Here is a 170,330-nt window from a genome sequence, read left to right as displayed (position 1 = left end):
TTCTTCAACAACTTCAACCACTTGCGCTTCCGATCTCTCGTTAGCGGGAGGCGAATTCTACAGCGTTACACGCTGCTGTCAACACCTCTTTTTCTCCGCTTTCGACCGAGAAGATCTAACCGTCAAAAGAGCCAAGCATCACCGCTCTTTCAACTCCTTCCAGGCTTCGATGAACTGAAGCAAGTCGCTGCCGAAAACTGCGTAACTCATTGAATCTCAAGGAGTTTTCCGTTTCGACTGCGCCGGAAGTGGGGCGAATTATAGACCTCCAGAATCTGCCGTCAACCGCTTTTTTCACATTTCTGTCATATCGGTCGAAAAAACACGAAAACACGAAGGCCGACCTCTAGAGGTCGGCCTTCGTCCTGCCCTGCTACTTACAAGCTAGGGAAAGCAAACTGCGAAGCCTCATGGCTCGCACGCTGAGGCCAACGCTGAGTGATGGCCTTGCGACGGGTATAGAAGCGCACACCATCCGGGCCATAGGCATGCAGGTCGCCGAACAGCGAGCGCTTCCAGCCGCCGAAGCTGTGGTAAGCCACCGGAACCGGCAGCGGTACGTTGACGCCGACCATGCCGACTTCGATCTCGTCGCAGAACAGGCGCGCCGCTTCACCATCACGAGTGAAGATGCAGGTGCCGTTACCGTATTCGTGATCGTTGATCAGCTTCATCGCCTCTTCCAGGCTATTGACGCGAACCACGCACAACACCGGTCCGAAGATCTCTTCCTTATAGATGCGCATTTCAGGGGTAACGTTATCGAACAGGCAGCCGCCGAGGAAGAAGCCCTCTTCGTTACCTGGAATGCTCAAGCCGCGACCGTCGACCACCAGGGTCGCGCCCGCTGCCACACCGTCATCGACATAACCACTGACCTTGTCCCGCGCCTGACCGGTTACCAGTGGGCCCATGTCGAGACCGCACGAAGTGCCGGCACCGATTTTCAGCGCCTTGATCTGTGGAACCAGTTTCGCCACCAGCGCATCCGCTACCTGATCGCCGACACACACTGCGACCGAAATCGCCATGCAGCGCTCACCGCAAGAACCATAGGCCGCGCCCATCAGCGCGCTGACTGCGTTGTCCAGATCCGCATCCGGCATCAGCACCGCATGGTTCTTCGCGCCGCCCAGTGCCTGAACGCGTTTGCCGCGCTTGGTACCTTCGGCGTAGATGTATTCGGCAATCGGCGTCGAACCAACAAAGCTCAGCGCTTTGACTTCCGGCGCTTCAATCAGCGCGTCCACTGCAGTCTTGTCGCCATGCACCACGCTCAGCACGCCTTTCGGCAGACCGGCTTCGATCAGCAATTGAGCGATCAGCAGCGTCGAGCTTGGGTCACGCTCGGACGGTTTTAGGATAAAGCAGTTGCCGCAGACGATCGCCAGTGGGTACATCCACAGTGGCACCATCGCCGGGAAGTTGAATGGCGTGATACCTGCAACCACACCCAGTGGCTGGAAGTCCGACCAGGCGTCGATGTTCGGGCCGACGTTGCGGCTGTATTCGCCCTTGAGGATTTCCGGGGCGGCGCAGGCGAACTCGACGTTCTCGATACCGCGCTTCAGTTCACCGGCGGCGTCTTCGAGGGTCTTGCCGTGTTCTTCGCTGATCAATTGCGAGATGCGTGCTTCGTTCTGCTCCAGCAGTTGCTTGAAGCGGAACATCACCTGGGCACGCTTGGCCGGAGGAGTGTTGCGCCATGCCGGGAACGCAGCCTTGGCGGCGTCGATCGCGTGTTGAATGGTTTCGCGGGTGGCCAGAGGCAGCTTGTGGATCGCCTGACCGGTGGACGGGTTGAACACATCAACCGCGCGACCGTTCTCGGTCACCAGTTCGCCATTGATCAAATGCGGGATAACGCTCATCGAAAACTCCTGAATTCTTGTGTACAGACGCCCACATGGGGCGCCTGTTATTCGCAGGTATATATAAAGGGAAAAATCAGTCGAGCTTGTTCAGCACTTCGCCAACCGCGTCGAACAGACGATCGAGGTCTTGCGGCTTGCTGTTGAAAGTTGGGCCGAACTGCAGAGTGTCGCCGCCGAAGCGCACGTAGAACCCGGCTTTCCACAGAGCCATGCCCGCTTCGAACGGACGGACGATGGCGTCGCCATCACGATGGGCTATCTGGATCGCACCGGCCAGGCCGTAGTTACGGATGTCGATGACGTTCTTCGAACCTTTCAAACCGTGCAGGGCATTTTCGAAATGCGGTGCAACCTCGGCCACGCTCTGCACCAGGTTTTCCTTTTGCAGCAGGTCGAGTGCCGCCAGGCCAGCGGCGCACGCCACCGGGTGGGCCGAGTAGGTGTAGCCGTGGGGGAATTCCACCGCGTATTCCGGAGTCGGCTGATTCATGAAGGTCTGGTAGATCTCGGAGCTGGCAATCACTGCGCCCATCGGAATCGCGCCGTTGGTGACTTGCTTGGCGATGCACATCAGGTCCGGGGTCACGCCAAAGCTCTCGGCACCGAACATCGAACCGGTACGGCCGAAACCGGTAATCACTTCGTCGAAGACCAGCAGGATGTTGTGCTGATCGCAGATCTCGCGCAGACGCTTCAGGTAACCCTGCGGTGGAACCAGTACGCCAGCGGAACCGGCCATTGGCTCAACGAAGACCGCCGCGATGTTCGACGCGTCGTGCAGTTCGATCAACTTCAGCAGCTCATCGGCCAGAGCGATACCGCCCTGCTCCGGCATGCCACGGGAGAATGCGTTGCTGGCCAGCAGCGTGTGCGGCAGGTGATCGACATCCATCATCGCCTGACCGAACAGTTTGCGGTTGCCGTTGACGCCGCCGAGGCTGGTGCCGGCGATGTTCACGCCGTGATAACCACGGGCACGGCCGATCATTTTGGTCTTGGTCGACTGACCTTTCAGACGCCAGTAGGCACGGACCATTTTCACCGCGGTGTCGGCGCATTCGGAGCCGGAGTCGGTGAAGAACACGTGGTTCAGGTTGCCCGGGGTCAGGTCAGTGATCTTTTCCGCCAACTGGAACGACAGCGGATGGCCGTACTGGAAGCCTGGCGAGTAATCGAGGGTGCCCAGTTGTTTGGATACCGCTTCCTGAATTTCCTTGCGGGTGTGCCCGGCGCCGCAGGTCCACAGACCGGACAGCGAATCGTAGATCTTGCGGCCCTTGTCATCGAACAGCCAGCTGCCTTCGGCACCCACGATCAGACGCGGATCGCGCTGGAAGTTGCGGTTGGCGGTGTACGGCATCCAGTGCGCGTCCAGCTTCAGTTGGCTGGCCAGTGGCGACGGCGCGTTTTCAGGCATGTTCATCGGGCAAAACCTCGCAGGGCATAAGCATCAGGGAGATAAAAAACGTTGTTGCAGCTAAATTGCCACGCGGATAAAGTCGGTGAAATCCAACTTTTCTAACCTTCAGTTAGAAGCCTGCTAAACAATGAGAACAACAGCATGAGCAGTCGCCGCCCCGATCCGCTGGCCCAGGTCAGTGATTTTGATATTCGCCTGCTGCGGATTTTCCGCAGCGTGGTGGAGTGCGGCGGCTTCTCGGCGGCGGAAACCGTGCTTGGCATCGGTCGCTCGGCGATCAGCCAGCAAATGAGCGATCTCGAACAGCGCCTCGGCCTGCGTTTGTGCCAGCGCGGCCGCGCCGGGTTCTCGCTGACCGAAGAGGGCCGCGAGGTTTATCAGTCAGCGCTGCAACTGTTAAGTGCGCTGGAAAGTTTCCGCACCGAGGTCAATGGCCTGCACCAGCACCTGCGCGGCGAACTGATCATCGGCCTGACCGACAACCTCGTCACCCTGCCCCACATGCGCATCACCCATGCCCTCGCTCAGCTGAAGGAACGCGGGCCGGACGTGCAGATCCAGATTCGCATGATCGCACCCAATGAAGTCGAACAAGGCGTACTCGACGGTCGCCTGCATGTCGGCGTGGTGCCGCAGGCCAGCGCACTGTCGGGGCTGGAATATCAGCCGTTGTACAGCGAACGCTCGCTGCTTTATTGCGCGGTCGGCCACCCGCTGTTCTATGTCGATGACAAGCAACTGGATGACGAACGTCTTAATAGTCAGGACGCGATTGCCCCGACGTTTCGTTTGCCGGCGGAGATTCAGGCGCATTACCAGGCGCTCAATTGCACCGCCAGTGCGTCCGACCGTGAGGGCATGGCGTTTTTGATTTTGACCGGGCGTTACATCGGTTATCTGCCGGATCATTACGCCAGCCTGTGGGTGCAGCAAGGTCGCTTGCGTGCGCTGAAATCGACGACACGTTTTTATGATTTGAGTCTGGCATCGGTCACGCGCAAGGGGCGGCGCCCTCATTTGGTGCTGGAGAGCTTTCTGGAGAGCTTGGCGGCGACGCGTTGAAAAATCCTGCAAGGCCCGACAGATCAGGTTTTCAACCACAAAATCACTGAAGAACCTGAGCAAGTGGACAGCTTTTTGCAAAGCAGGATCAACCCCGATCCTTCAACAAGAAGTTAAGCCATGCAGCCAGATTCTGAACCGTCCAGCGACCTGATCTACGGCCTCGACGACCGCCCAAAACCACCCGCCGCGATCCTCGCCGCCCTGCAACACGTGCTCGCCAGTTTCGTTGGCATCATCACCCCGCCGCTGGTGATCGGCTCGGCCCTCGGCCTGACCGCACACTTGCCGTACCTGATCAGCATGGCGCTGATGGTTTCCGGGGTCGGCACCTTTATTCAGGCGCGGCGGCCGTTCGGCATCGGCGCCGGGATGATCTGTTTGCAGGGCACCAGTTTCGCCTTTCTCGGCGCGGTGCTGTCGGCCGGGTTTCTGGTCAAGCAGCGTGGCGGCAGCCCGGAGGACATTCTGGCGATGATCTTCGGCGTGTGCTTTTTCGGCGCGGTGGTGCAGATCGTCCTCAGCCGTTTCATCGGTCAAATACGCCGGGTTGTTACGCCGCTAGTGACCGGGATCGTCATCACCCTGATCGGCGTCAGTCTGATCAAGGTCGGCATCACCGATCTGGGCGGTGGATTCAATGCGCCGGACTTCGGCGCGCCGGGCAATCTGGCGCTGGGGGTGTTCGTGTTGCTGACGATCATCCTGCTCAACCGCTCGAACACGCCGTGGGTGCGGCTGTCGGCCATCATTATCGGACTGCTGCTCGGCAGTCTGGCCGCGTGGTTCAGCGGGAAACTGGTTCCGCAAGCATTGCCTGACTTGCCGCTGGTCAGTCTTCCTGCACCCTTCAAGTTCGGATTCAGCTTTGACTGGACAGCTTTCCTGCCCGTCGCGCTGATTTATCTGATCAGCACCATCGAAACCGTCGGCGACCTCACGGCCAATTGCATGCTCGCCCGCCAGCCGATCAGCGGCCCCTCTTATATAAGCCGACTGCGCGGCGGCGTGCTCGGTGACGGCGTGAGCTGCATGATCGCCGCCACCTTCAGCGCCTTCCCCAACACCACGTTTGCGCAGAACAACGGCGTGATCCAGTTGACCGGCGTGGCCAGCCGCTACGTCGGGCTGTACATCGGCGCGATTCTGTTTTGTCTTGGCCTGTTCCCCATGATCGGCGCGGTGCTGCAGCAGATCCCCAAACCGGTGCTCGGCGGCGCCACCCTGGTGATGTTCGGCAGCGTGGCGGCAGCCGGTGTTCGGATTCTCGCGCAGTCGCCGCTGGACCGACGCAGCATGCTGATCATCGCCACCTCGCTCGGCGTCGGCCTGGGCATTGCCGCGCAACCGAACCTTCTGCATCTGTTGCCGAAACTGGTGCAAAACCTGTTCGATTCGGCGATCACCAGCGGTGGCCTGACCGCGATCATCCTGTGTCTGTTGCTGCCGGAGGCGAAAACCACCCGCGTCGAATCCGCCGCAGCGCTGAACAAGATCGAACAGGCGTAACGGTTTTATTGCATCAGCACTTGTCGGATGCCTGTGGGTGCGTTATCAACGCAGCTGGTTGCACCCACAGACAAACCGGAAGTGCCTATGACCTTTGAAGTCCCTGCTCACGGCGGCAAACCCGCCAGCCGCATTCGTCAGAAGAACGAAGAGACCATCCTCAAAGCCGCCGAAGACGAGTTCGCCCGTCACGGTTACAAAGGCACCAGCATGAACACCATCGCGCAGAATGCCGGGTTGCCCAAGGCGAACCTGCATTACTACTTCACCAACAAGCTTGGGTTGTACGTGGCGGTGCTGAGCAACATCATCGAGCTGTGGGACAGCACCTTCAACACCCTGACCGCCGAGGATGATCCGGCCGAAGCGCTGACCCGCTACATTCGCGCCAAGATGGAATTCTCCCGCCGCCAACCGCAGGCTTCGCGGATCTTTGCGATGGAAGTGATCAGCGGTGGCGAATGCCTGACCGAGTATTTCAACCAGGATTACCGCGCCTGGTTCCAGGGCCGCGCAGCCGTGTTCCAGGCCTGGATCGATGCCGGCAAGATGGACCCGGTGGATCCGGTGCACCTGATTTTCCTGCTGTGGGGCAGCACCCAGCATTACGCCGACTTCGCCACGCAGATCTGCCGCGTCAGCGGTCGCAGCAAACTGACCAAGCAGGACATGGAAGACGCCGGCAACAACCTGATCCGCATCATTCTCAAAGGCTGCGGCCTCACCCCGACTATTTAAGACGTTTATGCCTTTCACTCTCAGTGGTTTTTGCGAGTACCGCGAAGAGATTCGCAAAAGCCGCTTCATCACCTTCGCCGCGCCGATCGCCAGCCCCGCCGACGCGCAGGCGTTCTTCGAACAACACAGCGACTTGAATGCATCGCACAACTGCTGGGCGTGGAAACTCGGTGCGCAATACCGCAGCAACGACGACGGCGAACCCGGCGGCACCGCCGGACGGCCGATTCTGGCGGCCATCGAAGCGCAGGATTGCGATCAGGTCGCGGTGCTGGTGATCCGCTGGTATGGCGGCATTCAACTGGGCACCGGCGGTTTGGCCCGAGCCTATGGCGGCGGCGCGAACAAGTGCCTGCAAGCGGCGGCAAAAGTCGAGTTGATCAGCCGGGTACCGCTCAGTTGCGCCTGCGGCTTTGCCGAGTTGGCGCTGGTGAAGCTGCGGGTGGCGGATCTGGGTGGCTTGGTAGTGGAAGAAAACTTCACTGCCAATGGTGTTGAGTTGCAGTTGGCGGTGGGTGAGGCGCAGATCGAGTTGTTGCAAACGCAGCTGGCGGATCTCAGCCGTGGGCGGATAGTGCTGCAGCGTTAGAAGAGCAAAAGATCGCAGCCTTCGTCAGCTCCTGCACAGGACTTTGCGTTTCCCTGTAGGAGCTGCCGAAGGCTGCGATCTTTTAGGGCATCGACGGATTTCTTTATTCCAGCAACTTGCCCACATCTGCTGTGCACCCGACTGTGGATAACCTGAGCACATATGGCTGTAACCCTTCTGTCACGTGGCTTTGCGCGATTTGCTCACTTTTCGTCCATTGCGCATGAAAAAAGAGAAATCCCACGTAAAAACAGATAGTTAGCGCTGTTTATCACCATTGGGAGATAGCACCGCAGCGCTTATGCCGAGGATTTCCAATTGCGCACAAATACTGTGGAACAACCTGTGGATAAGCCGTTCATGGCTGGCGCAGTAGCAGGTTCTGTATAGCTTCGACCCGGCTGCTCGTTTTTTAACCAGTTCGTCACGGTGCAAAAGTGGAGCCTGATCAACGGCTTTGCGCTGAATTGGTGCCCGCTCCTCCTGCGTTTTTCAGCGCGACGCTCTGCCGCCGGCACGCGGCAACAGTTACGGCGGGCGTTCCTGACTCAATGGCCAGGAAATTGCTTTATCCACAGGCACAACTCCAAGTCAGTCGAGCCTGTCATGCCAAGCCCAGATTCAACGCCGCGCCTGCAACTGCGCCAGATCAGCAAACGCTACCCCGGTTGCCTGGCCAATGACGCCATCGACCTGAGCATCGCGCCGGGGGAAATCCACGCCCTGCTCGGTGAGAACGGCGCGGGCAAAAGCACACTGATGAAGATCATCTACGGCGTGACCCAGGCCGATACGGGGGAAATGCTCTGGCAGGGTCAGCGAGTAAATATTCGCAACCCGGCGCAGGCCCGGCAGTTGGGGATCGGCATGGTGTTCCAGCATTTCTCGCTGTTCGAAACCCTCAGCGTCGCGCAGAACATTGCTCTGGCAATGGGCGCCGAGGCCGGTACGCCGAAACAGCTTGAGCCGAAAATTCGCGAAGTGTCGCGCCGCTACGGCATGGCGCTGGAGCCGGAGCGACTTGTCCACAGCCTGTCGATTGGCGAGCGGCAACGGGTGGAGATCATTCGTTGCCTGATGCAGGACATTCGCCTGCTGATCCTCGACGAGCCGACGTCGGTGCTGACGCCACAAGAGGCCGACGAACTGTTCATCACCCTGCGCCGCCTCGCCGCCGAGGGTTGCAGCATTCTGTTTATCAGCCACAAGCTCGCGGAAGTGCGCGCCCTGTGCCATAGCGCCACGGTTTTGCGCGGCGGGCGGGTCGCCGGGCATTGCCGGCCGGCCGAATGCTCGGATCAGCAATTGGCGCAGATGATGGTCGGCGAAGCGGCGGCGTTGATCGGCGAATATCCGAAGGTCAGTGGCGGCGCGGACTTTCTACAGGTCAACGGCTTGAGCTGGCACAACCCCGATCCCTTCGGCTGCTCGTTGAGCGACATCAATCTGCAAGTGCGCGGCGGCGAAATCGTCGGCATCGCCGGGGTCGCGGGCAATGGCCAGGATGAGTTGCTCGCCCTGCTCAGCGGTGAACAAACACTGCCCCGCGACGGCGCGACAACGATTCGTTTCGCCGGGCAAGCGGTCGCCGATTTGCGCCCGGATGCGCGGCGCCAACTCGGTCTGGCGTTCGTCCCGGCAGAACGCCTGGGCCACGGCGCAGTGCCGGAACTGAGCCTTGCCGACAACGCCTTGCTCACGGCCTTTCAACAGGGGCTGGTGAGCAACGGTTTGATCGAGCGCAGCAAAGTCGAAGCCCTTGCCCAACAGATCATTCAGCGCTTCGGGGTGAAAACCCCGGGCATTCACGCGGCCGCGCGCAGCCTGTCCGGCGGCAATCTGCAGAAATTCATTCTTGGCCGGGAAATCCTCCAGCAACCGAAACTGCTGATCGCCGCGCACCCGACCTGGGGCGTGGACGTTGGCGCAGCGGCGACCATTCACCGCGCGCTGATTGCCCTGCGCGATGCCGGCGCGGCGATCCTGGTGATCTCCGAAGACCTCGACGAACTGTTCCAGATCAGCGACCGCCTCGGCGCCCTGTGCGCCGGGCGTCTGTCGCCGCTGCAGAACACCACCGACACCCTGCTGAGCGATGTCGGCGGCTGGATGGCCGGGCACATCAACCCCACGCATTCATCGGCCACGGCCTGACGGAGTTTTCCCAACATGCTGCTTTCCCTCGAACCCCGTGGCCAGCAATCGCGCCTGATGTTGTGGTGCTCGCCGTTGCTGGCAGCACTGCTGACACTCGGTTGCGGCTCGCTGTTGTTCATCGCTCTGGGACATGACCCGCTGCAAACCTTGCACACGCTGTTGATCGCACCGGTCAGCGATCTGTATGGCGTCTCCGAACTGCTGGTCAAGGCGCTGCCGATTCTGCTTTGCGCACTCGGTCTGTCCGTGGCTTATCAAGCGCGAATCTGGAACATCGGCGCCGAAGGCCAGTTGCTCCTCGGTGCACTCGCCGGCAGTGCCTTGGCGGTGAACATCATCGACCTGCAGAGCCGTTGGGCGCTGGTGCTGATTCTGCTCACCGGGACCTTCGCCGGGGCCGCTTGGGCCGGGCTGACGGCATGGCTGCGCACGCGCTTCAACGCCAACGAAATCCTCACCAGCATCATGCTCAATTACATCGCGCTGAACCTGTTGCTGTTCTGCGTGCACGGGCCGCTGAAGGATCCGGCCGGCTACAACTTTCCCGAGTCGGCGATGTTCGGCGACGCCAGTCGCCTGCCGCTGCTGATGGAGGATGGCCGGGTGCATGCCGGGGTGTATTTCGCCCTGCTCGCGCTGGTTGCGGTGTGGGTGTTGTTGCAGAAAAGCTTCGTCGGTTTCCAGATCAAAGTGCTCGGTCTGGATAAACGTGCGGCGGGTTTTGTCGGCTTTCGTGAGAAGCGTCTGATCTGGCTCGCGCTGTTGATCAGCGGTGGTTTGGCCGGGCTGGCCGGGGTTTGCGAAGTGACCGGGCCGATCGGGCAATTGGTGCCGCAAGTCTCGCCGGGCTATGGCTATGCAGCAATCACCGTGGCGTTTCTCGGGCGGTTGAACCCGATCGGGATTCTGTTCTCCAGCCTGCTGATGGCGCTGCTGTACATCGGCGGTGAAAGCGCGCAAATGACCCTCAATCTGCCGCAAGCCATCACCCAACTGTTTCAGGGAATGATGCTGTTTTTCCTGCTGGCCTGCGACGTGCTGATTCTCTATCGGCCACGTCTGAAACTGCGCTGGACACGGCGCGCGTCGACCACCGCCGTAACCGCCGGAGCGCTGTGATGGATATCGATCTGCTGAGCAATATTTTCTACGCCATGGTGCGTTGCGGCACGCCGCTGTTGTTGGTGGCGCTGGGTGAGTTGATCTGCGAGAAGAGCGGCGTGCTCAATCTCGGCCAGGAAGGAATGATGCTGTTTGGCGCGGTGATCGGTTTTATCGTCGCCCTTAACAGCGGCAACTTGTGGCTCGGTGTGTTGCTGGCGATGCTCGCGGGAATGTTGTTGTCATCGCTGTTTGCCCTGGTGGCGCTAGTGTTCAACGCCAATCAGGTGGCGACCGGGCTGGCGCTGACGATCTTCGGTGTGGGCCTGTCGACCTTTGTCGGTGCAGCGTGGGTCGGCAAGCCGTTGGCCGGATTCGAGCCGTTGGCGATTCCGTACTTGAGTGAGATTCCGCTGATCGGGCGCATGCTGTTTGCTCAGGACTTGCTGGTGTACCTGTCGTTCGCGCTGTTTGCGCTGGTGGCGTGGGTGATCATCAAAAGCCGTGTCGGGCTGATCATTCAGGCCGTTGGTGAGAACCCGGACGCGGCCAGTGCGATGGGCCTGCCGGTGCTGACCGTGCGCACGCTGGCGGTGCTGTTCGGCGGGGCGATGGCCGGTTTGGCCGGTGCCTATCTGTCCCTGGCTTACACGCCGATGTGGGCCGAGAACATGACCGCCGGACGCGGCTGGATTGCCCTGGCGCTGGTGGTGTTTGCCAGTTGGCGGGTGTGGCGCTTGTTGCTCGGGGCTTATCTGTTTGGCCTCGCCAGCATCCTGCATCTGGTGGCGCAGGGCTTGGGGCTGGCGATTCCGTCGAGTCTGCTGGCGATGCTGCCGTATGTGGCGACGATTGTGGTGTTGGTGCTGTTGTCGCGCGATGCCGTTCGGACTCGGTTGTATGCGCCGGTGTCGTTGGGGCAGCCGTGGCAGGCGGGGCATTAAAGCGATGACCCTGCCGGCCTCTTCGCGAGCAAGCCCGCTCCCACAGTGTGGTGTTGTGTATCTGACTTGCGAACACCGCTGAGGGTCCTGCGAATTCGAGAAGCAACCACGCTAAAGTCTGGAGTATGCTTCGGGATCAACAGCTCTTTTGAGACCCGGCTCGATGTGTTGCGACGAGTGTTGCAACTACGGCTCGGTCAGGCGTGTCCATTGAATCCGTGAACCGTAACTTTCAAGGAACCCCGTCATGTCCCAGGCAAAAAACGCACTGATCATCGGCGCCTCCCGTGGCTTGGGCCTCGGGCTGGTGAAAACCCTGCTGGCCGACGGCTGGCAAGTGACCGCCACCGTGCGCAATCCGCAAAAGGCCGAGGCGCTGCAAGCGCTGGGCAAGGTGCGGATCGAGAAACTCGACATGGACGACCAGCAAACGGTGATCGCCCTGAGCCAGCAGCTCAAGGGCGAGACCTTCGACCTGCTGTTCGTCAACGCCGGGGTCAAAGGCCCTGAAGTGCAAACCCCGGGTGGCGCGACACTGGCCGAAGTCGGCCAACTGTTTTTCACCAACGCCGTAGCGCCGATCAACCTGGCGCAACGCTTCGTCGGGCAGATCCGCGATGGCAGCGGCGTGCTGGCGTTCATGAGTTCCGGCCTGGGCAGCGTCACCGTACCCGACGCCCCGGAGCTGGCGCTGTACAAGGCGAGCAAGGCCGCGCTGAATTCGATGACCAACAGTTTTGTCACCCAGTTGGGCGAACAGAAACTCACCGTGCTGTCGCTGCATCCGGGCTGGGTGAAGACGGATATGGGCGGTGAAGGGGCTGACCTGGATGTGGAGACCAGCACTCGCGGGCTGATTGATCAGGTGAATGCGTATACCGGCAAGGGCGGCCATCACTTCATCAACTACAAGGGTGAAACCATTCCCTGGTAAGCACTGAAAATCCCAATGTGGGAGCGAGCCTGCTCGCGAATGCGGTGTGTCAGACAATGGATGTATCGACTGATACGACGCCTTCGCGAGCAGGCTCGCTCCCACAAGGGTTGTGTGGTGAATGGTCGGGTTGGGCTTGCCCGATCCGGCGATTTGTTTGAAACTCCGCACCTCGTCCTTCGCGGCGACCCTGGATCAGCAGACAGGGCAACACTGAGCTGGCAACCCTGAACCCAACTTTCAGAGGAGCCGGCCACAATGCCTGCGACCCGTACCTGGTTAAAAAACCCCCTCGCCATTTTCACGGCCAACGCGCTTGATGCCCGTGGCGGTCTGGTGCTGCAAGACGGCGTGATCGTCGAAGTGCTCGCTGCCGGTCAGCAACCGTCCGCGCCATGCAACGAAGTGTTCGATGCCCGCGAGCATGTGATCCTGCCGGGCCTGATCAACACCCATCACCACTTCTATCAAACCCTGACTCGCGCCTGGGCGCCGGTGGTCAATCAGCCGCTGTTCCCGTGGCTGAAAACCCTGTACCCGGTATGGGCGCGGCTGACCCCGGAAAAACTCGCCCTCGCGACAAAAGTGGCTTTGGCTGAACTGCTGCTGTCGGGTTGCACCACCGCCGCCGACCACCACTACTTGTTCCCGGACGGTCTGGAAAACGCTATCGATGTGCAAGTCGACACCGTGCGTGAACTGGGCATGCGCGCCATGCTCACACGCGGTTCGATGAGCCTCGGCGAGAAGGACGGCGGCCTGCCGCCGCAGCAGACTGTGCAGGAAGGTCAGGTGATTCTCGACGACAGTCAGCGCCTGATTCACGAGTACCACGAGCGCGGCGACGGTGCGCAAATTCAGATCGCTCTGGCACCGTGCTCGCCGTTCTCGGTGACCCCGGAAATCATGTCGGCCAGCGCCGAACTGGCGAACAAACTCGATGTGCGCCTGCACACGCACTTGGCGGAAACCCTCGACGAAGAAGATTTCTGCCTGCAGCGTTTCGGCCTGCGCACCGTGGATTATCTGGACAGCGTCGGCTGGCTCGGCCCACGCACCTGGCTGGCCCATGGCATCCACTTCAACCCGGATGAAATCGCTCGCCTCGGCCAGGCCGGCACCGGTATCTGCCATTGCCCGAGTTCGAACATGCGTCTGGCCTCCGGCATCTGCCCGAGCATCGATCTGACCGATGCCGGTGCGTTGTTCGGTCTGGGCGTGGATGGTTCGGCCTCGAACGACGCGTCGAACATGATCCTCGAAGCGCGGCAGGCGTTGTACATCCAGCGTCTGCGTTATGGTGCGGAAAAAATCACCCCGGAACGCGTGCTCGGCTGGGCAACCAAAGGCTCGGCGAGCCTGTTGGGGCGTACCGACATTGGCGAGCTGGCGGTGGGCAAGCAGGCGGATCTGGCGTTGTTCAAGCTCGATGAGCTGCGTTTCTCGGGCAGCCATGATCCGATTTCGGCGCTGCTGTTGTGCGGTGCCGATCGTGCGGATCGGGTGATGATTGGCGGCAAGTGGCGCGTGGTGGACGGTCAGGTTGAGGGGCTTGATCTCAAAGGCCTGATCGCCGATCACAGCCAGGCGGCTCGGCAGTTGATCGCCGGCACCTGATCCACGGCCGTTCAAAACTGTGGGAGCGAGCCAGCTCGCGAAGAGGGAGTGTCAGACAACATGTTTGTTGAATGACACACCGCTTTCGCGAGCAGGCTCGCTCCCACATTGGTCTCTGTCAGCCTCAAAGGCCGAGCAGGGACAGCATGATAAACGTCGCAAACAGCACAAAGTGAGTCATGCCTTCGATGGCATTGGTCTCGCCGTCATTCAGGTTGATCGCACTGACAATCAGCGTGATGAAGATCATCACCGTCTGCACCGGGGTCATCGCCATCTGAAACGGCTGACCGGTGTACAGCGCCATCGCTTCCATCACCGGCACCGTCAGGATCACCGTCGACAGTGACGCGCCCATCGCAATGTTCACCACCGATTGCATGCGGTTGGCCAACGCGGCACGCAACGCCGTCAGAATCTCCGGCGCTGCGGAAATCGCCGCCACCAGAATCGCCGTGATCACCGGCGGTGCACCGGTACCTTCCAGACCCAGATCGAGGGTCTTGGACATCACTTCGGCCAGAGCGCCGATCACCATTACGCCGAACACCAGAATGCCGATCGACCAGGTCAGGCTCAGCGGTTTCGGTTCATCTTCCACCGGTTCTTTCTTGCGGCGTTTGTCCGGGTAGCTGTAGCTGAAAAAATAACTGTGCGGCCCGACCTGCATGCGCAGGAACAGCGCGTAAAGCACCACCATCGCACCGATGGTGAACGCTGAATAAATCTTCCAGTTGGCCGCCGGAATAAACTCCGGCACCACCATCGATACGCCCATGGCGGTGAGGATCATCACGCTGTAGCTGCGTGCCGAATCATCGTTGTACGACTGCTCGCCGTGCTTGAGCCCGCCCATCAACGCGGCGAGGCCGAGGATGCCGTTAATGTCGAGCATCACCGCCGAATAGATCGTGTCCCGCACCAGCGTGGCGGACGCCTCGTTGCTCATCATGATCGCCAGGATCACCACTTCCACCAGCACCGCAGCGAGGGTCAGGATCATCGTGCCGTAGGGGTCGCCGACTTTTTCTGCGAGCAGTTCGGCATGATGGGCGACGCGCATCGAGGCGGCGACGATGAAGGCGATCAGCACCAGACCGCAGATCAGCGCGACGATCTGGCCGCTGTGGAGCATCCAGTGTTCCAGCGGATAAGCGATGCACGCGGCAATCACCGCCAGCAGCAGAAAGCTTTCTTGCTTGAGGATCGTGAGCATGGCGGGCCTTTTTGCCGAGAGGTTCGAATGAGCTACTGACTGCGGCGCGGCGCTAACGTTTCGTTACACCTTAGCGCACCAGTGGATGGCAGCTGGTTCAGGCATGCACTTTTATCGGCCTTGCCGGCCTCTTCGCGAGCAGGCTCACTCCCACATTTGATCGCGTTGCCCTGTGGGAGCGAGCCTGCTCGCGAAGGCCGCACCTCGGTTTCGGATTGTTTGTTGTCCTGTTGGTCAGCAATTTGCATTGCCCCTGACCACACACAACAAAATGGAGCTCCAATTCATGCAAATACGTCCGCTGCACAAACTGCTGTGCGCCGCCATCGGTCTGGGGATCAGCCTGAGCGCCAGCGCTGCCGATCCGCTGAAGGTCGGTTTCGTCTACATCGGCCCGATTGGCGACCACGGCTGGACGTATCAGCATGAACAGGGGCGCAAGGCGCTGGCGGAGAAATTCGGCCCGCAGATCACCACCAATTACGTCGAGAACGTGGCCGAGGGCGCCGACGCCGAGCGGGTGATCCGCAACATGGCCAAGGACAACTACGACCTGATCTTCACCACCTCTTTCGGCTACATGAACCCGACGCTGAAAGTCGCCAAACAGTTTCCCAAGGCGACCTTCGAACACGCCACCGGCTACAAGCAGGACAAGAACCTCGGCACCTACCTGGCGCGCACTTACGAGGGTCGTTACGTTGGCGGTTTCCTCGCGGCGAAGATGACCAAGAGCAAGAAGATCGGCTATGTCGCCTCGTTCCCGATTCCGGAAGTGATCCGCGACATCAACGCCATCCAGCTGGCGCTGAACAAGTACAACCCTGGCACCGAGATCAAGGTGGTGTGGGTCAACTCGTGGTTCGACCCGGGCAAGGAAGCCGACGCCGCCAACGCGCTGATCGATCAGGGCGTGGACGTGGTGTTCCAGCACACCGACAGCCCGGCGCCGATTCAGGCCGCCGAACGGCGTGGCGTGTACGCCGTGGGTTATGCCTCGGACATGGCGCATTTCGGCCCGAAAGCGGTGCTGACCTCGATCGTCAACGACTGGGCGCCGCACTACATTCAGGCCACGCAAAGCGTGATCGACCACAGCTGGAAATCCCAGGACTACTGGGGCGGGCTGAAGGAAGGCACGGTTGAGCTGCCGATCAGCGATCTGGTACCGGCGCCAGTGAAGGCCGAGGCCGAACAAATTATCGCCGACATCAAGAGCGGCGCGCTGCAACCGTTCACCGGGCCGATCAAGGATCAGGCCGGCGTGGAGAAAATCCCTGCAGGGGTGAGCGCAACCAATGCCGAATTGGCGTCGATGAACTATTACGTGGAAGGGATGAAGGCCGAGATGCCGAAGTAATCCTCCGATTCACCACACAAAAACCTGTGGGAGCGAGCCTGCTCGCGAAAGCGGTGTGTCATTAAACAAAAATGTTGTCTGACACTCCCTCTTCGCGAGCAGGCTCGCTCCCACATTGGAACCCAGCGTATTCAAGGATTGTGTATGAACAGTCTTCCGATCATCGACATCTCACCGCTCTACACCAACGACCAAAACGCCTGGCCCGCCGTCGCCGCACAGATTGACAAAGCCTGCCGCGAATGGGGCTTTTTCTACATCAAGGGCCACCCGATTTCCGCACAGCGCATCGACTCGCTGCTCGACCAAGCCCAGCGTTTTTTTGCGCAACCGACCGAAGAAAAACTCAGGATCGACATCACCCAGACCCGTCACCACCGCGGCTACGGCGCCATTGCCACCGAACAGCTCGACCCGGACAAACCCAGCGACCTCAAGGAAACCTTCGACATGGGCCTGCACTTGCCGGCGGATCATCCCGAGGTGCTCGCGGAAAAACCGCTGCGCGGGCCGAATCGTCATCCGGCACAAGCAGGCTGGGAGGCGCTGATGGAGCAGCATTACCTCGACATGCAGGCGCTCGCGCAAACCCTGCTGCGGGCGATGACGATTGCGCTGGGGATCGAACGCGACTTCTTCGATTCGCGCTTCGTTGAGCCGGTCAGCGTACTGCGGATGATCCACTACCCACCACGCCACACCGCCAGCAGCGCCGAACAGCAAGGCGCCGGAGCGCACACCGATTACGGCTGCATCACCCTGCTCTACCAGGACAGCGCCGGCGGCCTGCAAGTGAAGAACATCAACGGTGAATGGATCGACGCGCCACCGATTGACGGCACCTTCGTGGTCAACCTCGGCGACATGATGGCGCGCTGGAGCAACGACCGCTATCGCTCGACCCCGCATCGGGTGATCAGCCCGCTGGGGGTGGATCGCTATTCGATGCCGTTCTTCGCCGAGCCGCACCCGGACACCCGTATCGAATGCCTGCCCGGTTGCCAGGACGCACAGCATCCGGCGAAATATCCGACCACCTCCTGCGCCGAATTCCTGCTGTCGCGCTTCGCCGATACCTACGCCTATCGGCGCGAGCCGCAAGCGGTGTGATGGATCGCTTGGTCAGGTTTTGCCAATTGTTTCGGCGCGCATCTGTAGAATGGCCGCCATCTGCACCTGATGAGAAAAGAATATGTACGATTGGCTCAACGCCCTGCCCAAGGCCGAACTGCACCTGCATCTGGAAGGCTCGCTGGAGCCTGAGTTGCTGTTCGCCCTGGCCGAACGCAACAAGATCGCCCTGCCGTGGAGCGATGTCGAAACCCTGCGCAAGGCCTACGCCTTCAACAACCTGCAGGAATTCCTCGACCTGTATTACCAGGGCGCCGACGTGCTGCGCACCTCGCAGGACTTCTACGACCTGACCTGGGCCTACCTGCTGCGCTGCAAAGCGCAGAACGTGATTCACACCGAACCGTTCTTCGACCCGCAGACCCACACCGACCGGGGCATCCCGTTCGAAGTGGTGCTCAACGGCATCGCTGCGGCACTCAAGGATGGCGAACAGCAACTGGGCATCACCAGCGGTTTGATCCTGAGCTTCCTGCGCCACCTGAGCGAAGACGAAGCACAGAAAACCCTCGATCAGGCGCTGCCGTTCCGTGATGCGTTTGTCGCCGTCGGTCTCGACAGCTCGGAGATGGGTCACCCACCAAGCAAGTTCCAGCGTGTGTTCGACCGCGCCCGCCACGAGGGTTTCCTGACCGTCGCCCACGCCGGTGAAGAAGGCCCGCCGGAATACATCTGGGAAGCCATCGACCTGCTGAAGATCCAGCGTATCGACCATGGCGTACGCGCCATCGAAGACGAGCGCCTGATGCAGCGGATCATCGACGAGCAGATCCCGTTAACTGTGTGCCCGCTGTCGAACACCAAGCTCTGCGTGTTCGATCACATGTCGCAGCACAACATCCTCGACATGCTAGAGCGTGGGGTGAAGGTCACCGTCAACTCCGATGACCCGGCGTACTTCGGCGGCTACGTCACCGAGAACTTCCATGCGCTGCATGAACACCTGGGCATGACCCAGGATCAGGCCAAGCGCCTGGCGCAGAACAGCCTGGATGCGCATCTGGTAAAACCGTAAGCAACACCGCATAACCGATGTGGGAGCGAGCCTGCTCGCGAAGGCTTCATGTCAGTCACAGTTTGAGTTGTCTGACACGACGCTTTCGCGAGCAGGCTCGCTCCCACATTTATACCGGTGTCGACTCTGTCAGCTCTTCCAGCGTCTTGCCCCGCGTCTCCATCCCGAACAGCCACACCACCCCCGCCGCAATCGCAAAGCACAGCGCGCCCAGCGCAAACACCCCGCCCTGCCCGGTAATCGGGAACACCAGCCCGGTCACCAGTGGTCCGAGCAACGAGCCGACACGGCCAATCGCCGAGGCAAAGCCCGAGCCCGTGGCGCGCGCCGAAGTCGGGTACAACTCCGGCGTATAGGTGTAGAGCACCGCCCACATGCCGAACAGGAAAAACTGCATCAGCAGCCCCGAGCTGATCAGCAACGCGACGTTGCCGCCGAACACCGCACTCTGCCCGTAGAGAAACGCCATCACCCCGCCGCCGAGCAACGTCACGATGCACACCGGTTTGCGCCCCCAGCGTTCCACCAGCCACGCTGCCATCAGAAACCCGGGAATCCCGCCCAGAGAAATCAGCACGGTGTAATACACCGACTGGGTCACGGCGAAACCCGACTGTTGCAACAACGCACTGAGCCACGACGTCAGCCCGTAGAAACCGAGCAAGGCGAAAAACCACAGACTCCAGATCATCGTGGTGCGCTGGCGATATTGCGGCGACCAGATCTGCTTGAGTGCCGAGAAGAAGTTGCCCGGCGGCGTCACTGTCCTTGGCAGGCGCACCGGCTCAGGCAGCGTCGCGACACCGAGCGATGTACGCACGCGCGCCTCGATGGCGCCGAGGACCTTATCCGCGGCTTCGTGGCGTCCGGCCTGTTCCAGCCAGCGCGGTGATTCGGGGATAAAGAAACGGATCGCCAGCACAAACACCGCCGGCACCGCCAACACCAGGAAGATATCGCGCCAGCCAATCAACGGCAGCAGAAAGTACGACAGCACCCCGGCGGCAACAAAACCCAGCGGCCAGAAACCGTCCATCAATGCAATGTAGCGCCCGCGCCGCTGCGCCGGGATCAACTCCGAAAGCATCGACTGTGCAATCGGAAACTCCATGCCCATGCCGATCCCCAGCAGGATGCGGAACAGCGTCAGGCTCTCGACCGTTTGCGCGGTCGAACACAGGTAACTGGCCACGCCCCACAGCACGATGCTCCACTGAAACACCGGTTTGCGCCCGAAGCGGTCGGCGAGCATGCCCGACAGGGACGCCCCCAGCACCATGCCGAAAAAACTCGAACTGGCGAGCAGGCCGGCTTGTGCACTGCTTAAGCCGAACTCGGTTTTGATCGAGCCGAGCAGGAACGTCATCATGGCCAGGTCCATGGAGTCGAAAAAGAACGCCAGGGCAATGATGATGAAAATAACCCGGTGATAACCGCTGAGCGGCAGCCGTTCCAGGCGTTCTGCCGCGCTGAAGTCTCGCGTATCCATGCCCATCCCCTCCGCAATGTGTGCGGATCGAGTGTGCGCGATAACGCCTCAGCGCTTTTTCTGGATACGACCTGTTCGCAGTCACAGGCGACGCCAGCGTCGAAGTGTCGGCCGGCGAACGCTCTATTACGCCAATTCCAGCTCGGTTTCCTTGGCGAACCGCTGGATTTCCCGCTGCCCGGCCGAGGTCACTTGCAAGGCTCGGGAGTCCTTGGGCAACACCAGCCAGCCGGACTGCATGAACAGTTGCAGCACCGCCGCGCCGAGTGAACCGCCCAGGTGCGGGCGACGTTCACTCCAGTCCGGACAGGCACACGCCACCTGAGCCTTGCGATGAGCGAGGGCCTGGATGAACACACCGCGGTTGGCCAGTTGCGTCGAGCCTTTGAGGGTCACCACGACCCGCTGCTCGATCTGTTCGAGCCAGCCGGCATCGAGCAGACGCTGATACAGATCGGCGGCCAGCGTGCCACCCAAATGATCATCGCAAAAGCGCGCACGCAGCAGTGAAGACGGCGCAGTCCGGGGATTGGCGCTCGGTGCCGAGCGTTTGAATACGTGAGGAATTTCCCGCGGTGCGCTGGCGATCGTGGCACTGGCCAGCGCTTCGATGGCCGCCGCGATCTCCGGGGCTGCCAGACGGAAAAAGCGCTTGCGCCCACGGACCTCGACTTTCAACAGGCCCCCGGCGGACAAACGCCCCAGATGCGCACTGGCCGAAGATGGCGACAACCCTGCCAGCAGCGCCAGCTCTTCGGTCTGGCGTGCCGAGCCATCCATCAACGCCCACATCATCGCACTGCGCTTGGGGTCGGCCAGCAGCGTGGCGATCTGGCTGATGCAAGGTGCATGTTCCATGTATTCACTCCCTGTTGAATCGTATCGTCTACTGCTCGAAGACATCTTGACCAGTAATGGGTCATCGGCCAAGACGGGTAAAACGCCATGAACCGGAGCAAGCCAGGCCGGTGCTGCGGCACCCGTCAATGGAGTGTCCGCGGCGTTTGTGCAGCGCTCGCCCGGCTCTGAAAAACCGGCCGGATTCAGTCCTGACCGGTTATCGGTGCAGGTTTGAGGCGGTCGCTAGTATAAGCGGGATGCACGCTGCTTCCTGCGCCGTGGCTGACACGAATGGTGATAGTTCCTGAGTGAAATTTCGCTAATTGCCTGCGACTAATGATCAACTTTCGGGAAATGGGGAAATTGACTACTCAATTCGGCGCATCGGCTGGCGAGCATTTCCCTCAAAAGGTTCACCGGCTTACTCAATTGTGCGCGATGGGCGCACAACAGATTCAGCGGAGCACGCTCACAGAGCAGCTCTGGCAGCAACACTTTGAGGCGCCCGGCGAGCACATCCGTGCCGACATCGAGCCAAGATTTGTAGGCGATGCCCGCCCCCGCCACCGCCCACAACCGGACGACGTCGGCGTCATCACTGAAGCGATCGCCACTGACCGTCAGGCCGACTTCACGTTTGCCGTCATGAAAACTCCAATGGTCGTGCACGCGACTGCCGAGCATGTACAGCAGGCAATTGTGCTGCGCCAGTTGTTCGAGCTGACGCGGCTCACCGTGGCGCGCCAGGTACGCCGGCGATGCGCAGAGCACGCGGCGATTGTCCGGAGCGATGGGCAGGGCCACCAGGCTCGAATCCTCGGGTTCGCCATAACGCAGGGCGATGTCCACCGGCTGGCGGAACAGGTCGGCGATGCGATCACCGAGCAGCAGGCGCACGGTCAGTTTCGGATGCTCGCGCTGAAACTCGTCGAGCCACGGCAACAGCAAGTTGCGCCCGAAATCCGAAGGCGCCGACAACTGCAGGATGCCGCTGACCTGATCCTGCGCGCTGGAGAGAAATCGCCGGCCTTCGTCCAGCGAACTCAACGCGGCCCGCGCGTATTCGAGGAAGCCTTCGCCCTCGGCGGTCAGACGCAGGCTGCGGGTCGAGCGCGCCAGCAAACGCACGCCCAGTTGCTGTTCGATGCGTTTGAGCGCGGCGCTGGCCACTGCCGCGGACATGTCCATCACCCGCGCCGCTGCCGACAGGCTGCCCAGATCCGCCGCGCGAACGAACAACTGTAAATCGTCGAAACGCAGCATTCTCAGCCTCGATTATCAAAAAAATATTGAAAGAGACTGCTCTTTTAGCCGGTTTTATCGCGCCGAGAAATAGCCAATGATGGGTTCAAGCAAATTTATCCCGCGACTGGAGCCGCACATGTCCCAAGCATTCACCGCCATCGCCACCCTGATCGCCAAACCCGGCCAGCAGGACACCCTCGAAAACGCCCTGCGCGAACTGGTTGAGCCGAGTCGCGCCGAAGTAGGCTGCAGCCAGTACGACCTGCATCGCGACCTGGCCGATCCGCTGACCTTTTATGTGATCGAACACTGGGCCAGCGAGGAAATCCTTTCGGCGCACAACGCCAGCGCGCATTTTCAGAACTTCCAGGCCGCCGCCGGCCACTGCATCGAACACTTCCAATTGAAACGTCTGGGCGCCATCGCCTGAGCCCTTCTTCTATTACCGTTACGGAGCAAGTCATGAAAGCCATCGCCTATTACGCCTCCCTGCCGATCAGCGACGAAAAATCCCTGCAAGACATCGAACTGCCGGAGCCGGTCGCCGGCCCGCGCGACCTGCTGGTGGAAGTCAAAGCCATCTCGGTCAACCCGGTCGACACCAAGGTGCGGCAGAACGTGGCGCCGGAAAACGGCGCAGCAAAAGTACTGGGCTGGGACGTCGCCGGTGTGGTCAAGGCCGTCGGCAGTGAAGTGACGCTGTTCAAGGCCGGCGACAAAGTGTTTTACGCCGGCTCCATCGCCCGTGCCGGTGGCAACAGCGAGCTGCACGTGGTCGATGAGCGCATTGTTGGCCACATGCCCAAATCCCTCGGTTTTGCCGAAGCCGCCGCGCTGCCGCTGACCGCGATCACCGCGTGGGAACTGCTGTTCGAACGCCTGCAGATCCGTGAGGGCAAGACCGATGAAGGTCAAAGCCTGCTGATCGTCGGCGCCGCTGGCGGCGTCGGTTCGATCCTAACCCAACTGGCCAGCCAGTTGACCGGCCTGAAGGTCATCGGCACCGCGTCCCGCGCACAGACTCGCGACTGGGTGACCGAGCTGGGCGCCGACCTGGTGATCGACCACAGCCAGCCGCTGAGCGAAGAACTGAAACGCGCCGGCATCGATCACGTGACCCACGTCGCCAGCCTGACCCAGACCGATCTGCACCTGGAGCAACTGGTCGAGGCGTTGGCCCCGCAAGGCAAACTCGCGCTGATCGACGATCCGAAGTCGCTGGACGTGAGCCAGCTCAAGCGCAAGAGCCTGTCGCTGCACTGGGAGTTCATGTACACCCGCTCGCTGTTCGAAACACCGGACATGATAGAGCAGCACAAGCTGCTCAACCGAGTGGCCGAGCTGATTGATGCGGGGACGTTGAAGACCACCGTCGGCGAGCATTTCGGCACGATCAACGCGGCGAACCTGCGCCGGGCGCATGAGCTGCTGGAAAGCGGCAAGGCCAAGGGCAAAATTGTTTTAGAAAGTTTCTGAAAACCCGGACGTCGTAATCAGCGCCAGTCCTTTCAAGGGCTGGCGCTATTTTTTGCCGTCAGTCAGATGCTTGATCGTTGTCACAAATCCGATCGTATTCAGGTCTACACTCGAAGCCTCTGCGATGCATCTTTTACACAAGGGAGGTCAGTAATGAAGATCCTGATAAAAGAAGTGGCAAAGTCCCAATGGCAGGTTCGCCTGGACCAGCACGCCGTGACCTTTCGCAGTGAAGCCGAGGCGCTCGCCTTCACCCGCACCCTCGAAGCGCGCCTGCACGCGCCCCATCGGATTCCCGACCCCGGACAGCAACGCGCCGTCGGCTGAGGCAGTCAGGCTTCGGCCTGTGCTTGCGCCAACGCCCGGGCATTCTGCAAATGCCGGGTGTACATCGCGACGCTCACCACCAGCAACCCGCACAGGCTGATGACCATCGCCATCGGCATGGCGCTGCCGTCGTGCAGAACGCCCACCAGCGAAGCCGCGCCGGAAGCCACGCTGAACTGCAGGCAGCCCATCAGTGCCGACGCACTACCGGCACGCGCACCCTGGCCATTCATTGCACACGCCGCTGCGTTGGGCAGGATGCAGCCGAGGCTGGCGATACACACGAACAACGGGATCAACAGCGGCCACAACGCTTCGGTGTGCAGCGAGCTGACCGCGAGCAAAGAAACCCCGGCCAACAGATACACCCACACCGCCCGTGCCAGCAGGAATGCCGGACCGCGCTTGGCCAACAGCCGTGCGTTGACCTGGGCCACCAGAATGAAACCCGCCGCATTGGTGCCGAACAGCCAGCCGAAATGCTCGGCCGGTACGCCGTAGAGCTTGATGAAGACGAACGGCGAACCGGCGATATAGGAAAACATCCCGGCGACCGCGATCCCACCGGTCAGGGCGTGCCCGAGAAACACCCGGTCGCCGAACAACCGGCCGTATTGGCGCAACGCACCGGACAGTGGTTGGCGCGGCACATGGGCCGGCAGACTTTCTGGCAGCCCCAACGCCACAGCCAGGCCGGCCAGTGCGCTGAAGCCCGTCAGTGCGAGGAAGATCGACTGCCAGCCCGTGGTGTTGACCAGCAGACCGCCGAGCAACGGCGCGAGAATCGGCGCCAACCCCATCACCAGCATCAGTTGCGAAAAGACTTTCGCCGAACCGACCGCATCGCACTTGTCACTGACCACCGCCCGGGAAATCACCATCCCCGCGCAGCCGCCCAGCGCCTGAACGAAACGCGCGCCGATCAGCCATTCCAGATTCGGTGCATAAGCACAGGCCAGCGAGGCCAGGGTGAACAGGCCGACACCGACCAACAGCGGCAGGCGCCGCCCAAACCGGTCGGCCACCGGGCCATACAGCAGCTGCCCGATCGACAGACCGGCGAAATAGGCCGCCAGGGTCAGTTGCACATGCTTTTCATCAGTGCCAAAGGCCAGCGCCATCGACGGGAACGCCGGCAAATAGAAGTCGATCGCCAGCGGACCGAAGGCGCTCAGGGCACCGAGAATCAGAATGGTACGGAAGTTCATCAGGCATCCAGGTGGGATAGAAGTCGGCAGCCCGACAGTCTAGCCGCGCTGAGACACCTTGAACATTCCGATAGCTCGCTAACTATTAGAAATCAGATGACCTACACCTGAAATCTGCTCCCGCTGGACTGCGCAGCAGGCCCAGTGTTTTTCAATTGAAAAAAGGGCCGCTTCGCGCCCCGGCGGCAGCAAGCTCCCTCGCCACAGGGGTCTATCGTTAACCGGCCAATTTCACCGGGTAGCCCTCATCCTTGATGACCTCGATCACCTGCTCCGCGCTGAGCGAACTCTCGACGCCGACTACTTTGGCCGCCAGATCGACTCGCACGCTGGCCGCCGGATCCTTCGCCTGCACGGCGTTGGTGATGGCTTTGACACAGTGGCCGCAGGACATGCCTTGAACGTTGAACACTTGCATGGATGGACTCCTTTGAGTGAGGTTGCCCGCAGTGTCGAGCTTGCCACCATGGCAAGGTCAAGTTCTGCAGAAAACTGCCGGGCTGGCAATCGGCGTCGCGCTCAGCCAAGCTGCGTGCATCAATGACTCAAATTCAGGAGATTCAGCCATGCGCTGGTCAGCTTTCAGCCTGTTTGGCTTGCTCAGCCTCTTTGCCGCCCTGCCCCAGGCCAACGCGACCGGTGAGGACTACGCCGTTCTGATCATCTCGCGCGAGCGTCTGGAAGTGCCGACTCCCTGCGAGATTGGCGTGTACGTCAATGATGAACTGGCAGCGCGCCTGCTTCAGGAACAGACCACTTCGTTCAACCTGCCCCACGGGACGATTTCCATCCGTCTGAAACAATTGCCTGGCCAAGTGCCGGGTTGCCAGGCAGGCATGCTCGCGCCGCCGGCGCAGGAGATCTCGCTCAAGGCCGGCGATGTGCTCAAGTACCGGATCGCGGCAAATGCCAAAGGCTTGTACCTGCGACCTGCCGCCCTCGAATACTAAGCAAAACTCCAAATGTGGGAGCGGGCTTGCTCGCGAATGCGCTGTGTCATTCAGCGATGATGTTGACTGACACACCGCATTCGCGAGCAAGCCCGCTCCCACACTGTTTTTGTAGTGAGTCAAATATTGGCGCTTGACCTTGCCCGCGTGGCAAGGTTGATCCTTGTAGGCATCTTCTACAGGGAGTAAGACCGATGTCCGATTCCATCACTTTCGATCTGCCGATTGCCGGCATGACCTGCGCCAGTTGCGCCGGGCGTGTCGAGCGGGCGTTGCGCAAAGTCAGCGGCGCCAGTGCCGTCAGCGTCAATCTCGCCACCGAACAGGCCCGCGTCCAGGCGCCTGGTGACAGCTTGCCGTCGTTGATGGCGGCGGTTGAACGCGCCGGTTACAGCGTGCCGCAGCAGACGGTGGAGTTGAGCATCGACGGCATGACCTGCGCCTCGTGCGTCGGTCGCGTCGAGCGCGCCCTGAACAAAGTCCCCGGGGTGAAGAGCGTCAGCGTCAACCTCGCCAACGAACGCGCACACCTCGAATGGCTCGGTCAGGTCGACATTCAGTCGCTGCTCGATGCTGTAAGCAAGGCCGGTTACTCGGCCAGCGTCTGGCAAGCCGAACACCCCGCCACCGATAACCAGCAACAGCGCCTGCAACATGAACGCTGGGCGCTGATCTGCGCGATCGTCCTGGCGTTGCCGCTGGTGTTGCCGATGCTGCTGCAACCGTTCGGCACTCACTGGATGCTTCCGGCCTGGGCGCAATTCGCCCTCGCCACCCCGGTGCAATTCATTTTCGGTGCACGTTTCTACGTGGCCGCGTGGAAAGCCGTGCGCGCCGGCGCCGGTAACATGGACTTGCTGGTGGCCCTCGGCACCAGCGCCGGTTATGGCTTGAGCCTGTACGAATGGGCCACCGCCGCCGGGCGCATGCCGCATCTGTATTTCGAAGCCTCGGCGGTGGTGATCGCCCTGGTGCTCCTCGGCAAATACCTGGAAAGCCGCGCCAAACGCCAGACCGCCAGCGCCATCCGCGCCCTCGAAGCCTTGCGTCCGGAACGGGCGATTCAGGTCATTGACGGTCGCGAGCAAGACGTGGCGATCAGCGCTCTGCGCCTGAATGATCAGGTGCTGGTCAAACCCGGCGAACGCTTCCCGGTCGACGGCGAAGTGCTCGAAGGTCAGAGCCACGCGGACGAAGCGCTAATCAGCGGCGAAAGCCTGCCGGTGCCAAAACAGCCGGGCGACAAAGTCACCGGCGGCGCGATCAACGGTGAAGGTCGCTTGCTGGTGCGCACCACCGCCCTCGGCGCGGAAAGCGTGCTGGCGCGGATCATCCGTCTGGTAGAGGACGCTCAGGCGGCGAAAGCGCCGATCCAAAAACTGGTGGATAAAGTCAGCCAGGTGTTTGTGCCCAGCGTGTTGCTGATCGCGTTGGCGACACTGATTGGCTGGTGGCTGTACGGCGCGCCTATGGAAACAGCATTGATCAACGCGGTCGCTGTGCTGGTGATTGCCTGTCCATGTGCCCTCGGCCTCGCCACGCCGACGGCGATCATGGCCGGCACGGGTGTGGCTGCGCGTCACGGCATTCTGATCAAGGACGCCGAAGCGCTGGAACGTGCCCATGCAGTCGACAACGTGGTCTTCGACAAGACCGGCACGCTGACTTCCGGCACCCCGCGTATCGCCCATTTCAGTGCGCTGGATGGCGATGAAAAAACTCTGCTGACACTGGCCGGCGCCCTGCAACGCGGCAGCGAGCATCCGCTGGCTAAAGCCGTGTTGGACGCGGCCGCCGAGCGTGACCTGAGCGTGCCGGATGTCAGCGACAGCCAGGCCCTGACCGGGCGCGGTATCGCTGGCACGCTTGATGGTCGGCGCCTGGCGCTGGGCAATCGGCGCTTGCTGGAAGAAAGTGGCCTGAGCGCCGGCCACCTCGCCGAGTCCGCCAAGGCCTGGGAAAGCCAAGGCCGGACCTTGTCGTGGCTGATCGAGCAAAGCCCGGAACCGCAAGTGCTCGGTTTGTTCGCCTTCGGCGACACGCTCAAGCCCGGCGCACTGCAAGCCGTGCAGCAACTGGCCGCCCGCGGTATTCACAGCCATCTGCTGACCGGTGACAACCGTGGCAGTGCGCGCGTGGTGGCCGAGGCGCTGGGCATTGAAAACGTTCATGCCGAAGTGCTCCCCGCCGACAAAGCCGCGACCGTCGCCGAACTGAAGCAAACCGGGGTGGTGGCGATGGTCGGCGACGGCATCAACGACGCCCCGGCACTGGCTGCTGCCGACATCGGCATCGCCATGGGCGGCGGCACCGACGTAGCGATGCACGCCGCCGGCATCACTCTGATGCGCGGCGATCCACGGCTGGTGCCGGCAGCGCTGGAGATCAGCCGCAAGACTTACGCGAAGATCCGCCAGAACCTGTTCTGGGCCTTCGTCTACAACCTGATCGGCATTCCGCTGGCAGCGCTCGGCTTCCTCAATCCGGTGCTGGCCGGTGCGGCGATGGCGCTGTCGAGCGTCAGCGTGGTGAGCAATGCGCTACTGTTGAAAACCTGGAAACCGAAGGATCTGGAGGAGCACCGATGAACATCGGCCAAGCGGCCCGGCACAGTGGCCTGAGCGCGAAGATGATCCGCTATTACGAGTCGATCGGCCTGCTCAAGGCTGCCCATCGCACCGACAGCGGCTACCGGGTCTACAGCGACGATGACCTGCACACCCTGGCGTTCATCAAGCGTTCGCGGGACCTGGGATTTTCTCTGGAAGAAGTCGGCAAGCTGCTGACCCTGTGGCAGGATCGCCAGCGTGCCAGTGCCGATGTGAAAGCGCTGGCGCGTCAGCACATCGACGAGCTGAACCGGAAGATCCGTGAACTCGGCGAGCTGCGCGACACCCTGCAGGATCTGGTCGAGCACTGTAATGGCGACCATCGCCCCGATTGCCCGATCCTCAAGGAACTGGCGTCGGGCTGCTGCGCGCAACCCGCCCGCGCCTGAGCGCCAGCAGCTTCACGGTCAACAGCGTACCGAGCGGGATGCCGTGGAACAGCATGACCACGGCACCCGGCGTCCACCATTCGTAAAACGGCGCGGCAATCAGCATGCCGACGCCGAATCCGGTCATTTGCAGCAAGGTCAGGAAACTGAAAATCGGCAGCCGCAAATGCTCCGGTTCACGTTGCAGGCGCGACATCAGGCCGACTTCAGAAATACCGTCACCCAGCCCCGCCGGCAGCGAAAACAGCAGCAGGCCGTAAAGGCTGTGCTGCTGGAACATCAGGATAAAACCGCAAGACATCAACGCCACGCCGAAGAAATACCGTCGCTCCAGATCACGGTTATCCGTGCCTTTGAGGCGACTGGCAATCCGTGCCCCGAGCAGTTTGCCGCTGGCCCACACCGCCAGCATCAGGCCTAGCGTGGTGCTGGCCGAATCGGGTGTCAGCAGTTTGGAGAGGATCGGGAATCCGACGTTATGCGCGGCACTGCCCAAGGTGTCGGCCATGGTCACGGCGAGCATCGCCGCAACCACCGGAGCAGTGCGCAGGCCTTGTTTCAGGGCTGACCATTCGCCGCGTTCGCTGGTCGATTGTTCGCTGACTTCCGCAGCGGCGAAGCGCAACGGCGCAATCAACAGCGCCGCCAGCACATAGGTCAGTGCGTTGAGCGCGAAGACCGTTTCGAAACCGAAGGCTGCCACCAGCAAACCGGACACCAGGCTGCCGCCGACCATCGCCGCCGACGACGCCGAGGTGATCCAGGCATTGGTTTTCAGTAGCAGCGCCGGCTCGATCAACCTCGGCAACTGGCTGTTGAGACCGATGGCGAACATCGAGTTGCCAAAACCCAGGCCGAAGGCGATCACCGGTAACAGCAACGCCTGCTGGCTCAGCGGCAGGATCAACAGCAGGCCAAGCAACGCCGCGCGCAGCAGATCGAAAGCGATCAACGGCACCCGGCCATTCCAGCGCCGATAGAAGCGCGTACCGATCAGACTGGCAAAAATCCCCCCGCCAACCCGGCTGGCGAGAAAGATCCCGACGCTCATGGCGCTGTTGCTCAGCAGGTAGACATAGGTCGCCAGCGCGACCATGTTGAGGAAGGCGCCGAAGTCGGAGATCAGCCGGGCGCTGATGATGAGGCGGGCGTTCACATTCAATCCTTGAGTGTGCGAGGGGCGACAAGATTCCCACACACATTCCAGGAACACCACACATCCCTGTGGGAGCGAGCCTGCTCGCGAAAGCGGTATGTCAGTCAACAGGGATGGTGACTGGTAAGGCCCCTTCGCGAGCAGGCTCGCTCCCACAGGGAATTTGGGGTGGTCTCCGGAAAAACACAGGGCACAAAAAACCCGGCCGAAGCCGGGTTTCTGTTCATGCGCTTACTGCATCCACGGTGGCGGAGGCGGTTCGTCGGACTTGCCTTTGGGCTCGTCATCCGCCGCACGGATCGCCTGCTTGCGCTCTTCGTCGAGCCGCGCCGCTTCGATCTCGCGCAACACACCGCCAACGTCGGCCAGATCTTCCGGATCATCGAACTCACCGGTCAGCACGCTGTTGGGGTGCAAGGTGCCGGCTTCGTACAGCGCCCACATTTCTTTCGCGTAGCGGGTCTGCTTCAGCTCCGGGGCAAAGCGCCCGAAGTACGACGCCATGTTGCCCACATCGCGCTCGAGCATGCTGAACGCGTGGTTGTTGCCAGCGGCATCCACCGCCTGCGGCAGGTCGATGATCACCGGGCCGGTCGGGGTCAGCAGCACGTTGAACTCCGAGAGGTCACCGTGCACCAGACCGGTACACAACATCAGCACGATCTGCGAGATCAGGAACGCGTGATATTCGCGGGCCTGATCCGGCTCCAGCACCACGTCGTTCAGACGCGGCGCGGCATCGCCATATTCGTCGGCCACCAGTTCCATCAGCAGCACGCCATCGAGAAAATCATACGGCTTGGGCACTCGCACGCCGGCACCGGCCAAACGGAACAGCGCCGCGACTTCGGCGTTCTGCCAGGCGTCTTCGGTCTCCTTGCGACCGAATTTCGAACCCTTGGCCATCGCTCGGGCCTGCCGGCTGTTACGCACCTTGCGACCTTCCTGATACTCGGCTGCCTGGCGGAAACTGCGTTTGTTCGCCTCCTTGTAAACCTTCGCGCAACGTAACTGGTTACCGCAGCGCACCACATAAACAGCTGCTTCTTTACCACTCATGAGTGGGCGCAGCACTTCGTCGACCAGACCGTCTTCGATCAGGGGTTCAATGCGTTTTGGAGTCTTCATCAGCTTTTATTGTGGGTCCTTTATTACCAAACACGCGAATGTCACTCGTTATACGGCAATCCTCGCGCTACGGGGAGGGGTTGCCGACCTGTGAACCCTGTGGATGCACACACTGTGCCGAAATAATCGAGGTTTGCCGATCATAGCTGAGCCTGTTTGAAATGTTGGCAATCAGCGTCGAGGGCATTTGCGACAGAATCTGACATCGCATGCATTTCCCTCCTGTGGGAGCGGGCTTGCTCGCGAAGGCGGTGTGTCAGCCACAATTACTACGACTGACACGGCCCCTTCGCGAGCAAGCCCGCTCCCACAGGGGATTGCGCTCAACGTTCGATGATCGCGGTGACACCCTGGCCGCCCGCCGCGCAGATCGAGATCAGCCCCCTGCCCTTGCCGGCCGCATCCAGCAGTTTTGCCAGGTTGGCGACAATCCGCCCTCCGGTCGCGGCAAACGGATGCCCCGCCGCCAGCGAGCTGCCTTTCACATTCAGCCGACTGCGGTCGATCGAACCCAGCGGTGCGTCCAGCCCCAAACGCGTCTTGCAGTATTCGGGGTCTTCCCAGGCCTTGAGCGTGCACAGCACCTGCGCGGCAAACGCTTCGTGAATTTCGTAGTAATCGAAGTCTTGCAGGGTCAACCCATTACGCGCCAGCAGGCGCGGCACTGCATACACCGGCGCCATCAACAGGCCTTCGGCGCCGTTGACGAAATCCACCGCCGCCGCTTCGCCATCGCGCAGGTAGGCGAGGATCGGCAGACCACGTTCTTTTGCCCATTCCTCGCTGCCCAGCAGCACCACCGAGGCGCCGTCGGTGAGTGGTGTGGAGTTGCCCGCTGTCAGCGTGCCTTTGGCGCTTTTTTCGAAAGCGGGTTTGAGCGTGGCGAGTTTTTCCAGGGTCAGGTCCGGACGCAGGTTGTTGTCGCGGGTCAGGCCGAGGAAAGGCGTCATCAGATCGTTGTGCCAGCCTTCACTGTAGGACGCGGCGAGTTTGTGATGGCTTTCGAGGGCCAGTTGATCCTGCTCCTCACGGGGGATGTTCCAGGTCTGCGCCATCAGTTCGCAGTGCTGGCCCATCGACAGACCGGTACGCGGTTCGCCGTTACGCGGGAATTCCGGGATCAGGTGCCGCGGACGCAGTTGCAGAAAGGTTTTCAGCTTGTCGCCGGTGGTCTTGGCGCGGTTGGCCTGCAGAAGGATTTTGCGCAAGCCTTCGCTGACGCTGATCGGCGCGTCCGAGGTGGTGTCGACGCCACCGGCAATGCCGCAGTCAATCTGGCCGAGGGCGATTTTGTTGGCCACCAGCAGCGCCGCCTCCAGCCCGGTGCCGCAGGCTTGCTGGATGTCATAGGCCGGGGTGGCCGGCGACAGCCGCGAGCCGAGCACGCACTCGCGGGTCAGGTTCATATCCCGTGACAATTTAAGCACCGCACCCGCCACCACTTCGCCGATGCGCAGGCCGTGCAGGTTGTAGCGTTCGATCAGGCCTTCCAGGGCAGCAGTGAGCATCACCTGATAGCTGGCAGTGGCGTACGGCCCGTTGGAACGGGCGAAAGGAATACGGTTACCACCGATGATGGCGATGCGGCGCAGCTGACTCATGAAAAGCTCCTTGTTGATCCGAATTCATGGAAATCCCTGTGGGAGCTGGCTTGCCAGCGATAGGGCCGGCACCTCCAGCATTTCCAGTGGCTGACACTCCGCCATCGCTGGCAAGCCAGCTCCCACAGGGACGGTGGTCTACTCTGCTGTTCTAGCGTAGGCCTTATTGCGTGGATCGAACGATTGATTGCCGTTGGTAGTCCACACTTTGAACCCCAACTTTTGGAGAGCGTTCCATGTCTGACCGCTATATCGACTTCGCCAACTCATCCATCGGCCACCGTCTGGTCGGGGCTTTGGGCCTGCCGTCGCCGGTGCGGCTGGAACGCTGGCAGGCCGGACGCCTGCGGCCGGTGGACGGCGCGCTGCTGATCGGTGGCGGGCCGCTGGCCGAGCGGGTCAATGCGTTCGCCAACCGCCTGACCGATGCGATCTACAGCTACGGCACTGAGCCGTCGCTGGCCACCGCGTGGATTCCCGGGCACGGGCCGAAACTCAAGGCCGTGGTGTTCGACGCCAGCGACCTGCAGCACACCGACCAGCTCAAACAGCTGCGCGAGTTCTTCCAGCCATTGATGAAAAACCTCGACAGCAGCGCGCACCTGGTGATCCTGGGCCGCGCCCCGGAAACCCTGCGCGATCCGTTTGCGTCCAGTGCACAGCGAGCGCTCGAAGGCTTTTCGCGTTCGCTGGCCAAGGAGCTGCGCAGCGGCGGCACGCTGCAACTGATCTATGTCGGTGACGGCGCTGAAGATCAGCTTGAGGGGCCGCTGCGATTTTTCCTGTCGCCGAAAAGTGCCTTTGTCTCCGGGCAAGTGATTCGCCTGAGCCCGTGCGCCACGCCGGTCACCGATTGGACCCGGCCATTGGCCGGACGCAAGGCGCTGGTCACCGGCGCGGCACGCGGGATCGGCGCCTCGATTGCCGAGACCCTCGCCCGCGATGGCGCCGAGGTGATTCTGCTCGACGTCCCCCCGGCCAAGACTGATCTGGAAGCCCTCGCCGCACGTCTTGGCGGCCGGGCGATCACCCTTGATATCTGCGCCGAAGATGCCGCCGCGCACCTGATCGAACAACTGCCGGACGGCCTCGACATTCTGGTGCACAACGCCGGGATCACCCGCGACAAGACCCTGGCCAACATGACCCCGGAATTCTGGGACGCGGTGCTGGCGGTCAACCTCAATGCCCCGCAAGTGCTGACCAAGGCGCTGCTCGACAGCGGCACCCTGCACGACAATGCGCGGGTGATTCTGCTGGCCTCGATCAGCGGCATCGCCGGCAATCGTGGACAGACCAACTACGCCGCGAGCAAGGCCGGGCTGATCGGCCTGGCTCAGGCCTGGGCGCCAACGCTGCACGAACGCGGCATCAGCATCAACGCTGTGGCCCCGGGCTTCATCGAAACCCAGATGACCGCGCACATCCCGTTCGGCCTGCGTGAGGCCGGACGGCGCATGAGTTCGCTGGGCCAGGGCGGCTTGCCGCAAGACGTCGCCGAAGCCGTCGCGTGGCTGGCGCAACCGGGCACCGGCGCATTTACCGGCCAGGCGCTGCGGGTCTGTGGCCAAAGTGTTCTGGGGGCATAGGCATGAGCATTGAATGGCACACCCTCGACCGTGAACCGAGCCTGCCCGGCCTGTACGCGCGTGCCGCGACACGGCGCAAGATCACTGGCACCCGACTGCCCTACAGCGGTTTGCGCTGCTGGGTCGATGTCGACCCGCAAAAACTGGCGGCCTATCGCAAGGTCTGCGGCTTTACCGATGACGGCCTGCTGCCGCCGACTTATCCACACATCCTCGCGTTCGCCCTGCAGATGCAATTGCTCACGGCGAAGGAGTTTCCGTTCCCGTTGCTGGGGCTGATTCACCTGAGCAACCGCATTCGCGTGTTGCGGCCGATGGGCGGGATCAGTCGCGCGCAAGTCAGCGTCCGCGTGCATAACCTGCAGCCGCATCCCAAAGGCGCGACCTTCGAGGTGTTGACCAGCCTCGATGATCAACTCGGGCCGCTGTGGGAAGCCGAAAGCCAGATGCTCTGTCGCGGAGTGAAACTCGACGGCGAAACTGTCGAGCAACACTGGGAACCGTCCCAAGTGTTGACGCAAGTGGCGCAATGGAAAGCCCCCGCCGATATCGGTCGGCAGTACGCCAAAGTGTCGGGCGACTACAACCCGATTCACCTGAGCGCTGCCAGCGCCAAACTGTTCGGTTTCCCCACGGCGATTGCTCACGGGTTGTGGAACAAGGCGCGAACCCTCGCCGCACTGTCGGATCATCTACCCAAAGCCAACCTTGAAATCGCCGTGCACTTTCGCAAACCGGTGCGCTTGCCCAGTGAGGTTTCATTGCTGGCGAGTGCGCCGGGGTCCAGCGGCGAGTTGCGCCTGATCGGCAACGGCGATCTGGAACACATGGTCGGTCAGTGGCAACCGGTTGCCTGAGTATCCGCCCGGGCGAGCCTGTAAATTGTGTATATATCACTTAAGTTTTTCCACGTTTGGCGCCGCACTCTGAAAAACTCCAGGCCTTGATTTTCAAGGCCTTTTTTTATGCGTCTATATCCTGGGTATTAGTCCTTAGGCACGGCGCGGCGCCTTATATATAAAGGCGTTAATACCAACTTGAGAATGGTGGAAAAGCACCGCGCGATCGAGATTGGCACCACGGACGAGGCATCACCGGCGACAGATCGGTGAGCCATCGAAAACGACGAATGTTGTTACAGGTGCAAGGAATCTCAATCATGAAAACTCAAGTGTGGTGCAAATCGGCAACAGCTCTGGCATTGATCCTCTCCCTTGGCCTCGCTGGCTGCAGCAGCGGCGGTGGCGGCCATCACAGCAGCTCCGGCAGCTCTTCGCCAGACAGCGCGACGTCGGGCACTGGCGGCACTGGTGGCACAGGCGGTAGCAGTGGCACTGGCGGTACTGGCGGCACCGATACCGCTGGCACAGGTGGTACCGGTGGCACTGGCGGTACCGGCACGACCAACCCGACCAATCCGACGAACCCGACCAATCCTACCAATCCGACAGACCCTACGGATCCAACCAACCCGACCAACCCGACTACCACCCCGCTAGTGACCACCACCCTGGTGCAGGATGTCGGCAACACCGTCGCGGGCGTCGGCAGTGGTGTCGGTCAGGTCGGCGACTCCTTGAGCACCGTTCCAGTAGTGGGCGGCGTGGTGCAAAGCGCAGTAAAAACCACAGGCAATGTGGTCACTACCCTGGGTGATGGCGTGGCCAACGGCATCGGCAAACTGGGCACGGTCGACAATGGCCTGGGCGTCACGGCGTCCTCGGTCGGCGGCGTGGTTTCAGATGTCGGTACCGGCGTCTCGGATCTGAGCAGCAAACTGGCGACCGCCACCGGCAGCGTTCCGGTTGTCGGCGGCGTGGTCACCAAAGTCGCTCCGGTGCTCGACGGCGTCGGTGAAAAAGTCACCATGCTCGGCGACACCCTGAGTCTGGCCACTACCACTGGCCCACTGGGCTCGGTGACTAAAAGTGTCGGCAACGGTCTGGTACCAGTGATTGCCATGGTTGAAAGCACCACCGACAAAGTCGGCGATGCAACCGGCCTCGGCGCTCCGCTCAATGGTGTCCTCGGCCAGGTCGGTGGCGCCGTCAAAGGCGTGGGTGGTCAAGTCACCGGTGCTGGCAGCGGCAACGCGTTGACCAACACCGTCGGCGGCGCCTTGACCAATGTCGGCACTGCCGTCGGCAAAGCCGGCGGGCTGGTGGATAACGGCACCAGCAGCGGTGGCGGATTGGGCGGTGGTCTCGGCGGCGGTCTGGGCGGTACCGGCTTGCTGCAAACGGTTGGCGGCGCCGTGGTCAACGTCGGTGCCGGTCTGAACGCCGGCAGCACCAACGGCGTGGTCAGCGCCGGCGGCGTCACGGCTGGCGGACTGGGCAACACCATCGCTTCGCTCAACACCGTACTCGGCGGCTCGGGCACTCCGATCACCGCCACCACCTCGCCACTGGCCACCGCCGGCGCTACCGTCGGCGCAGGGCTGAACCCAGTCACCAGTGCGGTCACCAGCGTCACTCAACAAGTCGGCGCCGCGACAGGTCTGGGCACGCCGGTCGCCGGTCTCACCGGCCAGGTCGGCGGAGCGGTCAGCACGATCGGCAACACCATTGCCGCCACCAACAACCCGGTCACCACCGCCGTGGGTGGTGTGGTCAGCAACGTCGGCGCCACCGTCGGTGCGGTCGGCGGACTGGTCAACGGCGGCACCGCCACTGGAGGCACCGCAACCGGAGGTCTGGGTGGCGTGCTCGGTGGTCTGACCGGCGCTCTTGGAGGCAACAAACGCTAAATTGCACCTGGCCGATTCGACGGCCTCACCTACAGCGCCTACGCTTGGTTGAGGGCGGAAGATTCCCACGAGTCTTCCGCTTTTTTCTTAGGAAAAATTCAGCCCAGCGCTGTGATCTGACCATGGAGTGTCCTATGCGCGTAATGGCATCCCTGCTGTTCCTCAGTCTCAGTTCCGCCGCCCTCGCCGACACCCTGCCCAGCTTTCTCAACAGCAACGAAACCACGCGTAACCTGCCCGTGCCGAACCTGCCGGCAGATGCTTATCGCCCCGCCGCCACGCCCCTGCAAGTACCCGACCCCGGCGCGGCCACGGCGCAGCCGCTGTTGATGGAGACCAAAGTCAATCTGAAAACCGTGCAGATCGAAGGCGGCACGATCTACCCGCTCAACGAACTGGCCGAAGTCTACAAACCCCTGATCGGCCATCAGACCAGCCTCGCCGACCTGATCGAAGCCACACGCGACATCACCCGGCGCTACCAGAAGGACGGCTATCTGCTGTCCTACGCCTTCCTGCCGCAACAGCGTTTCGACGACGGCGTAGCGCGGGTGGTGCTGGTCGAAGGTTATGTGCGCGATGTGCAGGTGCAGGGCGATGTCGGCCGGGTCAAAGGTCTGCTCGACGAACTGGCAGCCAAAATCCAGGCCGAACGCCCGCTGACCCGCAAGACCTTCGAACGCTACACCACCCTGATGACCCGCATCCCCGGCGTGACCATCCAGGCGCAAGTGCCGCCGCCCGGCACCACCGACGGCGCAACAACACTGGTGGCCCAGGCCAGCCGCAAACCGTTCACCAGCACCATGAGCACCACCGAAGATAACCGCAACGGCACGCAGGCATTGCTGGGGGTCAGCAGTAACTCGCAGACCGCCATGGGCGAGCAATTGACCCTCAGCGGGCTGTTTCCGCCGGGCGACGATCACGAACATTACTACCGCCTAGACTACAACCAGTTCCTCAATAGCGAAGGTACGCAACTGAGCCTGTTTGCCTCGCGCTACCGGGCCGATCCGGGCACCAATGTGCTCACCAGCGATGGCTTCGAACTCAAACCGCACAAGGAAGACAATCGTTACTCCATCGGTGTCAGCCACCCGTTCATTGCCGCCTCCAACGAACTGCTTAACGCGGGAGCGCGGCTCTATGCAGTGGATGACAAAAACCGCTACGACGTGGTCGGCTATCCGCTCAGCATCGAAGAGCGCACCAACGTGCGTGCCCTCGCATTCGAAGGCGACTGGCGCAAGAGCGATGCCCGGCAACTGCGGATTCTCAGTGGTGGCGTGTATCAGGGTCTGGACAGCATGGGCGCGCATTCCAACAACCCGGCGCTGGACCTGAACTTCCTGCGCCTGCGCCTCTCCGGGGTGCAAAGCGACAAGTTCTTCGACAACTGGCAAGGCGTGCTGTCGGCCGCGCTGTACTGGAGTGATGACACCCTGCCTGACAGCGAACGCGCGGTGTTCGGCGGGCAGAATTTCGGCCGTGGCTACCCGGACGATCAGGCATCGGGCGACAAGGGCTGGGGTGCGGCTTACGAGATCAACTACAGTTTCAATCGCGACGGCAACTGGGTGCGCATCCTGCAGCCATACGTGGTGCTGGACCGTTCGAAAACCTGGTTCAACAAGCTGGCGGTGCAGAGCAATGACCTGTCATCGGCAGCAGTAGGCCTGCGTTTTGGCGATGCCAAGTACTACAACATTGCGTTGGAGGCCGCCAAACCGATGTCCGATGAAGCGCTGGACACGTTCAATCGTCGGGCGCGTTACAGCATCAGTTTCAGCTATCAACTGTAGGGTGTCAGATCAATCAACTGAGCAGGCAGACCGCTTGCTCTCACATTGCAGCGCACATCCCTGTGGGAGCGGGCTTGCTCGCGAAAGCGGTGGATCAGTCAGCATTTTTGCCGACTGACACTACACCTTCGCGAGCAGGCTCGCTCCCACAGGTTTTACGCGATGTGGATCAGAACGCGTAACGCACCTTCGCAGTAAAGCTGTCGGCGTCGAAACCGCTGGAGGTCAGATAGTTGTAAGAGCCGCCGACGCTCCACGCGCCCATGCGGTAGTTGGCGCCCAGGCCCAGTTCATAGCTGTCACGCACCGGAGTGGTACCGCGGCTGACGGACGACTCGCCCCCCAGCACGAAGGCCGATGTGGTGCTGACCTTGTCACCGATGAAGTCATGCCAGGCCATCAGCTTCGCTTCCGGTTCCAGGCTGCCGCTGCCAACATCGAATGCCGCCGCCAGACGTGCACCGACGCCCATCTCACCGACTTCATAACGCTGACTGCCGACATTCAGCGACGCCGAGCTGCCCTTCTCGCGATACGCGTCCATGCCGACATTGGCATAGCGCGCGCCAACCTGTGGTTCCAGCACCACATCAGGCATCAGCCGCAGGCTGTACCCGGCCAGTGCGCTCACGCCGAATACATCACTGTCGTAATCAGCCTTGGCCTGAGTGCCAGCGATATAACGTTTGGATTCGTTATCGTTCCAGCCGTACATCAGCGACGAGTCGACGAACCAGTTGTCATGCACCCAGTTGCTGTACAGCGTCAGCGCATGCCCAGTGACCTTGGTCTTGTTGCCGAGGTCGGATTTCACATCGGTATCGAGGTAGCTGTAGGCCAGACCGAGCGTGGTATCGGCATTCAACTGACCATCGGCACCGACCGCGATCCCGTGGCTGTCGGCGTCATAACCGGCGACACCGCGACGCTCGTCCTGATTGGCATCGCTGCTCAAGGCTTGCAGCCATACGCCTTTTTCCGGGGCGCCGGTGGCTGAGCGTGCACGACTGGAGCGATCATTGATCACGCCCGAGACCAGCGTCTGACTGTTGGTCGCCGCGTGCAGTACACCACGGCTGACATCCGGGCTGAGGGTTTCACTCAGGCGCGCCAGTTCGGCATCGGTGCCAGCGTTGGCGAATGCCTGGAACACCGGATCCTGTTCATCGAGGCGTGCCAGCAGTCCTGGCACATGCCCGACCGCCGTCGCCGCGTTATCACTACCGCCGACTGCCAGGGTGTTCTCGGCCAGCACCTCGCTCGACTTGGTCGTCACCACGCTGGTGATGTCGTTACCGACCACACCGAAACTCTTCACATCCAGCAGCGCGGAGGTCGAGGTCACGGTCAGGTTGTTGCCACCGACCAGATTCCCCGAGCTGATCAGGGTGTAACGCGTTCCACCGGGGCTCACGCGAAAATCACTGGAGCGCGCCAGCAGACGCAGTTGCGCGCCCGGGGCGATATCGGTGGTGCCGGTGACCTTCAGCACAGGCAGCGCCGGGTTGGTGTCATTGCCCAGGTACATCTCCAGCACCGAGTTCGACTCTTCCATATCGAAGTCGCCGATGAAGGTGGTGTGCGGCTTCATCAGGGTCAGCGTGCCCTCTTCGATAGTGACGTAGCCGGAGCGGATGGTCGAACCGTCGAAAGTCGCATCACCGTCGACCAGTACTCCAGACAGGCCGAGCAAGTCACCCTTCACCGCGCCGCCATAGAAATAAAAGTAGCTCGTGCCGTCATCGACCTGGATCGCCGCCTTGCCGCCCTCGATCAACCCGTTCATTTGATAGATGCCGAAAGGCAGGGCGCCACTGGCCTGGCCGCTGACATGCACACCGATGTCCTCGCCGGAGATGGTTCCGCCGTTCCACAGCCTGGTGGAGCCGGAACCCGCTGCGCCGCTGAACTTGACGCCCTCGAACACTACCGCCTCGGCATTGGCACCGGTCGCACGGATAGTCCCGGTGTTGTTGACCGACTGGCTCAGCGTCGCGCCATCGAGCAATACGCCCAATGCGTCGGTGCCGCTAGCGGTGATGGTGCCTCGGTTGCTGAGCCCGGTCATGCTGGTATGCACCAGCAACAGGCCACTGGCGGTCTGGCCGCTGACGTCGATGCTGCCACTGTTGACCAACGAATCGCCCAGCGTGCTGCCGAGATCGGAAATACCGCTGGAGGTGCCAGCGTCGGCCAGACCGTGAACTGAAATAGAGCCTTCGTTGAGCAGCGCGCCGGCGATTTTGGTCGGCACCACTCCAGCGGTCCCCAGACTGATCCCGGTGCCGAACCTGGCGCCGTCAATCCGGATATTGCCGGTGTTGCGCAGTTGATCCGCCGTGACTCCCGAGAGCTGTGCGCCGTAGGTCGTACTCACCTGGGAAACAGGAGCGATATTGCCGTTACCGCTCAGAGTGATCAGCCCCCAGTTCTGCAGGTTACTGGTCAGCGGGCCGCCACTCAGGTCATGGTTCAGGCTCGCGCCGGCGGCGACAGCCATAGAGGTGTGCAAAGCGGCGGCGGCGGAGATGGAGAGCGCCAGGACAGAGCGGCGCAGGCATACGATAGTCACGCGAGATTCCCTTCCAAAACATGAGAAACAGTTTCAGCAGGGTTCATTACATGATTCAGGCATCCCTACCGTCCCACCAAGTCGTCCTGGTTCGGGCGCGGGGAATGTACACGAGCCATCATTTTGACACCACACAAAAGTCAAATTGATGGCGTCAATTTTTCTGTTGATCGCGTCACGATCGAGACTCCGCCGGCCGGAATCGATGCTGCAGATTCCGCGCGGCCGACGATAAACGACGATGCAGGTTGATCTTAAGGCGTTCCCCCCCCCGATCCACTGTCGACCTTGCCGCCCTGGTCCTGGTCGAAAAACACTGGAATATCGTGCTGGTAACTTTTCAACCAGCGTTGCATGGCCAGCTCACGCTCGGCTGGGGTGACGGTTTGCAGTGTCGGCGAGGGCACCTTGTTCCGGGCCTGCAACTGCAACCAGCCTTCGGTTTCCTGTTGCTGGGCCGAGGCCGGCCCCGCGTTGATGGCGTGACTGGCCAGTGGCAAGGCCAACAGGCTGAAGCAGACAATCGCGGCTTTCATCGCAGCTCTCCTTACTTGAGCATGGCCGTGACAGCGGCCGAAGCCGGGGCCTTCGCCGGCACCTTGAGTCTTTCCGCGCGGCTCTGGGCTTCGCTGAATTGCGCAGGACTGAGGCCCAGACGACTGACCAGTTCACCGGCACGGGTCCAGTCATCCTGGTACAGCAACAGCGTCACCAGATTCAGCGCGGCCAGTTGATCGCTTTGCTTGAGTTCCATAGCCGTCAGGAATTCGAAGCGCGCGTCTTCGATACGTAGTTGATTGAGGTAGACCACGCCCAGGTCATTGCGGATTTTTTCGTCGGTTGGCGCCAACCGTGCGGCACGTTGCAGATGAGCCTGGGCCTGGCCGTAATCGGCCTTGGCCGCGGCCAGTTGCCCCAGACCGTGCTCGGCCTCGGCCGCCAGACAGGTGCCGAGCAAACCACGATAAAGCGGCTCGGCCTCGCTGCGCCCAAGCAAACGGTAAACCCGGGCTTTGCGCAAGCGCACATCGGCGAGGTTGTCCGGCAGGCTCTGCAGGTTGGCAAGGCTGGCGTGCAGCTTGCCGTCATTGGCCATGTCGTCGGCGAGGTTCAGGGACAATTGCTGCTCCGAATTCAATTTGCCGCAACTGGCGTTGCTGCTCAGCGCCTCCCAAGGGGTCTGTCCGGTATTGGCACAGCCACCGAGTAACACAAGGCATGCACCTGCAATCATTGCTTTCATCACGATCCCTCTAAGCACCCAAGGCCTTGGCCAGGGCGGTGAAGCCCGGGCCAGCCAGGACAATCAACAACGCCGGGAAGAGAAACAGCATCATCACGACGGACATTTTGGCGGACATTTTCGATATGTATTCCTGCAGCCGGGTGAGGCGCCGGTCGTCAAGCAATTGCTTGAGCGACAGCAACGATTTCATCGCGCCGCCGCCCTGATAGAGCAATTGCTGAAGGATCACGCAGGTGTCGGTGAACTCGTCCACCGCCAGCAGCTGGGTGGCCTTGTTCAGTTCTTCACCCAGTTCGAGACCCGAGTCGACCCGCACCAGGACCAGACGCAGCTCTTGCGTCAGCACGGGCAACAGCGCCTGGGCCTCGTGGCTCAACACCCGTAACGCCTGCTCCACCGCCATGCCCGACTCAAAGAGAATGCGCAGCAGCGGCAGGAACGTGATGATCTCGCTCGCCAGTCGTTTCTGCCGACGTGCCACCGCCATCACCAGCAGGCGTTTGGGCAGCAGGTAGCCGACGCCGAGGGCAAACAATGGCGCAATCCACTGTTTTTCCACGTGGGGGAAGAACACCCCTTGCAGCAACAGCACCAAGGCGAGCATTAACAGCGGAGAGCCGATCTGGCAGGCGGCGAACAGCGAACGTTGCCGCGCACTGCGCCAGCCGAGGCGGTTGAGCAGCGTCTGGGTTTCATTGTCAATCTTTACGCTGTGCTGGCCGACCTTGCTTTCGCCGAGCACTTGCAGGAGGTTGCCAAAACGATTCTCGCGAATCATCTCGCCATCGAGCCGACGACTGATCTGCCGGCTGCGCCGACGCTGCTCCAACAGATTGGCGATCAGCAGCACCGCGGCACCGAGCAAGAATAAAGCGCTGATTATCAGAGGCGTGGTCATAGGCTGCGCAACATCCGCCAAAGCAACAGGCTGCCGAGCACCTGCATGCCGAACGCCGCAGCGAGCATGTGCTGCCCGGACGGGTCGTGCCACATGGCGACCAGATACACTGGATTGGACAGCAGGAAATAACCCGCCATGGTGATCGGCAACAGTCCCAGTACCCACGCGGTTAGCCGGGTTTCGCCGGTCATGGCACGCAACTGGCGTGAGGCCTGGTCACGTTCGCGGATCATCTTGATCAGGTTTTCCAGCAGCTCGCTGGCGTTGCCGCCGTAGCGATGATTAACCTTGAGGCCAAGGGCGAACAGGCGAAACTCGTCCCGCTCGTAAAGCTCGGCCAGATCCGCCACCGCGTCAGGCAAACTGACCCCCAACTGCACGTTGCGCTGCACTCGACCCATGGCGTCTTTCAGAGGCGCTTCACTGGCCTCGATGCCACCGAGTACGGCATCTGCCAGGGTGCGTCCAGACTTGAGGCTGCGCACCGTGTGGTCGAGCAGTTGCGGCAATTGTTCGATCATGCGCCGCAATCGCCGTTGGTAACGCCAACTGACATACAGCCGCATGACTACCGGCGGCAACGCCATCAGTACCAGCAAACCCACCCACCCGGCGACGGCGAAGCCGATCAATGTTGCAAACGCCCACAACAGCAGCCACACGCCGAGTCGATCAGTCGGGCGCCCCAGACCGGCGCGCAAGAACGCACGCTCCAGGCCCGCCCAACGCGGTTCTTCGCCTGCCAGTTGCGGCTGCCCCTGACTCAGCCGCTCGAGCACGCGCTCCGAGCCACTCTGCCGCCAGCCGTTGTAAAACAGGCGCAACGACAGGCCGAGCAAAGCCAGGCAAATCACGATCAGCAATAGCGGCTTGAGCATGCCGTGCCCCTCAATGCGGATGCGCCGGGTCGCGGCGCAATTTGTCACCGGCCGGGTTCACCGCTTCACGCAGAAAACCGAATCCGGTGCGACGGTCGAGGCGAAACAGCGTGTTGGTGACATAGACGTCGTCGCGCACACCGACCACTTCCACTACTTCGCTGACGCAGCGGCGGCCGTCGGGCATGCGAGTCAGCTGAATAATCACGTCGAGGGCGGCGCAGATCATCTGGCGCAGGGTACGCTCGGCGATCGTGCGGCCGGTAAGGCCCACCAGTGTCTCCAGGCGCAGCAGCGCATCCTGCGCATTGTTGGCGTGCACGGTGCTCATCGAGCCGTCGTGACCGGTGTTCATCGCGGTCAGCACATCGACCACTTCCACCCCACGAATCTCGCCAAGGATGATCCGGTCGGGACGCATGCGCAGGGCGTTGCGGATCAGGTCGCTGGCCTTGACTTCGCCGTGGCCCTCGGCATTCGGCGGGCGGGTTTCCAGCCGTACGACATGCGGGTGGCCAAGTTGCAACTCAGCGACATCTTCGATGGTCACCAGACGTTCGTGGGGATTGATCAACTGACTGAGAATGTTCAGCAAGGTGGTTTTACCGGTGCCGGTACCGCCGCTGATGAGGATGTTGCAGCGCTTGCCTACCGCCTCTTCGATAAAGTCGAAAATCGCCTGGTCGATGGTTTGCATCGCCATCAGGTCGCTGCTCTTGAGCATGTCCTTGCGAAACTTTCGAATCGACAGGCACGGGCCGTCGAGGGCAATCGGTGGAATGATCGCGTTGACGCGGCTGCCATCGGGCAGCCGCGCATCGACCATCGGCGAGGACTCGTCGAGACGTCGCCCGAGCGGGGCGAGGATGCGTTGCATGACGCGCTCGACGTGATGTGCATCGATAAAACGCAGATCACTCATGTGCAACACACCGTCGCGCTCGATGAACACCCGGTACGGGCCGTTGACCAGAATTTCGGTCACCGCACTGTCGCGCAGCAGTACTTCGAGCGGGCCGAAACCGGTCAGCTCGTCGACGATTTCTTCAGCCAGCCGCTCCATTTCATATCGCGAAATCGCCAGGTGCAGGCGTGCGATATATTCGGCCACCTTGTCGATGACAAACTGCGAAAGCACCTGCCGCGAACCTTCCAGCAGGTTTTTTCCGGACTCCTCGATGGCGTCGATGATGTAGCGGTGCAGCACCAGTTTGAGACCGTCGTGATCGGTATTACCGGTAGAGTGGCGTTGCTGCCCGCCAAACAGTTGCTCCCCGTTCATGAGGTGCCCCGCAGGCGGTTGAACCAGTTGATTTTGGGTTTCGCCAAGCCTTCGGAGCGTTTGGCCAGACGCTCGCCGAGAGTGCGCAGGCTTTGACTGAGGGCTTCGCGCGGGGCGAGTTCAAACAGCGTGACGCCCTGGTTTTTCGCGTTCAGGCGCAGCTCCGGATTACACGCCAGCACGGCGATCACCTCCAGGCCAAACGTCTTGCCGAGCGTGTCGGAGTCTGGCGCGACGTTGCGCAGATAACGGTCGACCAACAAGCGCCCGTGGTCGAGTTTCATGCCTTTTTCCCGCCACAGATTGAGCACCGTAAGGTTGCGCCGGCAATCGAGGACGTTCTGGTCGGTGTACCACAACAGCTTGTCGCAATGGCTGACGAAGGTGCGCAAGGCTTCGCTGTCCGGCTGACCGGTGAGGTTGACCACAATGTGCTGGAAGTGTTGACGCAACGCACTGAGCAGCATGTACAACTCAGCGGCACTGGTGCGCTCGAGCGGCTCGTCGCCACTGGCATACGCCAGAATGCGCAGGCCCGCCTCGGCGCTGGTGAATGCGCTGTCGATCAGGGTCGCGTCAAGGCGCCGCAAGTGACGCAAGGCATCGCCGAAATGGAACGAACTCTCCAGCCCCAGCAACGCCAGACTATCACCGCGCGGCAAGCCAAGATCGAGCAACAGGGTTTGCTGACCGCTCTTCTGCACGACCAGCGCCATGTGGTTGGCGAGCAACGCACCGTCGGCGTTGCTTTGCACGCCGTAAAGCACGGTCAGGCCACCAAGCTGGGCATTCGGCGTCACCGCCGGCAGGCGTTTGCTCAGGCGTCGAACCAGCCCCGCAACCTCGCTGGAACGTGAACCATAGGCAACGAAATCCCGCGCACCGGCGCGCATCGCATTGAGCACCAGTTGATTATCCATGCCATCGCCCAGGGCCACGATGGCGAGCATCGGCTTGGCTTCCAGTACGCCTTCGATCAAGGCACTTTGCGCCACCAGATGATCGCGATCGAGACCGACGAACACCAGGCTGGCGAAGGTCACATCGACCAACGCGAGCAATTCGTCAAGACTGCCGCCGCCGGCGCTGACCACTTGGCCCAGCGGCGCCAGTGCGCCCTGCAACCATTCAAGATCGGTGTCGTTGCGGGTGATGGCCAGGAAGGTCTGGCTGAGGCTCTGACTCATTGCGATAGCCCACTGCGTTTATCGAAGTTGCCATTTTCCAGGAAGTACAGGCGGTACCAGTTCGGGTCGTAATTACGCAGTTTTTCCCCCGGCAGCGACGGCAACGGTGCATTCGCGGCCAGCGGCTGTACCAGGTGCGGGGTGACGATCATCAGCAGCTCGCGCTCCTGGCGGTTGACCGAGGAGTTGCGGAAAAACGCACCGAGCACCGGGATATCGCCCAACCCGGGAAACTTGTTCACTTCGGAGGCGTTGTTGGTGCTGATCAGGCCGCTGATGACAAAACTCTCGCCATCGGCCAGTGAAATGCTGGTATCGGTGCGGCGAATGGTGAACGCCGGCACCCTGGTGCCACCGATGGTAACGCCGTTGTTGTAGTCCAGCTCACTGACCTCCGGTGCGACCTTGAGGGCTATGCGATCGCGGCCAACGACGGTCGGGGTCAGTGTCAGGCGAATGCCGAATTCCTTGTATTCGATGGAATAGCTGTTGCTGTTGGCGCTGGGGACCGGGATCGGGATTTCACCGCCGGCCAGAAAGCTGGCGCTCTGTCCGCTCAGCGCCACCAGGCTCGGGCGGGCCAGAGTGTAGGCAAAACCGCTGCCCTCAAGCGCATTGACGATGCCGAGGAATTTACTGCTGCCGCCGCCCCAGACAATGTTGAACATGTCGTTGGCCAGCGGGATGCTCGGCACCGCGATGCGCGGGTCTAGATTACGCAACGGCACCACGCCTGGCGTGACGCCGGTGTTAGGCACCGTGCCCGGTGCGCCGAACAGGAAATTGTTCGAGCCCTTGCCGAAAATCTGCGTACCAGCCTCTTTCAATTTGGTACGGCTGACCTCGACGAAGCGGATGTCGGTCTGCACTTGTGACGGCAGTGTCGGATCTTCGCTGGCCGGCAATGCCACGGCTGTCATCGCCGCACTGGCCTTGCCCTGGACGAACACCATGCTTTGACGCGGTGCACTGGCGCAGGCACTCCAGATCATCAGGGTGGTTGCGCCGGGAGCGACACCGGTCACCAACACCCCTTGATCGCCGGTCACGCGCACGTCGGCGATTTTCGGGTCGCCCACCGCGACTCGGGTGATCGCCACCGGCGATTGCAGCGCCTGCTGCAAGCCCTCGCCGACTTCCAGCGTGGCCGGCAACTGGCCGAGTGCTGCGCAATTGCCAGTCGCGGCGACGGCACTGCCGCTGGCGGCAATACCCAGCAGCGGGGCCAGAAGCAAGCCGTTGAACAGGGGCGTAAAGCGTCTGCGCATGTAAAGGCGTCCTTGCTCTATTCAGGGAGTGGGTGGGGTGGTTTCGGCGCCGCGGATCACTTCGACGGTCGCTTTGCGCGGGGCCGGTGCACCGGCTACGGCCATGGGTCTGGGTGGCGTCGCCAGTGACAGCTGACTGAACTCCAGGAGTTCGCGACGCGGTGTATCAAGGCGCGTCGCAACATCGTTTTGGCCTGCCCAATACTTCGCCAATTGCTGCTCATCGGCACTGCGCACGGCCAGGCGCAACACACCAGCACCGGACGCCAGCATCAAGCGGCTGAGCATTGGCTCCGGCACCGCCAGCACCACACTGCGTGCGGCCATGCGTTGCTGTTCCTGCTTGAGGCGTTCGTCGTCGCTGCGGGCCGCGCCAGTTGGCTGGCCGTCGTTGGTCAGTCCTGTCTGGCTGCCGACCACCAGCACCCGGACCGCCGGGATTACCAGTTGCGCAGAAGGTTGTGGATTCACTTCGTCCTTGCGCAGAAACAGCAGCACGTCGACGTAATCGCCCGGCGCCAGTTGCCCGCCGACATTGATCACTTCATCAACGGCCACAGCCAGTGCACGCTCGCCGGGACGAATCATCCTCGACAGTTGACTGCCAGGTTCGAAGCTCTCGTCACTGAGCCAGGTGCCGGCACTCAACGGCCGCCACGGCGTGCGTCCGATGACCTGATCGACATTGCCGAGGCTACCGGCCGGTGCTGTTCGTACTTTCTCCACGGCGACATCGGCGGCGGTGATTTTCACGAAAGGGGCGATATCGCGTAGCAGCACGACGACTGGCTGGCGGCTCGGATCCTCCACCGCGGCGGGAGCGGCTGGCGCTGGTTCCACAGGAACGGCTACGGGGGTCGCGACCGGTTCAGCGGCGACAGGTTGCCGACCCAAAGTGAGTCCCCAATACCCGGCGATGATGGCCCCCACCAGAAACAATCCGGCCAGGCCCAAAGTGACGCGACTGTTCATGACGGCTCTCCCTTTCCCGCTGCGTGCTCTTCTTATGCAATGACCCGTACTTCCAACGAGATAACTTCGCAATCAGGCAGCTATGAACAAGTAACTATTTCGCTATTTGACGGTAGCGCAGGAAGAACAAAACGCCATTACGAAGGTTGAAATATCCAGCGAAAGTAGAAGGCTGATGCGCCAAAAGCGGTTTTGAAACGCGAAACAGTGCCTCACTACTTTGGTATTAATTCGTTCTTACAGTTGTTGGTCCTGAAAATGCCGACAATGCTGATGCTGGCACAGGGAAATCATGTTGCGAACGCGCAACACCTGGTGTGCTCAAGGAGAACTCTCATGTCGTATTCCCGGGTAGCCCGCAAAATCAAAGCTCAAGTTGCGTTCGTCAAAGGCCTGGCCAAAGACACCGAAGGAGCATCAGCCATCGAATACGCGCTGGTCGTGGGTCTGGTGGCGCTGGTGATAGCCGCCTTCGGTAACGGCATTGGTACCCGGGTTACCGCAATCCTGACGTCGATCCAGACTGCGTTGGGCGGATAACTTGTCAATGTGCCCATTGGGTTCTACCGTCAGAACTCAGTCCATTGCAGGTGTTGCCCATGAACTCTTCCGTACCTCCTCGCCAGCAGTTGCTTCTCGTCGACGATGAAGAGGATGCACTGCTGGAGTTGGCGGAGTTGCTGGAAGGCGAGGGCTTCACTTGCCACACCGCGACATCGGTAAAGCTTGCGCTGCACCATCTGACCCGCCATCCCGATATCGCCCTGGTGATCACCGATCTGCGCATGCCGGAAGAAAGCGGCATGTCGCTGATCAAGCGCCTGCGTGAACACACTTCGCGCCAGCACCTGCCGGTGATCGTCACCTCCGGGCATGCGGACATGGAGGACGTCAGCGATATGCTGCGCCTGCAGGTTCTCGATCTGTTTCGCAAGCCGATCTATCACGTGCGCCTGCTGGAAACCCTGGACAACCTGTTTCCCAAGGCCAAGACCAATATCGGTTGAAATCGAAAGGTTTGACCCGGGCGGATGTCCGGGACAAACAGAGGTCAGTGCGCGGTCACTCGCTGGCGTAATCCTGAAGTGCCTGGTGACAATGCGAGGGCCAACTGAGTGCGGTTATGCATGTGTGTCAAACGCAACACCTGCGAGACATACAGCTTGACCGTGTTCTCGGTGATTCCCAGTTCACAGGCGATCTGGTAGTTGGTCTGGCCTTTGCCGACCAGCCGCGCGACATCGAGCTGACGCGGTGACAGCTGATTGAAGATCGCCGGGATTTCCAGCCCGTCGCCTTCAGCCGATAGCTCATCGCTTCTCGGTGCCGGCGCGCGCCGCACCTTGTCGAGATCTTGGTACAGGTCGTCGATCGACTCGGAGAGATACTGGAGCTTCTCGTTCAAGTGTCCCAGTTGCAGGGTTTTCTGCCGTTCTTGCAAGGCAGCTTCCTGACGTTGCAAACCCTCCAGCAGCTCGTCCATGTTGATCGGCTTCTGGTAGTAATCGGCGATTCCGGCACGCAATGCCTTGATCACATCCTGCTTGTCGGCGCGACCGGTGAGCATGATGGCCTCGAACACCCGGTGCTTGCCCGAAAGACGCTGCAGTTCCTGTACCAACTGGATACCGTCCATGTCCGGCATGTGCAGATCGCACAGCACCAGGCCGATGGCGGGGTTTTCGACAAATTGCTCGATGGCCTGCTTGCTGGATTCGCAAGGCACGCAACGGTAGCCGCTGCTTTCGAGAAATTCGCACAGTTCCTCGACAATCAGTGGCTGATCGTCGACCACGAGAACCTTCATAACGGACGTAAGCTTGTTCACTTGCAACTCCATGCTCAGGCCAAAAGGCTGACCGTTCCTGTACTCAGCGCAGGTGGCTGTATAACCGCTGATTTGAAAGTAGACCCACTTTCCTACTATGTACATAGCAGTAGTGGCAGCTGGCGACTAATGGATCCAAAGCAAAGCCAGCAGCGTTCCACTCAACACGAACGGTGCAAATGGCAGCTTTTTTGACTTTGATGGCTCCAGATATCGTAGACGTTGCCTAACCCCTTGACTCATATGCAGCCAGAGTTTTGGCGCAAGCAATAACCACATCAAACTGGCGAGTGCGGCGCCGATAAACGTGTAAAGCAACAGCTGACCGTCCGTCGCAAGACCAAAGGCTGTCATTAGTTTCACATCGCCGGCGCCCAATCGGCGCCATCGATAACCGGGCAATGTCAGCACCAGAGCGAGTAATGCGGCCCAACCGCCCTGAACCGCTTCAGCTCCAAGCCAGGTGTTGCCGGTGCCCAACAGATAGACCATTGCCAAGGCGCCGCCCCCCAGCGTGAGCACATTGGAGATATGCCGCTGTCGGGCATCCTGCGCCGCGCAAAGCGTCAGCCAGATCAGTAGGACAATGCTGTGCATGCGCTAAAAAACGTCCGTTTTGGCCGATTGATTCTATGCTGACATTACGTAGTGATTGTCAGGGTAGACGCACTCATGAAAACCAACCTCCCCCGCAAGCAAAAAGGCGCCGTGGCCATTGAGTTCGCCCTGGTGTTCGTGGTGTTTTTCGCGGTGTTTTACGGCTTGGTGAGCTACAGCCTGCCGCTGTTGTTGATGCAGTCATTCAACGAGTCCACCGCCGAGGCAGTGCGCCGCAGCGTGGCGCTGGATCCGGCCACCGCCAACTACTCGACTGCACTGACCAACCTCGCCCGCACCGAACTGACCCGGCAACTGGGATGGCTGCCTGGGGCACTGAATTTCAACGCCGCCACCGACAGCAGCATCACCTATGTCGGAGGGTTGCTGACGGTGAGCATCAATTACCCCACGTCCAAACTGAATCAGGCACTGCCGTTTCTGGTGCTGCCGGGAATCGGTCCGGTGCCGCGTCTGCCGGCGACATTGCGCGCCTCCTCGAGCCTGCAGTTTTGAGTGCGGGCCACACCTTGCTCGGCCGCCTGCTCAATCGACCGCCGGGCTTGCCTGACGCCCCGGGTTCTCCTCTGGTGCAGAGCGTCGGCCTGCAGGTGTATCTGGACAATGACGGTCACGTCGAGCACCTGAGCGGCCCGGTACGCCATGCGCTGGTGCAGTTGACGGCCCGTCCGCTCACACACCTGACCGACTACCTTTTGCCTCAGAGCAGCCTTGTGGTTGAAGGTCGGCCGCAGGACTGGCAGGGGCAAATACTCGATCTGGACTTCTTCAGCCAGGCCGGCCCCCCGCTGCATTTACGCGGTTGGATCGAGCCCCGGAGTGAAGGCTGGCTGATGCACTTGCTCGACATCGGTGACCTGTTGAGCGAGCGGCGTCAGGCACACAGTCGTGAGCAGTGCCAATGGCTCGCGGGACAGATCCGCGATCAGTTGTGTCAGTGCAGCCTCGTGCGCCTGGCCGATGTGCTCGGCGAACAATTGCAACGCGTCAGCCAGCACTTGCATATCCCGTGTCTGGCGGTGGCGTTGCTCGACGATCAGGAACAGGGCTGGCAGATCCATCAACACTACACCGCGCTCGACGCGCCGCAGTTGTGGCACCCGGGACAACGTCTGGGTACTGCGCTGGATAGCCTGAACAGCGCGGCGCCCCAACAACTGAATGCCAGCGAGCAGCCACGACTGAGCAGCGTATCTGGCCCCCATCCGGGTTTTGCCGTGCCCTACTGCGACGCTCGGGGTGTGGCGGCGTGGTTGCTCTGTGCCTGTTATGACGCCCGGCAACAGGCGCCAGACCTCAGCGATCGTGACTGGCAGTCATTGGCCACCGCCATCGCCGCACCACTGCTGGAGCGCTTGCGTGAGCACCATCATCAGCAACAACTGGAACGCCTGGAGATCCTCCAGGCGCTGCTGGGCACCGGGTGGTGGGAAGTGTTTGACAGCGCCGAGGTGCAACTGGCCAAGGCACTGGCCGACAACCTCGGCCTGCCGGCAACACGCCTGTCGCTTCAGGACTGGTTTGCCCGTGTACACCCCGCCGACCGGGATGAACTGCGCAGCAACCTGCAATCCTTGCAAGATGAAGGCTCGCCGCTGGAGCTTTGCGTGCGCCTGCAACGCACCGAAGAGGCACCACTGATGTGGTATCGCGTACAGGGCCAGGCGCTGGGCATCGGTGCCGAACGCCGACTCGTGGGATTCATGCTGGACATCAGCGACATCAAGAATCAGCAGCAACAGGCCGCCGCCGCACACGCGCGGCTGGATAACCTGATCGCCAGTTCACCGGCGGTGATCTATGTGCAGCGCTACGTCGAAGGTGCGCTGCAACCGACCTTTTTCAGCGCCAGCCTGCAACCGCTGCTGGGCTGGAGTCTGGCCGACTGCGCCGACGGCGCACTGGTAGAGCATGTGCACCCCGACGACCGCTCCGTCTATTTCCAGCGCACCCGCCAATTGCTGCGCGAGGGCACGGTGAGCACGCGCTACCGGATTCTCGACCAGCAAGGCCAGGCACATTGGTTGCTCGATGAAGCCAAACTGCTGCGCGACGATCTCGGTTTGCCGGTGGAAGCGGTGGGCCTGTGGCTGGATGTCACCGAGGCGACGCTCGCCGCTGAACAGGTCCGGGCCAGCGAAGAACGCTACCGGATTCTGGTGGAAGATTCGCCGGCGATGATCTGCCGCTATCGCCCGGACCTGACGCTGATCTTCGGCAACCGGCCCCTGGCGAAGTATCTGGAATGTGCACCGGAGGAGCTGACCGGGGTTAACCTCGGCAGCTGGATGTCCGACGAACAACGCGAAGCGTTCAACCAGCGCTTGGCGCAACTGACCCCGCAACTACCGGTGAGTACTGCCGAAATCAATCTGCGCCTGCCCGGCCGCGAACATGCGTGGTGGGTCTGGTCGGATCGCGGAGTGTTCGACGAGCATGGGCGACTGCTCGAAGTACAAGCAGTGGGACGCGACAACACGGAGGTGCGCCGCTCGCAGCAGCAGCTCACACAGAGCGCGAAAATGGCCACCCTCGGCGAAATGGCTACCGGTCTTGCGCACGAAATCAATCAACCTCTGAATGTGATGCGCATGGCCATCGTCAACGTGCTCAAGCGCCTGAGCAACGGCGATGTGCAGGTCGATTACCTGACCGACAAGCTCAATCGAATCGACGCTCAGGTCCAGCGCGCCGCACGGGTGGTTGATCACATGCGAGTGTTCGGACGCCGCTCGGAAATCGAACAGCAACCGTTCAATCCCCTCGATGCCATCGAAGGCACATTGTCGTTGCTTTCGGAGGGTCTGCGCGGCAAAGGCGTGGAGTTGCGGGTCAAGGAGTCAGGCTTGCAGGTGCAGGTGCGCGGTTATGTCGACCAACTGGAGCAGGTACTGATCAATCTGATGGTCAACGCCCGCGATGCGCTGCTGAGCAAGCGCGAAGCCAATCGTGATTTCCAGCCATGGATCGCCGTGTCTGCCGAGAGCGACGAGCACGTGGTGCGGTTGTGGGTAGAGGACAACGGCGGCGGTATCGATCAACGCCTGCTGGAGCGGATTTTCGAGCCGTTTTTCACCACCAAACCGGTGGGTGTCGGCACCGGTCTGGGCCTGTCGGTGAGCTATGGCATCGTCGAAAACATGGGCGGACGCCTGAGTGCGCGCAACGGCGATGAAGGCGCACGATTCTGCATTGAGCTGCCGGTTGCAGTGATCGACTAGATCGCCAGCATCGGCTGTCCGGGCGGCTTGCAACTGAGGTTGGCGCCAACATCAACCTTGTTCAGAGTGATGCCAAGGTTGGCGAGCAAACCATCAAGGATCGGATCGAGCACCGGACTGAGCAGATTATCGATCACGACGCCCAGCGTGCTGTTCACCCCTGCCAGCACATCCGCGGTGGTGGTCAGCAAACCACCCAAAAGGCTGGAGCCCGTCGGCTTGTATGCCTGCACCTGAACGCCGGCCAATGTTCCCTTGAGGCTGTCGACCAGCCCTTGAGTGCCGAAGCTGTAGTACTGCGGCGGTGTCCTGACTTCCGGCGGCTGATTGTAGATGTGCGTGTTTTGTGTGGCGGCCACCGAGGTATCGACCTTGATCCCCAGGCCACCGCCGTAGAACGGTATGCGGCTGTTCGGATCACAGGTCGCCGAGCCAAGTCCCAACAGCGGAATGGTGCAGGTGATGACCCCGACATCGATCAGCGCCAGCGGCTGCACAGTAATGTCCGCCGAGGACGAAAAGGCATTGGCAGCATCGATCCTGCCGACTTTGAGCTTGACCAGCGATGAGTTGGTCTGGGTGGTCAAGGTCTTGGTCGCATCGCTGACGCAACTGTAATCAGTGACATGACTATCGGCGGCGGCCACATCCAGGGCGATGTCGATGGTCGAGGTTGGCAGTATTTTCAGGTCGGTGCGCTGGCAGGTTCCGCCCAATGTGCAGAACAACGAGTTCAAGGTACCGGCAATGTTCAAGTGCAACAGGTTGTTCAGGGTGTCGGTCAACCCGCCCACCAATGGCGTGCTGACAATCGCGTTGGCCAGGCCGGCGACACCGCTGAGCAACGGCAGATTCAGCGAGATCACCGTGCGCACTTGGGCGGTTCGCACATAGATCCGGTTGGCGCCCATGGGGTCGGCCTTTGCCAGTGCCGGGTTACCGAACGCCGACAATTGCGGCGGCTCGATGACCTTGACCTTGACCGAGCCATTGACCAGCCCCGGAATGTTCAGCGGCACGCTCGCCACCAACGCATTCTGACTGTTGGCCAGTTGCACGAAGGCTTCCACCAACTGGAAAACTTGAAGATTGGCGTTGAGCGCCGAAGACGCAGCGCCGGTTTGCAGTTGCAGCAATTGCCCGAGCACCACCGAAGTACTGCCCACCACCGCCCGCAGCCCGACAAGGCCGTCGACCGCCACACTGGCGGTCTTGCCGCCCTGGGTCAGCACATTGATGGCGGTGTCGATCAGTTGTGTCAGCCGTATGTTCTGGCTGAGCAGTTGGGTGTAATTCCCGGCTTGAACGTTGACATCCAGCGCCAGCTGATTGAGATAGCTCAGCACATTGATATTGGTGTTCACCAACCCCTGCCAGCCCGCCACACTGAGGTTGAGATTGCCGCCAAGCATCTGGCCTATCAACGCATTGAGGGCAGCCGACTTGCTGGCGTCGATGGTCAGCACGGTGGTGCCAATGGTCAGTTGGGCGATCGGCGGCAGTACCGCGTAAGTCCCGACTGCCGTGGCCGTAAGACGAGTGGTCGTGGACACGGCGCCCGGAGTGAACAGGCCGTAGAGGGCGGCGGCGACGCTGGTCGGTACCACGCGAGTGGCAACGACACTGATGGCTTGCTTTTGCGCAGCGTTCGCGCTGAACGCACGCAAATTGTTCGCCCCGGTCTGCACGGTGCCGCAGGTCACGTTCAACGTTGTGCCTTGCCCCACCGTGAAGCCGTTGCGTGCAGCGCTCGCTGTAGCATAAGTGGCAGCCGTTGTGCCCGTGAGGCAATCGCCCTGGCGCGACACCGCTTCCAGTGCCGCCACATCCACCACCCGCTGCAGGCGGCGCTGCTCCATGTACAAACGGCCGCTATCGACCACCAGCACCATGCACACCAGAGCCAGGCCCAGTGTCAGCGCCGCCATCAAGCCGATCGCCCCGCGTTGCCGGGCCGGGCCGTTGAACTGCGTACGAGGCGACATGGCGCACTCCTTTGCCGGCGCGTTGCCGAGCGCTACCTCCGATGGTGGATTTGAGTGTAGACGGCGCTAGTGGCAACGCGCCATTTGGTGCTGCACAAAACCCTGCAGACCTCGTCTTCTCGCGAATGCGCTGTGTCATTCAACATGGATGTGGCTGACACGCCGTCTTCGCGAGCAAGCCCGCTCCCACAGGGAGATTTGTGGTGGGGCAAAAAATGGGAGCCTCTTGGGCTCCCTTTTTTTTACAGCGAACTAGCGTGGTGGATAGTTGGCCAATATTCGGCCCACCGTTTCGCGCACCGCATTGCTGCGATCCTGTGGATTGGGCGTGCTGCTGAGCATCTGCTCATCGCTGCCACGCCACACCAGTTTGCCGTCCTTGCCATCGAGCAGATCGATCTGGATCGTTGCCACCTTGTAGGTGATGTTGCGGGTTTCGTTGTACATCGGCGCGCCCCAATACCCGTTCCACGGGCCACCCCAACCGCCGCCGTAGTTGGTGGTCACTTGCTGCTGGCGATCCTCGACAATCAGGTAGGTCTGCACGCTCAGGTCGCCTTTGGCCCCCGCAGCGGCAGGGCGCAAGCCGCGTTGATCAAGTTGATCGCTGACGGCCTGGCGGATGCGTTGCTCGGTCAGGTCGCTCTTGATCCGTGGATCATCCGGGCGATATTGCAGCGCGGGTTCTTTCCAGCTCCAGCTGCGATAAGCGGCGAAGTCGCGGCTGGCGTCGAAGTCATGGTTGACCTGATTGGCGGCGCAAGCACTGAGCAGCGCGGCCATGACCAGTAAAGCGAGACGACGGAACATGGTTGTTCTCCGGTTGAAGGGCTGAACCTGCGAAGCGTTCTCACCTGAAGTCTAGCTCGGCGGATAGGCCGACAGGGCTTTTTCCAGAGCCTCGCGAATGGCGTCGGTGCGCACCAGTTGGCTACCCTGGTTGGCGGTCTCGGCGCTGGCGCTCCACACCGGTTGACCGGTGCCGGCATCGAACAGATTGACCTGCACCACCACGACCTGCTCCTGATAGGTGCGAACAATCGGCACAGTGTTGTACATGCCGTAACCGCGACCATAACGATCATAGCCGCCGTACCCGCCGTAGTAGCCGTAGTCGTCCTGCACCTGACGCAAGCGGGTTTCCAGACGCAGGTTGGCGCTGACCAGCAAATCGGCGGGACGGTTATCGTGCAACGGACGCAACCCGCGCTGATCCAGCGCATTGCTCACCGCTTCGGCCACTTGCGCCGAATCGGCCCAGGCCGTGCCCGGCGGCATTTGCCCGTTGAGCCAGGCCCAACTGCGATAGCGCCCGTAATCGCGTGTCGGCGCCGGGTAGGCGCTGCGATCAAACGTATTGGCCGCTTGCGGCGGCGCCGGCGGCAACGGCCGCGACTGCGCGACGTAGGGGTTGCTGCCTTGGCAGGCGGCCAACCCCAGACAGATCAGCAATAAACCGGATTGAGCTTTCATGTGGTGCTCCGATCAGATCGGCCGGCAGATCCAGTGCAAGTAACGCCCAAGCCCGGCGAAGCTTGGGTGGCGACGGTGAGCGAGCTCCATCTCCAGCAAATCCACGAGTTCGGCGCGGGCCTGGAATTCCACCGGCATGTAGTCGTGGAAAACCCGGATCCCGCTCTGGGTTTCGACCTGCCACAACCCTTCGAGTTGCGTTGCCAGCTCCCGCGGATCAAGCGGTTGCTGCGGGGTCAGGCTCTGCTTTTCACCGGCCATGGTGTTTTTGCGCATTTTCTTGAAATGGCCCTTGAGCAGGTTGCGATAAATCAGCGCATCACGGTTGTAGAACGCCAGCGACAGCCAGCCACCGGGTTGGGTCAGTTGATGCAGCACCGGCAGGATCGCATGGGGTTCGGCCAGCCATTCGAGCACCGCGTGGCAAATCACCAGATCGTAGGGTTCGGTGAGCTGACCAAGCAGTTCCTGCCACGGCGCCTGAATGAACGTTGCGCTCTGCCCGGCTTCGGCGAAGCGCTGACGGGCACCTTCGAGCATCGGTTCGGCCGGCTCGGTGAAGGTCACTTCATGGCCGCGTTCGGCCAGCCACAGCGACATGTGGCCCAGACCGCCACCGACGTCCAGCACGCGCAGCGGTCGGTCCGGTAACGCTTCGGCCAGGTCGGCCTGCAACACCGCGAGGCGAATCGCGCCTTTGGCGCCACCGTAGATTTTTTCGGCGAAACGGGTCGCCAACTGATCGAAATGCCGGTCGCTCATCAGCTGAACCGCCGTTCGCTGTCGGCGAGCTTGCTGCGCACCACTTCATTCATGTCCAGCCCCAACTCGCTGCACAGCAGTAACAGATACAGGACGATATCGCCGACTTCCTGCCCGGCATGCGCCAGTTTGTCCGCCGGCAACTGGCGCGACTGGTCTTCGGTCAGCCACTGGAAAATCTCCACCAACTCGGACATCTCGACGCTGGCGGCCATGGCGAGGTTTTTCGGGCTGTGAAATTGCCGCCAGTCATTGCGGTCGCGAATGGCGTGCAGGCGTTCGGTCAGTTCAACAAGGTTCATCGGGCTCTCCTGAAGGCGTATAGCTTCGGGGGGATGTCGGCTGAACGCAAGCGGCCATGGCTCGCTCCCACACAGGATTGAGGCAAACCCTCTATAGTTGCAGGGAACTCGGCCACCCGCGCGGTGGCCCAAGGCTCAGCTCTTTCATCAGGATGCACACATGCAGGTAGAAAGCTTTTTCGAATGGCTCGGCCAGGCACTCGGTTCGATCATCCGTTTCATCGTCGACGGCCTCAGCGGCCTGTTCAACATTCTGAGCAACGCCGGCGGCAACTTTGTCGATGGCCTGGCGAAGACGCTGGGCATGGACACTTCGATCATCAGCATCCTCGCGCTGATCGTCGGCCTGATGCTGCTGTGGTCGGCGATTCGCGCGTTCATGAATGCGTCGATCATTGCCGGGATCATCTGGCTGCTGTTGGGGTTGTGGTTGTTGAGCTGGATTATTCATTAGCCCTTGTGGGAGCGAGCCTGCTCGCGAAGGCGTCAGATCAGTCAAAACTGTTCTGAATGACACACCGCTTTCGCGAGCAGGCTCGCTCCCACATTGGTTGCATCGCAGGCCGTACGAATCGCTACAATCCCCGCTCCCCCAAGGAGCCCGCATGTCCAAACTGATTGCCGACTGGCGCGACCGCCCGACTCACCGCAAGGTCTGGGCGCTCGCCGCGCCGATGATTCTTTCCAATATTTCCGTGCCGCTGGTGGCGCTGGTTGACAGCACCGTCATCGGCCACCTGCCCCACGCCCATCAGTTGGGCGCAGTGGCGGTCGGCGCCAGCCTCTACACGTTTCTCGCCTGGGCCATGGGCTTTCTGCGCATGGGCACTACGGGGTTTGCCGCTCAGGCCGCCGGGCGCAGCGACGGCGCGGCGTTACGGCAGATTCTGTTGCAGGGTTTGCTGCTGGCGCTGGGACTGGCGATCGTGCTCGGCACTCTCGGCGTGCCGTTGAGCGGCGTGGCCCTGCACTTCATGCAGCCGTCGGCCGAACTCGATCAACTGACCCGCGAGTTCTTCCACACCCGGTTATTCGGGCTGCCGGCAGCGCTGGCCAGTTACGCCCTGGTCGGCTGGTTCCTCGGTACCCAGAACGCCCGGGCGCCGCTGGCGATTCTGCTGAGCACCAACCTGATCAACATCGCTCTCAACCTGTGGTTCGTGATTGGTCTGGAATGGGGTGTGGTCGGCTCGGCCCGGGCCTCGGTGATTGCCGAGTGGAGCGGCGCCCTGCTCGGCCTGTGGCTGACCCGCGGCGCATTGCGCGCCTATCCCGGGCACATCGTCTGGGCAGCGTTGAAGGTGTGGCAGAGCTGGCGCCCTTTGCTGGCGGTCAACCGCGACATTTTCATCCGCAGCCTGGCGCTGCAATCGGTATTTTTCCTGATCACCGTGCAAGGCGCGCGGCTCGGCGATGCCACGGTGGCGGCCAATGCTCTGCTGCTCAACGGTTTGCTGCTGACCGCGCATGCGCTGGACGGTCTGGCGCATGCGGTCGAAGCGTTGTGCGGACACGCCATCGGCGCCCGTGATCGCCTCGCCCTGCGCCGTTCGCTGGTGGTGGCCGGCGGCTGGTCGTTGCTGGCCAGCCTCGGTTTTGCCGCGCTGTTTCTGTTGGGCGGACACTTGTTCATCGAGATGCAGACCGACATCCAGAGCGTGCGCGATACCGCGTTCATCTACCTGCCGTATCTGGCGGTGTTGCCGCTGATTGCGGTCTGGAGCTACCTGCTCGACGGCCTGTTCATCGGCGCCACCCGTGCCCGGGAAATGCGCAACGGCATGCTGCTGACCATCGCCCTGCTGCTGCCGTTCGCCTGGGCATTACAGGGACTGGGCAATCATGGGCTGTGGATAACGTTCCTGCTGTTTATGGTCTTGCGCAGCCTGACCCTCGGCGCACTGGCCCTGTGGCTGCGGCGCAACGACGGCTGGTTCAGCGGTGCCGCTCACTGAGCCGGTGTGTGTTTGACGAACGCGACGACCTGATCGAGTACCGGCGCCAGACGCCGCAGCGGACGCGACAGGGTCGCCACCAGCGTCACATGACTGGGGCGCGAGTAGTAAAGATCCTGCACCGGTACACCCGCCTCGCGCAGTTTGCGCGCCAGGCCTGCGGTGTTGCGCATCGGGTTGACCAGATTGTCCTTGGTCGCGGCGATCAGCAGCGCCGGAGGCTCGCCCTGCCTGACATGGTTGATCGGCTGCGATTGCGGCGGTGAGTCCGGCCAGAAGAATACCGGACGCACCTGCGGATTCTTGATGGGCAGAAAATCATACGGCCCGGCCAGGCCGATCCAGCCGCTGAGGTCTTTTGGCGTCATGCCCACCGCACCGAGCAGACCCGGATCCAGCGCCAGCATCGCCGCGTTGTAAGCGCCGGAACTGTGGCCCATCAGGTACAGGCGTTGCGGGTTGCCGGAGAACTCGCGGATATGCGCCCGGGTCCAGGCCACCGCCCGCGCCGAGTCTTCAAGAAACAACGGATAGCGCACCTGCGGGTAGAGCCGATAATCCGCCAGCACCGCGACAATTCCCCGCGACGCCAGCGCCTCGCCGACAAACGCGTAATCGCCACGATCACCGCTGTTCCAGCTGCCGCCGTAGAAGAACACCACCACCGGCGCGTCCTCCAGCGGCTGGCGCGGCACGTAGACGTCGAGCTTCTGTCGCGGATCATCGCCATAGGCAATCCCGGCGGTTTTGTGGAACGTGTCGTCGGGGGTCAGCGCATTGAGCACCTTGACCGGGGAACATCCGGTCAGCACCAGCAGCAGAAACCCGCCGAGGACTGCGCCGAACCGCTGCCACAGAGGATTTGTCATGGATGTCGCACCTCAAGATTGATCGTTCTGCCACTGTCGCCGCACATGCTCGAGACGTTCCTGCTGGCTCAGCCCGTCCGGCAGGTCTGGCAATACCGCTCGGGGATGCTGCAAGCGTAGCCACAACCAGCCATCCAGCACCGTACGGTCGCTGAAACCCAGGCTCAGCCCCTCCTGCACATGGGAGGCCATGCGCGCGTAGTCGGTTCCCATTGATTGGCACCAGCGCCAGATGTGTTGTTCCAGCAGGCAGCTTTGCAAACGTTCGCGCTGACGATGGGTGAGGCTTTCGTCGATCCCCAGCGGCTCGACCGCCCACTGCGGGTTGCGCAGTTGCTGCCAGCCCTGACTACCGATGGCGAGGTCGGCCCAGGTGCCGCCGTACCAGCGCAGCAGACGAATCGGCCCGAGCCAGCGGCTCAAGTCGGCGGCATCACAGGCGTCGAAGAAATAACTTGCCGTCTGGCAGTTGTAATAACCGAGCAAGGCACGGTGATTGAGCCCGAACGAGACCGTCAGCATCCGGCGCAGATGACGTAGCAGTATCGGTTGCGAGGCATCGCTGGCGAGCAGCAGACCTCGCCAGTTCTGCGGATCGCGATGGCACAGCGCAGCCAATGCCGGGCTCTCGTGCAATTCGACCAGCAGCGGCCCGTGCTCGCTCACTGCTTGAAACTCGGTGCCCTCGAACAGCCGCGTGCAACGCACCCCGGCGAAGCCCTGACGAAGTGTTGCCAGCGCCGGCTGTGCATCGGCACCATCGAGCAACAGCCACTGTGCCTGCTGGACAAACCCGACGCCGCTCAAGTGGCGGCGCCCTGATCCAGCGACGCGACCAGTCGGCAACTGCAGATCGGCGCCGTGCAGTGGTTGTAACTGCCGCCGCCGGGCATCAGACACAACAGCAACAGCGGTTCGGCAGACTTGAGCCATTGCGCCAGGCCCGCGCTCGGCAGCACGTCCGGCAGCGCCAATGGCGCTTCGCAGTCTTCGATCACCGCCGGCTCCTGCAGCACACCACTGATCACCGGCTGATCCGGATCGCCTTCATGAAAACTCACCACCACTTCAACGCCTTCACGCAACGATGTCAGTGAGGCGTCGCTCAACGCTGCTGCGAGCGGCAGCCAACAATGGCTGGCGGCAGCGCCTTCACCCTGATAAAGCCAGTCGAACTGCACCGCCACCGGCCGCTGATCGTCGGGCTGCGGTTCATCGACCGTCACCACCCACGCACGTTGCAGACTGTGCATGCGCGGCCTGGCACACGTGCTCGTCAATGTCGGCAGTTGCGCCTGGGCGGCGGCGATGATCCGGTTGCTGTAAGACGGCTCGCTGGCGGGATCGGCACGATGCTCGATCCGGCTCAGCAACCAGCGGCGGTTGCATTCGGCAAACGGATGCGCGGTCAACGCCAGCCACTGCGCGGCGCGCAAGGTCGGCAGATCGCTGTGGCCATAAGCTTTGCCGGCCTGCGCCGAACCCGCGTCCACATCGCTGGCGTCCACCTGCATCTGCCAGCGTCTTACCGCCGGGGTGCTCGCGCCATCGTCCACAGACGCCGCGCCGGCCACGGGAAAACGCCCTGGATCATCGACAAAGACCAGACAGTGTCCGTCCGGCCGGTGCTCGAAGTAGTAGTGTATCCGCGCCTGCGCGCACAGCCGCTGCACGAACTGCAGGTCCGACTCCCGGTACTGGGTGCAGAAAGTGTGCACCGGGTATTCGCACTGCAAATCAAAACGTCGTTGCGCACCAACGATCCCATGCTCCTTGAGCACCTGCGCGAGGATCTTCGGCACGCACTGGCTGCTGAAGATCCGCTGACTGAAACGCAGCGCCAGACAACTCAGCTTCGGTCCCAGTGTCACTCGACACAATCGGGCGCCCTGATCGTGCTCATGCTGGACGACACTCTGCAATTGCCCGCTCAGGCCATTGTGTCCGGGACCGAACTGCAGGAACGCCGAGCGGAAAAGCAGGCCGGCCAGGTCCAGTTGTGGATCATTGATCAACAGATCGATATCAAAGGCGAAGGGTTCGCTGATGCCCTCACTTCCGGTAAAGGCCAGCACCTCGAAGGGCTCGGGCAGCCCCGTTACATCGAGACGAAACGACGGCTCGTTGACTGATTCGAACATGGGCGGATCTCTACAGGAGGGGCGGCCGGGGATTCTCGCCGAGAGCCATGGCCGAGTAGAGAGCTGAAGTACAACTTAGGAAATGACCTACGCGAAAAGCAGACCGGATCACTTCTCCGGCTGTGGCAGGCAATTATTTCGCAGGGGATTTGGGAAATGTCCCACCGGGTCATCCGAATTTTCCACAGCTTGAGGGAAAATTTCAGACAACCCGGTGCAACAGACCTGACTCAGGAAGACAGGTAGGAGGAACGGGTCAGGCCCAGACGCAAGGCATCGAGGAACTGCGTACGCTCGCTGGCACTGATGCGGGCACTGGCGCACTTGTCGCGGTAGTGGGTCATCAGTTCTTCCGGCGACAAGTGCACGTAGCGCAGCATGTCTTCGATGGTGTCGTGGGTCTCGATACCGGCGTGGTACACGCTGCCATCGGCGTTCTGGTAGATGTTCACCGAGTCGGTGTCACCGAACAGGTTGTGCATGTCGCCGAGGATTTCCTGATAGGCGCCGACCAGGAACACGCCCAGCAGATAGTCCTCACCTTCGTTCAGACCGTGCACCGGCAGGCTGGTCTCGATGCTCTGCTCGTCGACGTACTGGTTGATCTTGCCGTCGGAGTCGCAGGTCAGGTCTTGCAGCACCGCGCGACGCAGCGGCTCTTCGTCCAGACGATGCAGCGGGATGATCGGCAGCACCTGATCGATCGCCCAGGTGTCCGGCAGGCTCTGGAACACCGAGAAGTTGCAGATGTACTTGTCGGCCAGCTTGTCGTTGAGTTCGTCGAGCACCTGGCGGTGCGAACGCTGACGTGCCTTCAGCGAGTTGTGCAGGCGACGGCACACAGCGAAGTAGCACTGCTCGGCCAGGGCCTTTTCCGCCAGGGTCAGTTTGCCGTCGGCGTACTGCGAAGCCACGTCGCTCATGTAGTGCGTGGCGCGCCAGTAAGTCTCGGTGACCATCTCGATGTCGGTCGGGCCGAGCAGGTCCACCAGCCACTGCACGGTTTCCGGCAGGTTTTCCTTGTTTTCGATCAGCGGGATTTCGTCGTTGTGTTTCTCTACGTCGGTCACCTGCACCACCAGCATCGCGTGGTGCGCGGTCAGCGAGCGGCCGCTTTCGGAGAAGATGTGCGGATGCGGCAGGCTCTGCGCGTCGCAGAACTCCTTGAGCATGCCGACCACGACACCGGCGTAGTCGTCCATGTCGTAGTTGATCGAACTGGCGTTGCGCGAGTGAGTACCGTCGTAGTCGACACCCAGACCGCCGCCGACGTCGATGTGATCGACCGGCAGGCCAAGGTTGCGCAGCTCGCCGTAGTAACGGATCGCTTCCTTGAAACCGTGCTGGTAGTCAGCCAGGTTGGCGATCTGCGAACCCATGTGGAAGTGCAGCAGGCGAATGCCCTGATCGAGGCCGGCCGCGCGGAAGCGCTCGACCACCGACAGCAGTTGCGCCGCCGACAGACCGAACTTGGATTTCTCGCCACCAGTGTCCGCCCACTTCGACGACGCCAGCGACGACAGGCGCACGCGCAGGCCGACCTGTGGCTTGACCTTGAGCGAGGCGGCTTCTTCGATCACCAGGCCGACTTCGGATTCTTTCTCGATGACGATGAACACATTGTGGCCGAGTTTCTGCCCCATCAGCGCCAGACGGATGAACTCGCGGTCCTTGTAACCGTTGCAGACGATGGTGCCGCCCTTCGGCGCCAGTGCCAGCACCGCCAGCAGCTCAGGCTTGGAGCCGGCTTCCAGACCGATGGAAACGTTCTGGGTGGCGATGATGTTCTCGATCACCGCTTCTTGCTGGTTGACCTTGATCGGGTACAGCGCGGTGTACTTGCTCTGGTATTCCAGGCGCTCGATGTTCGAGTCGAAAGCACCGGTCAGTTGACGGACACGGTCTTGCAGGATGTCGGGGAAACGTACCAGCAACGGCAGGGACAAGCCGCTCTTGCGCAGTTGGTCGACTTGTTCGAACAGGTCGATAGGCGAGCTGCTCGGGCCGTTCGGACGAACTTCGACGCGACCGGCGTCATTGATCGCGAAATACCCGGCCCCCCAATGGCGAATCCCGTAAACACTGCGGCTGTCCGCAACTGTCCATTGGCTGCCATCGTCTTTACGTGTGCGTCGTACGGACATCGAAGTCCCCTATAAAGAAGTCATAGTGCGTCGCCTGATCGCAGGCCGGCGCAGTCTAAAGAATGAAAATGACGGTTCGTCAGTGCGGCGGTAGACCGCACTGACTGCGTGTAGTTTAGAAACCGGTCATGAACAGGCTCTGTGAAAACCATGGAGACGACGCCGGATCTGAACTGCTTCAGTGCCGGATCAAGCCGCAGATGGATTTCACAGAGGCTGCTAGCCGCCGGACTTCTTCGCTTTGAAACCGTGTTTGATCAGCTCTGCCAAGAGTAGCTCGACATGATCGCCCTGGATTTCGATGATCCCGTCCTTCAACGCCCCACCGGTGCCGCAACGTTTCTTCAGCGTTGTCGCCAGCTCCTTGAGGGCGTCTTCGGCCAGTGGCACGCCGGTGATGGTGGTCACCGTTTTGCCGCCACGGCCCTTGCTCTCGCGACGCACGCGGGCAATGCCGTCCCCGGCCGGGATCACGGTTTGTTTGCAGATACAGGCGTCCACCGGTTTACTGCATTCCGGGCAATGACGACCTGCGTCGGTGGAAAATACCAGGCCACCAAGGGCGGCGAAGGATGCGGCTTTTTTGGCCACCGGCAATCCTCTTGGGAGGACAAAGACTGATCGCGACCTTGGGCAAGGTCATCGACCGCGAAGCCCCACTCAGGCAGGGGCAGCGCTACTGCACCGTGCGCTTGAACAAAAGCAGGTCGGTGCAGCTTGAAAAGGTCGCGCAGTGTAACGGCAAAAAGCGCAATTGCTAAGAGCCAATCGGCGCCAATTTATGTGTTCTTTGCGACGCCGCTTTGTTGAGCCTTCAGATAGCGCTTCAACGCGGCCAGAGAGTCCGGGCAGTAAGGCTTTTGCTCGATTTCCTGCAGTACCTGATCGACCGGAATAAAGCGTGCTTCCAGCACTTCTTCCGGCTGCAGTTTCAGCGGGCCGTCCCACACCGCGGAAAATGCCGAGCACCACAGGCGATTGCCGGTGTCCTCGAAGAAAAAATGATCGTGGGCGGTCAGCTCCACCCCGCTCACGCCCAATTCCTCTTCCAGCTCGCGGGCCGCCGATTCGGCGTAGGTCTCATCGGCCTGCACCATGCCGCCGGCTGCCACATCCCAGTAACCGGGATAGATCGCCTTGCTCAGGGTGCGCCGGTGTACGCAGAGCTCACCAGCGGAATTGAACAACATGATGTAGGTGCCGCGCCCGATCAGCCCGCGCTCACGCAGATCGGCCCGCACCAGGGCGCCGAGCAAGTTGTCCTGCTCGTCGACCCAGGCGATCTGTTCGGCATCGGAGGCGGCGCGGTGCGCCGCCTCTTTGGCGCTATCGACCATGACTCAGCCCTGATTGAGCAATTGACGCAGATCGATCACTGCGGCGTTGGCCCGGGAAATGTAGTTGGCCATGACCAGCGAGTGGTTGGCCAGCACGCCGAAGCCGCTGCCATTGAGGATCATCGGGCTCCAGACCGGCTCCTGCGATGCTTCCAGTTCACGGATGATCTGGCGCACGCTGACCGTGGCGTTCTTTTTCGCCAGCACATCGGCAAAGTCCACTTCGATGGCGCGCAACAGGTGCGACAGCGCCCAGGCCTGACCGCGTGCTTCGTAGAACACGTTGTCGATCTGCATCCACGGAGTCTCTACGACTTCCTCGTCAACTTGCGGTACTTCGCCAACCGCCGGCACTTCGGTTTTCAGCGCGGTGTTGAGCTTGACACGGCCGACACTGGCGGACAGGCGTTGCGACAGCGAACCCAGACGAGTGCCGACATCACCCAGCCAGTTGTTGAGGTTGTCGGCGCGAGCGTAGAACAAGGCGTTTTTCTGCGTTGGATCAGACAGACGCGCCTGGTAACGGCTCAGGGAGTTGATGCCTTCCTGGTATTCCGATTCGCTCGACGGCAGGATCCAGCTCTTGTTGTCGAAGTTGAAACGCGGTTCGGCCTTGGCCAGATCAGCATCCTCGGCCGACTGCGACTGCGAACGGGCAAAGTCCTTACGCAGGGCACGAGTCAGGTCACGCACCTGCACCAGCACGCCGTATTCCCAGCTCGGTGTGTTGTCCATCCACAGGCCAGGCGGAAAACGGTCGTTGGAAATGTAGCCTCCCGGTTTGTTCAGCAACGTACCGGCAACGGTCTTGAGAGTTTCGACCGTGGTGTAGCCGACGACCATCTGCTTGCCTTCTTTCTCGGCAGCCGCCTGGGCGTTTTGTGCCACCGGAAACAGCGCCGGCTCCTGGCTCCAGTACCAGCCCAGGCCGATGGTCACCAGCAGATAAATGCCGATCAGCGTGGCCAGCGCGCGGCTGAACAACAGCCCGCCCACATAGCTGCGGGTGGCCGACTTCGGCTCAGCGGCACGTTCAGGCGCGCTGCCCGCGCGGTTCTTCCAGTCCAGCATGGCGATATCCTTTCAATCACTTGGGTTCAACGGTTCGACCACAACCATACAACAACGTGCCAAGGCCGGCACCCGCCATTGAAGAGAAGCAGAAAATCCACGGAACGCGCGGCATCGACCCGCAAATTCTCTAGGGGTTTCCCTGATACAGCGCCATCAACAAAGCTGCGAAACAGGCATTTGCAGATCAGCGTCTGTCTGCAGCACAGCGTGGTGCACACAGGCTTGTTTACGCTTCGAGCAGCACCATATGCCCGGTTTTCGGGAGGTTCATCGACGAACAGGTCTCATCCAAAACCACCCGGTCAGAAACTGAATTGTGCAGCACCGCAGATTATTGACGCACGACACTCATATAAGGGAAAAGAGGTGCTAGCATAGAGCCACCAGTCGATCTCAGCATGCGCCCTAACTAGTAGTCAGGATATGACCGAGCCAGAAGACCCCAGCCGTGAGCGCCTCAAGCACCACTTTGCCCAGCGGGTAATTCATCAGGCACGTCAGATTCTTGAGATATGGCAGCGCCTGCAACGCAGTGAGTGGTCCACCGCCGACCTCGCCGAACTGAGCGAGGCCAATCTGCGCCTGCTGCGTTTTGCCGAGCGCTTCGAGCAGCCCGAGCATACGCAACTCGCGCGTCATATCGGCCAGTCGCTGGAAGCGGTGGACGCCAATCGCGGACGCCTGAGCAGCGGTCTGATCACCGATCTCAATCGTTTGATGCAGCGTCTGTCGCGCACCGGTCTGCGGCATGGCGATCAACTCGACCAGACCTTCCTGCCGCCGCTGCGCAAACCGATCTACGTCATGTTGCAGGATCACGACCGCGCCGAGCGGCTGGCCAAGCAGTTGGAGTTTTTCGGCCTGACCGCGCAGGCGCTGGACAGTGTCGCGGCGTTTCGCTCCTCGATGGTCGAGCGCTTGCCCGCCGCGATCGTCATGGACGTGGACTTCAGCGGCGCAGGCGTCGGCCTGCAACTGGCTGCCGAAGCCCAGGTTGGCCTGGAAGAACCGCTGCCGCTGCTGTTTTTCAGCCTGCACGAAACCGACACCCCGACGCGCCTCGCCGCCGTGCGCGCCGGCGGCCAGGAATTCCTCACCGGCACCCTCGAAGCGTCGAGCCTGCTGGAGAAGATCGAAGTCCTGACGTGCGTCGCCCAGTACGAACCTTACAAAGTGCTGATCATCGACGACTCTCGCGCCCAGGCCTTGCACACCGAGCGCCTGCTCAACAGCGCCGGAATCGTCACTCGCACCCTGATCGAACCGATCCAGGCGATGGCCGAACTGGCGGACTTCCAGCCGGATCTGATCATCCTCGACATGTACATGCCGGCCTGCACAGGCACCGAACTGGCCAAGGTCATCCGCCACAACGACCGCTACGTTAGCGTGCCGATCATTTATCTTTCGGCCGAGGACGATCTGGACAAGCAGCTCGACGCCATGAGCGAGGGCGGCGACGATTTCCTTACCAAACCGATCAAGCCTCGGCATCTGATTACGACTGTGCGCAACCGCGCCGCCCGCGCGCGCAACCTCAAGGCACGCATGGTCCGCGACAGCCTCACCGGCCTGTACAACCACACGCACATCCTGCAATTGCTCGAAGACTGCTCGTTCCGCGCCCGTCGCGAGAACAAGCCGCTGAGCTTTGCCATGCTCGACATCGACCACTTCAAGCGAGTCAATGACAGTCACGGCCATCCGATGGGCGACCGAGTGATCAAGAGCCTGGCGCTGTTCCTCAAGCAACGCCTGCGCAAGACCGACTTCATCGGCCGGTACGGTGGCGAAGAATTCGCCATCGTCATGCCCGACACGGATATAGAAGCGGCGCACAAAGTGCTCGACGAGATCCGCCAGCGCTTCGCCGAAATCCACTACCCGGCGCAACCGCACGATTTGTGGTGCACCTTCAGCGCCGGCGTGGTGGAAATGCACGAGGATTCCGACAGCCTGATGATGGCCAGCCAGGCCGACGAAGCGCTGTACCGCGCCAAAGGTGCCGGACGCAATCGAGTGCAGACCGCGCGCGACTCAAAGCAAAGTGCCACCTTTTCATCGGAATCCACTGATTCGGTCATAACCCTGTAACAGAACCGCAATAAATTCAGGCGCTTACCATTTCTGCCGTTGGTAGCCGTCATGCGCCTGAAGTTGCTCACCAATCTCAACACTCTGCTGCTGGTCGCCGTTTGCGTGGCCCTCGGCGCGACGCTGTGGTGGTCGCAAAAAGCTCTGGAGCGTCCGTATCTGTTGATGGAGCGCTACCTCGGCCTGTCGCAGCAATTTCAGAATGACGTGGCGCGCAATGTCGAGGACTACCTCGCCAGCGGCGACGCCCTGCGCCTGAGCAGCGCCAGCCAGGCCATCGACGGCCTGCAGAAGGAACTCGGCGAACTGCCGCCGGCACTGGCCGAGACCCTGCGCCCGAGTCTGTCGAGCCTCGAAGAGTTCAGCAAAACCGACCTGCTCGCCGCCGGCAAACTGGCCGGTGATCCGCAAGCACTGCTGCTGCAAGCCGAACGCGAACTGAGCGCCAGCCTCGATCAACTCAGCACCTACGCCAATGGCAACGCGTCTTACCTGACGCCGCTGCTGGTCGCTTCGCAGCACCTGGGCAAGCTGTCGCTGGCCCGCGACAAACTGGTCAGCAGCGGCCGCAGTGAATTGGCCGCCGACGTCGAGCGCGAAGTCGACAATATCCGCACCCAGGCTCAGGCCATCGACGCCCTGCCCCTGCTCGGCGTGGTCGCCAAGAATGAATCCGGCAGTGATGATTTCGCCGCGATGATGGGCATCGAAAGCACAGAAAAAGCCGCCGCCGAAGACGCCGGGGTCGGCCTCAAGCGCGAACTCAACAGCCTGCTCGGTCGCTACCCGGCGGAGCTGGCGCGCACCCGCGAGCAGATCCAGAAACGCACCGACCTGAGCACCGCCACCCATTTGAAGATCGCCGCCGTGCAACAGGCGATCGCCGCGCTTGAGCCGGTGGTACGCGCCCAGCACGGGCAGATTCAGGGCGAAGTGCGCCTGATGCAGGGCGTGATGATCGGCCTGATTCTGTTGATCGCCCTGCTGATCGACACCCTGCAGCGGCGCCTCGCCCGCACTCTGACCAACCTCGCGCCGGCGCTGTCGACCTGGGCCGAAGGCGACTTCAGCAACGACATTCACTTGGGCAAGACCAACCGCGAGCTGCACGACATCGAAGCTTCGCTAAATCGCTTGCGCGCGTATCTGGTGGATCTGGTCGGGACGATTCGCGGCAATGCCGAACAGGTGGCCGGCAGCAGCCGTACCCTGGCCGAACTGAGCAACGACCTGCACAGCGGCGCCGAGCATCAGGCGGGCGACACCGCGCTGATCCGCGATTCACTGGGTGAGCTTGAAGCGACGATTCAGCAGGTCGCTGGCGATGCACGACAGGCCGCCGATGCCAGTCGCCATGCCGGACTGGCCGTCGAACACGGGCAAACCGTGATCGGCCAAAGCCTCACCGGCCTGCATGCGCTGGTCGGCGAAGTGCAAGGCAACGCGCAGATGATCGAGCACCTGGCCGAAGAGTCAGCGACCATTGGCGGCGTGCTGACGGTGATCCGTTCGATTGCCGACCAGACCAACCTGCTGGCGCTGAACGCGGCCATCGAAGCGGCGCGGGCCGGGGAAATGGGCCGTGGTTTTGCGGTGGTGGCCGAGGAAGTGCGCTCACTGGCGCAACGCACGGCGGGCGCCACGGCAGAGATCCAGACACTGATCGCCGGCCTGCAAACTGCTGCCCGACAATCGGTCGAAGGCATGCGCGCGCAAGTCGAACACGCCGAAGCCACTGCCAGTCAGGCACAAGCGGCGGACGGCGCGCTGGACAAGATCGTTGGCGCGATCCAGACCATTTCCGACACGGCGATCCGCATCGCCGACATCACCGCCCAGCAGAGCGGCGCGGTCAGCGAGATCCGTGATCACAGCGAGCGGATCCATCAATTGGGCGGGGATAACCTGCTGCGTATCGGTGAAGGTCGCGAACAGGGCGAGAACCTGCTGGTATTGGGCGGGCAACTGCATACCGCCGTGCAGGCATTCCGCGTCTGAAAAATCGCCTTCGCGAGCAAGCCCGCTCCCACATTGGAATGCGTACCCCTGTGGGAGCGGGCTTGCTCGCGAAGGCGGTATTCCTGCCCCCACAAATGACCGGATCAAATCACTCAGTCACAAATTTCGCGCAAACATCGGTCATCGTGCTGGCTATTGCAGAGAACTGGACAGTCACAAAGCCTTTGCGGCATAGTCGCCGGGTTCTGACGACTGCTCATTCATAACAAGGAACATGCAGATGGCGACGCTACTGGTGCTGCACGGCCCCAACCTGAACCTGCTCGGCACCCGCGAACCGGGCACCTATGGGTCAACGACCCTGGCGCAGATCAATCAGGATCTGGAGCGCCGCGCCCGTGAAGCCGGCCATCATCTGCTGCACCTGCAAAGCAATGCCGAGTACGAATTGATCGACCGCATCCACGCCGCTCGCGGTGAGGGTGTCGATTTCATTCTGATCAATCCAGCAGCATTTACACACACAAGTGTCGCATTACGTGACGCGCTGCTGGGAGTGAGCATCCCATTCATCGAAGTGCATTTGTCCAACGTGCACAAGCGCGAACCTTTCCGCCATCACTCTTACTTCTCCGATGTAGCGGTGGGAGTGATCTGCGGCCTTGGCGCCAGCGGTTACCGACTGGCCCTGGAGGCCGCACTAGAACAGCTTGAAACACAGGCAACGACTTGAACCACAAGCGTTAAACGCCCCTGACCGACCCTTGGGAGTTGATGATTCATGGATATCCGTAAAGTTAAGAAACTGATCGAATTGCTGGAAGAGTCCGGCATCGACGAGCTCGAGATCAAGGAAGGCGAAGAGTCCGTACGCATCAGCCGTCACAGCAAGACCCCGGCTCAGCAGTACTACGCTCCGGCGCCGATGCAGGCTCCGGCCGCTGCGCCTGCCGCCGCTGCTCCAGTAGCTGCTGCCGCTCCGGCTGCCGCTGCTGCTCCTGCACTGAACGGCACCGTGGCCCGCTCGCCAATGGTAGGCACCTTCTACCGTAAATCTTCGCCAACCTCGCCAGCCTTCGTTGAAGTCGGCCAGACCGTGAAGAAAGGCGACACTCTGTGCATCGTCGAAGCCATGAAGATGATGAACCACATCGAAGCTGAAACCAGCGGTGTGATCGAATCCATCCTCGTCGAAGACGGCCAGCCGGTTGAGTACGACCAACCGCTGTTCACCATCGTTTGAACTGCGGAGAGCCTTTGATGACTGCGAAGTTGGAAAAAGTTCTGATCGCTAACCGCGGTGAGATCGCCCTGCGGATTCTGCGTGCCTGCAAAGAGATGGGCATCAAGACCGTCGCCGTTTACTCCAAGGCCGACAAAGAGCTGATGCACCTGGGTCTGGCAGACGAGTCCGTCTGCATCGGCCCGGCTTCTGCCGCTCAGTCCTACCTGCACATCCCGGCCATCATCGCTGCCGCTGAAGTGACTGGCGCTACCGCCATCCACCCAGGCTACGGTTTCCTCGCGGAAAACGCCGATTTTGCCGAGCAGGTCGAGAATTCCGGCTTCGCCTTCATCGGCCCGAAAGCCGAAACCATTCGCCTGATGGGCGACAAGGTATCGGCCAAGCACGCGATGATCGAAGCCGGCGTGCCTACCGTTCCAGGTTCCGACGGCCCGCTGCCGGAAGACGAAGAAACGGCGCTGCGCATCGGTCGTGAAGTCGGCTACCCGGTGATCATCAAAGCCGCTGGCGGCGGCGGTGGTCGCGGCATGCGCGTGGTGCACAAGGAAGAAGACCTGATCGCCTCGGCGAAACTGACCCGCTCCGAAGCTGGCGCGGCGTTCGGCAACCCGATGGTCTATCTGGAAAAATTCCTGACCAACCCGCGTCACGTCGAAGTTCAGGTACTGTCCGACGGCCAGGGTCACGCCATCCATCTGGGCGACCGCGATTGCTCGCTGCAACGCCGTCACCAGAAGGTTCTCGAAGAAGCGCCGGCACCGGGCATCGACGAGCAGGCGCGCCAGGAAGTTCTGGCTCGCTGCGTCAAGGCGTGCATCGACATCGGCTACCGTGGCGCCGGCACGTTCGAGTTCCTGTACGAGAACGGTCGTTTCTACTTCATCGAAATGAACACCCGTGTTCAGGTGGAGCACCCGGTTTCGGAAATGGTCACCGGTATCGACATCGTCAAGGAGATGCTCAGCATCGCCGCTGGCAACAAGCTGTCGTTCACTCAGGATGACGTGGTGATCCGCGGTCACTCGCTGGAGTGCCGGATCAACGCTGAAGACCCGAAAACCTTCATGCCGAGCCCGGGCACCGTCAAGCATTTCCACGCACCAGGCGGTAACGGCGTTCGCGTCGATTCGCACCTGTACAGCGGTTATGCAGTTCCGCCGAACTACGACTCGCTGATCGGCAAGCTGATCACTTACGGCGCCACCCGCGACGAAGCCATGGCGCGCATGCGTAATGCCCTGGACGAGATCGTGGTTGACGGGATCAAGACCAACATCCCGCTGCACCGTGAACTGACCCGCGACGAAGGCTTCTGCAAGGGGGGCGTGAACATTCACTACCTCGAGCACAAGCTGGCAGGCGAGAAGCACTAAGCTTCAAGTCCGCACAGACAAGGCCGCCTTCGGGCGGCTTTGTTGTTTCTACAGTTTTCAAATCCCCTGTGGGTGCAATGCAGCTCCCACAAACCCTGCGCGCTCGCGTAAACTTGCGCGCTTCTCGCTGGCCGCTAGGCTGCAATCATATTTTTTCAAAGGTGCCCGCCATGCCTTGGCTGCAAGTACGTCTCGCCATCAGCCCGGAACAAGCCGAAACCTACGAAGACGCTTTCCTTGAAGTCGGCGCCGTTTCGGTGACCTTCATGGACGCCGAAGATCAGCCGATCTTCGAGCCGGAACTCAACACCACCCCACTGTGGGCGCACACGCACCTGCTGGCCCTGTTTGAGGGCGGCACCGAGCCTGCGCCGGTGCTCGCGCATCTGGAACTGCTGACCGGCAGTCCGCTGCCCGAGCATCACAGCGAAGTCATCGAAGACCAGGACTGGGAACGCAGCTGGATGGACGGCTTCCAGCCAATGCGTTTCGGTCAGCGCCTGTGGATCGTGCCGAGCTGGCACGCCGCGCCCGAGCCTGACGCGGTCAATCTGTTGCTGGATCCGGGCCTGGCGTTCGGCACCGGCACCCACCCGACCACCGCCCTGTGCCTGGAATGGCTCGACGGTCAGGACCTGAAAGACTGCAACGTCCTGGACTTCGGCTGCGGCTCGGGAATTCTGGCGATCGCCGCCCTGCTGCTCGGCGCGAAAGAAGCCGTCGGCACCGACATCGACGTGCAGGCGCTGGAAGCCTCGCGCGACAACGCCGGGCGCAACAATATTGCCGACGAGCTGTTCCCGCTGTACCTGCCGGAAGATCTGCCGCAGGTCAAAGCCGACGTGCTGGTGGCCAACATTCTGGCCGGCCCGCTGGTTTCCCTGGCGCCGCAATTGTCCGGTCTGGTGAAAACCGGCGGTCGTCTGGCGCTGTCGGGCATCCTTGCCGAACAAGGTGAAGAAGTCGCCGCCGCCTATGCGCAGGACTTTGATCTGGACCCGATCGCCAATCGCGATGGCTGGGTGCGTATCACCGGCCGTCGGCGCTAGAATGACCGCCTGCATAAACCGGATCGCCGCATGACCGACAGCTTCGTCACCCAGTGCCCGCATTGCCAAACCAGCTTCCGCGTCAGCCATGCTCAGTTGAGCGTGGCCCGCGGGGTGGTTCGCTGTGGCTCCTGCCTGCAAGTGTTCAACGCCGCCAAACAGCTGCTGGAACAACACGCCGGCAAGGAAGCGGTCACTCCGGTGGCGCCGTCCATTGTCCAGCCAGCACCGTCTCAGGCAGTGGTCAGCGAGCCGCCGCCAGTGGTCGAAGCACCCGTCAATGACGAACCGCCCGCGCCGCGCGCCATCAGCCAAAAGCAATGGAGCGCCAGCGAGCTGGACCTGGACAGCCTCGATCTGGACGAAGAACTCGCCCGCCTCGAACAACGGGAAATCCAGCCGACCACCGAATTCGGTCGTCAGCGCGAAGAGTCCCTGAGCGCCCGCCGCGACAGCCCTGAAGCCGATGAAACGGAGTGGCGCGACAGCCTGTTCAGCGCACGCGACGATGAACGTCTGCCCGAGCCCGAAGATGACGTCGAGCCAGATGCCGTCGAACCGGAACCGGTAAACACCGCGCGCACCGAGCCTTCCCTGTCGCTGGAGCCGGTGGATCTGGACGATGAACCGCCGATCCCGCAACTGCGCCTGCACGACCCGATCGATCCGAATGCCCGTCGTGAACGCCTGTCGGCCAACGTCGAGCCGGACGATGACGACTTGCCATCGGTCGAACCGCTGCGCAAAAAACGTCAACGCGCCGAAGTGTTGCAGGACCTGACCGACGACCCGCTGCAACTGGACTGGCAGAAACGCCGTTCGCCCTGGGGCCGGCGTCTGCTCTGGGCTTTGCTGGTGCTGCTAGCTGCCGCCGGTCTGGCCGGCCAGTACATTGCCTATCACTTCGATGAACTGGCGCGGCAGGATCAGTACCGCCCATGGTTTCAGCAGTTCTGCCCGCAGATCGGCTGCACGGTGCCGTCCAAGGTCGACATCGGCAAAATCAAAAGCAGCAATCTGGTGGTGCGCAGCCATCCGGAATTCAGCGGGGCGCTGGTGGTGGATGCGATCATCTACAACCGCGCGACGTTCTCCCAGCCATTTCCGTTGCTGGAGCTACGCTTCGCTGACCTCAACGGTCATCTGATCGCCAGTCGTCGCTTCAAACCCGGCGAATACCTCAACGGCGACCTTGAGGGCATGGCGGAAATGCCGCCGCAGACGCCGATCCACATCGCTCTGGATATCCTCGATCCAGGCCCCAAAGCGGTGAATTACAGCCTGAGTTTCCACTCGCCCGAGTGAATCGCTTCATCGCTTCAGGTTTGACGGCAGTTTTCTGACTTCGCCCGCGCTTACCAAACCGCTGGTAATAACAGAATAACTGTTCAGATTTTGTTCAATTCAGCCTTTATCCAGTCATCGAGAGCGGGTATCATGCCAACCCTTTTTCGAACTCTCATGATCCGGCCCCACTTCAGGGAAGTCCTATGTCGGCGGTACGCATCGGCCCATATACATTGCAGAACGGTTTGATTCTCGCCCCGATGGCGGGCGTCACCGACCAGCCCTTTCGTCAGCTGTGCAAGCGTTTGGGCGCAGGGCTTGTAGTCTCGGAAATGGTCACCAGTGACATGAGCCTGTGGAATACCCGCAAGTCGCGCATGCGCATGATCCACGAAGGCGATCCCGAGCCACGCTCGGTGCAGATTGCCGGTGGCGATGCGCAGATGCTGGCGGACGCGGCACGGGCCAACGTCGAACTGGGCGCACAGATTATTGATATCAACATGGGTTGCCCGGCAAAGAAGGTCTGCAACAAGGCCGCCGGTTCCGCGTTATTGAAAGACGAAGCACTGGTGACCGAGATCCTGCAGGCCGTCGTCGCTGCAGTGGATGTGCCGGTGACCCTGAAGATCCGCACCGGATGGGATCGCGACAACAAGAACGGCCTGACTGTGGCGAAGATCGCCGAGCAGGCCGGGATCACCGCGCTGGCCGTGCATGGCCGCACGCGCGCCGATCTGTACACCGGCGAAGCCGAGTACGACACGATTGCCGCGATCAAGCAGGCGGTGTCGATGCCGGTGTTTGCCAATGGCGATATCGATTCGCCGGAAAAGGCCCGTTACGTGCTTGACGCGACCGGTGCCGATGGCCTGCTGATAGGCCGGGCTGCCCAGGGGCGGCCATGGATTTTTCGCGAGATCGAACACTTCCTGCGTACCGGCGAGAAATTGCCGGCGCCGGAGCTGAGCGAAGTGGAACGCATCCTGCTGGAGCATCTGGCCGCACTTCACGCCTTCTATGGGGATGTGATGGGCGTCCGTATTGCCCGCAAGCATGTGGGCTGGTATCTCGCAACCTTGCCGGGCGCCAGGGAGTTTCGCGCCCACTTCAATCGTTTGGATGGTACGGAAACACAATGCGCCAACGTTCGGGAGTTCTTCGCCGAGCGTTACAAGAGCCTGACAGGGGACGAAGAAGGGGTGGCCGCATGACGATGATGACCGAGACTTTAGTGAGTGGAACAGCACCCGTGAGCGACAACGTGAATTTGAAACAGCACCTCAATACCCCGAGCGAAGAAGGTCAGACCCTTCGCGGGAGTGTCGAGAAGGCGCTGCACAATTATTTCGCCCACCTTGAGGGCGCGTCCGTCACGGATGTGTACAACCTGGTGCTCTCCGAAGTCGAGGCTCCCCTGCTCGAAAGCGTGATGAACTACGTCAAGGGCAACCAGACCAAGGCCAGCGAGCTGCTCGGACTCAACCGCGGCACGCTGCGCAAGAAACTCAAGCAGTACGATCTGCTGTAAGCATTCAATCAAACCAGAAAGGCGCCCGCGTAAAACCGGTCGCCTTTTTTGCTGACTTCCTTTGCTTTTGATGGAAATTGAGATGACCGACCAGACTACCCGCCTGCCGATCCGCCGCGCCTTGATCAGCGTTTCCGACAAGACCGGGATCCTCGAATTCGCCAAGGAGCTTGAAGCCCTCGGCGTCGAGATCCTCTCCACCGGCGGGACGTTCAAGCTGCTGCGCGACAACGGTGTTGCCGCAGTGGAAGTCGCGGATTACACCGGTTTCGCGGAAATGATGGACGGTCGGGTGAAAACCCTGCACCCGAAAATCCACGGCGGGATCCTCGGTCGTCGCGGTATCGACGATGCAATCATGAACGAGCACGGCATCAAGCCGATCGACCTGGTTGCGGTCAACCTGTACCCGTTCGAAGCCACCATCAACAAGCCCGGCTGCGACCTGCCGACTGCGATCGAGAACATCGACATCGGTGGCCCGACCATGGTTCGTTCGGCAGCGAAAAACCATAAAGACGTGGCGATCGTGGTGAATGCCAGCGATTACGCCAACGTTCTGCAAAACCTCAAGGCCGGTGGCCTGACCTACGCTCAGCGTTTCGACCTGATGCTCAAGGCCTTCGAACACACCGCCGCCTACGACGGCATGATCGCCAACTACATGGGCACCGTGAATCAGGCTGCCGAAACCCTGAGCACCGAAGGCCGCAGCGAATTCCCGCGCACCTTCAACAGCCAGTTCATCAAGGCCCAGGAAATGCGCTACGGCGAGAACCCGCACCAGAGCGCGGCGTTCTACGTGGAAGCCAAGCCTGCCGAAGTCGGCATCGCCACCGCGACCCAACTGCAAGGCAAAGAGCTGTCGTACAACAACGTGGCCGACACCGACGCCGCGCTGGAATGCGTGAAGAGCTTCGTCAAGCCGGCCTGCGTGATCGTCAAGCACGCCAACCCGTGCGGCGTGGCCGTGAGCCCGGACGCCGAGGGCGGCATCCGTCAGGCCTACGAATTGGCCTACGCCACCGACACCGAGTCGGCCTTCGGCGGCATCATCGCCTTCAACCGTGAACTGGATGCCGACACCGCCAAGGCGATCGTCGAGCGTCAGTTCGTGGAAGTGATCATTGCCCCAAGCGTCAGCGAAGAGGCTCGCGCCATCGTCGCCGCCAAAGCCAACGTGCGCCTGCTGGCCTGTGGCGACTGGTCGGCGGACCGCGCTCCGGCCTGGGACTACAAGCGCGTCAACGGTGGCCTGCTGGTGCAGAGCCGCGACATCGGCATGATCGGCGCCGACGACCTGAAAGTGGTGACCCAGCGCGCACCGACCGAACAGGAAATCCACGACCTGATCTTCGCCTGGAAAGTCGCCAAGTACGTCAAGTCCAACGCCATCGTCTACGCCAAGAACCGTCAGACCATCGGTGTCGGCGCCGGCCAGATGAGCCGCGTAAACTCCGCGCGTATCGCCGCGATCAAGGCTGAGCACGCCGGTCTGCAAGTGGCCGGTTCGGTGATGGCCTCGGACGCGTTCTTCCCGTTCCGCGACGGTCTGGACAACGCGGCCAAGGTTGGCATCACTGCAGTGATCCAGCCGGGCGGCTCGATGCGTGACGCTGAAGTGATTGCCGCTGCTGATGAAGCCGGCATCGCCATGGTGTTCACCGGCATGCGCCACTTCCGTCACTGATACAACTCGATCCAAATGTGGGAGCGGGCTTGCTCGCGAATGCAATCTGTCAGCAACAGCCGTTTTGCCTGACACACCGCTTTCGCGAGCAAGCCCGCTCCCACATAAAGCGCTCCAGCAGCGCCTGACAGATTTTTGAGGTTTTTGAAATGAATGTTTTGATCATTGGCAGCGGTGGCCGTGAACACGCCCTGGCCTGGAAAGTGGCTCAGGATCCGCGCGTACAGAAGGTTTTCGTCGCACCGGGCAACGCCGGTACCGCGATTGAAGCCAAGTGCGAGAACGTCGCCATCGACGTGCTGGCCCTTGAGCAACTGGCCGACTTCGCCGAGAAAAACGTTTCCCTGACCATCGTCGGCCCGGAAGTGCCGCTGGTGGCTGGCGTGGTCGATCTGTTCCGCTCCCGTGGCCTGGACTGCTTCGGCCCGACCGCCGGCGCTGCACAGCTGGAAGGATCGAAAGCCTTCACCAAGGACTTCCTCGCGCGTCACAAGATCCCGACCGCCGACTACCAGAACTTCACTGAAATCGAACCGGCCCTGGCTTACCTGCGTGAAAAAGGCGCACCGATCGTGATCAAGGCCGACGGCCTGGCCGCCGGTAAAGGCGTGATCGTTGCCATGACCCTGGCCGAAGCCGAAGACGCCGTGCGCGACATGCTCGCCGGCAACGCCTTCGGCGACGCCGGTTCGCGCGTGGTGATCGAAGAATTCCTCGACGGCGAAGAAGCCTCGTTCATCGTCATGGTCGACGGCAAGAACGTGCTGCCGATGGCCACCAGCCAGGACCACAAACGTGTTGGCGACGGCGACAGCGGCCCGAACACCGGCGGCATGGGTGCCTACTCCCCTGCCCCGGTGGTCACCGCCGACGTGCACCAGCGCGTGATGGATCAGGTGATCTGGCCGACCGTGCGCGGCATGGCCGAAGAAGGCAACGTCTACACCGGTTTCCTGTACGCCGGTCTGATGATCGACAAGGCCGGCAACCCGAAAGTCATCGAATTCAACTGCCGCTTCGGTGACCCGGAAACCCAACCGGTGATGCTGCGTCTGCAGTCGAGCCTGGTGCTGCTGGTCGAAGCCGCTCTGGCGCAAGCGCTGGACAAGGTTGAAGCACAGTGGGATCCACGTCCGAGCGTCGGCATCGTGCTGGCCGCCGGCGGCTACCCGGGCGACTACGCCAAGGGCGCGGTGATCAACGGTCTGGACACAGCCGCAGGCCTGGAAGGCAAAGTCTTCCACGCCGGTACGGCGCTGAAGGATGGCAACGTGGTGACGGCCGGTGGTCGCGTACTCTGCGCCACCGCCATGGGCGCCAGTGTCAGCGAAGCGCAGCAGCAAGCCTACAAGCTGGCCGCTGCCATCGACTGGGAAGGCTGCTTCTACCGCAAGGACATTGGCTACCGCGCCATTGCCCGTGAACGTGGCGAAACCCAGGAATAAGCTGTCCTTCACGTCCGGCGCGGGATGCAGTCCCTCGCCGGGCTGTTCCGCCGCCGCGCATCGTTATATTCTGGCATCAACCTACGAAGGGATTTCGCCGTGCGCTGGCTCAGGATTGCCATAAGTTTCACCGTCACGTTGCTGACCTTGCTCTGCATGCTTCCGGCTCTGGCCGCGCAAGGCAGTGGCTGGTCGGTATTGCTTGACGATCAGGGTAATCTGCAACTGAGCGACATCCGCTCGGCGCGCTACACCAATCAATTCAGTCCCATCGAACTTGATCGCCTCACGGCGGCCGAGCCCGATGGTGCACTCTGGCTGCGCTTCAAACTGGCGCCGGGCAAGCACGAGCAGGTGCTGCGGATCTTCGCTCCCGACCTGTCCAACCTCAGCCTCTACGTGCTGGACGGCGACAAACTGATCGAGCAACGCACTTCCGGCACCCATCAGCCGCAGGTCGAGCGGCCACTGCCGAGCAGCGACTTCCTGCTGCCACTGCCGCAAAGCGACAAGTCCCTCGACGTTTATCTGCGGATGGTTTCCGACCATCAACTGCGCCCGCACATCACCCTGCAATCGGCGGTGATGAGTGCCGCCAACCAGAACCAGACGCTGATCTTCGGTCTGCTGTTCGGCTGCCTCGGCATGTTGCTGCTGCACAATCTTGTGCGCTACGCCTACTCCCGCTCGCGCAGCAGCCTGTGGCTGGCGGTCTGCGAAGGACTGCTGGGCCTGAGTCTGTTGCTGTTGCTCAACCTCGCCGGCCCGTGGTTGCCGAACTGGCACGCGATCCAGACCCCGGGCGCCTATCTGGCGTTGCTGCTGACCGCCCCGGCCGGGCTGATGTTCGCCCTGCGCTTCTTCGCCCCGCTCGGCCCGCACCCGCTGAACAAACTGTTGCTGGGCGACATTCTGTTCATTGTGATCTGCAGCCTGCTGCTGTTGTTCGTCAACACCCTGCCGCTGAACATCATCACCTACGCGCTGGTGGCGCTGGCCGGTCTGAGCATGTTGCTGGTCGGCTTCTATCACTGGCAGAAGGGCTACCGTCCCGCGCGGCTGTTCGTTGCCGGGATGGTGGTGTTCAACATCGGTACGCTGATTATTTTGCCGGCCCTGCTGGGGCTGACCCTGGTGGCGCCGCAAGGCCTGATCATGACCCTGATGGGTTTCATCTGCATCAGTGGCTTGCTGATGAGCATCGCCTTGGGTGAACGCCAGCGCAGCATCACCGAAAGCCGGTTCAGCATCAGCCGCGATCTTGCCGCGAGCAATGCCGAGATCAACGCCAAAGCCGAATTCCTCGCCAAGATCAGCCACGAAATCCGCACCCCGATGAACGGCGTGCTGGGCATGACCGAGCTGCTGCTGGGCACGCCACTGTCGGTCAAGCAACGCGATTACGTGCAAACCATCCACAGTGCCGGCAACGAACTGCTGACGTTGATCAACGAGATTCTCGACATTTCCAAGCTCGAATCCGGACAGATCGAACTGGACGATGTGCAGTTCGACCTCAACGCGCTGATCGACGACTGCCTGAGCATCTACCGGGCCAAGGCCGAACAGCAGAACGTCGAGCTGATCAGCTTCATCCAGCCGCAAGTGCCGCGCGTGATCAGCGGCGACCCGACCCGCCTGCGCCAGACCCTGCTGAGCCTGCTGGAAAACGCCCTGAAGAAAACCGACGAAGGCGAAGTGCTGATCGTCGTCGCCCTCGACGAACGCAGCGTCAAACCGCGCCTGCGCATCGCCGTGCAGGACAGTGGTCAGCCGATGGAACCGGAGGAGCGCGATGCGCTGATGCACGCCGAACTGCACAGCAAACACTTCCTCTCGGCCAACCGTCTGGGTGGCAACCTCGGGCTGGTGATTGCGCGGCAACTGATCCGCCTGATGCACGGCGAGTTCGGGATCAAGAGCGGCGCCAATCAGGGCAGCACCTTGTGGCTGACCCTGCCACTGGACCCGGATCGTCTGGAACACCCGACCTCCGACCTCGACGGCCCGTTGCAAGGTGCGCGCGTGCTGGTGGTGGACGACAACGATACCTGCCGCAAAGTGCTGGTGCAGCAATGCAGCGCCTGGGGTCTGAACGTCAGCGCCGTGCCATCGGGCAAGGAAGCGCTGGCGCTGCTGCGCACCAAGGCGCACCTGCGCGACTACTTCGATGTGGTGCTGCTGGACCAGAACATGCCCGGCATGACCGGCATGCAACTGGCGGCCAAGATCAAGGAAGACCCGAGCCTCAATCACGACATCCTGTTGATCATGCTCACCGGCATCAGTAACGCGCCGAGCAAGATCATCGCGCGCAACTCCGGGATCAAACGCATCCTCGCCAAACCGGTGGCCGGCTATACGCTCAAGACCACGCTGGCCGACGAGTTGAACCAGCGCAATAAAGGTCAGGTAGTGTTCCAGCCGCAAGTGGTCACTCCCGCTACGGCGGCCAAGGTGCCGAGCGATTTCCGCATTCTCGTCGCCGAAGACAACACGATTTCGACCAAAGTGATTCGCGGCATGCTCGGCAAACTCAACCTGCAACCAGACACCGCCAGCAATGGCGAAGAGGCCCTGCAGGCAATGAAGGCCCAGCGTTACGATCTGGTGCTGATGGACTGCGAAATGCCGATCCTCGATGGCTTCTCGGCAACCCAGCAACTGCGCGCGTGGGAAGTCAGCAATCAGCGCATCCGCACGCCGATCGTCGCGCTGACCGCGCACATCCTCGCCGAACACAAGGAACGTGCGCGTCAGGCCGGGATGGATGGCCACATGGCCAAACCGGTGGAGTTGTCGCAACTGCGCGAGCTGATCGAACACTGGGTAGCCCAGCGCGATCAGCAGAACCGTACGGCGTCGACCTTTTAAGCAGGGGTACCACGCCAGTTCGAGCGTGACTCAATCGGCTGCGCCGTTCTCTTCGGCTGGAACGTCTTCATTCACCCTCAACAACGCCACGTTAGCTTCAAGCCTGTCCTGGACTTTCAGGGCGATGGCTGCGCGAACCGGCCCATAGAGCGTTTCGGACAAATTGGCACTGGCAGAGCGTCTGCAAACACTGCCGCGAATATCCTCAGCCTGGAATAGCTCGGCCAAAGGGTTGTCAGCGAGAATCCGTCCAGTCGCAAATTCGATGTAGACGCTGCTCATCGACATCGGCGAGTGCGCCACGACCACCAACAGCCGTATGATTCTGGAAACATCTGACTGATCCGTCGATGCATCGCTGGCGCTTTTCTGCATGTAACCACGCAGCAGCTCTAGTGCCGGCTCGCTTGCGGAAAGTGCTGCCAGTCGACGCATGACTGCGTTCGCAACGCCACATTGCTCCACAGCCCCACCGAACTCAGGAGCGACCACCCAGTCAACGACAGACACGCTGTTACCCTGTGCGACGGACAGATCCAACCGTGCTCTGAAATGTCGCAGCCAATATTTGTCCAGAAATTCCATGTAGACGTCATACCAGCCAATACCCGGATCTTTCTCAAGTTTCTTGTTAGCCGCCAGTTGCGCCAACAACAGAGAGTTTATTAAATCCTGATAGCGTTCCGGTTTGTCTGCCGGCGGAATCAGTACAACGGCACCCGCAACGATCAAAACGGAATATTTGCAATTCATATAATCGCCCTCAAAAAAAAGCAGTCGACCTTCGACTGCTTTTTTCGATTTATCAGATATCAATATCTTCAATCTGATCGATACCCACCAGCTTTTTCTTGATCGTCTCACGCACTGCGTTGGCGACGTCGGTGTTTTTGGCAAAGAAAGTTTGAGCTCGATACAAACTTACATTACGAACATCGACATCCACGAACATCACTTTGGTAGAGGTGTTCTTGCGCAGAAAACGCACCGTTCCCAGCGCCATGATTGCCTCACCGTCGAGTTCGACACACGCTCCGGTCGAGATGCCGCCCACGCCGTGGTCCAGCAAATTTCGCTCATAAGCGGTCAACGCAGCAGTGTCCCGTTTTTGCAGGGCCGAGATTGCATCACCCGCGACCTTCAGCATCAGAACGCTGGTTGGTCCTGGCAGTGCAACATTAGCCAGCACGGAACCCAGAATCTCCAGTACCAGCTTGTCCATCCGCACACTCGTGCCTTCGATACTGAGGTCATTGTAGTACTGATCGACAGGCGTCCAGCCAGCGAGGGTCATCACCTCACGGAACCGCTTATACCACTCTCGGCCCTGATGCTCTTCGGGGTATAGCTTGTTCGCTGCACGTGTGGCGAACAGAAGAGCGTTCTGGGCATCCGACTTGTTCTGATCCGAAAGTTTGCCAGAAAAACCCATTGTGACTTCGCCGACAACAGAGCCTTTCGACGGTGCCTCGATTTCGTCCCCTACAGCCAACAGGCCACGAGAGCGAATAACTGGCGCACCCACATCACAGGCTTCAATCGCGTTAATACAGGAAGAGATATAAAGCTCATTAACGATTTGACCATGCACAATAAAAGTCCTTATTAATTAGTAGGCAAGCCCCTCTTGAACTTGCAAGAAAACAATAAACAAACAAGCCCAGCACTACAAACTCAAATCTGTAACATCTTATCCAGCAAACAAGATGCAACTAACAACATCACACAAAACAACTATAAAACAAAAAACGAAAAACCGACTGCCTCGCGCAGAATCTTCTGCACACACAAGCAACTAACCGACTGATAGACTCGCCGTCATCACTCTCCGGATGCGAGTCGCCCTCATGCTCCACGTGTTATTCAGCGTTTACCTGAAGATGCTGGTGCTCTACAGCCCGTTCTTCGTGTTGTCCTGCTTCATCAGCCTGACTCGTGGCTACTCGCGCAAGGAACAGCGGCGCCTGGCCTGGAAAGTGGCGATCGCCACTCTGATCTCCAGCGTCTTGCTTTATCTGTTCGGGCGGGTGATTTTCGATGTATTCGGGATCACTGCGGACGCATTCCGCATCGGTGCCGGCAGCGTGCTGTTCATTTCGGCGTTGGGCATGGCGCAGGGCAAGCCTGTGGTGCAGAGTGACAACGTGCAACAGGACGTGACGATCGTCCCGCTGACCATTCCGCTGACCGTCGGCCCGGGCACCATCGGTGCGCTGCTGGTGATGGGCGTCAGCCAACCACACTGGGACGACAAACTGACCGCGATCATGAGCATCACTCTGGCCAGTTTCACCGTAGGGGTGGTGCTGTATCTGTCCAATCACATCGAACGGGTGCTCGGTGATCAGGGCCTGCAGATCGTCAGCCGGCTGATGGGCCTTTTCGTCTGCGCACTGGCGGCGCAGATCATCTTTACCGGGATCAAGGGCTATCTGGTGTCCTGAACGAAAAAGGGCTGCGGAGGACAATCTCCGCAGCCCGGTCTGATCTGCCAGCTCGCAATGGCTTACTGGTCGATGGACAGCCCGATCAGCGCGCCGAGTTCCAGCAGGGGTTCCGTGGCCATCGCACTCATCAGCTCCTCCAGGCTAACGGTCACCGAGATTTCGTCAGGTAACGCAATCCCGAATGTCACCTGCTGTTGCCGTGCCGCATCAAGGCTCGTGGCATTGCGCAAGATGATGCTGCTTCCCGAATCGGGATCCGTCAGCAGCAAATGGCCGTCGGACCTCGAGACCAGCCATCGCTGCATCGGCTCCAGTGTCAACGCCAGATGAATGCCTGCTTCCTCGGCGTCGACAATCAGGCAATCAAGCCGATCCCAAGTCTGTCGGGCCAGTGAAAGGTAATCTGCAGATTTCGCAAACTTGAGTACCAGTGTATCGACGCCATCCGGAATCGCTACAATCCTGCCCGATGAGCCAATACCGTCGATAACCAGCGTATCTGCAATCCGGCTGACCGCTTCCACAGTCATCCATATATCGATGGGTTCAATGTCTTCACTGGCATTGCTGAACAGGCGGCCCGTTACAGGGTCATGCAGCACCAGGGTCTGATCGTTCGCCACGCCCAGATATTGTGGCCATTCACGTCCTGACACCGCGACACTGAGCAGACGGCCGGCTGCGACGTCATACCAGCTGCAAATATTATCGCTCCTGCCCGCAAAGAGGTAAGGACCGCTACGCTGACCGGCAAGCAGTCGCGCCAGCTTTTCCTCCCGCGCCTGACGAGACGCCAGGCCATTGAAGAATTCGACTTCTACACCGACGATACGCGGTGGCTCGCCATCGACCAGGTTGAACAGCACGTGGTCATGCCGGCGGACGTGCAGGCCGGCTCCATGGGGCACGGCCCAGGCAAAAGTGTCCCGCGGCATGACTCGCTGCATCGGGGCCAGCAAGTGCGCCTGCAGCAGACGTGTCCCCGAACCGAATGCCGCCGCCAGGCTTTCAGGCGCCATGAAGGGCTGACGATAGATTCGTCCGGATGCCCAGTCCATCATCCACGCCGCTTTTTTATCTGGCGTCAGCCTCAACACGCGCATGGCTTTGCCCGCTGTGTCGGCAATCAGAAATTGCTGATCCAGATAGATGACATACAGCGATGTCTTGCCCGTTGCATCGCTGATACCTCCGACTTCCACGCCATCGGCGGACTCGTTCTGAATGCTGGTCCCGACCGTTTCCCACCACTTGAACCCTTGCACAGTGCGCTGCTGGCGGGCCGACAGCCATGCGTGATTGAGTCCCACCAGCCGCGTCTGGCCGTCGTCATTCATCTGGAACAGCATGCCTTCGTCAGTGAGGATGACGTATTGTCCGCCCTGGCGGTGCACATGCTGCACCTCAAGGTGCAAGACACTTTGTGCAAACATCTCGAGCATCTGATCCGCTGCGCCGATGTGCTGTCGATAAACAAGGCGATGGCCGAGATGATGAAACAACACTGTATCGCCGCTTGATTGAAGCGGATCAAGCAGCACCCAATCGAGAAAGTCAGGTGTACCTTCCGTATTGCGCAGCACAGGCCGAATGACGCGCTCATCTTCACTGCGCACCCAGGCTCGGGTGGCTTTGCGCAAATTCTCGTCGAAGGTGTCGATCGTAATCATTGCGCCCAGTGTGAATTCCACTCTCTGGTCATCAAGTACCTCATGGTATGGGTAGTCGTGCCGTCGGAGGAAATCCGAAACATTGTCGCGTCCTTCACGAATGATCCACGGATGGTCTGAATTCATATCGGAGATCGCAGTAAGGGCGAGGTAGTCTTCACCGAGCAGGTAAGTCAGCTTGTAGAAGCTTTTCCACATGTCTTCAAAGCGCTGGACCACCTGCAGCAAACCCTCTGGCGTCGCCTGAATCGAAACAATGCAGGGATTTTTTGATGAATGTATTTTCATCACCCGGTAAGTGCGCTTGATCTGCCCGGTGACCAGATCCGTACGCCAGATGATTCCCTGCGCCGGGCAGTAATAAAACATCTCCTCGCCGGTCTTCGGGCCGATGCAGATCTGCGCCGCATACTGTGGGTCCAGTCCGCGCACCAGGTGCATGGCATCTTCGGTGTGGTCGTACCAGGCCGTGGTACGAACACCAGTCAGGGCATCGTGATAGTTGCGGATGACCGTCGGGCCATCGGCCAGACGATGGGCGCGGGCGAGTTCGCGCAAATGCTTGCGTGTGGCCGGGCCGTCGGCATCGTTGAGCGCGTCGAGTTCAGCAAAGAGCAGCGCGCCCGTTGCCCAGCCAACCTGGTAGAAGCCCTCCGCAAGTTGCAGGTACACGACACTCCTGGCGGGCACCTGCACCCGCATCGAGCCCAACTGAAAAGTATCCTGTACCAGCTTCACCGCCGCCGCACTCACCCACGGGGCACGCAATGACCACGTCATTGGATCATCGGTGGAAACCTGCAGCCGCAACGACTTGACGCCCTCGGTCAGGGTGATCGAGCAGTGCCCGCCAGTGGCATCGATGTCATAGCAAAGGTAACCGTGCACCTCCTGCGGCAATGGGGGGACGTGCAGAAAACGCTGATCAGGGCCAATCGCAACACTGACGCGGGTTTCCTCGTAGTTGGGCACCATTTTTTCCATGATGTACTCGGTCGGTGCCTGGTAAAAGCTGAACCAGAATTGCCGCTTGCCTGCCAGCTTGTATTTTTCCAGTGCCAAAGCCGTTTCCATGTTTTCTGTGAGCGTTGTCGCAAATGGCAGACCTTCATGGACGAAGCCCAGAAAGCACTCCGGCACACTCGGCAGCACGACGCTTTCAATACCCGGCGCCATATCGAAGGAAATCGAGTCGCGAAGGTCGAGGGCCTCTCGAATGCTGAATGCCTTGCTGCGATCCCCGACGATCCTCGGCTTATGCAGAAAGGAGTAATCTTCCGCGGCGAAAATTTTGTGGCCGCCGAAGGTAATGAGCCCTTTGCGCAAATCAAGCCCGGTATAGACCGCACAAGGATTGGCAATGTAGGTATCGCCTTGCACCGAATGGCTTTGCGGTCGATAGGCCGAATGCACATCATTCAGATACCGGCCGATCCGTCTTCCACGTTCTGCCCTGGCGCTGAACCCCTCGACCAGGGCGCCGATGCCCACCGCCAGCCCGCCCAGAATCACCCCGGCGCCGCCGAGGAAGGCCGCCGCCGTGCCCGCACCGGCAACACCGGCGCCCAAAGCGCCAACACCCAGCGCCAGCCCAGCTGAATCGAAGGCCAGCTGCGTGGCGTAGACCGCACGCTGGATATCGTTTTGGGCATTGACCAACAGATAAATGTCGAAGCCGATGCTGGCCAACTGCAAAACGGTGCCGACACCTTCGTTCAAGACGTTGCCCAATGCATTACTGACAATCGACGAGGTGGTTTTGGCCACCCGCAAACCGTCGGTAAACGCATGACGCACCAGATTCAGCAGTTGTACTGCGTCGACCACCAGCCCGTGAGCCATCTGCGCGTAGGCCAGGTAACCGTGGATACGCACGGCCGACGTCAACGCGGTCGACCCCATCCCGGACTCTGCGCTCTGCAACCCGAGCAGCAGGGCTTGAATGGCAAATCCGGCATTGAGCGTATGCACCGCACCGACATCCGTCGGATCGATCACTGGCGCCCCCGCGCGTCTGCCGGACAACGCTTCAAACGTATCGCTCAGGTAAGACTTGATCCCTTGCAGGCGCGTGTCATCAGTCTGCACTGTGCGTGTGCGCTGCGGATCACTGGCACTGACCATGGTGATTTCGCTGCGCCCTTGCGCAGTGCTCTTCAGGGAGTCGAACACCGGAACGAAGTCACGAGACAGTTGATGCTGGTCCTGTAACCGCAGGGTCGCGCTTTCGATCGTCCGCGCCCACTTGTGGCTGTCCACACTGCTCAGCGCCTGTCCCAGACGCGCGTTCTCTGACAAGGAACGCGCGCGCAAGGCGGCATGCTGACTCCAGGGTTCGACGGCACGCCCACCACCCAGCGGATCACTGCTGAGCAAATGCTCAACGCTAATTTCCGAAGGCAACGATTTACCGGCAATGCTTGCGCCGTCGAGTTCGATGACCTCGAAAACGCTGGCAGCCCCCCGTTCCAGACCATAAAGCCTGGCAATCACTTCCTCCTGCATGAAGCGCTGGACGCCTTGTTGCAGATCCTCGATCCGGGCGAACGCATACAGCCCGAAGTTGGGATCGTAGAAGCGATAGGATGTCTCGCCTTGCACCACAACCTTGCTCACCAGCATCGAATGATTGTCTGTGTTGAGCAGCAGGCTGCCGGCAGCGGTTTTCGCTTCCAGCGTCTGCATCACAGTGGCCAGGTTCGCCGCCGGTCTCTTCTCGCCGAATCGCGCCATGGGTACGCCACGCAACTCGTCCAGCACCTTGAGCAGGGCATGGGCTTGCGGTGCGTCGGGAGTGAGATTGGCAATCGCCAGTTTGCCGATCAACGCGCGCTCGGCCGAGGCGCCTTTCTCCAGCGCGGCGGCCATCACCAGCGCCAGTGGATAGCAGCGTCGGCCCGGATCCCCCGCACCGCGCAACAACAAATCCTGCGGCAATTGTCTGGCCGTATGCGCACCCGCCTCGAAGAACGTCTCGCGCACTGCCGCACCCCGCGCAAGGATCGACGCCCGGCGCTCATTCACGGCGGCGACCTCGACCCGACTCACGTACTCGCGCCATTGCCGCACGCTGATCGGTTCGGCAAATGCCTGCGCCTTCAGCACCCTGGAGTTCTGCCCGAGCGATTCGCGCTCCGATGCATTGACTCGTGCCTCCACCGGTGCAGGATAGCGATTGAGCAGTGTCTGTTCGATCACCTCGTAGCGCGCGACCAGGCCACGGTCGCGCGTATCTTCGGCAAAGGCGACGGTGGTTGCCCAGGCGTCTGCGAACCCGACCTGATCCAGTGTTGCGGCACCGAACAGGCCGCCGAACATCACCCGATGCAACGGGCTCAACTGATCCAGCGGCAACTTGCCCGCCGCGATGCGCGCCAAGGCCTCGTTGAGGTTACCCAGTGACTCGGCCCCCATGGACGTTGGAGCTTTGTCGACTGTCTGGTTCAGCACCTGCTGTCGAGTATCAAAGTCGAGGTGGATGGGAACGTTGAACGTCACATCACCGGTCAAGCGGTCATTCATGGCCCGTACAAACGGCTCACCCAGATCATCAAGCAGTTGCTGCAGGACCGAAGTCAGCAACACTGATTTTCCTTCTATGACCGGCCAGCCAAGTTTGAACGTGAGGGTCCGCTCTTTCAGCAAGTCGGCCAGATTACCGGCGTAGCGCGACTTGACCTTGCCCGAATTCCACTTCTCATGTTCTTTTGCCAGCCAGTCTTCGGGGGTATCCTTGACTGCCCAGCCGGAGATCATTTCTTCTTCGGTAAAGACGTTGAAGCCGTCGACCTGCTTCATATGATGGCGAATGTTGTTCAGCTGTTCACTCTGCAGTTCTCTTTCGACATAGCCGATTACACCGCCTTCAAGTGCGCCCGGACCGGTCATGTAGATGGTGCCCAAGGCGTCGAAACGAATCCCGTCCTGATAATACTGAGCTATGGCGCGTATGAGCTTCTCTGATGAATATTCACGCGATGTATTGGGCAAGCGCCCATCAGCCTGTGCTTCAGAGACGACCTTGATTGCAATATCATCGACTGACGACACATCTGCTGGCGTCACGCCTGCGAGTATCATGCGGCGCTCAACCTCATACAGGCAGTCATAAGCCACCCGGATGAAGTGCATGCTCGCATTGACCATCTTGCTGCCAGGATGAGCCAGAACATAGGCATTCATTTCCTTCGACGACGGATTGCCCCAGGCCGCGCCGCGCCCGATGGCATCCTGGGATAAAGACGTCGGCTGCGGCGAAGCGAAAATCTGCTCCACACCCGGCCTGCTCCGGGCAAATGCGCTCAGTGCCTCGAGATGCTCGGCGGGAATATGCCCGGTTCTGTCGACATAACGTTGCCGATCGCGCCCCGGCATCAAGGTATCGTCATGGTTGAGCAATAACTGCAGGACACCGATCTTCGCGTCTGTGCTGAAACCACTGATGTCCACGCCGCCCGGTCTCTCGATCAGCGGCGGCAAATAATCCATGTCGCTGTAACGCCCGCCCTCGAGAAACTCGGCCTGCAGTCGCACCACGTCACTGGCAGCAGCAAAGTTGCCGCGCATGGCGACTTCGCGCTGGTAGACGTCAGCCAGAAAATGACTGGCAAACTCCTGGCGAACATCGCGCAGGCGCAAGTCCTCACCCACCATGGCCTGATGCGAATCCAGACATTTCTGGCGGAAGGCTTCGAGCGTCGCACGTTCCTTGCCATAACCCCGCACCATCAGGTCGATCCGCGCCTCGTCTGCGCGTCCGGCCCAGCGTGGCTGATTCAGGTAGTCGAACATCTGCTGTTTGAGTACCCGTGCGCGGTCTTCGATCATTCTCGACAGCACCGTTGGTTTTGCCTTTTGGGCCTCTTCTAACCCCATCGTGTGCGCACGGGCACTATCGAGAATCACCCGGTTCATTTCAAAGGCCAGCAGCGCGTCACTGTCATACCAGAGGTTGAATGCATATCCCTGCGACGCCAGTACCTTGCGCCAGATGTTCATGTAATCGCGCTGATTCGTCCCGACCTCACTGCCACCGACCCAGACAAAATGCATGATGCGCGGTATCGGTTTGCCAGCGGAGAGCATCTTCACAGTCGCACTCAAGCGGCGGTCGTAGTCGCCCAGTTTCAGGCGCAGTTTATTGACCTGAGCATCCGCGGCGTCCAGCTGTGGTGATTCAATCGCGTCCTTGAGCAATCTGATCGCTATCAATTGTTCTGCAAGACTGGTAGCCGCCGTAGCTCCGTCGTAGTAGCGCAAAGGAGCCTCCCCCAGGCTACCGCTGACGGACTCAAGTTCTGTGCGCGCAATAAGATCGGCGAACACTCTGCCCATCGTGACTTCATCCATAGTGCTCAATGCAATTTCCTTTTTTTTGGCCAAACGAACCCATCGCGACGACATGAACCGTCGCGACACAGAGAGAAAACAAACTTCAAAAAACCCAACGAAGACTTTCGTCAGGCCGGCACCGCTCCCAGCAACTGCGCCAGCGTCGCACTGCCGTCGGCATCATCGACTTCGACGATTTCCCGCAGCCTCTGCACCAGGCTCGATACCGGATAGGAACGCCCGCCCTCGAACCCGAGGAAGACGTCGCCACGCATCGCCGGATCCACCGAGCACACATCCCGCAGGATCAGGCTGTGCTGGCGATCCGGGTCGACAATCAGCAAGTGCTCGTCGACAAACGACAGTTGCAGCGTTTGCGGTGCGTCCAGCGCCCAGACCAGCTTGCCGGGAATCGCCGGAACCTCGCCCAGCGGGTGACGGCAATCGACAATCACCGAGTCCAGCCGCAACCAGCAGGCCCTCGACAGGTGATACGTGACGCCGCCCTGCCCCAGGCGCAACACCAGACAGCTCACGTCATCAGCGATCAGTGGCAACAGGTCTTCAACCTTGTTCTGGCCCTCGACCACCAACACCTCGGCCTCGCGCCGCATGTATTCGAACGGGCCGATGCTCTGCTGACCGGGGTAGACGTGTACGCGGTGTGCCTGAAGTTCGTGCAACAGCACATGCCGATGGCGGGTGCCGAGCAATTCGCAATCGTGTGGCAGGTTCTGGCCCGCTACCCGAATCAGTTGTGCATTCGCCACGTCGTACCATTGCAGGTTGCCCGCGCCAGACTCCACGGCGATGTAGGGCCCATGCTCGGCGGTCTCCAGCAATGCCTGCAGAGACTCCGGCAAATGTTCCGCGTGCTCGCTGGCCCAGTGATGATCGACGCCGATGATCCTTTCAGCTTCCTGATATCGCAGCTTGAGTGACACGCCGTTGACCGATGTCCCGTACAGACCGGAGCCGTCATTGCGCACGGCGCTGAACCGCCAGTCGTCCCACTCGGCCTGCGGTGCCGGCAGCATGTCGCTCGCCAGTAACTGGGCGCCGCTGCCGAATGCTGGCTCGAGTTGCCGGCTGTCGAAGAACCGCTGACTGCAGATCTCACCGCTGGCGACATCGAACAGCCAGACCGCCTGGTTGTCCGGTGTGACCCCGAGCAGGCGCATTTCCCGTTCGTGCCCCGGATCGCACAGCAGCAAGCGGTTATCCACGTACCAGGCACACAGGCTGCGATCACCGGCGGCGTTGCGCAGACCCAGAATGGCGAAACTGTTGACCGGGTACTTCACCGCCAGCGTTTCGAGTGCCTGCCACCACTGTGCGCGCGCCCTGAGCCAGCGCTCACTCAAGCCACCCAGATGCACTTCACCCTCTGCGGTCAGATTGAAGAACAGACCGTCGTCGGTCAGGGCCAGATACCCGTCCTGTACCGGCACCACGTCATTCAACCCGTCGGGCTGCAGCCATTGATGTGTCCATTGCGCCGGCCAGCGCTCGCTGCCAGCGGACGCGCTGCGTTGCACCTTGCACAGCTTTTGCGCCAGCCGGTCGTAGATGAAAAACAGCTCGTGCTCATCTTTGACCGGCAGAAGCAGCAGATCACCAAGCTGTTTGATCGAATCGACCCAGCCGCGGTCATGCCCGAAGGCAAACGGATGAATGCACAACAGGTCACGGCTGCGAATCCAGACCAGGTCACGTTTGCCCGGATCGAACGCCCAGCAGACCGACACGTAAGCGGCCGGTTGCCAGTCGACGGTACTGACGCCTGCGCGTTCGGGTACCGGCGATAACGTGAAATAGTGACCAAGCACCGCCGACCAATCCGTCAAGGTCGGGTTGGCGAACACTCGCTGGCCCAGCTCACGGTCAATCTCTCGGGTAACTGCCACCAGTTGCAGTTGGCCTTCATGGATCAGGTAGTTGAATTGCGTGACTTGCCGATCGGCACCCAGCCATTGCTGTTCGATATGAATCACGCCCTGCGCATCGACTTCAATACGCCGAATGCTGCACTGCCCCTCCATCACCAGCAGACGGTAGCGGCACTTGAGCAAACCGCTGACGGCATCGACCTGCCAGATGTCGTAGTTGCGCACCTCATAGAAAAACGCAGAATCGTCGACCACCGCCGCCAGCAGCATTTCATCGGCCGCCAGTACCTCTTCACTGCGGATGTACAGAAAACGATCCTCGGCAGCGTCGTACCAGGCCGTGGTGTGACGCGGCTGGCTTTCGGGCTCGAAAGGAATCGGAAAGTGATGAACTGGCGTGTAAGGCAGCACCAGCCGATGCTCCCGGGCCAGTGTCTGGTAATGCGTGAGGAGTGACTGTTCATTCTCCCCGGCTGGCGCGCTCTGCTCGATAATGTCCAGTCGTCCGTCGCTGCGGTTGACCTTGAACGATTGCCGCCCGGTCAGCTGAAGCATGACCTCATGCCGACCTCTGCCGCCGAACGTCACCTTCACCCCACCCACCGAAAGAACCCCGCCGACGTCGATCCGCACATCCCTCTCAGTGGCCCAGGCGGCTACCAGATTCCAGCGGCACTGCTGAAGGCTGGGGGACTGCAACTGGAGATTGACCCCGCGATTGAGGATCAGTGAACAGGCACCGCCCGCACCTTCGATGCGGTACGACACCTTGTCGTGCCAGAGCTGCGGCATCATTGGCACCGCCAGCGCACGCTCGTGGGCATCCAGCCGCACCTCGATCACGGTTGGCCGATACGACGGTGCGAGACGGTTGATGATGTAGTGCACGGGAAAGGAATAGAACGAAAACAGAAACCGCCGCTGGCCCGCCGCATCCTTCTTCTCCAGCTTGCGGGCGGTATCGAAGCCGGTGTCGTGACGCAGCGTCGAGAAAGGCAGCGCCTTGTATTCGTAACCGTAGAACGTGGTCGGCGTGCACGGCAGGACGACCAGTTGCGTGGTCGGCGGATCGAAGTGGATGTAGCCGGGAAGTCCCAGTTCACGCCGCAGATCGAGCGCTTGTTGATCATCCGGATTGAAATCCGGCACCCCGAAATGGTCGCGCAGCCGATACACCTTCGGACTGTCGAGCACCAGCATCGTGCGATTGAAGTCCAGGCTCTGGACGACCAGCGAAGGGTGAGCGACCCACGCCCCGAGTCCGTCGTCATACCGATAACCGACACCCCGACAGGCCCGCTCCAGCTCATCGAAGAACAGCCCGACCTCCTGCGCCTGCTCAGCGATCCTGGCAAACCCCTGGGCCAGGGCCGCCACACCCACGGCCAGTCCGCCCAGGATCACCCCGGCGCCACCGAGCACGGCGGCCGCTGTTGCCGCGCCCGCCGTGGCAGCCCCCAGACCACCGGCGGTCAACGCCAGACTGGCGGAGTCGAAGGCCAGTTGGGTGCCGAATTGCGCGCGCTCGATCTCGTTGTCTGCCGTCGCCAATTGATAGATGTCGAAACCGACATTGGCCAGCCCCAGCACCGCGCCCACGCCTTCGTTGGCGACATGTCCCAGCGCCTCGCCAACCACCGGCGCACAGGTGCGGGCGATGATCTTCTCTTCATTGAGCGCGGTTTTTACCAGACTGATCAGGCCAGCGACATCCGTGACATTGCCATGCACCAGCTGCGCGTAATTGACGTAAGCGTGCAAGCGCACGGCGGTGGTCAGGGTGCGGTCATCCCCCTCTCGTCCACGCAGGACGTTCATCAGTGCCTGGATGGTGAAGCCGGTATTGAGCGTGTGTACGGCACCCGCCTCTGCCATCTGTGGCGAGGCTCGGGTGCCCAGTGCCGAAAACTGCTCCGACAGATAATTTCTGATGCGCAGCAGACGGTGATCGGAGCTCACCACCTGCACCACATGCTCGGCCTGCGAGGGATCGATCAGGTTGATCCGGTACTCGCCGGCAGGCGTCATCTCCAGGGTTTCGAACAACGGCACCAGCGGTTTTGCCGCAGCATGCAAGTGCTGTAGAGCGTCAGTCGCCTGGGCAATCTGCTGTCCCCACCAATGACTGTCCAGATCGCGCAGGCTGCGCCCCAGGTGCGGATTACTGACCAGCGAATGGCCGCGAGCACTGTTCAGGCGCCGACGGATCGGTCGCTGTGTATGCTCCGGCAGCACATTGTCGGATTCCAGCAATTGCCCGACGCGCAAACCGCCGGACAGATCCAGCGCCGCTATCTTTTGCCCCTGCAGCTCGATCAGATCAAAGGTCGGGCGCGCGTCGTCGCCATAGGCCGCATAGTATTTCGCCATGCCCTGTTTCTGGAAAAGGTCGGTCAGTGCCAGTTGGAGCTGGTCTGGCTGGCCGAACTCGAACACGCCGAAATTGGGATCATAAAAGTGATAGGTGGCGCGCCCACCATTGAAGGTTTTCGCCACCAGCATGGCGTGGTTATCCGAGTTGAGCATCAGCGTGCGCGAGCTGGCGAACGCCTCCAGCGTGGTGCCGAGCTGCTGCAGATCGACCCGCCCCAGCGGCTTGCCGATATCGTGCAACTGCACGCCGCGCAACTCCTCGAGCGCCTCCAGAAATACAGTTGAATCGCGCTGCTGCGGCTCGACGGTGGCCAGGAAGAATCGCTCGCGCAAGCGTCGCGACGCCGCCACGCCGTGCTCCAGAGCAGCGCTCATGATCAGCGCCAGCGGGTAACAACGGCCACCGGGATCCCCTGGCCCCTTGAGCAACAGATCCTGCGGCACCAGTTTGACGTCACTGGCCTCGATTTGCCCCAACACCTGACCCAGCCGCAGGATCACCTGCTCACGATGTTCGCGGGTGGCGATGGTCTGGATATGGGCAACATGACGGCCCCATTGAAACAGCGTGTGCGCCTGCGACAGCGCAGCTCGTTTCAACGTTAGCGCGCTGTCCGACGAGACCATCGGCTGGTCGACATGGCTGGCGAGACCGGCCATGAATTGCGGCGCCCGATGCTGATACAGATGGCGTTCAATGGCCGCATAACGCACCGATGCTCCTACCTCGGCAACGCTGTTGGCGAGGTTGTCGAGCTCGGGGGCAAGTTGCGTGAAGCTTGAGTTATCCAGTGAGCGTACGCCGAGCATCTGTCCCAACACTACCCTTTGCAAGGGACTGATCTGGAAGAACTGCAGCGAACCCTCGGCAATGCCGCTTAGCAACTCATCCAGCGCCAGCCCCTGAATCCGCGCATCACTAAGCGACGCCGGAGCTTGCAGAGTGACGGGTTGGGCCTTGATGGCCTGACGATCGTCGAACCCCAGACCCGGCCCTTCGGGAAAAACCAGCGGACCGTTATGACCTTGCCTCATCGCCGCCACAAACGGTGCACCGAGTCGGTCGATCATCCCTTGCAAGACCTCCGTCAATAACACCGGGCGTCCCTCGATGAGCGGCCAACCCTCTTCGAACAACACAGTCTGTTGTTTGAGCAGGGCAGCAACATCACCGCTGTAGCGGGCACTGAACTGTCCTTGCCGCCAACGCTGCTGTTCGTCGACAACCCATTGTTCATCATCGCTGGCGTTGTCTTTCCACGAGTGATCCTGCTCCTCCTCGGTCTTGTCGTTGATCATCCAGAGCGGCTCGATGGCAGTCTCGACGCGCACTGTTTCATCTTCGCGCGGGACGAAGTTGTGCCGTTCGTAATCGCGCATGCCAGCGCGCATCGCGGCCGGGCCAGTCAGAAAAATTGTCCATTCGCTCTGCGGGCGGATACCGTCTTCGAAATATCCAGCGACCGCCAGAATCAGTTCGTTCGCCGTTGCGTGTTCGATCGAGGACAGAGTGGCAATCGAGCCGCAGTTTTGCTCGAATACCTCGCGCGCAAGCGTCGACATGCCGTAAAAATCGCTCAGCGCAACGCCGCGCTTGGCCGCCAGTCGAGCCGTCAGGTCGATGAAGTCATAATTGAAGCGAAACCGGTCGATCACGCTTTTGAGCATCGGCGATCGCGCATGGGCCATCAGGAAGGAATTGCTCAGCGAGCTCTGCACAGCAACTGCCCGCAAGTCCTGTGGGCGGACGAGCAACTCGGCCGGCGCCTGGAACACTTCATTCAGCGCCGGTTTTTGTCGGGCAAACGTCTCAAGCGCGGCGCGGTGTTGCTCGGGAATGCTTGCCAGATAATCAGTGTACTGGTGGCGCAGCGCCTCGCGTGCAGGCATCCAGTGCCGATTGTGATCGAGCAGCAGTTGCAGAACGCCAACGCGTGACCGGGGATCAAACCCGCTGATGTCAACGCCTCCCAGAGTCTTGACCAGTGGCGGCAGATTATCGACATCGGCATATCCGCCGCCCTCTTCGTAAAGGACCTCGGCGCGCACCACATCGGAAGCAGCGGCCAGATTGCCGCGCAACCGGATTTCACGCTCGTAGATATCCTGTAATTGCAGCGGAGTATCCAGGGCGTTCAAGTCGCGCAACTGCAGGTCGTCTCCTGCGAGGTCCAGCAGACTGCGGCGGTTTTGCTCGATCAGCGCCTCCAGTTGCGCGGCGTCCTGCCCATAGGCACGGGCCAACAGATCGACGCGTGCTTCATCAGCTGAAAGTCCCCGCGCCAGTGCGGCATCGATATGCATGGACATCTGTTGTTTAAGGACGATGGCCCGTTCTTCGTACAGCGTGCCCAACTGGTCTTTGGAAATACTGTCGCTGCCATCTTGTTGCAGGGCGTCAGCCTTGGCCGCCTCGACGATCAGCCTGTTGGTTTGCCAGGCCAACAATGCGTCGCTGTCGTACCAGAGATGGAGGCTGTAACCTTGCCCGTTCAGCACCTGTTTCCAGAGGTTGAGATAGTCACGCTGTATCGCGCCCAGTCCTCCACCGAGCCAGACAAAGTGCAGATTCTTCGGCACCGCAGTCGGGGTGCTCTTCGCGTACGCCAGGCTGTTTTGCACACGGGTCTCGAAAGCCTGGATGCTGTTATAGATGCGCGACAACTGTGCAGGCTGGCTATCGGATTGCGAGTATTTATGTGGCGAACCGATCAACTGGCCGATCGACTGCTTGAGCAGTGCCAAAGGCTCGATCAGTCGTGGAGAATCGAGCAAGCCGATACAGGCAAAATAATAACGCCACACTGACTGATAGGATTCACTGCCCCTGTACGCCGACATGGCCTGTTCCAGATCCGCCTGCTTGAACAGTTTGATGAATTTGACAAACCCGCTGGCGTCTTGAGTTCTTCGGTCCTGCATGAAAGTTGCTCCTTTGCCCTGACCAATAACGAAAGTGCCCGCTGGCACTTGCATAGCGGCCAAACTAACTTCTGGCGAATCGGAGCTCAAACTTCAAAACTTTCAATACATGTCAAAATCAACAACTAAAAAACAACTGATAACGCATGTAACGGCAACAAGTTATTTCTACAATCAATATATAAATCAAACGCACCCGAGCAGAACGCGTAATTATCAAGGCTGCAATTTCAGCTCTGTCTATCAGTATTCAAGATAAGTCGAACAGAATGTAAGCAAAGAGAAAGCTCTCACACAGAAGCGGAGCAGATCGTACAGGTCGCGTTGAACAATATGACGCGGTCAGATCCGGAAACAATCTGTGCGGGAGATCGCGGTTGGCGAGGCAGCAAGCTCCCTCGCCAACGGCTCAGGACTGGGGCTTTTCGCCGTACCAGCGCGGCGTGTAGACCCACTCGCCACCTTCAGCCTTGGGGAAGGTGCATGTCGTTGAAGAGCCAACCAGCACCATGGTGCGCATGTCCACCTGATCCGGGGTCAGTTGCCCCAGTGTCGTCACGCGCAGGGTTTGCCCCGGGCGACCGATGTCGCGCCCCAGCACCACCGGCGTTACCGCGCTGCGATGCTGCGCGACGATTTCCAATGCGCGCCCCAATTGCCAGGGACGCGCACGGGAGATCGGGTTGTAGAAGGCCAGCGCCAGATCGGCCTCGGCCGCCAGATCCAGACGTTTCTCGATGATCGACCACGGTTTGAGGTTGTCCGACAGCGACATCACGCAGAAGTCATGCCCCAGCGGCGCACCCGCTTGCGCAGCCGTGGCAAGCGAGGCGGACACCCCCGGCAGGATTTCCAGCTCGACGCTGTGCCATTTCGGGTCGGTCGACTCGTGCAACGCTTCGAGCACCGCCGCGGCCATGGCGAACACGCCGGGGTCGCCGGATGAGACCACGATGACCGAACGCCCCTCGGCCGCCAGCCGGAAGGCGTGGCGGGCGCGCTGCATTTCTTCGCGATTGTCGGTGCAGTGCTGCACCTGATCATCGCGAAACGGGCCGGCCATGCGCACATAGGTTTCGTAGCCGAGCACATCGGTGGCCCGCGCCAGTTCCGCCTTGACCGCAGGCACCATCAACTCGGCAGCGCCGGGGCCAAGGCCGATCACCGCCAGGCGCCCACGCTGCCGACCGATCTGCGCGACGTCGAGCGGCTGTTCGGCCCGCGCAATCGCCAGACCGTTGGTATTGCTGATCGCGGCCTGCGGCAGTGCCTGACGAGCCAACTCGCCGAGGTCTTTCTGCGCCGCGACAAAGCGCAGTGGCACCCCCAGTTCGAGGGCGGCTTCACGCAGTCTGGCCGACGCCATTTCAGTGTCAGCCGCCAGCAGACAGGCCAGCGACTGCTGCGCAACCCCGGCCTGCTGCAACGCGGCGCGCACGGCATGCGGCAGATCGTCCAACTGCGCACTCACCGCCACCGCCACACTGCGGGGATAGATCAGCAACTCGTTGGCGCTCGCGACACGCTCGGCACTGCCGACATGAATCGAGCGCTGCGCCTGCGGGTCTTGCGGCAACTGCGCCTGATCCAGCCACGGCGCCGCCCCTTCAATGCGCACGCTGTGCCCCGCCAGCAGATCGGAAACGAAACGCTTGCCCAGTTCCAGATCAGCCAGCGCATAACCGCTGGGTGGATTGAGCAGGCAGGTGCCAAAACGCAATTCGCCACTGGTGGTGATCGCCGCGGCGACCTGCAATGCGGCGGCGATTTCCCGGGCCATGACATTCACTCCGCCGAGGCCACCGAGCAGCGGCACCACGGCGCTGCCGTCTTCAGCAACGGCGAGCACCGCCGGTTCAGCACCTTTTTCCAGCAACAACGGCGCCAGGGTGCGAATGACAATGCCGGCCGCGCACAGGGCAATGATCGGCGTGTCTTGCTGATACAACTCACGCAGGGTCGCGCCGAATTCCTGATAGCTGCAGTCGGCGCCTTCGACGCGTCCGGCGAGGCCGTGGATCTGCGCTGTCGGATACAACTGCTGGATCCGCCGTGCGGTAGCGAGCGCGCCTTGTCCGAGGATGACAATGGCCGGTGTGGATGGCGTCATCAACCTTGCCACCGTTCGCCCGGGACGATGATCAGCGAGAAGTACGGCGAGGACATCGGCTCGACCTGATCCAGCGGCACGATCTTCTGATTGGCCATGGTCGCGCGTTCGACGTACAGCGCCCGCTCGGCCAGACCGAGTTCTTCGAGTACCGCACGGACCTTGGGAAAGTTGCGCCCCAGTTTCATGATCACCGCCGCATCGGCGTCGGCAAGACGGCGCTTGAGATCCTCATGCGGCAGCACGCCGGAGAGCACCGACAGGCTCTGGTTGCGATACACCAGCGGCGCGCCGAGCACCGAGGCGCCGCCGAGCATCGAGCACACGCCCGGTACCACTTCGGCTTCATAGCGCGTGGACAACCGGTCATGCAGATACATGTAGGAGCCGTAGAAGAACGGATCGCCTTCGCAGATCACCGCCACATCGCGGCCGGCGTCCAGATGTGCGGCCACAGTCTCGGCGGCTTCATCGTAGAAATCGCTGATCACTTGCTCGTAGGACAGCGGCGCCGGCAGCACTTCGGTGGTCACCGGGTACACCAGCGGCAACAGATTCTGCGCGTCCTGCAGGTGCGCTTCGATAATGCCGAACGCATTGCCCTTCTTGCCCTTGGCGACAAAGTACGCCACCACTGGCGACTCGCGCAGCAGACGCAGGGCTTTGACGGTGATCAGTTCCGGATCACCGGGGCCCACACCGAGGCCGATCAAACGTCCTTTGGCCTGCATCATTCGATCTCCGTGGCGAGGGCATTGACTGCTGCGGCGGCCATGGCGCTGCCGCCGAGCCGGCCTTGCATGATCACGAACGGTACGCCGCGACTGTCAGCCGCCAGCGCCGCTTTCGATTCGGCAGCGCCGACGAAACCTACCGGGAAGCCGAGGATCAGCGCCGGTTTCGGTGCCCCGGCGTCGAGCATTTCCAGCAGATAGAACAGCGCGGTCGGCGCGTTGCCGATCACCACCACGCTGCCTTCCAGATGCGGACGCCACAGTTCCAGCGCGGCCGCCGAGCGGGTGTTGCCCAGCTCACGGGCCAGCTGCGGCACGCTGTCGTCACGCAAAGTGCAGATCACCTCGTTGTTGCCTGGCAGACGGGCGCGGGTCACGCCTTCGGAGACCATCCGCGCGTCGCACAGGATCGGCGCACCGGCCGCCAGCGCATCGCGCCCGGCCTTGCCGGCACCTTCGGAAAACTGCAGACCATCGACCGCCTCGACCATGCCGCAGGCGTGGATCACCCGCACCGCGAGTTTTTCCAGATCGGCCGGGATGCGTGCCAGATTGGCCTCGCTGCGAATGATCGCGAAGGAGTTGCGATAGATCTCCTGACCGTCGCGGATGTAATCAAGCATCAAGGGGGCTCCGTGAGCGGGCGTCGAGCAGGATCGCGGCCGCTTCAATAGTAAGGTTGCGTGCGTGCAGCGTGCCGAAACCCGGCAGCGCTGCATCGCGAAAATAAAGGTCGTAATGACCGGGGCTGACCGCCAGCAATGTCGCCGGGGCGCAATGGGCCGCCGCACAAGAGCGCGGGCAACCGGACAGGTGCACGTGCTGCGCCTGTGGCAACAACGTCGCCAGCAGCCGCGCGTCGTGTTTGGTATCGGCCAGACCTTTGCCACAACCGCTGGAGCCGGTGCAGGCAATCAGCCGGGACAGCGGCTCGCGGGTGTCGGTCAGCCAGTGCAATTGCCTCAGGTGTTGCAGGACTCGCCCCGGGTCGGCGGGTTTCACGTTCGGCAGCAGCAGACTTTGCCAAGGGGTGAAACGCAGGCTGCCATCTCCGAACTCGCGAGCCAGCCGGGCCACGCCCCGCAGCATGGCCGGATCGAGACGGCCGAGCGCCGGCACCGCACCGACATATACCCGGTCGTCAGCGTTTTGCGCGTGAACACCGATATGCAGCGCATCCGCCATCGGCGTGCGCTGTCGAGCAACGGCAGCTTTGATCGCCACGCGTTCGCGCAATTGTTCGAGAAACGCCAGCAGCGGCAGTTCATCGAGTAAATGGCGCATGCGGGTCTGCTCCGGCCGAGCCAGCTCAAGGAACAACTCCAGCACCGCGACCACCAGTGCATGGCCGTTTTCCACGCTCACGGCACCGGCCGCACGATCGGTCGGGCAGCCGGCCAGACCGAACGCCAACAACACTTCACCGTCACGTTCGAACGCCGACAGCCACAGATCATGCGGATGCTCGAGCATCGCCAACGCCTCACCGCCGTCCAGCTGCACGGCGAACTTGGCACTCAACTGGTGAAAGCGCGGATGCGTCTGCAATGTCGCCAGAGTCTGTTCGGCCAAAGGCCGGGTATCGAATAGCAACTGCCGATCGATCCCGGCACTCGGGCTGAGCATCAGGTTGCGCACATCGTCGCCCGCTGCGGTTTGCGGCCCCAACCCGGCGGCCTGCAAACTGTCGACCAATGCCGCGGACTGCTCGCCGATGCCGCGAATCTGCAGATTGGCGCGGTTGGTCGCCTCGATCGCGCCACTGGCAAAACGCTCGGCTGCATCGGCCACCGCGTCGGCCTGATTGGCAGTGATCGAGCCGCCATTGAGCTTGATCCGGCAAATGCCGCCGTCCAGCGCTTGGACAATACGCAGCAACCCCGGACAAGCCGAGGGGCGCAAAGCGGTGGACATTGAGCGTTCGTTCAAGGGATGACCGGCTGACGGGCAGCGCTGTGGTGGGCGAAAGGTCGCCATTATGCCTGCTTTGCCCGAGCGCATGAAAATGCCTGCCGGTCGGAAACTGCGGCTGTTCAGAGTTCGACCTCCTCAAGGTCGGGCACGCTCTCGCGAATCGCCTGATCTACAACGTCCCGGTTTTTGTCGATGTCCCGGCGATTGATCACCATTCTCCTGGCGCGGATGTCCAGTTGCGACATCGGTTGATGGACCTGCCAGAACAGGTAGTTGGTACTCAACACCAACTTGAAAAAGCGGATATGGCTGAGCAACACAACCAACTCGCCGTTGGCGTTCTGACTGACCGGCACAATGTGCGAGGTGAAGGTTTTGCCACTCAGGGCGGTAAACTTTTGCAGTAGCGCTACATCTTTTTCAAGCGCTGCCAGCCCGGCTTCAACCTGCGCTAATTGAACGCGGGCGAGCAAGGGTGCTGTCGACCGCCGCCACGCCTCCTGCACACTTCCGGAAAACGCCTCCTGGACCAGCACCACCGGTTTCTCCTCCTGTTCCCAGCCACATGACCACAAGCCTCCGACAAAGTAATCGAACCACTCTGCAGGCTGAAGACTGCTGTCACAACGGCTGTCCGCCGCGATCTGGGCGAGATAAATGCAGTTCCTCACAAATCTGTTATCGGCCTCTGCCCGCCCCTCCAGTCCGGTGAACAACATATTATTAACGGCAACTGCATTACTCTGACTTAAACGTGTAGCTGAATTGATATCCATATCGCTCCCTGCCAACTTGGCACGTATTAATTTTATAGCTTCATTGCGCCAGACTTATTAAAAAGAACTGACTTGGAATCAAACTAACAAAAACGGAAGTTGAAAAAATCACTATTACTCGACATTAAGTTTCCGCGTTGTTCTCGACACGCCGCGACGACAGACCTGCGTCAGGTGCCGGCAGTCGCGTTATCATGCCGCCCGTGAAGATCTACTCAGGATTAAGGAACGGCATGACACCCTGGCTGACGGTTGTGGGAATCGGTGAAGACGGCTTCAAGGGCCTGGGCAAAAACGCCCGGCGCGCCCTGCTGGCTGCTTCGCGGATCATCGGCGGCCAGCGGCAACTGGACTTGCTGCCGGTGTGCATTCGTGGCGAACGCACTTTGTGGCCGAGTCCGTTTTCCCTCGCGCCGGTATTGGAGCAGCGCGGCCGAGCGGTGTGCGTGTTGGCCAGTGGTGATCCGATGTTCTACGGCGTCGGCGCCAGCCTCGCGCGGCACGTGCCGAGTGCCGAGATGCTGATCCTGCCCGCGCCCTCTTCCTGTTCGCTGGCCGCCGCCCGGCTCGGCTGGCCGTTACAGGAGGTGGTCACCCTCTCGCTGGTGGCGCGACCACTGGCGGCACTCAATGCGCAGCTGTTCAGCGGGGTGCGCCTGTTGCTGTTGAGCAATGACCGGCACAGTCCGGCGGCAGTCGCGGCGCTGCTGCGCGAGCGCGGCTTTGGCGGCAGCCGCCTGACTGTGCTTGAGCATTTGGGCGGCGATGCCGAACGGCGCCTCGAAAGTACGGCCAATGACTGGAATGACCCGGCGATTGCCGATCTGAATGTGATCGCCATCGAATGCCTGGCCAATGCGCAGGCACCGCGCCTGTCACGTCTTGCCGGACTGCCCGATTCGGCATTCCAGCACGACGGCCAACTGACCAAACGCGATGTCCGCGCCATCACCCTCGCCCGCCTCGCGCCGATCCCCGGCGAACTGCTGTGGGATGTCGGCGGCGGTTGCGGCTCGATCGGCATCGAATGGATGCGCGCGCACCCGAGCTGCCGCGCCATCGCCATCGAGGCGGACGAGGGCCGACAGGCCTTGATCGAACACAACCGCGACGCGTTGGGCGTGCCCGGTCTGCACTTGGTGCGTGGCCGTGCGCCGCAAGCCCTCGCCGGACTGGAGCGACCCGACGCGATCTTCATCGGCGGCGGCGTGACCCGCGAAGGCGTGTTTGAAACCTGCTGGGAACAACTCAAGCCCGGTGGCAGGCTGGTCGCCAACGCCGTGACCCTGCAAAGTGAAGTCACTCTGATGCACTGGCGCGAACGCCACGGCGGCGAACTGACCCGAATTCACGTGGCCCAGGCGCAACCGCTGGGCGAGTTCGACACCTGGCGTCAGGCGTTGCCGATTACCCTGCTGGATCTGGTCAAACCCCTCGATGCGTGACGAAACCGCCGAACAACCCGCGCCCCTGCGTAGCGGTCTGACCACCGGCAGCTGCGCCACCGCCACCAGCCTCGCCGCCGCCCGCCTGCTGCTCGGCGGTACGTCGGCGGATGCGGTGCAGATCGTCCTGCCCAAAGGCAAACAGGTGCAGATGCGCCTGGAGTTCTGCCGGCTGACCGAAGGCGGCGCCGAGGCCGGAACGATCAAGGACGCCGGCGACGACCCGGACGTAACGCACGGTGCGCTGCTCTATTCACACGTGCGGCTGCTGGCCGAGCCGGGGATTCGCTTTGTCGCGGGCGCAGGTGTCGGCATCGTGACCCGGCCGGGGCTGGTGCTCGGCGTCGGTGAACCGGCGATCAACCCGGTACCGCGCAAGATGATCAGCGACCACCTGACGCTGCTCGCCACCGAAAGCGCTTATGCCGGCGGCTTCGAGGTCACCGTCAATATCGAGGGCGGCGAGGCGCTGGCACTGAAAACCATGAACCCGCGGCTGGGCATTCTCGGTGGTTTGTCGATCCTCGGCACCAGCGGTATCGTCCGGCCGTTTTCCTGCGCGGCGTACATCGCCTCGATTCATCAGGGCATCGACGTCGCCAAAACCAATGGCTACCTGCACATCGCCGCGTGCACCGGCAACGCCAGCGAAGACACCATGCGCCGGGTCTACGACCTGCCGGAAATCGCCTTGATCGAAATGGGCGACTTTGTCGGTGCGGTGCTCAAGCATCTGCGCAAAGTGCCGGTGGATAGACTCAGCCTGTGCGGCGGCTTTGGCAAGATCAGCAAACTGGCGGCCGGGCACATGGATCTGCACTCGCGGCATTCGAGTATCGACCTGCCGCAACTGGCTGAATGGGCGGCGGCGATTGGCGCTGATCAGGCGTTGCAGCAGAGCATTCGTGAAGCGAACACCAGTCAGCAGGCCTTGGCGATGGCCAGCGCGGCGGGCATTGCCCTCGGCGATGAGGTCTGCCGCCACGCGCTGAATTTCACCTGCAGCGTGGTGCCGGCGCAGGTGCAGGTCGAGGTGTTTGCGATTGATCGGCAGGGCGGGATTGTCGGCCACGCCGGAGGTTTTGCATGAAACGCATTCTGTTGCTTGGCGGCGTCACCGAGGCGTTGGCCATCGCCCGTACGCTGGGGCCAGAACACATTTACAGTCTGGCCGGTGTGGGCCGGGTGCCGACCGACCTGACCTGCCAGGTGCGCGTCGGCGGCTACGGCGGGGCCGAAGGTCTGGCGCAATTCATTCGCGCTGAAGGCATCGACCTGCTGTTCGATGCGACCCACCCTTACGCCGCGCAAATCAGCCACAACGCCGCCATCGCCGCACAACTCGCCGGCATCCGCTGCTGGGCCTTGCGCCGCCCCGCATGGCAGCCGCAGCCGGGCGACGACTGGCGTGAAGTCAGCGACTGGGCCGAACTGATCGAAGCCCTCAAACCGTTCCGCCGCCCGCTGTTCACCCTCGGCCGCGAACCGCTGCAACACCTCGACGAAATCCCTGCCAACCAGTATTGGACCCTGCGCGCCCTCGACGCTTATCCCGGTAACGAACGCTGCGAAGTCATCGGCGCCCGTGGGCCGTTTCTGCTGGAGGATGAACGCGCACTGTTCGAACGCAGGCAGATCGATGTGCTGATCAGCAAGAACAGCGGCAGCACCGCGACCGAGCCGAAGCTGGAAGTAGCGCGGGAGTTGGGGGTGCCGGTGATGGTGCTGAAGCGGCCGGTGTTGCCGAGGGTTGATCGGGAGTTTTGGACGCTTCAAGAAACACTTGTTGAATTGGAGGCGATCACCTCCTGAGGCAAGATCCACGGCTTGCATGATAAGTAACCTATTTGTTACCTTCAGGGCCGACTGTGATCACACTCGAAGAATATCTACAAGAAAACGATTCAAGCCCGTTTGGCCGTTGGATCTCCACTTTGAGCGTGCCGGCCGCAGCGAGGGTTTCGAAAGCCTTGGCACGGTTGGAAGCGGGCAACACCTCCAACATCAAGTGGTTCGATGGTCTCGGCGAATACAAAATAAACTGGGGGCCTGGCTATAGAATTTATCTGATACAAGAGGGAAAACGACTGATCATCTTGTTCGGTGGAGGAGATAAATCCACACAGAGACAGGACATCAAACAGGTGAAAGCACTGATAGCCGAATTTCGAACTCGAAAAAAAGCTGAACAGAACCAGAGGTAATTTGATGGCGCTCACTCGAAGCTACAAAATTTCAATTTCAGAGCGTGCACAACGTGATCCCGAATTTGCCCAGGCATTACTGGACGAAGCCGCAACGCTTTTTCTGAATGGCGAGCCAGAAGTTGCGAGGATAATTTTGCGCGACCTCGTCAATGCAACTGTCGGATTCGAAGAACTTGCAAGGGAGACTGAAAAGCCCAGCAAAAGCCTGCATCGAATGTTGTCCGCCAAAGGCAACCCGAGCATGGACAATCTGGCAAAAATTTTTTCGGTAATCCGAACTACGCTGGGAGTAGACATGGAGGTTCACGCGGTACCAGTGAACTGAGCGATTGGTTAATGAGATCGCTGCGACACCAAACCGCACGACGCCTTTTTACTTATCGGCCCTGATCAGGCTAAATAGCCCGCGCCTGATCGCCCACCCAACGGATCTGTCCCCATGAACCGACACCGGCTTGCATTTGCCTGGATCGCCTGCTTTGCAGTGCTGTTCAACATGCTCGCCATGCCGATGACCGGGGCGATGGCGCAGGCGGCCAGTTCACCGGCCGAACAGTTGCTGTGGAGCAGCTTCTGCACCGGCAGCGGGACGAAGATGGTGGCGATCAACATCGGCGCCCCAGAGCAGAAAGCCCCGTCCAACGACAGCCATTCCAACATGCAGCATTGCTGGTGCTGCTCGGGTTCAGCGCCGCTGGTGGCGTTGCCGGGCCATACGCCGCAGCTGTATTTCGCCCGCTACGAAAGCAATCGCAGCGTGGCGCCGCCCTCGTTGCAAACACCGACACCGCGCCAGCAATGGCCGAGCCTTAATCCCCGCGCCTCGCCTCTGGTTTGATTTGTTCTCGCAATTGACCTGCGTATCAAATCGTTCTGGAGAACTGCCATGTTGAACAAACTCTTCGTCATCGCTGCGCTGTTGCTGCCGGCGTGCTTCGCCCATGCCCACGAATACAAGGCCGGCGAGCTGGAAATCGCTCATCCGTGGTCGCAGGAGCTGCCGCCCAACGCGCCGACCGTCGCGGCTTATTTCGTGATCAGCAATCCCGGCAAGACCGACGACCGCCTGCTCGGCGTCGACTCGCCGATCACCGCCGAAGCGCAATTGCATGAGCATGTGATGCAGGGCGATCTGATGAAGATGCAGCAGGTGCCCGACGTGGTGATTCCGGCCGGCGGCAAGGTGACGTTCGCGCCGATGGCCTATCACGTGATGCTGCTCAACCCGAAAGACCGCAGCCTGCTCAGCGACGGCAAACGCTTCCCGCTGACCCTGCATTTCGAGAAGGCCGGTAACGTCACCGTCGAAGTCGCGGTGCAGAAGAAACCTCCGCAAGATACCCAGGCACACGATCACGCCCAGTAACCGATCCGGCTGACTACGCCCGTGCGCCTGCAACGCGCCGGGGCATCCCGCCTGCATCGCCAGAGCCAGACTCTGACCCGCGGTAGCTGGATCGCCCTGTTCGCCATGTTGATGATCTTCATCGGCCCGCTGATTTCTCAGTCGATGCCGATGGATCAGCACGCCTCGACTTCCATGCCGATGAGCATGGACTTGGCGATGGATATGCCGGGCATGGATCACGCCGCGCACGGTGCACAACCGGCTGCCGAACACTGCCCGCCACAATCCTCGCACCACGCCCTATGGGAAAAATGCGGTTATTGCAGCCTGCTGTTCAATTGCCCGGCGCTGACCGGTGGCGGCACGTTCGCCACATTCAGCATTGCCCACGTCAACACCTTCACCCTGCCCTCCCCGCGTCTGGGCCATGCCCGGCAGACCTTCTTCCCCGGCGCCCGCACCCGCGCCCCGCCCGTCAACGCGTAAACACCGCACCTTTGATTGCACACGGTTGAGAAGACAGCTTCAGGCTGCCGGCCGTGTCGTTTACGACTGTTTGATGGAAATTGTCATGTCCAGGTTTTCTGCTGTTCCACGCTCGGGTTCTGCCCGGGCGTCTTTCGCGCTGAACGCATCGCGCATTGGTTTCTCGCACGCCACCGCCGTCCTTTGCGGCGTTCTGTTATCGCCGCTGGTGTTGGCCGATGACCACACCGGGCACAACGAAGAACTGAGTCCGACGGTGATCACCGCGATCGCTCCCAGCTCGCCGTTGACCATCGTCACCAACCCCAAGGATCCGCGTCAGCCGGTGCCGGCCAGTGACGGCGGCGATTACCTGAAGACCATTCCCGGCTTCGCCCTGGTGCGCAATGGCGGCACCAACGGTGATCCGGTGCTGCGCGGGATGTTCGGTTCGCGCCTGAACATTCTCACCAACGGCAGCATGCTGCTCGGCGCCTGCCCCGGGCGGATGGACGCGCCGACCTCGTACATCTCGCCGGAAACCTACGACAAACTCACGGTGATCAAGGGCCCGCAAACCGTACTCTGGGGGCCGGGCGCATCGGCCGGCACGATCCTCTTCGACCGTGAGCCGGAAAGCTTCGGCGAACTCGGCACGCGGGTGAATGCCAGCGTGCTGGCCGGCTCCAACGGACGCTTCGACAAAGTTGTCGACGCCGCTGCCGGCGGGCCATTGGGCTACGTAAGGGTAATCGGCAATACCGCGCACTCCGACGACTATCGCGACGGCAACAACGACAGCGTGCCGTCGCGCTACGACAAGTGGAACGGTGACATCGCGCTCGGCTGGACCCCGGACGCCGACACCCTGATCGAACTCACCGCCGGCAAGGGCGACGGCGAAGCGCGCTACGCCGGGCGCGGCATGGACGGTTCGCAGTTCCTGCGCGAAAGCCTCGGCCTGCGCTTCGAAAAATCCAACATCACCGACGTACTGGAGAAACTCGAAGCGCAGGTCTACTACAACTACGCCGACCACGTGATGGACAACTACAGCCTGCGCACCCCATCCGGCACCGGGATGATGGCGGGGCCCATGGCCTCCAACGTCGACCGGCGCACCCTCGGCGCGCGGATCAAGGCAACCTGGCGCTGGGCCGACATCCAGCTGATCACCGGTCTCGATGCGCAGACCAACGAGCATCGCCAGCGCAGTGGCATGGGCATCGACACCTACAAGGATCAGCCGTACACCAAGGACGCCGATTTCCATAACTACGGCGTGTTCAGCGAAATGACCTGGTACGCCGCCGACCGTGATCGGCTGATTACCGGCGCCCGGGTCGACCGTGCTTCGGCCAAGGATTACCGGCAGCGCATTGGTTCGGGAATGATGAGCCGGCCAAATCCGACCGCCGACGAGACCCGCGCCGACACCCTGCCAAGCGGCTTCGTGCGTTACGAGCATGACCTCGCTGACAGCCCGGCCACGCTGTACGCCGGCCTCGGTCACGCGCAGCGCTTCCCGGATTACTGGGAGCTGTTTTCACCGAAGTCCGGCCCGGCCGGCTCGCTGAATGCGTTCGACTCGATCAAACCGGAGAAGACCACCCAGTTCGACTTCGGCGTGAACTACAAGACTGCCGAACTCGAAGCCTGGGCCTCGGGCTACATCGGTGTGGTGCGCGACTACATCCTGTTCGACTACACACCGACGATGATGGGCATGAGCACTTCGCGCGCGGAAAACATCGACGCGCGGATCATGGGTGGCGAGCTCGGTGCCGCCTACAAACTCACCGATAACTGGAAAGCCGACGCGACCCTGGCTTACGCCTGGGGCAAGAACAGCAGCGACGGCAAAGCCCTGCCGCAAATGCCGCCGCTGGATGCGCGCTTCGGCCTGACCTACAGCGAAGACAACTGGAGCGCCGGGGCGCTGTGGCGCGTGGTCGCGGCGCAAAACCGCATCGACCAGAACAAGGGCAACGTGGTCGGCAAGGACTACGACAAGAGCGGCGGCTTTGGCGTGTTCTCGCTCAACGGCGCCTACCGGATCAACAAAAACTGGAAGGTCAGCACCGGCGTCGACAACCTGTTCGGCAAGGCTTACGCCGAGCACCTGAACCTGGCGGGCAACGCCGGTTTCGGCTACCCGGCCAACGACCCGCAAGCGATCAACGAGCCGGGGCGCACGCTCTGGACCAAGGTCGATATGAGTTTCTAACCGAGCGGCACGCCTTGCCCTTGTGGGAGCGGACTTGCTCGCGAAGACGGCGGTACATCCAGCATGGGTGGCGCCTGACACGACGCTTTCGCGAGCAAGCCCGCTCCCATAGGAGTGCAGTGGTGAAACTCCCCATACAGAACAAAGAAAAGATCCAAGCCAAGCGGAGCAAACGTGATGCAAAAGCCCAAACCGAACTTCTACAACCTGGCCTGGCGCTGGCATTTCTATGCCGGCCTATTCGTCGCGCCGTTCATGGTAATGCTGGCCCTGACCGGCATCATCTACCTGTTCAAACCGCAGCTCGATTCGCTGATGTACAGCAGCCTGCTCAACGTCCCCGCCGGGCATCACATGGTGCCGGCCGATGATCTGCTGCAACGGGTGAAAAGCGCTTATCCACAAGGCCAGATCACCCAGTACCTGCCGCCGGCCAACGCCGAACGCAGCGCTCAGTTTGTCGTGAAGAATGAGGGTCATGAACTCAATGTGTTCATCGATCCGTACCACGGCGACATCCTTGGCGAGCAGGATGCGAAGAAAAATCTGCAAGCCGTCGCCCGCGCCATTCACGGCGAATTGATGATCGGCACGCTCGGTGATCGCCTGATCGAACTCGCCGCCGGTTGGGGCGTGGTGCTGGTGGTGTCGGGGGTGTTTCTGTGGTGGCCGCGCGGTCAGGCCGCCGGGATTCTGTGGCCACGCCTGAACAGTCGCGGTCGGGTGTTGTGGCGTGATCTGCACGCGGTCACCGGGTTCTGGGGCGCGGCATTGCTGCTGGTGATGCTGCTCAGCGGCATGACCTGGACCGGCTTCTGGGGCAAGCAGTACGCCCAGGTGTGGAACGTGTTCCCGGCCGCGATGTGGAACAACGTGCCGACCTCCGACGTCGAGGCCGGCAGCCTCAATAACGCCGCGCGCCAGACCGTGCCATGGGCAATGGAAAACACGCCGATGCCGATGTCCGGCGACCACGCCGAACACATGGCCCACGGCGGCATGCAACACGGTCCCGCCGCACCCGCGATCAGCCTGCAAGAGGTGCAGAACATCGCCATTGAACGCAAGGTCGAACCCGGCTACAGCATCACCCTGCCGGCCACCGCGACCGGGGTGTTCACCATTGCCGTGTTTGCCGACGACCCGCGTAACGATGCGACCCTGCATGTCGATCAGTACACCGGCAAGGTCCTCGCCGATGTGCGTTTCGAACAGTACGGCGCAGTGGCACGGTCCACGGAAATCGGCGTGATGCTGCATGAAGGCAAGATGTTTGGCACCTTCAACCAGATCATCGTGCTGCTGATCTGCCTGATGATTCTGCTCAGCGCCGTCAGCGGCGTGGTGATCTGGTGGAAGCGGCGTCCGCAGGGCAAGTTCGGCGTACCGCCGCTGCGCCATGATCTGCCGAAATGGAAAACCGGCGTGGCGATCATGCTCGCTCTGGCCGTGATCTTTCCGCTGGTGGGCGCTTCGCTGGTGCTGGTCTGGCTGCTGGATCGGCTGCTGTTGTCGCGTCTGGGCCGCCAAGCTGAATCTGCCTCAACTTCAACGTGAAGCAGGCGAGATGCGCGTTTCAGACAGATCTTTAAACTGCCGGGGCTTAAACTCCGGCATTTTTTAGTGTTACTGTATAACGCAAATAGGCCGCCCTGCCCGCAACCAAAAGTTGCGGGCTTTCTTTTGAAGAAGTGATTCACCGTCCCGATGAACAAGTACCTCTTGTCCAGCCTCTGCCTGTTCGCCCTGAACAACGCCAACGCCGACGGCCAGCCGCTGACGCTGCCCACCGGCACCATCTCCGCGCCGGCGGTTGACGCAGAAAGTGTCAGCCTGACCACGCCGACCACCGCCGGCTCGCGCCTGAACCTGACGGCCATGGAAACCCCGGCCAGCGTCGAAAGCCTCAGCGGCGAGCAGGTTCGCGCCCGTGGCGATCGCAGCGTGCAGGACGCCGTGTCGCGCAGCACCGGCATCAGCCGCACCGGCACCCCGGGCGATGGCGGCACCTCGTTGCAGGCACGCGGTTTTACCGGGCAGAGTTCGGTGATGCAGTTGTATGACGGTAACCGCATGTACACCGGCATGGGCACCGTGACCTTTCCGGTCGACACCTGGTCGGTGCAGCGCGTCGACGTACTGCGCGGTCCGGCGTCGGTGCTGTACGGCGAAGGCGCGACCGGCGCGGTGGTCAACGTGATTCCGAAGAAACCGTTCGAGGGTGAAATCGAAAACCACCTGCGCCTTGGCTACGGCTCCTACGACAGCCAGCAGCAGGCGTTCGACAGCGGCGGCTCGCTGACCGATACCCTTAGCTATCGCCTCAATCTCAATCGCCTGCGCAGCAACGGCTGGATCGATCGCGGTGATTCATCAAGCGATTTCATCAGCGCCGCGCTGCGCTGGCAGGCCACCGACGACCTGGCCTTCACCCTCGCCCATGACTACGGCGATCAGCGCCCGCAAAACTACTTCGGCGCGCCACTGATCAACGGCCGATTGCGCGACAGCCTGCGCAACAAGAACTACAACGTGCACGACGATCAGCAGCACTACAACGATCAGTGGACGCGCCTGAGCACTGATTGGCAGATTAACGACGCGGTCAGCGCCAGCAACGAGCTGTACTACCTCAAGGCCCAGCGCCGCTGGCAGAACGCCGAGAACTACAACTTCGACACCACCACGCAACAACTCAGTCGCAGCGGCTACTTCGGCATCGGCCATCGGCAGGAGCAGGTCGGCGACCGCCAGACCTTCACCTTCAAGCACTCACTGTTCGGCCTCGACAGCCAGACCGTGACCGGCGTCGATTACAACCGCATCCGCTTCCAGCTCAACAGCAACTCGCCGTTCAACGACGTGCTGCCCAACGGTCAGCCCTTGGATCTGTATCACCCGCAGCCGGGCTATTTTGAAAGCGCCAACCCGTACCGCGACCAGTTCGACAGCACCACCAAACAGATGTCAGTGTTTGCGGAAAACCGCACGCAATTGAGCGAGCGCTGGTCGCTGGTGACCGGCGTGCGCCGTGATTACGTGCACGTTGATCGCAACAATCTGATCGACGACAGCCACAGCGACAAGACCCTGACCGGCAACAACTGGAAGGCCGGACTGGTGTTTGCCCTGACGCCCGAGACTTCGTTCTACGGTCAGGTCGCGACCAGCACCGACGGCATCGGCGGCCTGATATCCCTCAGTCCGAGCCAGCAGCAATACGACCTGTCGACTGCACGCCAGACCGAGGTCGGCATGAAGCAGTTGTTCTGGGATCAACGCGGCGAGTTCACCCTGGCGGCCTATCGCATCGTCAAAAAGAAACTGCTGACCGACGATCCGGGCAACCCGACGCTCAAGCAGCAAGTTGGCCAGCAATCTTCCAACGGCCTGGAAGCCAGCCTCGATCTGCAACTGCCGCACGCCTGGCAACTGCAGGCCAACGCGGCGATTGTGAAGGCCAAGTACGATGACTTCTCCGAAGTGGTCGACGGGCAAACCCTGTCGTACAACGGCAATCGCCCGGTGGATGTACCACGGCGCACCGCCAATCTGTGGCTGAACAAAAACCTCAGTGATGATCTGAAGGCCGGGGCCGGCGTGCGTTATGTCGATGCGCGTTACGCCGACATGGCCAACCGCAACGAGCTGCCGAGTTACACCGTGGTCGATGCGACGCTGTCGTGGCAAGCCCTGCGCAACACCACGCTCGGTCTACAGCTGAACAATCTGTTTGACCGCCAGTACGCACAAAGCCAATACAATGCGGGCCAGCAGTGGATTCTCGGCGAGCCGAGATCGTTCTTCGTCACGGCCGATTACACCTTTTGATTCACCGGCCCCTTCGCGAGCAAGCCCGCTCCCACATTGAAATGCGATCCACTGTGGGAGCGGGCTTGCTCGCGAAGGCGTCATCAGCAACACCCGATATTTCAGAGTAGAAGATGACCTCACTGACCCTCGCCAACCTCGCCTGGACACCCCTGGGCCACGGCCACTGCCATCACCAGTTCCAGCTGCGTGACGCCTCGTTGCAGGTGGCCGCCGGTGAGTTTGTCGGTTTGATCGGCCCCAACGGCAGCGGCAAGACCAGCCTGCTGCGCTGCGCCTATCGCTTCAGCCAGCCGGAAAGCGGAGAGGTCAGACTCGATCACCACAACGTGTGGAAGCAATCCTCGCGCTGGTGCGCGAAACGCATCGCCGTGGTCCTGCAGGAATTCCCCGATGCCTTTGGCCTGACCGTCGAAGAAGTGGTCGCCATGGGTCGCACGCCGCACAAAGGCCTGTTCGATGGCGACACGCTGGAAGATCGCAATCTGGCGACGCAAGCGCTCAAATCCGTCGGCCTCGACGGCTTCGAAGACCATGCGTTCGCCACCCTGTCCGGCGGTGAAAAACAGCGGGTGATCCTCGCCCGCGCCCTGACCCAGCAACCGCAATTGCTGATCCTCGACGAGCCGACCAACCACCTCGACCCGCGTTATCAGCTCGAACTGCTGCAACTGGTCAAACGTCTGCAGATCGGCACCCTCGCCAGCATTCACGACCTGAACCTGGCCGCCGCGTTCTGTGACCGACTGTACGTGATCAATCACGGGCGGATCGTCGCCAGCGGCACGCCGCAACAGGTACTCACCACCGAGCTGCTGCGCGACGTGTTCGGCGTCGAGGCGTTGATCGATTCCCACCCTCTTCACGGCTACCCGCGAATCACCTGGATAACCCGACCATGACTGTGCGTTCCCTGCTTTGTGTCGCTCTTTTGTTGTGCAGTGCCCAGGCCTTCGCCGAAGCTACGAAATACCCGTTGACCATCCATAGCTGCAACCGCGAAGTGACCTTCAACGAAGCGCCGAAACACGCGGTCAGCCACGACATCAACATGACCCAGATGATGCTCGCCCTCGGCCTCAAATCGCGCATGGCCGGTTACAGCGGCGTCAGCGGCTGGAAGTCGGTGACGCCCGAAATGCAGTCATTGCTCGACGGTTTGCCGGAGCTGGCTGCGAAATATCCATCGGTGGAAACCCTGCTCAACGCCAACGTTGATTTTTTCTTCGCCGGCTGGGATTACGGCATGCGCGTCGGTGGCGACCTCACGCCGCAGACCCTGCAACCGCTGGGCATCAACGTGTATGAGCTGACCGAATCCTGCGCCTTCGTGATGAAGCGTCCGGCGGCGACGCTGGACGACACCTACAACGACCTGCGCAACCTCGGGAAAATTTTCTACGTGCAGGATCGCGCCAACGCACTGATCGCCGACATGCAGAATCAGGTCGCCGAGATCCGCAAAGACCTGCCCGCCGACAAGCCGCGCGTGTTTCTCTACGACAGCGGCGAAGACCGCGCCATGACTTCCGGGCGTCTCGGCATGCCGCAGGCGCTGATTGATGCTGCAGGCGGGCGCAACATTCTCGACGACGTCGACGCGAGCTGGACGAGGGTCAACTGGGAGACCGTGGTCGAACGCAATCCGCAGGTGATCGTGATCGTCGACTACAGCGAAATCACCGCTGAACAGAAGATCGAATTTCTGCTGAAGAACCCGGCGCTGCAATCGGTCGATGCGATCAAGAACCAGCGCTTCATCGTCATCCCTTACGTGCAGGCCACGCCGGGGATCGATAACGTGCTGGCGGTGGAAACCCTGGCCAAAGGATTCCACGGCGAATGATCGACCGTCGCTACGCCTTGTTGCTGATCGCCCTCGGCGCCGTGTTGCTGGTGTCGTGCGTGGTCTCGCTCGGTTTTGGTCCGGCGCGGGTGCCAGTGGACGTGGTGTGGCGGATTCTGCTGCACAAGGCTTTCGGTCTCGGCGAGGTGAGCTGGAGCGCCGGGCAGGAGCACATTGTCTGGCTGATCCGTGTGCCGCGCATGTTGCTCGGGGCGTTGGTCGGTGCCGGGTTGGCGTTGATTGGCGCGGTGCTGCAAGCGGTGACGCGCAATCCTCTTGCCGATCCGCACCTGCTCGGCGTCACCTCCGGCGCGACACTCGGCGCAGTGATCGTGGTGCTGCGCATCGGTGAAATCGTCGGCCTGCTGACCCTGCCGATTGCCGCGTTCATCGGTGCATTGCTGAGCATGTTTCTGGTGCTGGGCATTGCCAACCGTCAGGGTCGGCTCGACAGCGACCGGTTGCTGCTGTGCGGCGTGGCGGTGTCGTTCGTGATGATGGCGATCGCCAACCTGCTGCTGTTCATGGGCGACCATCGCGCCAGTTCGGCGGTGATGTTCTGGATGCTTGGCGGTCTTGGCCTGGCGCGCTGGGAGTTGCTGACGATACCCGCGCTGAGCGTGTTGCTCGGCCTCGGTCTGCTGCTGGGCATGGCCCGGCCATTGAACGCCTTGATGGCCGGCGAACAGACCGCCGTCACCCTCGGCCTGAATGCCCGCGCGGTGCGCCTGCGGGTGTTTGTGATCGCCTCGCTGATGACCGGGGTGCTGGTGTCGATCAGCGGCTCGATCGGTTTTGTCGGGCTGATGGTGCCGCACATTGCCCGGCGTCTGGTCGGTGCCGAACACCGCCGACTGCTGCCGGCCTGCGTACTGCTCGGCAGCCTGTTTCTGGTGTGGGTCGATGTTGCCGCGCGAACTCTGATCGCGCCGGAAGACCTGCCCATCGGCGTTGCCACCGCGGCTATCGGCGGTCTGTTCTTCATCGGCCTGATGCGCCGCCGCTGACACAACAAACATAAAAAACTGTGGGAGCGAGCCTGCTCGCGAAGAGGCCGTGCCAGCCAACTTCATTTTTGAATGACCCACCGCATTCGCGAGCAAGCCCGCTCCCACAGTGAATGGCACTGTTTGCGAAATCGGCGCCCTAATCTGGCGCACACGAATGCACCGTCACACGCGACCGGTCCCTTCATGGTGCATCCCACCAACACGCAACCGCTCTAAACCGACATTTCCCTGCCCGATCCCGACCGGGCACAGCCCTTGCAAAACACACCTTCAGTCGTCCGCATCTGCCAACCATAAAAAACTTTAACGTTCATGGAGATCGCACAATGAAGCGTCGCAGTTTGATCAAGGCTTTCACACTCACGGCATCCATTGCCGCGATGGGCATGACCTGGACTGTCCAGGCGGCCGAGACCATCAAGGTGGGGATTCTGCATTCGTTGTCCGGGACCATGGCGATCTCTGAAACGTCGCTCAAAGACATGGCGCTGATGACCATCGACGAGATCAACGCCAAGGGCGGGGTGAACGGCAAGATGCTCGAACCGGTGGTAGTCGACCCGGCATCCAACTGGCCACTGTTTGCCGAAAAAGGCCGGCAGTTGCTGACTCAGGACAAAGTCGCCGTGGTGTTCGGTTGCTGGACATCGGTGTCGCGTAAATCGGTGCTGCCGGTGTTCGAAGAACTCAACGGCCTGCTGTTCTACCCGGTGCAGTACGAAGGCGAAGAGATGTCGCCGAACGTGTTCTACACCGGCGCCGCGCCGAACCAGCAAGCGATCCCCGCCGTTGAATACCTGATGAGCGAAGAAGGCGGCAGCGCCAAGCGCTTCTTCCTGCTCGGCACCGACTACGTCTACCCGCGCACCACCAACAAGATCCTGCGCTCGTTCCTGCATTCCAAAGGCGTGGCTGACAAGGACATCGAAGAGGTCTACACCCCGTTCGGTCACAGCGACTATCAAACCATCGTCGCCAACATCAAGAAGTTCTCCGCCGGCGGCAAGACCGCCGTGATCTCGACGGTCAACGGTGACTCCAACGTGCCGTTCTACAAAGAGCTGGCCAACCAGGGGCTGAAGGCGACCGACGTACCGGTGGTGGCGTTCTCGGTGGGTGAAGAAGAGCTGCGCGGCATCGACACCAAACCGCTGGTGGGCAACCTTGCGGCGTGGAACTACTTCGAGTCCGTGGAGAACCCGGTGAACAAGAAGTTCGTCGCTGACTGGAAGGCTTACGCGAAGAAACACAACCTGCCGGGCGCCGACAAAGCGGTGACCAACGACCCGATGGAAGCTACTTACGTCGGCATCCACATGTGGGCGCAGGCAGCGGAAAAAGCCAAGTCCACCGACGTCGACAAAGTTCGCGAAGCGCTGGCCGGCCAGACCTTCGCCGCGCCGTCCGGTTACACCCTGACCATGGACAAGACCAACCACCACCTGCACAAACCGGTGATGATCGGCGAGATCCAGAACGACGGTCAGTTCAACGTCGTGTGGCAGACCGAAGGCCCGATCCGCGCGCAGCCGTGGAGTCCGTTTATCGATGGCAACGACAAGAAGCCGGATTATGCGGTGAAGAGCAACTGAGCCATTGGGTGTCGGGCTGGTAAGACTTTCAGTCCGACATACTCCCCCTGTGGGAGCGGGCTTGCTCGCGAAAGCAGTTCGTCATTCAACTTATATGCAAGCTGACACACCGCTTTCGCGAGCAAGCCCGCTCCCACCATTAGTCCGCGCAAGGCGACTCTTTATGCCGACTACCCTATACCGCTTCATCCTCGCCATCGCATTGCTGTTGCCGATGACTGCCTTTGCCGGTGACGCCGAAGACTTCGTCGCCGCCAATCCCGTGCAGCAAGCCAGACTGCTGGAAGCCTGGGCCGCGCAGCCCGAGCCGGCGCGTGTCGAGCTGATCAACGCCCTGCAACAAGGCGAATTGACCCTCGACGGCCAGCCGAAAACCCTGCGCCTGAACAACCGCCTGCGGGGTCTGATCGACACCGCGTTGGCCAGCCACCAATTGCTCGCCGCCGACGCCAAAACCCGTCTGACTGCCGCGCAGCAATTGCAGAAAAGCGCGAAACCCGCGCAGCTGAAATTCCTCGACCAGCAACTGGCTGGCGAAAAAGACGAGAACGTCCACGCCGCCCTGAGCCTGGCGCTGGCCAATCTGCAGCTGGTCGACAGCGATCCGGCGGTGCGTCTGGCCGCCGTGCGCCTGCTCGGCGAAACCGGCGATCCGCTGGCCCGCACCCGCCTCGAAGGCCTGCTCGAACCCGGCGTGGAAAGCGATGCCGGGGTGCGCACCGCCGCCGAAACCAGTCTGGCTCAGGTCAAGCGCAAACTGCTGATCGGCGAAGTGTTGGGTCAGGCGTTCAGCGGCATGTCCCTCGGCTCGATCCTGCTGCTCGCGGCCCTCGGGCTGGCGATCACCTTCGGCCTGCTCGGGGTGATCAACATGGCCCATGGCGAGATGCTGATGCTTGGCGCCTACTCGACCTATGTGGTGCAGCTGATGTTCCAGCGCTACGCCCCGCAAGCCATCGAGTTCTATCCGCTGATCGCACTGCCGGTGGCGTTCTTTGTCACAGCGGCGATCGGCATGGCGCTGGAACGCACGGTGATTCGTCATCTCTACGGCCGCCCGCTGGAAACCCTGCTCGCCACCTGGGGCATCAGCCTGATGCTGATCCAGTTGGTGCGCCTGCTGTTCGGCGCGCAGAACGTTGAAGTAGCGAACCCGGCGTGGCTGTCCGGCGGGATTCAGGTGCTGCCGAATCTGGTGCTGCCGTACAACCGCATCGTGATCATCGCTTTCGCCTTGTTCGTGGTGGTGCTGACCTGGCTACTGCTGAACAAGACCCGCCTCGGCCTCAATGTCCGCGCGGTCACGCAGAACCGCAACATGGCCGCCTGCTGCGGCGTGCCCACCGGGCGCGTCGACATGCTCGCCTTCGGCCTCGGTTCGGGCATTGCCGGGCTCGGTGGCGTGGCGCTGAGCCAGATCGGCAACGTCGGCCCGGACCTCGGCCAGAGTTACATCATCGACTCGTTCCTGGTGGTGGTGCTCGGCGGCGTCGGCCAACTCGCCGGCAGCGTGCTCGCCGCCTTCGGGCTGGGCATCGCCAACAAGATTCTCGAACCGCAGATCGGTGCGGTACTCGGCAAGATCCTGATCCTCGCGCTGATCATTCTGTTCATCCAGAAACGTCCGCAAGGCCTCTTCGCACTGAAAGGACGGGTGATCGACTGATGAACCAGCCTCTACTTGTCACGGCCACGCAAAAAGCCGGGCCGAAAGTCACCCTTGCCATCGGCGCGGTGATCCTCACGCTGCTGATCGCCCTGCCGTTGCTCTCGCTGTTGCCGGCGGACAGCGCGCTGCATGTCTCGGCCTACACCCTGACGCTGGTCGGCAAAATCCTCTGCTACGCCATCGTCGCTCTGGCGCTGGATCTGGTCTGGGGCTACGCCGGGCTGCTGTCGCTGGGCCACGGCCTGTTCTTCGCCCTCGGCGGTTATGCGATGGGCATGTACCTGATGCGTCAGGCCGCCGGTGATGGTTTGCCGGCGTTCATGACCTTTCTGTCGTGGACCGACCTGCCGTGGTACTGGAGCGGCACCAGCAGTTTTATCTGGTCGATGTGCCTGGTGGTGCTGGCGCCGGGTCTGCTGGCGTTGGTGTTCGGCTTCTTCGCCTTCCGCTCGCGGATCAAGGGTGTGTATTTCTCGATCATGACCCAGGCCCTGACGTTCGCCGGGATGCTCCTGTTTTTCCGCAACGAGACCGGCTTCGGCGGCAACAACGGCTTCACCAACTTCCGCACGATTCTCGGTTTCGGCATCACTGAGCCGGGCACTCGCGCGGTGCTGTTTCTGGCTACCGTGTTGTTGCTGGTGGCGAGTCTGTTCATCGGCTGGCGTCTGGCGCAGAGCAAGTTCGGCCGGGTACTGACGGCGCTGCGCGATGCGGAAAACCGCCTGATGTTCTGCGGCTACGACCCGCGCGGTTTCAAACTGTTCGTCTGGGTCTTGAGCGCGGTGCTGTGCGGTCTGGCCGGGGCCTTGTATGTGCCGCAAGTGGGGATCATCAACCCCAGCGAAATGTCGCCGACCAACTCGATCGAGGCGGCGGTATGGGTCGCCCTCGGCGGTCGCGGCACGCTGATCGGGCCGTTGCTCGGTGCCGGTGTGGTCAACGGCATGAAGAGCTGGTTCACCGTGGCTTTCCCCGAATACTGGCTGTTCTTCCTCGGCGCGCTGTTCATCGTCGTGACGTTGTATCTGCCCAAAGGCGTAATCGGCCTGCTGAAGAAACGAGGTGAACAATGAGAGTCACTGCGAGTGCTGAATTCATGCTCGAACCGGCGTTTTTCCCCGTGGAACCGAACAAGGACGAAGGCACCAGCCGTGACTCGATCGGCCTCGGCCAACGCGTCGGCCCGGGCCTCGACACCCGCCACGGCACGATCCTGACCCTGGAAGACATCAGCGTCAGCTTCGACGGCTTCCGTGCGCTGAACAATCTGAACCTGTACATCGGTGTCGGCGAACTGCGTTGCATCATCGGCCCCAACGGCGCGGGCAAGACCACGCTGATGGACGTGATCACCGGCAAGACCCGCCCCAGTCACGGCAAAGCCTGGTTCGGCGAAACCCTCGACCTGACGCAGATGAGCGAAGTACAGATTGCCCAGGCCGGCATCGGTCGCAAGTTCCAGAAACCCACAGTGTTCGAAGCGCTGAGCGTGTTCGAGAACCTGGAACTGGCGCAGAAAACCGACAAGTCGGTGTGGGCCAGTTTGCGGGCGAAGTTGAGCGGCGAGCAGAAAGACCGGATCAGCGAAGTGCTCGACACCATTCGCCTGACCACCTCGGTCAATCGCCCGGCGGGCCTGCTGTCCCACGGGCAGAAACAGTTTCTGGAAATCGGCATGTTGCTGATGCAGGACCCGCAACTGCTGCTGCTCGACGAACCGGTGGCGGGCATGACCGATGCCGAAACCGAATTCACCGCCGAGCTGTTCAAGTCGCTGGCCGGCAAGCATTCGCTGATGGTGGTGGAGCACGACATGGGCTTCGTCGGCTCGATTGCCGACCATGTGACGGTGCTGCATCAGGGCAGCGTGCTGGCCGAAGGATCGCTGGAGCAGGTGCAGGAAAACGAGCGGGTGATCGAGGTCTATCTCGGCCGCTGAATTTTGCGAATGCAAAACCTGTGGGAGCGAGCCTGCTCGCGAAAGCGGTGCATCAGGCGCTGAAAATGCTGAATGTGACGCCGCATTCGCGAGCAGGCTCGCTCCCACAGGGTTCTGTGTGCAACAGAAGGAATTTGAACATGCTGCAAGTCGACAAGCTGCACCAGTACTACGGCGGTAGCCACATCCTCCGTGGCCTCTCATTCGACGTAAAAGTCGGCGAAGTCACCTGTCTGCTCGGGCGCAACGGCGTGGGCAAGACCACCCTGCTCAAATGCCTGATGGGCCTTTTGCCGGCCAAGGAAGGCGTGGTGAATTGGGAGGGCAAAGCGATCACCACGCTCAAGCCGCACCAGCGTGTACACGCCGGGATCGCCTATGTGCCACAGGGCCGGGAAATCTTCGGCCGGCTCACCGTGGAGGAGAATCTGCTGATGGGCCTGTCACGGTTTCCCGGCAGCGAAGCGAAAGAAGTACCAGGTTTCATCTACGAATTGTTCCCGGTGCTGCTACAAATGAAGCAGCGCCGCGGCGGTGACCTGTCCGGCGGTCAGCAACAGCAGCTGGCTATCGGTCGCGCCCTGGCCAGTCGTCCGCGTTTGCTGATCCTCGACGAGCCCACCGAAGGCATCCAGCCCTCGGTGATCAAGGAGATAGGCGCGGTGATCAAGAAGCTCGCGGCGCGCGGCGACATGGCGATTTTGCTGGTGGAGCAGTTCTACGATTTCGCTGCGGAGCTGGCCGATCAGTACCTGGTGATGTCCCGGGGCGAGATCGTGCAACAGGGGCGCGGCGAAAATATGGAGGCCGAGGGTGTACGAGGTCTGGTAACAATTTAATCTGTAGCTTCCTAACGATAATTACAAACCATGAACTCACCGCTTCCCACTGCCCTGTTTACCCCGAGCTGGCACGCCGAGCTGGAGCTGGCCTACGCCCGCTTCGGCGACTGCACGCGCCCGGTTCAGCGCCGGCATCTCGGCCCGCTGCGCGTGCAAAAGCACCTGTATGCCGAAGGCCCCGAGGTCTGCCAGCACATCATCGTCCATCCGCCCGGAGGTATCGCCGGCGGTGACCGGCTGAACATCAGCGCCCGCGTCGAAGCAGACGCCTGGGCGCAGATCACCAGCCCCGGCGCGGCCAAGTGGTATCGCGCAGCGGGGCCGGCGTATCAGCAGCTCGACCTGAAAGTCGCTGCCGGTGCGACGCTGGAATGGCTGCCGCAGGAAACCATCGTCTACAGCGCCGCCCAGGCCGAACTCACCACCTCGATCGAGCTTGAGGGCGATGCGCGGCTGTTCTACTGGGACGTGGTGGCGCTGGGCCGACCGGCCAGTGGCGAGCGCTTCGACCTCGGACACTTTCAAGCGCATCTGGATATCCGCCGTGACGGGCGATTGCTCTGGCACGAGCGTCAACGCATCACCGGCAATGACGGCTTGCTCGATTCGCCGATCGGGCTGGATGGCAATCCGGTGTTTGCGACGCTGTTGGTCACCGGTGAAATTGATGCCGAGTTGCTGGAGCGTTGCCGCTCGCTGGGGCATGCAGTGCGCGGTGATCTGACCCAGTTGCCGGGGCTGTTGGTGGCTCGTTGCCTGGCGAGCGAGGCACTGCTGGCCCGCGCCTGGCTGATCGACCTGTGGCGCCTGCTGCGCCCGGCCCTGCTCGGCCGCGAGGCCCAGCCACCACGAATCTGGAATACCTGAAATGCACTCCAATGTGGGAGCGAGCCTGCTCGCGAAAGCGATTTATCCGTCACCTCAAATATTGAATGTGCCGGCGCCTTCGCGAGCAGGCTCGCTCCCACAGGGATCTGTGCCAACAGTCCCGACCCTTTTCAATCTGCCCTGATGGATACCCGCAATGGACCTGACCCCACGCGAAAAAGACAAGCTGTTGATCTTCACCGCCGGCCTCGTCGCCGAACGCCGACTGGCCCGTGGCGTGAAGCTCAACTACCCGGAAGCCATGGCCTATATCTCCGCCGCCCTGCTCGAAGGCGCCCGTGATGGCCAGACCGTGGCCGAGCTGATGCACTTCGGCACCACCCTGCTCAGCCGCGAGCAGGTGATGGAAGGCATCCCGGAAATGATCCCGGAGATCCAGGTCGAAGCGACGTTTCCCGACGGCACCAAACTGGTCACCGTCCACCAACCGATCGTCTGAGGCCGCGCCATGACCTACACCATTCGCGATGCCCTGCACGCCGACCTCCCTGCAATCCGCGACATCTACAACGACGCGGTGCTCAACACCACGGCGATCTGGAACGAATCGGCGGTCGACCTCGGCAACCGCCAGGCGTGGTTCAGCGCCCGTCAGGCCCAGGCCTACCCGATTCTGGTGATCGTCGACGCCGACAACGTTGTGCTCGGCTACGCTTCCTTTGGCGACTGGAGGCCGTTCGACGGTTTCCGCCATACCGTCGAACACTCGGTCTACGTCCGTAGCGACCAGCGCGGCAATGGCCTTGGCCCGCAATTGATGAGTGTGCTGATCGAGCGGGCCAAAGCCTGCGACAAGCACGTGATGGTCGCCGCCATCGAAAGTGGCAATTCCGCTTCCATTCGTCTGCATGAGCGCGCCGGTTTCAGCATCACCGGACAAATGCCACAAGTCGGCACCAAGTTCGGTCGCTGGCTCGATCTGACCTTCATGCAACTGACCCTCAATCCTGGCGCCCAGCCGCCGGTCGCCAACAAGGAGTGACACGCGATGAACCCCGCCCAACTGCGACGCGTCAATGCGGAAAGTTTTGCGCACTATCGTCAGGGCCTGATTGATCTGCTGCTCGACGCCGTAGGTTATGGCGCCAGCGTCGGTTTCATGGCCGACCTCGATGCCGCGCAAGCCCGCGCCTATTTCGATGAAGTGCAGCAACAAGTGAACAAGGGCAGTGTGTTGCTCTGGGTGGTGGTCAAGGATGAAGAGGTGCAGGCCAGCGTGCAGTTGGGCCTGTGCCAGAAGGCCAACGGCCTCAATCGCGCCGAAGTGCAGAAGCTGCTGGTGCGCGAACAGGCGCGTCGACGCGGCCTCGGTCAGCAATTGATGAATGCGCTGGAGCTCGAAGCGGCCAAGCACAAGCGCGGCATGCTCTACCTCGACACCGAGGCCGGCTCCCCCGCCGAAGATTTCTACAAGGCCCTGGGTTACACACGCGCCGGCGAAATTCCCGACTACGCCTGCGACCCGCACGGTACCTATCGCCCGACCGCCCTCTACTACAAGATTCTGCAAGGAGCCCGGCCATGATTCCCGGCCAGTACCAGATCCAGCCCGGCGACATCGAATTGAATGTCGGCCGCCGCACCCTCAACCTGAAAGTCGCCAACAGCGGCGACCGACCGATCCAGGTCGGTTCGCACTATCACTTTTTCGAAACCAACGACGCGCTGACCTTTGATCGCGCGGCCAGCCGTGGCATGCGCCTGAACATCCCCGCCGGCACCGCGGTGCGCTTCGAGCCGGGGCAAAGTCGCGAGGTCGAGCTGGTGGAGTACGCCGGGCATCGGCGGGTGTTCGGCTTTGCCGGGCGGGTCATGGGTGATCTCTAAGTAATACGGTGTCTGCTCTGGCCCCTTCGCGAGCAAGCCCGCTCCCACATTAAACCGAGTTCCTCCAGCTGGAATCCGATCCCCTGTGGGAGCGAGCCTGCTCGCGAAAGTGAGCGCAGCGAACGATCTCAAAACCAATTGAATTCCAAGGCAAACACATGAAGATCTCGCGTCAAGCCTACGCCGACATGTTCGGCCCCACCGTCGGCGACAAGGTGCGCCTGGCGGACACCGAGTTGTGGATCGAAGTCGAAAAGGACTTCACCACCTACGGCGAAGAAGTGAAGTTCGGCGGCGGCAAAGTCATCCGGGATGGCCAGGGCCAGAGCCAGTTGCTCGCCGCCGAAGTGGTCGACACCCTGATCACCAACGCGTTGATCATCGACCACTGGGGTATCGTCAAAGCCGACGTCGGCCTCAAGGACGGGCGTATCGCCGCGATCGGCAAGGCCGGCAACCCGGACGTGCAACCGAACGTGACCATCGCCATCGGCGCCAGCACCGAAGTGATCGCCGGCGAAGGCATGATCCTCACCGCCGGCGGCATCGACACGCACATTCACTTCATCTGCCCGCAGCAGATCGAAGAAGCGCTGATGAGCGGCGTCACCACCATGATTGGCGGCGGCACCGGGCCTGCCACCGGCACCAACGCCACCACCTGCACCTCCGGGCCGTGGCACCTGGCGCGGATGCTGCAGGCCGCCGACGCGTTCCCGATGAACATCGGCCTCACCGGCAAGGGCAACGCCAGCCTGCCGGAGCCACTGATCGAGCAGGTCAAGGCCGGGGCTATCGGCCTCAAGCTGCACGAGGACTGGGGAACCACCCCGGCGAGCATCGACAACTGCCTGAGCGTCGCCGACCAGTATGACGTGCAGGTGGCGATCCACACCGACACCCTCAACGAATCGGGTTTCGTCGAAACCACCCTCGGCGCGTTCAAGGGTCGCACTATCCACACCTATCACACCGAAGGTGCCGGCGGCGGCCATGCGCCGGACATCATCAAGGCCTGCGGTTTTCCTAACGTGCTGCCGAGCTCGACCAACCCGACCCGGCCGTTCACCCGCAACACCATCGACGAACACCTCGACATGCTGATGGTCTGCCACCACCTCGACCCGAGCATCGCCGAAGACGTGGCGTTCGCCGAAAGCCGTATCCGCCGCGAAACCATCGCCGCCGAAGACATCCTCCACGACCTCGGCGCGTTCTCGATGATCAGCTCCGACAGCCAGGCCATGGGCCGCGTCGGCGAAGTCATCACGCGCACCTGGCAGACCGCCGACAAGATGAAAAAGCAGCGCGGCCCACTGCCGCAGGACGGCGAAGGCAACGACAACTTCCGCGCCAAGCGCTACATCGCCAAGTACACGATCAACCCGGCGATCACCCATGGCATCAGCCATGAAGTGGGTTCGATCGAAGTTGGCAAATGGGCCGACCTGGTGCTCTGGCGTCCGGCGTTTTTCGGTGTGAAACCGACGCTGATCCTCAAGGGCGGCGCCATCGCCGCCAGTCTGATGGGCGACGCCAACGCGTCGATTCCAACCCCGCAACCGGTGCACTACCGCCCGATGTTCGCCAGTTACGGCGGCTCGCTGCACGCCACCAGCCTGACGTTCATCAGTCAGGCCGCGCAGGAGGCGGGGTTGCCCGAGGCATTGGGCCTGAAGAAGAAAATCGGCGTGGTCAAAGGCTGCCGCGACGTGCAGAAAACCGACCTGATCCACAACGATTACTTGCCGAACATCGACGTCGATCCGCAGACCTATCAGGTCAAGGCCGACGGCGTGCTGCTCTGGTGTGAGCCGGCGGAAACCTTGCCGATGGCTCAGCGTTACTTCCTGTTCTGACACACGACAAAAGGCCCCCGACCCGCGTCTTGCGCACGGGCCGGGGGCCTTTTTCATGGGGCAGGAAAACCGATGTGCAAACGGTCGTGTATTTCCCGCCAAAGGGACTAATATTCGATTCGCTCCGCCTTTTTTCAGGAACTGCCCATGCGTCTTTCCGAGTTCATCGTGGCCAATATCGACCCTATCGTCGATGAGTGGGAACAGTTCGCCGCGACCATCACGCCGGCCGCCGACTATCTGGATTCCACTGCGCTGCGCGATCACGCCAGCGAGATTCTGCGGGCCGCCGCCCGCGACATGAACAAGCCGCAAAGCCCCGCCGAACAGGCTGCCAAAGCCAAGGGCGAAGGCCCGGAAAAGACCCCGAGCCTGGACGAGGCCGGCGCCAGCCATGGCGAACTGCGCCACACCGTCGGTTTCGATCTGGTGCAGATGACCAGCGAATTCCGCCATTTGCGCGCCTGCGTGATCCGCCTGTGGGTCAACAGCCTTGAATCGCCGGACATGACCTATTTTCAGGACATGATCCGTTTCAACGAAGCCATCGACGAAGCCCTCGCCGAATCCACCGCGGCCTATGCCGAGCAGGTCAATCGCTCGCGGGATATTTTCCTCGCCATCCTCGGCCATGACCTGCGTGCGCCGCTGCAGGCGGTGAGCATGTCCACCGAACTGCTGCTGCGCAAATCCAGCCTTGAAGGCGATGCCCTGGCCTGCGCCCAGCATATCAAGCGTGGCGCGCGGCACATGGCGACGATGGTCAGCGATCTGCTGGAACTGGTGCGCAGTCGTCTGGGCCGTAGCCTGCCGATCGAGCCTGCACCGATGGATCTGGCCGTTGCGGCGCGAGCGGCGATCGCCGAAGCTTGCGCCGGTCAACCGCAATCCGATCCCAGGCTCACCGTGCACGGTGACACCAGCGGCGTGTGGGACGCCGGACGGATCGACCAGTTACTGCAAAACCTGATCGGCAATGCCTTGCAGCACGGTGCCAACCAGCGCGACGTGACCCTCGATCTGCGTGGCGAGGGCGACCACGTGTGCCTGTCGGTGCACAACTACGGCACACCGATTTCCGAAGAGGCGATCGGTACGATTTTCGACCCGCTGGTGCGCAGCGCCGACGAAGAACTCGGACAGCCGTCAACCAGCCTCGGGTTGGGCTTGTTTATCGTCAAGGAAGTGGTGACCGCCCATGGCGGGACGATCGATGTCAGCTCGAGTGAGGCTGACGGGACGTTGTTCAGTGTGGTGTTGCCGAGAAAGGTTTAAGCAGGCCAACCGCGTAATCGTTCTTCGCGAGCAGGCTCGCTCCCACAGGAGACCGCAGTCAACCTGTGGGAGCGGGCTTGCTCGCGAAGGGGCCTGCAAAGACACTCCAGAACCAACGGTAAAACTATTCGACCACCAAACGCCCCAACCGCTGGCGCAGCATGCGATTCTCGGCTCGCAGTTCCTTCACTTCATCCAGCAGATCAAGTGCCAGCGCGACGCCCTCCCACTCCAGCTCCAGCTCGCGCCGCAACTTCGCGGCGCGCTTGGCCAGGCTCAGCTCGTAGTCGGTGAACCGCCATTCCCGGGGCTGCGCGCCCTGAGGTTCGAGGATGCCGTGTTCGACGATTTCGATCACGTAGACGTCCGACAGATCGGCCGCCTCACAGAATTCTGCCATGTCCAGTTGAACGATCAGGGGGCTGCTCATGATGGGCTACTCCGTCGTCGGATTCAGAAGTTCTCGCGTGGGTTGAACGCGGCTTTTTTCGCCAGTTCCTGCCACAGCGCCTTGACCTCGTCGTCGGAGGTTTTCGGCATCACGGCCTTGAGCTGCACGAACAGATAACCGCGCTCACCGGCCTTGTTTTTCAAGCCGTGACCCTTGGCGCGCATACGCTGGCCGTTCTGGCTGCCGGCCGGAACCTTGAGGTTGATCTTGCCGGTCAGAGTCGGCACGGCCACTTCAGCCCCCAGCGCCAGCTCCCACGGTGCCAATGGCAGGGTGATGATCAGGTTTTCGCCTTCGACATCGAATTTCGGATGCGGCGCAAAGCGAATGGTCAGGTACAGATCGCCATTGGCCCCGCCACCGATGCCCGGTGCGCCCTGCCCTTTGAGGCGGATGCGCTCGCCGTCAGTCACGCCCGCCGGGATCTTCACGTTCAGGCTCTTGCTGGTATTGCTCACGTGCTGACCGTTGGCGTTGTATTGCGGGACCTGAAAGCTGACCTTCTTCGACTCGTCCGACAAGGTCTCCTCAAGGAAGACCGGCAGTTCCATTTCCACGTCTTGCCCTCGGCGCCCTGCACTGCGTTGTTGCCGACCGTCGCCACCGAAACCGGCGCCGCGATTGCCGAAGATCGAACTGAAGAAGTCCGAGAAGTCGCCGGTGTCGCCACCGCCGCCGCCAAAACCGCCACGGCTCTGCCAGCCCGGCGGGCCCTGGAACGGCTGACCGTGCTGGCCATAACGGCGCAGCTCGTCATATTCGGCGCGTTTGTCGGCGCTTTTCAGCGCTTCATAGGCTTCCGAGGCGTCCTTGAACTTAGCCTCGGCGTCTTTTTCCTTGCTGACATCGGGGTGATATTTGCGCGCCAGCTTGCGATAGGCGGCCTTGATCGCCTTGTCGTCCGCTGTCGGCTCCACGCCGAGTATCTTGTAATAGTCTTTGAAGTCCATCGAAGGAATCACCATCCGTTATCGATTTCGCGCCGAGACCAGCATGCGCTCATTCGCGCGTGCCGGGTTGACCGATCTCAACTTTGTGACCGGGTGGCGCAGCAGAAGTTTATCGGCAGTGGACGACGGTTCTTGCGACCGCCGGTATGTCTGCCGGCCCATGCCAGCAAGTTTGGGGCAAAGCTGCGACTTTCAAGAAGCTTAGTCGTGAAATAGCAGATGACCGGCCTTCGAATCTGCCGCGCACTGACATACACTGCGCGGCCGTTTTTTGACCGGAACCCGAAAGACATGAACAACGCCTCTCCAGCCCGTGCCTGCGGCATCGACTTCGGCACCTCCAACTCCACCGTCGGCTGGCTGCGCCCCGGCATGGAAACGATGATCGCGCTGGAAGACGACAAGATCACCCTGCCGTCGGTGGTGTTCTTCAACATCGAAGAGCGCCGTCCGGTTTACGGTCGTCTGGCCCTGCACGAATACCTGGAAGGCTACGAAGGCCGGCTGATGCGCTCGCTCAAGAGCCTGCTCGGTTCCAAGCTGATCAAGCACGACACCAGCGTTCTCGGCACGGCGATGCCGTTCAAGGATCTGTTGGGGCTGTTCATCGGCCAGCTCAAGAGCCGTGCCGAAACGGCCGCCGGTCGCGAGTTCGAACAAGTGGTGCTGGGGCGTCCGGTGTTTTTCGTCGATGACGACCCGCTGGCTGACCAGGAAGCCGAAGACACCCTGGTCGAAGTGGCGCGCAAGCTCGGCTTCAAGGACGTGTCGTTCCAGTACGAACCGATCGCCGCGGCATTCGACTACGAGTCGACCATCGAAAAAGAAGAGCTGGTGCTGATCGTCGACATCGGCGGTGGTACTTCGGACTTCTCGCTGGTACGTCTGTCGCCCGAACGTCGCGGCATGGACAACCGCCACGATGACATCCTCGCCACCGGCGGCGTGCACATCGGCGGGACCGACTTCGACAAACAGCTGAGCCTGCAAGGCCTGATGCCGCTGTTCGGCTACGGCAGCCGGATGAAGAGCGGCGCCTACATGCCGACCAGTCACCACATGAACCTGGCGACCTGGCACACCATCAACTCGGTGTACTCGCAGAAATCCACCCTGGCGCTGGGCAGCATGCGCTACGACATTGAAGACACCGGCGGTATCGACCGTCTGTTCAAGCTGATCGAACAGCGCGCCGGGCACTGGCTGGCGATGGAAGTCGAAGAAACCAAGATCCAGCTGACCCACGCCGACAGCCGCCACGTACCGCTGGACCGTATTGAGCCGGGCCTGAGCGTGGAACTGAGCCGCGCGCTGTTCGAATCGTCGATCGACGCCTTGCTTGAACGCGTGCGCGGCAGCGTTACGCAGTTGTTGAACGATGCCAACGTGTCGGTGGCGCAGGTCGATACGGTGTTCTTCACCGGCGGTTCAAGCGGCATTCCGGCGCTGCGCAACAGCGTTTCGGCGATGCTGCCGAATGCGCGACATGTGGAAGGGAATATCTTTGGCAGCATCGGCAGCGGTCTGGCGATTGAGGCGATGAAGCGCTACGGCGCGACGGCCTGATCCGGAATCGGCAGTGCGCCGTTCGCGAGCAGACTCGCTCCCACAGTGGATCGCATTGGAATGCGCTCAAAATGTGGGAGCGAGCCTGCTCGCGAAGAGGCCAGCTCAAACACTACAAATTCTGAATCAAACCATCCCGCCCAGCTTCAGCTCACTCTTCAGGTACGCGTAATAAATCGGCCCCGCCACCACCCCCGGCAGGCCGAACGCAGCTTCGAACACCAGCATCGCCAGCAGCAACTCCCACGACTTGGCACTGATCTGCCCGCCGACGATGCGCGCGTTGAGGAAGTATTCGAGCTTGTGGATAAAGATCAGATAGCCCAGCGCCGCCACCGCCACCCAGATCGACAGCGACAGACCGACGATGGTGATCAGCGTGTTCGACATCAGGTTGCCGATCACCGGCAGCAGGCCGAGCAGGAACGTCAGGACGATCAGGGTCTTGGTCAGCGGCAGCTTGATGCCGAACAGCGGCAAGACCACCACCAGGAAAATCGCGGTAAAGAACGTGTTCAGCAGGGAAATCTTGATCTGCGCGAAGACGATGTTGCGAAAGGCTTGAACCACCAGGTGCAGACGGTCGAACAGGGCGGCGGCCAGCGGTTTGCGCTTGGTCAGATCCGGTACTCGCTGCAGGGCAATGATCGCGCCGAGGACCATGCCGATCAGCAGGGTGACGAACATGTGCGCCGCGTCCTTGCCCACCAGTTGCAGCTCGGACAGGTGCTTGCTCGCCCATTCGCCGATGGCCACGCGAAATTCCGCAGCGCTGGCCGGCAGGTAGGCATCGAGAAACGGCGGCAGTTGCCCGCGCGCGCGATCGACCACGCCCATGAATTTGTCGAGCGAGGCGCCCGGGTTTTCCGCTTCGTGCAGCAGGAAACTGATGGCACCGGCAAAGATCAGCGCCAGCACGCTGACCACCAGGGTGCCCAGCAGTGCCACCGCCAGCCAGCGCGCACGCCGACCTTCGATCAACCGTTGCAGTTGCGGGGTGAGCATGTTGACCAGCTCGAACACCAGCAAACCAGCCAGCAGGCTGGGCAACAAGCGCAGCGGCAATGCCAGCAGCAAGCCGCCGCAGATGATGATGCAACTGACCCAAAACACAACATGACGCTCAGAAAACGTTGGCATACAGCCTCAAAACGAACGGCGTAAAAGGATTGGCAGTCTGCCAGCGATCCGGGGAGAGCACTAGGGATATGCAGGGGCTATTGTCGTGCTCAATGGCCCCTTCGCGAGCAGGCTCGCTCCCACAGGGGGGTACGCATTTCAATGTGGGAGCGAGCCTGCTCGCGAAGAGGCCGGCCCGTTCACCGCAAATCCTTGCTGATTATTTTTTCTTCAGACAATCACTCATGAAGGTCTTGCGCGCATCGCCGGTCAGCGCCTTGGTTTTCGCATCGGCGTTGCAGGTTTTCATTTTTTCCTGCTGCGGGGTCAGCACTTTGCCGTCATTGGCGGCCGGTGCAGCCTTGAGGCAAGTGCTCATGAAAGTCTTGCGCTCGTCGCCCTTGAGGCTTTTGGCGGTAGCGTCAGCATTGCAGGTGGTCATTTTGTTCTGTTGCGCCGTGGCGGCGAAACCCTGGGAACACAGGAGCAGACCGATCATCAACAAAGGGACACGCAACATCTTCATGGAGTTTTCTCCTTGTCGCCGCATCGATGGATGCGGCCTCCGCTGAAGTGTAGCCAAATCTTGTTACACCTTCCTGCCTTCCAGGTGGCTACGCCGATACTGTTCCGGCGTACACCCGGCCTGCCGGGCAAACATGGCAATGAAGGCCGAGCCGCTGCTGTAGCCGAGATCGAAGGCGATTTCCTGCACGCTGCGGGTACCTTCCAGCGCCTCGATGGCCGCGAGATAACGCAGGCGCTGACGCCATTCGCCGAAACTCAGTCCCAGTTCGCGCACGAACTGCCGGGCTAGCGTGCGTTCACTGATGTGCACTTGCGCCGCCCAGTGCGCCAGCGGGAGGTTATTGCCCGGATCAGCCTGCAAGGCGTCGAGGATCGCCAGCAACCCGGGATTGCTTGCGTACGGCAGATAACATTCATGCACCGGCGCCTGTTGCAATTGATCGACCAACACCTGGGCCAGACGCTGGTCGGCATCCAGTTCGGGGATTTTCACGTCGCGGGCGGCGAAGTCCTTGAGAATCGCCTTGAGAATGTCGCTGATTGCCAGCGTGCAGGCGCGCGGCGGCAGATCGGCGCAAACCTTCGGATCGAGGCACACCGCGCGGTAGTTGACCGGTTGATGGCTGTAGAAACTGTGCTCGACCTGCGGCGGCACCCACACCGCGTAGTGCGGCGGCGACATGAAGCGGCTGCCGCCGACGTCCATGTGCAGCACACCGTGGGCCGCGTACTCCAGCGTGCCCCACGGATGACGGTGCGGCGCCGCGTATTCATGGGCGTTGAAGTCGGCATAGCGGAAGTACACCGCCGACGGCAGTTCGCTGAAATCCAGCAGATCGATGTGCTTGCTGTTCATGCTGTCCGGTTGCAGAGGCAGGTTGTCCGGTTCGCAGTATAGGGCTGCATCCAGACAGGCGATAATCACCGTTCATCAACGTTCTGGTTTTAACCCATGCAATACGCGTTTCCCCTGCTGGCGATTTTCATCTGGGCCGGCAATACCGTGATCAACAAACTGGCGGTCGGGGCGATCTTCCCCGCCGAGATCGGTTTCTACCGCTGGCTGCTCGCCGGGCTGCTGTTCACCCCGTTCATGCTCAAAGCGGTGATCGCGCACTGGCCGCAGATCCGCCCGAACCTGGGCAAGATCTTTATCCTCGGCGTGCTCGGGATGGCGGTCTATCAAAGCCTCGCCTACTTCGCCGCGACGCTGACCACGGCGACCAACATGGGCATCATCCTGTCGCTGATGCCGCTGATGTCGCTGGCTATGGCAATCATCAGCCTCGGCCAGCGCCTGACCGCTGGGGCATTGTTCGGCGCGGTGCTGTCGTTCGCCGGCGTGCTGGTGGTGGTGTCGTCCGGCAGCCTCGGCGCGCTGCTGCAACATGGAGTGAACCTGGGTGACGCGATGATGCTGATCGCCACCCTGGCCTACGCGATCTACAGCACCCTGCTGAAAAAATGGCAGCTGCGCCTGCCGCCGCTGGTGTTGCTGTACCTGCAGGTGCTGGTGGCGATTGTGGTGCTGTTTCCGCTGTACGCCGCCTCGCCGAAAACCGGCTTCACCGCGCAGAACATTCCGCTGGTGCTGTATGCGTGCCTGCTGGCCTCGATGCTCGCGCCGCTGGCGTGGATGCAGGCGGTACAGCGCCTGGGACCGAGCCGCACGACGTTGTTCTTTAACCTGCTGCCGCTGATTACCGCGCTGATTGCGGCGGTGGTGTTGAAGGAAGAGCTGGCGATGTATCACCTGGTGGGTGGGGTGTTGACGTTGGGTGGGGTGATTCTGTCGGAGCGCTGGACCACCGTTCTAGGCCGAAAACTCAGCGTTGCCTGATCTGGCCCTGTGGTGAGGGGATTTATCCCCGATGGGGCGCGAAGCGACCCCGCTATTTATCTCAAAACAAGGGCTGCTGCGCAGCCCATCGGGGATGAATCCCCTCGCCACAAAAGCGAGTCACAATCCGGCAGCCTTTAGCCGCGCCGCATGCTCGACAAACAACCGCACCGGATCCGCGCCCTTCCCCACCAGCCCCAGCGACTGATTGACGATGTCGAAGTGATCCAGCGGATAGTCGTCGCCAATTACCGTGCCGAGGTGCGAGCTATAGCGCCCGACCATCCCGTCACACTGCCCCGGCTCACGCACAAAGGTTTTCGCGAACAACCGACAGCTGCGATTGGTACCGTCAAACAGGTTGCCACCGCGATCCGTTTTGCCCGGTTGCAACGTCCCCGACCACGAGTAATAACGCACGCCGTTGACCTCTTCCGGCCCGGGACCGCCCCAGGTCTCGGGCAGGCCCTGTGGATAACGCTGATTGAACAGCGCCACGCCTTCGCTGGTCAGCGATTGATGCGAAGCGTGGATGTCCACCGGCAGTTTCGGCCCGTGGTAACCGGTTTCCAGCAACGCCATCAGCCAGCCGACAAAACGCAACAGCACCTCAAGCAAGCGGCCCTTGGCGCTGTTCGCCGGGTAGTGTTTCTGCAGATAGTCGGCCAGTTCAGAACCGTGATTGGGTCCGGCCACGGACGTTACCGACGCGACCAGATCCGGTCGTTTGGCGGCGGCATAACGCGCGGTCAACGAGCCCTGGCTGTGGCCGAACAGATTGACCCTGGCGGCGCCGGTCTCGCGCAGAATTTCGTCGATGCGCACCAGCAACTGCTCGCCACGCACCTCGGTGGAATTGAGCGGCGATACCTGCACCGCAATCACCGTCGCCCCGCCACGGCGCAACGCCTTGATGATCCCGTACCAGTACGGATACAGCAGCAGCCGGATGAACCCGAGCATGCCCGGCACCAGCACCAGTGGATAACGTGTCGCCGAACCTTGTGACATGGGCAAACATCCTTGTGGTCGCTGAGTGGATGCCAGACGTGCAAAACGCCCGCCAAGCCTCCTCCCTGATGATGACAACTGCACCATCAGCCTACTTCAGGCCCACCACCCCCGCCACAATCAGCCCCACCGACAGCAGTTTGACCAGGGTCAGGCTCTCGCCGAGCAGGGCAAAACCGAGAAACACCGTGCCCAGCGAGCCGATCGCCGTCCAGATCGGATAGGCGATGCTCACCGGCAACTCGCGCATCGCCAACGTCAGGAAGTAAATCCCGCCAATCGCCGCCGCCACCGTGATCAGCGACGGCCACAAGCGGGTGAAGCCTTCGGCGTACTTCATGCCCATGGCGAAAGTCACCTCGAAGCCGGCGGCGATCAGCAGGCACAGCCAGGCCACTTAGAACGTCCGGGCGAGGTCGAGCAAACGCTGCTCGGCCTCGGCCACTGATACCGCGAAGGTGCGCTCGGCCGATTCCTCGCCCTCGGCCGCGACCACGCTGACGTCGTTGATGCCGATAAAGCCCAGCGCGGTGCGCAACCACGGATCGGCATGGTTCAACGCTTCCAGTTCGCCGCCAGGGCCGAAGCCGAAACCGCCACGGCTGGTGACAATCAGCGCTTTCTTGCCTTGCAGCAGCGGCGTGTACTGGGCCACGCCGTTGTCCAGGGTGTGGTCGAACGTCAGGCCCAACCGTACGATTTGATCGACCCAGGCCTTGAGGCCGCTGGGCACGCTGAAGTTGTACATCGGCGTGGAAATCAGCAGCAAGTCATGCTCGAACAACTCGCCGACCAGTTGATCGCTGAGCGCCAGATCGGCCTGCATCGACAACGGACGCGCTTCGGGTTCAGGGTGAAACGCGGCGGCGACAAAGGCTTCGTTGACTGGAGGGATCAGCGCCCGTCCGACTTCCCGGCGGGTGACCTGAGCCTGTGGATGGCGCACCTGCCAGGCGCTGAGAAAACTTTCTGCCAAACGCCGTGAGTGCGAACGATCACCGCGCGGGCTGGCATGGATCGCAAGAATCTTGCTCATCTGAAACTCCTTGGGACTAGACTTGAGTGGCTAAGTGGCGCCAGATTGGCGCCGACCCGCCGCCGTCTCAAATGAGCAAAAATCAGTCGGGATGAATCCATTTCATCCATGGAGTATTCAATGTTCGCCTCATTGCCGCTGACCGCCCTGCGCGCCTTCGAATCCGCTTCGCGGCTGTTGAGCTTCAAGGCCGCTGCTGAAGAGTTGTCAGTCACACCGACGGCGATTTCCCATCAGATCCGAGCGCTGGAAGACTGGCTCGGCGTGGCGCTGTTCGAGCGTTTGCCGCGTCAGGTGCGCCTTACCGAAGGGGGCGAGCGGCTGTTTCGCAGCTTGCACGGGGCGCTGCTGGAAGTGGCGCAAAGCGTCGACACCCTGCGTCCGCAACGCAGCGGCAGCAACCTGACACTGTCGACCACCGCCGCGTTTGCCGCGCTGTGGCTGGTGCCGCGCCTCGGAAGGTTTTATGCGCAACACCCGAACATCAACGTGCGCCTCGATACCCACTGCGAAGTCATCGACCTGCATCAGGACGCCAGCGTCGATCTGGTGCTGCGCTATAGCCTCGACGACTACCCCAACCTTTACGGCTTGTGCCTGTTCGATGAGACCTTCGGCGTGTACGGCTCGCCGGAACAGGTGGCGCTGGCCGCCCGGCGCACGCCGGCGCTGATCAGCGTGCGCTGGCACAACTCGAAGCTGTATGCCCACGGTTGGGAAGCGTGGTGCGCTGGCTCAGGCGAAAACTGGTTGAACCAGCATCCGGCGATTCGCGAGTACGACGAAGAGCATTACGCCCTGCAAGCAGCGATTGCCGGACAAGGTCTGGTGCTGGCGAGCAATATTCTGGTCTCGCAGAGCGTCGCCAGTGGGTTGCTGGTGCCGTACAAGGGGCAGGTGCAAGTCGATGGTGCCGGATACAGCGCGCTGTGTGTGCCGGGACGGGAGCGGCATCCGCCGGTGCGGGCATTTTTTGCCTGGTTGCGCGAAGAAGCGCAGTTGTCCGGGCTGGTACCAAGGTCGCCGGAAATCTCATAAAACTTTTTGCGTCGCTCAGGACTCACAACTTGGGTAACCGATCACGCCTGTAGAGCGTGGCGCCATTGGATTAGCCTCCTGGAGATCAACATGAGCGACGACCTGCACTTGTCAGATGTCAAAACCCTGCGCGAACGTGCGCGACAACACGTCGAGAACGGCGCGGTAACCGAGAGCTACAGCGCCGACCGTGACGAGGTGCTGCGCTTGCTCAACGAGTCGCTGGCCACCGAGCTGGTCTGCGTGCTGCGTTACAAGCGTCATTACTTCATGGCCAACGGCGTCAAAGCCCACGTGGCCGCTGAAGAATTCCTCGAACACGCAACCCAGGAAGCACAACACGCCGACCGTCTGGCCGAGCGCATCGTGCAACTGGGCGGCGAGCCGGAGTTCAATCCGGACCTGCTGTCGAAAATGTCCCATGCCCAATACGTGGCCGGGAACACCTTGAAGGAAATGGTCTACGAAGACCTGGTGGCCGAACGGATCGCCATCGACAGCTACCGCGAGATCATCCAGTACATCGGCGAAAAAGACCCGACCACCCGGCGCATCTTCGAAGACATCCTCGCGCAGGAAGAAGAGCACGCGGATGACATGGCCGACATTCTGAAAGACTTGTAAGCCTTCCAAAAACGCCTTCGCGAGCAAGCCCGCTCCCACAGGTTTTTCACTAAACCTGTGGGAGCGGGCTTGCTCGCGAAGGGGCCCTGTCAGTCACCGATCATTTTGTTGGCTTGACGGTCACTGGCGCCTTGCCCGCCTTCATCTGCTCAAGCAGAGGCGCACACTGGTTCGGCTCCCCACCGCTCGGCGCCACCAGCGCCAGCAGCCCCGCCGCCGGTGCAGCAATCACGCCCAGTGCAACCATCCCCGCGCCGCGTAGCATCAACGGCACGGCCTTGACCCCGGCGTCCGGCTTGATGAACTTGCCGCGCACGTACAGCGGTGAACGCAGCGAAATCAGACGCCAGCCCTTGGACTCCGGTGTCACCGTCAGGTCCAATTGCTCGGTGGCCATGTTCGCGGTGCCGTCGATGTAGATGATCGCGTTCTCGGTATCGAACACAAACAGCCGTGTGGTCGCCAAGCCAGTCTTGATGTCGAAGTCCGCCGCCGCGCAGTTGATCTTCACTTCCTTGTCGCCAAAAATCTTGCCGACCACGTAGTTGCCGACGTTGAGTCCCGCCAGTTCCATCAGCTCACGGCTGATTGCGCCGTCGTTGATCAGCATCTTCAACTGGCCATTGGCGCCGCCGAGCAGCTTGGCCACCGAGTTGCCGCGACCGCTGATATCAGCGTCGCCATTGAGCTCACCAAAACTGGTTTTCATCGGTTCGAAGGTCGGGAACAACTGCTTGAGCTTGAACCCGCGCGCGGTCAGTTTGGCCCGACCTTCCATAGGTTCGGTGCGACCGTTGAGGCGGATCTGCGCGTCCAGATTGCCGCCGGCCACGCCGAAGCGCAGCGGTTCGAGGCTGAGTTCGCCGTCGTTGAGTTTCAGGTGGGTATAGAGGTCGGTGAACGGCAGCTTTTCGCTGTGGACGATGCGCTTGCCGGTGAACTCGACGTCGGCATCCATCGCGCGCCAGCGGTCGGTCTTGAATTCTTCCACCGGCAGCACTTTGTCGGTCGGCTGCTTGCTCTCGCCGCCGCGGGCCTTTTGCTTGTCATTGGAGTCGGCGCCGATCAGCGGCGCGAGGTCGGCAAACAGCAATTGATTGGACAGCAACGCTCCGCTCAGTTTGGGCCGAGGCTGGCTGGCGACGTAGGTCAGATCGCCGTGAATGTCACTGCCGCCGATCTTGCCGTTGAATTGTTCATAGGTGAATTTCGCACCGGCGGCATCATGCAGCTTGGCAATCAGATGGCCGTCGGTGGAGTACGGCGGCGTGTCCGGCAGGGTCACGCCGGTCAGTGGATAGAGGTTGCCGAGGCTGGCGCCGGCCAGTTTCAGACGCAGATCAAGAGCGCCAAGGTTCAGCGGGTCGGTCAAGGTGCCAGCGAGTTCGATGCTAGTGGCGCCGATCTTCGCCTGAGCCTGCAGCGGGAACGGTTTGTTCGCGTCCTGCAACGCCAGCAGCCCGCCGATCTTGCCCTGACCGGTGAGGTTCTGGCCGTGGTATTGGCCTTTGACCTTCAGCGCGAACGCATAGTCCTGCGGCGCCGCGCCTTTGTCCTGCGCGGTCTTCGCGGCTTTGGCGCCGACGATATCGCTGAACGGAATCGGTTTGCCCAGCGGATCGATCAACACGTCGAGATTAGTCTTGAGTGTCTGGTCATCCAGAGTGACGTGGCCCTTGTCGAAGCCAATGGCTCCGATGTCCACCACCCAGTTCGACGGTTCGGCATTCGGGTCTTTCGGGTCGAACTTGAAGGTCCAGTTGGCGCGGCCATCGGCCAGGCGTTGCAGTTGCGCGTTGGGTTCGGTCAGGTCGATTCGCGGGATCGTCACCCGTTGCGCCAGCAGTGCCAGCGGCGAGATGCGCAGTTCCACGCGTTTGAGCGTGACCATCTGCGGCTGCTTCGACCAATCCGGGTTGCCCAGCGTCAGGTCCTCAGCCACCACGTGCGGCCACGGCACCCAGGCCCGCCAGCCGCCCTCGTCCGGCTCGCGCTGCCAGATCACCGCGAGGTTGCCATTGATGGCGAATGGGCGATGCAATTCTTCCGAGACTTTGGCGTTGAGCGGCGGTTTGATCCGGTTCCAGTCGAAGAACACGATGATCAGAACCAGTACCGCCAACAGCAGTAAGAGGATGGCGAAGGTCCAACTGAAGATTTTTCCGGTGCGCGTCATGCACAAAACTCCTGATGACGACCGCACGCCGATTTCGCGACGCACAGCTGAAACGGCGGGCCAAAGCGGCCCTCATGAATTCTACGACTGGCAAACAGTGCGCAGGTTTAATCGGAATATAGATTCCGCGGCAAAAAATCGCCCGAATGCTGACCGATTGGTCGAACAGCGTTACCGCTGCCCGCACATTTGCGAGGCGCGAGTGAGTCGAAAATACCCACTGCGGTGCAAAACCACCGCCCGCAAATGCCCGAGCTAGAGCGCTTCCGCAGAACAATCAATTCTGTTGATTATTACCATTGCGTTTATGAACTTTTATATCGACTTATCGAGAGTAGCATTGGCTTCGTACCCACTTTATCGCCCTCCCAAGGAGCAACCCATCATGAAACGCCAATTACTGCTCAGCCTTACCCTGTCGATGCTAGCCAGCACTGCTTTCGCCCTGCCCGCTGCCGATCAGGCTACCCCACAAGTGAAATCCAGCCACTCGGTGTTCAGCCAGACTGTGGCGGCTGACGGCAGCGACCGTACCCCACAAGGTCAGACCCTGGCTGAAAACGGTCGTAATCGTCTGGAAGAAAAAGGTCTGGTTGAAGATGGCTACGACAAGACCCCACAAGGTCAAGCTGTAGCAGAAGGCGGCCGTGATCGCCTGGAACAGAAAGGTCTGGTTGAAGACGGCTATGATAAAACTCCACAAGGTCAGACCCTGGCTTCCGATGGCAGCGACCGTACTCCACAAGGCCAGACCCTGGCTGAAGACGGTTTCGATAAAACCCCACTGGGCCAAGCCGTTGCCGAAGGCGGTGGTGACCGTGTGATCGAACGCAACAGCGCTTTGAGCTAAGCCCATGGCGGCCTGGAAAAAAAGCCCAATCACCGGATTGGGCTTTTGACTTTTTCAGTACCGACAATCTGCGAAACCTTTTTTCCTGCTGACTTTTCCCCCTGCCGTTCGACGCCAGCAAAGCCGATTTGCTAGAGTGCGGCGCTTGTCCCGCTCAAGAAAACGCCTTTGCGATGCTGCCCCGCGCCGAACAGAAACAACAGACCCGCAACGCCCTGATGGACGCTGCCCGCCATTTGATGGAAAGCGGCCGAGGTTTCGGCAGCCTGAGCCTGCGCGAAGTGACCAAGACCGCCGGCATTGTGCCCACCGGTTTCTATCGGCATTTTGCCGACATGGACGAGTTGGGTCTGGTGCTGGTCAGTGAAGTCGGCCAGACCTTCCGCGAAACCATCCGCCTGGTGCGCCACAACGAATTCGTCATGGGCGGGATCATCGATGCGTCGGTGCGGATCTTCCTCGACGTGGTCAGCGCCAACCGTTCGCAATTCCTGTTTCTCGCTCGTGAGCAATACGGCGGCTCGCAGCCTGTGCGTCAGGCGATTGGCCGTCTGCGCGAAAACATCAGCGCCGACCTTGCGGCCGATCTGACGCTGATGCCCAAGCTGCAACATCTGGATGCAGCCGGCCTGAGCGTGATCGCTGACCTGATCGTCAAATCGGTATTCGCCACCCTGCCGGACATCATTGACCCGCCCGCCGAGGCCCTGCCGGAGCATCTGACGCCGCAGGCGAAGATCACCCAGCAATTGCGCTTCATCTTTATCGGCCTCAAGCACTGGCAAGGGTTGGGCAGTACCGAGTAATTCCCCCTCCTATTACTGACACACCCTACTCCCCTGTGGGAGCGAGCCTGCTCGCGAAGGCGTCGTATCAGCCAACTTCCAATTTGCTGACCCACCGCTTTCGCGAGCAGGCTCGCTCCCACATTTGGATCGGAGCCGGCGCCGATTTGGTGCATGTAAAAATCTTCACGCACCAAAACATTCCAAAATTCTGCAACATCTTGAAACATCCTCTACGCTCCGACAGGGATTTCCTACATCTCGCCCGGTTGGCAAGCCCCTTGCTCTAGCCCTCCTACAAGTCCACTGCTGGAAGCTTTCCGATGCTGGTGATTCATCGCAGAATCGACCCTCAACCTGTCTGGTCCGCCGAGTTGCACCTGACCTTCGAAGCGCGGAGCAAAAGCCGTCTGCGCTGTTTCAGTGCCGATGGCGAAGACGTCGGGTTGTTTCTGGAGCGCGGTCAGGCACCGTTATATGACGGCGAATGCCTGCAGGCCGAGGACGGCCGCATCGTTCGCGTCTGCGCCCGCCCCGAGCAACTGCTGCACGTCACCTGCGCCAATGCCTTCGAACTGACCCGCGCCGCCTATCATCTGGGCAATCGCCACGTCGCCTTGCAAGTCGGCGATGGCTGGTTGCGTCTGCTCGATGATTACGTGCTCAAGGCCATGCTCGAACAGCTCGGCGCCCAGGTCGAGGCGATTGAAGCGCCGTTCCAGCCGGAACACGGTGCCTACGGCGGCGGCCATCATCATTCGCGGCATGGCGACGAAGATTTCAACTACGCGCCCAAACTCCATCAGTTCGGCGTACGCCTGTGAATCCGGCCTGGGCGCTGCTGCGCCTGGCTAGTCCGCAACTGCCGATTGGCGGCTACAGCTATTCGCAAGGCCTGGAAATGGCGGTGGATAACGGCCGCGTGAACAACCCGGACAGCGCCCGCCGCTGGATCAGCGATCAACTACTGCTCAACCTCGCCCGTTTCGAGGCGCCGCTGCTGCTGGCTCATTGTCAGGCCGCGGCCGAGGAAAACTGGCCCGAGTTGCTGCATCTCTGCGAAACCCACCGTGCCAGTCGCGAGACCCGTGAGTTGCATCTGGAGAGCCGGCAGATGGGTTACTCGCTGCAGCAATTGCTCAACGGTTTGCCGGAACTCGACGCGCCAGCCCGCAGCTTTCTTGAGCAATGCGCCGAACCGCACCTCGCTCTTGGCTGGGCACTGGCTGCCCGCGCCTGGCAAATCAGTCCGCAGGATGCGCTCGCCGCGTGGCTGTGGAGCTGGCTGGAAAACCAGCTCGCGGTACTGATGAAAACCCTGCCGTTGGGCCAGCAAGCCGCCCAGCGCCTGACCAGCGAACTGTTGCCGCTGCTGCAACAGGCGCAGCAGGACGCCACCCGCATCAATCCCGAACACATCGGCAGCGCCGCATTCGGCCTGTCCCTGGCGTGCATGGCGCATGAGCGCCAGTACAGCCGTCTGTTTCGCTCTTAGGGCCTGTCATCTTGGAGAAGCACATGAACACACAACCCCTGCGCGTCGGTATCGGCGGCCCGGTCGGTTCCGGCAAGACCGCATTGACCCTGGCCCTGTGCCTGGCATTGCGCGATCGCTACAACCTGGCCGTCGTCACCAACGACATCTACACCCGCGAAGACGCCGACTTTCTGGTGCGCAACGAAGCACTGGCGCCGGAGCGGATCATCGGCGTGGAAACCGGTGGCTGCCCGCACACGGCGATCCGCGAAGACGCTTCGATCAACCTCGAAGCCGTCGATCAACTGAACCGGCGCTTTCCGGGGCTGGACCTGATTCTGGTGGAATCCGGTGGCGACAACCTGTCGGCAACCTTCAGCCCGGAGCTGTCAGACCTGACCATCTACGTGATCGACGTCTCCGCCGGCGACAAGCTGCCGCGCAAGGGCGGCCCGGGGATCTGCAAGTCCGATCTGCTGGTGATCAACAAGATCGACCTGGCGCCGCTGGTCGGTGCTTCGCTGGAAATGATGGATAGCGACACCCAGCGCATGCGCAACGGCAAGCCATTCGTCTTCAGCAACCAGAAAACCGGCCAGGGCCTTGAAGAGATCATCGCCTTCATCGAGCGCCAAGGCCTGCTGAACGCCGCCTGACTTATTGACCAACAAGGAAGCTTATCCATGACACTCAAACGCATTCTCGGCGCCGTGGCGCTGCTGCTGACCCCAGCCCTGGCCTTCGCCCACCCGGGCCACGGCGACAGCGGTCTGGTCGCCGGCATCAGCCACCCGATCGGTGGCCTCGACCATTTGCTGGCGATGGTCGCGGTCGGCCTGTGGGCCGCGCAGCAACAAGGCGCGGCGCGCTGGGCGCTACCGTGCACGTTTGTCGGCACCATGCTGATCGGCGGCATGCTCGGTTTTGAAGGGCTGGAGTTGCCGGCGCTGGAAAGCGGGATCGCCGCTTCGGTGCTGGCGCTGGGTCTGGCAGTGGCACTGACGGTGCGTCCACCGCTGGTGATGGCGGTGGCGGCAACGGCGTTGTTTGCGCTGTTCCATGGCGTGGCGCATGGCCTGGAGCTGCCGGACATGAGCAGCCCTTGGGCGTATGCCGCCGGCTTCGTGGCGGCGACTGCTGCCCTGCATGCGGCGGGTTATGCGGTGGTTCGTTTTCTGCCTCAGGCTGCTGCGCCTCTGGTGCGCGTGGCGGGTGCCGCTTCGGCTGTGACTGGCGCGTGGTTGCTGGCCGGTTGATTCTCTAGCGCCTGCCACTGGCCTCTTCGCGAGCAGGCTCGCTCCCACAGGTTTTGTGTACGCTGCAAATCCACTGTGGGAGCGAGCCTGCTCGCGAAGGCGGACTGACAGACTCCGCGTCTCTAAGGCCCGCCGCTCTGCTACCATGTCACGCAATCGCCCCAGCCGTGACGACGTCCGCCAATGCCCCATGCTTGCCGCTCCACCTCTCTGCCCGAATTGACCGCCCTGTTCAGCAACGTGCAACAGCACTTTCTGAACGTGATCGTGCCGCTCTGGCAAGGCCCGGGCTGGAACGCCGACATGGCGCTGCCCTACGAGGCACTCGACGCGGCGCATCAGCCCTTGCCACCGCAACGCTATCGGGCGATGGCCTGCGCACGGCAGCTGTACCTGTTTTCCAGCCTGATCGGGGTTGTGGATAACGCCGAGGTACGCGCCGCCGCGCTGTTCCGCTCGCTGCAACGGCATTTCCACGATGCCGAGCACGGCGGCTGGTTCTACAGCATCGACGCGCAAGGCAAGCCGCTGGATCAGCGCAAAGACCTCTACACCCACGCCTTCATCCTGTTCGCCTGCGCCCATTACTGGGCCAAGTCCCGCGAGCCGCTGGTGGAATCCACGCTGAACGCCGCACTGGAAGTCATCGGCCGACGCTTCGCCACCGGCGATGGCTTGTACGAAGCCTGCCTGGACCGCGACTGGATCACCCTGCAAACCGGGCCACTGCAAAACCCGCTGATGCACCTGGCCGAAGCGTTCCTCGCCACCTTGGCGGTGCGTGAAGACGCGCCGACGCAGCAAGCGCTGCTCGAGTTATGCACAGCTATGCACAAGCAGTTCGTCGACCCGCAACATGGCGTGTTGATGGAAAAACCACTGGGGGCTGTGGATAACTGGTACGAGCCAGGGCATCAGTTCGAATGGTATTTCCTGCTTGAATCTTCAGCCCTGCTGCGCGGCTCGAAACTGCACGCGGCGCTGGAGCGAGCCTTTGCTTTCACCGAGCAATTCGGTGTTGAACAGCCTTCAGGGGCGGTGCGGGCGATGCTCGATCTGCAACTGGACGGTCGCCCGAAAGATTCGACGCAACGGATCTGGGCTCAGGCGGAATACCTGCGCGCCCTGACCTTGCGCCCGGACAGCGAAGCCACCGTGCTGCGCCAGATGCGGGCGTTGCAGCAGCGGTTTCTGCACGCGGGCGGGTGGCATGAATGCCGAGATGAGCTGGGAGAGGTCAGCCGCAAGGACATGCCTTCAACGACGCCTTATCACTTGGCGACGTGCTACAGCGGGCTGGCTGAATATCTGCGTTGATTGAAAAATAGCTTTCGCGAGCAAGCCCGCTCCCACATGGGAATTTCGGCGAACACATAATCTGTGAACAGCCTGGATCCCTGTGGGAGCGGGCTTGCTCGCGAATAGCCGTTACACGGTCTCTAGGCAATCCACTTCTTGTCACCGGTAAAGCTGATCGTCAACCAGCGTGCCGCATCCGGCTCGCCGAGCTGCGCCGAAATTTCCTCACGTAACGCATCCAGTTGCCCCACGCTTTGCAGCCGGTAATCCGCCGGCAACACCACATGAATCTCGATAAACCGCGCCCGCCCGTGCTTCTGCACGTAGGTCACGTAATCATCGAAACCATGCTCGACCTTCGCCGCTTCCATGACCTGACGCACCTGATCATCCAGGGTGTCCGGGGCAATACCCAGTACATCACGCAGTGCCGGGCCGAGGATCTTGAACGCCGGTGGCAACATGGTCAGCGCCAGCACGATCAGGATCAGCGGGTCGACAAATTTCGCCCACTCGTCAAAGCCCTGGGCCTTGAGCAGCAACGCGGCGAGAAAACTGATCAACAGGCCGACCGAAAGCATCGCGTCCACCAGCCAGCTGATGTTGTCGAACTGGATCAGGCTGGACTTGAGCTTGCGATTGCGCCGACGCACGTAGAAGAAATAGGCGAATTCGACGACGGTGAACACCGCCGCATAAATGATCACCAGTCCCAGCTCGATCTCGCGGCCGCCGTTGATGATGCCGAACACACCGTTGAGAAACGCATAGATAGCGATCAACAGCAGGAAGCTGCCTTCGATCAGCAGCACCATCGGCTCCAGATGCCAGAAACCGAACTGGAAGCGGTGATTGCTCTCTTTGGCGATCAGCCGGGCGGTGATCAGCATCAGCACTTTGATGAACGTTGCGATCAGCGAGAAAAAACCATCGAAAAGGATGGATTGCGAACCTGAAACAAAACCGGTGACGATCCCGGCAATCGACACCGCGAACATCAGGATGGTCGATTGTTTGAGCAGTGACTGCTCACCTCGGTTACTCACTTTAACTCCTCGAAAACCTGAAAAACCGCGGTGTGCGGTGGGGTTGTTGCGAGGGGAGTTTACCCTATCGTCCTGTTTTGGCCGATTTGACATATTCGCGAGCAGGCTCGCTCCCACTTTGAAATGCATTCCAATGTGGGAGCGAGCCTGCTCGCGAACAACGGTGACGCGGTATCAGGCTTTGTTACGCTCGATCGCAAACCCCGCCCAGGTCTGGCTCACCGGCATCAGCTCCAGGCTGTTGATGTTGATGTGCGCCGGGGCGTTGAGCACCCAGAAGATGGTCTCGGCGATGTCCTGCGGCTGGATCGGCTCGGCACCGGCGTAAGTGGCGTTGTAGCGTTCCTGGTCACCGGCAAAGCGCACCAGCGAGAACTCGCTTTCACACAGGCCTGGCTCGATGTTGCTGACGCGCACGCCGGTGCCCTGCAGGTCGCAACGCAGGTTCAGCGAGAATTGTTTAACGAACGCCTTGGTGGCGCCATACACATGGCTGCCCGGGTACGGGTAGTTGCCAGCGATCGAACCGAGGTTGACGATGCCGGCGCCACGGCCGTGAGCGATCAACCGCGGCAGCAGCAGACGAGTGCTGTACATCAGGCCTTTGACGTTGGTATCGACCATGGTGTCCCAGTCGTCGAGGTCGCATTTGGGTGCCGGATCGACGCCCAGCGCCAGCCCGGCGTTGTTGATCAGGCCACGCAGCTTGGCGAACGACGGCGGCAGATTGGCAATTGCCTCTTCCATCGCCTTGCGGTCACGCACGTCGAGCACCAGACCATGCACTTCAGTCTGCTTCGACAACTCGGCGCACAGCGCATCGAGACGTTCTGCACGACGGCCGGTCAACACCAGTTTCCAGCCAGCCTCGGCGAAACGACGGGCACAGGCTTCACCAAAACCGGAGGTTGCGCCGGTAATAAACAGGGTGTTGGACATCGTGTTCTCCTTGCGTCGGCCGCCAGCGCAGCCATTGGAATAGAAAATCAGCAGCCAGCATGCCCGGCCCGGCATTTACGAGCAACTCCCGCACCGGGACATCTTCCGATCAAAATTTGATCAATCGTCGCTACACCGTATGTGGCTTGGCCTGTAGCCATGTGCACGCACGTTATCCACAGTCCCTTCCACAGTTTCCGGGGGCAAGTGGAAACGCGCAAAGCCGCGCCATACAAGGCTTTGCGCAGGAAACAGAAAGTTTTTTGCTTGACCCTGGAGCCGCTGTTGTGCCGGAGATGGCATTTTGCACGACCGGACGGTCAGTGCAGTGATTGCGCGAGGCCAGTAATTACGGCCCTCAGCGGAGTCTTTCCAGAGTTTAGTCACAGACTTATCCACAGGCTTGCTCACACGTAATTGTTTCTACAGAACAGCCTAGAAAAAGGTTGACAACAGCGTCTTCAGCTCCAGCAAAAACGCCTGATCAAAAAGCGATCACCAGCCTGCAAGCCACGGAAAACAAGGGCTTCAGCCAGCTACTCCCACGTTATTCACAGCCAGCTCCACAGTAAACGGGGACAAGTCAAAACTGTGGAAAAACAGCCATTTGCAGCGTCTATATGTCGCGCTTTGGCAGCTATGGGAATTTGTTTTCCACAATTCTGAAATCTGGTGCAGATCAACTGTGGGAGCGGGCTTGCTCGCGAAGAGGATGTGTCATAAAACACGGCGTTATCTGACACACCCTCTTCGCGAGCAAGCCCGCTCCCACAAGGGATTTGTGCGGGACTTGGGATGTAAAAAGCCCCGGGACTTTCGTCGCGGGGCTTTGTGGACAACTCAAGTAGAATCAGTGCCCGCCCAGATAAGCGTTACGCACCTCCTCATTCACCAACAACTCCTTGCCGGTACCGGTCAGACGAATCTCGCCGTTGACCATCACATACGCCCGATCCGACAGCTTCAGCGCATGGTTGGCGTTCTGCTCGACGAGGAAAATGGTCATGCCGGTTTTCGCCAGTTCCCGCAGGGTGGCGAAGATCTGTTTCACCACGATCGGCGCCAACCCCAGGCTTGGCTCATCGAGCAGCAGCAATTTCGGCCGGCTCATCAGCGCACGGGCAATGGCGAGCATCTGCTGCTCACCACCGGACATGGTCATCGCCCGCTGGGTACGGCGCTCTTCGAGCCGCGGGAACAGCTCGAACATGCGCTGCATATCCTCCTTGGCATATTTGTCGCCGATCGGGATGGTGCCCATCAGCAGGTTCTCCTCGACGGTCATGTCGGGGAACACCCGCCGTCCTTCCGGCGACTGCGCGATGCCGTTGGAGGCGATGTAGTGCGAGGACTTGTGGGTGATGTCGACGCCTTGATAGAGGATCTGCCCGCCCGCCGCGCGCGGCTGGCCGAAGATCGACATCAGCAGCGTCGATTTACCCGCGCCGTTGGAGCCGATCAGGCTGACGGTTTCGCCTTCGTTGATCTGCAGCGACACGCCCTTGAGGGCCTGGATCGGGCCGTAGAACACGTTCAGGTCTTTGAGTTCGAGGATCGGTTTGCTCATACCAGCTCCTCTTCGTCGGCGCCCAGGTAGGCGGCAATCACTTTCGGATCGTTGCGGATCGCCTCGGGACCGCCCTCGGCGATGACCACGCCGTGATCCAGCACCACGATGTGGTCGGAAATACTCATGACCATGCCCATGTCGTGTTCAATCAGCACCACGGTCAGATCGTGCTCGTCGCGCAGCAGCCGGATCATCGCGCTCAGCGCTTCGGTTTCCTGAGGGTTGAGGCCGGCGGCCGGTTCGTCGAGGCAGATGATCTGCGGCCGCGTGCACATGGCCCGGGCGATTTCCAGACGGCGTTGCTGGCCGTAGGACAGTTCACCGGCCAGACGGTTGGCGCAGTCCACCAGATCGACCACTTCGAGCCAGTAGAACGCGCAGTCCAGCGCATCGCTTTCGGCCTTGCGGTAGCCCTTGGTGTTGAGGATGCCGGCGAGCATGTTGCGGTTGACCCACATGTGCTGGGCCACCAGCAGGTTTTCCAGCACCGACATTTCCTTGAACAGGCGAATGTTCTGGAAGGTCCGGGCCAGGCCGGCGCGGTTGACCAGGTGCGTGCCGCCGAACATCTTGTAGTACAGGCGACTGAGGAAGCTTTTCGGCGAGACGAAGTCGGTCGGTTTGAAAGACTCGCCCAGCAGCTGGATGACGTTGGTCTGCTTGCCGCGCACGTTGAGTTCGATCTTGCCGCCGGAGGCCTTGTAGAACCCGGTCAGGCAGTTGAACACCGTGGTCTTGCCGGCGCCGTTGGGGCCGATCAGGGCGAAGATCGAGTTGCGTTTGACCTTGAGGCTGACATCGCTCAGAGCCTTGATGCCACCGAAGTGCATCATCAGTTTTTCCACAGAGAGTACGACTTCACTCATGACGCAGTCCTCTCATAGTGAATGGCACCTTTGCGTGGAGTGACCCCGGTACGGCTGATGCGAATCAGCCCGCGAGGTCGCCAGATCATCATCAACACCATCAGGATGCCGAACAGCAGCACGCGGTATTCAGCGAAGCCGCGCAGCAGTTCCGGAGCAACCGTCAACACGAATGCCGCAATCACCACGCCGATGGTCGAGCCCATGCCGCCGAGCACGACGATGGCGAGGATCAGCGCCGATTCGAAGAAGGTGAACGAGGTCGGGTTGACGAAGCCCTGGTAGGTGGCGAAAAACACCCCGGCCAGGCCCGCGGTCGATGCACCGATGGTGAACGCCGAAAGCTTGACCAGTACGTGGTTGAGGCCCATCGAGCGGCAGGCGATTTCATCTTCGCGTAGCGCTTCCCAGGCGCGACCCACCGGCATCTTCACCAGACGATGCTTGATGTACAGCACGGCCAGTACCACCAGGAACAACACCGTGTAGATGAAGTAATACTTCACGTCCGGGTTGTAGGCGATGCCGAAGAACTCGTGGAACGGCACCCCGCCATCCTTGGCGCGCTTGCCGAATTCCAGACCGAAGAAGGTCGGCAGTGGCGCCGGCATGCCGTTCGGCCCGCCGGTCAGCGACAGCCAGTTGTTGAGGATCAGGCGGATGATTTCACCGAAGCCCAGAGTCACGATCGCCAGATAGTCGCCGTGCAGACGCAGCACCGGAAAACCGAGGATGCAGCCGGCCAAACCGGCAGTGATTGCCGCCAGTGGCAGCACGGTCCAGAAGCCCAGCCCGAGGTATTGATAACCGAGCGCCAGACCGTAGGCGCCGATGGCGTAGAACGCCACGTAACCGAGGTCGAGCAGGCCGGCCAGACCGACCACAATGTTCAGCCCCAGGCCCAGCAGCACGTAGATCAGCCCGAGGATGACCACGCCCAGCAGGTACGAGTTGGAGACAAACGGCACGATGACCGCGAGCACGATCAGCAGTGGAATGATCCAGCGCAGACGTGATTTGTGATCGGCAGGCAGCACATGCACACCGGAGCCGGTGCTCTCGAATCCGTCGAGAATCTTCAGGCCCTTGGGCGTCTGCAGAAACAGACTCAAGGCAAAGCGGCCGATCATCACGATGCCGATAAGCCACGCCACGCGGGTTGGTTCGAGGTTGAAGCTGTAGCCTTCGAGCACGACGCCGACAATCGGGCCGAACACGATCAGGGCAATCAGGCCGGCCAGAATCGCCTCAACCAGGCTTTTTTTGATATCGATATTTTTTTGAGTGGTTGAAGACATCGCTTACACCTTCGACACAAGAGGACGGCCCAACAGGCCCTGAGGCCGGAAGACCAGAACAAGTACGAGCAGCGAGAAGCTGAACACGTCTTTGTAGTCGGAGTTGACCAGGCCCGAGAACAGCGACTCGGAGATCCCGAGAATGATCCCGCCGAGCATCGCGCCGGGCAGTGAGCCGATCCCGCCAAGCACGGCGGCGGTGAACGCCTTGATGCCGATGACGAAGCCTGCGTAGAAGTCGAACGTGCCGTAGTTCATGGTGATCAGCACGCCGGCCAGCGCCGCCATTGCTGCACCGATGATGAACACGTAGGAAATCACCCGGTCGGTGTTGATCCCGAGGATCGAAGCCATCTTGCGGTCTTGCTGGGTGGCGCGGCACATGCGGCCGAGCTTGGTGTACTTGATCACGTAGGTCAGTAGGCCCATGCCGACAAATGCGGCGACCAGAATGAAGATCTTGGTGTAGGTCAGTTGGACGAAACCGCTGCCGACATCGATGCGCCAGGCACCGGTGAGCAGCGTCGGAACACCCTGTTGACGGGCGCCCTGGCTGATCTGGGCGTAGTTCTGCAGGATCAGCGAGATACCGATAGCACTGATCAGCGGTGCCAGTCGAGTGGAGTTGCGCAGAGGTTTGTAAGCGACGCGTTCGATTACCCAGCCATAGACGCCGGTGACGACGATAGTGAAAACCAGCGTGCCAAGCATCAACAGCGGGAAGGATTCGATACCGAAGTAAGCCAGCAGAGCCAGACTGATTGCCGCGAGGTACGCGGAAATCATGTAAACCTCGCCGTGGGCGAAGTTGATCATGCCGATGATGCCGTAGACCATTGTGTAGCCGATGGCGATCAGGCCATAGACCGACCCGAGGGTCAGGCCGTTGACCAGTTGCTGCAGGAAAATACCATCCATAACGCAATCTCACGCAATGAGAACCTGCCCACCGGAGCGGGCGGCTCTTCTAGGAAAAATACAGATTTACGTCGGAGCAATGCAGATACGATCAGCCCATCCTCACCGATCTCCTGTGGGAGCTGGCTTGCCAGCGATAGCGGTGGATCAGCCAACCTGTGTGTCGACTGACCTGACGCCATCGCGGGCAAGCCCGCTCCCACAGGTATTGGTGGGGGTTAAGCGAATCGCGTCAGCCCTTACTTCTGTTTTTCCAGCTGATGGTATTTGCCGTCCTTGTCCCACTGGTAAACCACGTAGTCAGAGACTTTCAGGTCGCCCTTCTTGTCCCAGGCTTTCTCGCCCATGACGGTTTTCACCGGGTTGGCCTTGAGCCACTCGGCGGCTTTTTCGCCACTGTTGGACTTGGCGCCGTTGAAGGCGGCCGCCAGGGTCTGAACCGACGCGTAGGCGTACAGGGTGTAGCCTTCAGGTTCGGTGCCGGCCTTGCGGAACGCGTCCACTACCGTCTTGCTGTCTGGCAGCAGGCGTGGGTCAGCGCCGAAGGTCATCAGCACGCCGTCGACGTATTGCGGGCCACCGGCGGTGGTCACCAGTTCGTCGGTGACGATGCCATCGTCAGACATGAACTTGACGTCTTTCAGGCCTTCGGTACGCAGTTGCTTGACCAGCGGGCCGGCTTCCGGGTGCAGGCCGCCGAAGTAGACCACGTCGGCACCGGCTGCACGAATCTTGGTGACCACGGCGCTGAAGTCTTTCTCGCCGCGGGTCAGGCCTTCATACAGCACCGGCTTCACGCCACGTTTTTCCAGTTGAGCCTTGGTCGCATCGGCCAGGCCCTGACCGTAGGTGTCCTTGTCGTGCAGCACGGCGACTTTCTTGCCCTTGAGCACATCGACGATGTAATCGCCCGCGACGATGCCTTGCTGGTCATCACGCCCGCACATACGGAACATGGCGCTCAGGCCGCGCTCGGTCACCTGCGGGTTGGTGGAACCCGGAGTGATCGCGATAACGCCGGCTTCGTCGTAGATTTCCGAGGCTGGAATGGTGGAAGAGGAGCAGAAGTGCCCGACCACGCCGGCGACTTTCTGGTTGACCAGGTCCTTGGCGACTGTCACTGCCTGCTTCGGTTCGCAGGCGTCATCGCCCTTGACCAGTACGATTTTCTCGCCGTTGACGCCGCCCGCCGCGTTGACCGCGTCCGCCGCTGCCTGTGCACCCTTCATGTACTGCTCGCCAAATGCCGCGTTGGCGCCAGTCATTGGACCCGCTACACCGATTTTCACATCGGCTTGAGCAAACGCAGAAACACCCAACGCAGTAGCTACTGCGAGGGCCAGAAAGCCTTTCTTGTAAAACGTCTGGGACATGAGGTGGTGCTCCAAGGTTTTTTTTAGTTGGCACTGCGACTTCACTTCACTGAATGCTCTGAGCAAGCGCCGTGCCATCGGTTTTTTATTCTTCAAAAAGTCGCTGCTTTCTTGTTATTTCGACTGTTTCGTTCCCATTTTCATTGGGCGTGCAACCGTCTAAACCGCGGAAGGTGAAACCTTTTTAAATCTGAGGCGCAACCCGCTTGCGCCATCATTGCAACCGCGGCACCAAACGACGTGCAACCAGCCTGTAACAGCTCGCGTCACCGAACTGCACACTGCTGGTGCGGGACTGCTACAACCCGCACCATTAGAGGCTAGTCGCTACGCCGAAAAGCGCCGCTTCCGGCAACATATTTCAACACTCAAATGACGATGCGCAGGCACTGGCCCGCGTGATACAGCGAGAACCCGGCCTCGTACAGGCAGCTGCGCAGGCCGACACCGGCCAAGGGCTGCATCGGTGCGAAGGGGATCGGCAGGGCTTGAGGATTTCCGTCACACAGGTAGTCGGCGAAGGCTTTGCCGACCACGGTACCGGTGGTCACGCCACGACCGTTGTAACCGGTGACGGCCACCAGCCCGGGTGCCGGCTCGAACAGCCGCATCAAGTGATCGGGGGTAAAAGCAATGCGCCCGGTCCAGGTGCATTCCCATTCCACCGGTTTCAGATGGGGGAAGTAATGCTGCTGCACCCGGTCGGCCCAGGCCTTGAGGAACCAGGTGGGTTTCTGATTGCCGTTGCCCAGACTGCCGAGCAACAAGCGGCCGTCCTTGTCGCGACGGATGCTGCTCAACACTTGCCGCGTGTCCCATGAGCCCTGACCGCCGGGGAGGATGTCATGGGCGGCGTCTTCGGTCAGCGGCACCGACGCGACCTGATAGTAGTAACCGGGGAAGAAGTTGCGCTTGAGTTCGGTCCAGTCGCCCTCGGTGTAGGCGTTGGAGGCGATCACCACTTGCTCGGCGAGCACCGAACCGTGCTCGGTCTGCACTGACCATTGCTGGCCCACGCGCTCGAGACGGGTGACTGGCGAGTGATCGAACATCTGCCCGCCCAAGCCCTTCACCGCATTAGCCAGTCCGGTGACATAGGCCATCGGATTGAGCGTGCCGGCACGCCGGTCGAGCAACGCCGCAGCAATCTTCTGCGTACCGGTGGCTTGCTCGCAGGCCTTGCCGGTGAGCAGCTCGACCGGTGCCCCGCGACGTTTCCATTGTTGCTCGCGACTGCGCAGATCCGCTTCGCCCTTGGCGTTGTGCGCCATGTGCAGGGTGCCTTCGCGGCGCAACTGGCAATCGATGTTGTATTTATCCACAAGGCTGAACACCAGCGCCGGCGCCGCCCCGAGCATGCGGTTGAGTTGACTGCCGACCGCTTCGCCGAATCCGGCCTCGATCTCATCCGGCGGGATCCACATGCCGGCGTTGACCAGCCCGACGTTGCGTCCGGAACCGCCATGCCCGGCACGATGCGCTTCGAGCACGCAGACGCTTTTGCCTTTTTCCAACAGATGCAGCGCCGCCGACAACCCGGTAAACCCGGCGCCGATCACGCAGACATCGACTTTGACCTCACCCTTGAGCGCGGTGTTATCCGGGCGCTGCGGCGTGAGTTTTTCCCACAGACATTCTTCGCGTAACGGCATTGCCAGACTCCAACAGAAACCTGCCAAACACACTGTTGATCCTGTGGGAGCGAACCCTGTGGTGAGGGGATTTATCCCCGACGGGCTGCGTAGCGGCCCCAAAACCTGCAATCGCGTACTGCCAGACAAAACCGCATACAACGTTTTGCGGCTGCTTCGCAGCCGGTCGGGGATAAATCCCCTCACCACAAAGGCTCACTCCTACAGGGGATCTCCACCTGTCAGTCGAAGGTAATGCCCTGCGCCAGCGGCAACTCCAGCGAGTAGTTCACGGTATTGGTCTGGCGGCGCATGTACGCGCGCCAGGCGTCGGAGCCCGACTCACGACCGCCGCCGGTCTCCTTCTCGCCACCAAACGCGCCGCCGATTTCCGCGCCGCTCGGGCCGATGTTGACGTTGGCGATGCCGCAGTCGCTGCCGACCGCCGACATGAACTGCTCAGCCTCGCGCACGTCGGTGGTGAAGATGCACGACGACAGGCCTTGCGGCACCGCATTGTTCAGGCGCAGCGCTTCCTGGAAGTCGCTGTAGCCGACCACGTAAAGGATCGGGGCGAAGGTTTCGCTGCAGACCACATCACTCTGCTCTGGCATTTCGACAATGGCCGGCGACACGTAGTAGGCGTTGGGGAACTGCTCTTCGAGCTGACGCTTGCCGCCGAACACCCGGCCGCCCTCGCTCAGCGCCTGCTCCAGCGCGTCCTGCATGTTTTCGAAGCTGTGTTTGTCGATCAGCGGGCCGACCAGATTGCCTTCCAGCGGATGGCCGATACGCACTTTGGCGTACGCGGCTTTGAGGCGAGTGACGATTTCTTCCTTCACCGATTCATGGGCAATCAGCCGCCGCAGGGTGGTGCAACGCTGACCGGCAGTGCCGACCGCGCTGAACAGAATGGCGCGCACGGCCATGTCCAGATCGGCGCTCGGGCCGAGGATCATCGCGTTGTTGCCGCCCAGTTCGAGAATGCTGCGGGCAAAACGTGCGGCGACTTTCGGCGCCACTTCGCGGCCCATACGGGTGCTGCCAGTGGCGCTGATCAGCGCGACACGCGGGTCATCCACCAGCGCTTCGCCGGCGTCACGGCCACCGATGATCACCTGGCACAGATTCGCCGGCGCATCAGTGAAATTTTTCACCACGCGATCAAACAGCGCCTGACAGGCCAGTGCGGTCAGCGGGGTTTTCTCCGACGGCTTCCACACCACCGGGTTACCGCAGACCAGTGCCAACGTGGTGTTCCACGCCCACACCGCGACGGGGAAGTTGAACGCGCTGATCACGCCGACCACGCCCAGCGGATGCCAGGTTTCACGCATGTGGTGGCCCGGACGCTCGGAGGCGATGGTCAAACCGTACAGTTGACGCGACAGGCCGACGGCGAAGTCGCAGATGTCGATCATCTCCTGCACTTCACCGAGGCCTTCCTGAGTGATCTTGCCCGCCTCCCACGACACCAGTTCGCCGAGGTCAGCCTTGTACTCACGCAGCACTTCGCCGAACTGACGCACCAGTTCGCCGCGACGCGGGGCCGGCACCTTGCGCCACAGCTCGAAAGCATGATCTGCGCGACTGATGTGCTGCTCAACTTCGGCCGGGCCTTCCCAGTTCACGGCGGCGATGCGGCTGCCGTCGATGGGCGAATGCACCGGCACTTTGCCGTTCTGATACAGGGCCGGGTTCACACCAAGACGATCAAGCAATGCGGCAACCATGGGTCACTCCTCAAGCGAAAAACAGAATGTGTGCGGCCGAATGCAAACGACCGGGCAGGCCTTTAGTTGTAGCTTCCCGAGGGCAAGGCAACAAACGACCTTTACGCGAGATATCATTCCGTTTATTCATGCTGCGCACAGAAAGACAAGAAAAAGGGATCACCCATGCTGAACAAACGCCACTTGCCGTCGATCACCGCATTGCAGTGCTTCGAGGCCGTGACCCGGCACCTGAGCTTCACCCGGGCCGCCGAAGAGCTGAACCTGACCCAGAGCGCTGTCAGCAAGCAAGTGGCGCAGCTTGAGGAATTGTTGCAGCACTTGTTGTTCCGTCGGGTGCGTCGTCGCTTGCAGATGACCCCGGCCGGGGATTTGTACCTGGTGGAAGTCCGAAAAATCCTCACCCAGGTGGAAATGTCCACGCATTACCTGCGTTCCTACGGCGGCGAGACCGAAGTCCTGCGCGTCTCTACACCCTCGACCTTCGGCGCGCGCTGGCTGGTACCGCGTCTGAAGGGCTGGCGTCTGCGCCATCCGTCGATCCATCTCGACTTGTGCAACGAGCAGGAGGCCGACGATTTGCTACAGGGGCGCAGCGATCTGGCGTTCTATTTCGGCCAAGGCTCACGGCCCGGCACCGAATGCCTGAAGCTGTTCGGCGAAGAGCTGGTACCGGTCTGTGCCCCCGGCAGCCTGCCGGACACGCCCTTCACCGATCCGACGCAACTGACCGATCTGGTGCTGCTGCAAAACGCCTCGCGCCCACAGGCGTGGCATGACTGGTTCGACAGTCAGGGTTACCACACCGAACACAGCTACCACGGCCCGCGTTTCGAAACCTTTTACATGTGCATCCGCGCTGCCCAGGTCGGCTGCGGTGTGGCGCTGCTGCCACGGTTTCTGGTGGAAGAGGAATTGGCCGACGGCAAACTGGTCATTCCCTGGCAGCATGCAATGCCCAGTTCCGACGCCTATTACCTGGCCTACCCGGAGCATGCGGCGGAAGTGCCGAAGGTGCGGGATTTTGTGAAGTGGATGCTGGAGCAGATCGACAGCCCGAATGCCTGACCCGATTGAAAACTGTGGGAGCGAGCCTGCTCGCGAAGAGGCCGGCACATTCAATGTCAATGTCGACTGAAATGACGCCTTCGCGAGCAGGCTCGCTCCCACAAGGGTTCTGCGGTGATCTAAAAAATTGCTGGCAATCCCCACCGCTGATATGCGCCACTAGCGTCATTGATTGATCCCGCGCAACCGCGCGGTGCACCTGGAGACCCCGTTTATGAGCGAGAGTGTGTTTGCCGATCGCATCGTGCAGAACCTGCTCGACACCGACTTCTACAAACTGACGATGATGCAGGCGGTGCTGCACAACTACCCCAACGTCGAAGTCGAATGGGAGTTTCGTTGCCGTAACAGCGAGGATCTGCGGCCGTATCTGGCCGAGATTCGCTACCAGATCGAGCGCCTGGCCGAGCTGAGCCTGAGTGCCGACCAGTTGAGCTTTCTCGAGCGCATCACCTTCCTGAAACCGGATTTCCTGCGCTTTCTCGGACTGTTCCGCTTCAACCTGCGCTACCTGCACACCGGGATCGAGAACGGCGAACTGTTCATCCGCCTGCGCGGCCCGTGGCTGCATGTGATTCTCTACGAAGTACCGTTGCTGGCGATCGTCAGCGAAGTGCGCAACCGCTATCGCTATCGGGAAATCGAGCTGGTGCAGGCGCGGGAACAGCTGTATCGCAAGTTCGACTGGCTCAGCGCCAACGCCTCGGCTGACGAACTGGCGCAATTGCAGGTCGCTGATTTCGGCACTCGCCGGCGCTTCTCGTACCGCGTGCAGGAAGAAGTGGTCAACGTGCTCAAGCACGATTTCCCCGGGCGCTTCGTCGGCACCAGCAACGTGCACCTGTCACGGGAACTGGATATGAAGCCGCTGGGCACCATGGCCCATGAATGGATCATGGCCCACCAGCAACTCGGCCCACGCTTGATCGACAGCCAGATCGCCGCGCTCGACTGCTGGGTGCGCGAATACCGTGGCCTGCTGGGGATTGCTCTCACCGATTGCATCACCACCGACGCCTTCCTCGGCGATTTCGACCTGTTCTTCGCCAAGCTCTTCGACGGTCTGCGCCACGATTCCGGGGATCCGGTGCAGTGGGGTGAAAAGTGCATCGCCCACTACCACAAGCTCGGCATCGACCCGATGAGCAAGACCCTGGTGTTCTCCGACAGTCTGACCTTGCCCAAGTCGCTGGAGATCTTCCGCGCGCTGCACGGGCGGATCAACGTCAGCTTCGGCATCGGCACCAACCTGACCTGTGACATTCCGGGTGTCGAACCGATGAGCATCGTGCTTAAAATGACCGCCTGCAACGGCCAGCCGGTGGCGAAGATCTCCGACGAGCCCGGCAAGACCCACTGCAAAGACCCGAATTTCGTCGCCTATTTGCGACACGTGTTCCAGGTTCCTGCCGATTCCAGTCTATCTAGCAAGGAGTGAATTCATGCAAGCCGTACAGCGTGAGATTGCTGAACAGCTCAAGGTGCAACCGCCATTCGCCGGGCATCAGGCCCTCGAAGCGGAAGTCGCCCGGCGCATCACCTTTATCCAGGATTGCCTGGTCAATTCCGGCCTCAAGACCCTGGTGCTGGGCATCAGCGGCGGTGTCGACTCGCTGACCGCCGGCCTCCTGGCCCAGCGCGCCATGCGTGAACTGCGCGAGCGCACCGGCGACGACGCCTACAAGTTCATCGCCGTGCGCCTGCCGTACGAAACCCAGTTCGACGAGCACGACGCCCAGGCGTCGGTGGACTTCATCGCTCCGGACGAACGCCACACGGTGAACATCGGCCCGGCGGTCAAATCACTGGCCAAGGAAGTGGCGGCGTTCGAAGGCAAACATGCGGTGTCGGTGGATTTTGTGCTCGGCAACACCAAGGCGCGGATGCGCATGGTCGCCCAGTACACCATCGCCGGCGCCGCGCACGGTCTGGTGATCGGCACCGACCACGCGGCGGAAGCGGTGATGGGCTTCTTCACCAAGTTCGGTGACGGCGCCTGCGACCTGGCCCCGCTCAGCGGTCTGGTGAAAAACCAGGTCCGGGCGATTGCCCGCAGCTTTGGCGCACCGGAATCGCTGGTGGAAAAAGTGCCGACTGCGGATCTGGAAGACCTGTCGCCGGGCAAACCGGACGAAGCCTCCCACGGCGTGACTTACGCCGAGATCGACGCCTTCCTGCACGGCGAGCCGGTGCGTCAGGAAGCGTTCGACATCATCGTCAATACGTACAACAAGACTCATCACAAACGGGTCATGCCGTTTGCGCCTTGATCGGTAAGTGAATGAAAAGCCCGCTAAGGAGTGATCCTCAGCGGGCTTTAGCAGTGTCAATAAACGATTTAACGGGCTTTGGGTGCAACCACCCTGAATGCCCAAGGGTCCGAGACTCGACCACTCGCCGTTACCGCTCTGATGGTGTGAACCTTTTCAGCCAGATTCGAAATCTTTGCCGTGTAGATTCCATTCAAGTTAGCCGCGAATTTAACCAGATCGTTATCGTAGTCGACGATTGTTCCGTTTTCACCAGGGTTTGCCGTACCGACAACCGTTAACGATGTATCGGTCGTTTGCTCGTGATTGTCGATCAACTGCCCGCTTTCTCCCAGAAGAAACTGGATGCTTACCGGCACGGAGTTCACGACTCGAATGTTCCAGGGACTGGATTCAACACCATCGCTTCCTACCACTGTGAAGCTATGCGCCCCTACTGACAGTCCGTTCAGCACAGCACTCCAGTGCGCATTTGCATCGATATTCAGTGTGCCTACATGAATTCCGCGATCCAGAAGACTGACTGTTGTATTTGGCTCTCCCTCACCTACAAAGCTCAGATCGACAAACGTAGTGCTTCCACTATTTTCGATGACGTCTCCGTTGGGATCGTTTATCCACAAAATTGCGGCGTGCAGGGACAGTTTCATGTGAACTATGTATGGATCAGACGCCTGCCCGTCGGTGGTTTCCACGGTGTAGAAATGCGGCCCGTTTTTCTGATCTGTAATGATCAAACTGTAGTGGCCAACGTGATCAACATTTACCGGGGAATGCGCAGGGACACCGTTGTCGAAAAGCTGCGCCTTTTGATTGGGAGCAGCGGAACCAACAAAAGACAAATATGGATTTGTGCTGACCCCGCCATTTTCGATGAGTTCACCATTGCCATTGGTAACTGTCTCAATGACGGTTCCGCTTGTCACATTACTTCTGTTCGGATCCTGAACCAACGTACGCTGCTGGGGTAATTTCTCTTGATCGGTCATACGAAAACTCCTTTTTCGGAATGGATGCGTACAGTCATCTGAGCGCACCCTCATTCGAGGCTTCTTCGAAATCCGTGTCTACTGTCAGAAATTACAGGTACGAGGGCAATTCCGACGGGCGGTCATGATCACAGAAATGAGGTAAGGTGCAGATTTGATCAGCAGAAAAAACGCCGCTGCAATCACTTGCAGCGGCGTTTTTCGTGTTACGTGTGAGCAGTATTACTTTAGGGTCACGGTGCCTTTCATCATCGAGATGTGGCCCGGGAACGAGCAGAAGAAGCCGTACTTCTCGTCAGCCTTGAGCTTGGACACGTCGATGGTCAGCGAGTCGGTTTCCTTAGCGCCGATGATCTTGGTGTGAGCGATGACACGCTCGTCACCGTCCTTCAGGTAGTTCTTGTCGATGCCGGCAGCCAGGCCGTCGGTAGCGATCGGCTGCATGTCGGCTTCTTTGCTGATCACCAGGTTATGGCCCATGACGTTCTTCGGCAGGTTGCCGGAGTGAGTCAGTTCGACGGTGAAGGTCTTGCAGCTCTTGTCGATCACGATCTCCTTGGTGTTGAAGGACATCTGGTCGGTGGAATCAACGGTGGTTTTGCACTCGGCAGCCATCAATTGGCTGCTGGCCAGCGCCAGCAGGGATACCGCAACAACTTTGGAAAACATGGTGAATCTCCAAGGCAGGGTTAACAAAAACACGAATGGTGGAAAGACTGCCTGAAATCTTCGCAAGTTCCTATGACTTGAGTCAAAAATTGTATACAACTTTCAGGCTATGACACTCATCGAAACAATCTACCGGCCAGAATCCAAGGCCGGGCCTATGATCGGCGCATCTACTGAAACGGAGTGCCTGTCATGTTCTTTAACGGTCTGTTGTGCAGTTTGCTCGCCGCCTACGCCTGTGGCGCCAGCGGTACCTTTGAATCGCCAGAACGCGAAGCTTAGTCCTTGGATCAAGGCGTGCCAGCCATTACCCTGTGACGGATTGACCCAGGAGGAAGGCATGTCTCTCAAATCCGTTTGTGTATTTTGCGGTGCCAACGCCGGCACTGATCCGGCTTACACCGAAGCCGCCCAAGCCCTTGGCCGGGCACTCGCCGAGCGCCAACTGACGCTGGTTTACGGTGGTGGTGCCGTGGGATTGATGGGCCTTGTCGCCGACGCCGCCCTGGCCGCTGGCGGCGAGGTGATCGGGATCATTCCGCAAAGTCTGATGGACAAGGAGATCGGCCACAAAAACCTGACGCGCCTCGAAGTCGTCGATGGCATGCACGCGCGCAAGGCACGCATGGCCGAGCTGAGCGATGCGTTCATCGCGTTGCCCGGCGGTCTCGGCACGCTGGAAGAGCTGTTCGAAGTCTGGACCTGGGGCCAGCTCGGCTACCACGGCAAACCGCTGGGGCTGCTTGAGGTGAACGGTTTTTACAGCAAACTCACGGCTTTTCTTGACCATATCGTCGGCGAAGGCTTCGTTCGCGCCCCACACCGTGACATGCTGCAAGTGAGCGAATCAGCACAATCGCTGCTCGACGCCCTGGATAACTGGAAGCCGACCGTCACGCCCAAGTGGGTCGACCAAAAACCCGGCTAACCGCCGGGCACCGATACAGGGCAGAATACGCGCCGCTCAACCTCACCTTCGACCCCAGAGGATCGCCCATGGCCAAACCCAATTACTCCTTCGCCAAACGTCAACGAGACCTGGAAAAGGAAAAGAAGAAAGAGGAAAAGCTTCAGCGCAAGAAACAACAGGCTGAAGAAGCGGCACTGAACCCTGACGGTGAAGTGGCGACTGATGACGATGTTGATGTTGATGTTGATGTTGATGTTGATGTTGATGCACCGAAAGACCAGGCGCCTGACGCCTGAGCCCCACCGGGTTTGATGATCGAGTCAGACCCTGCGGATTTGTGACGGGGCTGGCGGCTCAGCCGCTGGCCCCCACACCCTCCCCGTTTTCCGAACACGATACGGCTTCCTGTGGGAGCGGGCTTGCTCGCGAAGGCGTCTTCACCTTCAACATTGATGTAACTGACACACCGCCTTCGCGAGCAAGCCCGCTTGTGTCTGAGTAAGGGAATAAACTCTGGGGTGAGAGGGGTGGATGGCAAGCTGTGAGTCCGCGGTGCTTGAAGCACGAGTGGGAGCAAAGCTGCCATCCACCTTTCTACTCTGGCCCATAAGCCCGAACAGTTGGACGAGCGCCACTCGAATCACAAGCGTGGGCAAAGCCAGAGCACTCTCACTTCTGAGTGTAAGAGGGTTTTGCCATGATTTCCTGGGTCGGCATCGATATCTCCAAATCCAATCTGGTCGTCTGGGTTCAACCACAGAAAGACGGCTTTGAAGTTCCCAATACGATTGAAGGCTTTGATGTGCTGGTCGCG

At 61.1% G+C, this 170,330-nt stretch carries 146 protein-coding genes and 1 pseudogene; 84 read left to right on the top strand and 63 right to left on the bottom strand.

Going from position 1 to position 170,330, the window contains the following annotated elements; translation table 11 throughout:
- Positions 1-377: 377 nt before the first annotated feature.
- Together H043_RS0121895 and H043_RS0121890 are read right to left on the bottom strand one after the other, a co-directional pair.
- Positions 378-1,871: a CoA-acylating methylmalonate-semialdehyde dehydrogenase gene (locus tag H043_RS0121895; RefSeq protein WP_027613649.1), complete on the bottom strand. Its 1,494-nt coding sequence runs from the start codon at positions 1,869-1,871 to the stop codon at positions 378-380.
- Positions 1,872-1,947: 76 nt separating this feature from the next.
- Entirely contained in the window at positions 1,948-3,297 is a 1,350-nt protein-coding gene (locus H043_RS0121890) for an aspartate aminotransferase family protein (RefSeq protein WP_027613648.1), read from the bottom strand.
- 138 nt (positions 3,298-3,435) lie between these two features.
- Here H043_RS0121890 and H043_RS0121885 point away from each other — a divergent pair, with 138 nt between their 5' ends.
- The 9 genes from H043_RS0121885 to H043_RS0121845 all read left to right on the top strand — a co-directional run bounded on the left by H043_RS0121885 (position 3,436) and on the right by H043_RS0121845 (position 13,945).
- On the top strand, positions 3,436-4,356 hold the full coding sequence (locus H043_RS0121885) for a LysR family transcriptional regulator (protein WP_007968115.1): 921 nt from the start codon (positions 3,436-3,438) through the stop codon (positions 4,354-4,356).
- Between the two features lie 120 nt (positions 4,357-4,476).
- Positions 4,477-5,865: a uracil-xanthine permease family protein gene (locus H043_RS0121880; RefSeq protein ID WP_027613647.1), complete on the top strand. Its 1,389-nt coding sequence runs from the start codon at positions 4,477-4,479 to the stop codon at positions 5,863-5,865.
- Between the two features lie 87 nt (positions 5,866-5,952).
- Positions 5,953-6,603 (top strand): TetR/AcrR family transcriptional regulator, encoded by a 651-nt coding sequence (locus tag H043_RS0121875; RefSeq protein WP_027613646.1) that lies wholly within the window; start codon positions 5,953-5,955, stop codon positions 6,601-6,603.
- A 7-nt stretch (positions 6,604-6,610) separates the two neighbouring features.
- On the top strand, positions 6,611-7,192 hold the full coding sequence (locus H043_RS0121870; protein WP_027613645.1) for a YigZ family protein: 582 nt from the start codon (positions 6,611-6,613) through the stop codon (positions 7,190-7,192).
- 606 nt (positions 7,193-7,798) lie between these two features.
- The gene (locus tag H043_RS0121865; RefSeq protein WP_027613644.1) at positions 7,799-9,346 is read left to right on the top strand and encodes an ABC transporter ATP-binding protein; all 1,548 of its coding nucleotides are present in this window, start codon (positions 7,799-7,801) and stop codon (positions 9,344-9,346) included.
- Between the two features lie 15 nt (positions 9,347-9,361).
- Positions 9,362-10,468 (top strand): ABC transporter permease, encoded by a 1,107-nt coding sequence (locus H043_RS0121860; protein WP_027613643.1) that lies wholly within the window; start codon positions 9,362-9,364, stop codon positions 10,466-10,468.
- Positions 10,468-11,394 (top strand): ABC transporter permease, encoded by a 927-nt coding sequence (locus H043_RS0121855; protein ID WP_003221385.1) that lies wholly within the window; start codon positions 10,468-10,470, stop codon positions 11,392-11,394. The genes H043_RS0121860 and H043_RS0121855 overlap by 1 nt, the downstream gene beginning before the upstream one ends.
- A gap of 247 nt (positions 11,395-11,641) precedes the next feature.
- Positions 11,642-12,328, top strand: coding sequence for an SDR family oxidoreductase (locus tag H043_RS0121850; protein WP_027613642.1), 687 nt, complete (start codon positions 11,642-11,644; stop codon positions 12,326-12,328).
- A 258-nt stretch (positions 12,329-12,586) separates the two neighbouring features.
- Entirely contained in the window at positions 12,587-13,945 is a 1,359-nt protein-coding gene (locus H043_RS0121845; protein WP_027613641.1) for an 8-oxoguanine deaminase, read from the top strand.
- A 124-nt stretch (positions 13,946-14,069) separates the two neighbouring features.
- Here the strand turns inward: H043_RS0121845 and H043_RS0121840 are convergent, their stop codons facing one another.
- A complete protein-coding gene (locus H043_RS0121840) occupies positions 14,070-15,161 on the bottom strand; it encodes a calcium:proton antiporter (RefSeq protein ID WP_027613640.1) in 1,092 nt (363 codons plus the stop codon).
- A gap of 286 nt (positions 15,162-15,447) precedes the next feature.
- Here H043_RS0121840 and H043_RS0121835 point away from each other — a divergent pair, with 286 nt between their 5' ends.
- From H043_RS0121835 to H043_RS0121825, 3 genes are all read left to right on the top strand, one after another.
- Positions 15,448-16,521, top strand: coding sequence for a BMP family ABC transporter substrate-binding protein (locus H043_RS0121835; protein ID WP_027613639.1), 1,074 nt, complete (start codon positions 15,448-15,450; stop codon positions 16,519-16,521).
- A gap of 144 nt (positions 16,522-16,665) precedes the next feature.
- Positions 16,666-17,631, top strand: coding sequence for a 2-oxoglutarate and iron-dependent oxygenase domain-containing protein (locus H043_RS0121830; RefSeq protein ID WP_027613638.1), 966 nt, complete (start codon positions 16,666-16,668; stop codon positions 17,629-17,631).
- An 82-nt stretch (positions 17,632-17,713) separates the two neighbouring features.
- Positions 17,714-18,667 carry an adenosine deaminase gene (locus H043_RS0121825; RefSeq protein ID WP_027613637.1) on the top strand — a complete coding sequence of 318 codons (954 nt, stop codon included), beginning with the start codon at positions 17,714-17,716 and terminating at the stop codon, positions 18,665-18,667.
- A 109-nt stretch (positions 18,668-18,776) separates the two neighbouring features.
- Here H043_RS0121825 and H043_RS0121820 read toward each other — a convergent pair whose 3' ends face one another.
- The 3 genes from H043_RS0121820 to H043_RS0121810 form a co-directional block, all read right to left on the bottom strand.
- On the bottom strand, positions 18,777-20,156 hold the full coding sequence (locus tag H043_RS0121820) for an MFS transporter (RefSeq protein WP_027613636.1): 1,380 nt from the start codon (positions 20,154-20,156) through the stop codon (positions 18,777-18,779).
- A 126-nt stretch (positions 20,157-20,282) separates the two neighbouring features.
- Positions 20,283-21,014 carry a helix-turn-helix transcriptional regulator gene (locus tag H043_RS0121815; RefSeq protein ID WP_027613635.1) on the bottom strand — a complete coding sequence of 244 codons (732 nt, stop codon included), beginning with the start codon at positions 21,012-21,014 and terminating at the stop codon, positions 20,283-20,285.
- A gap of 315 nt (positions 21,015-21,329) precedes the next feature.
- Positions 21,330-22,259 carry a LysR family transcriptional regulator gene (locus H043_RS0121810; RefSeq protein WP_027613634.1) on the bottom strand — a complete coding sequence of 310 codons (930 nt, stop codon included), beginning with the start codon at positions 22,257-22,259 and terminating at the stop codon, positions 21,330-21,332.
- Positions 22,260-22,377: 118 nt separating this feature from the next.
- Between H043_RS0121810 and H043_RS0121805 the strand changes: the two genes are divergently transcribed.
- The 3 genes from H043_RS0121805 to H043_RS30485 all read left to right on the top strand — a co-directional run bounded on the left by H043_RS0121805 (position 22,378) and on the right by H043_RS30485 (position 24,044).
- Positions 22,378-22,671 carry a putative quinol monooxygenase gene (locus H043_RS0121805; protein ID WP_027613633.1) on the top strand — a complete coding sequence of 98 codons (294 nt, stop codon included), beginning with the start codon at positions 22,378-22,380 and terminating at the stop codon, positions 22,669-22,671.
- Positions 22,672-22,703: 32 nt separating this feature from the next.
- Positions 22,704-23,717 (top strand): zinc-binding alcohol dehydrogenase family protein, encoded by a 1,014-nt coding sequence (locus H043_RS0121800; RefSeq protein ID WP_027613632.1) that lies wholly within the window; start codon positions 22,704-22,706, stop codon positions 23,715-23,717.
- 153 nt (positions 23,718-23,870) lie between these two features.
- On the top strand, positions 23,871-24,044 hold the full coding sequence (locus H043_RS30485; RefSeq protein ID WP_166496092.1) for a hypothetical protein: 174 nt from the start codon (positions 23,871-23,873) through the stop codon (positions 24,042-24,044).
- Positions 24,045-24,049: 5 nt separating this feature from the next.
- On the opposite strand, the gene H043_RS0121790 is transcribed toward H043_RS30485, so the two are convergent.
- Complete coding sequence (locus H043_RS0121790; RefSeq protein ID WP_027613631.1) at positions 24,050-25,252, bottom strand: multidrug effflux MFS transporter; 1,203 nt, start codon at positions 25,250-25,252, stop codon at positions 24,050-24,052.
- Positions 25,253-25,469: 217 nt separating this feature from the next.
- Complete coding sequence (locus H043_RS0121785) at positions 25,470-25,670, bottom strand: heavy-metal-associated domain-containing protein (RefSeq protein WP_027613630.1); 201 nt, start codon at positions 25,668-25,670, stop codon at positions 25,470-25,472.
- Positions 25,671-25,818: 148 nt separating this feature from the next.
- Here H043_RS0121785 and H043_RS0121780 point away from each other — a divergent pair, with 148 nt between their 5' ends.
- The 3 genes from H043_RS0121780 to cueR all read left to right on the top strand — a co-directional run bounded on the left by H043_RS0121780 (position 25,819) and on the right by cueR (position 29,200).
- Positions 25,819-26,202, top strand: a complete 384-nt coding sequence (locus H043_RS0121780; RefSeq protein ID WP_027613629.1) for a hypothetical protein — start codon at positions 25,819-25,821, stop codon at positions 26,200-26,202.
- A gap of 194 nt (positions 26,203-26,396) precedes the next feature.
- Positions 26,397-28,790 (top strand): heavy metal translocating P-type ATPase, encoded by a 2,394-nt coding sequence (locus H043_RS0121775; RefSeq protein ID WP_027613628.1) that lies wholly within the window; start codon positions 26,397-26,399, stop codon positions 28,788-28,790.
- Positions 28,787-29,200, top strand: coding sequence for a Cu(I)-responsive transcriptional regulator (gene cueR, locus H043_RS0121770; RefSeq protein ID WP_027613627.1), 414 nt, complete (start codon positions 28,787-28,789; stop codon positions 29,198-29,200). The genes H043_RS0121775 and cueR overlap by 4 nt, the downstream gene beginning before the upstream one ends.
- Here the strand turns inward: cueR and H043_RS0121765 are convergent.
- From H043_RS0121765 to H043_RS0121755, 3 genes are all read right to left on the bottom strand, one after another.
- Entirely contained in the window at positions 29,154-30,356 is a 1,203-nt protein-coding gene (locus H043_RS0121765; protein WP_027613626.1) for an MFS transporter, read from the bottom strand. The two genes, cueR and H043_RS0121765, sit on opposite strands and share 47 nt — an antisense overlap.
- Positions 30,357-30,587: 231 nt before the next feature.
- On the bottom strand, positions 30,588-31,484 hold the full coding sequence (locus tag H043_RS0121760) for a PA4780 family RIO1-like protein kinase (RefSeq protein WP_003221347.1): 897 nt from the start codon (positions 31,482-31,484) through the stop codon (positions 30,588-30,590).
- Positions 31,485-31,807: 323 nt separating this feature from the next.
- Positions 31,808-33,085, bottom strand: a complete 1,278-nt coding sequence (locus H043_RS0121755; RefSeq protein WP_027613625.1) for an acetyl-CoA C-acetyltransferase — start codon at positions 33,083-33,085, stop codon at positions 31,808-31,810.
- A 236-nt stretch (positions 33,086-33,321) separates the two neighbouring features.
- Here H043_RS0121755 and H043_RS0121750 point away from each other — a divergent pair, with 236 nt between their 5' ends.
- The 4 genes from H043_RS0121750 to H043_RS0121735 all read left to right on the top strand — a co-directional run bounded on the left by H043_RS0121750 (position 33,322) and on the right by H043_RS0121735 (position 39,228).
- Positions 33,322-34,674 (top strand): 3-oxoacyl-ACP reductase, encoded by a 1,353-nt coding sequence (locus H043_RS0121750; RefSeq protein WP_027613624.1) that lies wholly within the window; start codon positions 33,322-33,324, stop codon positions 34,672-34,674.
- Positions 34,675-34,676: 2 nt separating this feature from the next.
- Positions 34,677-35,531 carry a MaoC/PaaZ C-terminal domain-containing protein gene (locus H043_RS0121745; RefSeq protein WP_027613623.1) on the top strand — a complete coding sequence of 285 codons (855 nt, stop codon included), beginning with the start codon at positions 34,677-34,679 and terminating at the stop codon, positions 35,529-35,531.
- A gap of 302 nt (positions 35,532-35,833) precedes the next feature.
- Complete coding sequence (locus H043_RS0121740; protein ID WP_027613622.1) at positions 35,834-37,423, top strand: collagen-like triple helix repeat-containing protein; 1,590 nt, start codon at positions 35,834-35,836, stop codon at positions 37,421-37,423.
- Positions 37,424-37,557: 134 nt separating this feature from the next.
- Positions 37,558-39,228, top strand: a complete 1,671-nt coding sequence (locus H043_RS0121735) for a ShlB/FhaC/HecB family hemolysin secretion/activation protein (protein WP_027613621.1) — start codon at positions 37,558-37,560, stop codon at positions 39,226-39,228.
- A 169-nt stretch (positions 39,229-39,397) separates the two neighbouring features.
- On the opposite strand, the gene H043_RS0121730 is transcribed toward H043_RS0121735, so the two are convergent.
- From H043_RS0121730 to cpaB, 9 genes are all read right to left on the bottom strand, one after another.
- Entirely contained in the window at positions 39,398-41,800 is a 2,403-nt protein-coding gene (locus H043_RS0121730; protein WP_027613620.1) for an autotransporter outer membrane beta-barrel domain-containing protein, read from the bottom strand.
- A 254-nt stretch (positions 41,801-42,054) separates the two neighbouring features.
- Entirely contained in the window at positions 42,055-42,336 is a 282-nt protein-coding gene (locus tag H043_RS0121725; RefSeq protein ID WP_027613619.1) for a DUF3613 domain-containing protein, read from the bottom strand.
- 11 nt (positions 42,337-42,347) lie between these two features.
- On the bottom strand, positions 42,348-43,043 hold the full coding sequence (locus H043_RS0121720; RefSeq protein ID WP_027613618.1) for a tetratricopeptide repeat protein: 696 nt from the start codon (positions 43,041-43,043) through the stop codon (positions 42,348-42,350).
- A 10-nt stretch (positions 43,044-43,053) separates the two neighbouring features.
- Positions 43,054-43,944, bottom strand: coding sequence for a type II secretion system F family protein (locus H043_RS0121715; RefSeq protein WP_027613617.1), 891 nt, complete (start codon positions 43,942-43,944; stop codon positions 43,054-43,056).
- A complete protein-coding gene (locus H043_RS0121710) occupies positions 43,941-44,825 on the bottom strand; it encodes a type II secretion system F family protein (RefSeq protein WP_027613616.1) in 885 nt (294 codons plus the stop codon). The genes H043_RS0121715 and H043_RS0121710 overlap by 4 nt, the downstream gene beginning before the upstream one ends.
- Before the next feature lie 10 nt (positions 44,826-44,835).
- On the bottom strand, positions 44,836-46,107 hold the full coding sequence (locus tag H043_RS0121705) for a CpaF family protein (protein ID WP_027613615.1): 1,272 nt from the start codon (positions 46,105-46,107) through the stop codon (positions 44,836-44,838).
- Positions 46,104-47,294, bottom strand: a complete 1,191-nt coding sequence (locus H043_RS0121700) for a pilus assembly protein (RefSeq protein WP_027613614.1) — start codon at positions 47,292-47,294, stop codon at positions 46,104-46,106. Before H043_RS0121700 ends, H043_RS0121705 begins: the two co-directional genes overlap by 4 nt.
- Positions 47,291-48,562: a type II and III secretion system protein family protein gene (locus tag H043_RS0121695; RefSeq protein ID WP_027613613.1), complete on the bottom strand. Its 1,272-nt coding sequence runs from the start codon at positions 48,560-48,562 to the stop codon at positions 47,291-47,293. The genes H043_RS0121700 and H043_RS0121695 overlap by 4 nt, the downstream gene beginning before the upstream one ends.
- A 21-nt stretch (positions 48,563-48,583) precedes the next feature.
- Positions 48,584-49,534 (bottom strand): Flp pilus assembly protein CpaB, encoded by a 951-nt coding sequence (gene cpaB, locus H043_RS0121690; RefSeq protein ID WP_027613612.1) that lies wholly within the window; start codon positions 49,532-49,534, stop codon positions 48,584-48,586.
- A gap of 336 nt (positions 49,535-49,870) precedes the next feature.
- Here cpaB and H043_RS0121685 point away from each other — a divergent pair, with 336 nt between their 5' ends.
- Positions 49,871-50,074 (top strand): Flp family type IVb pilin, encoded by a 204-nt coding sequence (locus tag H043_RS0121685; RefSeq protein ID WP_027613611.1) that lies wholly within the window; start codon positions 49,871-49,873, stop codon positions 50,072-50,074.
- A gap of 59 nt (positions 50,075-50,133) precedes the next feature.
- Positions 50,134-50,541, top strand: coding sequence for a response regulator (locus tag H043_RS0121680; protein ID WP_027613610.1), 408 nt, complete (start codon positions 50,134-50,136; stop codon positions 50,539-50,541).
- A 44-nt stretch (positions 50,542-50,585) separates the two neighbouring features.
- Here H043_RS0121680 and H043_RS0121675 read toward each other — a convergent pair whose 3' ends face one another.
- Both H043_RS0121675 and H043_RS0121670 read right to left on the bottom strand, forming a co-directional pair.
- Positions 50,586-51,362 (bottom strand): response regulator transcription factor, encoded by a 777-nt coding sequence (locus H043_RS0121675; protein ID WP_027613609.1) that lies wholly within the window; start codon positions 51,360-51,362, stop codon positions 50,586-50,588.
- A gap of 126 nt (positions 51,363-51,488) precedes the next feature.
- Positions 51,489-51,959, bottom strand: a complete 471-nt coding sequence (locus H043_RS0121670; RefSeq protein WP_027613608.1) for a prepilin peptidase — start codon at positions 51,957-51,959, stop codon at positions 51,489-51,491.
- Positions 51,960-52,034: 75 nt separating this feature from the next.
- Here H043_RS0121670 and H043_RS0121665 point away from each other — a divergent pair, with 75 nt between their 5' ends.
- Positions 52,035-52,475: a TadE/TadG family type IV pilus assembly protein gene (locus H043_RS0121665; RefSeq protein WP_027613607.1), complete on the top strand. Its 441-nt coding sequence runs from the start codon at positions 52,035-52,037 to the stop codon at positions 52,473-52,475.
- Positions 52,472-55,201 carry a PAS domain-containing protein gene (locus H043_RS0121660; protein WP_027613606.1) on the top strand — a complete coding sequence of 910 codons (2,730 nt, stop codon included), beginning with the start codon at positions 52,472-52,474 and terminating at the stop codon, positions 55,199-55,201. Before H043_RS0121665 ends, H043_RS0121660 begins: the two co-directional genes overlap by 4 nt.
- On the opposite strand, the gene H043_RS0121655 is transcribed toward H043_RS0121660, so the two are convergent.
- The 5 genes from H043_RS0121655 to H043_RS0121635 all read right to left on the bottom strand — a co-directional run bounded on the left by H043_RS0121655 (position 55,198) and on the right by H043_RS0121635 (position 59,723).
- Positions 55,198-57,186: a pilus assembly protein TadG-related protein gene (locus H043_RS0121655; RefSeq protein ID WP_027613605.1), complete on the bottom strand. Its 1,989-nt coding sequence runs from the start codon at positions 57,184-57,186 to the stop codon at positions 55,198-55,200. The two genes, H043_RS0121660 and H043_RS0121655, sit on opposite strands and share 4 nt — an antisense overlap.
- A 252-nt stretch (positions 57,187-57,438) precedes the next feature.
- Positions 57,439-57,996: a DUF4136 domain-containing protein gene (locus tag H043_RS0121650; RefSeq protein WP_027613604.1), complete on the bottom strand. Its 558-nt coding sequence runs from the start codon at positions 57,994-57,996 to the stop codon at positions 57,439-57,441.
- Positions 57,997-58,047: 51 nt separating this feature from the next.
- Positions 58,048-58,659 (bottom strand): DUF4136 domain-containing protein, encoded by a 612-nt coding sequence (locus H043_RS0121645; RefSeq protein ID WP_027613603.1) that lies wholly within the window; start codon positions 58,657-58,659, stop codon positions 58,048-58,050.
- A 12-nt stretch (positions 58,660-58,671) separates the two neighbouring features.
- Positions 58,672-59,421, bottom strand: coding sequence for a methyltransferase (locus H043_RS0121640; RefSeq protein WP_027613602.1), 750 nt, complete (start codon positions 59,419-59,421; stop codon positions 58,672-58,674).
- On the bottom strand, positions 59,421-59,723 hold the full coding sequence (locus tag H043_RS0121635) for a MazG-like family protein (protein WP_007951009.1): 303 nt from the start codon (positions 59,721-59,723) through the stop codon (positions 59,421-59,423). Before H043_RS0121635 ends, H043_RS0121640 begins: the two co-directional genes overlap by 1 nt.
- Before the next feature lie 160 nt (positions 59,724-59,883).
- On the opposite strand from H043_RS0121635, the gene H043_RS0121630 reads away from it, so the two are divergent.
- Together H043_RS0121630 and H043_RS0121625 are read left to right on the top strand one after the other, a co-directional pair.
- Complete coding sequence (locus H043_RS0121630) at positions 59,884-60,177, top strand: hypothetical protein (protein WP_007963021.1); 294 nt, start codon at positions 59,884-59,886, stop codon at positions 60,175-60,177.
- 151 nt (positions 60,178-60,328) lie between these two features.
- The gene (locus tag H043_RS0121625) at positions 60,329-61,678 is read left to right on the top strand and encodes an MATE family efflux transporter (protein ID WP_027613601.1); all 1,350 of its coding nucleotides are present in this window, start codon (positions 60,329-60,331) and stop codon (positions 61,676-61,678) included.
- On the opposite strand, the gene H043_RS0121620 is transcribed toward H043_RS0121625, so the two are convergent.
- The 7 genes from H043_RS0121620 to H043_RS0121585 all read right to left on the bottom strand — a co-directional run bounded on the left by H043_RS0121620 (position 61,672) and on the right by H043_RS0121585 (position 69,240).
- Positions 61,672-62,547, bottom strand: a complete 876-nt coding sequence (locus H043_RS0121620) for an alpha/beta hydrolase (protein WP_027613600.1) — start codon at positions 62,545-62,547, stop codon at positions 61,672-61,674. The genes H043_RS0121625 and H043_RS0121620 overlap by 7 nt on opposite strands.
- Before the next feature lie 12 nt (positions 62,548-62,559).
- Positions 62,560-63,354, bottom strand: coding sequence for a DUF4123 domain-containing protein (locus tag H043_RS0121615; protein WP_027613599.1), 795 nt, complete (start codon positions 63,352-63,354; stop codon positions 62,560-62,562).
- On the bottom strand, positions 63,351-64,688 hold the full coding sequence (locus tag H043_RS0121610) for a contractile injection system protein, VgrG/Pvc8 family (RefSeq protein ID WP_027613598.1): 1,338 nt from the start codon (positions 64,686-64,688) through the stop codon (positions 63,351-63,353). The genes H043_RS0121615 and H043_RS0121610 overlap by 4 nt, the downstream gene beginning before the upstream one ends.
- A 230-nt stretch (positions 64,689-64,918) precedes the next feature.
- Positions 64,919-66,832: an arginine decarboxylase gene (gene speA, locus H043_RS0121605; RefSeq protein WP_003221289.1), complete on the bottom strand. Its 1,914-nt coding sequence runs from the start codon at positions 66,830-66,832 to the stop codon at positions 64,919-64,921.
- A gap of 219 nt (positions 66,833-67,051) precedes the next feature.
- Positions 67,052-67,423, bottom strand: coding sequence for a translation initiation factor Sui1 (locus tag H043_RS0121600; RefSeq protein WP_007914613.1), 372 nt, complete (start codon positions 67,421-67,423; stop codon positions 67,052-67,054).
- 188 nt (positions 67,424-67,611) lie between these two features.
- The gene (locus tag H043_RS0121590) at positions 67,612-68,169 is read right to left on the bottom strand and encodes an NUDIX hydrolase (protein WP_027613597.1); all 558 of its coding nucleotides are present in this window, start codon (positions 68,167-68,169) and stop codon (positions 67,612-67,614) included.
- 3 nt (positions 68,170-68,172) lie between these two features.
- Positions 68,173-69,240 (bottom strand): DUF2333 family protein, encoded by a 1,068-nt coding sequence (locus H043_RS0121585; protein WP_007963034.1) that lies wholly within the window; start codon positions 69,238-69,240, stop codon positions 68,173-68,175.
- Positions 69,241-69,666: 426 nt separating this feature from the next.
- Between H043_RS0121585 and gcbA the strand changes: the two genes are divergently transcribed.
- The 12 genes from gcbA to H043_RS0121525 all read left to right on the top strand — a co-directional run bounded on the left by gcbA (position 69,667) and on the right by H043_RS0121525 (position 85,791).
- On the top strand, positions 69,667-71,337 hold the full coding sequence (gcbA, locus tag H043_RS0121580; RefSeq protein WP_027613596.1) for a diguanylate cyclase GcbA: 1,671 nt from the start codon (positions 69,667-69,669) through the stop codon (positions 71,335-71,337).
- A 51-nt stretch (positions 71,338-71,388) separates the two neighbouring features.
- On the top strand, positions 71,389-73,335 hold the full coding sequence (locus H043_RS0121575; RefSeq protein ID WP_027613595.1) for a methyl-accepting chemotaxis protein: 1,947 nt from the start codon (positions 71,389-71,391) through the stop codon (positions 73,333-73,335).
- A gap of 241 nt (positions 73,336-73,576) precedes the next feature.
- Entirely contained in the window at positions 73,577-74,029 is a 453-nt protein-coding gene (aroQ, locus tag H043_RS0121570) for a type II 3-dehydroquinate dehydratase (RefSeq protein ID WP_025111759.1), read from the top strand.
- 48 nt (positions 74,030-74,077) lie between these two features.
- On the top strand, positions 74,078-74,539 hold the full coding sequence (accB, locus tag H043_RS0121565) for an acetyl-CoA carboxylase biotin carboxyl carrier protein (RefSeq protein ID WP_027613594.1): 462 nt from the start codon (positions 74,078-74,080) through the stop codon (positions 74,537-74,539).
- Positions 74,540-74,556: 17 nt separating this feature from the next.
- The gene (gene accC / locus H043_RS0121560; protein WP_027613593.1) at positions 74,557-75,915 is read left to right on the top strand and encodes an acetyl-CoA carboxylase biotin carboxylase subunit; all 1,359 of its coding nucleotides are present in this window, start codon (positions 74,557-74,559) and stop codon (positions 75,913-75,915) included.
- A 170-nt stretch (positions 75,916-76,085) separates the two neighbouring features.
- Positions 76,086-76,964: a 50S ribosomal protein L11 methyltransferase gene (gene prmA / locus H043_RS0121555; RefSeq protein ID WP_027613592.1), complete on the top strand. Its 879-nt coding sequence runs from the start codon at positions 76,086-76,088 to the stop codon at positions 76,962-76,964.
- A gap of 30 nt (positions 76,965-76,994) precedes the next feature.
- Entirely contained in the window at positions 76,995-78,269 is a 1,275-nt protein-coding gene (locus tag H043_RS0121550) for a DUF3426 domain-containing protein (RefSeq protein ID WP_027613591.1), read from the top strand.
- Positions 78,270-78,454: 185 nt separating this feature from the next.
- A complete protein-coding gene (gene dusB / locus H043_RS0121545) occupies positions 78,455-79,465 on the top strand; it encodes a tRNA dihydrouridine synthase DusB (protein ID WP_003221277.1) in 1,011 nt (336 codons plus the stop codon).
- Positions 79,462-79,782 (top strand): DNA-binding transcriptional regulator Fis, encoded by a 321-nt coding sequence (gene fis / locus H043_RS0121540; RefSeq protein ID WP_003221275.1) that lies wholly within the window; start codon positions 79,462-79,464, stop codon positions 79,780-79,782. Before dusB ends, fis begins: the two co-directional genes overlap by 4 nt.
- A gap of 82 nt (positions 79,783-79,864) precedes the next feature.
- Positions 79,865-81,472 carry a bifunctional phosphoribosylaminoimidazolecarboxamide formyltransferase/IMP cyclohydrolase gene (gene purH / locus H043_RS0121535; RefSeq protein WP_027613590.1) on the top strand — a complete coding sequence of 536 codons (1,608 nt, stop codon included), beginning with the start codon at positions 79,865-79,867 and terminating at the stop codon, positions 81,470-81,472.
- A gap of 149 nt (positions 81,473-81,621) precedes the next feature.
- Positions 81,622-82,917: a phosphoribosylamine--glycine ligase gene (gene purD / locus H043_RS0121530; protein WP_027613589.1), complete on the top strand. Its 1,296-nt coding sequence runs from the start codon at positions 81,622-81,624 to the stop codon at positions 82,915-82,917.
- Between the two features lie 99 nt (positions 82,918-83,016).
- The gene (locus tag H043_RS0121525) at positions 83,017-85,791 is read left to right on the top strand and encodes a hybrid sensor histidine kinase/response regulator (protein WP_027613588.1); all 2,775 of its coding nucleotides are present in this window, start codon (positions 83,017-83,019) and stop codon (positions 85,789-85,791) included.
- Between the two features lie 30 nt (positions 85,792-85,821).
- On the opposite strand, the gene H043_RS0121520 is transcribed toward H043_RS0121525, so the two are convergent.
- Together H043_RS0121520 and H043_RS0121515 are read right to left on the bottom strand one after the other, a co-directional pair.
- Positions 85,822-86,616, bottom strand: coding sequence for a hypothetical protein (locus H043_RS0121520; protein ID WP_223849607.1), 795 nt, complete (start codon positions 86,614-86,616; stop codon positions 85,822-85,824).
- Entirely contained in the window at positions 86,597-87,382 is a 786-nt protein-coding gene (locus tag H043_RS0121515; RefSeq protein ID WP_027613586.1) for a hypothetical protein, read from the bottom strand. Before H043_RS0121515 ends, H043_RS0121520 begins: the two co-directional genes overlap by 20 nt.
- A 256-nt stretch (positions 87,383-87,638) precedes the next feature.
- On the opposite strand from H043_RS0121515, the gene H043_RS0121510 reads away from it, so the two are divergent.
- On the top strand, positions 87,639-88,235 hold the full coding sequence (locus H043_RS0121510) for a MarC family protein (RefSeq protein WP_027613585.1): 597 nt from the start codon (positions 87,639-87,641) through the stop codon (positions 88,233-88,235).
- 62 nt (positions 88,236-88,297) lie between these two features.
- On the opposite strand, the gene H043_RS29265 is transcribed toward H043_RS0121510, so the two are convergent.
- The 7 genes from H043_RS29265 to H043_RS0121475 all read right to left on the bottom strand — a co-directional run bounded on the left by H043_RS29265 (position 88,298) and on the right by H043_RS0121475 (position 107,957).
- Complete coding sequence (locus tag H043_RS29265) at positions 88,298-95,257, bottom strand: TcdA/TcdB pore-forming domain-containing protein (RefSeq protein ID WP_223849609.1); 6,960 nt, start codon at positions 95,255-95,257, stop codon at positions 88,298-88,300.
- A gap of 110 nt (positions 95,258-95,367) precedes the next feature.
- Positions 95,368-102,423 carry a TcdA/TcdB pore-forming domain-containing protein gene (locus H043_RS0121500; protein WP_027613584.1) on the bottom strand — a complete coding sequence of 2,352 codons (7,056 nt, stop codon included), beginning with the start codon at positions 102,421-102,423 and terminating at the stop codon, positions 95,368-95,370.
- A 409-nt stretch (positions 102,424-102,832) separates the two neighbouring features.
- Positions 102,833-104,533, bottom strand: coding sequence for a precorrin-3B C(17)-methyltransferase (gene cobJ / locus H043_RS0121495; protein ID WP_027613583.1), 1,701 nt, complete (start codon positions 104,531-104,533; stop codon positions 102,833-102,835).
- A complete protein-coding gene (locus tag H043_RS0121490) occupies positions 104,533-105,264 on the bottom strand; it encodes a precorrin-2 C(20)-methyltransferase (RefSeq protein ID WP_027613582.1) in 732 nt (243 codons plus the stop codon). The genes cobJ and H043_RS0121490 overlap by 1 nt, the downstream gene beginning before the upstream one ends.
- The gene (locus H043_RS0121485) at positions 105,264-105,890 is read right to left on the bottom strand and encodes a precorrin-8X methylmutase (protein ID WP_027613581.1); all 627 of its coding nucleotides are present in this window, start codon (positions 105,888-105,890) and stop codon (positions 105,264-105,266) included. Before H043_RS0121485 ends, H043_RS0121490 begins: the two co-directional genes overlap by 1 nt.
- Positions 105,883-107,181: a precorrin-3B synthase gene (cobG, locus tag H043_RS0121480; protein ID WP_027613580.1), complete on the bottom strand. Its 1,299-nt coding sequence runs from the start codon at positions 107,179-107,181 to the stop codon at positions 105,883-105,885. The genes H043_RS0121485 and cobG overlap by 8 nt, the downstream gene beginning before the upstream one ends.
- A gap of 119 nt (positions 107,182-107,300) precedes the next feature.
- Positions 107,301-107,957, bottom strand: a complete 657-nt coding sequence (locus H043_RS0121475; RefSeq protein WP_027613579.1) for a hypothetical protein — start codon at positions 107,955-107,957, stop codon at positions 107,301-107,303.
- Positions 107,958-108,190: 233 nt separating this feature from the next.
- Here H043_RS0121475 and H043_RS0121470 point away from each other — a divergent pair, with 233 nt between their 5' ends.
- From H043_RS0121470 to H043_RS0121345, 27 genes and pseudogenes are all read left to right on the top strand, one after another.
- Complete coding sequence (locus H043_RS0121470; protein WP_027613578.1) at positions 108,191-109,402, top strand: bifunctional cobalt-precorrin-7 (C(5))-methyltransferase/cobalt-precorrin-6B (C(15))-methyltransferase; 1,212 nt, start codon at positions 108,191-108,193, stop codon at positions 109,400-109,402.
- Positions 109,395-110,492, top strand: a complete 1,098-nt coding sequence (locus tag H043_RS0121465; RefSeq protein WP_027613577.1) for a cobalt-precorrin-5B (C(1))-methyltransferase — start codon at positions 109,395-109,397, stop codon at positions 110,490-110,492. Before H043_RS0121470 ends, H043_RS0121465 begins: the two co-directional genes overlap by 8 nt.
- On the top strand, positions 110,489-111,214 hold the full coding sequence (locus tag H043_RS0121460; RefSeq protein WP_027613576.1) for a cobalt-precorrin-6A reductase: 726 nt from the start codon (positions 110,489-110,491) through the stop codon (positions 111,212-111,214). Before H043_RS0121465 ends, H043_RS0121460 begins: the two co-directional genes overlap by 4 nt.
- A 56-nt stretch (positions 111,215-111,270) precedes the next feature.
- Positions 111,271-111,606 (top strand): type II toxin-antitoxin system RelE/ParE family toxin, encoded by a 336-nt coding sequence (locus H043_RS0121455; RefSeq protein ID WP_027613575.1) that lies wholly within the window; start codon positions 111,271-111,273, stop codon positions 111,604-111,606.
- Between the two features lie 4 nt (positions 111,607-111,610).
- Positions 111,611-111,934 (top strand): DNA-binding protein, encoded by a 324-nt coding sequence (locus tag H043_RS0121450; protein WP_027613574.1) that lies wholly within the window; start codon positions 111,611-111,613, stop codon positions 111,932-111,934.
- A gap of 114 nt (positions 111,935-112,048) precedes the next feature.
- Positions 112,049-112,447: a DUF2946 domain-containing protein gene (locus H043_RS0121445; protein ID WP_027613573.1), complete on the top strand. Its 399-nt coding sequence runs from the start codon at positions 112,049-112,051 to the stop codon at positions 112,445-112,447.
- 48 nt (positions 112,448-112,495) lie between these two features.
- On the top strand, positions 112,496-112,975 hold the full coding sequence (locus H043_RS0121440) for a copper chaperone PCu(A)C (RefSeq protein WP_027613572.1): 480 nt from the start codon (positions 112,496-112,498) through the stop codon (positions 112,973-112,975).
- Positions 112,976-112,996: 21 nt separating this feature from the next.
- Complete coding sequence (locus tag H043_RS0121435; protein WP_027613571.1) at positions 112,997-113,443, top strand: DUF2946 domain-containing protein; 447 nt, start codon at positions 112,997-112,999, stop codon at positions 113,441-113,443.
- An 85-nt stretch (positions 113,444-113,528) separates the two neighbouring features.
- Positions 113,529-115,649, top strand: a complete 2,121-nt coding sequence (locus tag H043_RS0121430; protein ID WP_027613570.1) for a TonB-dependent copper receptor — start codon at positions 113,529-113,531, stop codon at positions 115,647-115,649.
- A 177-nt stretch (positions 115,650-115,826) separates the two neighbouring features.
- Positions 115,827-117,206, top strand: coding sequence for a PepSY domain-containing protein (locus H043_RS0121425; protein ID WP_027613569.1), 1,380 nt, complete (start codon positions 115,827-115,829; stop codon positions 117,204-117,206).
- Between the two features lie 150 nt (positions 117,207-117,356).
- Positions 117,357-119,480, top strand: coding sequence for a TonB-dependent siderophore receptor (locus H043_RS0121420; RefSeq protein WP_027613568.1), 2,124 nt, complete (start codon positions 117,357-117,359; stop codon positions 119,478-119,480).
- Positions 119,481-119,593: 113 nt separating this feature from the next.
- Complete coding sequence (locus H043_RS0121415) at positions 119,594-120,382, top strand: ABC transporter ATP-binding protein (RefSeq protein WP_027613567.1); 789 nt, start codon at positions 119,594-119,596, stop codon at positions 120,380-120,382.
- Entirely contained in the window at positions 120,379-121,326 is a 948-nt protein-coding gene (locus tag H043_RS0121410; protein ID WP_027613566.1) for an ABC transporter substrate-binding protein, read from the top strand. The genes H043_RS0121415 and H043_RS0121410 overlap by 4 nt, the downstream gene beginning before the upstream one ends.
- Complete coding sequence (locus H043_RS0121405; RefSeq protein ID WP_027613565.1) at positions 121,323-122,333, top strand: iron ABC transporter permease; 1,011 nt, start codon at positions 121,323-121,325, stop codon at positions 122,331-122,333. The genes H043_RS0121410 and H043_RS0121405 overlap by 4 nt, the downstream gene beginning before the upstream one ends.
- Positions 122,334-122,353: 20 nt before the next feature.
- A pseudogene (locus H043_RS30790) lies at positions 122,354-122,443 on the top strand (metal ABC transporter ATP-binding protein); the annotation flags it as partial.
- A 219-nt stretch (positions 122,444-122,662) separates the two neighbouring features.
- Positions 122,663-123,928: an urea ABC transporter substrate-binding protein gene (gene urtA, locus H043_RS0121400; protein WP_027613564.1), complete on the top strand. Its 1,266-nt coding sequence runs from the start codon at positions 122,663-122,665 to the stop codon at positions 123,926-123,928.
- Positions 123,929-124,091: 163 nt separating this feature from the next.
- Positions 124,092-125,594, top strand: a complete 1,503-nt coding sequence (gene urtB / locus H043_RS0121395; RefSeq protein WP_027613563.1) for an urea ABC transporter permease subunit UrtB — start codon at positions 124,092-124,094, stop codon at positions 125,592-125,594.
- Complete coding sequence (gene urtC, locus H043_RS0121390) at positions 125,594-126,673, top strand: urea ABC transporter permease subunit UrtC (RefSeq protein ID WP_027613562.1); 1,080 nt, start codon at positions 125,594-125,596, stop codon at positions 126,671-126,673. The genes urtB and urtC overlap by 1 nt, the downstream gene beginning before the upstream one ends.
- A 23-nt stretch (positions 126,674-126,696) precedes the next feature.
- Positions 126,697-127,539 carry an urea ABC transporter ATP-binding protein UrtD gene (gene urtD, locus H043_RS0121385; RefSeq protein ID WP_177325654.1) on the top strand — a complete coding sequence of 281 codons (843 nt, stop codon included), beginning with the start codon at positions 126,697-126,699 and terminating at the stop codon, positions 127,537-127,539.
- Positions 127,540-127,679: 140 nt separating this feature from the next.
- Positions 127,680-128,378 (top strand): urea ABC transporter ATP-binding subunit UrtE, encoded by a 699-nt coding sequence (gene urtE / locus H043_RS0121380; protein ID WP_027613561.1) that lies wholly within the window; start codon positions 127,680-127,682, stop codon positions 128,376-128,378.
- 30 nt (positions 128,379-128,408) lie between these two features.
- Positions 128,409-129,248, top strand: coding sequence for an urease accessory protein UreD (locus H043_RS0121375; RefSeq protein WP_027613560.1), 840 nt, complete (start codon positions 128,409-128,411; stop codon positions 129,246-129,248).
- A gap of 157 nt (positions 129,249-129,405) precedes the next feature.
- On the top strand, positions 129,406-129,708 hold the full coding sequence (gene ureA / locus H043_RS0121370; RefSeq protein WP_007915951.1) for an urease subunit gamma: 303 nt from the start codon (positions 129,406-129,408) through the stop codon (positions 129,706-129,708).
- Positions 129,709-129,717: 9 nt separating this feature from the next.
- Positions 129,718-130,251, top strand: a complete 534-nt coding sequence (locus tag H043_RS0121365) for a GNAT family N-acetyltransferase (RefSeq protein ID WP_027613559.1) — start codon at positions 129,718-129,720, stop codon at positions 130,249-130,251.
- Between the two features lie 6 nt (positions 130,252-130,257).
- Positions 130,258-130,794, top strand: coding sequence for a GNAT family N-acetyltransferase (locus tag H043_RS0121360; RefSeq protein WP_027613558.1), 537 nt, complete (start codon positions 130,258-130,260; stop codon positions 130,792-130,794).
- Complete coding sequence (locus tag H043_RS0121355; protein WP_027613557.1) at positions 130,791-131,096, top strand: urease subunit beta; 306 nt, start codon at positions 130,791-130,793, stop codon at positions 131,094-131,096. Before H043_RS0121360 ends, H043_RS0121355 begins: the two co-directional genes overlap by 4 nt.
- Before the next feature lie 158 nt (positions 131,097-131,254).
- A complete protein-coding gene (ureC, locus tag H043_RS0121350; protein WP_027613556.1) occupies positions 131,255-132,955 on the top strand; it encodes an urease subunit alpha in 1,701 nt (566 codons plus the stop codon).
- 147 nt (positions 132,956-133,102) lie between these two features.
- On the top strand, positions 133,103-134,230 hold the full coding sequence (locus H043_RS0121345; protein WP_027613555.1) for a sensor histidine kinase: 1,128 nt from the start codon (positions 133,103-133,105) through the stop codon (positions 134,228-134,230).
- A 124-nt stretch (positions 134,231-134,354) separates the two neighbouring features.
- Here H043_RS0121345 and H043_RS0121340 read toward each other — a convergent pair whose 3' ends face one another.
- Together H043_RS0121340 and H043_RS0121335 are read right to left on the bottom strand one after the other, a co-directional pair.
- The gene (locus tag H043_RS0121340) at positions 134,355-134,660 is read right to left on the bottom strand and encodes a chaperone modulator CbpM (RefSeq protein WP_027613554.1); all 306 of its coding nucleotides are present in this window, start codon (positions 134,658-134,660) and stop codon (positions 134,355-134,357) included.
- A gap of 23 nt (positions 134,661-134,683) precedes the next feature.
- A complete protein-coding gene (locus tag H043_RS0121335) occupies positions 134,684-135,631 on the bottom strand; it encodes a DnaJ C-terminal domain-containing protein (RefSeq protein WP_027613553.1) in 948 nt (315 codons plus the stop codon).
- 291 nt (positions 135,632-135,922) lie between these two features.
- On the opposite strand from H043_RS0121335, the gene H043_RS0121330 reads away from it, so the two are divergent.
- Positions 135,923-137,197, top strand: a complete 1,275-nt coding sequence (locus H043_RS0121330; RefSeq protein ID WP_027613552.1) for an Hsp70 family protein — start codon at positions 135,923-135,925, stop codon at positions 137,195-137,197.
- 126 nt (positions 137,198-137,323) lie between these two features.
- On the opposite strand, the gene H043_RS0121325 is transcribed toward H043_RS0121330, so the two are convergent.
- The 3 genes from H043_RS0121325 to H043_RS0121315 all read right to left on the bottom strand — a co-directional run bounded on the left by H043_RS0121325 (position 137,324) and on the right by H043_RS0121315 (position 139,700).
- Positions 137,324-138,337, bottom strand: coding sequence for an AI-2E family transporter (locus H043_RS0121325; RefSeq protein WP_027613551.1), 1,014 nt, complete (start codon positions 138,335-138,337; stop codon positions 137,324-137,326).
- Positions 138,338-138,536: 199 nt separating this feature from the next.
- A complete protein-coding gene (locus H043_RS0121320; protein ID WP_007966973.1) occupies positions 138,537-138,842 on the bottom strand; it encodes a PsiF family protein in 306 nt (101 codons plus the stop codon).
- A gap of 63 nt (positions 138,843-138,905) precedes the next feature.
- Positions 138,906-139,700 (bottom strand): helix-turn-helix transcriptional regulator, encoded by a 795-nt coding sequence (locus H043_RS0121315; RefSeq protein ID WP_027613550.1) that lies wholly within the window; start codon positions 139,698-139,700, stop codon positions 138,906-138,908.
- Positions 139,701-139,796: 96 nt separating this feature from the next.
- Between H043_RS0121315 and H043_RS0121310 the strand changes: the two genes are divergently transcribed.
- Positions 139,797-140,684 (top strand): DMT family transporter, encoded by an 888-nt coding sequence (locus H043_RS0121310; RefSeq protein ID WP_027613549.1) that lies wholly within the window; start codon positions 139,797-139,799, stop codon positions 140,682-140,684.
- 120 nt (positions 140,685-140,804) lie between these two features.
- On the opposite strand, the gene H043_RS0121305 is transcribed toward H043_RS0121310, so the two are convergent.
- The 3 genes from H043_RS0121305 to H043_RS0121295 all read right to left on the bottom strand — a co-directional run bounded on the left by H043_RS0121305 (position 140,805) and on the right by H043_RS0121295 (position 142,731).
- Positions 140,805-141,695: a triacylglycerol lipase gene (locus H043_RS0121305; RefSeq protein ID WP_027613548.1), complete on the bottom strand. Its 891-nt coding sequence runs from the start codon at positions 141,693-141,695 to the stop codon at positions 140,805-140,807.
- A 91-nt stretch (positions 141,696-141,786) separates the two neighbouring features.
- Positions 141,787-142,092, bottom strand: coding sequence for a multidrug efflux SMR transporter (locus H043_RS0121300; protein ID WP_027613547.1), 306 nt, complete (start codon positions 142,090-142,092; stop codon positions 141,787-141,789).
- Complete coding sequence (locus H043_RS0121295) at positions 142,093-142,731, bottom strand: FMN-dependent NADH-azoreductase (RefSeq protein ID WP_027613546.1); 639 nt, start codon at positions 142,729-142,731, stop codon at positions 142,093-142,095. It abuts the gene before it with no gap.
- A gap of 108 nt (positions 142,732-142,839) precedes the next feature.
- Between H043_RS0121295 and H043_RS0121290 the strand changes: the two genes are divergently transcribed.
- Both H043_RS0121290 and H043_RS0121285 read left to right on the top strand, forming a co-directional pair.
- Positions 142,840-143,769 (top strand): LysR substrate-binding domain-containing protein, encoded by a 930-nt coding sequence (locus H043_RS0121290; protein WP_177325651.1) that lies wholly within the window; start codon positions 142,840-142,842, stop codon positions 143,767-143,769.
- A gap of 90 nt (positions 143,770-143,859) precedes the next feature.
- A complete protein-coding gene (locus H043_RS0121285; protein WP_027613544.1) occupies positions 143,860-144,393 on the top strand; it encodes a bacterioferritin in 534 nt (177 codons plus the stop codon).
- A gap of 100 nt (positions 144,394-144,493) precedes the next feature.
- On the opposite strand, the gene H043_RS0121280 is transcribed toward H043_RS0121285, so the two are convergent.
- The gene (locus H043_RS0121280; RefSeq protein ID WP_027613543.1) at positions 144,494-146,569 is read right to left on the bottom strand and encodes an AsmA family protein; all 2,076 of its coding nucleotides are present in this window, start codon (positions 146,567-146,569) and stop codon (positions 144,494-144,496) included.
- Between the two features lie 385 nt (positions 146,570-146,954).
- On the opposite strand from H043_RS0121280, the gene H043_RS0121275 reads away from it, so the two are divergent.
- The 7 genes from H043_RS0121275 to H043_RS0121245 all read left to right on the top strand — a co-directional run bounded on the left by H043_RS0121275 (position 146,955) and on the right by H043_RS0121245 (position 152,254).
- Positions 146,955-147,419: a hypothetical protein gene (locus H043_RS0121275; RefSeq protein ID WP_027613542.1), complete on the top strand. Its 465-nt coding sequence runs from the start codon at positions 146,955-146,957 to the stop codon at positions 147,417-147,419.
- A 173-nt stretch (positions 147,420-147,592) separates the two neighbouring features.
- Positions 147,593-148,225, top strand: a complete 633-nt coding sequence (locus H043_RS0121270) for a TetR family transcriptional regulator (RefSeq protein ID WP_027613541.1) — start codon at positions 147,593-147,595, stop codon at positions 148,223-148,225.
- 302 nt (positions 148,226-148,527) lie between these two features.
- Positions 148,528-149,028 (top strand): urease accessory protein UreE, encoded by a 501-nt coding sequence (gene ureE, locus H043_RS0121265; protein ID WP_003221180.1) that lies wholly within the window; start codon positions 148,528-148,530, stop codon positions 149,026-149,028.
- Positions 149,025-149,699, top strand: coding sequence for an urease accessory protein UreF (locus tag H043_RS0121260; protein WP_027613540.1), 675 nt, complete (start codon positions 149,025-149,027; stop codon positions 149,697-149,699). Before ureE ends, H043_RS0121260 begins: the two co-directional genes overlap by 4 nt.
- A gap of 23 nt (positions 149,700-149,722) precedes the next feature.
- Positions 149,723-150,337, top strand: a complete 615-nt coding sequence (gene ureG, locus H043_RS0121255; RefSeq protein WP_007966946.1) for an urease accessory protein UreG — start codon at positions 149,723-149,725, stop codon at positions 150,335-150,337.
- Between the two features lie 27 nt (positions 150,338-150,364).
- Positions 150,365-150,937: a HupE/UreJ family protein gene (locus H043_RS0121250; RefSeq protein ID WP_027613539.1), complete on the top strand. Its 573-nt coding sequence runs from the start codon at positions 150,365-150,367 to the stop codon at positions 150,935-150,937.
- A 183-nt stretch (positions 150,938-151,120) separates the two neighbouring features.
- Positions 151,121-152,254 carry an AGE family epimerase/isomerase gene (locus tag H043_RS0121245; protein ID WP_027613538.1) on the top strand — a complete coding sequence of 378 codons (1,134 nt, stop codon included), beginning with the start codon at positions 151,121-151,123 and terminating at the stop codon, positions 152,252-152,254.
- A 122-nt stretch (positions 152,255-152,376) separates the two neighbouring features.
- Here the strand turns inward: H043_RS0121245 and H043_RS0121240 are convergent, their stop codons facing one another.
- The 9 genes from H043_RS0121240 to H043_RS0121200 all read right to left on the bottom strand — a co-directional run bounded on the left by H043_RS0121240 (position 152,377) and on the right by H043_RS0121200 (position 163,610).
- Complete coding sequence (locus tag H043_RS0121240; protein WP_027613537.1) at positions 152,377-153,282, bottom strand: cation diffusion facilitator family transporter; 906 nt, start codon at positions 153,280-153,282, stop codon at positions 152,377-152,379.
- A gap of 174 nt (positions 153,283-153,456) precedes the next feature.
- Complete coding sequence (locus H043_RS0121235; protein WP_027613536.1) at positions 153,457-154,221, bottom strand: SDR family oxidoreductase; 765 nt, start codon at positions 154,219-154,221, stop codon at positions 153,457-153,459.
- 850 nt (positions 154,222-155,071) lie between these two features.
- Complete coding sequence (locus tag H043_RS0121230; protein WP_027613535.1) at positions 155,072-155,788, bottom strand: ABC transporter ATP-binding protein; 717 nt, start codon at positions 155,786-155,788, stop codon at positions 155,072-155,074.
- A complete protein-coding gene (locus tag H043_RS0121225) occupies positions 155,785-156,657 on the bottom strand; it encodes an ABC transporter ATP-binding protein (protein WP_027613534.1) in 873 nt (290 codons plus the stop codon). The genes H043_RS0121230 and H043_RS0121225 overlap by 4 nt, the downstream gene beginning before the upstream one ends.
- Entirely contained in the window at positions 156,654-157,955 is a 1,302-nt protein-coding gene (gene livM / locus H043_RS0121220) for a high-affinity branched-chain amino acid ABC transporter permease LivM (RefSeq protein ID WP_027613533.1), read from the bottom strand. The genes H043_RS0121225 and livM overlap by 4 nt, the downstream gene beginning before the upstream one ends.
- A 3-nt stretch (positions 157,956-157,958) precedes the next feature.
- Positions 157,959-158,873: a branched-chain amino acid ABC transporter permease gene (locus H043_RS0121215; protein ID WP_027613532.1), complete on the bottom strand. Its 915-nt coding sequence runs from the start codon at positions 158,871-158,873 to the stop codon at positions 157,959-157,961.
- A gap of 239 nt (positions 158,874-159,112) precedes the next feature.
- Positions 159,113-160,246 (bottom strand): ABC transporter substrate-binding protein, encoded by a 1,134-nt coding sequence (locus tag H043_RS0121210; RefSeq protein ID WP_027613531.1) that lies wholly within the window; start codon positions 160,244-160,246, stop codon positions 159,113-159,115.
- Positions 160,247-160,614: 368 nt separating this feature from the next.
- Positions 160,615-161,898, bottom strand: coding sequence for an FAD-binding oxidoreductase (locus tag H043_RS0121205; protein WP_027613530.1), 1,284 nt, complete (start codon positions 161,896-161,898; stop codon positions 160,615-160,617).
- A 221-nt stretch (positions 161,899-162,119) separates the two neighbouring features.
- Positions 162,120-163,610, bottom strand: coding sequence for an aldehyde dehydrogenase family protein (locus H043_RS0121200; protein ID WP_027613529.1), 1,491 nt, complete (start codon positions 163,608-163,610; stop codon positions 162,120-162,122).
- Positions 163,611-163,775: 165 nt separating this feature from the next.
- Between H043_RS0121200 and H043_RS0121195 the strand changes: the two genes are divergently transcribed.
- The 3 genes from H043_RS0121195 to nadE all read left to right on the top strand — a co-directional run bounded on the left by H043_RS0121195 (position 163,776) and on the right by nadE (position 166,948).
- Positions 163,776-164,678, top strand: a complete 903-nt coding sequence (locus tag H043_RS0121195) for a LysR family transcriptional regulator (protein ID WP_027613528.1) — start codon at positions 163,776-163,778, stop codon at positions 164,676-164,678.
- Positions 164,679-164,892: 214 nt separating this feature from the next.
- Positions 164,893-166,116, top strand: a complete 1,224-nt coding sequence (gene pncB, locus H043_RS0121190; RefSeq protein WP_003221154.1) for a nicotinate phosphoribosyltransferase — start codon at positions 164,893-164,895, stop codon at positions 166,114-166,116.
- Between the two features lie 4 nt (positions 166,117-166,120).
- Positions 166,121-166,948, top strand: a complete 828-nt coding sequence (gene nadE, locus H043_RS0121185) for an ammonia-dependent NAD(+) synthetase (protein WP_027613527.1) — start codon at positions 166,121-166,123, stop codon at positions 166,946-166,948.
- A gap of 68 nt (positions 166,949-167,016) precedes the next feature.
- Here nadE and H043_RS29260 read toward each other — a convergent pair whose 3' ends face one another.
- Together H043_RS29260 and azu are read right to left on the bottom strand one after the other, a co-directional pair.
- Positions 167,017-167,937, bottom strand: coding sequence for a hypothetical protein (locus H043_RS29260; RefSeq protein WP_049827931.1), 921 nt, complete (start codon positions 167,935-167,937; stop codon positions 167,017-167,019).
- 222 nt (positions 167,938-168,159) lie between these two features.
- The gene (azu, locus tag H043_RS0121175; RefSeq protein WP_027613526.1) at positions 168,160-168,606 is read right to left on the bottom strand and encodes an azurin; all 447 of its coding nucleotides are present in this window, start codon (positions 168,604-168,606) and stop codon (positions 168,160-168,162) included.
- Between the two features lie 340 nt (positions 168,607-168,946).
- Here azu and H043_RS0121165 point away from each other — a divergent pair, with 340 nt between their 5' ends.
- Together H043_RS0121165 and H043_RS0121160 are read left to right on the top strand one after the other, a co-directional pair.
- Positions 168,947-169,534: a TIGR00730 family Rossman fold protein gene (locus tag H043_RS0121165; protein ID WP_027613525.1), complete on the top strand. Its 588-nt coding sequence runs from the start codon at positions 168,947-168,949 to the stop codon at positions 169,532-169,534.
- Between the two features lie 68 nt (positions 169,535-169,602).
- Positions 169,603-169,812: a hypothetical protein gene (locus H043_RS0121160; protein ID WP_027613524.1), complete on the top strand. Its 210-nt coding sequence runs from the start codon at positions 169,603-169,605 to the stop codon at positions 169,810-169,812.
- Positions 169,813-170,330: the final 518 nt, after the last annotated feature.

The sequence above is a fragment of the Pseudomonas sp. URIL14HWK12:I6 genome (assembly GCF_000514195.1).
GTDB lineage: Bacteria > Pseudomonadota > Gammaproteobacteria > Pseudomonadales > Pseudomonadaceae > Aquipseudomonas > Aquipseudomonas putida_A.
Note: the sequence above shows the minus strand (reverse complement) of the source record. Positions and strands in the feature narration are given on the sequence as shown.

Coding starts and splice junctions, on each gene's coding strand:
- H043_RS0121895 (WP_027613649.1), bottom strand. CDS start 1,871: ATGAGCGTTATCCCGCATTTGATCAATGGCGAACTGGTGACCGAGAAC.
- H043_RS0121890 (WP_027613648.1), bottom strand. CDS start 3,297: ATGAACATGCCTGAAAACGCGCCGTCGCCACTGGCCAGCCAACTGAAG.
- H043_RS0121885 (WP_007968115.1), top strand. CDS start 3,436: ATGAGCAGTCGCCGCCCCGATCCGCTGGCCCAGGTCAGTGATTTTGAT.
- H043_RS0121880 (WP_027613647.1), top strand. CDS start 4,477: ATGCAGCCAGATTCTGAACCGTCCAGCGACCTGATCTACGGCCTCGAC.
- H043_RS0121875 (WP_027613646.1), top strand. CDS start 5,953: ATGACCTTTGAAGTCCCTGCTCACGGCGGCAAACCCGCCAGCCGCATT.
- H043_RS0121870 (WP_027613645.1), top strand. CDS start 6,611: ATGCCTTTCACTCTCAGTGGTTTTTGCGAGTACCGCGAAGAGATTCGC.
- H043_RS0121865 (WP_027613644.1), top strand. CDS start 7,799: ATGCCAAGCCCAGATTCAACGCCGCGCCTGCAACTGCGCCAGATCAGC.
- H043_RS0121860 (WP_027613643.1), top strand. CDS start 9,362: ATGCTGCTTTCCCTCGAACCCCGTGGCCAGCAATCGCGCCTGATGTTG.
- H043_RS0121855 (WP_003221385.1), top strand. CDS start 10,468: ATGGATATCGATCTGCTGAGCAATATTTTCTACGCCATGGTGCGTTGC.
- H043_RS0121850 (WP_027613642.1), top strand. CDS start 11,642: ATGTCCCAGGCAAAAAACGCACTGATCATCGGCGCCTCCCGTGGCTTG.
- H043_RS0121845 (WP_027613641.1), top strand. CDS start 12,587: ATGCCTGCGACCCGTACCTGGTTAAAAAACCCCCTCGCCATTTTCACG.
- H043_RS0121840 (WP_027613640.1), bottom strand. CDS start 15,161: ATGCTCACGATCCTCAAGCAAGAAAGCTTTCTGCTGCTGGCGGTGATT.
- H043_RS0121835 (WP_027613639.1), top strand. CDS start 15,448: ATGCAAATACGTCCGCTGCACAAACTGCTGTGCGCCGCCATCGGTCTG.
- H043_RS0121830 (WP_027613638.1), top strand. CDS start 16,666: ATGAACAGTCTTCCGATCATCGACATCTCACCGCTCTACACCAACGAC.
- H043_RS0121825 (WP_027613637.1), top strand. CDS start 17,714: ATGTACGATTGGCTCAACGCCCTGCCCAAGGCCGAACTGCACCTGCAT.
- H043_RS0121820 (WP_027613636.1), bottom strand. CDS start 20,156: ATGGATACGCGAGACTTCAGCGCGGCAGAACGCCTGGAACGGCTGCCG.
- H043_RS0121815 (WP_027613635.1), bottom strand. CDS start 21,014: ATGGAACATGCACCTTGCATCAGCCAGATCGCCACGCTGCTGGCCGAC.
- H043_RS0121810 (WP_027613634.1), bottom strand. CDS start 22,259: ATGCTGCGTTTCGACGATTTACAGTTGTTCGTTCGCGCGGCGGATCTG.
- H043_RS0121805 (WP_027613633.1), top strand. CDS start 22,378: ATGTCCCAAGCATTCACCGCCATCGCCACCCTGATCGCCAAACCCGGC.
- H043_RS0121800 (WP_027613632.1), top strand. CDS start 22,704: ATGAAAGCCATCGCCTATTACGCCTCCCTGCCGATCAGCGACGAAAAA.
- H043_RS30485 (WP_166496092.1), top strand. CDS start 23,871: ATGAAGATCCTGATAAAAGAAGTGGCAAAGTCCCAATGGCAGGTTCGC.
- H043_RS0121790 (WP_027613631.1), bottom strand. CDS start 25,252: ATGAACTTCCGTACCATTCTGATTCTCGGTGCCCTGAGCGCCTTCGGT.
- H043_RS0121785 (WP_027613630.1), bottom strand. CDS start 25,670: ATGCAAGTGTTCAACGTTCAAGGCATGTCCTGCGGCCACTGTGTCAAA.
- H043_RS0121780 (WP_027613629.1), top strand. CDS start 25,819: ATGCGCTGGTCAGCTTTCAGCCTGTTTGGCTTGCTCAGCCTCTTTGCC.
- H043_RS0121775 (WP_027613628.1), top strand. CDS start 26,397: ATGTCCGATTCCATCACTTTCGATCTGCCGATTGCCGGCATGACCTGC.
- cueR (WP_027613627.1), top strand. CDS start 28,787: ATGAACATCGGCCAAGCGGCCCGGCACAGTGGCCTGAGCGCGAAGATG.
- H043_RS0121760 (WP_003221347.1), bottom strand. CDS start 31,484: ATGAAGACTCCAAAACGCATTGAACCCCTGATCGAAGACGGTCTGGTC.
- H043_RS0121755 (WP_027613625.1), bottom strand. CDS start 33,085: ATGAGTCAGCTGCGCCGCATCGCCATCATCGGTGGTAACCGTATTCCT.
- H043_RS0121750 (WP_027613624.1), top strand. CDS start 33,322: ATGTCTGACCGCTATATCGACTTCGCCAACTCATCCATCGGCCACCGT.
- H043_RS0121745 (WP_027613623.1), top strand. CDS start 34,677: ATGAGCATTGAATGGCACACCCTCGACCGTGAACCGAGCCTGCCCGGC.
- H043_RS0121740 (WP_027613622.1), top strand. CDS start 35,834: ATGAAAACTCAAGTGTGGTGCAAATCGGCAACAGCTCTGGCATTGATC.
- H043_RS0121735 (WP_027613621.1), top strand. CDS start 37,558: ATGCGCGTAATGGCATCCCTGCTGTTCCTCAGTCTCAGTTCCGCCGCC.
- H043_RS0121725 (WP_027613619.1), bottom strand. CDS start 42,336: ATGAAAGCCGCGATTGTCTGCTTCAGCCTGTTGGCCTTGCCACTGGCC.
- H043_RS0121720 (WP_027613618.1), bottom strand. CDS start 43,043: ATGAAAGCAATGATTGCAGGTGCATGCCTTGTGTTACTCGGTGGCTGT.
- H043_RS0121715 (WP_027613617.1), bottom strand. CDS start 43,944: ATGACCACGCCTCTGATAATCAGCGCTTTATTCTTGCTCGGTGCCGCG.
- H043_RS0121710 (WP_027613616.1), bottom strand. CDS start 44,825: ATGCTCAAGCCGCTATTGCTGATCGTGATTTGCCTGGCTTTGCTCGGC.
- H043_RS0121705 (WP_027613615.1), bottom strand. CDS start 46,107: ATGAACGGGGAGCAACTGTTTGGCGGGCAGCAACGCCACTCTACCGGT.
- H043_RS0121700 (WP_027613614.1), bottom strand. CDS start 47,294: ATGAGTCAGAGCCTCAGCCAGACCTTCCTGGCCATCACCCGCAACGAC.
- H043_RS0121695 (WP_027613613.1), bottom strand. CDS start 48,562: ATGCGCAGACGCTTTACGCCCCTGTTCAACGGCTTGCTTCTGGCCCCG.
- cpaB (WP_027613612.1), bottom strand. CDS start 49,534: ATGAACAGTCGCGTCACTTTGGGCCTGGCCGGATTGTTTCTGGTGGGG.
- H043_RS0121685 (WP_027613611.1), top strand. CDS start 49,871: ATGTCGTATTCCCGGGTAGCCCGCAAAATCAAAGCTCAAGTTGCGTTC.
- H043_RS0121680 (WP_027613610.1), top strand. CDS start 50,134: ATGAACTCTTCCGTACCTCCTCGCCAGCAGTTGCTTCTCGTCGACGAT.
- H043_RS0121670 (WP_027613608.1), bottom strand. CDS start 51,959: ATGCACAGCATTGTCCTACTGATCTGGCTGACGCTTTGCGCGGCGCAG.
- H043_RS0121665 (WP_027613607.1), top strand. CDS start 52,035: ATGAAAACCAACCTCCCCCGCAAGCAAAAAGGCGCCGTGGCCATTGAG.
- H043_RS0121655 (WP_027613605.1), bottom strand. CDS start 57,186: ATGTCGCCTCGTACGCAGTTCAACGGCCCGGCCCGGCAACGCGGGGCG.
- H043_RS0121650 (WP_027613604.1), bottom strand. CDS start 57,996: ATGTTCCGTCGTCTCGCTTTACTGGTCATGGCCGCGCTGCTCAGTGCT.
- H043_RS0121645 (WP_027613603.1), bottom strand. CDS start 58,659: ATGAAAGCTCAATCCGGTTTATTGCTGATCTGTCTGGGGTTGGCCGCC.
- H043_RS0121640 (WP_027613602.1), bottom strand. CDS start 59,421: ATGAGCGACCGGCATTTCGATCAGTTGGCGACCCGTTTCGCCGAAAAA.
- H043_RS0121635 (WP_007951009.1), bottom strand. CDS start 59,723: ATGAACCTTGTTGAACTGACCGAACGCCTGCACGCCATTCGCGACCGC.
- H043_RS0121630 (WP_007963021.1), top strand. CDS start 59,884: ATGCAGGTAGAAAGCTTTTTCGAATGGCTCGGCCAGGCACTCGGTTCG.
- H043_RS0121625 (WP_027613601.1), top strand. CDS start 60,329: ATGTCCAAACTGATTGCCGACTGGCGCGACCGCCCGACTCACCGCAAG.
- H043_RS0121620 (WP_027613600.1), bottom strand. CDS start 62,547: ATGACAAATCCTCTGTGGCAGCGGTTCGGCGCAGTCCTCGGCGGGTTT.
- H043_RS0121610 (WP_027613598.1), bottom strand. CDS start 64,688: ATGTTCGAATCAGTCAACGAGCCGTCGTTTCGTCTCGATGTAACGGGG.
- speA (WP_003221289.1), bottom strand. CDS start 66,832: ATGTCCGTACGACGCACACGTAAAGACGATGGCAGCCAATGGACAGTT.
- H043_RS0121590 (WP_027613597.1), bottom strand. CDS start 68,169: ATGGTCGATAGCGCCAAAGAGGCGGCGCACCGCGCCGCCTCCGATGCC.
- H043_RS0121585 (WP_007963034.1), bottom strand. CDS start 69,240: ATGCTGGACTGGAAGAACCGCGCGGGCAGCGCGCCTGAACGTGCCGCT.
- gcbA (WP_027613596.1), top strand. CDS start 69,667: ATGACCGAGCCAGAAGACCCCAGCCGTGAGCGCCTCAAGCACCACTTT.
- H043_RS0121575 (WP_027613595.1), top strand. CDS start 71,389: ATGCGCCTGAAGTTGCTCACCAATCTCAACACTCTGCTGCTGGTCGCC.
- aroQ (WP_025111759.1), top strand. CDS start 73,577: ATGGCGACGCTACTGGTGCTGCACGGCCCCAACCTGAACCTGCTCGGC.
- accB (WP_027613594.1), top strand. CDS start 74,078: ATGGATATCCGTAAAGTTAAGAAACTGATCGAATTGCTGGAAGAGTCC.
- accC (WP_027613593.1), top strand. CDS start 74,557: ATGACTGCGAAGTTGGAAAAAGTTCTGATCGCTAACCGCGGTGAGATC.
- prmA (WP_027613592.1), top strand. CDS start 76,086: ATGCCTTGGCTGCAAGTACGTCTCGCCATCAGCCCGGAACAAGCCGAA.
- H043_RS0121550 (WP_027613591.1), top strand. CDS start 76,995: ATGACCGACAGCTTCGTCACCCAGTGCCCGCATTGCCAAACCAGCTTC.
- dusB (WP_003221277.1), top strand. CDS start 78,455: ATGTCGGCGGTACGCATCGGCCCATATACATTGCAGAACGGTTTGATT.
- fis (WP_003221275.1), top strand. CDS start 79,462: ATGACGATGATGACCGAGACTTTAGTGAGTGGAACAGCACCCGTGAGC.
- purH (WP_027613590.1), top strand. CDS start 79,865: ATGACCGACCAGACTACCCGCCTGCCGATCCGCCGCGCCTTGATCAGC.
- purD (WP_027613589.1), top strand. CDS start 81,622: ATGAATGTTTTGATCATTGGCAGCGGTGGCCGTGAACACGCCCTGGCC.
- H043_RS0121510 (WP_027613585.1), top strand. CDS start 87,639: ATGCTCCACGTGTTATTCAGCGTTTACCTGAAGATGCTGGTGCTCTAC.
- H043_RS29265 (WP_223849609.1), bottom strand. CDS start 95,257: ATGGATGAAGTCACGATGGGCAGAGTGTTCGCCGATCTTATTGCGCGC.
- H043_RS0121500 (WP_027613584.1), bottom strand. CDS start 102,423: ATGCAGGACCGAAGAACTCAAGACGCCAGCGGGTTTGTCAAATTCATC.
- cobJ (WP_027613583.1), bottom strand. CDS start 104,533: ATGACGCCATCCACACCGGCCATTGTCATCCTCGGACAAGGCGCGCTC.
- H043_RS0121490 (WP_027613582.1), bottom strand. CDS start 105,264: ATGCAGGCCAAAGGACGTTTGATCGGCCTCGGTGTGGGCCCCGGTGAT.
- H043_RS0121485 (WP_027613581.1), bottom strand. CDS start 105,890: ATGCTTGATTACATCCGCGACGGTCAGGAGATCTATCGCAACTCCTTC.
- cobG (WP_027613580.1), bottom strand. CDS start 107,181: ATGTCCACCGCTTTGCGCCCCTCGGCTTGTCCGGGGTTGCTGCGTATT.
- H043_RS0121475 (WP_027613579.1), bottom strand. CDS start 107,957: ATGGATATCAATTCAGCTACACGTTTAAGTCAGAGTAATGCAGTTGCC.
- H043_RS0121470 (WP_027613578.1), top strand. CDS start 108,191: ATGACACCCTGGCTGACGGTTGTGGGAATCGGTGAAGACGGCTTCAAG.
- H043_RS0121465 (WP_027613577.1), top strand. CDS start 109,395: ATGCGTGACGAAACCGCCGAACAACCCGCGCCCCTGCGTAGCGGTCTG.
- H043_RS0121460 (WP_027613576.1), top strand. CDS start 110,489: ATGAAACGCATTCTGTTGCTTGGCGGCGTCACCGAGGCGTTGGCCATC.
- H043_RS0121450 (WP_027613574.1), top strand. CDS start 111,611: ATGGCGCTCACTCGAAGCTACAAAATTTCAATTTCAGAGCGTGCACAA.
- H043_RS0121445 (WP_027613573.1), top strand. CDS start 112,049: ATGAACCGACACCGGCTTGCATTTGCCTGGATCGCCTGCTTTGCAGTG.
- H043_RS0121440 (WP_027613572.1), top strand. CDS start 112,496: ATGTTGAACAAACTCTTCGTCATCGCTGCGCTGTTGCTGCCGGCGTGC.
- H043_RS0121430 (WP_027613570.1), top strand. CDS start 113,529: ATGTCCAGGTTTTCTGCTGTTCCACGCTCGGGTTCTGCCCGGGCGTCT.
- H043_RS0121425 (WP_027613569.1), top strand. CDS start 115,827: ATGCAAAAGCCCAAACCGAACTTCTACAACCTGGCCTGGCGCTGGCAT.
- H043_RS0121420 (WP_027613568.1), top strand. CDS start 117,357: ATGAACAAGTACCTCTTGTCCAGCCTCTGCCTGTTCGCCCTGAACAAC.
- H043_RS0121415 (WP_027613567.1), top strand. CDS start 119,594: ATGACCTCACTGACCCTCGCCAACCTCGCCTGGACACCCCTGGGCCAC.
- H043_RS0121410 (WP_027613566.1), top strand. CDS start 120,379: ATGACTGTGCGTTCCCTGCTTTGTGTCGCTCTTTTGTTGTGCAGTGCC.
- H043_RS0121405 (WP_027613565.1), top strand. CDS start 121,323: ATGATCGACCGTCGCTACGCCTTGTTGCTGATCGCCCTCGGCGCCGTG.
- urtA (WP_027613564.1), top strand. CDS start 122,663: ATGAAGCGTCGCAGTTTGATCAAGGCTTTCACACTCACGGCATCCATT.
- urtB (WP_027613563.1), top strand. CDS start 124,092: ATGCCGACTACCCTATACCGCTTCATCCTCGCCATCGCATTGCTGTTG.
- urtC (WP_027613562.1), top strand. CDS start 125,594: ATGAACCAGCCTCTACTTGTCACGGCCACGCAAAAAGCCGGGCCGAAA.
- urtD (WP_177325654.1), top strand. CDS start 126,697: ATGCTCGAACCGGCGTTTTTCCCCGTGGAACCGAACAAGGACGAAGGC.
- urtE (WP_027613561.1), top strand. CDS start 127,680: ATGCTGCAAGTCGACAAGCTGCACCAGTACTACGGCGGTAGCCACATC.
- H043_RS0121375 (WP_027613560.1), top strand. CDS start 128,409: ATGAACTCACCGCTTCCCACTGCCCTGTTTACCCCGAGCTGGCACGCC.
- ureA (WP_007915951.1), top strand. CDS start 129,406: ATGGACCTGACCCCACGCGAAAAAGACAAGCTGTTGATCTTCACCGCC.
- H043_RS0121365 (WP_027613559.1), top strand. CDS start 129,718: ATGACCTACACCATTCGCGATGCCCTGCACGCCGACCTCCCTGCAATC.
- H043_RS0121360 (WP_027613558.1), top strand. CDS start 130,258: ATGAACCCCGCCCAACTGCGACGCGTCAATGCGGAAAGTTTTGCGCAC.
- H043_RS0121355 (WP_027613557.1), top strand. CDS start 130,791: ATGATTCCCGGCCAGTACCAGATCCAGCCCGGCGACATCGAATTGAAT.
- ureC (WP_027613556.1), top strand. CDS start 131,255: ATGAAGATCTCGCGTCAAGCCTACGCCGACATGTTCGGCCCCACCGTC.
- H043_RS0121345 (WP_027613555.1), top strand. CDS start 133,103: ATGCGTCTTTCCGAGTTCATCGTGGCCAATATCGACCCTATCGTCGAT.
- H043_RS0121340 (WP_027613554.1), bottom strand. CDS start 134,660: ATGAGCAGCCCCCTGATCGTTCAACTGGACATGGCAGAATTCTGTGAG.
- H043_RS0121335 (WP_027613553.1), bottom strand. CDS start 135,631: ATGGACTTCAAAGACTATTACAAGATACTCGGCGTGGAGCCGACAGCG.
- H043_RS0121330 (WP_027613552.1), top strand. CDS start 135,923: ATGAACAACGCCTCTCCAGCCCGTGCCTGCGGCATCGACTTCGGCACC.
- H043_RS0121325 (WP_027613551.1), bottom strand. CDS start 138,337: ATGCCAACGTTTTCTGAGCGTCATGTTGTGTTTTGGGTCAGTTGCATC.
- H043_RS0121320 (WP_007966973.1), bottom strand. CDS start 138,842: ATGAAGATGTTGCGTGTCCCTTTGTTGATGATCGGTCTGCTCCTGTGT.
- H043_RS0121315 (WP_027613550.1), bottom strand. CDS start 139,700: ATGAACAGCAAGCACATCGATCTGCTGGATTTCAGCGAACTGCCGTCG.
- H043_RS0121310 (WP_027613549.1), top strand. CDS start 139,797: ATGCAATACGCGTTTCCCCTGCTGGCGATTTTCATCTGGGCCGGCAAT.
- H043_RS0121305 (WP_027613548.1), bottom strand. CDS start 141,695: ATGTCACAAGGTTCGGCGACACGTTATCCACTGGTGCTGGTGCCGGGC.
- H043_RS0121295 (WP_027613546.1), bottom strand. CDS start 142,731: ATGAGCAAGATTCTTGCGATCCATGCCAGCCCGCGCGGTGATCGTTCG.
- H043_RS0121290 (WP_177325651.1), top strand. CDS start 142,840: ATGGAGTATTCAATGTTCGCCTCATTGCCGCTGACCGCCCTGCGCGCC.
- H043_RS0121285 (WP_027613544.1), top strand. CDS start 143,860: ATGAGCGACGACCTGCACTTGTCAGATGTCAAAACCCTGCGCGAACGT.
- H043_RS0121280 (WP_027613543.1), bottom strand. CDS start 146,569: ATGACGCGCACCGGAAAAATCTTCAGTTGGACCTTCGCCATCCTCTTA.
- H043_RS0121275 (WP_027613542.1), top strand. CDS start 146,955: ATGAAACGCCAATTACTGCTCAGCCTTACCCTGTCGATGCTAGCCAGC.
- H043_RS0121270 (WP_027613541.1), top strand. CDS start 147,593: ATGCTGCCCCGCGCCGAACAGAAACAACAGACCCGCAACGCCCTGATG.
- ureE (WP_003221180.1), top strand. CDS start 148,528: ATGCTGGTGATTCATCGCAGAATCGACCCTCAACCTGTCTGGTCCGCC.
- ureG (WP_007966946.1), top strand. CDS start 149,723: ATGAACACACAACCCCTGCGCGTCGGTATCGGCGGCCCGGTCGGTTCC.
- H043_RS0121250 (WP_027613539.1), top strand. CDS start 150,365: ATGACACTCAAACGCATTCTCGGCGCCGTGGCGCTGCTGCTGACCCCA.
- H043_RS0121245 (WP_027613538.1), top strand. CDS start 151,121: ATGCCCCATGCTTGCCGCTCCACCTCTCTGCCCGAATTGACCGCCCTG.
- H043_RS0121235 (WP_027613536.1), bottom strand. CDS start 154,221: ATGTCCAACACCCTGTTTATTACCGGCGCAACCTCCGGTTTTGGTGAA.
- H043_RS0121230 (WP_027613535.1), bottom strand. CDS start 155,788: ATGAGCAAACCGATCCTCGAACTCAAAGACCTGAACGTGTTCTACGGC.
- H043_RS0121225 (WP_027613534.1), bottom strand. CDS start 156,657: ATGAGTGAAGTCGTACTCTCTGTGGAAAAACTGATGATGCACTTCGGT.
- livM (WP_027613533.1), bottom strand. CDS start 157,955: ATGTCTTCAACCACTCAAAAAAATATCGATATCAAAAAAAGCCTGGTT.
- H043_RS0121215 (WP_027613532.1), bottom strand. CDS start 158,873: ATGGATGGTATTTTCCTGCAGCAACTGGTCAACGGCCTGACCCTCGGG.
- H043_RS0121210 (WP_027613531.1), bottom strand. CDS start 160,246: ATGTCCCAGACGTTTTACAAGAAAGGCTTTCTGGCCCTCGCAGTAGCT.
- H043_RS0121205 (WP_027613530.1), bottom strand. CDS start 161,898: ATGCCGTTACGCGAAGAATGTCTGTGGGAAAAACTCACGCCGCAGCGC.
- H043_RS0121200 (WP_027613529.1), bottom strand. CDS start 163,610: ATGGTTGCCGCATTGCTTGATCGTCTTGGTGTGAACCCGGCCCTGTAT.
- H043_RS0121195 (WP_027613528.1), top strand. CDS start 163,776: ATGCTGAACAAACGCCACTTGCCGTCGATCACCGCATTGCAGTGCTTC.
- pncB (WP_003221154.1), top strand. CDS start 164,893: ATGAGCGAGAGTGTGTTTGCCGATCGCATCGTGCAGAACCTGCTCGAC.
- nadE (WP_027613527.1), top strand. CDS start 166,121: ATGCAAGCCGTACAGCGTGAGATTGCTGAACAGCTCAAGGTGCAACCG.
- H043_RS29260 (WP_049827931.1), bottom strand. CDS start 167,937: ATGACCGATCAAGAGAAATTACCCCAGCAGCGTACGTTGGTTCAGGAT.
- azu (WP_027613526.1), bottom strand. CDS start 168,606: ATGTTTTCCAAAGTTGTTGCGGTATCCCTGCTGGCGCTGGCCAGCAGC.
- H043_RS0121165 (WP_027613525.1), top strand. CDS start 168,947: ATGTCTCTCAAATCCGTTTGTGTATTTTGCGGTGCCAACGCCGGCACT.
- H043_RS0121160 (WP_027613524.1), top strand. CDS start 169,603: ATGGCCAAACCCAATTACTCCTTCGCCAAACGTCAACGAGACCTGGAA.